General features: G+C 55.2%; 202 protein-coding genes and 1 pseudogene (1 of these 203 only partly in view). 89 read left to right on the plus strand and 114 right to left on the minus strand.

Features of this window, described 5'->3' with window-relative positions; genetic code table 11:
- A protein-coding gene (pbpG, locus tag FFI61_RS07500) for a D-alanyl-D-alanine endopeptidase (RefSeq protein ID WP_227714721.1) crosses the window boundary here: on the minus strand, positions 1 to 605 show its 5' portion. The gene continues 340 nt to the left of window position 1, outside the view; only the first 605 of its 945 coding nucleotides appear in the window; its start codon is at positions 603 to 605; the stop codon falls past the left edge of the window.
- A gap of 30 nt (positions 606 to 635) precedes the next feature.
- Positions 636 to 2,312: a dihydroxy-acid dehydratase gene (ilvD, locus tag FFI61_RS07505; RefSeq protein WP_200369800.1), complete on the minus strand. Its 1,677-nt coding sequence runs from the start codon at positions 2,310 to 2,312 to the stop codon at positions 636 to 638.
- 130 nt (positions 2,313 to 2,442) lie between these two features.
- Here ilvD and FFI61_RS07510 point away from each other — a divergent pair, with 130 nt between their 5' ends.
- On the plus strand, positions 2,443 to 4,842 hold the full coding sequence (locus tag FFI61_RS07510) for a xylulose 5-phosphate 3-epimerase (protein ID WP_200369801.1): 2,400 nt from the start codon (positions 2,443 to 2,445) through the stop codon (positions 4,840 to 4,842).
- 2 nt (positions 4,843 to 4,844) lie between these two features.
- Here the strand turns inward: FFI61_RS07510 and FFI61_RS07515 are convergent, their stop codons facing one another.
- From FFI61_RS07515 to cysZ, 6 genes are all read right to left on the minus strand, one after another.
- Positions 4,845 to 5,420 carry a glutathione S-transferase family protein gene (locus FFI61_RS07515; protein ID WP_200202290.1) on the minus strand — a complete coding sequence of 192 codons (576 nt, stop codon included), beginning with the start codon at positions 5,418 to 5,420 and terminating at the stop codon, positions 4,845 to 4,847.
- A gap of 205 nt (positions 5,421 to 5,625) precedes the next feature.
- The gene (locus FFI61_RS07520) at positions 5,626 to 5,832 is read right to left on the minus strand and encodes a cold-shock protein (protein ID WP_200202291.1); all 207 of its coding nucleotides are present in this window, start codon (positions 5,830 to 5,832) and stop codon (positions 5,626 to 5,628) included.
- A gap of 235 nt (positions 5,833 to 6,067) precedes the next feature.
- The gene (gene crcB / locus FFI61_RS07525) at positions 6,068 to 6,448 is read right to left on the minus strand and encodes a fluoride efflux transporter CrcB (protein ID WP_200202292.1); all 381 of its coding nucleotides are present in this window, start codon (positions 6,446 to 6,448) and stop codon (positions 6,068 to 6,070) included.
- Positions 6,449 to 6,465: 17 nt separating this feature from the next.
- Entirely contained in the window at positions 6,466 to 8,916 is a 2,451-nt protein-coding gene (locus tag FFI61_RS07530) for an acyl-CoA dehydrogenase (protein WP_227714722.1), read from the minus strand.
- A 67-nt stretch (positions 8,917 to 8,983) separates the two neighbouring features.
- The gene (gene rapA, locus FFI61_RS07535) at positions 8,984 to 11,869 is read right to left on the minus strand and encodes an RNA polymerase-associated protein RapA (protein ID WP_200369802.1); all 2,886 of its coding nucleotides are present in this window, start codon (positions 11,867 to 11,869) and stop codon (positions 8,984 to 8,986) included.
- A gap of 16 nt (positions 11,870 to 11,885) precedes the next feature.
- Positions 11,886 to 12,635 (minus strand): sulfate transporter CysZ, encoded by a 750-nt coding sequence (cysZ, locus tag FFI61_RS07540; RefSeq protein WP_200369803.1) that lies wholly within the window; start codon positions 12,633 to 12,635, stop codon positions 11,886 to 11,888.
- Positions 12,636 to 12,732: 97 nt separating this feature from the next.
- Here cysZ and FFI61_RS07545 point away from each other — a divergent pair, with 97 nt between their 5' ends.
- From FFI61_RS07545 to FFI61_RS07570, 6 genes are all read left to right on the plus strand, one after another.
- Positions 12,733 to 13,137 carry a VanZ family protein gene (locus tag FFI61_RS07545; RefSeq protein WP_200369804.1) on the plus strand — a complete coding sequence of 135 codons (405 nt, stop codon included), beginning with the start codon at positions 12,733 to 12,735 and terminating at the stop codon, positions 13,135 to 13,137.
- A gap of 473 nt (positions 13,138 to 13,610) precedes the next feature.
- Positions 13,611 to 14,714 carry a tRNA 2-selenouridine(34) synthase MnmH gene (gene mnmH, locus FFI61_RS07550; protein WP_200369805.1) on the plus strand — a complete coding sequence of 368 codons (1,104 nt, stop codon included), beginning with the start codon at positions 13,611 to 13,613 and terminating at the stop codon, positions 14,712 to 14,714.
- 135 nt (positions 14,715 to 14,849) lie between these two features.
- Positions 14,850 to 15,683, plus strand: coding sequence for a mechanosensitive ion channel family protein (locus FFI61_RS07555; RefSeq protein WP_200369806.1), 834 nt, complete (start codon positions 14,850 to 14,852; stop codon positions 15,681 to 15,683).
- A 168-nt stretch (positions 15,684 to 15,851) separates the two neighbouring features.
- Positions 15,852 to 16,406, plus strand: a complete 555-nt coding sequence (locus tag FFI61_RS07560; RefSeq protein ID WP_200369807.1) for an aminoacyl-tRNA deacylase — start codon at positions 15,852 to 15,854, stop codon at positions 16,404 to 16,406.
- An 86-nt stretch (positions 16,407 to 16,492) separates the two neighbouring features.
- On the plus strand, positions 16,493 to 17,788 hold the full coding sequence (locus FFI61_RS07565; protein WP_200369808.1) for an FAD-dependent monooxygenase: 1,296 nt from the start codon (positions 16,493 to 16,495) through the stop codon (positions 17,786 to 17,788).
- 42 nt (positions 17,789 to 17,830) lie between these two features.
- Positions 17,831 to 18,196 carry a histidine triad nucleotide-binding protein gene (locus FFI61_RS07570; protein WP_200202300.1) on the plus strand — a complete coding sequence of 122 codons (366 nt, stop codon included), beginning with the start codon at positions 17,831 to 17,833 and terminating at the stop codon, positions 18,194 to 18,196.
- Positions 18,197 to 18,223: 27 nt separating this feature from the next.
- On the opposite strand, the gene phoU is transcribed toward FFI61_RS07570, so the two are convergent.
- The 5 genes from phoU to FFI61_RS07595 are packed head-to-tail and all read right to left on the minus strand — an operon-like array spanning position 18,224 to position 23,548.
- Positions 18,224 to 18,946: a phosphate signaling complex protein PhoU gene (gene phoU, locus FFI61_RS07575; RefSeq protein WP_200202301.1), complete on the minus strand. Its 723-nt coding sequence runs from the start codon at positions 18,944 to 18,946 to the stop codon at positions 18,224 to 18,226.
- Between the two features lie 32 nt (positions 18,947 to 18,978).
- Positions 18,979 to 19,806, minus strand: a complete 828-nt coding sequence (pstB, locus tag FFI61_RS07580) for a phosphate ABC transporter ATP-binding protein PstB (RefSeq protein ID WP_200202302.1) — start codon at positions 19,804 to 19,806, stop codon at positions 18,979 to 18,981.
- 13 nt (positions 19,807 to 19,819) lie between these two features.
- Positions 19,820 to 21,118: a phosphate ABC transporter permease PstA gene (pstA, locus tag FFI61_RS07585; protein WP_200369809.1), complete on the minus strand. Its 1,299-nt coding sequence runs from the start codon at positions 21,116 to 21,118 to the stop codon at positions 19,820 to 19,822.
- Complete coding sequence (gene pstC / locus FFI61_RS07590; RefSeq protein ID WP_200369810.1) at positions 21,111 to 22,499, minus strand: phosphate ABC transporter permease subunit PstC; 1,389 nt, start codon at positions 22,497 to 22,499, stop codon at positions 21,111 to 21,113. Before pstC ends, pstA begins: the two co-directional genes overlap by 8 nt.
- Positions 22,499 to 23,548, minus strand: a complete 1,050-nt coding sequence (locus FFI61_RS07595; protein WP_413785008.1) for a substrate-binding domain-containing protein — start codon at positions 23,546 to 23,548, stop codon at positions 22,499 to 22,501. The genes pstC and FFI61_RS07595 overlap by 1 nt, the downstream gene beginning before the upstream one ends.
- 193 nt (positions 23,549 to 23,741) lie before the next feature.
- Here FFI61_RS07595 and FFI61_RS07600 point away from each other — a divergent pair, with 193 nt between their 5' ends.
- Complete coding sequence (locus FFI61_RS07600; protein WP_200202305.1) at positions 23,742 to 24,146, plus strand: acyl-CoA thioesterase; 405 nt, start codon at positions 23,742 to 23,744, stop codon at positions 24,144 to 24,146.
- Positions 24,147 to 24,154: 8 nt separating this feature from the next.
- Here FFI61_RS07600 and FFI61_RS07605 read toward each other — a convergent pair whose 3' ends face one another.
- Together FFI61_RS07605 and FFI61_RS07610 are read right to left on the minus strand one after the other, a co-directional pair.
- The gene (locus tag FFI61_RS07605; RefSeq protein ID WP_320159563.1) at positions 24,155 to 25,258 is read right to left on the minus strand and encodes a DUF3524 domain-containing protein; all 1,104 of its coding nucleotides are present in this window, start codon (positions 25,256 to 25,258) and stop codon (positions 24,155 to 24,157) included.
- Complete coding sequence (locus tag FFI61_RS07610; RefSeq protein ID WP_200202306.1) at positions 25,255 to 25,926, minus strand: SDR family oxidoreductase; 672 nt, start codon at positions 25,924 to 25,926, stop codon at positions 25,255 to 25,257. Before FFI61_RS07610 ends, FFI61_RS07605 begins: the two co-directional genes overlap by 4 nt.
- 153 nt (positions 25,927 to 26,079) lie before the next feature.
- On the opposite strand from FFI61_RS07610, the gene FFI61_RS07615 reads away from it, so the two are divergent.
- Complete coding sequence (locus FFI61_RS07615; RefSeq protein ID WP_200202307.1) at positions 26,080 to 26,706, plus strand: hypothetical protein; 627 nt, start codon at positions 26,080 to 26,082, stop codon at positions 26,704 to 26,706.
- Positions 26,707 to 26,718: 12 nt separating this feature from the next.
- Here the strand turns inward: FFI61_RS07615 and arsJ are convergent, their stop codons facing one another.
- The 3 genes from arsJ to FFI61_RS07630 are packed head-to-tail and all read right to left on the minus strand — an operon-like array spanning position 26,719 to position 29,353.
- Positions 26,719 to 27,912, minus strand: a complete 1,194-nt coding sequence (arsJ, locus tag FFI61_RS07620) for an organoarsenical effux MFS transporter ArsJ (RefSeq protein ID WP_200369811.1) — start codon at positions 27,910 to 27,912, stop codon at positions 26,719 to 26,721.
- Position 27,913: 1 nt separating this feature from the next.
- Complete coding sequence (locus FFI61_RS07625; protein WP_200369812.1) at positions 27,914 to 28,918, minus strand: ArsJ-associated glyceraldehyde-3-phosphate dehydrogenase; 1,005 nt, start codon at positions 28,916 to 28,918, stop codon at positions 27,914 to 27,916.
- A gap of 45 nt (positions 28,919 to 28,963) precedes the next feature.
- A complete protein-coding gene (locus FFI61_RS07630) occupies positions 28,964 to 29,353 on the minus strand; it encodes an ArsR/SmtB family transcription factor (protein ID WP_200369813.1) in 390 nt (129 codons plus the stop codon).
- A 120-nt stretch (positions 29,354 to 29,473) separates the two neighbouring features.
- Here FFI61_RS07630 and arsH point away from each other — a divergent pair, with 120 nt between their 5' ends.
- From arsH to FFI61_RS07645, 3 genes are all read left to right on the plus strand, one after another.
- Positions 29,474 to 30,190 (plus strand): arsenical resistance protein ArsH, encoded by a 717-nt coding sequence (arsH, locus tag FFI61_RS07635; protein ID WP_200369814.1) that lies wholly within the window; start codon positions 29,474 to 29,476, stop codon positions 30,188 to 30,190.
- An 8-nt stretch (positions 30,191 to 30,198) separates the two neighbouring features.
- Positions 30,199 to 31,263, plus strand: coding sequence for an ACR3 family arsenite efflux transporter (gene arsB, locus FFI61_RS07640; RefSeq protein WP_200369815.1), 1,065 nt, complete (start codon positions 30,199 to 30,201; stop codon positions 31,261 to 31,263).
- A gap of 154 nt (positions 31,264 to 31,417) precedes the next feature.
- Entirely contained in the window at positions 31,418 to 32,215 is a 798-nt protein-coding gene (locus FFI61_RS07645; RefSeq protein ID WP_200202312.1) for an undecaprenyl-diphosphate phosphatase, read from the plus strand.
- A gap of 164 nt (positions 32,216 to 32,379) precedes the next feature.
- Here the strand turns inward: FFI61_RS07645 and uvrD are convergent, their stop codons facing one another.
- On the minus strand, positions 32,380 to 34,545 hold the full coding sequence (gene uvrD / locus FFI61_RS07650) for a DNA helicase II (RefSeq protein ID WP_200369816.1): 2,166 nt from the start codon (positions 34,543 to 34,545) through the stop codon (positions 32,380 to 32,382).
- 240 nt (positions 34,546 to 34,785) lie between these two features.
- On the opposite strand from uvrD, the gene FFI61_RS07655 reads away from it, so the two are divergent.
- The 3 genes from FFI61_RS07655 to FFI61_RS07665 are packed head-to-tail and all read left to right on the plus strand — an operon-like array spanning position 34,786 to position 38,015.
- Positions 34,786 to 36,399, plus strand: a complete 1,614-nt coding sequence (locus FFI61_RS07655) for a methyl-accepting chemotaxis protein (protein ID WP_200369817.1) — start codon at positions 34,786 to 34,788, stop codon at positions 36,397 to 36,399.
- Positions 36,400 to 36,432: 33 nt separating this feature from the next.
- On the plus strand, positions 36,433 to 37,590 hold the full coding sequence (locus FFI61_RS07660; RefSeq protein WP_200369818.1) for a hypothetical protein: 1,158 nt from the start codon (positions 36,433 to 36,435) through the stop codon (positions 37,588 to 37,590).
- 11 nt (positions 37,591 to 37,601) lie between these two features.
- Positions 37,602 to 38,015: a phosphate ABC transporter substrate-binding protein gene (locus FFI61_RS07665; RefSeq protein WP_200202316.1), complete on the plus strand. Its 414-nt coding sequence runs from the start codon at positions 37,602 to 37,604 to the stop codon at positions 38,013 to 38,015.
- 68 nt (positions 38,016 to 38,083) lie between these two features.
- Here FFI61_RS07665 and FFI61_RS07670 read toward each other — a convergent pair whose 3' ends face one another.
- Positions 38,084 to 39,538: an NAD-dependent succinate-semialdehyde dehydrogenase gene (locus FFI61_RS07670; protein ID WP_200369819.1), complete on the minus strand. Its 1,455-nt coding sequence runs from the start codon at positions 39,536 to 39,538 to the stop codon at positions 38,084 to 38,086.
- A gap of 224 nt (positions 39,539 to 39,762) precedes the next feature.
- Here FFI61_RS07670 and FFI61_RS07675 point away from each other — a divergent pair, with 224 nt between their 5' ends.
- Complete coding sequence (locus tag FFI61_RS07675; protein WP_200369820.1) at positions 39,763 to 40,776, plus strand: histone deacetylase family protein; 1,014 nt, start codon at positions 39,763 to 39,765, stop codon at positions 40,774 to 40,776.
- Positions 40,777 to 40,779: 3 nt separating this feature from the next.
- Here the strand turns inward: FFI61_RS07675 and thiI are convergent, their stop codons facing one another.
- Positions 40,780 to 42,234: a tRNA uracil 4-sulfurtransferase ThiI gene (thiI, locus tag FFI61_RS07680; RefSeq protein ID WP_200369821.1), complete on the minus strand. Its 1,455-nt coding sequence runs from the start codon at positions 42,232 to 42,234 to the stop codon at positions 40,780 to 40,782.
- 110 nt (positions 42,235 to 42,344) lie between these two features.
- Here thiI and ppnN point away from each other — a divergent pair, with 110 nt between their 5' ends.
- Entirely contained in the window at positions 42,345 to 43,727 is a 1,383-nt protein-coding gene (gene ppnN / locus FFI61_RS07685) for a nucleotide 5'-monophosphate nucleosidase PpnN (RefSeq protein ID WP_227714723.1), read from the plus strand.
- A 24-nt stretch (positions 43,728 to 43,751) separates the two neighbouring features.
- Here the strand turns inward: ppnN and FFI61_RS07690 are convergent, their stop codons facing one another.
- Positions 43,752 to 44,087, minus strand: coding sequence for a c-type cytochrome (locus FFI61_RS07690; protein ID WP_200202320.1), 336 nt, complete (start codon positions 44,085 to 44,087; stop codon positions 43,752 to 43,754).
- A gap of 220 nt (positions 44,088 to 44,307) precedes the next feature.
- Between FFI61_RS07690 and FFI61_RS07695 the strand changes: the two genes are divergently transcribed.
- Positions 44,308 to 45,411 (plus strand): enoyl-CoA hydratase/isomerase family protein, encoded by a 1,104-nt coding sequence (locus tag FFI61_RS07695; protein ID WP_200202321.1) that lies wholly within the window; start codon positions 44,308 to 44,310, stop codon positions 45,409 to 45,411.
- A 21-nt stretch (positions 45,412 to 45,432) separates the two neighbouring features.
- Here FFI61_RS07695 and FFI61_RS07700 read toward each other — a convergent pair whose 3' ends face one another.
- From FFI61_RS07700 to FFI61_RS07710, 3 genes are all read right to left on the minus strand, one after another.
- Positions 45,433 to 46,140 (minus strand): ankyrin repeat domain-containing protein, encoded by a 708-nt coding sequence (locus tag FFI61_RS07700; protein ID WP_200369822.1) that lies wholly within the window; start codon positions 46,138 to 46,140, stop codon positions 45,433 to 45,435.
- 70 nt (positions 46,141 to 46,210) lie between these two features.
- Entirely contained in the window at positions 46,211 to 48,367 is a 2,157-nt protein-coding gene (locus FFI61_RS07705) for a tRNA(Met) cytidine acetyltransferase TmcA (protein WP_200369823.1), read from the minus strand.
- Complete coding sequence (locus tag FFI61_RS07710) at positions 48,367 to 48,744, minus strand: DUF2237 family protein (RefSeq protein ID WP_200369824.1); 378 nt, start codon at positions 48,742 to 48,744, stop codon at positions 48,367 to 48,369. Before FFI61_RS07710 ends, FFI61_RS07705 begins: the two co-directional genes overlap by 1 nt.
- A 225-nt stretch (positions 48,745 to 48,969) precedes the next feature.
- Here FFI61_RS07710 and FFI61_RS07715 point away from each other — a divergent pair, with 225 nt between their 5' ends.
- Together FFI61_RS07715 and FFI61_RS07720 are read left to right on the plus strand one after the other, a co-directional pair.
- Positions 48,970 to 51,249, plus strand: coding sequence for an ATP-dependent helicase (locus tag FFI61_RS07715; RefSeq protein WP_200369825.1), 2,280 nt, complete (start codon positions 48,970 to 48,972; stop codon positions 51,247 to 51,249).
- A 164-nt stretch (positions 51,250 to 51,413) separates the two neighbouring features.
- Positions 51,414 to 52,628: an OmpA family protein gene (locus tag FFI61_RS07720; RefSeq protein ID WP_200369826.1), complete on the plus strand. Its 1,215-nt coding sequence runs from the start codon at positions 51,414 to 51,416 to the stop codon at positions 52,626 to 52,628.
- 32 nt (positions 52,629 to 52,660) lie between these two features.
- Here FFI61_RS07720 and FFI61_RS07725 read toward each other — a convergent pair whose 3' ends face one another.
- Positions 52,661 to 53,908, minus strand: a complete 1,248-nt coding sequence (locus FFI61_RS07725; protein ID WP_200369827.1) for a methyltransferase — start codon at positions 53,906 to 53,908, stop codon at positions 52,661 to 52,663.
- Entirely contained in the window at positions 53,905 to 55,176 is a 1,272-nt protein-coding gene (locus tag FFI61_RS07730) for a D-amino acid dehydrogenase (RefSeq protein ID WP_200369828.1), read from the minus strand. The genes FFI61_RS07725 and FFI61_RS07730 overlap by 4 nt, the downstream gene beginning before the upstream one ends.
- Positions 55,177 to 55,336: 160 nt before the next feature.
- On the opposite strand from FFI61_RS07730, the gene FFI61_RS07735 reads away from it, so the two are divergent.
- Both FFI61_RS07735 and FFI61_RS07740 read left to right on the plus strand, forming a co-directional pair.
- The gene (locus FFI61_RS07735; protein WP_200369829.1) at positions 55,337 to 56,146 is read left to right on the plus strand and encodes a TatD family hydrolase; all 810 of its coding nucleotides are present in this window, start codon (positions 55,337 to 55,339) and stop codon (positions 56,144 to 56,146) included.
- Entirely contained in the window at positions 56,143 to 57,351 is a 1,209-nt protein-coding gene (locus tag FFI61_RS07740) for an HD-GYP domain-containing protein (RefSeq protein WP_200369830.1), read from the plus strand. The genes FFI61_RS07735 and FFI61_RS07740 overlap by 4 nt, the downstream gene beginning before the upstream one ends.
- Before the next feature lie 20 nt (positions 57,352 to 57,371).
- Here the strand turns inward: FFI61_RS07740 and FFI61_RS07745 are convergent, their stop codons facing one another.
- Genes FFI61_RS07745 through FFI61_RS07765 form a run of 5 tightly spaced genes read right to left on the minus strand, consistent with a single transcriptional unit; the run spans position 57,372 to position 61,904 of the window.
- Complete coding sequence (locus FFI61_RS07745; RefSeq protein ID WP_200369831.1) at positions 57,372 to 58,283, minus strand: lysine exporter LysO family protein; 912 nt, start codon at positions 58,281 to 58,283, stop codon at positions 57,372 to 57,374.
- Positions 58,283 to 58,612 carry a DUF2288 domain-containing protein gene (locus FFI61_RS07750; RefSeq protein ID WP_200369832.1) on the minus strand — a complete coding sequence of 110 codons (330 nt, stop codon included), beginning with the start codon at positions 58,610 to 58,612 and terminating at the stop codon, positions 58,283 to 58,285. The genes FFI61_RS07745 and FFI61_RS07750 overlap by 1 nt, the downstream gene beginning before the upstream one ends.
- A gap of 56 nt (positions 58,613 to 58,668) precedes the next feature.
- Positions 58,669 to 59,067, minus strand: a complete 399-nt coding sequence (locus FFI61_RS07755) for a response regulator (RefSeq protein ID WP_200369833.1) — start codon at positions 59,065 to 59,067, stop codon at positions 58,669 to 58,671.
- Positions 59,057 to 60,205, minus strand: coding sequence for an HDOD domain-containing protein (locus FFI61_RS07760; RefSeq protein ID WP_200369834.1), 1,149 nt, complete (start codon positions 60,203 to 60,205; stop codon positions 59,057 to 59,059). Before FFI61_RS07760 ends, FFI61_RS07755 begins: the two co-directional genes overlap by 11 nt.
- 40 nt (positions 60,206 to 60,245) lie before the next feature.
- Positions 60,246 to 61,904, minus strand: coding sequence for a diguanylate cyclase (locus FFI61_RS07765; RefSeq protein WP_200369835.1), 1,659 nt, complete (start codon positions 61,902 to 61,904; stop codon positions 60,246 to 60,248).
- Between the two features lie 102 nt (positions 61,905 to 62,006).
- On the opposite strand from FFI61_RS07765, the gene FFI61_RS07770 reads away from it, so the two are divergent.
- Positions 62,007 to 63,794 carry a sensor histidine kinase gene (locus FFI61_RS07770; RefSeq protein WP_227714725.1) on the plus strand — a complete coding sequence of 596 codons (1,788 nt, stop codon included), beginning with the start codon at positions 62,007 to 62,009 and terminating at the stop codon, positions 63,792 to 63,794.
- Positions 63,791 to 65,788, plus strand: a complete 1,998-nt coding sequence (locus FFI61_RS07775) for an ATP-binding protein (RefSeq protein WP_200369836.1) — start codon at positions 63,791 to 63,793, stop codon at positions 65,786 to 65,788. The genes FFI61_RS07770 and FFI61_RS07775 overlap by 4 nt, the downstream gene beginning before the upstream one ends.
- A 60-nt stretch (positions 65,789 to 65,848) precedes the next feature.
- On the opposite strand, the gene acnA is transcribed toward FFI61_RS07775, so the two are convergent.
- The gene (gene acnA / locus FFI61_RS07780) at positions 65,849 to 68,626 is read right to left on the minus strand and encodes an aconitate hydratase AcnA (protein ID WP_200369837.1); all 2,778 of its coding nucleotides are present in this window, start codon (positions 68,624 to 68,626) and stop codon (positions 65,849 to 65,851) included.
- A 144-nt stretch (positions 68,627 to 68,770) separates the two neighbouring features.
- On the opposite strand from acnA, the gene FFI61_RS07785 reads away from it, so the two are divergent.
- Positions 68,771 to 69,193, plus strand: coding sequence for an HD-GYP domain-containing protein (locus FFI61_RS07785; RefSeq protein ID WP_227714726.1), 423 nt, complete (start codon positions 68,771 to 68,773; stop codon positions 69,191 to 69,193).
- A gap of 9 nt (positions 69,194 to 69,202) precedes the next feature.
- Here the strand turns inward: FFI61_RS07785 and FFI61_RS07790 are convergent, their stop codons facing one another.
- Positions 69,203 to 70,726, minus strand: coding sequence for a methyl-accepting chemotaxis protein (locus FFI61_RS07790; RefSeq protein WP_200369838.1), 1,524 nt, complete (start codon positions 70,724 to 70,726; stop codon positions 69,203 to 69,205).
- 70 nt (positions 70,727 to 70,796) lie between these two features.
- A complete protein-coding gene (locus tag FFI61_RS07795; RefSeq protein WP_310966455.1) occupies positions 70,797 to 71,345 on the minus strand; it encodes an SCO family protein in 549 nt (182 codons plus the stop codon).
- A 177-nt stretch (positions 71,346 to 71,522) separates the two neighbouring features.
- Here FFI61_RS07795 and FFI61_RS07800 point away from each other — a divergent pair, with 177 nt between their 5' ends.
- Positions 71,523 to 72,977: a hypothetical protein gene (locus FFI61_RS07800; RefSeq protein ID WP_200369839.1), complete on the plus strand. Its 1,455-nt coding sequence runs from the start codon at positions 71,523 to 71,525 to the stop codon at positions 72,975 to 72,977.
- Positions 72,978 to 73,100: 123 nt separating this feature from the next.
- On the opposite strand, the gene FFI61_RS07805 is transcribed toward FFI61_RS07800, so the two are convergent.
- The gene (locus FFI61_RS07805) at positions 73,101 to 74,549 is read right to left on the minus strand and encodes a rhomboid family intramembrane serine protease (protein ID WP_200369840.1); all 1,449 of its coding nucleotides are present in this window, start codon (positions 74,547 to 74,549) and stop codon (positions 73,101 to 73,103) included.
- A gap of 193 nt (positions 74,550 to 74,742) precedes the next feature.
- Between FFI61_RS07805 and FFI61_RS07810 the strand changes: the two genes are divergently transcribed.
- Positions 74,743 to 75,183: an OmpA family protein gene (locus tag FFI61_RS07810; RefSeq protein WP_200369841.1), complete on the plus strand. Its 441-nt coding sequence runs from the start codon at positions 74,743 to 74,745 to the stop codon at positions 75,181 to 75,183.
- Positions 75,184 to 75,236: 53 nt separating this feature from the next.
- On the opposite strand, the gene FFI61_RS07815 is transcribed toward FFI61_RS07810, so the two are convergent.
- The 4 genes from FFI61_RS07815 to FFI61_RS07830 form a co-directional block, all read right to left on the minus strand.
- Complete coding sequence (locus FFI61_RS07815; protein WP_200202340.1) at positions 75,237 to 75,638, minus strand: MAPEG family protein; 402 nt, start codon at positions 75,636 to 75,638, stop codon at positions 75,237 to 75,239.
- A gap of 80 nt (positions 75,639 to 75,718) precedes the next feature.
- Complete coding sequence (locus FFI61_RS07820) at positions 75,719 to 76,426, minus strand: lysophospholipid acyltransferase family protein (protein WP_200202341.1); 708 nt, start codon at positions 76,424 to 76,426, stop codon at positions 75,719 to 75,721.
- A gap of 47 nt (positions 76,427 to 76,473) precedes the next feature.
- Positions 76,474 to 77,118, minus strand: a complete 645-nt coding sequence (locus FFI61_RS07825) for a class GN sortase (protein ID WP_200369842.1) — start codon at positions 77,116 to 77,118, stop codon at positions 76,474 to 76,476.
- Positions 77,115 to 79,205: a marine proteobacterial sortase target protein gene (locus FFI61_RS07830; protein WP_320159564.1), complete on the minus strand. Its 2,091-nt coding sequence runs from the start codon at positions 79,203 to 79,205 to the stop codon at positions 77,115 to 77,117. The genes FFI61_RS07825 and FFI61_RS07830 overlap by 4 nt, the downstream gene beginning before the upstream one ends.
- Before the next feature lie 372 nt (positions 79,206 to 79,577).
- On the opposite strand from FFI61_RS07830, the gene pdsR reads away from it, so the two are divergent.
- From pdsR to FFI61_RS07845, 3 genes are read left to right on the plus strand one after another with little or no spacing between them, the layout of a single operon-like run.
- Complete coding sequence (pdsR, locus tag FFI61_RS07835) at positions 79,578 to 80,279, plus strand: proteobacterial dedicated sortase system response regulator (RefSeq protein ID WP_200202344.1); 702 nt, start codon at positions 79,578 to 79,580, stop codon at positions 80,277 to 80,279.
- 3 nt (positions 80,280 to 80,282) lie between these two features.
- A complete protein-coding gene (locus FFI61_RS17930; RefSeq protein WP_200369844.1) occupies positions 80,283 to 82,376 on the plus strand; it encodes an ATP-binding protein in 2,094 nt (697 codons plus the stop codon).
- The gene (locus FFI61_RS07845) at positions 82,373 to 83,680 is read left to right on the plus strand and encodes a DUF3422 family protein (RefSeq protein ID WP_200202346.1); all 1,308 of its coding nucleotides are present in this window, start codon (positions 82,373 to 82,375) and stop codon (positions 83,678 to 83,680) included. Before FFI61_RS17930 ends, FFI61_RS07845 begins: the two co-directional genes overlap by 4 nt.
- A gap of 10 nt (positions 83,681 to 83,690) precedes the next feature.
- Here FFI61_RS07845 and FFI61_RS07850 read toward each other — a convergent pair whose 3' ends face one another.
- The 18 genes from FFI61_RS07850 to tssB form a co-directional block, all read right to left on the minus strand.
- A complete protein-coding gene (locus tag FFI61_RS07850; RefSeq protein WP_200202347.1) occupies positions 83,691 to 84,473 on the minus strand; it encodes an ATP-binding protein in 783 nt (260 codons plus the stop codon).
- A 167-nt stretch (positions 84,474 to 84,640) separates the two neighbouring features.
- Complete coding sequence (locus FFI61_RS07855; protein ID WP_200369845.1) at positions 84,641 to 85,219, minus strand: outer membrane beta-barrel protein; 579 nt, start codon at positions 85,217 to 85,219, stop codon at positions 84,641 to 84,643.
- 292 nt (positions 85,220 to 85,511) lie between these two features.
- A complete protein-coding gene (locus FFI61_RS07860; RefSeq protein WP_200369846.1) occupies positions 85,512 to 86,024 on the minus strand; it encodes a hypothetical protein in 513 nt (170 codons plus the stop codon).
- Complete coding sequence (locus FFI61_RS07865) at positions 86,024 to 86,347, minus strand: DUF883 family protein (RefSeq protein ID WP_200369847.1); 324 nt, start codon at positions 86,345 to 86,347, stop codon at positions 86,024 to 86,026. Before FFI61_RS07865 ends, FFI61_RS07860 begins: the two co-directional genes overlap by 1 nt.
- 181 nt (positions 86,348 to 86,528) lie before the next feature.
- Entirely contained in the window at positions 86,529 to 90,119 is a 3,591-nt protein-coding gene (gene tssM, locus FFI61_RS07870) for a type VI secretion system membrane subunit TssM (RefSeq protein WP_200369848.1), read from the minus strand.
- Between the two features lie 94 nt (positions 90,120 to 90,213).
- On the minus strand, positions 90,214 to 91,668 hold the full coding sequence (gene tssA, locus FFI61_RS07875) for a type VI secretion system protein TssA (protein WP_200369849.1): 1,455 nt from the start codon (positions 91,666 to 91,668) through the stop codon (positions 90,214 to 90,216).
- A gap of 36 nt (positions 91,669 to 91,704) precedes the next feature.
- Positions 91,705 to 92,418 carry a type VI secretion system-associated protein VasI gene (vasI, locus tag FFI61_RS07880; protein WP_200369850.1) on the minus strand — a complete coding sequence of 238 codons (714 nt, stop codon included), beginning with the start codon at positions 92,416 to 92,418 and terminating at the stop codon, positions 91,705 to 91,707.
- Positions 92,415 to 93,986 carry a sigma-54 interaction domain-containing protein gene (locus tag FFI61_RS07885; protein ID WP_200369946.1) on the minus strand — a complete coding sequence of 524 codons (1,572 nt, stop codon included), beginning with the start codon at positions 93,984 to 93,986 and terminating at the stop codon, positions 92,415 to 92,417. The genes vasI and FFI61_RS07885 overlap by 4 nt, the downstream gene beginning before the upstream one ends.
- A 183-nt stretch (positions 93,987 to 94,169) precedes the next feature.
- Entirely contained in the window at positions 94,170 to 96,824 is a 2,655-nt protein-coding gene (tssH, locus tag FFI61_RS07890) for a type VI secretion system ATPase TssH (RefSeq protein WP_200369851.1), read from the minus strand.
- A gap of 10 nt (positions 96,825 to 96,834) precedes the next feature.
- Positions 96,835 to 97,662, minus strand: a complete 828-nt coding sequence (icmH, locus tag FFI61_RS07895; protein ID WP_200369852.1) for a type IVB secretion system protein IcmH/DotU — start codon at positions 97,660 to 97,662, stop codon at positions 96,835 to 96,837.
- Positions 97,663 to 97,665: 3 nt separating this feature from the next.
- Positions 97,666 to 99,000, minus strand: coding sequence for a type VI secretion system baseplate subunit TssK (gene tssK / locus FFI61_RS07900; protein ID WP_200202356.1), 1,335 nt, complete (start codon positions 98,998 to 99,000; stop codon positions 97,666 to 97,668).
- Positions 99,000 to 99,539 carry a type VI secretion system lipoprotein TssJ gene (gene tssJ / locus FFI61_RS07905; RefSeq protein WP_200202357.1) on the minus strand — a complete coding sequence of 180 codons (540 nt, stop codon included), beginning with the start codon at positions 99,537 to 99,539 and terminating at the stop codon, positions 99,000 to 99,002. Before tssJ ends, tssK begins: the two co-directional genes overlap by 1 nt.
- The gene (gene tagH, locus FFI61_RS07910) at positions 99,536 to 100,885 is read right to left on the minus strand and encodes a type VI secretion system-associated FHA domain protein TagH (protein ID WP_200369853.1); all 1,350 of its coding nucleotides are present in this window, start codon (positions 100,883 to 100,885) and stop codon (positions 99,536 to 99,538) included. Before tagH ends, tssJ begins: the two co-directional genes overlap by 4 nt.
- 19 nt (positions 100,886 to 100,904) lie before the next feature.
- On the minus strand, positions 100,905 to 101,921 hold the full coding sequence (tssG, locus tag FFI61_RS07915; protein WP_200369854.1) for a type VI secretion system baseplate subunit TssG: 1,017 nt from the start codon (positions 101,919 to 101,921) through the stop codon (positions 100,905 to 100,907).
- On the minus strand, positions 101,885 to 103,657 hold the full coding sequence (gene tssF, locus FFI61_RS07920) for a type VI secretion system baseplate subunit TssF (protein ID WP_200369855.1): 1,773 nt from the start codon (positions 103,655 to 103,657) through the stop codon (positions 101,885 to 101,887). Before tssF ends, tssG begins: the two co-directional genes overlap by 37 nt.
- 145 nt (positions 103,658 to 103,802) lie before the next feature.
- The gene (gene tssE, locus FFI61_RS07925) at positions 103,803 to 104,207 is read right to left on the minus strand and encodes a type VI secretion system baseplate subunit TssE (protein WP_200369947.1); all 405 of its coding nucleotides are present in this window, start codon (positions 104,205 to 104,207) and stop codon (positions 103,803 to 103,805) included.
- A gap of 27 nt (positions 104,208 to 104,234) precedes the next feature.
- A complete protein-coding gene (tssC, locus tag FFI61_RS07930) occupies positions 104,235 to 105,716 on the minus strand; it encodes a type VI secretion system contractile sheath large subunit (RefSeq protein ID WP_200369856.1) in 1,482 nt (493 codons plus the stop codon).
- Between the two features lie 65 nt (positions 105,717 to 105,781).
- A complete protein-coding gene (tssB, locus tag FFI61_RS07935; protein ID WP_200369857.1) occupies positions 105,782 to 106,276 on the minus strand; it encodes a type VI secretion system contractile sheath small subunit in 495 nt (164 codons plus the stop codon).
- Positions 106,277 to 106,581: 305 nt separating this feature from the next.
- Between tssB and FFI61_RS07940 the strand changes: the two genes are divergently transcribed.
- The gene (locus FFI61_RS07940; RefSeq protein WP_200202363.1) at positions 106,582 to 106,842 is read left to right on the plus strand and encodes an acyl-CoA-binding protein; all 261 of its coding nucleotides are present in this window, start codon (positions 106,582 to 106,584) and stop codon (positions 106,840 to 106,842) included.
- 86 nt (positions 106,843 to 106,928) lie between these two features.
- Here FFI61_RS07940 and FFI61_RS07945 read toward each other — a convergent pair whose 3' ends face one another.
- Positions 106,929 to 107,387 (minus strand): hypothetical protein, encoded by a 459-nt coding sequence (locus FFI61_RS07945; RefSeq protein ID WP_227714732.1) that lies wholly within the window; start codon positions 107,385 to 107,387, stop codon positions 106,929 to 106,931.
- Positions 107,388 to 107,554: 167 nt separating this feature from the next.
- Between FFI61_RS07945 and greB the strand changes: the two genes are divergently transcribed.
- Both greB and FFI61_RS07955 read left to right on the plus strand, forming a co-directional pair.
- Positions 107,555 to 108,028 (plus strand): transcription elongation factor GreB, encoded by a 474-nt coding sequence (gene greB / locus FFI61_RS07950; RefSeq protein ID WP_200202364.1) that lies wholly within the window; start codon positions 107,555 to 107,557, stop codon positions 108,026 to 108,028.
- Between the two features lie 266 nt (positions 108,029 to 108,294).
- Positions 108,295 to 108,576 carry a hypothetical protein gene (locus FFI61_RS07955; protein WP_200369858.1) on the plus strand — a complete coding sequence of 94 codons (282 nt, stop codon included), beginning with the start codon at positions 108,295 to 108,297 and terminating at the stop codon, positions 108,574 to 108,576.
- Between the two features lie 3 nt (positions 108,577 to 108,579).
- Here the strand turns inward: FFI61_RS07955 and FFI61_RS07960 are convergent, their stop codons facing one another.
- The 8 genes from FFI61_RS07960 to ftsY form a co-directional block, all read right to left on the minus strand.
- Positions 108,580 to 110,061, minus strand: a complete 1,482-nt coding sequence (locus FFI61_RS07960) for a sensor histidine kinase (RefSeq protein WP_200369859.1) — start codon at positions 110,059 to 110,061, stop codon at positions 108,580 to 108,582.
- Positions 110,048 to 110,728, minus strand: coding sequence for a response regulator transcription factor (locus tag FFI61_RS07965; RefSeq protein ID WP_100637889.1), 681 nt, complete (start codon positions 110,726 to 110,728; stop codon positions 110,048 to 110,050). The genes FFI61_RS07960 and FFI61_RS07965 overlap by 14 nt, the downstream gene beginning before the upstream one ends.
- Positions 110,729 to 110,836: 108 nt before the next feature.
- Entirely contained in the window at positions 110,837 to 111,610 is a 774-nt protein-coding gene (gene hyi / locus FFI61_RS07970) for a hydroxypyruvate isomerase (protein ID WP_200369860.1), read from the minus strand.
- Between the two features lie 5 nt (positions 111,611 to 111,615).
- Positions 111,616 to 112,527 (minus strand): NAD(P)-dependent oxidoreductase, encoded by a 912-nt coding sequence (locus FFI61_RS07975; protein ID WP_200369861.1) that lies wholly within the window; start codon positions 112,525 to 112,527, stop codon positions 111,616 to 111,618.
- A gap of 236 nt (positions 112,528 to 112,763) precedes the next feature.
- A complete protein-coding gene (rpoH, locus tag FFI61_RS07980) occupies positions 112,764 to 113,627 on the minus strand; it encodes an RNA polymerase sigma factor RpoH (protein WP_200202368.1) in 864 nt (287 codons plus the stop codon).
- 196 nt (positions 113,628 to 113,823) lie between these two features.
- Positions 113,824 to 114,837: a permease-like cell division protein FtsX gene (gene ftsX / locus FFI61_RS07985; protein WP_310966443.1), complete on the minus strand. Its 1,014-nt coding sequence runs from the start codon at positions 114,835 to 114,837 to the stop codon at positions 113,824 to 113,826.
- The gene (gene ftsE, locus FFI61_RS07990; RefSeq protein ID WP_200369862.1) at positions 114,827 to 115,516 is read right to left on the minus strand and encodes a cell division ATP-binding protein FtsE; all 690 of its coding nucleotides are present in this window, start codon (positions 115,514 to 115,516) and stop codon (positions 114,827 to 114,829) included. Before ftsE ends, ftsX begins: the two co-directional genes overlap by 11 nt.
- Before the next feature lie 39 nt (positions 115,517 to 115,555).
- Positions 115,556 to 116,749 carry a signal recognition particle-docking protein FtsY gene (gene ftsY / locus FFI61_RS07995; RefSeq protein WP_200202370.1) on the minus strand — a complete coding sequence of 398 codons (1,194 nt, stop codon included), beginning with the start codon at positions 116,747 to 116,749 and terminating at the stop codon, positions 115,556 to 115,558.
- Between the two features lie 159 nt (positions 116,750 to 116,908).
- Here ftsY and rsmD point away from each other — a divergent pair, with 159 nt between their 5' ends.
- The gene (rsmD, locus tag FFI61_RS08000; protein WP_200369863.1) at positions 116,909 to 117,556 is read left to right on the plus strand and encodes a 16S rRNA (guanine(966)-N(2))-methyltransferase RsmD; all 648 of its coding nucleotides are present in this window, start codon (positions 116,909 to 116,911) and stop codon (positions 117,554 to 117,556) included.
- On the opposite strand, the gene FFI61_RS08005 is transcribed toward rsmD, so the two are convergent.
- Positions 117,532 to 118,710 (minus strand): fatty acid desaturase, encoded by a 1,179-nt coding sequence (locus tag FFI61_RS08005; RefSeq protein WP_200369864.1) that lies wholly within the window; start codon positions 118,708 to 118,710, stop codon positions 117,532 to 117,534. The genes rsmD and FFI61_RS08005 overlap by 25 nt on opposite strands.
- A gap of 161 nt (positions 118,711 to 118,871) precedes the next feature.
- Between FFI61_RS08005 and mutM the strand changes: the two genes are divergently transcribed.
- The 5 genes from mutM to FFI61_RS08030 all read left to right on the plus strand — a co-directional run bounded on the left by mutM (position 118,872) and on the right by FFI61_RS08030 (position 123,563).
- Complete coding sequence (gene mutM, locus FFI61_RS08010) at positions 118,872 to 119,684, plus strand: bifunctional DNA-formamidopyrimidine glycosylase/DNA-(apurinic or apyrimidinic site) lyase (RefSeq protein ID WP_200369865.1); 813 nt, start codon at positions 118,872 to 118,874, stop codon at positions 119,682 to 119,684.
- Positions 119,685 to 119,785: 101 nt separating this feature from the next.
- On the plus strand, positions 119,786 to 120,493 hold the full coding sequence (gene yrfG / locus FFI61_RS08015) for a GMP/IMP nucleotidase (RefSeq protein WP_200369866.1): 708 nt from the start codon (positions 119,786 to 119,788) through the stop codon (positions 120,491 to 120,493).
- 41 nt (positions 120,494 to 120,534) lie between these two features.
- Complete coding sequence (hslR, locus tag FFI61_RS08020) at positions 120,535 to 120,942, plus strand: ribosome-associated heat shock protein Hsp15 (protein ID WP_200202375.1); 408 nt, start codon at positions 120,535 to 120,537, stop codon at positions 120,940 to 120,942.
- A 58-nt stretch (positions 120,943 to 121,000) separates the two neighbouring features.
- A complete protein-coding gene (gene hslO, locus FFI61_RS08025; protein ID WP_200202376.1) occupies positions 121,001 to 121,855 on the plus strand; it encodes an Hsp33 family molecular chaperone HslO in 855 nt (284 codons plus the stop codon).
- Between the two features lie 175 nt (positions 121,856 to 122,030).
- The gene (locus tag FFI61_RS08030; protein WP_200202377.1) at positions 122,031 to 123,563 is read left to right on the plus strand and encodes a phosphoenolpyruvate carboxykinase; all 1,533 of its coding nucleotides are present in this window, start codon (positions 122,031 to 122,033) and stop codon (positions 123,561 to 123,563) included.
- Positions 123,564 to 123,649: 86 nt separating this feature from the next.
- On the opposite strand, the gene FFI61_RS08035 is transcribed toward FFI61_RS08030, so the two are convergent.
- Both FFI61_RS08035 and FFI61_RS08040 read right to left on the minus strand, forming a co-directional pair.
- Positions 123,650 to 125,713 carry a TRAP transporter large permease subunit gene (locus FFI61_RS08035; protein WP_200202378.1) on the minus strand — a complete coding sequence of 688 codons (2,064 nt, stop codon included), beginning with the start codon at positions 125,711 to 125,713 and terminating at the stop codon, positions 123,650 to 123,652.
- Between the two features lie 27 nt (positions 125,714 to 125,740).
- Complete coding sequence (locus tag FFI61_RS08040; protein WP_227714733.1) at positions 125,741 to 126,700, minus strand: hypothetical protein; 960 nt, start codon at positions 126,698 to 126,700, stop codon at positions 125,741 to 125,743.
- A 378-nt stretch (positions 126,701 to 127,078) separates the two neighbouring features.
- On the opposite strand from FFI61_RS08040, the gene FFI61_RS08045 reads away from it, so the two are divergent.
- On the plus strand, positions 127,079 to 127,357 hold the full coding sequence (locus FFI61_RS08045; protein ID WP_200202379.1) for an HU family DNA-binding protein: 279 nt from the start codon (positions 127,079 to 127,081) through the stop codon (positions 127,355 to 127,357).
- 77 nt (positions 127,358 to 127,434) lie between these two features.
- On the opposite strand, the gene FFI61_RS08050 is transcribed toward FFI61_RS08045, so the two are convergent.
- The 8 genes from FFI61_RS08050 to gshB form a co-directional block, all read right to left on the minus strand.
- On the minus strand, positions 127,435 to 128,472 hold the full coding sequence (locus tag FFI61_RS08050; RefSeq protein WP_200202380.1) for a putative solute-binding protein: 1,038 nt from the start codon (positions 128,470 to 128,472) through the stop codon (positions 127,435 to 127,437).
- 219 nt (positions 128,473 to 128,691) lie between these two features.
- Entirely contained in the window at positions 128,692 to 129,993 is a 1,302-nt protein-coding gene (locus FFI61_RS08055) for a dihydroorotase (protein WP_200202381.1), read from the minus strand.
- On the minus strand, positions 129,990 to 131,012 hold the full coding sequence (locus FFI61_RS08060) for an aspartate carbamoyltransferase catalytic subunit (protein ID WP_200202382.1): 1,023 nt from the start codon (positions 131,010 to 131,012) through the stop codon (positions 129,990 to 129,992). Before FFI61_RS08060 ends, FFI61_RS08055 begins: the two co-directional genes overlap by 4 nt.
- Before the next feature lie 27 nt (positions 131,013 to 131,039).
- On the minus strand, positions 131,040 to 131,549 hold the full coding sequence (pyrR, locus tag FFI61_RS08065) for a bifunctional pyr operon transcriptional regulator/uracil phosphoribosyltransferase PyrR (protein ID WP_200202383.1): 510 nt from the start codon (positions 131,547 to 131,549) through the stop codon (positions 131,040 to 131,042).
- Between the two features lie 15 nt (positions 131,550 to 131,564).
- Positions 131,565 to 131,996 (minus strand): Holliday junction resolvase RuvX, encoded by a 432-nt coding sequence (gene ruvX, locus FFI61_RS08070; RefSeq protein WP_200369867.1) that lies wholly within the window; start codon positions 131,994 to 131,996, stop codon positions 131,565 to 131,567.
- On the minus strand, positions 131,989 to 132,555 hold the full coding sequence (locus FFI61_RS08075; protein WP_200369868.1) for a YqgE/AlgH family protein: 567 nt from the start codon (positions 132,553 to 132,555) through the stop codon (positions 131,989 to 131,991). Before FFI61_RS08075 ends, ruvX begins: the two co-directional genes overlap by 8 nt.
- Entirely contained in the window at positions 132,552 to 133,418 is an 867-nt protein-coding gene (locus FFI61_RS08080; RefSeq protein WP_200369869.1) for an energy transducer TonB, read from the minus strand. The genes FFI61_RS08075 and FFI61_RS08080 overlap by 4 nt, the downstream gene beginning before the upstream one ends.
- 39 nt (positions 133,419 to 133,457) lie before the next feature.
- Positions 133,458 to 134,411 carry a glutathione synthase gene (gshB, locus tag FFI61_RS08085; RefSeq protein ID WP_200202387.1) on the minus strand — a complete coding sequence of 318 codons (954 nt, stop codon included), beginning with the start codon at positions 134,409 to 134,411 and terminating at the stop codon, positions 133,458 to 133,460.
- A gap of 298 nt (positions 134,412 to 134,709) precedes the next feature.
- Between gshB and pilG the strand changes: the two genes are divergently transcribed.
- From pilG to znuB, 11 genes are all read left to right on the plus strand, one after another.
- Positions 134,710 to 135,102: a twitching motility response regulator PilG gene (pilG, locus tag FFI61_RS08090; protein ID WP_100637866.1), complete on the plus strand. Its 393-nt coding sequence runs from the start codon at positions 134,710 to 134,712 to the stop codon at positions 135,100 to 135,102.
- Positions 135,103 to 135,137: 35 nt separating this feature from the next.
- Positions 135,138 to 135,500 carry a twitching motility response regulator PilH gene (gene pilH, locus FFI61_RS08095; RefSeq protein ID WP_200202388.1) on the plus strand — a complete coding sequence of 121 codons (363 nt, stop codon included), beginning with the start codon at positions 135,138 to 135,140 and terminating at the stop codon, positions 135,498 to 135,500.
- Positions 135,501 to 135,519: 19 nt separating this feature from the next.
- A complete protein-coding gene (locus FFI61_RS08100; RefSeq protein ID WP_200202389.1) occupies positions 135,520 to 136,065 on the plus strand; it encodes a chemotaxis protein CheW in 546 nt (181 codons plus the stop codon).
- Positions 136,066 to 136,157: 92 nt separating this feature from the next.
- Entirely contained in the window at positions 136,158 to 138,233 is a 2,076-nt protein-coding gene (locus FFI61_RS08105) for a methyl-accepting chemotaxis protein (RefSeq protein ID WP_200202390.1), read from the plus strand.
- A 27-nt stretch (positions 138,234 to 138,260) separates the two neighbouring features.
- Positions 138,261 to 139,160 (plus strand): CheR family methyltransferase, encoded by a 900-nt coding sequence (locus FFI61_RS08110; RefSeq protein WP_200202391.1) that lies wholly within the window; start codon positions 138,261 to 138,263, stop codon positions 139,158 to 139,160.
- Between the two features lie 11 nt (positions 139,161 to 139,171).
- Positions 139,172 to 146,680, plus strand: coding sequence for an Hpt domain-containing protein (locus FFI61_RS08115; RefSeq protein WP_200369870.1), 7,509 nt, complete (start codon positions 139,172 to 139,174; stop codon positions 146,678 to 146,680).
- Positions 146,680 to 147,732: a chemotaxis protein CheB gene (locus FFI61_RS08120; protein WP_200202392.1), complete on the plus strand. Its 1,053-nt coding sequence runs from the start codon at positions 146,680 to 146,682 to the stop codon at positions 147,730 to 147,732. The genes FFI61_RS08115 and FFI61_RS08120 overlap by 1 nt, the downstream gene beginning before the upstream one ends.
- An 11-nt stretch (positions 147,733 to 147,743) precedes the next feature.
- Positions 147,744 to 148,205 carry a chemotaxis protein CheW gene (locus FFI61_RS08125; RefSeq protein ID WP_200202393.1) on the plus strand — a complete coding sequence of 154 codons (462 nt, stop codon included), beginning with the start codon at positions 147,744 to 147,746 and terminating at the stop codon, positions 148,203 to 148,205.
- A gap of 76 nt (positions 148,206 to 148,281) precedes the next feature.
- The gene (locus FFI61_RS08130) at positions 148,282 to 148,773 is read left to right on the plus strand and encodes a Fur family transcriptional regulator (RefSeq protein WP_200202394.1); all 492 of its coding nucleotides are present in this window, start codon (positions 148,282 to 148,284) and stop codon (positions 148,771 to 148,773) included.
- Positions 148,766 to 149,554, plus strand: a complete 789-nt coding sequence (gene znuC, locus FFI61_RS08135; protein ID WP_200202395.1) for a zinc ABC transporter ATP-binding protein ZnuC — start codon at positions 148,766 to 148,768, stop codon at positions 149,552 to 149,554. The genes FFI61_RS08130 and znuC overlap by 8 nt, the downstream gene beginning before the upstream one ends.
- Positions 149,541 to 150,365: a zinc ABC transporter permease subunit ZnuB gene (gene znuB, locus FFI61_RS08140; protein WP_200369871.1), complete on the plus strand. Its 825-nt coding sequence runs from the start codon at positions 149,541 to 149,543 to the stop codon at positions 150,363 to 150,365. Before znuC ends, znuB begins: the two co-directional genes overlap by 14 nt.
- Before the next feature lie 18 nt (positions 150,366 to 150,383).
- Here znuB and FFI61_RS08145 read toward each other — a convergent pair whose 3' ends face one another.
- Positions 150,384 to 151,466: a patatin-like phospholipase family protein gene (locus tag FFI61_RS08145; RefSeq protein ID WP_200369872.1), complete on the minus strand. Its 1,083-nt coding sequence runs from the start codon at positions 151,464 to 151,466 to the stop codon at positions 150,384 to 150,386.
- A 210-nt stretch (positions 151,467 to 151,676) separates the two neighbouring features.
- Here FFI61_RS08145 and FFI61_RS17935 point away from each other — a divergent pair, with 210 nt between their 5' ends.
- Positions 151,677 to 152,741: a GGDEF domain-containing protein gene (locus tag FFI61_RS17935; RefSeq protein WP_200202398.1), complete on the plus strand. Its 1,065-nt coding sequence runs from the start codon at positions 151,677 to 151,679 to the stop codon at positions 152,739 to 152,741.
- Positions 152,742 to 152,759: 18 nt separating this feature from the next.
- Here the strand turns inward: FFI61_RS17935 and FFI61_RS08155 are convergent, their stop codons facing one another.
- Positions 152,760 to 153,674: an alpha/beta fold hydrolase gene (locus FFI61_RS08155; protein ID WP_200369873.1), complete on the minus strand. Its 915-nt coding sequence runs from the start codon at positions 153,672 to 153,674 to the stop codon at positions 152,760 to 152,762.
- A gap of 209 nt (positions 153,675 to 153,883) precedes the next feature.
- On the opposite strand from FFI61_RS08155, the gene folE reads away from it, so the two are divergent.
- From folE to FFI61_RS08205, 10 genes are all read left to right on the plus strand, one after another.
- On the plus strand, positions 153,884 to 154,453 hold the full coding sequence (folE, locus tag FFI61_RS08160; RefSeq protein WP_200369874.1) for a GTP cyclohydrolase I FolE: 570 nt from the start codon (positions 153,884 to 153,886) through the stop codon (positions 154,451 to 154,453).
- A 24-nt stretch (positions 154,454 to 154,477) separates the two neighbouring features.
- Positions 154,478 to 154,852, plus strand: a complete 375-nt coding sequence (folX, locus tag FFI61_RS08165; RefSeq protein ID WP_200369875.1) for a dihydroneopterin triphosphate 2'-epimerase — start codon at positions 154,478 to 154,480, stop codon at positions 154,850 to 154,852.
- 36 nt (positions 154,853 to 154,888) lie between these two features.
- Positions 154,889 to 155,320, plus strand: a complete 432-nt coding sequence (locus FFI61_RS08170) for a CoA-binding protein (RefSeq protein WP_200369876.1) — start codon at positions 154,889 to 154,891, stop codon at positions 155,318 to 155,320.
- 136 nt (positions 155,321 to 155,456) lie between these two features.
- Positions 155,457 to 157,688, plus strand: coding sequence for a putative bifunctional diguanylate cyclase/phosphodiesterase (locus tag FFI61_RS08175; RefSeq protein ID WP_200369949.1), 2,232 nt, complete (start codon positions 155,457 to 155,459; stop codon positions 157,686 to 157,688).
- Between the two features lie 19 nt (positions 157,689 to 157,707).
- The gene (locus FFI61_RS08180; RefSeq protein ID WP_200369877.1) at positions 157,708 to 158,028 is read left to right on the plus strand and encodes a hypothetical protein; all 321 of its coding nucleotides are present in this window, start codon (positions 157,708 to 157,710) and stop codon (positions 158,026 to 158,028) included.
- A gap of 224 nt (positions 158,029 to 158,252) precedes the next feature.
- Positions 158,253 to 158,684 (plus strand): MerR family transcriptional regulator, encoded by a 432-nt coding sequence (locus FFI61_RS08185; RefSeq protein ID WP_200369878.1) that lies wholly within the window; start codon positions 158,253 to 158,255, stop codon positions 158,682 to 158,684.
- 6 nt (positions 158,685 to 158,690) lie between these two features.
- Positions 158,691 to 161,318, plus strand: a complete 2,628-nt coding sequence (locus FFI61_RS08190) for a heavy metal translocating P-type ATPase (protein WP_200369879.1) — start codon at positions 158,691 to 158,693, stop codon at positions 161,316 to 161,318.
- Between the two features lie 141 nt (positions 161,319 to 161,459).
- The gene (locus tag FFI61_RS08195; RefSeq protein WP_200369880.1) at positions 161,460 to 161,909 is read left to right on the plus strand and encodes a DUF411 domain-containing protein; all 450 of its coding nucleotides are present in this window, start codon (positions 161,460 to 161,462) and stop codon (positions 161,907 to 161,909) included.
- 185 nt (positions 161,910 to 162,094) lie between these two features.
- The gene (locus tag FFI61_RS08200; RefSeq protein ID WP_200369881.1) at positions 162,095 to 163,813 is read left to right on the plus strand and encodes a diguanylate cyclase domain-containing protein; all 1,719 of its coding nucleotides are present in this window, start codon (positions 162,095 to 162,097) and stop codon (positions 163,811 to 163,813) included.
- A gap of 70 nt (positions 163,814 to 163,883) precedes the next feature.
- Positions 163,884 to 165,905, plus strand: coding sequence for a ribonuclease R family protein (locus tag FFI61_RS08205; RefSeq protein ID WP_200369882.1), 2,022 nt, complete (start codon positions 163,884 to 163,886; stop codon positions 165,903 to 165,905).
- 15 nt (positions 165,906 to 165,920) lie between these two features.
- Here the strand turns inward: FFI61_RS08205 and FFI61_RS08210 are convergent, their stop codons facing one another.
- Positions 165,921 to 166,814, minus strand: coding sequence for an acyltransferase (locus FFI61_RS08210; protein ID WP_200202409.1), 894 nt, complete (start codon positions 166,812 to 166,814; stop codon positions 165,921 to 165,923).
- A 168-nt stretch (positions 166,815 to 166,982) separates the two neighbouring features.
- Here FFI61_RS08210 and FFI61_RS08215 point away from each other — a divergent pair, with 168 nt between their 5' ends.
- From FFI61_RS08215 to FFI61_RS08235, 5 genes are all read left to right on the plus strand, one after another.
- On the plus strand, positions 166,983 to 168,134 hold the full coding sequence (locus tag FFI61_RS08215; protein ID WP_200369883.1) for an alpha/beta fold hydrolase: 1,152 nt from the start codon (positions 166,983 to 166,985) through the stop codon (positions 168,132 to 168,134).
- Positions 168,135 to 168,182: 48 nt separating this feature from the next.
- Positions 168,183 to 169,094, plus strand: coding sequence for a LysR family transcriptional regulator (locus FFI61_RS08220; protein WP_200369950.1), 912 nt, complete (start codon positions 168,183 to 168,185; stop codon positions 169,092 to 169,094).
- Between the two features lie 228 nt (positions 169,095 to 169,322).
- Positions 169,323 to 170,543: a Bcr/CflA family multidrug efflux MFS transporter gene (locus tag FFI61_RS08225; RefSeq protein ID WP_200369884.1), complete on the plus strand. Its 1,221-nt coding sequence runs from the start codon at positions 169,323 to 169,325 to the stop codon at positions 170,541 to 170,543.
- 124 nt (positions 170,544 to 170,667) lie between these two features.
- Complete coding sequence (gene tpx, locus FFI61_RS08230) at positions 170,668 to 171,165, plus strand: thiol peroxidase (protein ID WP_200369885.1); 498 nt, start codon at positions 170,668 to 170,670, stop codon at positions 171,163 to 171,165.
- A gap of 243 nt (positions 171,166 to 171,408) precedes the next feature.
- Positions 171,409 to 172,695, plus strand: a complete 1,287-nt coding sequence (locus FFI61_RS08235; protein ID WP_200202481.1) for an MATE family efflux transporter — start codon at positions 171,409 to 171,411, stop codon at positions 172,693 to 172,695.
- Here the strand turns inward: FFI61_RS08235 and FFI61_RS08240 are convergent.
- The gene (locus FFI61_RS08240) at positions 172,681 to 173,106 is read right to left on the minus strand and encodes a thioesterase family protein (protein ID WP_200369886.1); all 426 of its coding nucleotides are present in this window, start codon (positions 173,104 to 173,106) and stop codon (positions 172,681 to 172,683) included. The genes FFI61_RS08235 and FFI61_RS08240 overlap by 15 nt on opposite strands.
- A gap of 190 nt (positions 173,107 to 173,296) precedes the next feature.
- Here FFI61_RS08240 and FFI61_RS08245 point away from each other — a divergent pair, with 190 nt between their 5' ends.
- Entirely contained in the window at positions 173,297 to 174,934 is a 1,638-nt protein-coding gene (locus FFI61_RS08245; RefSeq protein WP_200369887.1) for an MBL fold metallo-hydrolase, read from the plus strand.
- A 40-nt stretch (positions 174,935 to 174,974) separates the two neighbouring features.
- On the opposite strand, the gene FFI61_RS08250 is transcribed toward FFI61_RS08245, so the two are convergent.
- Positions 174,975 to 175,133 (minus strand): YqaE/Pmp3 family membrane protein, encoded by a 159-nt coding sequence (locus FFI61_RS08250; RefSeq protein WP_200202415.1) that lies wholly within the window; start codon positions 175,131 to 175,133, stop codon positions 174,975 to 174,977.
- Between the two features lie 189 nt (positions 175,134 to 175,322).
- On the opposite strand from FFI61_RS08250, the gene FFI61_RS08255 reads away from it, so the two are divergent.
- A complete protein-coding gene (locus tag FFI61_RS08255) occupies positions 175,323 to 176,729 on the plus strand; it encodes a succinylglutamate desuccinylase/aspartoacylase family protein (protein ID WP_227714736.1) in 1,407 nt (468 codons plus the stop codon).
- A gap of 9 nt (positions 176,730 to 176,738) precedes the next feature.
- Here FFI61_RS08255 and FFI61_RS08260 read toward each other — a convergent pair whose 3' ends face one another.
- Positions 176,739 to 177,923, minus strand: coding sequence for a MalY/PatB family protein (locus FFI61_RS08260; RefSeq protein WP_200369888.1), 1,185 nt, complete (start codon positions 177,921 to 177,923; stop codon positions 176,739 to 176,741).
- 100 nt (positions 177,924 to 178,023) lie between these two features.
- On the opposite strand from FFI61_RS08260, the gene FFI61_RS08265 reads away from it, so the two are divergent.
- From FFI61_RS08265 to FFI61_RS08275, 3 genes are all read left to right on the plus strand, one after another.
- Complete coding sequence (locus tag FFI61_RS08265; protein ID WP_200369889.1) at positions 178,024 to 178,911, plus strand: AEC family transporter; 888 nt, start codon at positions 178,024 to 178,026, stop codon at positions 178,909 to 178,911.
- An 11-nt stretch (positions 178,912 to 178,922) separates the two neighbouring features.
- A complete protein-coding gene (locus tag FFI61_RS08270; RefSeq protein WP_200369890.1) occupies positions 178,923 to 179,813 on the plus strand; it encodes a prenyltransferase in 891 nt (296 codons plus the stop codon).
- A 113-nt stretch (positions 179,814 to 179,926) separates the two neighbouring features.
- Positions 179,927 to 182,428 (plus strand): acyl-CoA dehydrogenase, encoded by a 2,502-nt coding sequence (locus tag FFI61_RS08275; RefSeq protein ID WP_200369891.1) that lies wholly within the window; start codon positions 179,927 to 179,929, stop codon positions 182,426 to 182,428.
- Positions 182,429 to 182,486: 58 nt separating this feature from the next.
- Here the strand turns inward: FFI61_RS08275 and FFI61_RS08280 are convergent, their stop codons facing one another.
- From FFI61_RS08280 to FFI61_RS08290, 3 genes are all read right to left on the minus strand, one after another.
- Positions 182,487 to 183,779 carry a DSD1 family PLP-dependent enzyme gene (locus tag FFI61_RS08280; protein ID WP_200369892.1) on the minus strand — a complete coding sequence of 431 codons (1,293 nt, stop codon included), beginning with the start codon at positions 183,777 to 183,779 and terminating at the stop codon, positions 182,487 to 182,489.
- Between the two features lie 25 nt (positions 183,780 to 183,804).
- A complete protein-coding gene (locus tag FFI61_RS08285; RefSeq protein ID WP_200369952.1) occupies positions 183,805 to 185,190 on the minus strand; it encodes a D-arabinono-1,4-lactone oxidase in 1,386 nt (461 codons plus the stop codon).
- A 129-nt stretch (positions 185,191 to 185,319) separates the two neighbouring features.
- Positions 185,320 to 186,267 (minus strand): LysR family transcriptional regulator, encoded by a 948-nt coding sequence (locus tag FFI61_RS08290; RefSeq protein ID WP_200369893.1) that lies wholly within the window; start codon positions 186,265 to 186,267, stop codon positions 185,320 to 185,322.
- Between the two features lie 124 nt (positions 186,268 to 186,391).
- Between FFI61_RS08290 and FFI61_RS08295 the strand changes: the two genes are divergently transcribed.
- The gene (locus tag FFI61_RS08295) at positions 186,392 to 187,309 is read left to right on the plus strand and encodes a DMT family transporter (RefSeq protein WP_200369894.1); all 918 of its coding nucleotides are present in this window, start codon (positions 186,392 to 186,394) and stop codon (positions 187,307 to 187,309) included.
- A gap of 122 nt (positions 187,310 to 187,431) precedes the next feature.
- Here FFI61_RS08295 and FFI61_RS08300 read toward each other — a convergent pair whose 3' ends face one another.
- Positions 187,432 to 188,007, minus strand: a complete 576-nt coding sequence (locus tag FFI61_RS08300) for a gamma-glutamylcyclotransferase (protein WP_200369895.1) — start codon at positions 188,005 to 188,007, stop codon at positions 187,432 to 187,434.
- Positions 188,008 to 188,016: 9 nt separating this feature from the next.
- Positions 188,017 to 188,655, minus strand: a complete 639-nt coding sequence (locus FFI61_RS08305) for a MarC family protein (protein WP_200369896.1) — start codon at positions 188,653 to 188,655, stop codon at positions 188,017 to 188,019.
- Between the two features lie 158 nt (positions 188,656 to 188,813).
- Between FFI61_RS08305 and FFI61_RS08310 the strand changes: the two genes are divergently transcribed.
- Positions 188,814 to 190,391: a Re/Si-specific NAD(P)(+) transhydrogenase subunit alpha gene (locus FFI61_RS08310; RefSeq protein ID WP_200369897.1), complete on the plus strand. Its 1,578-nt coding sequence runs from the start codon at positions 188,814 to 188,816 to the stop codon at positions 190,389 to 190,391.
- 12 nt (positions 190,392 to 190,403) lie between these two features.
- Positions 190,404 to 191,801 carry a Re/Si-specific NAD(P)(+) transhydrogenase subunit beta gene (gene pntB / locus FFI61_RS08315; protein ID WP_200369898.1) on the plus strand — a complete coding sequence of 466 codons (1,398 nt, stop codon included), beginning with the start codon at positions 190,404 to 190,406 and terminating at the stop codon, positions 191,799 to 191,801.
- 6 nt (positions 191,802 to 191,807) lie between these two features.
- Here the strand turns inward: pntB and bamE are convergent, their stop codons facing one another.
- Together bamE and FFI61_RS08325 are read right to left on the minus strand one after the other, a co-directional pair.
- Positions 191,808 to 192,116, minus strand: a complete 309-nt coding sequence (gene bamE, locus FFI61_RS08320) for an outer membrane protein assembly factor BamE (protein WP_200202428.1) — start codon at positions 192,114 to 192,116, stop codon at positions 191,808 to 191,810.
- A gap of 101 nt (positions 192,117 to 192,217) precedes the next feature.
- Entirely contained in the window at positions 192,218 to 193,330 is a 1,113-nt protein-coding gene (locus tag FFI61_RS08325) for an NADH:flavin oxidoreductase (RefSeq protein WP_200369899.1), read from the minus strand.
- A 150-nt stretch (positions 193,331 to 193,480) separates the two neighbouring features.
- Here FFI61_RS08325 and FFI61_RS08330 point away from each other — a divergent pair, with 150 nt between their 5' ends.
- Together FFI61_RS08330 and FFI61_RS08335 are read left to right on the plus strand one after the other, a co-directional pair.
- A complete protein-coding gene (locus FFI61_RS08330; RefSeq protein ID WP_200369900.1) occupies positions 193,481 to 193,951 on the plus strand; it encodes a winged helix-turn-helix transcriptional regulator in 471 nt (156 codons plus the stop codon).
- A 159-nt stretch (positions 193,952 to 194,110) separates the two neighbouring features.
- A complete protein-coding gene (locus FFI61_RS08335) occupies positions 194,111 to 194,755 on the plus strand; it encodes an OmpW/AlkL family protein (protein ID WP_200369901.1) in 645 nt (214 codons plus the stop codon).
- A gap of 73 nt (positions 194,756 to 194,828) precedes the next feature.
- Here FFI61_RS08335 and FFI61_RS08340 read toward each other — a convergent pair whose 3' ends face one another.
- From FFI61_RS08340 to FFI61_RS08355, 4 genes are all read right to left on the minus strand, one after another.
- On the minus strand, positions 194,829 to 196,136 hold the full coding sequence (locus tag FFI61_RS08340) for a DEAD/DEAH box helicase (RefSeq protein WP_200369902.1): 1,308 nt from the start codon (positions 196,134 to 196,136) through the stop codon (positions 194,829 to 194,831).
- Between the two features lie 274 nt (positions 196,137 to 196,410).
- Positions 196,411 to 197,937 (minus strand): flavin-containing monooxygenase, encoded by a 1,527-nt coding sequence (locus FFI61_RS08345; RefSeq protein ID WP_200369903.1) that lies wholly within the window; start codon positions 197,935 to 197,937, stop codon positions 196,411 to 196,413.
- A 97-nt stretch (positions 197,938 to 198,034) separates the two neighbouring features.
- Positions 198,035 to 198,757 carry an SGNH/GDSL hydrolase family protein gene (locus FFI61_RS08350; protein ID WP_200369904.1) on the minus strand — a complete coding sequence of 241 codons (723 nt, stop codon included), beginning with the start codon at positions 198,755 to 198,757 and terminating at the stop codon, positions 198,035 to 198,037.
- 16 nt (positions 198,758 to 198,773) lie between these two features.
- Positions 198,774 to 199,064 carry an encapsulin-associated ferritin-like protein gene (locus FFI61_RS08355; RefSeq protein ID WP_144777435.1) on the minus strand — a complete coding sequence of 97 codons (291 nt, stop codon included), beginning with the start codon at positions 199,062 to 199,064 and terminating at the stop codon, positions 198,774 to 198,776.
- Between the two features lie 158 nt (positions 199,065 to 199,222).
- On the opposite strand from FFI61_RS08355, the gene FFI61_RS08360 reads away from it, so the two are divergent.
- A complete protein-coding gene (locus tag FFI61_RS08360) occupies positions 199,223 to 200,281 on the plus strand; it encodes a histone deacetylase family protein (protein ID WP_200369905.1) in 1,059 nt (352 codons plus the stop codon).
- 29 nt (positions 200,282 to 200,310) lie between these two features.
- Positions 200,311 to 201,468 (plus strand): iron-containing alcohol dehydrogenase, encoded by a 1,158-nt coding sequence (locus FFI61_RS08365; RefSeq protein ID WP_200369906.1) that lies wholly within the window; start codon positions 200,311 to 200,313, stop codon positions 201,466 to 201,468.
- Between the two features lie 72 nt (positions 201,469 to 201,540).
- On the opposite strand, the gene rlmE is transcribed toward FFI61_RS08365, so the two are convergent.
- Positions 201,541 to 202,161 (minus strand): 23S rRNA (uridine(2552)-2'-O)-methyltransferase RlmE, encoded by a 621-nt coding sequence (rlmE, locus tag FFI61_RS08370; protein WP_200369907.1) that lies wholly within the window; start codon positions 202,159 to 202,161, stop codon positions 201,541 to 201,543.
- A gap of 170 nt (positions 202,162 to 202,331) precedes the next feature.
- On the opposite strand from rlmE, the gene FFI61_RS08375 reads away from it, so the two are divergent.
- From FFI61_RS08375 to FFI61_RS08385, 3 genes are all read left to right on the plus strand, one after another.
- Complete coding sequence (locus FFI61_RS08375) at positions 202,332 to 203,981, plus strand: NAD(P)/FAD-dependent oxidoreductase (protein WP_200369908.1); 1,650 nt, start codon at positions 202,332 to 202,334, stop codon at positions 203,979 to 203,981.
- Positions 203,978 to 204,712, plus strand: a complete 735-nt coding sequence (locus tag FFI61_RS08380; protein ID WP_200369909.1) for a TrmH family RNA methyltransferase — start codon at positions 203,978 to 203,980, stop codon at positions 204,710 to 204,712. Before FFI61_RS08375 ends, FFI61_RS08380 begins: the two co-directional genes overlap by 4 nt.
- 136 nt (positions 204,713 to 204,848) lie before the next feature.
- Positions 204,849 to 205,517 carry a transglutaminase-like domain-containing protein gene (locus tag FFI61_RS08385; protein WP_200202441.1) on the plus strand — a complete coding sequence of 223 codons (669 nt, stop codon included), beginning with the start codon at positions 204,849 to 204,851 and terminating at the stop codon, positions 205,515 to 205,517.
- 93 nt (positions 205,518 to 205,610) lie between these two features.
- On the opposite strand, the gene ahpF is transcribed toward FFI61_RS08385, so the two are convergent.
- A complete protein-coding gene (gene ahpF / locus FFI61_RS08390; RefSeq protein ID WP_200202442.1) occupies positions 205,611 to 207,176 on the minus strand; it encodes an alkyl hydroperoxide reductase subunit F in 1,566 nt (521 codons plus the stop codon).
- Between the two features lie 297 nt (positions 207,177 to 207,473).
- On the opposite strand from ahpF, the gene FFI61_RS08395 reads away from it, so the two are divergent.
- Positions 207,474 to 208,205: a DUF3581 domain-containing protein gene (locus FFI61_RS08395; RefSeq protein WP_200369910.1), complete on the plus strand. Its 732-nt coding sequence runs from the start codon at positions 207,474 to 207,476 to the stop codon at positions 208,203 to 208,205.
- 109 nt (positions 208,206 to 208,314) lie between these two features.
- Here FFI61_RS08395 and ahpC read toward each other — a convergent pair whose 3' ends face one another.
- The 4 genes from ahpC to FFI61_RS08415 form a co-directional block, all read right to left on the minus strand.
- Positions 208,315 to 208,878, minus strand: a complete 564-nt coding sequence (gene ahpC, locus FFI61_RS08400; protein WP_200369911.1) for an alkyl hydroperoxide reductase subunit C — start codon at positions 208,876 to 208,878, stop codon at positions 208,315 to 208,317.
- A gap of 136 nt (positions 208,879 to 209,014) precedes the next feature.
- The gene (locus FFI61_RS08405) at positions 209,015 to 210,319 is read right to left on the minus strand and encodes a TRAP transporter large permease (RefSeq protein WP_200369912.1); all 1,305 of its coding nucleotides are present in this window, start codon (positions 210,317 to 210,319) and stop codon (positions 209,015 to 209,017) included.
- Positions 210,309 to 210,803, minus strand: coding sequence for a TRAP transporter small permease (locus FFI61_RS08410; RefSeq protein ID WP_200369913.1), 495 nt, complete (start codon positions 210,801 to 210,803; stop codon positions 210,309 to 210,311). Before FFI61_RS08410 ends, FFI61_RS08405 begins: the two co-directional genes overlap by 11 nt.
- Before the next feature lie 62 nt (positions 210,804 to 210,865).
- On the minus strand, positions 210,866 to 211,876 hold the full coding sequence (locus FFI61_RS08415; protein ID WP_200202447.1) for a DctP family TRAP transporter solute-binding subunit: 1,011 nt from the start codon (positions 211,874 to 211,876) through the stop codon (positions 210,866 to 210,868).
- A gap of 200 nt (positions 211,877 to 212,076) precedes the next feature.
- Between FFI61_RS08415 and FFI61_RS08420 the strand changes: the two genes are divergently transcribed.
- Entirely contained in the window at positions 212,077 to 213,243 is a 1,167-nt protein-coding gene (locus tag FFI61_RS08420; protein WP_200369914.1) for an AI-2E family transporter, read from the plus strand.
- A gap of 11 nt (positions 213,244 to 213,254) precedes the next feature.
- On the opposite strand, the gene FFI61_RS08425 is transcribed toward FFI61_RS08420, so the two are convergent.
- From FFI61_RS08425 to FFI61_RS08435, 3 genes are all read right to left on the minus strand, one after another.
- Positions 213,255 to 213,455, minus strand: coding sequence for a hypothetical protein (locus FFI61_RS08425; protein ID WP_200369915.1), 201 nt, complete (start codon positions 213,453 to 213,455; stop codon positions 213,255 to 213,257).
- A gap of 51 nt (positions 213,456 to 213,506) precedes the next feature.
- Entirely contained in the window at positions 213,507 to 214,097 is a 591-nt protein-coding gene (locus tag FFI61_RS08430; RefSeq protein WP_200202449.1) for an HdeD family acid-resistance protein, read from the minus strand.
- Positions 214,098 to 214,236: 139 nt separating this feature from the next.
- Complete coding sequence (locus FFI61_RS08435; RefSeq protein WP_227714739.1) at positions 214,237 to 215,148, minus strand: lysophospholipid acyltransferase family protein; 912 nt, start codon at positions 215,146 to 215,148, stop codon at positions 214,237 to 214,239.
- A 430-nt stretch (positions 215,149 to 215,578) separates the two neighbouring features.
- Here FFI61_RS08435 and FFI61_RS08440 point away from each other — a divergent pair, with 430 nt between their 5' ends.
- Entirely contained in the window at positions 215,579 to 216,094 is a 516-nt protein-coding gene (locus tag FFI61_RS08440) for a shikimate kinase (protein WP_200202451.1), read from the plus strand.
- 1,022 nt (positions 216,095 to 217,116) lie between these two features.
- On the opposite strand, the pseudogene FFI61_RS08450 reads toward FFI61_RS08440, so the two are convergent.
- From FFI61_RS08450 to FFI61_RS08460, 3 genes and pseudogenes are all read right to left on the minus strand, one after another.
- Positions 217,117 to 217,764: pseudogene (locus FFI61_RS08450) on the minus strand (glutathione S-transferase); the annotation flags it as partial.
- A gap of 45 nt (positions 217,765 to 217,809) precedes the next feature.
- A complete protein-coding gene (locus tag FFI61_RS08455) occupies positions 217,810 to 218,739 on the minus strand; it encodes a LysR family transcriptional regulator (protein WP_200369954.1) in 930 nt (309 codons plus the stop codon).
- Between the two features lie 83 nt (positions 218,740 to 218,822).
- Positions 218,823 to 219,848 (minus strand): lipid A deacylase LpxR family protein, encoded by a 1,026-nt coding sequence (locus FFI61_RS08460; RefSeq protein WP_200369917.1) that lies wholly within the window; start codon positions 219,846 to 219,848, stop codon positions 218,823 to 218,825.
- A 319-nt stretch (positions 219,849 to 220,167) separates the two neighbouring features.
- Here FFI61_RS08460 and FFI61_RS08465 point away from each other — a divergent pair, with 319 nt between their 5' ends.
- A complete protein-coding gene (locus FFI61_RS08465; RefSeq protein WP_200202453.1) occupies positions 220,168 to 220,344 on the plus strand; it encodes a hypothetical protein in 177 nt (58 codons plus the stop codon).
- 293 nt (positions 220,345 to 220,637) lie between these two features.
- Here the strand turns inward: FFI61_RS08465 and FFI61_RS08470 are convergent, their stop codons facing one another.
- Together FFI61_RS08470 and FFI61_RS08475 are read right to left on the minus strand one after the other, a co-directional pair.
- Complete coding sequence (locus FFI61_RS08470) at positions 220,638 to 220,976, minus strand: hypothetical protein (protein ID WP_200369918.1); 339 nt, start codon at positions 220,974 to 220,976, stop codon at positions 220,638 to 220,640.
- Between the two features lie 66 nt (positions 220,977 to 221,042).
- The gene (locus FFI61_RS08475; RefSeq protein ID WP_227714785.1) at positions 221,043 to 221,420 is read right to left on the minus strand and encodes a GFA family protein; all 378 of its coding nucleotides are present in this window, start codon (positions 221,418 to 221,420) and stop codon (positions 221,043 to 221,045) included.
- On the opposite strand from FFI61_RS08475, the gene FFI61_RS17775 reads away from it, so the two are divergent.
- On the plus strand, positions 221,325 to 221,552 hold the full coding sequence (locus FFI61_RS17775) for a hypothetical protein (RefSeq protein WP_227714787.1): 228 nt from the start codon (positions 221,325 to 221,327) through the stop codon (positions 221,550 to 221,552). The two genes, FFI61_RS08475 and FFI61_RS17775, sit on opposite strands and share 96 nt — an antisense overlap.
- Before the next feature lie 4 nt (positions 221,553 to 221,556).
- On the opposite strand, the gene FFI61_RS08480 is transcribed toward FFI61_RS17775, so the two are convergent.
- The 5 genes from FFI61_RS08480 to FFI61_RS08500 form a co-directional block, all read right to left on the minus strand.
- Positions 221,557 to 221,838 (minus strand): type II toxin-antitoxin system RelE/ParE family toxin, encoded by a 282-nt coding sequence (locus FFI61_RS08480; RefSeq protein WP_200202456.1) that lies wholly within the window; start codon positions 221,836 to 221,838, stop codon positions 221,557 to 221,559.
- The gene (locus FFI61_RS08485) at positions 221,835 to 222,107 is read right to left on the minus strand and encodes a CopG family ribbon-helix-helix protein (protein WP_200369919.1); all 273 of its coding nucleotides are present in this window, start codon (positions 222,105 to 222,107) and stop codon (positions 221,835 to 221,837) included. The genes FFI61_RS08480 and FFI61_RS08485 overlap by 4 nt, the downstream gene beginning before the upstream one ends.
- A 132-nt stretch (positions 222,108 to 222,239) precedes the next feature.
- On the minus strand, positions 222,240 to 222,707 hold the full coding sequence (locus FFI61_RS08490; RefSeq protein ID WP_200369920.1) for a hypothetical protein: 468 nt from the start codon (positions 222,705 to 222,707) through the stop codon (positions 222,240 to 222,242).
- A 6-nt stretch (positions 222,708 to 222,713) separates the two neighbouring features.
- Entirely contained in the window at positions 222,714 to 223,727 is a 1,014-nt protein-coding gene (locus FFI61_RS08495; protein WP_200369921.1) for a 5'-nucleotidase, read from the minus strand.
- Between the two features lie 110 nt (positions 223,728 to 223,837).
- Positions 223,838 to 224,212 (minus strand): hypothetical protein, encoded by a 375-nt coding sequence (locus FFI61_RS08500; RefSeq protein WP_227714741.1) that lies wholly within the window; start codon positions 224,210 to 224,212, stop codon positions 223,838 to 223,840.
- A 160-nt stretch (positions 224,213 to 224,372) separates the two neighbouring features.
- On the opposite strand from FFI61_RS08500, the gene FFI61_RS08505 reads away from it, so the two are divergent.
- Together FFI61_RS08505 and FFI61_RS08510 are read left to right on the plus strand one after the other, a co-directional pair.
- On the plus strand, positions 224,373 to 224,618 hold the full coding sequence (locus tag FFI61_RS08505; protein ID WP_200369922.1) for a type II toxin-antitoxin system CcdA family antitoxin: 246 nt from the start codon (positions 224,373 to 224,375) through the stop codon (positions 224,616 to 224,618).
- On the plus strand, positions 224,618 to 224,935 hold the full coding sequence (locus tag FFI61_RS08510) for a CcdB family protein (RefSeq protein ID WP_200369923.1): 318 nt from the start codon (positions 224,618 to 224,620) through the stop codon (positions 224,933 to 224,935). Before FFI61_RS08505 ends, FFI61_RS08510 begins: the two co-directional genes overlap by 1 nt.
- The last annotated feature ends 118 nt before the right edge of the window (positions 224,936 to 225,053 follow it).

Here is a 225,053-nt window from a genome sequence, read left to right on the forward strand (position 1 = left end):
CCACGAAAATAGCCGGTTGTGGAGTACTCTCGAATCTCCGGGTGCTTTGCAGCTGCATTAACAAGTTTCACCAGATCACCTGCGGTTGAAAGGTTCTCTGCCGAAAGGCCTGTAGGGTCCACAAAGTGTGTGTTCATCATGCCAAGGGCCTTTGCCTTGGCATTCATGGCATCAACAAATGCATCGAAACCACCCGGATGGCTTCTGGCCAAGGTGTAGGCCGCAAAATTCTCAGACGACATAAGCGCAATACGCAGCACATCAGCACGGCGCATCGTCGAGCCAATCCGGATGCGAGTGTAGGCATTGGCGGCAGCAGCTGTGTGTCGCTTCTCGAACACCAGCCACTCATTCAGCGGAGCGCCGGATTCAAGCACAACCAGCGCAGTCATTACCTTGGTAATGGAGGCAATAGGCACCGGCCGGTCTGCATTTCGACCAAACACCAATTCATTGCTGCCTACCATCGCCACGGCTGCATTAACCGATGCCAGGTTGAGGTTCTGAGCACCAGCTACGCTGGCACCCTTCTGCTGTGCGCTTACTGCAAGTGGCAGGCATAAGACCAGCCACAACAGTATCCGCGCGATGTTCATTTTATGCATGTTGCGCTCTGTCGTTGCTTTATCGGTGCATCATGGCAGGTCGGTAACCGCACCGGTGGATGCAGAGCTTACTGTGCGAGCATATTTGGCAAGCACACCACGGCTAAATCGTGGCTGGGGAGCAACCCAGGCTTTGCGCCGGCGCTCAAGCTCATCGTCTGACACGTCCAATACCATGGTATTTGCGACTGCATCGATGGTAATTGTATCGCCATCCTCAACCAGCGCAATGGGTCCACCCTCAGCAGCTTCCGGGCTGATATGCCCCACTACAAAGCCATGGCTGCCTCCGGAAAAACGACCATCCGTAATCAAAGCCACATCGTTGCCAAGGCCCTTGCCCATGATTGCCGAGGTAGGCGTGAGCATTTCACGCATACCTGGGCCACCTTTCGGGCCCTCATAACGGATCACCAATACATCGCCGGCCACCACGGTCCCATCAATAATTCGTTCTTGGGCTTCTTCTTCGGAATGGAACACCCGGGCACGCCCGGAAAAGTGCGTGCCTTCCTTGCCGGTGATTTTAGCAACAGCCCCTTCCGGCGCCAGATTGCCATGGAGAATGCGCAAGTGACTGTCGGCTTTCACCGGGTTGTCGAACGCACGGATAATGTCCTGGTCTTCGGGATAAGGCTCAACTTCAGCCAAATTCTCCGCCAATGTCTTGCCGGTCACCGTCAGGCAATCGCCATGCAAAAGGCCACGCTCCATCAGCATTTTCATCAGCGGCTGTATGCCACCAATCGCCACCAGTTCGGACATCATGTAATGGCCGCTCGGGCGCAAGTCCGCAAGGACCGGAACGCGCTTACCAATCTCTACGAAGTCTTCCAGGTTCAGCTCCACATCGACCGTGCTGGCCATTGCCAAGAGGTGCAGAACCGCGTTGGTTGAGCCACCCAGCGCGATCACAACAGTAATCGCATTCTCAAATGCCTCTCGGGTCATAATGTCTCTGGGCTTGATGTCTTTATCCAGAAGATTCAAAACCGCTGCGCCCGCAGCACGGCAGTCATCCAGTTTGTTATTGGATACCGCATTCTGTGCGGAGCTGCCCGGCAGGCTCATACCCATAGCTTCGATAGCCGATGCCATGGTGTTAGCCGTGTACATGCCACCACAGGAGCCCGGGCCGGGGATGGCTGTTTCTTCAATCTGCTTTACTTCGATTAAATCAAGGTCACCACGGGCATGGGCGCCCACCGCTTCGAATACCGAAACAATATCGGTGTGGTTTTCTCCGGGCAAAATGGTGCCGCCATACACAAACACCGACGGCCGGTTGAGCCGGGCCAACCCCATAATGCAGCCGGGCATGTTTTTGTCGCACCCACCTATGGCAACCAGTCCGTCAAATCCTTCACAGCCCGCAACGGTTTCAATGGAATCTGCAATAACTTCCCGGGACACCAGGGAGTACTTCATGCCCAGGGTGCCATTGGCGATGCCGTCAGACACTGTGATGGTGTTGAAGATCAATGACTTGCCGCCAGCGGCATCCGCGCCCGCCGAAGAGGCTTCCGCTAACTCGTGAATGTGCATGTTGCAGGGCGTCAGATTGCTCCAGGTGGAAGCGATACCAACCTGCGGCTTACGGAAATCCTCATCGGTAAAACCGACAGCTCGCAGCATAGCCCGGCTGGCAGACTTGCCCACTCCATCCACCACGGGGGCGGAATAGCGGCGGCGTTTGTCATCAGTCATCAGTTTCTCCTAAAAAACAGTTACAAAACACAGTTGTTGCCAGAAGGCTTCCCGACTGACCTGCATCAACCGGCACAACGCGCGTGCCTCTTACAATCGTTGCACAATAATTATGCCTTGGAGGCACGCCATGTCATCCCCGATTTTGCCATCAACGGCTTGTTCCGAGTACGAACTCTGGCGCTCTGGCTATGGCGTCATCCAACATACCGACGCAACCAGCGAGCACGTTCAGGCACTCGCTTCACGTCTCGTCGCTGCAAATCTTCAGCCTGACACCGCTACAGTCTTCCGCAAGCTGGCAGATCTTGATCGACTAACCAGTGCCGGCATGTGGCTGGTTGTACACATGACCTACGCAAACCGCGTAGACAGCTCTGGTGCTCCACTGGCCGCAAAAGACTTCAAATGCACTCCGGAAGGTCACACCGGCGGGGCACTGAACATGGTGCCGGCCTACGCGGCTTATATGGCCCTCAATAATCTGACGGGGCAAACCCGCAGTTGGCTGATGGGCCAGGGGCATTGCGTAGCCGCCATTGATGCACTGAACGTGCTGACCGGCAACCTTCTTCCCGAGCAGCATAAACGCTACACCGCAACAGACGGGCTGTCACGAATGGTAGCGGATTTCTACAGCTACCAGCAAAAACCGGATGGCAGTGTGGTGGCGCCATTGGGCAGCCATGTTAACCCATACACAGCGGGTGGCATTATTGAAGGAGGTTATTTGGGCTTTGCCGAACTCCAGTACGCGCACATGCCACTGCCCGGCGAGTCTCTGATTGCCTTTCTATCCGATGGCGCAGCCGAAGAACAGCGTGGCAGCGACTGGATTCCCCGCTGGTGGCGGGCAGCCGATTGTGGTCTGGTGACACCCGTAATGATTGCCAACGGTCGCCGCATTGAACAACGCACCGAGCTAGGCACCCGAGAAGGGCTTGAACGATTCGAGGCCCGGCTGGAAGCTCTTGGCTTCGAGCCGTTCCGATTTGACGGCCGCGACCCGGCGGCCTTCGTTTGCGCCCTTGCAGAAATGGAAAACTCACTACAGCAAAGGAGCGACCGGGCGCTGGCAGGCGAGCTGGACTACCCGGTTCGCATTCCCTACGGCATTGCTGAAACCGTGAAAGGCTTCGGTTTTTATGGTGCCGGCTTAAACCCGGCCCACAACCTGCCGCTCCCGGGCAATCCGCGCCTGGACGTCCGCGCCCGGGAACTATTCCAGACGCACGCCTCTCGTCTGTGGGTTGAGCCCGAAGAACTTGCACAAAGCGTACTGCGGTTAAAAGAACACGAACAGCAATCGCGCCCCTTGGAACGTGATCACCCTTTGGCCAGGCGCAATCCGCCAGACCTTGTTATTCCAGTCCTCCCTGAGCGTAATGATCCAGTTTCGCCAATGTTGGCGGTGGATGACTTTTTCCGAGCCCTGGTTGTGCAGAACCCGGACCTTAGAGCTCGGGTTGGCAACCCTGACGAACTTGCCAGCAACCGCCTGACCGGCATACTGGAAGATCTGAAGCACCGGGTGATTGACCCCGAGAACGATTCCGAGTCGGTTCATGGAAAAATCATCACCGTGCTGAATGAGGAAGCGGTTGTCTCTGCTTGCCTGGCGAACAAAGCCGGAATCAATTTGGTGGCCAGCTACGAAGCTTTCTGCGTAAAAATGCTGGGCGCCATCCGCCAGGAACTGATTTTTGCACGGCACCAGAAAGCCGTGGGCCGCCCCGCCCGCTGGCTTGGCCAGCCGATTATTGCCACATCCCACACCTGGGAAAATGGCAAAAACGAACAGTCCCACCAGGACACCACCTTCTGTGAAAGCCTGTTGGGTGAAATGAACGATGTTTCCCGGGTGATTTTTCCTGTGGATTACAACAGCACACTCGCCGTTCTTCCTTCGGTATTTACCAAACGCGGAACCATCAGCTGCATGGTGATTCCGAAACGAAACCGGCCTTGCGTGTTTGATACCCATGAAGCAGAAGCGCTAGCACAGAATGGCGCCCTGGTGGTGGACGAAGACACATCCGGGGGAGAACCGATATTGCTGATCGCCAATGGCGCTTATCAACTTTCAGAAGCGATCCGCGCCTGCGAACGTCTGCGCGATACCGGCACATCATTTCGCTTGGTCTATATTCAGGAGCCAGGGCGATTCCGGGAGCCAAGAGACACCCTGGAAGCGGAAAGTTGCATGTCGGAATTCGAGCGCGAGCGCCTGTTCCCGAGCCGGCTACACCGACGAGTGGCATTGACTCACATGCGCCCTGAGGTATTCCGCGGGCACTTGCACACTCTATTCCCCGACCCCGGCCACAGCAGGGTGCTAGGCTACATTAATAGAGGGGGAACACTAAACGAGGCTGGAATGCTGTTTGCCAATCACTGCTCTTGGGGCCATGCGTTGGCCGCATGCGCCAGCGTTCTGGACAAGCCACCCGGAGAGTGGCTATCCAGTGCTGAACTGGCAGCGGTGGAAGGCCGCGGTGACCCTGCCCTGATCACTCGCGGCATATCCTGAACCTAGGCTTGACGCGGATCGGTTTCGGCTACCCACGGAAGGGTGTTATGACTATCACGGAAGGCAATCAGGCTTTCAATGCCGGTGAAGTCCACAAGATCACGAAAATCGAGCCAGTCCACCAGACAATAGAGGCAGATAGCCGGGTAATTCCACTCTTCAAACTGACCATCTTCCACTTGCGCCGCAAGCGTGCGCAGCGTTGTCATGATGCGCTCACGCTGCAGATCAAAAAACAGCACGCCGGGTGCGTCTACATCTACGCCCGAACGCTTCGCCAACAGCAGGATAACTGCAGAGTCATTAGCACCATCAATCAGGGTTAGCTGGTTTTGCTGATCCCAGGTAAGCGGGTCTCTGCCCTGTTTGGAGCTGAGATAGCGGGCAATAATCCGCGAGTCATAAATTTGCTGACCATCGCTCTCCAGCACAGGTATTTTCAGTGCGGGATTGGTGCTTCTGATTTCGTCGCGGTCTGCGCCGTAAATATCGAGATTAACGAAGTCGTAGCGCTCCTCGTCCAGCAGAATGCGGATGCGCCGAACATAGGGCGAGGTAGTTGATCCAATCAGCTTCATAAGCTCTCCGGTTGTGTAACCCAGTGATACTCTTTGTTGACACTCATGGGTGACGATCGCCAGCAATTCTCTTTGGGCAACTCACTGTGCCCGGCTGAAAATGTACCACATCAGTGCCTCAGTGCAGGAAAAGAACCTAGCCTTATAACGAAAAAAAGGCAGCCGAAGCTGCCTTTTTGGCGGTTACTACTCTATCCGAGTGGGATTAGAGAGGAGTAACGTTTTCCGCCTGAGGACCTTTCTGGCCCTGGGTAACGGTGAACTCAACTTGCTGGCCTTCAGCCAGAGTCTTGAAACCGCCGCCCTGAATTGCGCTGTAGTGAACAAAAACGTCCGGGCCGCCTTCACGAGTGATAAAGCCAAAGCCTTTAGCTTCGTTGAAGAACTTAACAGTACCGGTAGTAGTAGACATACTTAAACTTCCTGAAATCAATCATATTAACTGCTGCCATTCACTGAATGTGAGTGGTCAGCGTTTTACGGAAATACAGAACTCGCGGAATCAAAAACAGGACGGTGACTACTAACTGCGGAGTACGTCTTATTCATGAAATGCTTTGCTGAATCTTTCCTTCCAAAACACTCTACTACTGAATCACTGGCTTGCCAAGTAGATTTAAAATAAATCCTGTAGGTAGTCGTACCCATTAGCCTTTCATTAGACTAAAGGTGTAAATACCCAATGCAGTCATGAGTATAGAGCCAATTACGTGAGCGAGAACCCCGGTTATGGCCATTGCCCACTTCCCGTCCTGAATAGCAGAAAACATTTCCAGAGAGAAAGTGGAAAAGGTTGTCAGCGCGCCACACAAGCCAGTGATTGCAAACAGACGCCACTCAGGCGCAAGGGTGCTGGCATGACTGAAATAGCCAATGAGCAAGCCAACCAGCCAACCACCGCCAAGATTGGCAGCGAGGGTGCCATAGGGAATCACGTGGTAACTGGTATTAAGCCACAACCCCAACAACCAGCGCAGGTTGGCGCCAACAACGGCGCCAACACTCACGGCCAGAAAAGACAACCACATACTAGCGGCCTGCCCCGTTACGCTGGATTGTGATCAATCACCGTGTCCTTGTTGCGGGCAAACTCATCAAACGGGAAGTCATCCACGGTAAGCATGTCAAAAACAACAGCTTCGTACTCGCCCATGAACTGAGCTTCTTCTTTGGTGAAAATACCCGCTTCCAATGCCGCGTCAAAACGCTGTTCCGGGTGCAAAGCGGTCATTGGCAGCTCGCCTTTCGCGTATGCCTTGGTGGCTTTGCGGTAAAGTTGCTCGGCTTTGTCATAGTCTTTCAGCAGGCCGTTGTAACGCGCTACAGGATTCTCCACCGAGCCTTCACCGTCTGTTGTCCAGGTGCCCGCAAGCAACTTGTGACGAATGGGCGTATCGGTGGATATAAACCGCGCGATTTTACGGGCAAGGTCATCGTGGGGATTACCCCAGCGCCGGCCAAGAGGCAGAGTGATACCACGCAGAACCAAAGCGACCGCACGATTTGGCAGGTTTTGCAGGAAACCGTCCAACGCTTCTTCTGTGCGATGCAGTAGCAAGCCAAGGCTGTACTGCATTACCTCTTTCTCACCTTCCACTGGCTGGGTTTCATGCCAGTTCTTGAGCACCATGGAGGCAAGATAAAGGTTAGACAGCATGTCACCCAAGCGAGCTGAAATCAGCTCACGCATCTTCAGCTCACTGCCAAGAGTAGTCATGGCTGCATCTGAACACAGACCAAACGCGGCACTAAAGCGGGCAACCGCTTGAGCGTACTTGCGGCTGGCGCTATCGAAGGGTACGTCTGCACGGCCGATACTCAATGCCTGGGTAAAGGCTCTTGCGGCGTTACCAAAAATCAGACCGGCATGACTAAAGAAGGCATCGTCGAATGCATTGATATCGTCCTTGTCTTTGGCCGCCAGCTCTTTGAGCACATAAGGATGGCAGCGGATAGCACCCTGACCAAAAATCATCAGGCTGCGGGTCATGATGTTCGCGCCTTCCACCGTAATGGAAACCGGTGAACCGCTGTAGCTTATGCCGAGATAGTTACGGGGCCCCAGAGTCACGGTTTTGCCTCCGTGAACATCCATGGCGTCAGCCATAATGCCACGCTGGAATTCCGTCAGGTGATACTTGAGGATCGCAGAGGGCACGGCAGGCTTTTCGCCCTTATCAATCATGTTGGCCGTGTGATTAACCGCCGCTTGGGAAATATAGGTTTTGGCGGCAATGCGAGCCAAGGGCTCCTGCACACCTTCCATATCGGCCACAGGGGTGTTGAACTGGCGCCGGATGCGGGTGAAACCACCTGCAGTGCCCACAGCATAGGCAGCGGCGCCTGCAGCGCCGGAAGGCAGGGTAATGCAGCGACCAACCGAGAGGCATTCAACCAGCATACGCCAGCCCTGCCCGGCCATATCCAGCCCGCCAATAATATAATCCAGCGGTATGAACACATCCTTGCCGATGATCGGGCCGTTCAGGAACGGGCTTCCGATAGGGCAGTGGCGGCGGCCGATTTCCATACCCTTGGTATCACGGGGAATCAGTGCGCAGGTAATACCGTAATCCTTGGTGTCGCCAACCAGGCCATCCGGGTCAAACATGCGGAACGCCAGGCCTACAACGGTCGCGATGGGCGCCAGAGTGATCCAGCGCTTTTCGAAATTCAGTTTTATTCCAATAACTTCCTTGCCGTCGATCTCCTGCTTGCACACAGTTCCAACATCCGGCAACGAAGTGGCATCAGAGCCTGCGCGAGTGCCGGTCAAGCCAAAACAGGGAATTTCACGGCCGTCTGCCAAGCGCGGCAAATAGTGCTCTTTCTGCTCTTCTGTACCGTACTTGAGCAGCAGTTCGCCAGGGCCGAGGGAGTTGGGTACACCCACGGTAACCATAAGCATTTCATTGGCGGCAATTTTTTGCAGTACCGCTGTCTGGGCTTTTGCGGAGAAGCCGAGCCCGCCATACTCTTTGGGGATGATCATGCCGAAGAACTTCTCTTTCTTGAGGAAGTCCCACAACTCTTTCGGAAGGTCCGCTCGCTCTACCGCAATGTCCCACGCATTACACATGGACACTGCCTGAACGCACTGGTTATCCACAAACGCCTGCTCTTCTTCGCTCAGGCCTGTGTGGCGATTGATCAGCAAGTTGTGCCAATCCGGCTTCCCGGTAAACAGCTCTCCATCCCAGCCAACGGTGCCCGCCTCAAGCGCCACTTTCTCGGTATCAGATACCTTGGGGGCGACTTTTTTGAACATGGCAAAAATACGCGGCGTTAGCCAGCCCTGGCGAAGGCCGGGCAAACCCGCCGCTGCAGTAACTCCGGCGCCAACAAAGAGAATCAGTGCCAACCATCCGGATGCAAAGATCATCGACAGAACACCAACGACTACCATTACGCCAATGGCAGGTTTGGCACCGGATTCACGCCGCATGACAATCAACAGGCCTGTCAGCGCCACTATAAACAGAATCAAAGTCATCATAGGGTCTCTCTGTCATCCATGGATCAATTTACAAAATGTTACGTTAAGGGTATCTCAAAAAACAGCATCAAGCTGTGACGATAACCCGAATCCCTTCCAGAGCCAGGCTGGCGTGTCCAATAGCCTCACGCGCGGCATCCAGCTGGTTTCGGAAATAATCAATTTCCTCATCCCGAATCGCCGGATTCACTTTTTTCAGGGCTTCCAGCCTGCGAATCTCTGGCTCAAAGTTAGCGGCCAACTGCGCCAGCGCTTTTTGCTTCATTGGATCCAGATGTGGTGCCGACAAGCGCTCCACATGATCCACCATGGTTTCCACCTGGGGCCGGATCTGCGGCACGATTGCCTGAGCAGTGCGGCGGCGAATGTTGGAACACAAGTCATTCAGGCGATCATGAGGCAATGCCGCAGAGAGTTCTTTTCCATTCACATCCACCAGTAGCCGCAAGGGTGAAACCGGCAGATATCTTGTCAACTGCAGGGCTTCCGGGGCCGGGCAATGTACGGTAAACAGTGCTTCCATCAGCAAAGTGCCCGGTGGTAGCGCCTTCACCGACAGGCTGGCCAGAGCGGCTTTGCCCAAGCCGGAGCTGGTTACTGAATCCATTACGCCCGTTACCATGGGGTGTTCCCAGCTCATGAAGGCGATGTCTTCACGTTCAAGGGCATGCTGCCGATCCCAGGTAATGGTTACACCGTCTTCCGGCAGCTCGGCAACATGACCCGCCTGATACTGTTCACCGGGGCGCAGAATATCCGCAAGGTCAGAATGGTCTTCGACGTCCACCCCGAGAATGTCGAAGGCCTCCATCATGTAATCACGCACCTGCGCCGATCCTTCTTCTTCCTCAATACCGGCAATCAGCGTATCGGCTATGTCTCCCCGGCAGGAATTGAGCTCAATCAGCGCATCGCGACCATTTTGCAGGAGCGTTTTCAGGCGACTGGTCTCGGCTGCCGAGGCTTCAACCAGGCCATCCAGTACAGACAGATCGCCTTCGAGAGCACTCATCCATTGCCCGCCAACCTTTTCCTGTACCGCAACACCAACGGCACAGCTTTCCGAAAACGCGTTCAAACCTTCCTGGAACCAGCGGTACTGAACCTCTTGCGAGGTGCCCTGAAGGTAAGGGATATGAATGTCGATGGTTTCAGTTTGCCCGATACGGTCCAGCCGCCCGATGCGCTGCTCAAGCAGGTCGGGGTTTGCTGGCAGATCAAACAGCACAAGGTGGTGAGCAAACTGGAAGTTACGGCCTTCGCTGCCAATCTCCGAACAGATCAGCGCCTGGGCACCCTGTTCGTTATCAGCAAAGTAGGCAGCAGCGCGATCACGCTCAACCAGGCTCAAATGCTCATGGAATGCCGCACTGCGAATACCGGCACGCAACTGAAGATAGTGCTCCAGCGCCATAGCGGTTTCGGCCAGGGCACAGATAACCACCACCTTGGCCGGGCGCAGGCTGGCCAGCTTCTTTTCCAGCCAGGCAACCCGGGGATCATCCGCCAGCCACTGCTCTTCAGCCACTGACTGCTCCGGCGCCAGCCCGGCATAGCCAAACTCCTGCCCCTGGTACATCTCTGGACACTTCAACGGAATCGCATTGGCACAACGCTCTGGAAAACCCTGAATTGCTGCCCGCGTATTACGGAAAAGAACCCGCCCGGTGCCATGGCGATCCAGCAGCGCATCTATAACAGCCTGACGCGGTGAGTCACCCGCCAGCAGCTGCTCCAGCTCATCACCCAGCCAAGCTTCCAGTGCTTTGCGGTCGTCCTCATGGATGTCTGAACTCTCATCCTGCAAGCGCCGCACCACGCTGTTAATCGCCTCGTACTGTTGCTCTTCGTCCTGAAACGCCTGCAAATCGTGAAAGCGTGCGGGATCGAGCAGTCTCAAGCGGGCAAAGTGACTGGCCACTCCCACCTGTTCCGGCGTCGCAGTCAGCAACAGAAGGCCTTCGCTGATTGCCGAAAGCTCCTCCACCAACTGGTATTCCGGACTAACATCGTCTGGGCTCCACGCCAGGTGATGGGCCTCGTCCACCACCATCAGATCCCAGTCTGCTTTCAACACATCTGCCCGGGCCTTCTCGCTGTTCACCAGAAAATCGAGGCTGCACAGTACTAGCTGATCACTTTCAAAGGGATTCACAGATGAGTCGTCGCCGAAGATGTGATCCATCAAGGCATCAACATCATCCTCTGCGTCTTTAAGAGCATCGTATCGGCTCTGGTCAACAATCGAGAAGCGCAGATTAAAGCGCCGAAGCATCTCCACCAACCACTGGTGAATAAGAGAGTCCGGCACCACAATCAAAGCCCGCCGTGCCCGGCCAGTCTGTAACTGATAATGCAGAATAAGACCAGCCTCTATGGTTTTACCAAGACCAACCTCATCTGCCAGAAGCACTCGCGGCGCGTGGCGTTTGGCTACTTCGTGGGCGATATAGATCTGGTGCTGTAAATGCTGTGTGCGAGCACCAATCAGCCCGCGGGCGGGAGATGCCCGCAACCGGTCCATGTGCTGCAGAGTCGCGAAACGCAGACGGAAGGCGCCGTTACGATCAAATTGCCCTGCAAAGAGACGTTGATGGGGCGCAGAAAAATTGACAGAGCCGGCGAGTTTAACTTCAGAGATCTGCTCCAGGTTCGCCTCAGGCTGTTCGGCCCCCTCCGCCAAGGGCTCCGCGTGGTACAACAGCACGCCCCCGATATCCTCAACGGCACGCACCAGATATCTGGCGCCGTCAAAGGTCTCTATTTCCTCGCCAAGCTGATACACGATGCGCGAAAGCGGGGCATTATCAATGGCGTAGGTGCGCTCTTCGTCTGCCGCAGGAAAACCCAAAGTGATCCGGCGGCCAGAAATGTCTGTCACTATTCCCAGGCCTAGCGCTGTATCACTGTGGCTGACCCAGCGCTGACCAATAGCAAGTTCCGATGCGTCCAAAAAACCTCCAAACTCTTTAAATTCGTGTTGCGCCGTTTTCGCGCACCCAATAGGCGGTCGCCCCACAAACAGCTGCGGGAACCACAATAAGATTCAAAACAGGCACCATGGCTGCCAAAGCTACTGGCAACCCGAAACCCAGGGCAGACAAGCGGGTGTCGGCAAGCAGTTGGCGCAATGCCTTGAAACTCACCTTGTGGTTGTCTGCGGGGTAATCCACATACTGCAGCGCCATCATCCAGCTGTTGAACAGAAACCACAGCACGGCTGCCACCAGATTGACTACTGGAATAAGCCCAATAATAAACAGACCAATAGCCCGTGGCAGGTAGTAGGCAATTTTCTGCACTTCCCTCCAGAGCGCACGGGGGATGTCTTTTATGATGGCTGTCCAGCCTTCGTCAGTGCTGACTTCCTGGCCGGTGAGGTGTTTCTCCGTAAGCTCAGCCAGATAACCGTAGAAAGGCGAGCCAATCAGGTTGGCAATTATCACAAAGCCGTACGCCAACATAAGCAGAATCACAGCGCCGTACAAAATCCAGAACAGCCAGTCCAGCGCCTGCAGCCAGGCCCAATCGGGCAGCCAGCCCATGGCCGTAGCAATCAAGGCGCCGAAGAGTTCACCCAGAAAATAGAAAAGTAACCCGAAGAGAAAAATGTTGATAACAAGCGGAATGACGACAAATAGCCGCAAACCAGGCTGGCGAATCAGGTGAAAACCCTCACCCAGATAGCCCAGTCCACGAAAAAAATTACCTCTGAGCATCGCCGAATGGCCCTCCGCTTCAATGACAGTGACGGGGCGCAAAGCATATCATGTTGAAAACCTTCACACAGCCAGAGAACTCTGACGGATTTCACCAATGGCAACACTGAAACACCAACTGACAAGCTTGCTGAACTTCCGGCCGCTGTGGCGCCTTGCCCTGCTGCTATCGGTAATTTCCATTGGCTTTCTGGCAACTACAAGCAGCAGCTACCCCATTCCTTCTGCTCCCAGCGACAAAGTGAACCATTTGATCGCGTTTATTGAGCTCACACTGGTTACGCGACTGGCCTGGCCGGAGCTCCGTGCCACTTGGTACGCACCGGCCTTGCTGGCTTTCGGGTTTGGCATCGAGGCTGTTCAGGCCCTTCTTCCCTACCGCGACTTCTCGCTGGCAGACGTGGCTGCCGACGGCGTGGGAATACTGATCGGACTCCTGCCCTGGCCAGGCCTCCCCTCAAGCAACAAAAGAGACTTGAGAAATTCGCCCAATTCTGTGTGAGATATATCGCACAAGTGTGTGCGATTTTGCAGCAATTGCTCGTGCGCACCCACTAAGGCCATCACCGGGAATTACTTAACATACTGATATAATTACACTTCAGTAATCTCTTTGGGAAAGCGCCAGACACAAGCGTGCACAGCTCACACATTTCCACACTCACCCGTTGCTATAGTGGCTTCGTCAGGGATGACAAGGATAAGGACGACGCACTGGATGCACCCCGGCATGGAATGCAGGGAGAAGCAGGGAGAAGCAGGGATACCTGGCTTAGGGATAACTATTCGGATCGCTGGCTCGGAAGCCGGCACCACGGAGTGGCAAAAGGATTCGCAACACGGTTGTTGCACTCAGCGCAAGGATGCGCCGACCTGTTCCGGTAAAGGGCAGCCCGAGGGCTGCCCTTTTTTTCACGGAATTTTTGCACATCCGCTATACTGCTGCCTCATTCTGGCAAGCGATTGAGCCCTGAAATGCCAAGCAGACCCGACACTGAAGACTACCTCTCACTTTTCCTGAACGACACCCCGCTGATGGATGTCCGGGCACCAGTGGAGTTTGCCAGAGGCAGCTTCCCTGGCGCTATAAACGCACCACTGATGAATGATGAAGAACGACACCGGGTCGGCATCTGCTACAAAGAGAAAGGGCAGGATGAAGCTATCCGGCTCGGCCACCAACTGGTTTCCGGGGATATCCAGGCTCAGCGCATTGAAACCTGGATGCGGTTTGTGGCAAATCATCCAGAAGGTTATCTGTTCTGCTTCCGTGGCGGCTTGAGATCCAGACTAACCCAACAATGGATCAAGGATACCGGCATTGAATACCCACTCGTAAAGGGCGGCTATAAAGCCTTACGCCGGTTCCTTATCGACAGCCTCGACGCGCTCATCAAATCCAGTGATTTTCGCATTATCAGTGGGCGCACAGGTACTGGCAAAACCCGTGTACTGCAGCAACTCCCCAACCCGGTAGATCTGGAAGGCCTGGCAAATCACCGGGGCTCCAGCTTTGGGCGGCAAGTAACTCCCCAGCCATCGCAAATAGATTTCGAAAATCGCCTGGCCATTGCCCTGTTGAAAGCGCGCCACCTGAAGGACGGCCCGATTTATCTGGAAGATGAAAGCCGCCTGGTTGGCCGCTGCGCCCTTCCCGAAGCACTGAAAGAGCGGATGGCCCGCACTCCCCTGCTCATTCTTGAGGAATCGCTGGAAGACCGCACCCGCATTATCCGGGAAGACTATGTCGAGCACATGGCCTCCAATTATATAAAAAGAGATGGCGAAGAAGCTGGCTGGCTGAACTTCCGTGATTACCTGCTGGGCTCGCTTGAACGCATTAGTAAACGACTGGGAGGCGAACGGTACCGCCAGCTGCGCAATGTTATGGAGCAAGCGCTCGAGCAACAGGAACACAACGGCACCCTGGAAGGTCATAACGCCTGGATTCAGCCGCTGCTGCAGGATTACTATGATCCTATGTACGATTACCAGCTTGGGCAAAAGAAGGGGGAAATCCTTGTTCGTGGGGATTCTCGCGCCTTGCTCAAGTGGGCTGCAGAAAAAACCCCGGCTTGAGCCATGCGCGCTCTGCAACTCAGATATACCTTAGCCAGTTTGTCTGCTATATAGAGTCTTTAACCTATCCGGTTGCACTGGATTTTTAACTGCAAGCGTTACGCATTCATCATCAGGAACTAATAAGGAATCACTATGGAAGACCTATTCAGCGCGGACGGGCGCGCATCAGAATATATGGATCAAGCCATCACATTGGTCATGACCTATGCCCCGAAAGTCCTGCTAGCGATTGTCACCCTGATTATCGGTATGTGGCTGATCAATCGCCTTGTAAACGTGCTGGACGCTAAGCTTGGCAAAAAAGACCCGACCCTGAACAAGTTCCTGTGCGGCCTTATCAGCGTCATTCTGAAGATTCTCCTGCTCGTCTCTGTCGCCTCCATGGTTGGCATTGCAACCACATCCTTCGTTGCCATCATTGGTGCCGCCGGTTTGGCCGTTGGCTTCGCGCTGCAAGGCAGTCTGGGCAACTTTGCAGGCGGCGTGCTGATCCTGCTGTTCAAGCCATTCAAAGTAGGTGATGCAATTGAAGCACAGGGCTTTCTCGGCTCAGTGCGAGAAATCACTATTCTGTACACGATTATCGATACTTTCGATAACCGCCGCGTGGTGATCCCTAACGGCCAGCTGTCTAATGCCAGCCTGACCAACATGAGCGTCTATGAAACACGTCGCTGCGACATGTCCTTTGGCATCGGCTACAGCGATGACATCGACAAGGCGAAAGACATTATTTTACGCCTTATCTCTGAAGACGAGCGTGCATTGAAAGATCCCGCCCCTCTCGTGGTTGTTGGTAGTCTGGGCGACAGCTCAGTCAATCTGACCGTTCGCGCCTGGACCAAGGCCGGCGACCTGTGGCCATTCAACTGGGCCATGCAGGAAGCTGTGAAGAAAGCGTTTGATGCAGAAGGTATCTCCATCCCCTTCCCCCAGCGCGACGTGCACTTATACAAATCCGAGTGAAGTAGCAATTCGTATCGCATAGATACAACCCGTTACTCGCATTCGGCACAACCTCAGCTAAGCTGACGATTAATGACGGGGCCTGGTGGCCCCGCCAGAACGTCGTCGGAGTGGAGCTCATATCAAGCCATTCCGGGTTGCTGTCCATGCTGGTAGGAGGCTGTCACTATGCCGATTCAGCAGTTAAAAGAATTTCTGGATGGGGCAAATGTTGAATACATGTGCCTCAGCCACCCCTCCGCGTTTACCGCGCAAGAGCTTGCTCACCATGTAAAGATTGCCGGTGACAAGGTAGTCAAAACCGTCATTATTGAGCTCGATGGAAAAATGGCCATGCTGGTCATGCCGGCAACCTGGCGTGTTCGCTGGGAAAGCCTTTCCCGTATTCTGGATACCGATTTTGTCGACCTTGCCGACGAGCAGGAGTTTCAGGATCGTTTCCCGGATTGTGAGGTCGGCGCCATGCCGCCCTTCGGCAGTTTGTTCGGGATGACGGTGTATTGTGCTGAGCCGCTGACAGAACAGCCGGAACTCGCCTTTGCCGCAGGCAGCCATACCGAAACCCTGCACATGAAAACCCGGGATTTCCTGAACCTGGTACAGCCCATCGTGCTCAACCGGGGCTTCATCAAGCCTGGCGCCCAAAAGCCTGCCTGGCTTAAAAAAGGTCGGCGCCAGCCAGGAGAAACCTCCGAGCAATTGGTCTCGGGCATGATAGGTTAACGGAGCTTTCATAACAGGCTTGATCCCGGTCGCTTGTCTGATCCTTGCCATCGCGTAAACTGTGGGGCATCAGACAGGAACCCGATATGACTCAAGCTTTTGATATTGTAATTGTCGGCGCCGGCATGGTCGGCGCCGCACTTGCCACTGGCCTCGGGCGAGAGGGCTTTAGCGTCGCGATGGTTGATCGCGCCCCTGCCCCCGGTTTCGACCCTGATTCGGCCCCCGATATCCGCGTGTCAGCTCTCAGCGCAGGCAGTGAGCGTTATCTGCAAAGCCTTGGCGCCTGGGATCATATCCTGGGTATGCGCGCCACGCCTTATCGCCGTCTCGCGGTGTGGGACGAAACCCGCCACCCCCTGAGTAACTTGCTACCGCGCACGTCCAATCAGGTGGAGTTCGACGCCGCCGGGCTGAATGCCTCTCACCTTGGCCATATTGTGGAAAACTCCGTAACCCAGCAAGGCCTTTGGCAAGCGGCGGAAGCGGAGCCCTCGGTTACCATACTGGCGGGCAATGGCGTTACTGGCATTACACAGGTGGATGGACAGGCCAGGGTCGGGCTTGAGAACGGCGAGGAACTGGCCGCTACCCTGATTATTGGTGCCGACGGCGCGCAATCCCGAGTGCGTGATATGGCCGGCATTGGGGTTACAAGAAACCAGTACGGCCAACAGGCCATGGTTATTTCCGTGCGTTATCAGGGGCCCGTGCAAGACATTACATGGCAGGGATTTTACCCGTCTGGCCCGAGAGCCTTCCTGCCGTTATACAGTGCAGACCCAAACCACCCAGGTGAAAGCCGCGCTTCGCTGGTGTGGTACGACTCGCCTGAAGAAATTGCCCGCCTTAAAAATCTGAGTGACGAAGCGCTGATGGCAGAAATACAGCAGGGCTTCCCGGCAGAGCTGCCGCACCTTACCCATATTGAAGATCGCGCCAGTTTTCCCATCGCCCGCCAGCACGCCAAGCACTACTCGGCGGGGCGCATTGTGCTTGTGGGGGATGCGGCTCATACCATCAACCCCTTGGCTGGGCAGGGTGTGAATCTTGGATTTCAGGATGCCCAGTGCCTGCAATCTATTCTGAAAGAAGCACGTAGGGCTGGCAGGGATCTGGCCGACGCCTCGGTATTGGTAAGCTATGAGACGCAACGGCGACCGGCCAACCGGCGCATGATGTTTGCCATGGATGCGTTTTATCACCTGTTCAGCAACCAGATTCCGCCGCTGCACCTGCTCAGGAACATCGGCCTGGGCGCCGCCCGCGCGCTGCCCTTTGCCCGTAACCGGGTGGCACGCTATGCCATGGGGATCGACGATGAGCTGCCAGCGATTATCCGCCAGTTAGCTGCCCGGCTACCGGGCCTGAACCAGCTTTAAGTACCTGAACAATCGAGTCACAACAAATAAAAGGAAACCAGGATGTCCGAAACCCTTTTTACCAAGATCATCAACCGCGAAATCCCGGCGGATATCGTTTACGAAGACGATATCAGCCTGGCATTCCGTGATATCAACCCGCAAGCGCCAGTGCACCTGCTGATTATCCCGAAAAAGCTGATCGCGACCATTAACGACATCGAAGAGATGGATCGCGAGCTGGTTGGCCACCTGTACTGGGTAGCCGCCAAGCTCGCAAAGGAGATGGGCTTTGCCGAAGACGGTTATCGCACCGTGATGAACTGCGGCGAAAACTCTGGCCAGACGGTATTCCATATTCACCTGCACTTGCTGGCAGGAAAACCTCTGGGCTGGCCACCTTATACCGACAAAATGAAGCAGGCCTAAGCAGCCCTGGCTTGGCTAGAGTGGGGCTTAACGCCCCACTACACGCTCCGCCTCTTCCATGGGTGTATGGCGCACGTCTTCGCCTTTGACCATGAAAATCACGTTCTCGGCAATGTTGCAGGCGTGATCCCCCACCCGCTCCAGCGACCGCAGAACCCACATCACTGACATGCACCGTGAGATGTTACGGGGGTCTTCCATCATAAAGGTCAGCAGGGTGCGGGCCGCAGCCTGATATTCCTCATCCACCCGTTTGTCTTCCTTCATTACTCGCAGTGCCTGCTCGGAATCCAGGCGCGCAAACGCATCCAGTGAATCGTGAAGCATGGTCATCACATGGGCGCTGATATTGCGCACCTCCACATAGCCCTGGGGCGACTGACCTTCATCCAGGAGCTTGATGGCAAACTTGGCGATTTTCTTGGCTTCATCGCCCACCCGCTCCAGATCTGCAACCATTCGGATCACAGAAATAACCAGTCTCAGATCACGAGCTGTCGGCTGGCGGCGGGCAATGATCAGCATCGCCTCTTCATCAATATCCATCTCCATCCGATCCACCAGCTTGTCTTTGGAGCGGATCTCTTCCGCCAGCTGGCCATCGCCCTCAATGAGCGCCTTAACGGCGCTGTCTATCTGGGTCTCCACCAGGCCGCCCATTTTCAGGAATCGGGTTTGCAGGGCCAGCAACTCATCATTGAATCGATTGGAGATATGATCTCCATAAACGTCATCTTTTTTCGTAGGCATTGTGACTCTCCCCCTGTTCTTTAAACCCTGAATCAGCCAAACCGGCCAGTGATGTAGGATTCCGTCAATTCATGTTCCGGCATGGTGAATACCTTGCTGGTGTCGTTTACTTCCACAAGATGGCCCAAATGGAAGTAGGCGGTGCGATTGGAAACCCGCGCGGCCTGCTGCATGGAGTGGGTCACGATCACAATGGTGTAGCTCTCGGACAACTCGGCAATCAGCTCCTCAATTCTGGCAGTGGCTATCGGGTCCAGCGCCGAACAAGGTTCATCCATTAACACCACTTCCGGGCTAACCGCTATGGCTCTGGCGATGCACAGCCGCTGCTGCTGTCCGCCGGACATGCCGGTTGCCATGGCATCAAGGCGGTCTTTAACCTCATTCCACAAGCCGGCCTTACGCAGGCTGTTTTCCACTATGTCGTCCAGGTCTGACTTGCGGTTGGCCAGGCCATGAATTCGGGGGCCGTAGGCGACGTTATCGTAAATAGACTTGGGGAAGGGGTTGGGCTTCTGGAATACCATACCTACCCGGGCACGCAGCTCCACCACATCCCGTTTGGGGTCGTAGATGTCCTGGCCGTCCAAGAGCAAAGAGCCCTTGATCTGGCAACTCTCGATACTGTCGTTCATCCGGTTCAGGCAGCGCAAGAAGGTGGACTTACCGCAGCCGGAAGGCCCGATAAACGCAATAACTTCGTTGCGGGCGATATCCAGGCTGATGTTTTTAATGGCCGGCGATTCGCCATAGAAGACTTCCACATTCCGCAGATGAAATTTGGGGTCGTCGGAGAAGGGAATGCCAACGGTTTTGCCTTCTTCAATCGTGGTTTCTGCAGGGCTCATACTAATACTCATAAGTGTTGTCTCTTTACCAACGGCGCTCAAGGCGTTTACGCAGCCAGATGGCGAACGCGTTCATGGTGATCAGGAAGGCGAGCAGTACCATAATGCCGGCGGAGGCCAGCTCCACGAATCCCTGCTCTGCACTGCCGGCCCAGATGAAGATCTGTACGGGCAACACGGTGGCGGAACTGAAGAAGCCATCCGGTATCTCGACAATAAACGCCACCATGCCAATCAACAGGAGAGGCGCTGTCTCTCCCAGGGCTTGCGCCATACCAATGATGGAGCCGGTCAGCATGCCAGGCATGGCCAGGGGCAGAACGTGGTGCAACACCACCTGCATTTTTGACGCGCCTATGCCTTCGGCTGCCTCCCGAATCGACGGGGGCACACTCTTTATGGCTGCACGGCTCGAAATGATGATGGTGGGCAGAGTCATCAGCGCCAACACAAGGCCACCGACCACGGGCACCGAGCGAGGCATACCGAACAGGCCGATAAACACCGCCAGCCCCAGCAACCCGAAGATGATGGAGGGCACGGCTGCCAGGTTGTTGATGTTGACCTCAATAAAGTCCGTCAGGCGGTTGCTGGGGGCAAACTCTTCCAGATAAATCGCCGCGGCTACGCCCACCGGGAAGGCAATGACCAGGGTAATGCCCATGGTGAGCAAGGAGCCAACCAGCGCGCCCAGAATACCGGCGTTAGACGGCTCCCGAGAGTCACCACTGGTGAAAAACACATCGTTAAACCCGGTATCGATAACGCCCTTACTCAGCAGTTCATCCGTCCAGCGCTGTTGCTGCTCTGTGAGGCGTATGGAGTAGCCAGGGTCGCCGGCATGCTTTACATAAACGGACACCGTATCGTGGGCCGGGAACTCAATGGTGCGGGTAGTGCCCAGCCAATCCGGATTCTCCTTCAGCAAGTCGCGAACCTGGTTGCTGGCATAACTGCCTGTCATGCGGCTGAGCTCCCGCATATCCGCCCGGCTGGAAGCCTCCGGGAAATACGCCTGCATGGCCTTGATGATGGGCGCCTGGAAGTCTGCCATGGCGATCTGTTCCGGATCTGCGGCATCGTTCAGGTACATCAGTTCGCCATCCAGATGCACCTCAAGGGTCACGGTGGTTTTGATGAAGCCGGTGTATCCCTTGCTGATAATGTCCGTAAACAGAATCACCAGCGAGAAGAGCGCAATGAAAATGGCCGTGATGCCATAAAGGCGGAACCGGCGTTCCTTGCGATAACGGCGCTTGAGCGAACGGCGAATCAGCTCCGCCTGCGAGCCTTCACGCTCCGCGTGTGAACCTGGCTTAGTCATATTGTTCCCTGTATTTACGCACGACTTTCAGTGCGATCACGTTCAGCAGCAGCGTTACGATAAAGAGCATCATGCCGAGGGCGAATGCGGCCAGTGTTTTGGCGCTGTCGAACTCCTGGTCACCGGTCAGCAGGGTGACAATCTGTACGGTTACCGTAGTCACAGAATCCAGAGGGTTGGCCGTCAGATTTGCGGCCAGGCCAGCGGCCATCACTACAATCATGGTTTCACCAATGGCACGGGATGCAGCCAGCAAAATGCCGCCCATAATGCCTGGCAGCGCCGCCGGAAAAATCACGTTTTTCATTGTTTCAGACTGAGTGGCACCCAATGCCAGGGAGCCATCGCGAAGGCTGCGTGGCACTGCGTTGATCACGTCATCAGATAGCGAAGACACGAAGGGAATGATCATAATGCCCATCACCAAGCCCGCTGCCAGAGCACTCTGGGAGGAAGCTTCAAGGCCAACCATCAGAGCCAGATCACGGATGAAAGGCGCTACCGTGAGCGCCGCAAAGAAGCCATAAACGACGGTGGGCACCCCCGCCAGCATTTCCAGCAATGGCTTAACCACCGAGCGCATCCGTGGGCTAGCGTATTCTGAAAGATAAACCGCAGACAACAGGCCCACCGGCACGGCGATCAGCATGGCAATGGCGGAAATCATCAGGGTGCCAGTGAAGAGCGGAATAACGCCGAAGGCACCCTCTGAACCTACCTGATCCGCCCGCAACGCAGTTTGCGGGCTCCAGTTGGTGCCAAACAGAAACTCGCTCATCGGCACCTTGCCAAAGAAGCGGACGGTTTCAAAAATAACGGAAAAAACAATGCCGATGGTGGTCAGTATCGCCACAGCGGCACACACAAAGAACAGGCGCTGAAGCGTAAGCTCCACGCTCTTGCGAGCGTTTATAGTCGGGGCCACTCGTGTCCAGGCGAAGGTGCCGCCAAGAACGGCAATCAAAATAACCAAAAGGCTTTTGAAGCGGCTGCTTTGCTCTCGCAACTCCTGCAACAATACGGCCGCATTGGAAATGCCATCGGGCACCATGGCGGGGTTCAGCTTACCTGCTGCCAGGTTACTGATCTGGGAAAGTGTCAGGCTGGCGTGCCCTGCCGATTGCGGCGTCAACTCTGCCGGCAGGGAAGCCATCACAACGTTCTGAATAACCTTGCCTTCAAAAGCGGCCCAGGCACCCAGGATGATCAGGGCTGGAATCGCACACCAAAGCGCAGCCCTGGCGGCATAGTATGCCGGCAGGGCCTTGAGGTTACGGATGCCCCCCAGGGGTGCTGCCACAGCCCGGGAACGCATATAAGCGAACCCGTAAGCTACTGCGGCAAGCACCAGAACCAGGGGCAATAAATCAGCCGTCTGCATTAAAGCTCATCACCTGTCATTGGTTTGAGTTCCCGAACTGCTTTCGCGGTTTCCATGCGCACGTTGCGGGGGTTAGGGATCAGCCCCACATCCACCAGGTAACCGTTATCGCCCCACGCGCCTTCAGTGGTAAATTCCTGTGCATACTCGGCAATGCCTGGAACCACACCTGCGTGTGCATTCTTGATATAGAAGAACAGGGAGCGGGCAACCGGGTATTTCTCATCGGCAATGGTGTCTGGTGTTGGCGCCACTCCGTTGATGGTTGTCGCCTGAATTTCACCGCTGTTTTCCATCAGGAAACTGTAGCCGAAGATACCCAGGGTGTCTTTGTCCTGCACCAGGCGCTGCACGATCAGGTTATCGTTTTCGCCAGCCTCTACAAATGCGCCATCTTCGCGCATATTGTGGCAAACACCGCGCATTTCTTTCTTTTCCATGGCCTTGATGAAGCCGTAGGTCTTACAGCCACCTTCCATCGCAATTTCTACGAAGGCGTCACGGGTGCCGGACGTAGGAGGCGGCCCCATCACACGAATGGCCTTAGCTGGCAGGCCGGAATCGATATCGCTCCACTTCTCATAAGGATTGGCAACCAGCTTGTCACCGCCTTTTGGGTCGGGAACTTCTTTGGCCAGCGCCAGGAACACCTGCCGCAGGCTCAGATCCATCTGGTCAGCTTGTTTGGAGTTTGCGATTACAATGCCATCAGCGCCGATTTTTACTTCGGTAATGGCTTCCACACCATTGCGCTGGCACATGTCGAATTCGCTGGCTTTCATGCGGCGGGAGGCGTTGGTAATGTCCGGGTGCTGAGTGCCAATACCCGCACAGAACAGCTTGAAGCCGCCGCCAGAACCGGTTGATTCCAGCTTGGGTGTTGGGAAGCTGGTGTTGCGGCCAAAGCGCTCGGCCACAACCGTGGCAAAAGGATAAACCGTTGAAGAACCCACAACGTTTACGGTGTCACGGGCCAATGCCGGAGCGGAAAGCATGGATAACCCGCCAGTCAGTGCAACAATAGCAAAAGCTGTATTCGGTTTAATCACGTTAAATCTCCATCAGTCACTAAAATTGTGTACAGCACCGGTTTACTGATGGCTAAAGACTAGAGCTTCTGTATGACAGCTTTGTTACACCTGCTGAAATATTGTGCCGAAGCAATAAATAAGCTTGCAGCCGTGCTGCAGGTCGTTACCATGCTAAGAAAATAATTCCAGAACCTAATAAAAGGCAGGCTTCATGACGGCGTACGATGACGACAAACCCAGTCCCCGCGGCGACTTGACCCTTCAGATTGTTCCCCTACCACAAGATACCAACGCCAATGGCGACGTATTTGCTGGCTGGCTAGTCAAGCAGATGGATATTGCTGCAGCAACTATGGCTGGCCGCATATCTCTGGGCCGCAATGCCACTGTGGCAATGGATGGAATGGAGTTTCTCTCACCTCTGCGAGTGGGTTCGCAGGTGGGCTGCTACTGCGAACTGGTAGACATCGGCCGCAGCTCCATGAAAATCCATGTGGAAGTGTGGACCCTTGATCGTGCAGCCAAACACCCGCGCAAGGTCACTGAAGGTCGGTTTGTATACGTTGCCATTGATGAACAAGGTCGGATCCGGGAAGTGCCCGAACAGCCAGCCTGAGTGCCAGCTCAATCCGGGCAGGCCCGGATGAGTTCACCAAACAGCAACCGGTACTGCTCTGCCAGTACCGATGCTTTCCAGGGGTCCGGCCGACACCGGCTGGGCGGTTTCTCCAGAATCCGTTGCAAACAGCTGATCGCAGCTTCAGCTTCCGCACCAGCGTCCTGCTCATGGCTTTCATAGCGACAGCTGTCGGGCACATATTCTCGATACGCCAGCCGGTCGGGCGCCAGAGGAACGCATCCGGACGCCATAGCTTCCAGCATCGACAGCCCCTGAAAATCATGAAGCGCGGTAGATAAAACAATATCTGCCTTGCGTAGCAGCCTGTCGTATTCAGCCCGACTTTCCAGAAAGCCCCAGTTCTCGAGGCGATGACTGAACCGGGTCGCTATCTGATCAAACGATTTCGGGTGATTACGAAAGCCTTCTCCGACCAGGCTTAACCGATATGGCTGCTGCCGATTTTCAAGTCGCGCCAGAAAGCCCAGCAGCCTGTCTGGCGCTTTATCGTATTCCCAGCGGTGGTTCCAGAGGAGATGTGGACACGCTCTGTTCAAGGGTTCCGGATTGTCCACAAACAGATAATCTTCGATAGGCACCGGAAGCACTCTGGACTTTAGCCGAAGACGTTCAATCAGCCCTTCCGGCACGGCATCCGGCATCTTGCCCAAAAACTCTGATGCTCCTTTCAGAAAGCTGTCTCGATTCCAGGCACTGTTAAATACCACGCTATCCGCAGCCACCGCACCATACAAATTGACCATCTGGGGCTCCACCCGCCCCTGCTGCTGGTTACTGACAGGGAAAGCAAACTGGTTCTCGTGCATGTATAGCAAGCAAGGTGTGTTCGCCAGTTGTGGATGCAAGCCCCGCAAGGTTGCGAGATCCACCATGGACGTGGCAATAACCAGATCCCAGGGTTCCTGAAGACACGGCTCGTTCAGCCAGCTCAACGGGTTGCCGCGGATACGCCACTGAAAATACCGGGGAGCCAATATCAGTGTATGCCAGTGATATTCCGGCAACAGTGCAATGAGCTGTTCACGCCAGCGCTTGTGGCTGGCAGCGTCGTACGCCGACAGCAGCAGAATGCGTGGTTTGATACTCACCAGGGCAGCTCTTCACCATTGCTATGCCAGAAAGAGCCGGTATTCTCCAGGTTCAGCCTGGCAATCTGCTCCACCAGCCCGCGGGCAGACTCTTCCGGAGTGATCAGGCCGCCAAAGTTCACCATTCGGGTCTTCACAAAACCAGGGTGCAGCTGCGCGACAGCAATCCCCTTGGGTTTCAAATCCATCGCCAGAGATTTACCAAAGGCGTTTAACGCCGCCTTGGACGCTCGATAGCCGTAACGGCCACCAGAATCGTTATCGGCAATTGAACCCATGCGGCTGGTGATATTGGCGATCTTGCTGCCCTGCCCCATTAAAGGAATCAAGGCCTCAGCTACACGCAGGGGCGCGTAGGCGTTGATCTCCATTTGTGTACGGATAGAGTCAAAATCGATACTGCCCAACACCTCATCCTGTAACAGGCCAGCATTGTTGATCAGCAGGCTGATATGTTTGCCTGCTAACCCGGTTTTCAGTTTTGCGATCCCCTCAGCGGTGGTGACATCAACGCCTTCAATGACCTGCCTCGCCACTTTTGCCAACTCATCAGACGATTGCCGGCAAACACCCACTACTTCATAACCTTCAGAAGCATAATGGCGGGCAAGCTCCAGACCAATTCCACGATTGGCGCCGGTGATTACTACCAAGCTCGAAATGGACATATGAAAAAACTCCCTTCAGAACAGGTTCGATAGACTAGCAGGGCAACTTTCTTTCCGGGTCAGTCTAGCCTATTGGCAAGATTGCCCGAGTCTGTAATGCTTATACATTATCGCCCGACACAGTCCTTTCAAGAAATCAGAGATCCTCAGCCCATGAGCTTCAGGCAGCTATTTATACTCACGACAGCCCTTTCCCTGATTTCGAGCCCAGTAGCTGCCGATTTTGGCATCACGCCTTTCGCAGGCTACCGCATGGGCAGCTCTATCGATATTGAATCCGCCAGCGCCAGCACCAAGGATCAAATCAAATTCAAGGACTCTGTTAGCCAAGGGATTGTTCTAAACTTTGACTTGCCAGAAGCAGGCAAGCAGGGCGAACTGTATTTTGGCCGGCAGGATACCTCGGCCAAGCTCGATAGCGGTTTGTTTACCACGGGAGCACAGGCAACTGACGTTACGATTTATCAGCTGCAGTTCGGTGGGCTCTACTTTCCGGGCCGAAAAACCCACGGTGGCTTTGCCTCTGGGGTGTTGGGCGTAACGCGGCTTGAGCCAAAGGGTTCAGGTTTCGATACGGAGCATCGCCTTGCGCTCTCCCTCGGAGGTGGTTATCAATTCTTACTTAACGACAGCTTGCGCCTGCGACTGGACCTTCGTGGAATCTACACAGCCCTGGATTCCGGCGGTTCTGTGCTCTGCTCCGGCGGCTGCGAACTTACCTACCGCAGCAGCGGCTACCTTCAGATTGAAGCAGGCGCAGGGCTGGTTCTGCGTTTTTGATTTCACCTGCTGTCATGCTTCAGCCACATGCCTTTCCGGCAGCATCAACGACAGCAACGCTGCTGTTAATACCAGACCCGACGATATCCACAAGCATGCCTCCAGCCCGTAAACCTGATACACCCAGCCAGACAATATCGTACCCAGCAGCCTGCCTGCGGCATTGGACATGTAATAAAAACCCACATCCAGGGATACACCATCACCTCTGGCATAGCTGACAATCAGATAGCTGTGCAGGGAGGAGTTGATGGCAAACAAGATTCCGAACAGCAACAAACCACCGATAACCACGATCTGTGGTGACCAGCCGGCCATCAGACCAAGGGCAATAGCCGCAGGAACCAATGCCAGTGCTGCGGCCCAGAATGCGGCAGGTTGCTTGCCTTCGCTTGTGCCGGTAATCCGGGGCGCTATGGTCTGGATAAAGCCATAGCCGATGACCCAGGTGGCCATAAAGCCGCCGACCTTCCAGAAATCCCAACCAAAGACCGTATGCAGATAAACGGGCAGAGCCACAACAAACCACACATCCCGGGCACCAAACAGAAACATACGGGCTGCAGACAGCACGTTAATGGCAGGGCTTTTTGAAAGAATCTCCCGGAATTTGGGTTTTGCGGTGCTCTTGCCCAATTCCTGTTTAAGCAAAAATAGACTGGCCAGCCAAACCAACCCGAGAGCCGCAGCCATGGTAAGCACCGCGCCGGTGAAACCCACCGACATCAGCAGCACGCCACCCAGAAAAAAGCCCACGCCTTTCAGCGTGTTCTTCGATCCCGTCAGTATGGCGACCCATTTATACAAAGTGCCCTGCTGCTCATCTGGCACCAGCAATTTGATGCCGCTTTTGGCAGACATTTTGTTCAGGTCTTTGGCAATACCAGACAAAGCTTGCGCCGCCATCACCCAGGGCACTGAGAGCATGGCCGCCGGGACAGCCAGCATGGCCAAGGCTGCGATTTGCAGGAACAGCCCGATGTTCATGGTGCGATTCAAACCCATGCGAGCGCCCAGATAACCACCCACCAGATTGGTCACCACCCCGAAGAACTCGTAGAACACGAATAGCAGGGCGATTTCCAGCGGCGAGTAACCAAGCTGGTGGAAATGCAGCACCACCAGCATGCGCAACGCCCCATCCGTCAGGGTGAAGGCCCAATAATTACCCGTGATCACCAGGTACTGACGAATGGCGGTATTCATATCAAGCCAGGCCCACCTTGCGCGCCAGTTCAACGGTGCGGTTGGCGTAACCCCACTCGTTGTCATACCAAGCGTAGATCTTCACCTGAGTTCCGTTGACCACCAGCGTGGACAAGGCATCGACAATGGATGAGCGCGGGTCTGTTTTGTAATCGATGGATACCAGCGGGCGTTCTTCGTAGCCCAGAATGTCCTTCAATTCACCCTCTGAGGCTTCTTTGAGCAGCCGGTTTACCGCATCGCGATCTGTGGGCGTTTCCACCTCAAACACACAATCCGTCAGAGACGCGTTGGTGAGGGGAACACGCACTGCGTGGCCATCCAAACGTCCTTTAAGGTCCGGGAATATTTCGATAATCGCCGTGGCAGAACCGGTACTTGTGGGAATCAGCGAACTGCCGCAAGCCCGTGCCCGCCGCAGGTCTTTGTGGGGCGCATCAATGATTGTCTGGGTATTGGTCAGGCTGTGGATGGTGGTAATGGAGCCGTGTTTGATACCCAGTTTCTCGTGAATCACTTTCACCACTGGCGCCAAACAGTTAGTGGTGCACGACGCCGCGGTTACAATTCGATCCCTGGCCGGATCAAAAATGTCTTCATTCACGCCCACAACAATATTCTTCGCGCCCGCTTCTTTCACCGGCGCGGTGACCACCACCCGTTTTACGCCTTGATCGAGGTAGCCCTGCAGCACCGACACTGTCTTGTGCGCACCGCTGGCTTCGATCACCAGATCGCATCCAGACCAGTCGGTATCGGCAATGGCTTTATTACGAGTGACACGGATGCGCTGGCCATCAATCACCATGTCATCGCCATCAGCAGCTGCCTCACGGCTCCAGCGGCCATGGATACTGTCGAAGTTCAGCAGATGAGCCAAAGTATGAGCGTCTGCGCCCGGGTCATTAATCGCCACAAATTCCAGTTCAGGCCACTCCCAGGCGGCCCTTAACGCCAAGCGACCAATACGGCCAAACCCGTTAATGCCTACTTTGATTTTGCTCATGGTGTTCTCCTTGCGAATTTCGCAGGTGATGTATCCAATGAATGTTCAGGGGCACTGCGGTGCCGGGCGCTCGGCCATTGCCTGCAGCTTCGCCATAGGCGTTTCGATCAAGGCTTTATTATTTTGCGCCGTTTCATCCAGAATCCGAGCTACCCAGTCCGGCAACTGTGGGTTCACTGAATAGTAAACCCATTGCCCACGACGCTCTGTTTCTACCAGTCCGGCCTCTCGTAATGTGGCAAGGTGACGACTGACCTTCGGCTGGGACACAGCAAAGGCTTCTGTCAGTTCGCACACACACAATTCCTTCTGCCCCCGAATAAGCAGCAAAGCTGCCAGCCGTAACTCATCGCTCAAGGCCTTGAAAACGGTGACCGGGCTGCAGTCTTCGAGCTTCAGCCCGGCTTCCTGCTGATAAAGAAAGTCTCTATTCATGAAATCTACCAATTCTGAAATTTTTTCATATTCGGTTTTCCATATATGTTTTTTTTGCGATACTAATTACCGAAGATGACAAAGTAAAGACACCCGGATAGCGAGATTACAAATTACACCATGAAGCCGACCGCACCTCCCAACATCGATTCTGAGCTGTTCCAGGCACCGACTGCAGAGCAAGTATTTGGAGCGGCGCCTTCAAACCATGCACCTCGCATCTTGCTGCTCTATGGCTCTCTGCGAGACCGTTCATTCAGCCGGCTCGTGGTAGAAGAGTCCGCCCGCTTACTGGAAGCCATGGGTGCCGAAACCCGCATATTTAACCCGCGCGGCCTGCCGTTGGCCGATGCTGAAGACGCGTCCCACCCTAAAGTTCAGGAGCTGCGTGATCTTGCTGAATGGGCTGAAGGCATGGTGTGGTGCTCACCGGAGCGCCACGGTGCCATGACCGGCATTATGAAAACCCAGATCGACTGGATTCCCCTTTCTCTCGGTGCCGTGCGCCCAACCCAAGGCAAAACCCTGGCGGTGATGCAGGTGTGCGGTGGCTCTCAATCCTTTAACGTGGTCAATCAGTTGCGGGTGCTGGGCCGGTGGATGCGGATGGTGACGATTCCTAACCAGTCATCCGTGGCCAAAGCTTACATGGAATTCGATGAAAACGACCGCATGAAGCCTTCTTCGTACTACGACCGCATCGTGGATGTGATGGAAGAACTGGTGAAGTTCACCTTGTTGGTACGTGACCGCAGCGACTACCTGACCGACCGCTACTCCGAGCGAAAAGAAAGCGCTGAAGACTTATCAAAACGTGTTAATCAACGGTCGATCTGAGGGCAACCATGAGCCAACATACTGAAACCGCGAGCACCCCTTCAGAAGGCATGGATTTGTTCGGTCGCTACCTGTCGGTCTGGGTTGCTCTGGCAATTATTGCCGGCGTAGCCTTGGGCCAGTTAGCGCCTGGAATACCCGAAACCCTGTCCCGCTTCGAATACGCCCAGGTGTCCATCCCTATCGCTATCCTGATCTGGGCGATGATCTTTCCGATGATGGCGCAAATCGATTTTGGTGCGATTGTTGGTGTAAGAAAAGAGCCGAAAGGGCTGGCCATTACCACCATCGTGAACTGGCTTATCAAACCTTTCACTATGTTCGCCATTGCCTGGTTCTTCCTGATGGTGGTGTTCGAGCCCTGGATTGCGCCTGCCTTGGCCAGTGAATACCTCGCGGGCGCAATTTTGCTGGGCGCAGCACCCTGTACGGCCATGGTGTTCGTGTGGAGCTACCTCACCAAAGGCGATGCTGCTTATACCCTGGTGCAGGTATCCCTGAACGACATCATTATGCTGTTTGCCTTCGCGCCCATTGTGGTTTTACTCCTGGGCATTTCCGACATCCAGGTGCCCTGGGATACAGTGATTCTGTCGGTTGTGTTGTATATCGTGATCCCGCTGGCCGCCGGCTATCTCACCCGTCGCACATTAATCGCACGCCGAGGCGAGCAGTGGTACGACGAAGTGTTCATGAAGCGGCTGGGGCCTATTACGCCAGCAGCGCTGATTGTCACTCTGGTGTTGCTGTTCGCCTTTCAAGGCGAAGTCATCCTGGAAAACCCACTGCACATTGCGCTGATTGCCGTGCCGCTAATCATCCAGACGGTGCTGATTTTTTTCATCGCCTACGGCTGGGCCAGACTGTGGAACGTTCGCCACTGCATCGCCGCACCCGGCGCCATGATCGGTGCCAGTAATTTCTTTGAACTGGCAGTAGCCGCAGCCATTGCCCTGTTTGGCCTGCAATCCGGGGCAGCATTAGCCACAGTGGTTGGCGTGCTGGTGGAAGTGCCTTTGATGCTGGTACTGGTGCGGATCGCCAACAATACCCGAGATAAATTCCCGGCCTGACCGCTGCGCGTAGCCCCGGTGACAGGCCGGGGCGACCTTACAAAGCACAGTGCCGGGGCTCGCGACCTGTTCAGCCAACCACCACCCTGCTAATATCCCGCCCATCTTTCTTACCATTGAACCGCAAACCTCTGACCCGAACGGAACCAACAGAATGGATTTTCTCCAGGCTTTTTTCCTTGGCCTTATGCAGGGACTGACCGAATTCCTGCCCATTTCCAGCTCAGCCCACCTGATTCTTGTACCCGCATTTTTTGACTGGGTGGATCAGGGCGTCGCGTTCGACCTTGCGGTTCACGTGGGTACCCTATTGGCGGTAGTGATCTACTTCCGCACCGACGTATTCAGCATCGCCCGCGACGGCCTCATATCCATGAGCCAACGCCGCGTAGTCGGCCAGGGCGCACTGGCGCTGTATATGGTGATTGGCACAATCCCGGCTGGCCTTGCAGGATTGGCGTTACTGGACATCATCGATAACGAACTGCGTGCAGTAGAAATCATCTTTGCCACGACACTGTTCTTCGGCTTGCTACTGGGTGTTGCAGACTGGATGCCCAAACGCCAACGCTCGATAGACTCTCTGAACTGGAAAGACGCTTTACTGGTAGGTATCGCACAGGCCATCGCCCTTGTACCGGGCACTTCTCGTTCTGGAATTACCATAACTGCTGGTTTGTTCCTGGGCATGAGCCGGGAAACCGCCTCCCGCTTCTCGTTCCTGCTGGCCATTCCCATTACCGCTCTGGCATCTGCAGTTAAGCTTCTGGAAGTAGCGACTTCGGATATTGCCGTGGACTGGAGTGCATTTCTGGTAGGGGGCGTTACATCCTTCGTTATTGCCATTACCGCTATCCACTTCTTCCTGAAATGGCTGAACAAGGTGGGCATGTGGCCTTATGTTATCTACAGAGTCATTCTGGCTGGGGTTATTTACGCGGTGTTGATGTAGGCACTGTGAGGTCTTGCTGAGGCCAGCACCGTGTCCGAAGCAGATAGCGGGCTGCGCCTCCCAAAAATGTGCGGAGCCATGGATGGCGGAGCCCAAGCGCCACATGGATGTGCCGAAGGAGCGTTTTTTGGGAGGCGCAGCCCGCTATCTGCAAACACCAAAGCCTAGCAGGCCTCCAACGGCGCATAAGCCAGCACCAACCACTTGGCACCTTCATCAAAATTCACCTGCACCCTTGTGTGGTGCCCGGTGCCTTCAGCATTCATCACAACACCTTCGCCGAACTTGGGGTGCCGAACACGCTGCCCCAGGCTGAAACCGGTCTGCTGGGCAGAGTCCTGGCTGAACAGGCCTTCGTTAGGGCGATCCATCATGGCCGGGCGGGTTACCGTATTACGTAGGCGCACCTCCTGCAGGCAATCGCCGGGAATCTCCCGAACGAATCGGGAAAGCGCGTTGAACTTCTCCTGACCGTACAAACGGCGGGATTCGGCGTAGGTAATCACCAACTTTTTCATGGCCCGGGTGATGCCTACATAGGCCAGCCGCCGCTCTTCCTCCATGCGCCCCGGCTCTTCCAGAGACATGCTGTGAGGGAACAAACCCTCTTCAACACCGGCAAGGAATACCAACGGGAATTCCAAGCCTTTTGCAGAGTGCAAAGTCATGAGCTGCACACTGTCTTCGTGATCTTCCGCCTGAGATTCGCCAGCATCCAGAGCTGCCTGAGCAATAAACTCCGAGAGCGGGTCCACACCCTCTTCCACATCAAAATCTGCAAGGGCGTTAACCAGCTCTTCCAGGTTCTCCACCCGCGCCTGAGCCTTCTCGCCTTTTTCACTGGCGTGGTAGTCCTTCAGGCCGCTGGCTTCGATGGTCTGCTTCATAAGCCCATGAAGCGACGCGCCTTCAGCCATCGCAGACAGCTCTTCTATAATATCGAGGAACGTCTGCAGCCCGGTTTTGGCACGACCTTTCACCTGCCCGGCCGCCAGCAATCGCTCGGCCGACTCCCATAGAGATATGCTCAGGTTGCTTGCATATTCACGCAGTTCCGCCAAGCTTTTTGCGCCTATGCCACGAGTGGGCAAGTTCACCACTCGCTCGAAGGCTGCATCGTCCCGCCGGTAGTGCACCAAACGCAAGTAAGCCAAGGCGTTGCGGATTTCCTGGCGATCATAAAAGCGCAGGCCGCCATATACCCGGTAAGGTATGCCCTGGCGCATCAGGGATTCTTCCAGCACCCGGGATTGGGCGTTGGAGCGGTACAGGATGGCGGATTCGCTTCGCAGGTTGCCTTCGTTCACCCAACTGGAGATGCTGTCGGCTATGTAATTGGCTTCATCCTGCTCATTAAATGCGGCATAAAGGCTGATGGGTTCGCCTTCCACGCCATCTGTCCAAAGCTCTTTGCCGAGCCTGCCCTGGTTGTTGGCAATTACGGCGTTAGCGGCTTTCAGAATCAGTTGAGTGGATCGGTAGTTCTGTTCCAGCCGCACCAACCGGGAGTTCGGAAAATCCCTCTGGTATTGCTGGATATTCTCTATTTTGGCGCCACGCCAGCCGTAAATAGACTGGTCGTCATCACCCACCACCGTCAGTGGTACACGATTACCCGCAAGAACCTGCAGCCAGGCGTACTGAATCGTGTTGGTGTCCTGAAACTCGTCCACCAGAATATGCTGAAAGCGCTGCTGATAGTGAGCCAGTATTTCCGGCCGGTGCAGCCAGAGTTCATGGGAGCGAAGCAGCAACTCGCCAAAATCTACCAGACCGCTTTGCTGGCACAGTTTTTCGTAGCGGCTGTATACCTTCACCATGGTGGAGGTGAAGTGGTCGCCCGGATTTTCCTGTATGTGGTCGGCCCGCAAACCTTCGTCTTTCTGGCTGCTGATGAACCATTGAGCCTGCTTGGGCGGGAACTGGCTTTCATCAATCTGCGCTTCCCGCATCACCCGCTTGACCATGCGCAGCTGATCGTCGCTGTCCAGCACCTGAAAGTTCTCCGGCAGCCCGGCATCCTTCGAATGCGCCCTTAGCAAACGGTGGGCGATACCGTGGAAGGTGCCAAACCAAAGGCCGCGAGACGGAATATTCATCATCTCTTCGATGCGGTAACGCATCTCTTTGGCAGCTTTGTTGGTAAAGGTGACCGCCAGAATCCCCGTAGGCGGAACCCGATCCACCTGCATCAACCACGCAATCCTGTGCACCAGCACCCGGGTCTTGCCACTGCCGGCACCCGCCAGCACCAGCAAGTGGTCATTCTGTGCCGTAACTGCCTCACGCTGGGCATCATTCAGGGAATCAATAATGTGGGAGACATCCATGGGGAAATCACTGTAGTCCGGAGAATGGGGAATTCTGGCCGAAGATTATAACAAGTCGTGACCGAGCCTGCCCCGATCCCGATCGATGGCTTAACATTTTAGACTCGCCTTACTATAAAGTTACTGCAAAATCAGCCGACAACAGTACATAACAGTACGAAACACAATCACCATTTCGCCTACTAATAGCAATCTATATGCTGATTCCGCCACATTGGGTTGTTCCGTCAGGAAAAGACTATGCTGTCATCACTTAAAATCTCACAAAAGCTTGGCTTACTGGTCAGCATTGCCATCCTCGCATTTGTCATCAGTCAGGGCTTCGCGTTTATAACAGAACGCTCCAACTCTGAACGCCTGAGCGAGGTAAAAGATCGCCTTTATCCGACGCTGGAACTGACCACTATTAATGAAGGCCAGCTAAAGCTGATGGAGCAACAAATCAGTGGTGCGGTTACCACGGGGGACGACCAGCAGCTGGAAGCAACCCAGGCCTACCGAGACACCATTGCGACCAACCTGGAAAAAATTGCGGAATTGAGCCCCGCCCAAGCCAGCAATATTCAAAAGCTGAGCCGGGACCTCGACAACTACTACGACAACGCGTCCCGCCTTGCCACCTCCATTATCGACGGCACAGCGGACTTCACACGCATTGGCGACGACGCAGCCCGTAACGCAGCCCGTCTGGAGCAACTGCAGGCTGGCCTGAACGCCATGCTTGAAAACAATCGTGCACGGTTCCAGGGCGCCATTTCGGAAACCGCTGAAGCCTCAACAAATGCCCAAACTCTGGCGCTGATTATTCTTGTCACTACCGTTGTGGTGCTGATCGCAATAAGCCTGGTGATCGGTCGTTCCATCTCCACCAGCCTTACCCAGATTATCGACTCCCTGAAGAACATGGCCTCTGGCGAAGGCGACCTGACTCGTCGCCTGAACTATGAAGGCCGGGATGAACTCCGGGAACTGGTTAATCAATTCAACCTGTTCGTTGCCAAGCTGCATAAATCATTTGCCACTATCAGCGATGACGTGAATGGACTGAACACAGCAACAGGCCACCTGACCGATGCCAGCCGGGCCAACCTTGAGCGCATCAGCAGCCAGGCACAGGCAATTTCTTCTACCCGTAACTCTGTGGATGAACTGGTAAAAAGTGTTGAAGAAGTAGCAGGTTTTGCTTCCAGCGCCTCGGACCAGACCCAGGACGCAGCGCGCTTCGCCCAATCGGGCCAGGAAAAAGTACAGAAAAATGTGGCCACCATCCGCGAGTTGGTCAGCGACATTGAGAATACCGCTGGTCTGGTGAATCAGTTCGACGAGTTCTCTGCCCGGGTCGGGGGTTTGCTGGACACCATTCAAACCGTTGCAGAACAAACCAACCTGCTGGCTCTGAACGCCGCGATTGAGGCAGCGCGTGCCGGCGAACATGGCCGCGGCTTTGCAGTGGTTGCTGACGAGGTGCGTGGGCTTGCAGTACGTACCCACAAAGCAACGGAAGAAATTCAGGGTGTAATTTCAGAGCTCTCCAAGCTGTCGTCTTCAGCGGTTACCTCCATGAAAGCCAGTGTAAATAAAGCCCATGAGGGCGTGGAAGCGACCACTGAATCCGGTGAGATTTTGTCCCGCATTCTGCAAAACGTGCAGCAGATCAGTGAGCTGAATGAACAGATTGCTGCTGCCACCTACGAACAAAGCACGACATTTAACGAAGTAACCACTTACATGACGGACATGCACCGGAATGCCGAGGCAGTCATGGAAAGCACCGACGAACTGGATAGCGTTAGCCGCGATATTCAGGGCGTCAGCAATGGTCTGCGAACCGTTGCCAGCCAGTTCCGCGTGTAAATTAACCATGAAAAACGTATGGATCGAAAACCTATGAAAAGATTGCTACAACTTGCTCCTCTGGCGTTGGCCATTGCAGCAAGCTCTGCTTCTGCCCAAAGCACAGAAGACACCCTGGCCCGCATGCAGCAGCAGCTGGATTCCATGCAGCAGCAGGTGAATACCGCCAAGAATGACCGTGTTCGTTTCAACGGTTTCTTCAGCACCGGTGTGGCAAAATCCAGCAACGATGCGGGATTTGACGGTATAACCGAAAAGACCAGCGTGGCAGATCTGAGCCTGTTCGCTCTGCAAGGAACGTTTGACGTTTCTGACAAGAGCCAGGCAGTTTTCCAGCTGGTAGGGCGCGGCGCAGAGGACTGGGACCCCGTAGTTGAGTGGGCCTACCTGAGCTACCGCCCCATAAACAACCTGCAGCTCCGTGCAGGTAAAATGCGCCTGCCGCTGTTCATGTATTCCGACTCCCTGGAAGTGGGCTACTCCCAGCCTTGGGCTCGGCCACCACAAAGCGTTTACGGCCCAATTTCTATAAAAAGCTATGTAGGGGCAGATGCAACCTACACAATGAATCTGGACAACTCAGCCGTTACAGGCCAGCTCTTCACCGGATTCACCGATGAAGAGGGAACCACTGGGCCTTCAGAATTGAGGAACGTTTTCGGCACCACTCTCTCGTGGACTGACTATGTCTGGACTGCAAGAGCGATTGTCGGAACAGCTCAGGTCAACATTGATATTGACCTTAACCAGGATGGCGTACATGAGTATGCCCTTTCAGATGGTGAACGAGCCTTGTTCCTGGGCTTAGGCCTGGGCTATGACGATGGCATCTGGCAGGTTATCTCGGAAGTAACGCGGGCAAAAATCGACGGAGAATTTGCAGATACAGACTCTGCATACGTTTCCGTGGGTCGTCGGTTTGGCAGCGTAACCCCCTACGCGGTAATTGGCTGGATCGAAAGTACGGATAACGACGACCGCACCTTTCTCGGACCAGCTTTGAACACCCGGAGAGACGAATACAGTATTGGTGCACGCTGGGACATCACACCAGGTGTTGCAATCAAAGGGGACGTTACTCACGTAACCGGCTTTGAGAATGCTGCAGGAGGACTGGATGCTGCTTACGTTCTGCCAGCTGGCAAAAACAGCACCAACGTCTACACCCTGAAACTCGACTCGGCGTTTTAACGGAGGCCCCTATGAAAAAGCTAAGCCTGATGTTTGCGGCCAGCTTGCTGGTTAGCCCCCTTGCTCTGGCCGATGTTGTAGTGATCGGCCACAGTGCTGGCCCAGACAGCATCACCGAAAATCAAGTGCGCGATCTGTACCTTAATCGCAGTAATGAACTGCCCGACGGACAGAAAGCCACAACATTTGAAATGGCCAGTGGCGACGCGGTGCGCGCTCAGTTCCACGACAAGATCACCGGGCGCAACGATGCCCAGCTCAAGGCCTTCTGGTCCAAGCAGGTGTTTACCGGCCGTGGCCAACCGCCCGCCGAAGTAAACAATGCCGCAGCAATGAAAGCGCGGGTTTCATCGACGCCAGGCAGCATCGGCTACATTGATGAAGCCGATGTAGACAGTTCTGTTAAGGTTATATTTACACCTTAAACAGTTGCCGAAAACACAGAAGGCGAGCCATTGGCTCGCCTTCTGTGTTTAAAAGGACTGCCCAGAGATCAGAAGCCCCTCGGTATCGTTTGCGCTTCAACAAACTCGAACAACCCCTCAAGCCCGCCTTCGCGGCCGATTCCAGATGCCTTCATGCCGCCGAATGGCGCCTCAGGCGTAGGCCCTGAACCTGTATTCCAACCCACGTGCCCAAACCGCAAACCTGCAGCTACCCGCTGGGCACGCTCCGCATCTGCCGTGAACACGTAGGAAGCCAGGCCGAATTCAGTATCGTTACCCGCCTCGATAACCTCTTCCTCGGTGCGGAAACTGGCCATAGGCACCAGGGGGCCGAAGGTTTCTTCCCGTGAACAGCACATATCCGGAGTGACGCCGGAAATAACCGTTGGTGGGAAAAACAGGTGGCCCTCACCCAGATCACCAGGCTGCTTGCCCGCAACCAGGGCAGCACCTTTGTTCAAGGCGTCTTCCAAGTGGCGTTTTACCTTGTCGAAGCCGGCTTTATTAATCAGTGGACCAAGATCAACATCACCTGCGATGCCATCCCCAACAGTCATTTTGTTCACCCGCTCCGCAAGCTTCGCACCAAAGGCGTCCATCACCTTCTCATGCACGAAAATCCGGTTTGCGCACACGCAGGTTTGCCCGCTGCCACGGAATTTGTTGGCAATCAGGTTGTCTGCGGCGGCGTCCAGATTCGCATCATCAAATACGATAAACGGCGCGTTGCCACCCAGCTCCAAAGCCAGTTTTTTAATCTGGTCAGCGGTGTCCACAACCAGCTTACGGCCAACCTCTGTCGACCCGGTAAAGCTCAACATGGGCACATCCGGGCTTTCGCACAGAACCTTGCCAATCACGCTGGCCTTTCCCATCACCAGGTTCACCATGCCATCAGGCAGGTCCACATGTTTGTCCATCAACTCGAACAGCGCAATCATGGTCAATGGCGTTTCGCTTGCCGGCTTGATCACTGAGGGACAACCAGCAGCCAGGGCCGCCGACAGCTTCTTGGCAATCATACCAATGGGAAAATTCCAGGGCGTGATGAGAGCCGTTACCCCAACCGGGCGATAATGAACGGTCCAGGTACAGTCTCGTGGTTTTCCGGGGAGCTCGTGAGCGTCCAGCGCCTGAATATTCTTCGAGCAGTAATCGAAAAAGCCCGCGGCATAATCCACCTCACCCTGGGCTTCGTTCAAAGGCTTGCCGTGCTCCAGACACAGGACCCTGCCTACTTCTTCCTTGTTTGCCCTGAGCGCATCACGAATGTCTTCCAGCCATTTCCTGCGGGTTTCGATGGAGTAGGGGTGGGTCAGCTGCAGCGCAGACTTGCCTGCCTCGATCGCCGCCTTCACCTCACTTTCAGGCATGGAGGCAACCTGCGCAATCACCTTGCCCGTTGCCGGGTTGTAAACATCAAAGGTGTTGCCCTGTTCATTGTCAGTCCAGCGACCGCCGATGTAGCCAGTCATCTTTCCCAGCAGTGGTGACTCGATCATTTCGGCTCCTGTTCAGTCAGTAACGACACCCACAAAGGTGCACGGTTGTATGAATTGAATCCGTCCTTCATCTTGGATGCTGAATCACTACCTGTAAAGTCGATGGCCCGGCTTTTGACCAATCCCAATCTGTGCCTATACTCCCAAGTGCTCATACTCACAGTGTCTGCATTCACAGCAACTGGGTAATACCGCAGCAGCACCGGAAACCAGGAGGTCGGATAATGAAAGCATTTTTCCATCCAGCTCAAGACAAGCATTCCCCCCAATCCTACTTCACCCGGGGTCAGATGCGTCAGCCTCAAGAGGTGCCAGATCGCACCCACCAAATGCTGGAGGGTTTGAAAGCGGCAGGAATACCGGTATTGCAGCCTTCTGACCAGGGAGCCAGGCCGATTGCCAAGGTGCACGATCTGGGGTATCTGCGCTTTCTCGAGTCAGCTCACCGTCGTTGGAAGGAAATGGACGATTGGGGCGAGGAAGTCATGTCCAACATCTTCGTTCGCTCCCCGAACCACCTGACAGGCATCCTGGCAGAAGCGGCCCGGTACCAGGCCGATGGCAGTAGCCCTATCGGGGAGCACACTTGGGAAGCAGCCTACTGGTCGGCTCAGACCGCTCTGGCTGCCGCCGACGCACTCATGGCAGGAGATCGCACCTCCTACGCGGTGTGCCGCCCACCAGGGCATCATGCCCGTAAGGATTCCGCAGGTGGCTTCTGCTATCTCAACAATGCCGCCATTGCCGCCGAGCACATGAAATCCCGGTTCCCTCGTCTGGTTATTCTGGATCCCGACATGCACCACGGCCAGGGCATTCAGGAAATCTTCTATGAGCGCAGCGATGTGCTCTACATATCCATTCACGGCGACCCGACCAACTTCTACCCGGTGGTGTCTGGCTTTGAGAATGAGCGTGGCGAAGGTGAGGGGTACGGTTACAACATCAACCTGCCCATGCCCCATGGTTCATCAGAGGACGACTTTTTCACGAAGGTGGAGGAGGCTATGGCGGCCATCAAGCTGTTCCAGCCGGATGCACTGATTCTGACCCTCGGCTTTGATATCTATAAAGACGACCCTCAAGCCAAAGTGTCAGTAACCTCGGAGGGATTTTGCAGACTTGGCACTCACATGCGCCAGCTCGGCCTCCCTACACTGGTCGTGCAGGAAGGCGGCTATGATCTGGATAGCCTGAGCGAGAACGTACAGCAGTTCTTCAAAGGGATGGGCAGCTAAAACCTATGACGCGGGCGCGTAAACTTTAATGTTTTCGTGCCCTTCTGCTTTCAGGTGCACCGCATGCATCCGGCTCATGGCGCCGCGATCACAATACAGTAGATACTGGCGGTTGGCAGGAAGTTCCGGGACCTTTCGGTTCAGTTCGTAAAACGGGATTTTCAGAATCTCATTGCCAGTGAGCATCAAAGGCGACTGCTCCCCTTCCGACGGGTGGCGCACGTCAATAACCACGTCGCTTACCGCTGGTGTTTTTACCAACTCCACATCTTCGGGTGTGGTGGTTGTATCCAGCAAATCACTGACCAGCGTCTCTTCACGGGCTTCAATAGCCTGCACCAGAACCTGCGGATCCATCTCGGCCTCATCGGCTTCCACCCGGTACAAACGGGCCCGGGTGGTCGGCTTCTGGGAGATAACACCACAATACTCAGGCATGTTGCGCGCGTATGTCTCGGTGCCAATTTCCCGTGCAAGCTTGATGATGGCTTCCTTATCCATCGCGATCAAAGGGCGCAAAACCACTTCGTCGCTGGCCCGGTCAACAACGTTCAGGTTGGTCAATGTCTGGCTCGACACCTGGGCCACCGCATCACCCGTCACCAGGCCAGCGGCGTTATTGCTGCGCGCAAGCTCACTCGCGGCCTTCAACATTTGCCGTTTGAGCACCACGCCCCAATGCCGGTGACTAACCGACTTCATGATCTCTTCCACCACACCATCAAAAGGCACGGAGATAAACTTGGCGCCGTGGGATGCTCCGTAACGGCTCCACACGTAGTGAACCACTTGGCGTACACCCACTTCGTGAGCGACACCACCAAGATTGAAAAACAAAAAGTGGCTACGCATGCCCCGGCGCAGCATCAGATAGGCCGCTACCGACGAATCGTAACCGCCCGAGATCAGCGTCAATACATTCTCGACACTGCCCAGCGGGTAGCCCCCCAAGCCGCGATGTTTGCGATTGGCAATGTGGAACTGGTCGTCCCGCACCTCGATACGCACCTCTACTTCAGGTGAGCGCAAATCAACGCTGGCACCCGATGCGGACAGGTAGAGTTCGCTGCCCACAAAACGCTGGAGGTCCACTGAGCGGAAGTCATGCTTTCCGTGCCGCCGGGACCGAACAGCAAAGGTTTTCCCGTCGAGGCGGCCAGCGAACGCTGCCACGGCTTTTTCGGCAATATCCTCAAGGCTGACAAGCGGGAAGGCGGCGATTTCCTGAATAGTGGAAATACCGGGGATACGCATCAGTTCATCCACCACCGCGCCCGCCAGACCGCGGCCTTCGGGCACATCAACATCTACTCGGTCCCAGCTGCCTTCTACGACAATATCCTCGTCAAGCCGGGTCAGAATTCTACGGATGTTCTGGCGCAGCTGACGCATCTGGCGACGACGAACAGGCTTGCTCTTGATAGCAACCTCAGAGGCAGGACGAATAAGCAGTTTCATAAATGGGCGTTTTGTCGAATGGTGTATGATCAGGAGAGCGCATAGTGTAACGCTTCGGCGTTATGCCTCAAAATCGGGTATTACCGCAACACTCAGGAGCTTTTCCGTTCATGACTGCACCCACCATCAATGCCCTCGTATCCCCTGAGGGCAGCTTGGAAATACTGTCCAATCACGAGGTCAATCTACTTAAAGATAAAAGCGAGGGCGGCTTGTATCAGCTGTTCAGGCAATGCGCTCTGGCTGTGCTGAATACCGGTGCTGTGACCGATGACTGCCAGGACCTGATGCAGACCTACGCGGATTTCGATATACGCCTGATACCCCAGCCCCGAGGGTTAAAGCTTGAGCTGATTAACGCGCCGGCCCATGCATTTGTGGATGATGAAATGCTCCTGGCGATTCGGGAGCACCTGTTCTCGGTTCTGCGGGATATCGTGTACACCCACTCCACGCCCAAGTTTGCAGGAATTCTGAAAGGCAACGGGCCTGAAGACCTGACCAACATGGTTTTCCATATACTGCGCAATGCCCGGGCTCTGAAGACAGGTCGGCAGCCCGATCTGGTCGTATGCTGGGGCGGGCACTCCATCAGCCATGAGGAATACCAGTACAGCAAGGAAGTTGGCCACCAGCTTGGCTTGCGAGAGCTGAGTATATGCACCGGATGCGGCCCCGGGGCCATGAAAGGCCCGATGAAAGGCGCAACAATAGGCCACGCAAAGCAGCGGGTTAAAAACGGTCGCTACATAGGCATTACTGAGCCCGGCATCATTGGTGCAGAAGCGCCTAATCCCATCGTTAATGAACTGATTATCATGCCGGATATTGAAAAACGTCTGGAAGCCTTTGTGCGCTGCGGGCACGGCGTTATTGTCTTCCCCGGGGGCGTCGGCACCGCTGAGGAAATTCTTTACCTGCTGGGCATCCTTCTGCATCCGGACAATGCTGACCTGCCCTTCCCGGTGGTTTTCACTGGCAGAAAAGAAAATGCTGAGTACTTCGAGATGATCGACAAATTCATCCGCACAGCGCTTGGGGATGAAGCCGCCAAAAAGTACGAAATTATTATCGATGACCCCGTGTTGGTGGCCCAGACCATGAAAAAGGGACTCAAAGACGTCGAAACCTTCCGCCGTGCGATGCAGGATGCGTATTATTTTAACTGGATGCTGAAAATCGACCCTGTATTCCAGATGCCCTTCGAGCCGGATCACGAAAACATGCTGGCCCTGGAGCTACACCGTGATCAGCCGGTCCATCTGATCGCTGCGAATCTGAGGAAGGCATTCAGTGGCATAGTGGCTGGTAACGTAAAGGATGGGGGTATCCGAAAGGTGCAGGAGAAGGGACCTTTTGAGATCACTGGGGATCCGTCCCTGATCAAGCCTCTTGAAGCTATGCTCGAACAGTTTGTTGCCAATAACCGCATGAAGCTACCGGGATCTTCGGCTTATCGCCCAAGCTACCGAATCATTAGTACAGCAGCCTGAGCTGCTGTACTAATGCAATAACGCTTACTTGCCGCCAGCTGGCAGACTTGCGTAGTAAGCTGCCAGGTTAGCAATATCCTCATCGCTGAGAGAAGCTGCCTGACCCTGCATGATTGCCGCCATGCCGCCGTTACGTTCTTTGCTTCTGTACGCCTTCAGTGCAGAAACCAGATACTGCTCATGCTGGCCCGCGAGGTTGGCGTACATCGGAATCTGTGCAATACCGTTCTGGCCGTGGCAGGCAGCACACACTGCAGACTTCGCCTTGCCTGCCTCTACATTACCAGCCGCAGAAGCTACAGCAGGAACGGCGGCGCTCAGTGCGAAAAGACCTGCAACAGCATAGTGTTTAAGTTTCATTATGATTAACCTCTCATCATCGTTTTAAGTGTCGCGTATAGGTATTCTAAACCTAATAGAGAACTGGCGAGAAGTTATAGCACAGACGTAACATGTCGCAAATGCCATAGATCAATGCGATTCCTTCAAGACTCGCCATCTTTGACTTTTATCCAGTTACAGACGCTATGCAAACAAAAAACCGCACCAGAAAGCGTTTTATCACCCGGAGACTCCACTAATGTCTGTAGAGGTTCAAGAACTTCCTTGTCGTGAGGGCCTCATCGGCTCACTGACCCTGAACTCCCCTACAACGCTAAATGCTTTATCCAGTGTGATGATCGCCCAATTAAGGGATTGCCTTGCGCGCTGGGCTGACGACGAACGCATCTGTGTTGTTTTGATACGCGGCTCAGACAAAACCGGATTCTGCTCGGGCAGCGACCTGCGCGGGCTTTATCAATCAGTAACGGGCTCAACAAACAAAGAAGGCGCCTTCAGCATCCTGAGGCTCGAATACGAACTAATCTATGCTCTGCGCAGATTCCCCAAGCCCGTCGTTGCTATCGGGCATGGCCCCATCATGGGCAGTGGACTTGGTCTGTTTTCCGCCTGCCGGTACCGATTACTTACACCAGAGGCTTCGCTCGCCACGCCGGCCGTATCCATTGGACTGTTTCCGGGTGTGGGTGCCAGCTGGTTCCTCAATCGCCTGCCCGGCCGCCTCGGGTTATTTATGGGCCTGACCGGTGCTCACCTGAATGTGAGCGACGCCCTGCGCGTTGGGCTGGCAGACATGGCATTACCAGACTCCAACCATCAAGGACTGCTCTCAAGCTTGCAGGCGGAGCGCTGGAGCGGTAACAGAGCAGCCGATGACAACCGTTTGTTTCGCTTGTTGAGCCAGGCTGAAACTCCGGACTATCCGGCGCTCCCCGCCAGCCACCTGGAGCTGCACGAACGTGATATTGCGAGGCTGTGCGCCGGTTCCAGCCTGCCCGAGATCGTTGATCAACTGCTGGCTGCCCCTATCAATTCTGAGTGGTGGCAAGCCAACGTCAGGACTCTCGAAGGCGGATGCCCGGTATCGGCCTGGCTGGTCTGGAACCAGCTTCAAAAAGCCCAGCAGATGTCATTGAAAGATGTATTCCGCATGGAGCTGGCCATGGCCTGGGAATGTGTACGCAGGCCCGATCTGGCAGAAGGTATTCGAGCAAAACTGATTGACCGGGACCAAAGCCCCCAATGGTCATTCGCCGACATTCGCGATGTACCCGATGCGGTAATTGATACTCACTTCCCGCCGGTATGGGACGATCAGACCGATCCCATGCAGCTTGAATAATATGGGTTAAATCTGAAGGCTTTATAAATTAGCGCCGGCCTGTACCAGCAGCATTTCCAGATCCTGATGGTTATTTGCGCGAGCCACGTCGAGCGCTGTTTCACCATTCTCTGCCCGGAAGTTTACATCTGCTCCTGCAGCAAGCAGCATTTCTGCAGTGAGCAGGTCTCCAGTGGCAACCACTTTCATCAGCAGTGACTCCCCATCCTGGCTGACATTCACATTCGCCCCAGCGGTCAGAAGTATTTTCACGACCGAGAGCTGCCCCGTCTCCGCAGCGCGCATAACCGGTGTATAGCCCTTCAGGTCCGTCGCGTTTACCTTGGCACCAGCAGACAGCAGCAAACGTGTCAGCCGGCGATCACCTTGCTCTGCAGCAACCATTAACGGCGTAACCTGATCGCTTTCAGCAAGATCGGAATTTGCACCCTGGCTTAACAAGTACCACACGACACGATCCGCCTTTGCTTGCACTGCCGCCATTAGCGGTGTGCCGTTTCCTGTCAGCGTATTCAGCGGCGCACCGGATTCCTTCAGCTTTTTGACTGCATCAAAGTCTGCTTTCGCTGCTGCTCGATAGAGATCTGATCCCAACGCGATTTCTGCCTGTTGACCCAGATTGGCAGGAGCCTCTCTTGAAGCACATCCGGTCACAGCAACGAGGCCTGACGCCAGTAAAAAAACAGATAGCAGGAGCGATTGGTGGGAGAAGCCGATTCCCTTGGCCATAACGAGCAGTCTCTATCAGGTAAGTGTGGCCTATTCTGAGCAGGTGGCCCTGATAATTAAATCGAGCGGGTCACAACTCTGGCCCCTTCTGCAGAAGTTCACGGGTAACCTGGCGTAAACGATCCTCGCCATCCCGCTGTCCTGAGCATAACCCTTCGCGCTGAAGCTCCCCCCAACTCTCGTTTTGAAGCACTGCCCGACACCACAAAGTCGCCTCATCATGCCGTCGAAGCCAACTTGAAACGCCGGAAACCATGCTTAGCTCCCGCAAAACCGGAAGCATCAGCTGAAAGCCCCTGTACCCTGCCGAGAAATTCTGCAGGTCCCGGATGTCTGCAGCATCCGGCCTGCGCCCTGATGGCAGGCCAGCGGTTATCTCAAGCAGCAATTCCGGCTCCAGATCTTTCCAGTTCAGTGGCACCAGCGTCAGCCAGTGTCGCGCCAGCCGGTCTCGCACCTGCGGAACCAAAGTGGCTGCTCCTGCGCTGTGAGCCAGAACCATCTGTACCGAATACTCCCCGCTGGTAGCCTCCTGCTGCAGCCCAGCGCGCGCAAATTCCAGTCCGCAGGATGCCCAAAAGGCGTAAAGGTCGGAATTGCCGCCGAAACTGGTGCCCGTAAAATCCAGGCCTTCGAGCTCTGCACTCTTGGCCGCTTCATCAACCAGCCAACTCCCAAGACCAAAGCGCCGGGCAGGAGCCGATACCGCAATGCGGATAATTCGCAAACCTCGCTGGCTGGCCGCTTCCGGGAACCCACTATGACTGGCCAGAGACTGGGGCAGAAGATGCCCTCGCACCCGGCGCCTGCCGCTGGCAACCAACGCTGCCAAATCGTTACTCAGCCCGCCCTCCACAGCGCCCCATAGCACGCCCAGAGTCTGTCCATTCACAGTGGCTCGCCAGCTTCTGGCGGCAGGATCATCCAGCCACTGCCGGAGATCTGCAGGCGTTGTGCGGTAATGGGCGTCCACCAGCAAGCCAAATGCCTCCGCCAGCTCTGCCTCGGAAGCCCGGGCTGGCTGCCAGGGCTCAATCATGACTTGGTTCGCCGCTGTATCTGCCAGCTCAACTGGCTGGTGCTCGGCACCCAACAGGAAAAGATCAGATATGAGGGTTTCCAGCGGGTCTCCGTCTGCCCAGCGCACTGGTTCAGACAGCGTTTGCGACTGCCACTGGGGCGTTTTCTCATCGAGTATCTGGCGAAAGCGGATAGCAAACCCACGCCCGGCACCCTCATAGCCATGCACAGTGGATGCAAAAGCTACCCGCGGCCAACCCAAAAGAGCACGCCTTAACAAAGGCACAGGGATAGCGGCAGCCTCATCCACCATCACCACCTCAGCCTCCGGCTTTTCCCGCAACAAATCCCGGATCGGCAAAAAGCGCAGTCGAGCGCCTGTCACGGTTTCAATCAGATCCTTGCCCGCCTCCAGTACGTCTGCGCCCAGGGTTTCCCGGGCATGCTTGAACAGGCTGTTTACATTATCTCTAGAAGGGGCGGTTACCAGAATGTTCCGGCGACCCTGTTGCAGCAGTTGTGCCGCAGCCATTCCCAAAGCCGCAGATTTTCCTCGGCCCCGATCGGCTGTAACCACCATTGGCCGACGCCTGCGCCCAAGCCCGAAAGCCACCAGCTTACGGATCAGCTCTTGCTGATCCGGTGTTGTGGTTACAGTAAACTCAGACGTCACTCTGGGCAGCTCCGGCAGAACCAACACCTGAGGCGAACCGAGCTGCACCCGGATCACCGACGAATCTTTCGCCAGAATGCCCGCCATTCGCTTCGCAAAAGGATGCGACTCATCGTGATCCAGACCCGTTCGGGAATAATCCGGATCAGCAAAATGCCCCCACTCCTCCAGCGAAGGCATCAACCAGAACAACAAACCACCCGCCTTCAGCGTGCCCGAAAGCGCTGCAAACCCATCCGGCGGATTGCCCCGCCAGCCATCCCATACAATGACCGACGTTTCCCGACCCAGCCACTGGCGCGTCTTAGCGGACTCAATACTGGTCAGGCGACTGTCCGGGGCATCACCAGCCCCTCCAACCCAAAGCCCGCCTTCCAACTCCAAAGCTGGCAGCAGTGCCTGCAACCACTGCGTGGCAGGATCACGAGCCCCTTCCACCAACACCAGCCGCCGCTGCCCTGCAGCCGCAAGTTCGGCTTGAAGAGAACGCCATGCGTCCAGGTCTGGCGAAAAGGTTTCTGTTTCAGGACTCATTAACTGAGGTCTATTCCATGAGACTTCAGATCACCAAGATCACAGTGCGCCAACGCCGCCTGATGCGTTGCACGCAACCGCACCCGAGGGGCCTTGCCCGCCTCAAAAGCTTCATGCCAGCGAGCTGCACACAGGCACCAGCCGTCTCCGGCTTTCAGGCCGGGGAACCCGAACGCAGGCACTGGCGTGCTCAGGTCGTTCCCACGAGACTTGGAGAACTCCAAAAACTCGGCGGTCATCACAACACATACAGTATGCGATCCGTGATCATCCGGCCCTGTATTGCAGCAGCCATCCCGGTAAAAGCCGGTTTCCGGATCGGTGCTACAGGTTTCCAGCTTTTCCCCAAGTACGTTTATCGATTTTTCAGTTTCCATGTTTACTCTCTCCGGCTTTGGGAGTTAGCAGCGAGGCAGAACCTTCTCCAAAATACGCTGTGAATACATCCATGTACGCTCGGCTCCGCCATCCATGGCTCCGCACGATTTTGGAGAAGGTTCTGCCTCGCTGCCCTCCAACTAATGAGGTGGATTCGCTTAGTTAATCAGCCATGTTAACGGCACAGGTACCCGTGCTACCAGTTGGCCAGTACAATAGCACCTATGCCAACAAAGACCCTTGAATCCCCCGCCCTTGATCTGCCTGATTTTCTCACCGACGAACAACGGGCGATTATTACCGCCGGCTACGAGCACTCGGTAATCACAGCTGTCGCCGGCAGTGGAAAAACCTCCACGCTGGCCTGGCGCATTCGCTACTTGCTGCAGCAAGGGCACGACCCTGCGCGCATGTTGGTGTTGATGTTTAACCGCAGCGCTCGGGTGGATTTTGAGCGCAAGCTTCAAGAGGTGTGTCACCAAAGCGGGTTAGTACTGCCTGAAATACGCACTTATCACGCCATGGGGCTGCGACTGTATAAGCGGTTTGTTCAGGAAGGTTACCTGCCGGGGTTCTCTGAAAAAATACTGACCGAGCAGGAAATCAGCTTTCAGGTCTGGCTGTTAATACGGAGGCTGGCGCCAGAAGATCTGGCGGATGAGATAAGGCGCAACAAGAAAGATTTTGTAGAGACAGCCACCGGGTTTATCGACATGGTGAAAACCACCCTGTCGCCCGCCGAAATAGTGTTTGAAGATCTGGGCTACTCAGAAAAACACCGATACCTGATTGATCTGTTTCACAGCTTCGAGCAGTGGCGCAAAGGACAAAGCCGGATCAGTTTTTCCGATATGCTGTACGAACCGGTGATGGCCATACACCAGAACCCACCGTTACAACGGTTGGTGGGTAACAAGATGGATCTGATTCTGGTGGACGAGTATCAGGACACCAACGAAATTCAGCACCTGCTGCTGCGTTATGTGGCAGGCGATCGGGCCCGGGTAACCGTGGTGGGAGATCCGGACCAGACTATTTACGAATTCCGCGGTGCCAAGCCGGAGTTCATTCTCAAGCGCTTCAGCGACGAGTTTGAAAGCCCGCTGGAACAAACCCTCAGCTACACCTTCCGCTATGGCCATCGCGTGGCTCTGCTGGCCAACCATCTGATTTGCCACAACACCGGGCGCAAGGATGTGCTGTGCCATTCCCACCCTTCCACGCCAGCCACGGAGATTGCTCTGCATCGGGTGGAGAATGACGCGGATGCCGTACTACAGATACTTGGCGAGGAACCAGAGAGCGCACTGGCCGATACTGCGATTCTGTTCCGGGTCTGGAGCCAGAGTGTGCCTATCGAGCTAAAGTTGCTGGCACAGCAGATTCCCTATCGCATTGATGCGGGCAAAGGGGCACTGTTCAGTCGCGAAGTTCAGGCCATCACAGCGTTGCTGAAAGTGGTGTCCGGCGCGCTGGAAAAACTGCCGAAAGAAGACCGGTTGGAACTGGCCCGCCAGCTTCTGCGCTTCCCTCATGTTGGCCTTAAAGAGCCGGAGTTGGAGCAGTTGGCCCGTTTTCTCGCGGGGTTCGCCGGTGGCTGGCACGAGCGCTTGCTGGCACTGGATTTTGGTGCACTGGCGCCCATGGCGGCGCGCAAACTGCGCAAGCTGGGTGAGGTTCTGGAACAATTGCGCGGTTATTCAGGCCCGGCAGCAGGGTTGATTACTGTCTACGCAGAGCACACCGAGTTGTATGAGGGTGTTCGCAGCCTGGCGCTGACCTATGACAGCGCGGAGGAACGCATTGATACCATTCACGGCTTCCGTGAATACCTGAAAGGCCTGGGTGCCGACGCACAAGGGGCGCTTGCCCACCTCAAAGCCCTGCGCCAACAGGCCAATGAAAAGCAGGGCGGTGCGGGGGTTTTGCTGTCCACCATACATCGCACCAAAGGCCTGGAATGGCAGAGGGTAATCATACCCGGCCTGCAGGAGAAGTATCTCCCACACAGCCCGCGCCCACAGGACGATGCCCGGGCCATTCTCGAAAGCGAACGGCGGCTGTTGTACGTTGCCATGACACGCACCCGGCAATCACTGCATCTGATCACGCGCCCAGTGAGCAAGCAGCCCCATCTGGATGGCGATCAGGGGCCCAGTCGGTTTGTGGAAGAATTCTGTTTTGATCTGGCGACGGAGTTCGGGTGTTGGCTGGATGAACGGACGCCAGATTCCGATCACTCACTGACACTGACAGCCCCCCTCACGCCAGTGAGCTCACGCTATGCACTACAGGAAGGCGTAACCCTGGAAGGCGGCGTTCATACAAATACAAACCGCACCTCTCCCCTATGGCATCAATCACGCCTCAGTCATTCCATTTTCGGAACAGGTACTGTTGTTGCTGAAGACGAGGGTTCTTTTGAGGTGCATTTTAATGGCGGTGAAAAAATGAACTTCAGTAAAAAAAGTGCACATCTCTATTTCAGCCTTCCACCCTCGTAACATGTTGTCTGGTAGAGCTTACCGCACCGGACACAAGTACATTTCCTAATGTAAGCTTAATTATCAATTCTTTGTTTTTTGTAGTTCTTTAGCTTAAATTGCATAGATAAGTGAGCATCCTGATTACTCAGTATGCTTAATAATAACCGAACAGGAGGTTCTGCATGAACATCATGCGCCCTATCGCAATGGCCGCCATCGCCGGCACTCTTGCTACCCCAGCCTTGGCTGACCGCACAGAGACGGTTTATATCAACCCTTTTGCCGCTTTCCAACTTTTTGATGATGACCGTGATCTGAGCGAGACCGGCACGTTTGGTGCCGGACTGGAATACCGCTTCAGACCAAATTGGGCGGTCGAAGCCATTTATTCGCGCGCAGATGCAGACCGAAAATACGTAGACGGCTCTTCTGATTTTGAAGAGATTCGCATTGACGGCATCTACTACTTCGCACCTCAAGACAAAGCGTGGAACCCATACGTCTCTGTTGGCGCCGGGCATGCCGAGTTTGGCAAGGGCGATACCATCAGCTATAGCACAACGGGCACTGACCATGATGAAACCCGCGTAAACGTGGGTACTGGTTTCCGTTATAACGTATCAGATTCAGTATCTATTCGTGGCGACCTGCGTGAGTTCCACGGCATCGATGACAGCACCTTTGATACCCAGGTGTCTCTCGGTATCAGCTTTGCGTTCAATCGCACTGTTGCTGGAACGCCAGCGCCTGCACCTCAGCGCGTGGCTGATTCAGACGGCGACGGCGTACCCGATTCCCGTGATCAGTGCCCCAACACCCCAGCTGGCGCAACCGTTGACAGCACTGGCTGTGAGCCAGACGCAGATGGCGATGGCGTAGCCGATGCTCGTGATGCCTGCCCTAACACTCCGGCAGGTGCCCAGGTAGACAGCCGCGGTTGTGAACTGGATAGCGATAACGACGGTGTAGTTGATAGCCAGGACCTCTGCCCGAACACTCCTGCCGGCGCCACAGTAGACGCAACCGGTTGTGAAGGCGTAACCGAAACCATCGAGACCTTTACCATTGAGGTTCAGTTCCCGACCAACAGCTCTGTAATCGGTAATAGCTACGATGCGGAAATTCGCCGTGTTGCAGACTTCCTGAATGAGAACCCCGAGACCATCGTGGAAATTGCTGGCCACTCCGATAACACCGGTAAGGCAAGCTACAACCTGTTCCTGTCACAGCGTCGTGCTGAAGCCGTTGCAGGCCGCCTGACTGGTCCTCTGGGAGTAGATCCCGCCCGCGTGAGCGCCAAAGGCTATGGCATTGAAGAGCCCGTTGCCACTAACGCCACCGCCGCTGGCCGTGCTGAAAACCGTCGGGTTGAAGCGCGTATTCAGGTTCGTCGTTAATTCGGCAATAGTCTGAACACAGGCAAATGAAGTCAGCAAAGGCGCCCTCGGGCGCCTTTCTTTTTGACCGCATCCAGCAACAAATTTCTCGGTGTCAGCGATCGATCACAAAAACGACCGAGCCGCACACAGTAGTCCTGCTCCTCCAGATAAACCGCGTAATCCAGCACCAACCATAATTCCAAAGGCCGGCGAAAAAGATGTCGGATAAGCTCATAGCGGCGAACTTCCCGGTGGCGGTGCACGCCATAGGCAAGCCAGAACTCGAAATCCGTGTTTGCCGGTAAACAAAGCTGCTTTTTACTGGCGACCCAATGGCAAAACTCAGGGAAGCCTTTTTGAATGAGACCTGGTGGATACGAAGGCACGGGAAGGTATTGATCCACGCCCCGCAGGTCTCTCTGAAGACCGTCAAAGCCCAGGCGCCACTGACTTAACGTTCTTGTTTGCTGTCTGACTCCGGCCGGAGCTGTTACCGTTTCCCTTACTGCCAGGCGCAGGTCGCTGCGGTCCAGTACAAGCTTCGGCTCATGGGTAGCCGCACTTTCTGAAAGAACCGTATAAATGCCCTCAACGGTTTTGTGAAAGCAACACGGTGACACACTTAGTCGTGTTAGCTCAGCAACAACGCCCCGCTTCAGCAATTGCCGGTGCAAGTCTCCACAGGCATGGAGTGCGACCCCGTGAACGTTCTCGGGAACGGGCAAATCCTTCGCCATCACATCCTGGCAGTCTATTTGAACTGCATCCGCGAAACGCGCGGCAAGCCGATTGCCCTCGGCGACCAGTTCCGGATTCCATTCATAGCCTGCCACGTCGTTTTGGCTCTGCGCAGCCAGGGTTCGAGCCAGGTGCCCCTTGCCACAGCACCAATCCAGAATCGGTTGCTGCAGAGGCTTCAGCGCGGCAGCAAATGCACCCGCCTGCTCGCGCTTACGCCCGGGCATATCGGTTGCCCTGACTTCCGGCAGCGTTGCTGCCAAAACATCTGAATACTCCGGTGCCAAGTCTGGATAATCCGTCAGAGGGGCATACAGAGCCAGATCAGGCACATATCGGGAAGCGATGTCTGCCAGCTTTTGAGGCTCATCGTCCAGCTCAGCGCATTCGTCACCGGTGAGCCCTGCAATCATCTGCGCGAGCCCGGGATGGCTTTCAACCCAGGCTGGTCGCAGCTCCGTAAACGGAGCTGGCTGCCAGATGGAACGATGTTTTATCAACCAATCATTGAGGGTTTGCCACCGAGAAAAGAAGCTCTCGGTGGGCGCGCGAGCAGTCACTCCTGATAGCGTCCCGGGCGGAATGCATCCAGGCAAACAGCTGGTTCTTCGCCGTCAATTACCTGTGCAATCACATCCGCACTGGCCGCCGCCAACGTCCACCCAAAGGTACCGTGCCCGGTGTTCAGGTAAAGATTACGGCGCGGACCGCGACCGATAATCGCAGGGCCATCGGGAGTCATAGGTCGAAACCCTGTCCAGGTTTCTGCCAGATCCAGATCTGCACAGCCCGGATAACGGGATTCAACCGATTTTCGAATGGTCGCTATTCGCGCTTCCGGGATATCCCGATTGAAGCCAGCCAGTTCAACAAAGCCGGTTGCACGCAATCGATCCCCCAAGCGCGTAGACACAACTTTGTAGTTGTCATCATGAATGGTGGTAGCAGGCGCTTTGCCCGGGTCTTTCAAGGGCACCGTAATGCTGTAACCCTTGATTGGGTATATAGGCAGCTTCAGGCCCAGAGGCCGAACCAACTCCGGGGACCAACAGCCCGCGCTGACCACAAAGGCATCGGCAGCCAAAGCCTCTGTCTGCCCACGCTCGTTACGCAGAACCACCATTTCAACATTTTGGCTGCTGGCAGTTAGCTGCTCCACCTGAACGTTGTAACGAAATTTAACACCTTTATCTTCACAGGCTTTGGCAAGCGCCCTGGTGAACAGGTGGCAATCGCCGGTGCCATCCGTATCGTAACTGAGCGCGCCATACAGTGGCCCGGTTCTCGCCATTCCGGGCTCTGCCTCGTAGACCTGCTCCGGCGTCAGAAGTCGGGACGCTACGCCCATTTCTTTCAGTATTCGATGTGTGCCACGATGTACTTCCAGCTCTTCCGGGGTACTGGCCAGGTGCAGCAAACCCTTGTGAGCGCCATCAAACTTCAGGTTCAGCTCGTTTTCCAACTTCAGAAACCGCTCGCGGGAGTGACTTCCGAGGCGCAACATAGCGCGCTTGTTAAAACCAAAAAGGCCAGGCGACCACGCATAGCGCAGCGTTGAAAACATAAACTGTATGGCCGCAAGAGAAGGCGGCATTCGGAGCTTGAGAGGGCGATCCTGCTGCACAAGCCAGGGCAATGCCTTGAAAACCATGCTCGGGTCTGCCCAAGGATACACAACACCATAAGAGCGCTGGGCCGCATTGCCCTTACTGGTTTCATCCCCAGCCGCGCCATGGCGTTCAAGCACCGTCACCTGATGCCCACGACGGCTCAGTTCCCAGGCTGTGGTTACACCCACAACGCCACCACCAATAACAACAACGTGCATCTACACCTCCACCTGAATCAATCCCGAGCAACAACAACCATCAAGGAAAGCCCCTACGAGACAATGTAGGCCTATGTATGGGCAACTGATAAACTTGAGAGCTTCGAACACCAGAATAGCAGTTGAACCGACTGCCTGTATTGGAGCCTAGCATCAGCCCATGAGTAAGAAACGTCGCGAGATTCCCGTATTCGACCATCCGATTATTGAAACCCACTGTCATCTGGATTACCTCAAGGATCGTCCCCTGGAGGAAATTCTGGAAGAAACCCGGCGGGTGAACATCGAGAAGGTGATTACCATTGCTGTGGCACCGGGCAACCTGGCAACTGTACGCGAGCTCAGTACCCGGGCTCCGTGGCTTTATGGCACTCAAGGCATCCACCCCCATGAGGCGGAAAGCTACAACGATGCCGTAGAGAAAGAAATCCGCACCCACGCCCAGGACGACAAGATCGTTGCGGTTGGCGAGATTGGGCTGGACTACTTCTATGACAACGCAGATCGCGCTGTTCAGCGGGACGTGTTCCGGCGACAACTCCAGATTGCCTGCGACAGTGACCGTCCGGTGGTTATCCATAGCCGGGATGCAGATGAGGATACAATCGCTATACTCAAAGAGTTCGAACAAGCTCTCAAGCGACGCGGTGTGATTCACAGCTTCACCTCCGGCCCGGGTCTTGCACAGTACGCACTGGATCAGGGCTGGAACCTGGGCTTTAATGGTATCACCACCTTCAACAAGGCAGAGAACGTGCGGGATATTGTTCGTATGACTCCCATCAGCCAGATACTTCTGGAAACCGACGCGCCATTTCTCACACCAGTGCCCTATCGCGGCCGCGAGAATGCGCCTTTCTACCTTCCCTTCATCGCTGAACGAATTGCCGAAGTGAAAGAACTGCCTCTGGAAGAAGTCATTGTCCAGACTTACCAAAACAGTCTGAAAACGTTCTTCTCTGCCCCATGATCAAGCGCATCCCCGTCTCCGCGTTGAAGGTCGGCATGTACATTACTGACCTCAACAACGATTGGATTCCTCATAACTCCCAGCGCCGGCGGGGTGTTATCAAGCGCGATGAAACTATCGAAAAAATCCGCAAGATGGGCGTACAGTTTGTCTATATCGACGTGGAAAAGGGTAAAGATAGCCAGGACTCGGAAACTGCGGCAGAAGTAGACTCGCGCAATGAAGCAGAACTGCAAAATGCAGGTGAATTAAAACCCGGCATTAAACCTCGCGTGCCTCTTTCTGAAGAAATGGTAAATGCTCTGGGCATTCATACGGAAGCTCAAGATCTGGTGAACAGTTTCATGCATAGCGCAAAGCTGGGCACGCCTGTTGATGTGGCACCTATCCACAAGCTTGCAGACGAACTGCAAAGCTCAGTGACACGGAATGCCAACGCACTGAGTTGTCTGGGACGTATTCGCGAAAAAGACAACTACTTACTTGAGCACTCGGTAAATCTGAGCGTGCTCATGACCGTATTCGGACAATACCGAAAACTCTCAGCTGATGTGATGCACCAGATAGTTATGGGCGCCCTGCTCCACGACCTGGGCAAAATTCTCACCCCCGATGAGGTTCTGCACAAACCCGGCCGGCTTTCACCGCAAGAGTATGAAGTCATGAAACTTCATGCCCGACATTCCCGTGACATACTGGCTGCAACGGAGGGTATTGGTGAGCTCACCGTGATAACAGCAGCGCAGCACCATGAGCGCATGGACGGTTCCGGATATCCGGAGGGCCTGAAGGGTGACGAGATCTCGGTGTATGGACGCATGGTTGCCATTGCGGACGTGTATGACGCCATTACCGCCGACCGGGTGTACCACAAAGGCATGACACCCTCGCAGGGCCTGAAGAAGCTGCTGGAGTGGAGCGGCGATCATCTTGACCCCACTCTGGTAAGACAATTCATACGCTGCCTGGGCTTGTACCCGGTAGGCTCACTTGTGCTGCTGGATAGCGGACGGCTTGGCGTGGTGGTCGAGATTAATGAAGAAGATCAGCGCCTACCCGTGGTCAGGGTGATGTACCACACCAAGTTCCGGATGCCGATTACGGTTACAACTATTGATCTGTCGAAAGCCGGTAACCAGGATCGGATACTACGCGCCGTTGACCCTGAGCAATACAAAATCGACGTACGCCCCTTCCTCAGCTGAGCGATAGCCATTTCTTTCGGCTAACCAAAAGACAGAAAAACACCCATAAGAACCGGCGACAGAAACGACAGCAAAAAGCCCGACGCAATAGCAACGGGTACACAACTCAACCCACCATTACTGCGGATAACAGGCAAGGTGAAATCCATGGACGTGGCCCCGCCGTAGCCAATGGCCATAGCCGGCCGGCTGCCAATCACCAAAGGTATGATCGCCAAGGCGATAATTTCCCGCAGCACATCGTTCATAAATGCCACACCGCCCCAAGCGGGACCCAGGGCATCACCAATCACAATGCCAGAGAGAGAATACCAGCCAAACCCCGAGGCCAGAGCAAGCACATCGTGCCATGGCAACCCCAATACGGGTATCAGCAAGACACCTGCCAGCAGAGAGCTAACCACAAGCATCAAGGCAATCCCCAATCCCTGTGTGTTCATCAGGAGCTTTCGCAGCGAGAGCCCTGCATTACGCAGCTGAAGGCCAATCAAAAACAACAGGAGCATCAATGACCAGGTAGCCAGCTGCTCTGCTTGCGGCAGCGGTGGCAAAAGGAAATAACCCGCCAATAACCCAGCCAGAACAGCCATCAATGGCTTGAGTGCGGCCATAAACAGCCTCACGTAACCCGTACTACCAGCTGGCTTCTCTCGATGCTCTGGCACCATAGGCCGCCAGCGGTGGAACAGCCACAACCCGGTCATATTAGCTGCAAACAAAACAACCACCAAAATTGCCATCTGGCTGGCCATTGTGCCTAGCTGGCTCGTCAGGCCTTCCATCTGGCCCAGCCCCAACCCCAGCAGAGCCAGAATGAAATACACCAGAGCTTCCACCGTGTAATGAATAACGGTCATCAGGCGCCGGTTTTCGAGGGACAGGGCAAAACCAAAAAACAACGGAGCAAGAATCAGCAGGGCACCGGTGAGCATCAATGCACCGAAGCGTCAGAAGGCTCAGAGCGGTCCTGAACCAGTACCCAGGGCGCCACAACCACAGCCCAGAGCTCTGTATTGCGGTCGTACCAGGTACGAGCCAGATCAGGAGATACATCCCCCACGTCGCCATTTGCCAGCCATTGCTCGAACAAGGCGCGGTTATCTGCGGTGAGTTCACAGGCAACATCCAACAGGTCCAACGCTTGGCCGACACGCACAATCTGCCCTCGGGCGTAGTAGGTTTGCAACTCGTGCCAACGTATGCGGGAGGTTTCCAGATTGAGCTTGGCTTTGGTTTCATCGTTATTTTGGGAAGACGACATAACAACCTTTTGCAGTAGCGACTGTATTAACCAGCAAGAACTTAACCGGCAAGAGCTTAACCGATTGCACAGGCCTCGTTCCAGATATCCCTTATCTGGTCCGCCAGCGTAAGTGGGTCGAATGGTTTGGGAATGACTCCGGCAGCACCCAATTCCAGGTAGCTTTGCACCTCGTCACTCTGAACCTTGGCAGTCATGAAAACCGCCGGCGTTCTGGCGTAATCCGGAAGACTACGGATGGCTTTCAAGGTTGCCGGGCCATCCATCCCCGGCATCATTACATCAAGAACAATTAACTGGGGCCGGCACTCCTCGATCTGTTCCAGCGCCTGCTGCCCGGATTCGCACGCCGTGAGCTCAAACCCGCCAATTGCCTCCAGAGCAAGCTCCGCAACGGTTCGGATATCCGGCTCATCCTCTACCATCAGAATTCGTTTCAGATTTTCAGGTGGCATCGCGGCGATCCTCCTTGTGCTCAATCCCCAGCCGTCTCAACAAAGTAATGCACTCGGGATCGTCTGCCTGGCCGGCCGCCAGCAGAGCCGCTGCTCGCATCACCAACTTCGACTGGCTGACATTGCCCCTGCTAACGAAATAGACAGCGCCTATCAACTCCCTGAGGTCGAGTGGCAACCGCCACTGGACTTTGATTCGATTGCCCAGCTTCTCTGCCCAATATGCAATGGCAGAGTCAATTTGCTCAGCCTCTGGTTGCTCACCGCTCTCGTCGCATTGGTTTTGCAGAATCTTCAAAGCCGCCAACTCCCCCGCTCGACTCAGCAGGCCGGCGGTGTAATAAGGTGCCGGCGCGTCGCCTATTCTCCGGGCCAGTCCACTGGCTACCTCCGCAACCCTCAAGGCCTGCTCCTGTTCCTGCTGCGCCCTTTCAGCCAAACGCTTACAAGAAAGCTTACCTGCAATATCCAGAGATAATGCCATTGCCTGATTCAATGCCATGGCAATACCAATCGTACTGATCGCCTCTCTGAGGGTTTTTACAGATGTGCCGGAACGGCGAAAAGAAGCGCTGTTCGCCACATCCAACATCTTTGCACTCAGAGCGGGGTCGGTCTTCCAATGTTCGGCAAGGGTAACGGCATCCAGTTCATCACGTTTTTCAACAAGTTCCAGCAAGGCGGCAGTGTCTATCTCGCCCGGCAACTGGATTGCAGAGTTGCAGGCCGCCTCCATTTTTTCTTCCAGTGTGCTGAAGGTGCCATCCAGATCGATGGGTGCGGGCAGCAGCTCTAACAGCCTCTTGTGCAACATATCCACCTGAAACGGTTTGCTCACGTAGCCGCTAATGCCCAGATGGGCGGCCGCCAGAATAGAGTCACGATCTGCACGACCGCTGATCATCAGCACTGGAACATCCCGGCTGGTTTGCCGCACTGCGCGAATCAATTCAAGCCCTGAGCCATCCGGGAGATTCCAGTCAGCAATAACCAGATCCGCCGGCTTTTTCTGCCAGTTGCTGATTGCCGACTGCACCTGTGTGAAAAGCCGGATAACGGCACCCGGGTATGCCCCGGCGACAACAGTTTCAAGAAGGTCGCCAACCAGCTCATCATCTTCGAGAATCAACACATACATCGCGACGTTCTCAGTTTGCAATTAAAAATAAAAATTGGTCTCAAGAATGCTCTGCAGTCGCGACAGTAACGCCATTGCGCCCTGCGCGCTTACGCTGGTAGAGGGCCCGGTCGGCGGCGTCTATAGCCTCCTCCCCCGTCTCATAGTCGTTCAATGCAGCAACTCCGGCACTGAAGGTCACTGCAAACTCCTCGCTGCCACCATTGAACACCAGCCGGGCGAAGTCCTGGTTCAGCGCTTCAAGCACCTCAACAGCTTTCTCCAGCGAACACTCGGGTAACACGACAACGAACTCTTCTCCACCATAACGGCCAATAATATCCGTGTTGCGCAACCGGTGGCGCAACAGGTTTGATAACGCCTTGATCACCATATCGCCGACACCATGCCCATATGAGTCGTTGACCTGCTTGAAGTGATCCAGATCCAGCATGGCGACAACCGAGCTATGCCCACTGCGTGTACAACGGGCATGCTCCCGATTAAGTTCTGTTTTCGCCAGAGCATGCTTCAACAGACCCGTAAGGCTGTCGAGCGAAACCAGCTTGTCGAGCTGCCGGGCGCGAAAGCAGCGAATTCTCGCTGTGCGTAGAAGAAACTCATCGGACACAGGTTTGGTAACAAAATCATCACCACCGCGAGCCAGAACATCCAGCTGCAAATCCCGGTTTGCCTCAGACGAAAAGAAAATAATCGGGAGGCTCAGCCACTCAGCCTGAAACCGAAGCATCCGGGCCAGAATGGGGCCATCGTATTGCCCCATTTGCACATCCATGAGCAGTATATCCGGGCGGAATTCCGCCAATTCCGACAGCAGGCGGGAGGGGTCATCAAACGCTCGTACTTGCATGCCGCCACTGGTCAGTACAACGCGATAGTGTTCAAGCAGTTCTCTATCGTCGTCAACAATCATTACCTTGCCACTCAGCGTTGCCACACCTTCTGCCAGAAGCTGCTCTACCTGGTCTGCAAGCGCAGGTATATCCAGAGCACCGTCAATACAGGCATCGACATTCAAACGCGCCAGCCTGTAGCGGGTGGCAAAGTCATGGGCCTCACTGAAGCAAATCACCGGGAGTTTGTGCAGCCTGGGTAGCCAGCTGGCCCCCTCGTCCTGCAACAAAGTGTCACGAATCATAACCAGATCGACATCATCCATGCTGTCGGTCCACTGTTCTGCGCTGCTCAGACTGCGAACCTCGTAGCCGTAGAGCGCCAAACCCTGGGATACCAGATGACCATGCTGTTGATCCGGGTCCAGAATCAACAAAACAAACTGATTGTCAGACTCCACGGGCGTCGGCTTGTGCCACCCGGTTGAAACCGGGTCAGCCACTCCCAGAAAACTGCGAAGCCCAATCAGATCCTTGTCAAAGCCACCTGCCAGCAATTCCTTTAACTGCAGTTGGATATGATGCTTCTCAATCCCTTCGGTAACCTGATCAGCCAAAGGCTTGATAGCCAGCTCAAGTGTCCTTGCCTGCTCACCCAGCTGTGTAAAACCCAAAGTGCCAGCAGATCCCGCAAGCCTGTGCAACAATTGATAGGCAGCAACCAGCTCATCAATGGTTTCCTGATGCTGGGAGGCGCTGAAGATACTGGCGACCAAACCTTCGATTTCACCTATCGTTTTATCCTGAAAACGATTACGAAGAGTCTCCAGTTTTTTCCGCACCTCTGACGAAGGGCTTTCAGGCATAAGGGCTCTTGTTAATTATCGCGTGCAAACGCTGTGAATTCGGTTTGAATTACGGTTCAATCAAAGCAAGTTTTAATGCAAATTGCCAGACAGGAGTTCGCTTTGAATCATTTATCTCTGGGCACCCGCCTGGCCATAATCGTTCTGTTTGGTTGCCTGGCTACCGTTGGCTCTGTTATTTACGCCGCATACAGCGCTTTGCTCGAAGATTTCTCAAATAACCTGACTGCGCAACAGGAGCAGGAAACAGCCCACATATCCAGCCTGGTAAGCCAGGATCTTGAATTCCGGACCAGAGTATTGTCTCAATCCGCAGACCTGCTGGGCAGTAGTGGAAAACTGTTACCCCCGGAGCAGATTGTGAATTTCCTGAAAGGTCAGCACAGCCTCGAGGATCTCTTCCCCCACAGCCTGACTGTTATGACCCCGGAAGCGGTACTGATTGCCGAGAACAAATACGTGCCCGGCAGATTGGGTACCCACTACGCTGACCGCCCCCACTGGGCAAAGGCCATTGCAACCCAGCGCCCGGTTATCAGTCGCCCTCTGATAGGCAGAACAACAGGCATACCCCTTATGGTATTTATCGCACCTATCAAAAGCAGCAGCGGAGAGCTGCTGGGGTTCCTGTGCGGCACCCTGGTAATGAGTCAATCAATTCTGATCCCCGAACGCGTGCGCAATGATGCAAGTGAAGATGCCATATTTTTGGTGGTCGACTCAGGTAACTTCCTGTTTATCCAGGGTGGCCCCAACGGGGAAGTGATCGAAGATCTGCCCGACCCAGGGCAAGACCTGTTGATTGATGCCGCTCTGTCCGGCATTCGTTTTGGTGAAGCTGAGACCCAAACAGGCGAAACACTCATCTATGCAACAAGCCATTTGCACCGCCTTGGCTGGCTGTTTATCCGTGCTGTTCCCAAATCCCTGGCTACCGCTCCCGCAAAGCAGGCATTCAGCCGATTCTTTCTGATCAGTATCGCAGTCACCCTCGGCATTCTACTGATGACCTACATGGCACTTCGGTCAACAACTGCGTCTCTTACCCGGATGACCCGCCGTATCCGGTCGATGATCCAGAAACCTGAATCTTCCCGCCGCCTCGATGAACAAGGTGCTCCAGAGGTGAGGGACCTGGCACAGGCGTTTAACCAACTGATGGATGGGCGTGATGCCAACAACCGGCTCAAAGACAACTTTGTATCCAATGTCAGCCACGAACTGAGAACACCTCTGACCTCCATGAATGGTGCCTTGCGCCTGCTTCAATCCGGCACCACGGGCGAATTACCTGAGCGCGCCAAAGAGATGGTGACGCTGGCCTTGCGCAACGGCGAACGCCTGCAATTGCTCATCGGCGACATGCTCGATTTTAATAAGCTATCCAGTGGCAAGATGCGGGTGAGTTTTCAGTCCGAGAACCTGCCCAAATTGCTGAAAGAAACTGTCTGCGGAAACGAAACCATGGCCCGGGAGTTCGGAGTCAGGCTCGCCGCCCCGGACATTCCCGAGGTACCACTGCACACCGACGGCCACAGGTTGCGGCAAATCCTGGACAATTTCGTCAGCAATGCCATCAAGTTCTCACCAAAAGGTGGCCTGGTGACGCTCCACGCAGAACAAACTGACCAACGCAAGTTGCGGATTACGGTAAGCGATCAGGGCAAAGGCGTTCCGACGGCGTTTAAAAACCAGATTTTCAATCGCTTCTCCCAGGCAGAAGTGGGCACTACCCGTGCAACAAATGGTACTGGTCTGGGTCTGGCCATCAACCGCCAGATTGCCGGCCTTCTGAACGGCACTGTCGGCTTTTACAACGATAATGGCGCACACTTTTGGGTTGAACTACCCTTGGACAGCAACGTCTCACCAGAGGGCACAACATCATGAAAGAGCCCGAAGTGCCTGCCAACGAAAGCGATCGGCAAGCTGCGCTGGATCAACTAAGGATTCTAGATACCCCTCCGGAAGCCCGATTTGACCGGCTCACCCGCATGGCCGCAAGGCTTCTGGATGTTCCTATTGCCCTGATCTCCCTGATTGATCGCGACAGACAATGGTTTAAATCCTGTGTTGGGCTGGATGTTAGCGAAACCCCGCGAAGTATTTCATTTTGCGGCCACGCCATTCTGATCGGTCAGCCCCTGCTGGTAGAAGATGCCAGTACGGACGAACGCTTCCGCGATAATCCTTTGGTAACCGGCGCCCCGAACATCCGCTTCTATGCCGGCACACCGCTGCACAGTGCCGATGGTTATGCTCTGGGTACCCTGTGCGTTATTGATCGCATACCCCGTAAACTGAGCAAAGAAGATCTCCAGTGCCTGCGCGATATAGCAGACTGTATAGAAGAGCAAATCAGCGCCCGGGAGTTGGCTATTCACTATCGGGAGCAGGAACTGCAAAAGCAGAATGAGTCTCTGATCATGCTCAAACAGCTTGCAGATCTGGTACCCGGCGGCCTCTATCAGTTCCGGCTCTTCCCGGATGGGCGCATGTCATTCCCTTTCAGTAGCAAGGGCATTGAGCGCACCTTTGGTGTCACCCCGGCTCAGGCCCGGGATAATGCAGCAGCACTTTTCGAGATGGTCGAACCCGAGGACTACACTGCTGTAGTGGACAGTATCAAGGAATCATCGCAGCACTTGAGCACATGGTCTATCCAGTTCCGGATTCGCCAGCCAGAGGGCAGAATACGTTGGATTGAAGGGCATTCCACACCTCAAAAGCTCTCTGACGGAAGTATCATCTGGCACGGCTACCTGGAAGACATTGACGAAAAAAAGCGGGCTCTTCTGGGGCTCGAGGAAAGCGAACAGCAGCTTAGGCGACTGTTCGAGCTGGCGCCCAGCGGCATCATTTTAGCGGACTACCACACTGGTGAAATCATTAACGTAAATGCCTCGATGCTCAAATCGACTGGCTACAGCAAGGAGGAATTCCTGAATCTCGGCTACCGCCAACTGCTTGCACCTGACCATTTATCGAAACAAGCCGAGGTTCTGGAGCAACTGCAACAGAGAGGCTATTTCGGACCTCTCGAACAAGAAGTGGTAGACCGTTACGGCAACAGCTATCCGGCCATCGTTCATGCCATGCTGATACTCGATTCCGCCGGCCGAAAACTGCTATGGGTTCTTCTGGAAGATATTTCAGAGCGTAAAAAAATAGAACGCATGAAAAACCAGTTTGTATCGACCGTAAGCCATGAGCTGCGCACGCCGCTCACCTCAATTACAGGGGCTATAGGGCTTCTGGCCGGGGGTGCTACCGGTATGCTTCCTCAGAAAGCACAGGATATGATGGACATTGCCCAACGCAATGCCAAACAACTGGCCAGACTGATCGACGACCTTCTGGATATCGAAAAGCTGGTCACAGGAAAGCTCAACATCAGTATGCATCGCCAGCCTCTCTTGCCTTTGCTTGAACAGGCCGTGAGCGAAAATCAGGCTTATGGCATCCAGCGGGCAATAACGGTCCACCTTGCCCCGGACACCCCCAAGACCGAGATATTTGTAGACGGTCAGCGCCTGCTGCAGGGTCTGAACAACCTGATATCCAATGCCATAAAATTCTCTCCCGATAAGGGCCGCGTCGACGTGTCGGCGCAACAACAGATACTGGAAGGGTCTCCAACGGTCACTATTTCCGTAAAAGACAGCGGAGAGGGTGTTCCGGAAGCCTTCCGAAGTTCGATTTTTCAGCGCTTTGCCCAAGCCGACAGCTCCGATACCCGAAGCCAGGGTGGCACCGGTCTTGGGCTCGCTATAACCCGCGAATTGATCACCATAATGGGCGGCGAAGTCGGCTTTGAGTCTTTGCCCGGCCAGGGTGCAACCTTCTGGATACGCCTGCCTGTGTCAGTAAATGGAAAGCTATAAAAAAAACCGGCAGCCCTTTCGGGCTGCCGGTTATTGGCGTGAACCAGAAAATCAGTTGGTTCAGGCAGACTTGAGCATCTCACGCACCACATAGTGCAGGATGCCGCCGTGGTGGAAGTACACAGCCTCGTTGGCGGTATCAATCCGCGACTTCAGATCGCAGGTCGCGGTAGAACCGTCCTTGTAGGTGACCGTCATGGTCAGGGTTTGGCCCGGTGTTATATCACCAGACAAACCACTGATGCTGATGGTTTCTTCCCCGGTCAGTTTGAGACTCTTACGATCCGCACCTTCCGGGAACTGCAGAGGCATAACGCCCATGCCGATCAGGTTGGAGCGGTGTATCCTCTCATAGGACTCAGCCACCACCGCACGGACCCCCAGCAAACGAGTGCCTTTGGCTGCCCAGTCACGACTTGAGCCTGTGCCGTATTCCTTACCGGCAATCACCACTAGTGGTGTGCCCTGTTCCTGGTACTTCATTGCCGCGTCATACACTGCCATTTGCTCCCCAGTGGGCACAAACTTGGTGAAGCCACCCTCAACGCCATCCAGCATCTCATTACGGATACGCACGTTGGCAAACGTACCGCGCATCATCACCTCATGGTTACCCCGGCGAGAGCCATAGGAGTTGAAGTTTTGGGGTTCAACTCCGTGCGCCAGCAAGTACTTGCCAGCAGGGCTGTCGGCGCTGAAGGAACCGGCAGGGGAAATGTGGTCAGTCGTCACAGAGTCTCCCAGCAAGGCCAGAATATTCGCGTCCACAATATCCTCAACCGGATCCGGCTCAGGGCCCATACCCTCAAAGAAGGGTGGGTGCTGGATGTAAGTGGAGTCTTCTGACCACTTATATACTTTGGTTGCGGGCACTTCGATGGCCTGCCAGGTGGCATCGCCATCAAATACCGCGGCGTATTCAGTGCGGAACATGTCAGTTTTGACCTTTTCCACAGCCTCAGCCACTTCCTGCTGGCTAGGCCACAGGTCTTTCAGGTACACCGGATTGCCGTCCTGATCGTTGCCCAGCGGATCTTCCGCAAGGTTAAGCCTTACGTTCCCGGCCAATGCATAGGCAACAACAAGCGGCGGTGACGCCAACCAGTTGGTTTTCACCAGCGGGTGTATACGGCCTTCAAAGTTACGGTTACCAGACAGCACAGATGCCACGGTTATATCACCATCAGTGATGGCTTTTTCGACCGCATCTGGCAGCGGGCCGGAGTTACCGATACAGGTGGTACAGCCGTAGCCCACCAGATCAAAGCCCAGCTTGTTCAAATCGTCCTGGAAGCCGCCCGCCTCAAGGTACTCGGTGACCACTTTAGAACCGGGTGCCAACGAGGTTTTTACCCAGGGCTTGGTTGTCAAGCCCTTGGCTACAGCTTTACGGGCAACCAAACCTGCCGCCATCATCACGCTGGGATTAGACGTGTTGGTACAGGAGGTGATGGCAGCAATCACAACCGCGCCCGGATCCAGGCGGGTATCCCTGCCATCCAGGGTCAACTCCCTGCTGCAAGGATGATGATAACTGTCATCAACGCCCACAGCGGTTTGGCCGCCTTCTGACTTCAGTTGGCTTTCACGCTTGTCCGGGGCAATGGTCGCATCCGGGCTACCTTCGGCAGTTTCCATCAGCAGTTCGAAGGCCGCCTTCATGTTTTTCAGCGCCACTCGATCCTGGGGCCGTTTAGGTCCAGCCATACTGGCTTCAACATCACCCATGTCGAGTTCCAGCGTAGCCGTATACACAGGCTCATGGCCAGGCTCACGCCACAACCCCTGAGCTTTCGCGTATGCCTCAACCAGTTCTATTTGCTGATCGTCACGACCAGTCAAACGCATATACTTGAGTGTTTGCTCATCCACCGGGAAGAAGCCACAGGTGGCACCATATTCCGGAGACATGTTGGCAATTGTGGCGCGATCTGCCACTGGCATGTCTTTAAGGCCGTCACCATAAAATTCTACGAACTTGCCAACCACGCCCTTCTTGCGCAGCATTTCAGTAACGGTAAGAACCAGATCCGTAGCGGTAATGCCTTCGCGTAATTTACCGGAAATCTTGAAACCCACTACTTCCGGTATCAGCATGGATACTGGCTGCCCGAGCATGGCCGCCTCTGCTTCAATGCCACCAACACCCCAGCCAAGAATGCCCAGGCCGTTAATCATGGTGGTATGGGAATCTGTACCCACCAGCGTATCGGGATAGGCGATGGTTTTATCGCCCTGCTCTTTGTGCCACACGGTTTTACCCAGATACTCGAGGTTTACCTGGTGACAGATGCCGGTTCCCGGCGGAACCACGCGGAAGTTATCAAAGGCTTGCTGGCCCCAACGCAGAAACTCGTAACGCTCCTGGTTACGCTCCATCTCGATGGCTACGTTCCGCCCAAAGGCAGACGCCGTACCGAATTCATCAACCATCACCGAGTGGTCGATTACCAGGTCCACAGGCGAGAGAGGGTTAATAAGGGCAGGATCTCCACCGGCTTTTTTAACAGCTTCACGCATGGCGGCCAAATCCACTACGCCAGGCACGCCGGTAAAATCTTGCATCAAAACGCGTGCGGGGCGGAACTGGATTTCGGTGTCTGAGCGTTTGTCTTTCAGCCACTGCACCATGGCATCAACGTGGCTTTGATCCACGGTTACGCCATCCTCGTTGCGCAGAAGGTTTTCAAGGAGCACTTTCAATGAAAAGGGGAGTCGGTTTATATCACCGAGGGATTCTGCCGCTTTGGGCAGACTGTAGTAGTGAAACGTTTTACCGCCTGCACTCAAGCTACTGAGTGTGTTCAGGCTATCTTTTCCAAGGCTGTTATTCGACATACTTGTGCCTCCGTTATTCGTCATGATCCGAGCACTTTTACAAGCTACACTGCGACATCAGACAAGCAGGCTGGCGCAAAAGTCAGGGAATGTGAAGTCATATACAACTATTGCATCGAATAATTATAGTTCAAGGCCAATCCCATGAATGTTCAGTATTCAGGAGAAAGCCGCGCGCCTGGAAAATTTGCAAAAAACACGGTGCGAATGGACGAACTGGTGAAAGCCCGACTGTCAGTGGTTCAGTGTCTGGGGCGGGCTGCCGAATACAAATACAACGAGACGGGGATGCACGTCATCCGCATGAGCCACTTCTCCAGGCTCATTGCTCTGGAAGCAGGTTTTGGTGAAATCTGGTCTGATACCTTGTTAAACGCCGCCCCCATGCATGATGTGGGCAAAATCGGTATACCCGATGCCATTCTTCAGAAACCAGGAAAGCTGGACGCTGACGAGTGGGCCGTAATGCAGACACACGCTGCAATCGGCGCCGAAATAATTGGTGATGACGGCTCAAGCCTGCTCGACATGGCCCGGGAAGTGGCCTTAAACCACAAAAGCACCTGAGCCACGGGTTTAGCGTGTTTTGTAATCGGCAATCAATGTGTCCACTTCTGCGATCATGCGCCCGATTTCTGCCGCCATAGCCTGAGACTTTACCGCCTCCTGCACAACATCCTGGCTCTGCTCAGCAACGTGTTGGACACTCTGGTTTATCTGCCCGGAAGCCACGGCTTGCTGCTCGGTAGCTGAAGCTATTTGCAGGTTCATGCCATTCACTTCGGCAATCGCCGCTTCAATATCCGCAATCGCCTGGCCCGTCTTCGTCATTGCACCCAGGGTTTCCTTCGAGCGAGTCTGGCCCATTTCTATGGCAGCCAGAGTAGCTTCAGAGACCTGTGCCAAGCCATCCATCGTGGCGCGGATTTCTGTAGTGAAGTCCTGGGTACGGCGAGAAAGAGTCCTCACCTCATCTGCCACTACGGCAAAGCCTCGGCCATGCTCGCCGGCGCGTGCCGCTTCAATGGCAGCATTCAGGGCAAGCAGGTTGGTTTGATCTGAAATATCGTTGATTGAAGCAATGAATGCTCCAATGGACTGCACTTTCTCCACCAGTTCAGTAACCATGCGAGCCGAATCTATCAGCGCCGTGTTAGTCGCTTCTGTCATGGTAACGGCACTTTTTATATGACGTGCGCCCTCGGCAGACGCATCCGCTGAGCGTGTAGCCGATTCAGCTGCAGACTGTGCATTGCGAGCCACATCCTGAATCGTCGCGGTCATTTCGTTGGTAGCAGCGGCGGCCTGATCCGTCTGCGCCTGCTGGGCTTCCATAATGCGGTTAGTAGAATCACCTGCCGCCGTAAGATCTGAGGCACTGGTATGCAACTGGCCCGAGAGCGTGCGAACAGACTCAATCAGCTCTGCGAACCTCGTCATCATGGTATTAAAGGAGATGGCAGCAAGATCACCGCTTGTGTTCTCCAACCGGCCTCGCAAATCGTGCTTATCGTCAAACGCATTGACCAATGCGATCATTTCCCATGAGCGCTTTTGCTCAGCCGCCATCTTGACCGCAAAAAACGACAGCACACCTGCCTCAAAAACCACGAAAACAGCATGAACTGCAGTAATAGACCAGCTACAGCCGTAGTTGAACAGCATCACTGGCATACCACCAAGACTGGCCTCTGATAGCTGCAACGCTGTGAGCACCAGATGGTGCACAGCAATCAACCCGGCAGCAGAAACCACTGGCAGCCAGTCGCGGTAGGCAATCGTTAGCGCCAGCGCAGCAAAGATATGGAAATGCATTTCAATGCGCCCGAGCTGGGCCTGAATCATGGTGGCAGAGAACAGCATCAGGCACATGCTAAAAAGCACACCACAGGCACGGGTTCCCTTCAGAAAGCTGTAACCGGCAATGGTCAATGCACCAATTGCCAAAGAGGCTGTTATCGCAAAGCTGTAGGTTCCATAACCCCAGGGCACAAGTAAGCCTACTACCGGCACATGGGCCAGCAATAGCCCAAACAGACGGTTGTCTACCCGCAACCGTTCCTGGTTTTGCAGGCCATGGATGCCATTCGTTGAATTCATGCTTAAACCTCGTATCTGTTCCAGCCTGGCGCAGGCCTGCTCAAACCCATTTCAAAACCGCTCAGGCGGCTCAGCTTTGCTCTATGCCCACAAGCCGGGCGATATCATCATTAACCCGCTGTATATCCAGCTCAGGTGTGGCATACAGGAGTTGCCGCCGGTTATCTGCTGTCACCACATACAGACGGGCACCATGGTTAATTTCCTTGCCACCACCCTGTCTGGCGGCAAAATCGCCATATGCATCGGCAAGTGCCTGGGCCTGCCGGAAATCCTCGGGCCGCACTGCCCGGAAGTTCTCACCCAGCGCTGCCATCATCCGATTCAGTTCCGGCTGGCTGTCGTTTTCGGGGTCCAGAGTGACAAACACAAATTGCACAGGATGCTCAGACCAATGCCCGTGCAGCGCCTTCAGGTTAAATAACTGCAGTGGGCAAACCGTGCCACAGCTCCGGTAACCAAAGAAAACCACATTAATTCCGGCATCAGGCACCTCTGCACCCGGCAACGCAGGAACAGGTACATCCGTTTTGTAGCCGTAGAATCCGGAGCCCGCACCTAACCCATTCAAGAGGCTCTGCCCATAGGGCAAGGCTGCACCCAGCAAAAACGCTGTCACTAACAAAATAATCGGGGCGGGCTTCAAAATAAATGTGCTGCCATTAGTACGTGGTTGAATCTTATTTGCGGCAAAAGCGCTCAGATACGCATTTTACGGCGGCGCTGGCATATTCTTTATGCCCTATTTTTGCGATCATAAAAAAATATTTCTATCCCGGCAGGACGTCTCAAGACCATGAAACACGATTGTCACTACCACCCAGGCGACCCTGCCAAATGGCACTGCGGCGAATGTCAGACGCATTACTGCAGCCGCTGCATGCCCGATGCCGATACGCGCCAACGCCGGGCACTTTGCCCTTCGTGCAGTAAAGCCATGCGCTATATGGGCGCAGCGACGGAAGTAATACCCTTCTGGAACCGGATTGGATCTTTTTTCAGTTATCCGTTTCACACAGACCCGCTGATGGTTATTGCCATCTGCACTCTGGTGCCCCTTGTTGCTCCCGCCAACCTGATCGGCATCCTGGTCTGGCTGATCCTGGCCCTGGCCCTGTTCAAGTACACCTATGCAGTGATCAATCACACTGCCGAGGGCCATCTGAAACCGCCCAGTGTGTCTGTGGCCTTTACCGGCAGTGGGTTCAACATTGTTATTCTCCAACTGCTGGTTTTCATTGTTATGGGCGGGCTGGTTGGCGCCGCCGCCATGGTGGGCGGGCCCTTGCTGATGTTGCTTGCACTGGCTTTCGTAGTGCTGGCGCTGCCTGCGAGCATTATGGTGCTGGCTATGGAGCGCTCTGTGGGCGCGGCGGTAAACCCAATGAATCTGGCGGTGCTGATTTCCCGTATCGGCACCCCCTACTTCCTGCTCTACGGGTACCTGATTCTGCTTACCCTGGCCTCGGGTGTGGCTCAGGATTTTGCCTACAACCATTTTCCTTTCTGGTTTTCACAGCCGTTATCCGGCTTTCTGAACAGTACCTTCACGCTGATTCTGTTCAATATGCTTGGCTACCTGTTATTCCAGTACCAGGAAGAGCTGGGTTTCGCCTCAGATATTCAGGATGATTCCGCCGATGTGGATATGCACCAGCGGGATCGTGGTGCGCGCTTTGATGCGGATATCGATATGAACCTGAAGGACGGCAACTACGACCGGGTGCAGGGCATGCTGAAGGAAGCACTGAAGCGTAACCGTGAGGACCCTCTGCGTATTGGCCAGCTATACCAACTATTGGTTGCCCGAAACGATGCCACTGAGCTCTACCAATACCACCCACGGATTCTTGGCTGGCTGGCAGACCGCAACGACGGTGAAGGTATTGCGTCTGTTGTGAGCCTGCTTGAGGAGGCTGAGCCTGGTTTCAAACTGGATGAGCCGGAACTGGCCGTACGCTGCGCGCGCTGTCTGTATCAGCGGGGGCAATACAAGCTGGCTCTGAGGCTGCTGCAGGACTTCCACAAGCGTTTTCCGGAAAGCGACGAGTTGGCTCCGGCCTATTTGCTGGTTGCCCAAACCCTGGCAAACGGTTTGAATCAGTGGGAGAAGGCGACGGCGTTTTTGACGTTTATCCAGAAGCGTTGCGTGAATCACCCGCTGCATGAACAGGTGCCGGTATTTCTGGAGCAGGCTGAGAAGCGGGAACTTCTTAAAGGGCCCAAGGCGAGCTTTCTGGTTTCGGAGTAAAACCTGTAAGCGTGGGGGCTATTCCAAAACACGCTGTGAATACATCCGTGTACGCTCGGCTCCGCCATCCATGGCTCCGCACGGTTTTGGAATAGCCCCCACGCTTACAGGCCCCTAACTATGTCAGCTCGCCTCTAGCAGCTGACGGTAATGTCGAGCCTTAGGAGCCATTTGGAGCTTTTCAAACTCTTCGGCGAGCAATCTGCATGCCTCAGTTGTCAATAATGGATCATCCGCTCCACGCAGCCGCTCAAAGGCTTTCTCTGCGGCTTTCAGATCGTGCTGTTTGAGGCTGGCGAATAACACCCGGTTATGATCTTCCGCCGCAAGGGGATTATGGCTTTCGCCTTTACTCAGGTACTCCTGCCAAACAGCTATCATATGCTCCGGCTGCCTGCGGCTCAGGGAGTCGTTCATCAGTTCGCGGGTACGGGACTGGTATTCGGGTAAATCCGGGCGCAGTTTGGCGAGGTGGTACAGGTGCCCCAGCAAGATGGGCCTGTCCGGATAGGCCTCGCGCAGGGCCTCAAACTGGCGTCGAGCGAGGTCGAAGTCCATGCGGCCCAAGCTGGCCATGGCCTGGGCATAACCGGTGGTAAAGCGCTCGTCCTGCTCATCTTCTTCCGGCTCAAAAAACTCCTCGCGCACCTGCAGCCAGCTTTTGCCCAGCAGCCATACCAGGCCTGCACCTGCAAGCAATCCGCCAGCGTGGGCCATGTAGGCAATGCCAGTTGCGCCGGCAAACCAGTAGTCGTAGATTTCCTTGCCCAGCCACACCGGCAGTATGGCTATGGCAGGTGCGCGGAAGTAGTTGAAGTACACACCTAGGAAATAGAAAAAACGAATTTTCTGCAGGCCATAAATGGCCACGTACATTCCCATCAGCCCGGAAATGGAACCAGAGGCTCCCACCAATGGAATGAAACTTCCCATCGAGAAGGCGGTGAAAACAAGGCCCGATAATGCGCCACATGCCAGATAGGCTAACAGGTAGCGGCCAGGGCCAAGGGCCTTTTCTACGGTAAATCCGAGCAGGAACAGGAAGAGCAGGTTGCCGATTATATGCCCCCAGCCACCGTGCAGGAACTGGTAGGTAATCAACGTGTATAACGACAACTTAGCAGGAGTCAGGCCCAGCTGCTGAGCGCTCAGGCGCTGAATATAGGTTTCTTCAATGAACCTGCGCTTTTCCAGCCAGCGCGTGCGCTCTGCAGGGGTCCAGATCAGATCGCGATTCGACAGCAGGTATTGGTAGAATTCGCTATCCATAAGCAGGCTGGCAGAAAGCCAGAAGTCTTCACCTTCTTCTCTCAGCTTCTGGAACTGCTGCAGTTCAAAAACGCGATCTTCTTCGCCTTCAAAGTGGATTTCCCGTTGCAGGTAGTCCTCATAAGCCGGTGCTTCCAACTGGTGCAGCCCGGAATCGAGATACTCACTCACTGCCTGCTCAAGCTTGCGGCTGTCTCCTCCCTGATAAAACAGGAAAACCAGCATACAGGCGAGCATCAACCCGAGGGTAACCCAGGGCGGGCGCTTCCAGTTAATGGCGTTCTCAGCAGGAATAATCAGCATGGGCGGTCACAATTCATCATAATCTGTCCCTGAAAAACCGTTTTCTATCATACCAGTGTCTTGTTTCCGCGCTTAAATGATTTTCAGTGGGATGGGACACTACACCATCCGCTAATTACCGTTATTTCTGTCTCGGGTAATAGTGAGCGGGAATAACAAGAAAAACCAGAGGTCTGAATCAAGGATACTGCAGATGACTGTACTCGTATTGGACAACCCGGAGTTGATTGCCAAAGCTGCCGTGGCTTCCGGCTTTAATGCAGCTACCCTCATGGCCGAAGGCAAACGCCCGCACCGGATGAGGTTTCACTACGGCTTCAACAAGCACGCACTGGACGACTCAGACGTGGCGATTGTTCGCCAACACGCGGCTTATCTCAGGCAACATTCATCTGCCAGCGTCAGGATTCATGGCCACTCTGATAATTATGGCGCCGAAGACTATAACTATTTTCTGTCCTGCCAACGGACCAAGGCCGTTGCCCGGCTTTTGATCAAGGAAGGTGTTTCCGAATCGCAGATTCTTGTTGCGAGCTGGGGCTCAGCCCGCCCTTTCACAACACCTGATGACAGGGCTGCCAACCGCAGGGTTGAAATTGAATACCTGTCCAGCGATATGGCAAAAGCACTTTAAAGAGGACGTCCCGGGGCCGACGTGTGCGGCCCCGGCGGTTTTAACTGCAACAATCAGCCGTGCACTTGCCACACATTCCACAGCAGCAAAATTGCCGCTGCCAGCATTCCCAACCAGGTCAGCACCATACCCAGAGCCCGCGCTTTATGCTCCTCACCATGGCCATTAATCATGCCCCAGGCATGCAGGAGGCGACCCGTAACGAAGGCCATGCCAGTCCAGTAAACATATCCGGTTGCCACACCATTAAGCTCCGCAATTCCCAGCATGATAAGAACAATGGGCGCGTATTCCACAAGATTACCGTGGGCGCGAACCGCAGCCTGAAAATCAGGGTTGTCGGTAACACCCATACCCTTGTTGTACTTCATTCGGAACTTAACAACGTAGGCTGAAAGCACCAGCATCAATATACCGAGTACGGCCGCAAACACGCCGGTAACAGGCATCAACATATTCAGCTCTTCCTTATTTGGCTGACAATAGCCAGCAGAAAAACGGCACCTACCAGAGACTTCACACTCGAGTAGAATCTTCAGGCTCGGCTTAACTCAGCAATTTCCTCGGCCATCGCCTTATGGCAGCGCGCAATCAGCGCTGGAACATCCTCAGTGGTAAGCCCTATGGTTTCTATCGGAGGCAGAATCCGCATAGGCACAGCCTCGCGCCTACCCTGCCAACCAAACGTTTTATTGCGATATTCAGCTGCGCATACCATAACAATTGGCGCCCCGGCCGTCACCGCTGCGTAAAAAGCACCTTTTTTGAACTTCTGCAGCCCTCGGCCCTTACTGCGGGTACCTTCCACGAAAACCCACAGGCTTTTATTTTCGCGGGTGATCGCCTCACTGGTAGCTTGCATGACTGCAACAGCTTTGCGGGAGCGGGCACGGTTCAAAATCACATTACCCCCCAGCCAGAATGCCCAGCCAAAAAACGGAACCCAGACCAGTGATGACTTGCCCACCGTGACGGTGCGAGGCGCGACCAGATCCCCCACCACAAAAAGATCATCGTTGTATTGGTGATTGCAAATTGCTACCACAGGGCGATCCTGGGGCATGTTTTCCACACCTTCCACCGGCCGCTCCATGCCGAGTATTGCGCGACCGGTTCGCGCCAATGCAATGGCCAACAGCCGGTTATTATCCGGATTAAACGGCCTGACAATAAAGAATGGCAGGGCGAGTATGCAAAGCACAGGAACACTCAGCCAAGCCAAAACACTTCTGATAAAGCCCATACGACAAACTCTGCATCAGGATTTTGGCGCACAAGTGTACGCCAAGTTTATAGGCCTGCAACAGTGTCAATTTCGTCCAATATGGCCTGACTATAAAGAACGCTGCTGTGATCGTCTTCTTTGTCAGCCAGGCGAGCTGTATCGTCTACTTGAGCCTCAACCACATAACGGAGCGGGCCGCCTGCATCCATGCTGTCGAAGGGGTAGCAGGTAACCAGCAACAGAGTACCTGCAGGCAGCTTATGAGTATCGATGAATTCCGAACGGCTATCCACAATTCTTGTTGCACTCACCCGGTAGCCCTGCCAGCGCCCGTCCCGGCCTTGCAACCTTAGCTCATTGCCTGGCTCCAGATATTTAAGAGGGCGAAAGTGAGTGTCCCGGTGGCCGGCAATAACAACTGCAGTCTCAGTGCCGTTGCCGCCCATCATTTGACCCGGCCCAAAGGCCAGGCTTTCCCCATGAACACCCGCCAGAACGATCATCGAATCACCAAGCTCCGGCATCGACAATTTTGCCACCGGCCAGGTATCAGCCCAGGGCCAGGGCCGGGATTCGGTCTGCCTGGCCTGGCTCTCAGCCCAGGCGATTTCCAGCAGCTCCTGAGCCACAACAGCCTTGATAGGTACCCAAAGCCCGAATACCAGCAACATGGCAGAGCTTGTGATCAACAACAGCAGTGAGCGGCTCATGGGTACGCCCGCCTTTGCAGGAGCACAATCGCTGCAGATAGCATCAATCCAAGCAATCCCAAAGCTATCATCAGAGGCGCAAACGTAGCCGTTTGCGGGTAGCGCGCCATGCCGGGCTGGCTCCCTGCAGGTAGCAGCGTGGGAAGGTTGTCTTTCAACAAAGCGCTTTCAGCAGCCCGCACCGGCGTTTTATCCACAGCTACAAAGCTCGTATAGGGCGACATAAGGTTGTGGGCAACCGCCAGCTTGGTGATTCTCTCTTTATCCGGCTCCTGCCCTTCTATCCGGGCATCGTCCAGAAGGCTGTCGATCTTCTCCCGCGCCCAGTAACGATTCAGCCCTGTACCTGAAGCCGCCTGCTGCAAATCCAGGCTTTGCTGCCAGCTTCCACCACCCGGCAACCGACCAGACACTCTCAGCTTACCGGCAGGTGCTACTCCACGCACAACCTGCAACAAGGGTTCACCTTGAAACAAATCACCGGGCCGCTGCGGAAAGCTGTCTTCCATTACCGCTGCAGACTGCCCCGGCCAGGTAACCTGAATATCCGTCATCACCGGCGCTTCCATGGCTGCAAACAACCTGGCCAAAGGACCACTCATATCGGCCAGATCCTGCACCGAGGTATAACTACCACGCCCCCAGCGCGCGGCCTCACGCATAAAGTGCATATTAGGCGCCGACCCTATGGCCACAGTGAACAGCCTGTGATCACCCAACTGGCGACGAATCTGGCTGAACAGCGCCGACTCATTGCCAACCGCACCGTCTGTCATGAACACCACCTGACGCACTCTTGCTGCATCTTCCGGCATTTCACCTGCACTCTTGCCTTGCCCCTGCAAAGCCAACGTTAGCGCTGATGCCATTTCCGTTCCACCGTCAGCTTTCAACCCATTCACATACTGCCGCGCCCGGGCCAGATTATTGGCTGTGGCCATTTCCGGCTGCATAAACAAAGCGTGGGGCTGTGAGTTGAACTGAATCACATTGAACCGATCACCGGGCACCAGCGTCTCCAACCCCAGCTGCAGCGCTTCCCTCGCCTGCCGAATGGATTCCCCGGCCATGGAGCCCGAGGTATCAATCACAAACGTAAGCTCCCGTGGCAACCGGGTTTTACCCGCCCGCCCCGGCACCAGCATCGCCAGCAAATAATCTTCCCCTTGCCACTGCTGATGAAACACAGCCGCGCCCGGCTCCTGCCCCGCAAAAGGCTGCCAACGAATCACAAAATCCCGATTCATCACAATGTCCCCCGCCTGTGGCTCAACCGTTACCACCTGACCATCCTGCTGAGTCGCCACCTGATGGCTGGGACTGAACACCTGCGCCAACGGCAGCCCGGCATCAATCGTGAACTTGACTGAAGCTCTGTGACTGTCCGCTGCCACATCGTCCACATCCACCGTAAACGGACTGATCGCATCCGCATCCAGCACTTCGGTAGTAGGCACAGCCCAACCACCCTGCCACTGCTGCGGCGCCACCGCCAAAGACTCACCCGGTATATACCGGGGCGTCAGCGTCGTCGGCACACTCAACTCAAACACCCCATCCCGATAGCTCACCAACTGCTGATAACTGAGCTCCACACTCACCTCAGCCCCCGGCGGAATATTCGCCACCCGAGTGGTAAACAGATTCGGCCGCTGCTGCTCAACCGTCGCCGCATGACGCCCGGAATCCCGAGCCGCTTCATAGGTCTTCTTCGCTTCCGCACGTGGCTGAACCTCCCCCACAATCGTGCGCCCCCCCACCTTCATGGTCAGCCCATAAACACTGGCCTTTTCCGGCAGCGGAAACACAAACACCCCCTCGCGCCAGTCATCACTCGTGTTCTTAAACGTCCGCACCAGCTTACTGTCTGCAATCAGCCCACTAACCCGAACATCAAAGTCACTCCCCAGCACCAAAGCGGGTTCCTGCCACTGCCCTTTACCGTCCAAAAAGTGCAAGGTTCCTGCGGAATCTTCATTGTCGGTGTTGGCCTCTGCATAAAGCGGCTGCACAAACAAAACCAGCAACATAGCCATCCACAAACTAATCCCCTCCATAAAGCGCACGAGCCGCCGCTTCCGGCCCACACTGAGCCCTCCCGTGAGGCGGTGCCCCCTTCCGAAACCGTGCGGAGCCATGGATGGCGGAGCCGAGCGTACAGGGACGTATCTACAGCGTGTTTCGGAAGGGGGCACCGCCTTGCGGGAGGGCGAGCTCACGGCAAACGGGAAAGCACTATGCTGAGAGGACAGAGAAGAAAACATCATGGCAGTAATCCTTTGGCTACATGACTAAATCAGACACAGCCATTCCACCAACCAAAAAAGGTACCCCCATGGCAGAATCAAACATTCCACGAACAAAAAATGATGAATTATGGCAACACCGCAAGCTACCCTTGTTCTAAACGCCTCCCGTGTTTAAATAGACCCCAACGCCCACAAACAACAGCCAAAATCATGAAAAAACACCTCGTCCTGATAGAAGACGAACCCGCCATCCGCGACAACTACCGCGCCGCCTTCGAACGCCGCGGTTATCGCGTATCCACCTACGGTGATCGGTCATCAGCATGGCAGGTCCTGCGCCAAAGCCTGCCCGACCTCGCCATCATCGACGTCGGCCTGGGCAACGAACCCGAAGGCGGCTTCACCCTGTGCCAGGACCTGCGCTCGCTGTCCGCGACCCTACCCATCATCTTCCTGACCGCCCGCGACAGCGACATAGACTCAGTACACGGCCTGCGCCTGGGTGCGGACGACTACGTCACCAAAGACATGAGCATCGAACACCTGCTGGCAAGAGTGACCGCACTGCTACGCCGGGCAGATGCCTGGGCAGAAGCCCTGCAAAAACCGGACGAAATCGTGAAACGTGGTCGCCTCGACCTCAACGTTGATCGCATGACCGTAGCCTGGGATGACAACGCAATAGACCTCACCGTGACCGAGTTCTGGATGCTGCACTCACTCGTACAACACCCCGGCCACGTGCGCAGCCGTGAACAACTGATGGAAGCCGCCAACACACACCTGGACGACAACACCGTCACCTCCCACATCAAACGCATCCGCAGCAAATTCCTGCAGATCGACAGCACCTTTGACAGTATCCAGACCGCCTACGGCATGGGTTATCGCTGGAATGCCCGTGAGCTCTGAACCGTGACCCTCAAACGCCAGCTCTTTATTGCCAGCCTGCTGATGCTGCTAATTCCCTGGGCCGGCTTGCAGTTCGTGCTGGAGCTGGATCAGGCACTTCGCCAACAGGCGCTGCAGCAGCTGCAGGACCAAGCTGATCGATTGGCCCAATCCGCCGGTGACCTCAGCCTGGGCCTTCCCGTCGTTGCGCCCCAAACGCCCGCCATTTACATGGAAAGCCTCACCAGCCCGATCAATCTCGACGGCTACGGCCATGACTGGCCCGGTTACGATGAGGGTGAACAATCCCTGCTTTGGCAACCCTCTGCCTATTCAGATTCAGAACCTCCCGCCCAAAGTTCAGGCAAACCCACCCTGCATTGGCAAGCAGCAACCGACCAACGCCACCTGTACCTGCTGATACGCCTCAGCAATCGCCAGCCCGAATTCTTCAACCCTGGCGCACCGGATCAGCCCCACGACCGGCTCAAACTCTGGCTCGAACCCGCAGACAGCAAGCAACTGAATCCCGATGCCCAAACCACATCATGGCTCATGCGTGCCTCGCCGCCGGGCACTGTGTATGCAACAACGACTGATACAGCAAACAGAGAAGCCAGCGACACCCCTGACTACCGGGTTAGCGGGCACTGGACCAGCATGGGTAACGGCTGGCAGCTTGAACTGAAACTGCCCAAACCTCCGCAAGGCAGCCGTTTCGGTTTTTCAGCGCAATGGCGGGACAGTTCAGGGTTAGCGCAAGCTGGCACATCTACAGACCCACTGCCAGTAATGGTGGAACGCCAATCCGGGCTTGAGCGGCAACTGATTCCCGGAATGAGCAAAGGCCAAATTGCACGGCTGATCGAGCCGGCGGGCTGGGTGATCGCGCAACAGGCAACACCGTCTCCCCAGGCACCACCAGAGTTTGACGAACTCAGCCCTTTGCAAATTGTTGAGCACATCAGCCTCAATGCACTAAGGGCGCTGGTTCAGTTTTACCAACCCAAACCAGCGCGCCTCTCCATCCACACCAATCGGCTGGATATGAGTGGCATACCCGAAGAAGGACTTGTCCGGCATGAAGACGACAAGGTTTGGCTGATGACATCCAAGCCTGTTTTTGGCGGCCGAACTCTGGTGCTTGAGCAATCCCTGGACCAGCTATTAACCCTGGCTGGCTCCACACTTGGCTCCGTTATTGCCCGCAGCACGCTGATTATTATTGGCCTGACGCTGGTGTTGCTGGGCTATGCCAGCTGGCTGTCCTGGCGCATTGCCCGCCTACAGCGAGCGGTCAGCGCCACCATAGATCAGGATGGCCGGATTATCGGTACCCTGCCGGGCTCAGGCGCAAAGGATGAACTGGGCCAATTGCAGAACCATTTCGCCCAGATGGCCGACCGACTGCACGGCTATAACCGTTATCTGGAGAGTTTTTCGCGGCGTCTTTCCCATGAACTCAAAACCCCGGTGGCCGTGGTACGCTCATCCCTGGAAAACCTTTCTCACGCCGAAACTACAGAAGAGCGTTCGCAATACATTGGGCGCGCAACCGCAGGTACCGAGCGGTTGCGGCAAATTCTCAATGGCATGAGCGAGGCCGCAAGACTGGAACAAAGCTTTGATCATGCCGACAAAGAAGCCTTTGATCTGGCAGAAGTGGTCAGCCAGGCAAGCGCGGCCTATCAGACGCTGGATCCACATCATCAACTTATCTACACCGGGCCGGAATCCGGTATCACCCTTGTCGGCTCCCCGGAACTGCTGGTACAGATGCTGGACAAACTGGTCGACAACGCCCGCGACTTCACACCCGAAAACGGCAGAATTGAAATACGTCTGGACCAACACACTGACCAGGTTCAAATCGAAGTGTTTAACGAAGGTTCAAGCTTGCCAGCCACCTCGGGCGTGGACATTTTCGAGGCGTTTGTGTCCCAGCGTGAAGGCAAAACCGAGGGGCACCTGGGCCAGGGGCTGTTGATCGTGCGCTTGATTGCCGACTTCTTTGGTGGCCGAGTTGACGCCAGAAATCAGCACTTTAATGGCATTGACGGCGTATCCTTCCGCGTTATCATCCCAAAGCTTACGGATAAACCAAGGACTGACCCGTGACCGCCAAGACTGTCGCACTGGATTTTCACCCCCTGCGCCCTGACCTGTATCAGGAGCTTCATTCGCGCCCATTTCAGGTATTGCCGCCGCAGGCAAGGGTAAGCCATATCGCAGTTTTGACCACGTCAGAGCAGCGCAAAAGCCAGTTTAAACATCTGCAGAGCCTGCACCGGATGCTGGGGCAACCCTGGCCAGAGGAGGAAGTCACTTGCTACGAGCAAACCTTTGATAATCTGCGCATTCGCCGTGAAGTTCACCTGGAATTTACTGCTTATACTTTTACCAACCTGGCTCCGTCTGACGTTGAGCCATTTGAGGAAACCGGGATCAGTGCACTGCCGCATGGCTGGCTCGCGCAACTCGAAGGCGTGGTAGTTGCGGCGTTTCATATTGACGTTAGCCCATCCACGGAGCATGCCCGCAACGAACCTGCGTTCATGCGCCGGCATTTTGAGGGTATGCGCCTGGTAGGAAGCAGCCCACAGGAAGGGGCTGCGCGGGTACTGGGCACCTTTCAGTTGCACTCCGACAGTTTCGGCCGCTTTATGGTGCTCAATTACACCATGTCGGACAGCCAGCTAGGCCGGCTCGTTCAGCGCCTGATGGAAATCGAAACCTATCGCTTGATGTCTCTGCTGGCATTGCCCGTAGCCAGGGAAATCACCCCAGCCCTGAATGATATGGACCAGCAACTGGCCACTATCACCCAGGCACTGGCTGATAACGAAACCCTGGATGAGCAAACCATTCTTGCCAAACTAACCAACATTGCAGCCAAAATCGAAGCGTTTCGAGCCCACTCCACCTTCCGGTTTTCCGCTACCAAAGCCTACCATCAACTTGTGCTGACCAGGCTGGAAGAGCTGCGAGAGGACGAAGTATCAGGGCATCTGACCATCGGCGAGTTCCTGACCCGCCGGTTGACGCCTGCAGTAAAGACCTGCGAAGCGGTAAGCGAGCGGCTGGAAGATCTGTCAAAACGGGTAGATCGCACCTCAGACATGATGCGGACCCGGGTGGAACTGGCCATACAGAGCCAGAATCAGCAGCTGTTGAGCTCCATGGACAGGCGATCACAAATTCAACTGATGATGCAGCATACCGTTGAAGGTTTTTCGGTTGTGGCCATCACCTATTACCTGATCGGCTTACTCAAACTGGCCCTCGATTCCATCTACGAAGCGGGCATTATCTTCAACAAAACCCTGGCTCTGGGTATTGCCATTCCAGCCACCCTTGCTTTGGTGTATCTGGTTGTGCGGCTTGTGCACCATCACTTCATGCGCATGGCAAAACGGCAATAGCGAAGCGGTTTCACCCAAGATTCTCATCACCGGAAAACTGCCGGTAAAACTGCTGTGCCGTGCGGCCATTGCGCACCCCTTTCTGGGTTGCAAACCGGATGGCTTCGCGGTGCAGGTTCTCCCGATCAGTGACACCCGGGAAGAGTGCATCCACTGCCTGCAAATACACTTCTTGAGGAAACGCGTAGAAGGACAACTGCAAACCGAAACGGTCAGCAAGTGACACCTGCTCTTCTATAGCTTCAGCCGGGTGAATTTCACCATCCTGGGTGTGGCCTTTGAGGTTATCAGACATGAATTCCGGCATAAGATGGCGGCGATTCGACGTGGCGTATACACGAACGTTTTCAGGCGGCAATTCCAGTGAGCCTTCGAGCACGCTCTTCAGCGCCTTGTAACCGGTTTCGCCCACATCAAAAGACAGATCGTCACAGAAGATGATGAAGCGGTAGGGAAGATCGCAGATATCATCAACAATCTCTGGCAGGTTCACCAGATCGTCCTTGTCCACTTCGATAATTCTCAGGCCTTGATCTTTATATCGGTTCAACAACGCCTTGATCAGAGATGATTTGCCCGTGCCCCGGGCGCCCCAGAGCAACACGTTATTGGACGGCTCTCCAGCAAGAAAGCGTTCAGTATTGCGAGCTAGCGCCTGTTGCTGACGGTCAATGCCCGTCAGAGAACCCCACTGAACCGGGTCCAGCCTGCGCACTGCGCGCAAGCCTGCGCGATGGCGTCGCCACACAGCTGCAGGGGTTGATGACCAGTCGAAGGGTTGGTTGTCAGACATAAGCTCTTTTCCTGTTTCGCTGTTTACCGTGCCACATCCCGACTTGCCGGCGGGCCATGTGGTATCAGTATATCTGTATGAGTGACAGGCAGGCTATTGGAGAGGGAACAAGCAAAAAGGTGCAAAAGCCAAGCTTTTGCACCTTTTCAGGTCTATACCACGACTGATCAGAACTGGAACTTGAGGCCAACCTGAGCAGTATCAAAGTCCGGTCCGTCGTTGTTCAACTGACCATTGAAATCATTTTCATCAATGTCGACGTTGTAACGGTTGTACTCCAGAAACGTGGTCAGGTGCTCTGTAATCCGGAAGTCCACACCCGCACCCACAACAGGGCTTACGTCGTCGTAGGTTTCATCTTCGTCAAAGGCATCCAGATCCAGAGCAGCCGCAAACGCGCCAGCCTTGGCATACACGCCGAAGCTATCAGTTACGGGCAAGCGTCCGATCGCCACAAGTGACCCACCTTTGAGTTTGCCCTCAACCTTGTCTTTTCCGAAGTTGCCAAAATCTATGTAAGCCGCTTCAAGCGCAAAAAACTGGTTGAACTGATAACCGAGACCAGCACCGTATAGATCGTTGGAATCATCAAAGTCGCCACCATGGGATTTATATCCACCATAGCTACCTTTGATGTATGGGCCGGATTCGTCGCGATCAGAGGAACCTTGGGCAAAAGCTACGGGAGCAGCAAATACACTGGCAGACAAAATCGTGGCGCAGGCAATACGAGCTTTGGAGTTCATAGTGCTTTTCCTCGCTGGTTGGAAATTCCATTCGTCAAAGCGTTCTTCGGGTGACTGCGTTGATCTGATCACCGCCCCCGAAACACGTGCTACTACCCTAGCGCCCCAGATCACGGTTTTGGGTTACATCCAGACTAAAATCTCGTCATACTCCCTTAACTTTCCCAGCAAAAAGAACTGAAAAACAATCACATAACCATCACTTCCCTGCACAGCCTCATAGCTGAAAAAAACACAGATTCAGGACTTGAAGTGACAGGTAATGTCGGGGAAATCAAGGTGGGGCGAGGGATTATTCGAAAGAAGCTTTATCTTTGGCCGGCGCGGCTGATTCTTCGAAACCACCGGATTCCGAAGAGCCTGAACCAGAGGACTGCTGCATCAAAACCATACCGCCCTGGAGCAGCAGCTTCTTCAGTCTCGGGTCATTTTGTTCTGCCACGCCAACGGCAAAAGCCAGTGCTGCAGCCTCCAACGGGTTACGGGCGATCAACGCACGTAATAATTCGATAGGGGAACCTGAGCCAGGGCCAGACTGGCTACTTTGGCCATTTCGGCGGGGTTTGGGCGTGCGGGTCAGACGGTAGAAAAACAGCACCAGCAAACACAGGCATGCACCCCCTGTGATTGCCATAGCCCCCGACTTTCCCACAAGGGGAGCCAGGGCCAGGGTGGCTGCATTGACCAGCAGGTAGAAGCCAGTAACCAGCAGCGCAGTAAGCAGCACCAGAGACAGCACTACCCCGATGATAGCCGCGACAGCTTTGCGAAGGGTGCTCTGGATACTTGCGGAATCAGGCAGCATCAGCGATCAAGCATTTTGCCCACAATGACACCAGCCAAAAACATGAGAATAATGCTGAGAAATGGCCTTTCCTCTATTTTGTGCTCCACACTCTCTACAGTTTTCGAGCCTGCCTCTGTTGCACGAGTAAGGGCTGCATCGCCCCGCTCACGCAGGTTTTCAAACACCGCGCGGGCCTCACGGCTGATTTCATCCTTCAGGTTATTGGCGCTGGCCTTCTGACTGTCTGCAAACGCTTTCGTCAGGGATGCAATGTCGTCACGCAGTACCTGAAGATCATCTTTCACGCGGGCATAGTCATCTTTCGTTGTTTGCTTATCCATGGGCTGTCTCCTGATTCGGTTAGTGATTTCATTCGACAACGGGCTGGAGCAGACCTGTGTTTGCCCCTCAGCCCGCAAGACCGTTCACAAATTACTCTAGCACAGGGTCGGGAATCCGTAACTGTAACCGAAATAGCCAGTAGACCCGTTACGGCCCCGCCCCGTTTCGAGCAGATGTTTTTCAGTACAAGCTTCGCGGAATCCTGTACCCCGATAGCAGTTGCTGCGTAAACGGGTTGATATTGCTTGCCGCATGCAAACGATAGCGCATTTCGCCATCGTCCACCTGGAAGCGCACATCTACGGCACTGTTACTGACACCCGTTATGTCGGCCTTGTCCAACAGGCGGAACAGTGCCCAGGGGCCATTTTCTGAAATGCTGCGGGGTGAACGGTTAACCTGCACCGGCACCAGGGTAATCCTGCTTTCAACCGCCTCTCTCAAGGTGTTGGGCCAAACCAGTGGAATACTCTGGCGCGGGCCATGGCTGAACTCCACCAGCTGGCCATCAAGGTTCACAACACTGCGGCGCTTGTTGGAAGACAGGTTCAGGGGTTCGAGGGCAAACTCCACATCCAGCGTACCGCTGCGCGTAAAGTAAGCACTGCGAATCTTGTCCGCATTGCTCAGAGACGCCAGCACATCCCGGCGCACGAGCCCCGCCCGGCGGGCATCACCCACTTGCTCCGGATGATCCTCCAGGAACAGCTTCAGATTGTCCTTGTAGAAGGTATCCAGTACGCCGCCCGGGGCGAAAAACCGCTCAAAATCCTGCAAAGCCACGTCGCGGCCCGCAGCCGCATTAAATGGATAATGCCTGGCCAGATTCTGCTGGAAAGGCTGGTAAACCTCCCGATACCATTCCCGCTCCAGCTGCGCAACGGCCTGGTCCAGCAAGACACGCCAGCTTTCGGTAGCCAACCGGTTCAATATTCTGTTCAGTGGTTCTGGCTGGTGCCCTGCCATTCGCTGCAGCGTGAAAATCGGATCGGCTCCTTGCAGCCCCATTCTGGCCCGAGCCGCATTGAGGGCTGCCCTGCCCTTGTCTGGCGCCTCCTGAATATTGCGCATGTATTCGTGCAAGTCGCTTACCACGAGCATAATCTGCTCGAGCCCACTCGGCTGATCCCCACTTTTTCGGGTGACCTGGTGGAGATCGGTGAACTGGCGTTCGATGTTCTGCAACATGCGAAAGTGCGCCGACTGCTCCAGCAGCTCACGCGCCGCGGCAGCGTCCCCCTCTGCAGGCGGGATCAGCTGCGTATTCTGGCGCACCTGCCCGAGGAACTGGGCCATGGGCTGGTGGCCGCTGGTCAGGCTCTCCAGTATCCGAACCCCGTGATTAAGGTCTTCAAAATCCTGGATATCTACCCGGCTCAGAGCTGTGCGCCATGCGTTGGCGTAGTGCTCTGCATAGAGGTTTTGCAGGCTGGCTAGCAGCTCTGCCTCATCCGCTTTGCTGAAGTCTACATTATCCCTGCGACCCAGCACCCAGGCATCTACCAACGCCAAATCTGTAACTGTGGCAGACTTTCTCAGAAACCACTTCTCCAGCCCGTCCCGGGTAAGTAAGGCAGGAATGCTCAAAGGATCCTGGGCCACTTCTGACTGGTGCCCTGGCTCGCCATACTGATCCACACGCACGAATACGTTGCTGAACGCTGGGCCGGATGTGCGGGCCAGATCGTTTGGCTGACTGAACTCGCGGGCAGCCTCAACTTTCAGGTCCCGGTAAACACGATCAGGTGTCGACATGCGCCCCAACTCGTGTTGTGACCACTGTACGCTGCTTTTGAATGGCGCTAGCGCCATGTCCGCCGTTACATCGCCGCGCTGGGCCTGATGGGCAAGGTCGGTGTAGACCATGGCATAGTCCAGATGTGCCATAAGTCTCTGCTGAACATCCCGCCGACCCGGAAAGGCTCGCTGCCAGTACTGGCTCATGTAGGTCGTTACTATATCGTTCCTGCGCCCACTGCCATCGTAGAGCATGCGTAGCACGCGCAGGTGCTCGAGGCGCTCCGGGCTATTGTCTGGCGCACGACTCATTTCACCCATTACACCGAACATCAGAGCAGGCAGGTACTGATAGGCCAGCATGTCGAGGTAGGAGGCTTCTACTTCTGGCCCTACCTTATGGCCCTGATAGAGCCCCATATCACTGACCAGCAGCCATTGCTGGCGATGGTCTCCAAACGCCAGAGTCGCCTGACGCAGCTGATCCAGAGGTTCAAGCAGATTACGGCCAGTGGTATCCGGTTCAAAGCCCACCGGCTGCCAGTTATCAATAAAGCGCTTGACCCGTGCTTCAACCGACGCCGCTGCTTCAGCATTCTTGATGAAGAAATGCTGCCAACTCGCCGTCATGCCTGCCCCGGCACATACTGCGACTATGGCCGCAATCGCCACTCTGCGCTGGCGACTGCGTACAATCCGCCGGTTATCACCGGCAAGTCCGGCTTCAGGATAGATAATTCCGGGGAAGAGCGATTGGGTGAACAGGCTTGCCGACTGGCCCGTGCGTTGGGCCGGCTGAATTGGGCTGGATACCTGATAATGGCTCGCAGCCGCCGAGACAAACGCATCTTCCGGAACGCCTTCCTGCACAACAGAAGTGAAGTAAGTGCCTCGCACCAATGCGGGTGTCGAGAAAGCGTCTGCAGACAAAAGACTGGTGAGGAAGCCTTCAAGCGCGGGTTTCATACCAGCTAACTGGCGGGTGAACGAGTATGCCGCGGCGCGATCTTCAGAATCACGGGTACTGGCCAGTACGTCTGGCAAGCGTGCATTTAAACGCTCAACCATCTCGCTGTAGCGCTCGGCAAACTCATTCAGCCACTCATCGTTATCCAGCTGACCTTCCAACCGGAAAGTGAACCCCAAAGCCTGCTCTTTCTCCTGCTTGCTGAGGGTACGAACAAAGGGCCCAAAGCCATAGAGTAAATCCATTTTGGTGAAGGAGACATACACCGGCAGGCGCGAACCAATCTGCTCCATCAGTTCCCGCAGCCGGGTGCGCAACAAAATGGCATGAGCTTCCCGCTGCTTTTCGCTGGCGGTGCTCAGTTGTGCCAGATCGATCGCCAGGATCACGCCGTTGAGTGGGCGTTGCGGGCGGTTGTGCTCTAGCCACTGGATAAAATGCGTCCAAAGCCGTTGTTGTATTTCCCCGGCAGCGCTCTGGTTTTGGCTCTGACTCAGCAACTCACCATCGGGATCGATCAGTACGCCGTTATCGCCAATCCACCAGTCGAACCCGAACGGGTTACGGTCTGCACGGTTGTTGCGGGTGACGTTAGTGAGGGTGTATGTCTGCCCGGAACGCTGAATAAGACTGGTTTTGCCTGCCCCTTCCAGACCCATAACCAAATACCAGGGCAAACGATAAACACCCCTGCGGCCCGGCAGGTTGCTCTTCAGGGCGGCAAGCTGGCGATCCAGCAACCGCTGTTGCCTGCGCTCCATAGGCAGAATCGGATCTTCCTGCTCTTGCTGCTCCTCGGCTTTCGCAGCATTGACCTTACCAAGACGGCGAGCCAGCACCGTGCCCCAGACCATCACGACCAGTAACACAACACCTAGGGTAACCAGCGCTCGCATCTGCCAGGCTGCCAAGGGGAACTCACCACGCACCTCCCATTTCGGCCCAAGCCACCAGGTAGCTATCAATAGTGCGATAACGCCAAGAGCCAGGGTGACCGGCGCCGCGTTGCGAATGTATGGCAGAAGCCAGCGACCGATGAGTAAAGCTTTTCTCCACATGGTGTCCATTCCTGCTGTGTATCCGTGTTCCAAAAGTCAGTCTTTCGACAGGCTAGTTCGTTGATTCGTTACTGAGAGCTCTGGCAACACACGCCCAAAGCTCTCAGGACAGTCGTTCAAGTTGTTTCAGGAGTGCTGGCTCCCAATCTTCGATAACCAAACCACTTATCTGTTGTTGCAAGTCCTGGATCTGTCGTGACGCCAGGCTCACCAGGCCGCTTTCCTTCATCAGCCGTGCCGATGCCAAGCGCCAGTAGAACTGCTCCCGTGGCTCGCGGGCGCCCGCAAGCCCGTCTTCAAGCAATTGCATAGCCTGCGCCAGCCCTTTCTGGGCAATCAGCTCCCGCGCAGTGTCATAGGCTTGCTCCCATGGGCTGGCACTGCCGCCAGATTGCCCCTGGGCATGTGCAGGCGCAGACCAAAGCCATTCCTGGGCTTCCGGCGATAGAAACGGGGTGCCATCGTTAAACGTCAGTTCCGCCAGCTGCGGCAGTCGTTCCACAAATTCGTTAACGGCTGCACGAATGGCCTCAGCGCAGGCATCACATCCCAAAGCCGCGGCCACACCGGCACTGAGTCGGTGGCCTTCAAGCCAGAAGGGGCTGACCGACAGGCTTTGTTCTATGCGCTGCCAAAGCGACTGATCGGGCGCTTTTTCCAGAGCTTCACGGTATTCCGCAACGCGATCCGCACTTACGGCGGCCAGGTCAGAGCGTTTGCCATCCCGGGTTGGCGGTACCGAAGTAATGCTCTGCCAGATGGCGTACCGGCGAATCTGGTAACCCAGGGGCCGCTCGGGCTCGGTGCCGGTCAGCAAATCTGCCACTTTCAACAAACTCTGGCGGGTGGCCCGTTCATTACCCGGGTCCAGCGTCAGGGCGCCAAGCGCCGGGCTGGCTGGCGCAGCGGAAGGCGCTGGCGTCGTTTTGGTGTTATCACTTGCAGCAGTAGAGCGCTCAGAAGTTGCCTCTGCGCTCGCTCCCGATTGACCACCAACCTCCTGGGCCTGGGGTAGTTTTTCAACAGCTCGTTTGAGATCCACCAGCGCATCATCAGGCAGCTCTTTCTGTTGCGCTTGCGCCTCAAGTTTTGCCAGCACGTCAAGGCAAAAACGTCGGCCATCGCCCACACTGGCATCAAAGGAGCTGCCTGCCACACCTTTGGCCGCCCGCTGTAGCATCTGCGTGAACATCATTTTGCGCGCGCGCTTACCCTTATCGCCCGGGTATGGCCAACCATCGTCCCACCAGCTTTCCAGCACGCGCTGGAGCAGGTACAGCGAAAGCGCAAAGCGTTCTCCATCAACACCCCGTTGCAAGGTAATCAGGAGAAAGCCAAAAACTTTCAAATCCTTGCTACGAGCAGAGAGTATTTTCAGGGATTCGCTCTCAACCTTGCCCCAATCAATATCGGTATGGGCAAGGGAGCCGATTTTCATGATTTCGTCTTCAAGGAACCCGAGCGCCGCATCCTCTCCCAGCCCGTGACCGGTTGGCGACTCGCCTTCCAGCGGGGTGACAACCTGCTCAATGTAGGGATGCTGTTCTATTACCTGCATGTCCTTCGTTCCTCGCGTCCTTGCGTTTGTACTCGACTACCAGCCACAACTTTCACGAAGCGGGCGAATGGCAGTTTCAAAACCGGTCAGATCGAATAGCAGACCGTCTATGCGACTGTTTTCGGAATAAACGCGGATATCGGTTTTGTGCTCTATCACCTTGACCGCCCGGATAGCCGGCAGGCCGCGCCCGATGCTAAGCACGTAGCCATTATCACGCACCCGCCAGGCACCTTGGCCGGCGGCGTCTGTGGTGCCAAGCCCAAGGTTTACCCGTTCTGCATCCAGAGGCTCCGGCAGCATCAGGGTCAGCTCGGTAATGTTGTTGTGGCACTGGAGGGCCAGCAGAGGCCGTGGCGGTTTTGCGCCCAGCGCGGGGACGGTCACCAGAAGGCCGGCGGTCTGCCCCGTATTGCGGTAGCTCAGGCTGCCAGAAGAAGGCTCGGCACTCTGCTGTGCGTAGGCCTCTTGCCAGCGCAGGGAGCCGACCATGCGGCGCACTCCGGCATTGGGCCCGGTTGCGGCATCAGCCTCTGCCAGAGGGGTACCAAAAACCTCGTCAAAACACGCCAACCGCTCCAGCCTCTGGGTTTCGCTGGTGCACCTGCGCGCTTCTTCCAGCAAGTCAGCCTGGGCTTGCGTAGGTACATCCGCCAGGCTAGCGGCGCCGAAACAAAGCAGGCCCAGTGCGACAGCACCAAGAGGGAGTGGGCGCAAGCTTGAGGGAGCCGGAGCGTTCGGGTGCTTCATGATTCGGCAACCTGATATTTCAAGCATTTGTGGGCCAGTGTGCGCTTGGGCAGCCCCAAGCTCTCGGCGGCCTGGGCACGGTTCCCGCCATACTGGCGCAAGCGTTCACGGATAACTGCCGCTTCAAATGCCTGGGCGGCTGCTTTGAGATCCCGGATATCTTCCGTGCCAGACACCGCTTGTTCATCGGAACTGCATGCTACTGCCCCAAGCGTTTCCGGGCCTGCCAGGCCTGGGAACATGTCGGTGAGCCGGAGTATTTCCGGCTGAATGTCATCTCCTGCGGGAGTCTGCAGGCAGGCCAGCTCGATGATGTTGCGTAGTTCACGGGCATTGCCGGGAAAATCGTAGGTTGCGAGGGCGCGCAGTGCGTGGCTGCTGATGCCCAAAGGCCCGGCACCTTCACGCTCGGTATACAGGCGAATAAAGTGGCGGCTGAGGGCTTCAAGGTCATCCAGGCGTTCACGCAGTGGCATGATCTGCAGCGGGAACTGGCTCAGGCGGTAGAACAGATCACGGCGGAAGTTGCCGTCTTCAATGCTCTGGCGCAGAGGCTGGTGGGTCGCCGCGACCAGTCGGAAATCGGAGTGCTGTTCCTTTTGTGCTCCAAGGGGGCGAAATTGGCGGCTTTCCAGCACTCGCAACAATTTGGACTGCAGGGCCATGGGCATGTCGCCAATTTCGTCCAGAAACAGGGTGCCGCCATTGGCTTGAGCCAAAAGCCCTTCTTTGGCCTGGTCGGCACCGGAGAAGGCGCCTTTGGTGTGGCCGAAGAGTTCGCTCTCCAGCAGGCTGTCCGGAATGGCGGCGCAATTGACCACCACCATGGGGCCGTCGGCGCGGTCTGATAGCTCGTGAATGCCTCTGGCCACGACGTCTTTGCCGCAACCGGTTTCGCCCTGCACCAGCACAGACAGCTGGCTGCCGGCTGCGCGAACAATCTGGGCGCGCAGGCTGGTCATGGATTCTGAGGGTCCCACAAGGGTGCGGGCCAGGGTTTCGCTGCGTTTGCGCAGGGTTTCTGCGTCGTGCAGGTTGTCCAGGGAGCGTTTAAGCAGGCGGCGTTGCCACACCTGATCACGGCTTTGCAGCTGGGCGATCCACTGGTGCTTTAGCAGGTGCAGGAGGCCGCAATACAGGGGTTGGGCAGTGATGCCATCCCAGTCGGATTCGTCCCGGCAGAGTATGAGTATGCCGAGGGTTCGGCCGTCGTCGCCTTTGAGCGGTTCGAGCCAGAGGGATTTTGGGCGGCCGCTGGCTTCGATGAGGCTTTGGAAGCCGGGGTGATCGAGGCGATAGCTGGCGGCCCGTGTGAGTTCGCGGGCTTTGCCGGTTTGCAGTAGGTGGGCGAAGGGGTGGCTGAAGTCGCCGCAGTCGAATTCGCCGGTTTCAGCCAGGTTGCTGCAGTGCAGTGTGCGGCCGCTGAGGTCGAGTTCGAGTGCCCAGCAGCGGGTCAGGCCGAAGGCATTTTCCAGCTGTGTGGTGGCTGTTTTCAGCAAATCCGGCAATGTGGTTTGGCGTGTCAGTGCGACTGCCAGCTCTATGCCGGTGTGCAGTTCCATCTGCATCCGTCCCATTTTCTTTTCCCTTATGTTCCTGTTATCCGGTTCTGTACTGACCCGGTCGCACAGCGTGGGGTTCTGCTCTCCAAAACACGCCGTGAATACGTCCCTGTAGGCTCCGCTTCGCCATCCATGGCTACGCAGGGTTTTGGAGAGCAGAACCCCACGCTGCGCTAGATCTCGGTTGGCCTAAGCTACGGTGCCTGAAAACCTGTTTTCGGAAACGCCCAGAGTTACTTGCTTAACCGGCTCTTTGGCTGCCAGTTTCTCCAGCAACGCCAACGAGATCGGCGGCAGCAACTCACCTTCGATGATCGATTCCAGCATGCGGGCACCATTTTCGCTTCTGGTTGCGCGGCTGCGGATGGCTTCTACCAGGCCGTCTTCCATCACCACTTCGGTGTGGTAACGGTCACGGATTTGCTGGGCCAGGCGTTCCAGTTTGTCGCCGACGATGCGGTTGAGGGTGTCTTCGCCCAGCGGCAGGTAGGGTACGACTTCCATTCTTGCCAGCAACGCGGGTTTGAAGAAGTCGGCCAGTTCCGGGTAGAGGGCTTCTTCGATTTTCTCCGGGTGTTCGGCGTGGTTGACGATGGTCTGGTAGCCGAGGTTGGAGGTCAGGAAGAAGACGATGTTTTTGCAGTCGATCAACCGGCCTTCGCCGTCTGCCAGTTCACCTTTATCGAAAGCCTGGTAGAAGAGGTTGAGGACTTCCGGGTGGGCTTTTTCGACTTCGTCGAGCAGCACCACGGAATAGGGTTTCTGGCGGATGGCTTCGGTGAGTATGCCGCCTTCGCCATAGCCGACATAGCCAGGTGGTGAGCCGATCAGGCGGGAGACGGTGTGTTTCTCCTGGTACTCGGACATGTTGATGGTGGTGAGGAACTGGCGGCCACCGTAGAGGAGTTCGGCCAGTTGTACCACGGTTTCGGTTTTGCCCACGCCGCTGGGGCCCACCAGCAGGAAGGCACCCATGGGGCGGCCGGGGCGGCGGAGGTCGGCGCGGGCGGTTAGCAGGTGCTGGTGCAGGCAGTCGATGGCAGTGTCCTGGCCTTTGATGTGGGCCTGCAGGTACGCCGGCAAGTGGGTGATTTTTTCCAGTTCGTCGGTGGTCATGCTGTTGACGGGGATGCCGGTCCAGTCGGCGATGACTTCGGCAATCTGGCGGGCGTCTACCCGGGCGTGCACCAGGGGGTCGTCCGCCTGGAGTTCTGCCAGTTCCTGTTCGAGGGCGGCGGCTTCGCTTTGCAGGTCGGGGTGTTCTTCCAGACCAGCCTGTTCCGGCATTGCTTCAATATCGGCTTCGTCTTTTGCAATGGTTTCCTGAACGTCCGCCGGGTTGAGCAGTTGTTCGCGGATGTCCACCAGGCGCGCCACCATGTCGCGCTGGGTGTTCCAGCTTTCTTCCAGTTCGGCGGCCTGTTCATTCAGTTCGGCAATGCGTTGCTCCAGTTCCGCTTCCCGGTCGGTGTCGACGCTCTGGCCGAGGGTGTGCTCCCGGTTCAGCAGTTCCTGCTCCATGGAGAGCTGGTGCAGTTCACTGCGCACGTGGCTAAGTTTGCGCGGTGGCGTGCTCAGGTTGAGGCTGACCCGGGCGCAGGCAGTGTCCAGTACGTCGATGGCTTTGTCCGGGAGCTGTCGGCCTGCCAGGTAGCGGGCAGACATTTCGGAGGCGGCTTTCAGGGCGCTGTCGGCGATGAGTACCTGGTGGGCTTTTTCATACACGGTGCGCAGGCCACGGAGAATGTGTACCGCTTGTGCCGGGCTGGGCTCATCCAGGGCCACTGGCTGGAAGCGGCGGCTGAGGGCCGGGTCTTTTTCGAAGTACTTTTTGTATTCGCGCCACGTAGTCGCGGCGATGGTGCGCAGTTCGCCGCGAGCCAGAGCAGGCTTGAGCAGGTTGGCGGCGTCGGAGCCACCTTCGCTGTTGCCGGCACCGATCAGGGTATGGGCTTCGTCGATGAACAGGATGATGGGGGTGGTTGAGGCTTTCACCGCTTCAATCACGCCTTTGAGGCGCTTCTCGAATTCGCCTTTTACCGAGGCACCCGCCTGTAGCGCGCCCATATCGAGAGTCCACAGCTCTACTTTTTGCAGGCGCTCAGGTACTTCGGCATTGACGATGCGCAAGGCGAGGCCTTCCACGATGGCACTTTTACCAACTCCGGCATCCCCTACTACGATGGGGTTGTTCTTGCGTCGGCGGCAGAGGATGTCGATCATCTGGTCGATTTCGGCGTCGCGGCACACTACAGGATCCAGCTTTCCGGCACGGGCCAGTGCAGTAAAATCGGTGGCGTAGCGCTTGAGCGGGTCCATATCCGCCTCAACCTGAGGCGCGCCTGCTTCGCCTTGCGCTATTTCCGGGCGCTCGGCGGAGCCTGCGGTCATGGTGTCGAACTGCCGGCGCAGTTGCTCCCGGTTAATGTCCCGGAGGTGCTGGCTGACCTGGGGCATGAGGTAGCGGTCGGTGTTCATCAGCAAGGCCAGAAAGATGGCGCCGGAGCGCAAGTTCCGATGCCCCAGCTCGGTGGAGGCCAACAGCCAGGCGTCCTGCAGCAGGTCGATCAGCAGTGGCGAAAAGGACGGATACGGCTCCGCCGTTTGCAGCTCGCCGTTCAGGCTTTCACCCACAATGGGCTGGAATTCCTGATGGTTGATACCGGCCTGCTCAAGAATCTGGCGCACGTCGGAAAACGGCGTTTCCAGCAGTTTGAACAGCAGGTGGGCCGGGGTAATTTCCGCACCCTGGCGGCTGATGCAAAGGGCCGCGGAGGCTTCCAGGCCATTGCGGCAAATGTCGTTGAGGCGCCCGATGAGCGCTGGCAGTTCTACCCGAATCACAGTGATATCCTTATTTCGGTAGTTGTTCCAATACGCTGAGCACATCCCTGATGCGTTCTTCCAGCGCTATGTTGTATAAGCTATATATTCCCGCCATGGCTGCTGCGAACACCCCGGCAATTACCCAGATCGGCAGGCCACTGCGCAGACGATTGCGCGCCGGTGTTACGTTGATTTGTGCGTCTGCCAGAGGCTCGAGGTCAGAGTTTTCCCGGAGCGATTGCAGCTGCTCATGAAGCCCTCTCAATATCTGTTCGTATTCGTCGCGGCCGTTTTCCATCACTTTGTACCGGCCTTCAAAACCCAGGCACAGGCAGAGGTAAATAAACCCGAGCATGTCCTTGTAGCGCGCCGGCTCCTGCTCCATGCGTGCGAGTATGGCGAAGACCTTCTCGCCACCCCAGGTTTCGTTGTGAAAGCGCGACAGCAGCGAATGCTGCGACCAGACACTGTGGGCACCCCAGTCCGTACCAAGCACCGCTTCATCAATGAAGGCACAAAGCACGTAGCGATAGGCCACCACGGTGGGGCGTTCATAGCCCTGCTCGATCAGCTCGCGATCTATGGCGGCCACTTCGTCCACTACCTGCTGGTAGAGGCTTTCAACGGCGCGATAGTCCGCCAGCCGGCGAATCCGGATGACCAGCCCAAGCAAAGGCGTAGCGGCATCCGTCAGGCGGTTGTCTTCCAGCCCCCGGAGCTGGAACTGGTCATTGCCAAATTCATTGCCGGACGCGCCGTTTTGCGGCTGCTCGTCGGCAAACAACAGATCACTGAATGCACTGCCGCCGGACTGCCTGCTGCCATTGGGTAAATCCATTACCTGTGCATTTGTCATAATTTAGCTCCTGATTGCCCAGAACTGCATTTCCAGGCCCGGGAAGCTGCCCGCCACGTGGAAGGCAAAACCACTGGCGTTGTCGAGCATCTGCCAGGCCTGGCTTTGATCGTCCAGCCGGAAGTACACAAATCCTGCGTGATACGGCAGCTGGCGCGGTGCCACTGGCAGCGCAGACAGCGGAATGCCCGGCAACTGCAGGCTGATGAGATCGCGAATTTTCTCCACGGAGGCCACCTTGCACTGCTGGGTAAACTGCTTGCGCAGGTCGTCCAGGGGCATATCGGCTTTCACCGCCAGAATGAACTCGGCACCGTTGATTAACTGGCCGTCCTGAACCGGCGCGACCGTCAGGCCGTACTGGCGCTGCTGCAACTGAATAGCCAGAGCCCGCGGCTCCAGCACCGTGCTCAGGGATTGCCGCAATACCTGCATCAGCGGTGTAAAGCTGTCTTCGGGAAGATCGTGATCATAGGGGGGATATTCACGTGGCAGCCGGCTTTCGTCGGTGAATGTCACCAACTCGCCGCAGAGTTCCAAAAGAACTTCGTACAGACGCTCCGGATGCAGCTGGCGCAAACGAGCCAGGTGCATGAATCTCGGGTGTGCCCGGTTAAGCATCTGCAGCAGCATGAAATCCGCCACATCGGCAACACCGCCCTGCCCTGGCGCGCCAACACGTTCTGCAATGTTACGCGCACGTTCACGCATCAATCCGGCCATTTCACCGACAAAGCGCTGCAGTTTGGGCGCCGACCGAACGCTGAGCATGGTGGGTATAAAATTCGGATCCATCACCAGGCTGCCATCCGGACGTTTTTCCAGAATCCGGCCAATGGCCACGGCCGCATAAGCGCTTCGGTCATCCCGTTCAAGCATCAGGCGCGGCGCCACTCGGGCCACGTCAATGATGTGGGCGTCGCCGTCGATCGAATGCAAGTCGCGGATCTCTGTGCTCTGAGCCCGGAAGCGCCCGGCTGCAGGCGCATCTGGCCACTCAACTTCAGCCAGACTATCGTTACCTAACGGCAGAGCCAGGTACACAACCTGATTCGCCACTGATGCATCGGTGATTTCCAGAGGCTCTGGCATCACATCGTCTTGAGGCAGGTTGAAGCGAGTGCCATCCGGGAACAGGCCGCTGGCACGCACCAGGCCCACGCGCCCGAAGCTCAGGTATTCCGCGTTCAGCTCCAGATCGCTGAATCCATACAGGTAGTCAGAAACCGCCAGAGACCGCTCGTTGATCTGGTGTTCCAGATACCGCTGCTGCTGCTGAAAGTGCTGGGGTTTGATAAACAGCCCATCACTCCAGACGACTCTATTTGTAACTGCCATCAGGTTTCTTCCGACCGCTTGAGTTTGACTTCCCTGTCCCGCAGATTCACAAGCAAGTGGTAACGGCCACCCACAGGATCCACCCTGACCACCTTCTTCCACTGGGACAGGTTCGGGTAGGCATAGAAGGCAATCACGCCGATAAATCGGGTGTCCTTGCTGATCTCAAACGGCTCTATAAACTTGAACTGGCCAGGCAGCAGGGTGTAGTCGCTGTGCTCGATGTAGTTCCGGCCCAGGGAGTCTTTCAGGTTGTTCAGGAGCTGGTCGAAATCACCGGCCATCAACAAGGAACTGTCGCGCATTTCAATAATCTGAAAGGCTATCGGTGTCGGTGCCAGAGACTCATTCGGGTTCACACCCGGCTCGGCTACCATAGTCAGATCTACCCGGCTGGGGAGATCTTCCGGATAACCCACAGGAATGCTGGGGTCCCAGAGTACTTTCGCGGTTTTGGTTACGGCGTTATAGGGTGTGCTGCATCCTGCAAGCACAAATACTACTGCCATCGTCAGCAACTTCCATTTGCAGGTTTTCACACCAGGTTCTCCCTTTGTAGTTGACGCAAATGCTGGTCGTAAGCCTGATCGAACACTTCCTGAAACAGGCGCTCAAAACCCTGCTGACGACTCGATTTCAATTCTTTGTAGTAGTGCTGGTACATATCCCAGGCCCAGCGGCCTTCATCCTCATTCTTCTGCAAGCCACGGCGATAGCCATGGAAGCGGCGCAGCAGAGCTTCTGGTGAAAACGCATGAAGAATGGCTTCCAGCGCTTCACTGATTGCCGCGCCAGTTGCCTGCTGATGGTGATTCAGGCTTTGCAGGCTTTCCTGTACGGCGGCAGGTGCCGACAAGTGCACCGGGCTGCGCTGGCTGGCAAACAGGGTTTGCACGGTTTCTTCGTAGTCCCCGCCAAGGCGCAAAGGATTATCTTCGATGGGCTGCAACCGTGTGCGCAGGGCCTGATGCCGGCTGTCTTCGCCCTGGTGCAGAGCCAGCAAACCATCAATTGTGGCTTTCAGGGTCTGCCCGGCTTCTTCGAGGAACAACTGCATGCCATCACTGTCAGCAAAGTCGAGCCCCGCTTCCATGCCCTGCATCAAAGGGGTGGCACTGATATGTTTGCGGCTTTGATCGCTGTGCGGCTGGCTTCTCTCACCTGAACCTTCGCCCAATGCGCCGTTATGGGTTTCTGACATCCTGTCTCTCTCTCCTCTCCTTACCGGAAGGCCCATCGCCACATCGCGATTTTCCCGGTATTCATCCGTTACGTCGGTTTCCGTGGCAAACCAGGCGCGCTCGCTTGCCATCAGTGTGCGCTCTTCCTGATCTACACGAACTGGCTCATCCTGCCAGTGCAGCATGGGATCAGCGCTCGGGGTTTCAGCGGCAGCCGACGCCAGCCCTTCCAGCGGCTCAGCTACCTGCATATCGCTATCACGCGCAGCTCCGCGTACCAGTTCACCTTCGGCCATATCCACCAATCGCCGGTCTTCTGCCGCTTCGCGGAGTTCCAGCTCCTGTTCAGTGGACGAACCCGCCTGCGCTGCTATTAACTCTGCCCGTATGCGGTAGCGACCAATACTGACAGTATCGCCCTGGTTCAACCGGGCCCGACGGCCGCGCCCAACAGGCTGGGTTGCGCTGTTAATATAGGTGCGACCGCTGCGATCAATCAGGCAATAACCTCCGTCAAGAAGGCGGATTTCTGCATGGCCAGCAACAGCGCCGGTGCGGTGCGCCGACAATTGCCAGGTGTCACTTTCGGCGGTGCCGATGGAACCACCCCGGGGCCCAAAGCTGTGTTCAATGCCGGCGCCACTGCGTGTTGTGCCGGGGTTGGTGACCGTCAACTTCAGTCTGGTTACCTGCCGCTCTTCCATGATTGCATTCCTTTTCATATTAACGGCGTATCTGAATCCGAACCGCTGGCCAGCGCCGGGATTTCTCTGGCGTTACAAAAGAATTCCAGCCCAACCGTATGTCCTGCCCCATCTGCATCGGGCGAATATCCTGCCCGCGCATCTGCAATTCCAGGTCGTAAGCCAACTGCTCTCGGGTCGCGAATTCCACCAGCTTCACCAGTCTTTGGTGATCCTGTCCGTTGGGTAGAAAGTCTGCAAAACGCTGACGGCTGAGGTTGCGTATCCTCAGAATAAACTTGCCGCTGCGATCACGGATCTGCGAGCCGACCAAGGTGTCGTTCCCCAGCGTAGCGTTGCACTGGCCCAAGCGCGTTTGCTGGTCCTCACCAATGGCGACCTTGCGTAACACCCACTGCTCAATGCTCACATCGTCGAGATCAAAGCAATGAGCCACAATGCCACTGACCACTTCCGGCGAACGGCTGCGGCCTGCCATCAAGCCGGAATAGGCCAGCATTTTTGACCAGTTAACCGGTGTGGCTTCTCTCAATCGGCTATCGCCAAGGCCGATAAGGGCGTAGATCAGATTGGAAAAGCCATCCGATGCGCCGGGGCGAAAACGCACGTAGTAACGGTATTTGCGCCAGGACCGGTGAAACAGGGTAACCAGCCGGTGATTGAAAAAATCCAGAAAATGCCGGCGAATACCCAGATCCTGACCCGCTTCCCAGGCGAGATCCTCAAGGTAATAACCCGGCAGCGGCGACTGTGAACCGTGCAGGCCCAGAAAACTCACTTCCATCTGGTAGGGGCCGTGCTCATGCTCCGGCGACAAAGCGGAAACCACATCGCTACCGGGAAACCCGAGGCCCGCCGAGGCGGAAAACCGGATACGCTCCTGCTGCGGTTGCTCGTCGCGACCGCCTTCCAGATCGTCACCGTGGTGCCGGTGAATCAGATCCACCAGCTGAAAAAAACTGTACCGCCGCGCATTACCCAGAACGGGCTGCAGGCCGGCTACATCAGCGGTTGCTGACCTTGCTGTAACGTCCATGTATACCGTTCCTGATTATCTGTATTCACCACTTCCAGTTGGTGAAATGCGTTGATACTGGCATAAAGCGCAAAGAACTGGCTGAGTACGGTGCCGAACAGGTACAAATCGCCTTCCGAGGCAAAGGCCTGTTGATCCAGCTTCATCACCGAACGAATTCCCCGTACCGGCAGCCCGCGGATCATCTTGTCCACCGGATTGGTTTCAATGGCACTGATACCCGCAAGCCGCTTCTGGGACACCCGCTCCGCCTGGCGATCCACCAGTGCGCGGAAATCATACACACGCAATACGGTGCGCAAGGCATCCACATCCAGCATGGAGAGATAGTTCAGCGACAGATTGGAGATCAGTGTCCACAACAGGCTGCCATCCAGAGTCGGCCTCAAGGTAGCGGTGGGACGGGTGATATTGCTGAAGGACGCAAACGCCGGCGTGGTTTCGGTAGCCATGCAAACTTCCCCGACCGCCAGCTGTTGCGGCAGTTGCCGGTTGGTGCAGGTCAGCGTCAGGGAAATAGCTTCCTGGCGATCCATACACTCGGATTCATCGCCGCGAACAAACGACATATAGTGATCAAAGCCATCACCGCGCACGCTATCCCTGGCTCGAACCCGGTAATACAGGGCTGTGCGGCCACGATCCCGCTCAACTTCGTGCTGAAAGCTTTCGAAAGCCGTATACAGCCGGCGCTCGCCCCGCCCCGAACGGCCTTCCAGCCAGCCTTCAACCTGTTCAATGCTGAACACTTCAAAATGATCCGGCGACCGGCTCGAGGCCAGAATCCGGTACTCGGTCTGACGCCCGTTCAGATCCACCGGCTCACCCTCATGGGCAAACAGATTCACCGCCGGCGTGCAGTAAAGCTGCATATTCTCCGCCCGAACCCGGGCATCCGGTGGCAAAATCCGGCTGAAATGAAAACGCAGACTGATTTCATCCGCCTGAACCGCCGGCAAGCGGTTCTTCAGGCCGGTAATGTCCACAAACCGGAACGCCTCCGGAAAACTCAGGTATTCCTGCAGAATCCGATAGCCGGAATAGGCGTTCTTTGGATAAGGCAAAAGCGCCTCATCACTGGCGAAACCGACAGGTTTCAACAAAGAAGTCGGCAGGCTGTAAACCGACTCGCCAACCACCAGTTCCATGCGGCTGAGATAATGGTTCAGCCACAAATATAGCGTTTCAGCCGTGTGATTATCCCCGCCCAGATAGAAGCGCAGACTATCAAGATCCAGGGCGCTTAGCGGTTGATCGGTATGCAGCGCCAAGTCTACTGTCATCGACGACACTTCCCGGGAATGCTCGGCGTGAGCATCGGCGACACTGATTGGGAAAACGTCCACAACACGACAGGTACGAAACCGGCACTGAGTCTGACGCGTGGAGTCTCCCAAAGGGCGGCTCTTGATTTCCGTGTGCCGCTCAACCCTTTGTCGCTCACTGATGGAATGCAACTGCGGATCAAACCGCATAATGGTGCAGCTCGGAACCGGACGAAGATAGTTCGGCCAAAGCATGTTCAGCAATGAATGGGTCAGCTCTGGAAATTCATCTTCCACTTTCTCCCGAAGTTTCCCGGTCAGAAACGCAAAGCCTTCCAACAAGCGCTCAACATCAGGATCGGTGCTTTGCTCAGAAAGAAATCGGGTAAGCTGCGGGTGAGCCTCAGCAAACTCCCGCCCCTGCAATCGCAGAAAGCTCAATTCGTCCCTGTAAAATCGGTTTAACTTCATACAACTACCGCTTCCTTGGGAGTATGATCCGGTCGGTATACTTTTCTTCCGGGAAAAAACAACTCGCTGCGCTCAGACATTTTTTTCCCTGCAGAAAAGCATCCCCACCGGCTCCTGCCATCCTTGGTGTTTGCTGATCGTTTCGTTACGTCACTCGGTAGTAACGTTTGTCATCCAGTAATAGATCTATCGTCGTTTTGTCGTCTTTTGCGCCTACGTTCAGGTATACCGTTACCTGAAACCGTAACTGCAAAGGGTCTGGCCCCTGGGGTAAAGCAACCACATCAACCCGCTTTACTCTCGGTTCGTACTTCTCAATGCACTGCCGAATTGCGCTGCGGATCTGGATACTCAGATCGTGGGTACCCAGAGTCGCATCGTTGAAGTCCAGCAGTCCCAGTTCCGGCGCACAGGCGCTATTGCCGGGATGTGCATTGAGCAGTCGAACCAGGTGGCGTTTTATTGAAGCCACCATATGGGTGACTTCCCCCATGCTTTGCCCTTCCGGAGAACCAGCCTGCTCCAATCGTTCGAACAGGCTGCCTCCCATGGGTTGTGCATCACTACTGAACACGGATTAATCCTTGTCCAGGCGGCCTACCAGCGACAGCTCGAAGTTGGCACCCATGTATTTGAAGTGCGGACGCACAGCCAGAGACACCTGGTACCAGCCTGGATCGCCTTCTACATCGGAAACCGTTACCTGAGCTGCGCGCAATGGGCGGCGGCTGCGTACTTCGGCCGGTGGGTTTTCCTGATCGGCCACGTACTGGCGAATCCAGGTGTTCAGTTCGCGCTCAAGATCCTGACGCTCCTTCCAGGAACCGATCTGTTCGCGCTGCAGCACCTTGATGTAATGAGCCAGGCGGTTAACGATCATCATGTACGGCAACTGGGTACCCAACTTGTAGTTGGTTTCCGCTTCCTTGCCTTCCTTGGTGTTCGGGAACTGCTTGGGCTTTTGTACGGAGTTGGCTGAGAAGAAGGCCGCGTTATCGCTACCCTTACGCATGGTGAGGGAGATAAAGCCTTCATCCGCCATTTCGTATTCACGTCGATCGGTGATCAGCACTTCTGTAGGAATCTTGGCTTCCAGCTGGCCGAAGGATTCGAACAGGTGAACCGGCAGATCTTCCACAGCACCGCCGCTTTGCGGACCGATGATGTTCGGGCACCAGCGGTATTTGGCAAAGCTCTCGGTCAATCGCGTAGCCAGCAGGTAGGCGGTGTTGCCCCACAGGTAATGCTCGTGATCGCCGGAGACGTCTTCCTTGTAGTTGAAGCTGCGCACCGGGTTTTCACTGGGGTCGTAAGGCACCCGCAGCAGAAAACGTGGGGATGTCAGGCCCAGATAGCGGGCGTCTTCGGATTCACGCAGGGAGCGCCACTTGGCGTATTTCGGGCCTTCGAAAACGGCTTTCAATTCCTTGATTGCCGGCAGTTCCTGGTAGCTGTCTACGCCAAAGAATGACGGCGCAACCGAGGACAGGAAAGGCGCGTGAGCCATAGCACCAACAGACGATACATACTGCAGCAGCTTCATATCCGGTGTAGACGGTGTGAACGCATAATTACCAACAACTGCACCTACGGGCTCGCCGCCGAACTGGCCATATTCCGTGGAATAAATGTGCTTGTAGAAGCCGGTCTGGGTGACATCGGGAGCGAACTCGAAGTCTTCGAGAAGTTCGGTTTTCGTGGCGTGCAAAATATCCACTTTGATATTTTCGCGGAAGTCAGTGCGATCAACCATCAGTTTGAGGCCACGCCAGGAGGATTCCAGTTCCTGCAGCTTGGGCGCATGCAGAATTTCATCCATCTGGGCGCTGATCTTGCGATCCAGTTCGACCACCATCTGGTCAACCAGTGCCTTGTTGACCGGCTGGCCTTTCTCTTCGCTTTTCAGCAGGTTGGCAATAAACGTTGCAACGCCTTTGCGGGCGACATCGTAGCCCTCGTCAGCTGGCGCCATGCGACTGTTGGCCATGACCTGGTCGAGCAAGGAGCCTTCCATTACAGATTCAGAGGCAGCGGATTGCTGCGCAGCAGTATCAGACATACCACATCCCTTCAGTACGTGATTGATATTTGGTGTTGTGTACCGCGTGAAGGCGGCAGCAATGATTACTCGCCTTCTGTAGCCAGTTCCAGCTCAGACAAGAGGGTTTCACGGGCTTCGTCGTTATCCAGCAACTCCTGCAGCTTGGAACGGAACGAAGGCACGTTACCCAGAGGGCCTTTCAAAGCGACAAGTGCTTCCCGCAACTCGATCAGCTTCTTCAGCTCAGGAACCTGACGGGCAATGCTGTCGGGCGAGAAGTCATCCAGGGACTGGAATTCGAGCTTGACCGGCAGTTCGTCGGCCTGCTCTTCCAGCTGGTTGGATACAGTAGTAGATAACGTAAGGCCGGCTTCCTTCATGACAGAACGGAAGTTGTTCTTGTCGACGGAAATGGCTTTGCGTTCTTCGATGGGGGTTTCTTCGGCGTGTCCTTTAAAATCACCAACGACGAACATCTTCAGCGGCAGTTCGGTTTCAGCCTGCTGATCTCCGGTGGCGGGGACATATTTGATATTGATGCGCTCTTTCGGCGCGACAGAACCGTCTTTGGACGACATGGCTTGCTCCCTGTGCAAATCATTTGCAGTTGTTCAATCCTTCGTGCGTACCGTCCTGGCACGCAGCGACAAAACTGTACACATGTGGCTCAGGTTTCTCAAGCAATAATTGGCCAGCAGCGCCTCAAACTGTGCGCGCGGGCAAACTTTTGCCAAAGTGTTTGTGCCCAGGCATGTACATGTGACCCACTGGCCACAGCCTCAGGAAATTTGGTCAATGACGGCACGCAGCGTCGTAGCTATACTCCTGAAACCATAGTTAAAGCTTTAAAAGTATTTTCACAATAACCAAGGAGGAGATTGATATGAGCGACGTGAAATCCCGTTTCGAAGAGGCAGTAAACTACATTCAAAATGCCGAAGGTGACTTCAAGCCATCCAACGAGATGAAGCTGGAGTTCTACGCACTGTATAAGCAGGGCACCGAAGGTGATGTGTCAGGCAAGCGCCCGGGTATGATGGATTTTGTTGGCCGCGCCAAGTATGACGCTTGGGAAAAGTGCAAAGGTATGTCGAAAGACGACGCCATGCAGAAGTACATCGACAAGCTCGAAGCCCTGAAGTAAGCCACCTCAGCTTTCCGGTCCCGGCCAAAACACTGCCGGGATCACACCACCTGTAATTTAACGCCTTCCTGCATTTTCCGGGCCTGTCAGCGGCCGTTCATGTTCACATTGAGAGCTTCGTAGGTGCGGTTTTCTGGTGGGCGAATTACGTAATTATTGCTGTGTGTCTGCCCGGGAAGGGATTTGGGATTGCTGAAGCGAAACTCTACTGGTATCTGGGAGCGCCCGAGGTCCGTACGGCCGTCACCCGGCTGCAGCGCCAAGGGGTCAAGATAGAAATCGTCAGCACCCGCTTGCTGCACAGGAACACCCTCAGCGGGCGCAGCCAAACCACCCTCTATCACCGTGTCCGAGAGCACATCTTCAGCAATGGAGTTGAAAGGGATAGTCTCGAGCGTTGACCGCTGCTCAACCTCAAACACCTGGCTCTCGCCAGGACTGGTCTGCGCACTGGCCAATCCTGTTACCATGAACAGGAAAACGACAGAAGCCAAACCGGAGTGCATCAATTTCGGCGCTCTGACAGAACGGTGCAAGAGATTCATTAGATTTGCCCTCGAAGACACGCTTTTTATAATTGTGTCAATTTTCGATCAGTCTATCGCCAAACCGGTCGTGTTTCTCAGTTAATTGACCGTTTTGTGACAACTTTCACTGGCTCGGATGATTAAGATTGCCAGTTTCGTACCATCTTTGGACAACAGGAGCCGCTTTGAAGACGCCACTTATCACCCGGCAGGGCTACGATGATCTGCAAAAAGAACACGACGAACTCTGGAGATTTGAGCGCCCGGAGGTCACCAAAAAAGTTACCTGGGCGGCCAGCCTTGGCGATCGCAGTGAGAACGCAGACTATCAGTACAACAAGAAACGACTCAGAGAGATTGATCGCCGAGTACGCTACCTGAGACGCTGCCTGGACAATCTGAAAGTAGTGGAGTACCACCCGGATCAGGAAGGAAAAGTATTTTTCGGGGCCTGGGTAGAAGTTGAAAACGACGATAGCAAAACCCTGAAGTTCCGAATCGTTGGCTACGATGAGATATTCAACCGCAATGACTACATTTCCATCGACTCACCGATGGCCCGGGCTCTTCTGAAAAAAGAAGTAGGCGATGAGGCCGAGGTAAGAACCGATGCAGGAACAATCACCTGGTACATCAACTCAATTACTTACGAAAAGTAGAACAACCAGACATAAAAAAACCCCGTAAAAACGGGGTAAGGCTAGCGCTGTGCTGGAGGGAGAAGCAAGCTGCTATTCGTGCTTGCCTCTATCTACAGCTTCAATTCTACACACCCGGAATTACCACGCCCTTGCCGATGAATTACCTTTTAGTCAGGGAGAACCAGACAAGTATGTGCAGAAAATTAGGTTGTACACTCTAGGGGACCGGGATAGCGTTAAGGTATCGAACCTTATACCCGCTTCCAGTTATGGAGATAGCATAAATGAACACACAGAAGCTTCTGAACATGGCTCTTGAAGGCGTAGACTCGCTGGGTTTCCGCCTTGACCAGATGGGCATTACCGGAAAAGTTAACCGCCACAACATTGCGGCTTTTCTGATGTCAGAACAGAAACACCTTGAAGGTGAGTGGGACAGCATTCAGGTGCGCATCAACCTTCGTCGCACTCAGATTGAGCGCATCACCCAGAAGATTGAAACCCGAACCGATGCTTTATTCGCGCCGGTTATGTCGCAAGTGAACCGGTTCCGCCCGAGTCACTAAGACTCAGGCGCGGTCGGTCTCTGTTGCACCAGTAGCGTCACCGGTGGCCGGCGCCAACGCCTGTTCAGCCTGGGTAGCCCGTATGCGCTTGCGCGCACGGGTGAGCGCAGGCATGTAAACAGCAACCGTCAATCCGGGCGGCTGCTGTGTTTCATCAGTATCGCTAAGTATAATCCGCCCTTTATGAATTTCTGCAACGGCACTGACCAAGCTTAGACCCAAGCCATTGCCGGGAAGCGAACGACTTTTCCCAACCCGATAAAAACGCTGGAATACCTGATCTTTTTCATCGTCAGGAATACCGATACCGCTATCGCTGACTTCGAAAACAGCGTCATCGCCGTCTCTCCGCACAGCTACACCAATGGCACCATGCTCGGGCGTGTATTTAATCGCGTTATCGATCAGGTTACTGATCATCTGGAATAACAGATCCCGGTCGCCTTCGAGCATTACGCCAGGCTCCAGAGACTGCTCAAACGTTTGATCTTTATCCTCTGCCACCGCCTCGTATAGCTCACAGGCATCAGACACCAATTCGTCCAGAGCCACCCGCTTCATATCAGACGAATTACCTTTTGTTTCCAGACGCGCGATGCGCAGCAGCGCATTAAATGTCGCAAGGAGCTGGTCTGCTTCTGCTACAGCGCGGCCGGCCTGTTCCCGTGCCTCATCGTTATCGACAGACATCAGAGTGTTTTCAAGCTGGTTCCGCAATCGCGTGAGAGGCGTACGAAGGTCGTGGGCAATGCTGTCAGACACATGGCGGATACCTTCCATCAGATAAACAATCCGGTCCAACATCTGATTCAGGTTTTCTGCCAGCTGATCGAAATCGTCCTCAGTGCCACGGGTAGGTATACGCAGGGAGAGGTGACCGTTCATTATTCGCCGGGAGGTATTATTGATGACCTCTATGCGGCGAATGGTATTTCGGCTCATCAAATAGCCACCGAGCAGTGCCAGCGCAAGGGTGATCCCCATGCCCCAGTTGATGGCCGTTTCAATTACTCTTTTGAGGCTGGTGAGCTCGTCAACATCTCGACCCACCAATAGCCGCAAACCGCCCTGAACTTCAAATATTCGGGCCCGGGCCAAGCGCTCCGGCCCTTTCCAGCCCACAGCTGAGCTGAGCGTAAAGTTAACCCAACCACCCTCTGAGGGACTGCCCTCTGGCCAGGTTTCCAGATTGCCGGCCAGCTTGAGGAAGTCTTCGGTGGTCAGCAAGTAGATGGTTTTTGCATTGGGATCGCGGGCAACCCGCTCACGAATAATCGTGATCAGGCCGTTTACACCGCGCCCTCTGTATTGCTCCGCCAGTCCGGCGATTTCCGCTTCAATGGTTTCGTCGGTCTGAGCGGTCATAAAACCCGCTGTACGCCAGTAAATAAAGGCCAGTAATAAAAATACCGAGGTGGCAAACACCACCATATACAGCAGGGCAAGCTGGAAGGACGATGTCCTGAGCTGGCTAAGCAGTTTCACGTAACATGTACCCTGCACCCCTCACGGTTTGCAGTAAGGGAGTTTCGAATTCCTTATCAATCTTTGCCCGCAGACGGCTGATATGCACATCAATCACGTTGGTTTGGGGATCGAAGTGATAATCCCAGACTTTTTCCAACAGCATTGTCCGGGTGACCACCTGGCCGGCGTTGCGCATCAAGTACTCAAGCAACCGGAACTCCCGGGGCTGAACATCAATGTTCTGACCGGAGCGCTTAACCGTTCGGGCGAGCAAATCCATTTCCAGATCGGCTACACGCAGCACGGTTTCAGTTTCCGCCGACTGGCGGTTTCGGCGAACCAGCGATTCAATCCGGGCAAGAAGCTCAGTGAAGGAGAAAGGCTTGGTAAGGTAGTCATCACCGCCACCCCGCAGGCCTTCAACACGATCGTCTACATCGCCCAGCGCGCTGAGTATAAGAACCGGCACCTGGTTTCCCGTGGCGCGAACGGTCTTGATGATAGAGAGCCCGTCCATGCCCGGAAGCATGCGGTCGACAATCATGATGTCGTACTCTTCGCTGGCGGCCATCATCATGCCGTCTTTGCCATCGGCAGCGTGATCAACCACGAAGTCTGATTCTTTCAGCCCTTTAACAAGATAATTTGCTACGTCCTGATCGTCTTCGATTACCAGCGCTTTCACCGGATCCCCTCCTGATAGCGGATTACATTAACAACAGAGTACGAATAACTCGGGGCACCGGCCAGTTACGATCTTGTAAGAGGGTGTCGCCAATGGCGACGGTCGGTTCTATGACGGCAACCAGTGCAAGCTATCTGCCGTCGCCCCGGAAGGCAGGTACTCCGCACTTACCCAGCCGTCATAATTCATTTTATCGATGGCGGAAAAAACATTCGAAAAGTTAATCTCGCCGGTTCCCGGCTCATGTCGTCCCGGATTATCGGCAAACTGGATGTGCCCAATCCATGGCAGCAAACACTCCATAGAGCGCACAAGGTCACCCTGCATGATTTGCATGTGGTAGATGTCATATTGCAGGCGCAGGTTATCGGCCTCCACTTCCTCAATCAGAGCCATGACTCTGGCAGACGTATCAAGAAAAAAACGGGGCATATCGACCCGTGAATTTATTGCCTCAACGCACAGCGTAATACCCTCACCCTCCAGCCTATCCGCTGCCCAGGCCACATTCGTCACCAGCGTTTGCCAGGCAGTATCTTCATCCAGTTCGACCGGCTTCAATCCAGCCAGACAGTTCAGCCGCTTGCACCCAAGAGCCCGGGCATACTCAATGGCGTGATCCACCCCGGCGCGGAACTCATCAACCCTGCCTGGCAAGCAAGCAATGCCACGCTCACCTGCCTCCCAGTCACCCGGCGGCAGATTGAACAAAACCTGAGTCAAACCATTGCCTTCCAGAGCTTTACTCAGCTCTTCCTTGGGCCACTCATAGGGGAAAAGATACTCCACGCCCCTAAACCCGGCCGCCGCCGCTTTGGCAAAACGCTCGATAAACGGCACTTCGGTGAATAGCATCGACAGATTGGCAGCAAAACGCGGCATGACAGTTACTCCTTAGACCCTGGGCCAGCAGAACCAAGACGGGTGCGGTTAATATGCTCCAACTCCAGCAGCAGGCCACTGTGATCAGCATCACTGTGGCCATTAGCGACCAGCGAGAGATATTCGTTGTGCACCTGCTGCGACAACGGCAGCGTTAATCCTTCTGCCCGGGCCTCATCCAGAATCATCCGCATGTCCTTCAGCTGTATCCGCGCTGGCGCGCCGGGCGCAAAATCCCGATCGATCATACGCTGACCGTGCAATTCCAGAATCCGGCTACCAGCAAAGCCGCCCATCAGTGCCTCCCGCACTGCCGCCGGATCAGCCCCGCCTTTGGCAGCCAGCAACAAAGCTTCAGACACCGCGCCAATAGTAATTCCAACAATCGCCTGATTAGCCAATTTGGCAAGCTGCCCGGCTCCAACCGGCCCGATTCTCGTGCACTTACCCAGCACCTCAAACACGGGCAAAGCTCTGGAAACATCTTCCTCTGTACCGCCCGCCATAATACTTAACCGCGCTTCCTGAGCACCCAGCGTGCCACCAGAAACCGGCGCATCCACATAGCCAGCGCCCTGTTCCATCGCAAGCGCAGCATGCCGACGAGCGACCGACGGCTGAATGGAACTCATATCAATCACCAGGGCACCCGGCTTTAGAGCTGCCATGGCACCACTGGCAACCAACACCTGCTCAACCACATCGCTGTTTTCCAGCATGGTGATTACCACATCGGCGGTTCGCACTGCATCAACGGGGCTCTCAGCTACCCTTGCCTCACTGGCAAACGGCTCGCACTTGCTGGCCGTTCGGTTCCATACAGTCATTGGGAAGCCTGAATTCAGCAGATTGCGGGTCATGGGAGCACCCATGAGGCCGATGCCAAGAAATGCGATACGGGGGAGTTTCTCAGTCATTTTAGAGGTCTCGGTTTCAAGTATCGGGAAGAAGTAATTGGGCAGGCCCTTCCAAAACCGTGCGGAGCCATGGATGGCGGAGCCGAGCGTACAGGGATGTATTCACAGCGTGTTTTGGAAGGGCCTGCCCAATTACTTCGTGCACCAAACTATAAGTCACAAAGAACACAAACAAAAACGCCACCAACCGGAACCGGTGGTGGCGTTTTCAAAGTACTTTCAGATCAACAGCCTGATCAGGCAGCTTCTTCAGTCATCTGCGTACGGATTTTCTTCATGGCATTCTTCTCTAACTGGCGAATACGCTCAGCTGAAATACCGTACTTGTCTGCCAACTGGTGAAGCGTTGCCTTGCTCTCGGACAACCAACGCTCGCGCAAAATATCCTGGCTGCGCTCATCCAGCATTTCCAACGCTTCCATCAGACGGCCGTTAGAATCCTCCGTCCAGTCCGCTTTTTCGAGCTGAACGGCAGGGTCGCTACGGTGGTCTTCCAGATAATACGCCGGCGCCTTGTAAGCACTGTCGTCATCATCGTCCATCGGGCCATCAAAGGCTGTGTCGTGGGAGGCCAGCCGGCCTTCCATTTCCCGCACAACCCTTGGCTCAACACCCAAATCGTCTGCCACTGCGTGCAGTTCGTCGTGGCTTAGCCAAGCCAGTTTTTTCTTCTGGCTGCGCAAGTTGAAAAACAGTTTGCGCTGGGATTTGGTCGTCGCCACTTTCACAATGCGCCAGTTGCGCAGAATGAACTCGTGAATTTCTGCCTTGATCCAGTGCACGGCAAAGGACACAAGCCGTACGCCATACTCCGGGTTGAAGCGCTTGACCGCCTTCATAAGGCCGACGTTGCCTTCCTGGATCAGATCAGCTTGTGCCAAACCATAGCCGGAATAGCTCCGGGCAATGTGAATAACAAAGCGCAGGTGCGACAGAACCAACTGGCGAGCTGCATCCACGTCTTCATCGTAATGAAGGCGCTCGGCCAGTTCCCGCTCTTCATCCACGGTTAGTACCGGAATGCGGCTCGCGGCCTGAATGTAAGCCTCGAGATTGGCGCCCGGAACCAGTCTTTCAATAAGCTGTAAACTCGTACCCATGCTTTAGCCTCCGAACCTGACGGTCGCATAATATAGCGAATAAAGATTGGACCGCCAAGAACCTTAAAAGTTCCCGAATCTCTCAAGTAAAACGTTTTAAATCAACAAAATGGAGAATTCGCCCTGACTTTCACTACCTTAGAAACTACCCCGGAACCGATCCGTATTCAATACGCTCTTACCGCAATCCGGATCATTAACCGCCAGCTATTTCACCCGGCTCAATATCGTCCAGATGGCGCTTTACTGCTATCCAGGCACCCAGCCAGCCTAGCAGCATCGCTACAATAATCAATGCAAACGCACCGTCAAAACTCAGGCCGCTCAGCGAGAAGTCGCTGCTGTATAAACCAGCAAGGCGCTCAATGGGGCCACTAAGCCACCAAAGAGAGAGTTGCAGCAGTATCCAGGCAACAACGCCACCGCCCAGACCAAACCACGCGCCCGTGTAAAGGAAGGGCCTGCGCACGAAGCCATCCGTTCCCCCGACAAGCTTGGCCACCAGGATCTCATCGCGGCGGCTTTCAATAGATAGCCTTACCGTGTTGCCGATCACCAGCACCACCGCTGCCGCCAACAAGATTGCCAGCGCCCAGACGGCCCGCGCAAGCAGGTCTGTCATGGCGTTCAGGCGTTGCAACCAGCCCAGATCTACCTGAACCCGCTCAATACCCTCCATGCTTTCAACAAACATCAGCAGGCTTGCTACCCCGTCTGCCGTCCTTGCACTTTCCTCAGGCGTGATCAGCAGAGTGTGGGGCAAAGGGTTCTCATCCAGATAATCCAACGCATCATCAAGACCCGACGATGCACGGAATTCTGTCAATGCACGATCACGGTCAATCAATTCAACTCCATCTACCCGTCCATCTGCGCCAATTTCTTCGGCAAGTTTGCGGGTCTGCTCAAGGCTGGCGTCCAGTTTCATATAAGCAGTAACCCGGGCACCGCTCTCCCAACCGGCGCTCACACCCTGAAGGCTGGTCAACAAAAGTAAAAGTGCAACCGGCAATGCCAGCGCAACGCCCATCACCGTCCAGGTCATCAGGCTGGCCACCGGGGTTCGCCACATGCGTGAGGCGCTGTCGCGTGCCACTTTTCGATGATGAATGAAGTAGGATTCCGCCTGCTCGCGCCAGGGCGACCGGGAGGCTTTCGCACCCCGGGCAATATCCGGTTTACGGGGCTTGGACAACGGGTCAACGGCCACGGAAACCTCCTTGCAGTGGGGTACCGCCCGCAATCAGATTGCCGTGATCGAGAGTCAGGGTACGCCGATCCATTTCGTTTATCAGGGCGAGATCGTGGCTGGCGATCAGCACAGTTACACCTACCTGGCTGAATTGTGCAAACAGATTCATGATGTCTGCAGAAAGTTTTGGGTCCAGGTTACCTGTAGGCTCATCCGCCAGCAGTAGAGGCGGCTTGTTCACCACGGCCCGGGCAATACCCACACGCTGCTGCTCACCACCCGATAACTGTAGCGGGTTCATTTTTTCCTTACTGAGCAGTCCCACTTTATCCAGCGCTGCACGCACACGCCGACCCACATCACGGGGTGAAGCTCCCATGACCTCCAAGGGCATGGCCACGTTATCAAACACAGTGCGATCAAAAAGAAGTTGATGATTCTGGAATACCACACCGATGTGCCGGCGTATGTAGGGAACCTGCCTTCGCGGCAGGCGGTTGAGCGCCTGACCACCGACCACCACCTCTCCGGCAGTGGGGCGCTCCATAACCATGAGCAGTTTCAGCAGGGTACTTTTGCCCGCACCTGAGTGCCCGGTCAGAAACGCCAGCTCACCGCGATCCAGGTGAAAATTCACCTGCCGCAACGCAGTATGATCACTGTCATATCGCTTGGTAACCTGGCGAAACTCGATCATAACGGGCGACGACTCCAACAATCCGGGTTATTTGGCAAACTAGTCTGCAAACAATGCGTCCACAAAGGTTTCAGCATCAAAGCTGCGCAGGTCATCAACCTGTTCACCAACACCGATAAACCGGATAGGAAGCTGCAACTGACGGGCAATGGCAAATACGATACCGCCTTTGGCAGTGCCGTCCAGTTTCGTTAAGGTAATACCGCTCACGCCAACCGCCTTCTGGAACACCTGCGCCTGGCTAAGAGCGTTCTGCCCCGTGCCCGCGTCCAGCACCAGCATGACTTCGTGAGGTGCCGTGGCGTCCAGTTTTTTCATTACCCGGACAACCTTCTCCAACTCTCCCATCAGATTGTCTTTGTTTTGCAGTCGACCTGCAGTGTCTGCGATCACCACATCCACGCCACGGGACTGGCCTGACTGTATAGCGTCAAAGATCACGGAGGCACTGTCGGCACCCGTATGCTGAGCCACCACCGGAACCTTATTGCGCTCACCCCAAACCTGCAACTGCTCAACGGCGGCCGCACGGAAGGTATCCCCTGCCGCCAGCATCACTGACTTGCCTTCGCTCTGGAGCTTTTTAGTGAGTTTGCCAATGGTAGTGGTCTTGCCCACGCCATTCACACCAACCATCAAAATCACATAAGGCTTGGTTCCGGCATCAATTGTCAGCGGCTTGGTGACATTCTTTAACAGGCCATGCAACTCGTCACGTAGGGCCTTGCGAAGTGCTTCGCCGTCTTTGAGCTGGTTGCGCTGGAGTTTGTCCGTAAGGGATTCAATAATTTCCGAGGTGGCCGTTACGCCAACATCCGCCATCAGCAACGTGGTTTCGATTTCTTCCAGCAGGTCTTCATCTATTTTCTTGCCTACCGAAAACAGGTCGGCCATGCCGCCGGTCAGGCTTGCGCGGGTTTTGCCCAGGCCTTGCTTGATGCGCTCAAAAACACTGAGTTGTGGCGCGGCTTCCGGTTCGGGAACCTTTGCCGGCTCCGGCTCTGGCATTGCCGGTGGCGCAACTGCTGTTGGCGCGTCCTCCGGCAAGGATTCAGGGGCGGTGGGGGCTGGCTTTTCAGTCGGCGCCAAAGGCTCAGGGCCTTTGACTGCCTCCGGTTTGCGCTGGGGCACGGGTTTCGGCCGCGGTACACGGCGGCGATTGCTGGCGATATCCAGAAAAAATACAAATACAAGAAGGGCCAGTAGGCCGACCGAAATCCACTCTGCCATCATAAAGTCATACCATCAGTCTGATTGGGCGGGACAAATAGAGCGCATATTCTAGCAGACTGTCCCAGTGAAGTGAGGTTGCTGTGGATTATCATGAACAGCCCGATTTCCGCTAAGATACGCCAGCCGAAAATATTGCCGCCCGTTTCCGGAGCCAACCACATGACCCGAAGAAAATCCTCAGGCCAGCACCTTTCAAGCAAGCCTTCCAAGGGCGCCGCCAAGAACACGGGTGCCGGGGGTGAACTACGCATTATCGGGGGCGACTGGCGCAGCCGGAAGCTGCGCTTCCCGGATGCAGGAGGGGTTCGCCCAACACCAGCACGCACACGGGAAACCCTGTTTAACTGGTTGTCGCTTCATATCGCGGGAAGCGATTGCCTGGACTTGTTTGCAGGCTCTGGTGCTTTGGGGCTGGAGGCGCTCTCAAGAGGCGCCGGCCAGGCCACGCTGGTTGATAACAACACAGCCTTGGCAGCCGCTCTTCGGGGCAACCTCAAGCTACTGGGCTCTGAAGCAGGCACTGTGATTTGCGCTAATGTAGACACCTACCTGAGCCAGCGTTCACGGCATCCATTCGATATCATTTTCATGGACCCTCCATTCCATCAGGGCTGGCTGACAACGCTGATCCCACTGCTGAATACCCAAGGCTGGGTGAAACCTGGAGGCTGGGTATACGTGGAGCACGAAAGTGACCTGCCGTCGCCGGCGGCACCTGCCAACTGGCAACTGCACCGGCAAAAAACCGCTGGCCAGGTCACTTACTGCTTATACAGAGTGGTTCAAGCCGCAGGGCGCAGCGAATAAGCCCGCAAATGGGCAGCAAACTCTTCCAGGTAACGAATACCACTGGCTTCAGCGTCTTTGCACCACTCCATCAACGCGTGCAGCTTATCCTGCGGCTTAAGGCCGCGCTGGCGCCAAAGGGCCTGTAACTCGTTGCTCATCTCGTAAATCTGGCGCAACACAGCGTTGCTTTCCAGAACTGATTCCAGCGCCTCTTTATCTCGCGGCTTTATCAGCGTAACTTCCCGCGATAGAAGCTGTTTGAGTTTACGATATCTGGGCCGTATCTCATCATCCATCAGGCTCTTTTGCTGGCGCAAAACCGGCTCTGTCACACGTTTGCGGTACTGGCGCATTATGTCGAAACGATTATTGGCAATAGCCTGCACAGTTTCCACATCCACGTTCTGCTTGCCCGGCACATAATGGGCGATCGGCCGATAGCCTTTGGGTTTGGCAAGACCAAACGCCTGGAACAGGCGGATATAGCCCCAGCCGATATCCACTTCGTACCAGCGGCGTGAAAGCTTGGAGGAGTTCGGGTAGGTGTGGTGGTTATTGTGCAGTTCTTCACCACCAATAATAATTCCCAGTGGAGAAATGTTGCGGGCGTTATCCGCACACTCGAAATTGCGATAACCCATCCAGTGGCCAATCCCGTTCACAACACCGGCTGCCCAGAAAGGTATCCAGACCATCTGCACTGCCCAGATCCAGATACCGTTAACACCAAAAAGCACCAGATTAATGACTGCCATCAGAGCAATGCCCAGCGCCCTGTGGCGACTGTAAAGATTGCGCTCTATCCAGTCTTCCGGGGTCCGCTGGCCGTAGCGCTCAAGGTTTTCAGCAGTCGCTGCCGAGGCATACAACTCTGCCCCTTCGAATAACACCTTCTTTATACCCAGTACCACCGGGCTATGTGGATCTTCGGCCGTTTCACACTTGGCGTGATGCTTGCGATGGATCGCAGTCCATTCTTTGGTATTCTGCGCTGTGGTCAGCCACAGCCAGAAACGGAAAAAATGCTTCAGTGCAGGATGCAAATCCAGCGAGTTGTGGGCCGAATGGCGATGCAGATAAAGCGTTACACTGATGATAGTGACGTGGGTCATACCCAGAACAACCAGAATCAACTGCATCACCGACAGGTCAAGGAGACCGTTAAACCACATAATTAATCCTCAAATCAAAACCTGAAGCGACCAATATAGGCGCCTGTTCGCGGCAGTTTAGCGTACAGGTGTTAGCTAAAACAACAAGCTTTAAAGTCAAGCTTGCTACCGTTCACATTTGCGCAACATCACACCTACAAATTTGACCGGAGACTGGTTGAATGCCCGAACTACCTGAAGTCGAAACCACAAGACGCGGCATTGCGCCCCACTGTGAAGGTCAAACCATTGAACAGGTCAAAGTACGAAATGGCAGCCTGCGCTGGCCCGTGCCCGGCGATCTTGCCGCGCAAATGAACGGCCAGGTTATCCGCACTGTCGAGCGGCGAGCAAAATATCTTTTTCTGAACCTCGACCATGGCACTGCCATCGTTCACCTGGGCATGTCTGGCAGCCTTCGCATCATCACTGATGACGCACCGGCAGAGAAACACGACCACATCGACCTTGTGCTGCATTCCGGCGTAACTCTGCGCTTTAATGACCCCCGTCGCTTTGGTTGCTGGCTGTGGGCAGACTCTGCCGAGACGCACCCCCTGATTGCCAGCCTTGGGCCGGAACCGCTATCGGCAGAGTTTACTGGTCGAATGCTGTTCCAGTTATCGCGCTCCAGAAACACCCCCGTGAAATCCTTCATCATGGACAGCCATGTGGTGGTCGGCGTAGGCAACATTTACGCCAACGAAGCACTGTTCCACGCCGGCATTCATCCCAAACGCAAGGCTGGGCGCATCAGTCTCGATCGCTACCAGCGTCTTGCGGAAGCTATCCGGGAGATTCTCAGCGCTGCGATCCTGATGGGCGGCACTACCCTGCGAGATTTCGTGAACAGCGATGGCAAGCCAGGCTATTTCGCTCAGTCATTACTGGTTTATGGCCGCGCCGGAGAGCCCTGCCCGAACTGCGAAACACCGCTGAAGGAAATCCGCATGAACGGGCGATCTACCGTGTACTGCACAGGATGCCAGCGGTAGCTCTGGGCCGCAGACCTGAGCCCAACATCCGTAATATCCCGGCTTGCCTCAAATCGGGATCTGCGGCAGCCTGAGGAAAACATTTAAGGCTGGCTTTGCATATGATCAACTGGACGTCCCTCGAAACCGTATTCCTGGATATGGACGGCACACTGCTTGATCTGCACTTCGACAATCATTTCTGGCTGGAACACCTGCCCAGGCGTTACGCTGAGCGCAACGGCATGCACGCCGAGAAAGCCAGGGACAAAATCATCAGCATGATCATGGCCCAAAGAGGCACGCTCAACTTCTACTGCACCGATTACTGGAGCGAGCAACTTGCCCTGGACATAACCGGACTGAAATCCGAGCTCAGTGACCGCATCGGCTACCGTCCGCATGTGGCGGACTTTCTTCAATCTCTCAAGAAGGCCGGCCTGCAATCCGTCATCGTCACCAACTGCCACCCGGATCCTCTGGAGCTGAAACTGCAGCGCACAGGCCTCGACCGCTATGTGGACGGTATTGTTTCCAGCCATCAGCTGGGCAAACCCAAAGAAGACACCGCCTTTTGGCAGGACCTGCAACAACTTGCCCCCTATAGAGCCGCTTCCACATTAATGGTGGATGACAGTTTCCCCGTACTGGAAAGCGCCCGGTCTGCAGGAATTGCCCAATGTCTCGGAATTCTGGCGCCAGACAGCAAACGGGCCGCCAGCAAATCTCATCCCGAAATACCTTGCGTGCACCACTTTGATGAAGTTCTGACAGCCATTCACCAGCAAAGGCCCCATCACCAGAAAAGCCCTCTGCCATCTGATGACTGAGGGCGCTATAATTGAGGCATACGCCCTTCAGGTGAGGAGATATGGCGGCATCCACTTCGGACGATCAACGGGTAAGGCTCGACAAATGGCTTTGGGCTGCGCGCTTTTACAAAACACGCTCCCTGGCAAAAGAGGCTGTAGAAGGCGGCAAAGTCCACTACAACAGCCAGCGCTGCAAGCCAGGCCGCCTGGTTGAGCCTGGCGCCACGCTCACCCTGCGCCTTGGCTATCTTGAAAAAGTCGTGGTTGTAGATGAAGTGAGCGAGCGTCGGCGCGGTGCGCCGGAAGCTCAAAAGCTCTACCACGAAACCGAAGACAGCATAAAAAAGCGTGAAGACCTCTCGTGGCAACGTAAAACCATGCAGGCAGCACAATTGCCGCCGGCAAGGCGCCCTTCCAAGAAAGATCGCCGCGACATTCAACGATTCCGTGACCAGAACAGCATCTGAACCAGACCGTTCTGTTGTCAGCCACCGATTAAAGCACCCAGTTTTCAGGAGAACCAATATGGCATCCCGCGACCAGTTCCAGCGTTTTATATTTGAACACAGCCAGGTACGCGGAGCCTGGGTACAGCTTGACGAGAGCTTCCGGGAAATCACCGGCCAGGCGCCTTATCCCGAGTCGGTCAGAGGCCTTCTGGGAGAAGCTCTTGTAGCCAGCATTGTTATGAGCAGCAGCCTGAAGTTCGAAGGCACACTGTCCATTCAGGCCCAGGGCGAAGGCCCGCTTCGAACACTCATGGCGGAATGCAGCCACGACCGCAAGATTCGCGGGCTTGCACGATTCGACGAGCACGCGGTGACCGAAGACAGCTTCCACGATTTGCTGGGCGACGGGCGTATGGCCATTACCATCACACCCCGGCAAGGCAGCCGCTACCAGGGCGTGGTGCCTCGGGAGCGGGATAGTCTGGGGGGATGCCTGGAAGAATATTTCGAGCGCTCGGAACAGATCCCCACCAGTCTGTTTCTGTTTTCCAATGAGCAGGGCGCTGCCGGCCTGATGCTCCAGCGTATGCCAGGTGCCACCCAGGAAGATGACGAACTCTGGGAGCGGGTTAACCACCTTGCACGCACGGTTAAGGCCGATGAACTGCTGGAACTTGATAGCGAAACTCTTCTGCACCGCCTGTTTAATGAAGAAACGGTGCGACTCTTCGATGCCGAAACCGTGGCATTTCAGTGCAGTTGTTCCAAAGACAGAACTCTTGTTGCCCTTGAAGCCATTGGCAAAGACGAGTGTTACAGCATACTGGAGGAACAGGGAACCATAGATATGGACTGCCAGTTCTGCCACGCGCACTATCGATTCGACAGGAATGATATTGATCAGCTTTTTACCGGCCATACGTTACACTAGGCACGGCTACAGAATCACCCGGAAGCCAGCAATCACGCGGCTTCCGGCGTAGTCGTTTTTTATTGGCGCCTCTGGCATAATAGCGCGCCTGAATTGATCCGATTGTTCAGAATTCCGTCAATTTTCGGGCAGGCGGCCTGAGCAGTCACTAAGACATCCCGAGGGTGAGGTCGAAGTGAGCAACACTTATAATGATCTGAGTACAGCAAGACTGGTAGAACAGGCACTGGCGCGTAACGAGGGCCAACTGGCATCCAACGGTTCGCTGGTCGTAGAAACTGGTCATCGCACCGGTCGGTCCCCCATGGATCGCTACATTGTTGAAGAACCAAGCACATCTGACGACATCCACTGGGGGCCGATCAACCGCCCGTTCGACGCCGATAAATTCGACGCCCTGTGGGAACGCGTAGAAGCCTATATTGCTGAAAAAGACAGCTTTGTGTCCCTGGTGCACGTGGGCTCCGACCCTGAGCACTACCTGCCAGTGAAAATGACCACCGAGACCGCCTGGCAAAACCTGTTTGGCCGCAACCTGTTCATTCGCCCGGAAAGCTACAACCAGGCAGACAAGCAGGAATGGCAAATTCTGAATGCTGCCAATTTTGAGTGCGTACCAGAGCGCGATGGCACCAACAGCGATGGCTGCGTCATCATCAACTTTGCTCGCCGCAGAGTGCTTCTGGCAGGCATGCATTATGCCGGTGAGATGAAAAAAGCGATGTTCTCCGTGCAGAACTTCCTGCTGCCGGAAAAAGACGTGCTACCAATGCATTGCTCCGCCAACGTTGGCGAAGACGGCGAAACCTGCCTGTTCTTCGGTCTATCCGGCACGGGTAAAACCACCCTGTCTGCCGACCCTCACCGCTTCCTTATTGGTGACGACGAGCACGGCTGGGGCCCTGGCACTGTTTTCAATATTGAAGGCGGCTGCTATGCCAAGTGTATCGATCTGAGCAAGAAGAACGAGCCCATTATCTGGGACGCGATCCGCTTCGGCGCTATTGTTGAAAACGTAACAATTGATCCGGAAACCCGCGAGCCAGACTACACCGACGTTTCCCTGACTGAAAACTCCCGGTGTGCCTACCCGCTCGAACACATTGAAAAGCGCGTAATCGAAAACCGCGCCGGTGAGCCAACACACATTGTGTTCCTGACCTGCGACATGACTGGCGTACTGCCGCCTGTGTCTATTCTGAGCCGTGAAGGTGCCGCTTATCACTTCCTGAGTGGTTATACAGCGCTGGTTGGCTCCACAGAAATGGGTTCATCGTCTGCACTGAAGTCTACCTTCTCCACCTGCTTTGGCGCTCCGTTCTTCCCGCGTCCGGCAGGCGTGTACGCTGAGCTTCTGATGAAGCGTATGGATGAGTACGGCAGCAAGGTTTTCCTGGTGAATACTGGCTGGACTGGCGGTGCCTATGGTGAAGGAACACGCTTCAGCATACCGACCACCCGCGCGATCATCAGCGGCATTCAGAATGGCGAGCTTGACTCGGTTGAAACTGAGCACCTGCCAACCCTCAACCTGAGCGTGCCCAAGCAGGTACCGGGCGTAGATTCGGCGCTACTGAACCCACGCAATACCTGGGCCAGCAAAGAAGCCTACGATAAGAAGGCAGCGGAACTGATTGGTCAGTTCGTCGAAAACTTCAAGAAGTTTGATGTTTCCGATTCCATTGTTGAGGCCGGCCCGAAACTCTGAGCCCAGCCCCAAAAAAAAGCGCCCTGCTAATCAAGCACGGCGCTTTTTTTGTTTCAAGACGGAAGTCCTGGCCTGGCTTGCTACCCTCAGGCGTAGAACATCAAAGGTACGAAGGCCACAAGCACCAGCGAGATGCCCATCGCAATCAGGGGCATGATGATGCGCTCATGGCGCTGATAGAAGGTGCCGCCTTCCTGCTGGGCAGCCAGCACCTCGGCCTCTCCCACCACTTGTCGTGTTAGCAGATGGTTAAGTGCGACCGGCGGGCTCAGGTAGCCCAGCTCAAAGGCCACCAGGGTCACCATCCAGAAGTGAATGGGGTGAATTCCACTGGAATAAGCAATGGACGCTACAGTGGCAGTCACCAGAATGACGGCGCCAAAGGCATCCATAATCATTCCGAGAATCACCAGAATCATCACCATCAATAGCATCGCAGACCAGGCACTATCAAACGCCTGAGGGAAGGCTTCCATGATCTGGGAACGCTCGATCACGCCACCGATACTGACTGACAGGCCCAGGAGTAATAGCAACGCACCAATCTCAGCTGTGGTGTCATTGGTGGCTCCACGTACACTACGTTCCAGCCCCTGATGGTTAATCTCACCCGTCGCACTGCCCTTCTTGTTTTTGAAGCTTATATGCTCGTATACCAGGATGGACAACATAATGACCGGCAACAAACGCGGTGCCGAAAACTCATCCATACGCACATCCAGAGCAAAACGGTAGAGCAGCACAACACCCACAATAACCAAGGCGTAGGGTATCAGGGAGCGAAGCGCCTTTAGCGTGGCAGGCAAGGCTTCGGAAGCCGGCGCCAGATTAAACTTGCTCTGCCGGTTTACGGTGAGCGCAACTGCGCTGAACATGGCAGCCGTCAACACAAATACCCAGATACCCCAGCCGAACAAGTCATCTGTAGTCACTTCCCGGTTCAGATATGCGATAACGACAACCAGAAGGCAGGGACGCAACACAACACCCAGAGAACCCGACATTGCGGTGGCCGCAAGCGCCAATTGCCGACGGGCACCAGCAGCACGCAACTCACTGTAAATAACCGCACCTGCAGCTATAACGAAAATCCCCGAAGCACCGGTATAAGCCGTTGGAACAGCAGCAACAAGAACGGCAACCACAGCCAGCAATTCCGGTGGCATACGCCAGGGTCGAAACAGGTTGAATACCAGCGTTGCCAGGCGCGTTTGTTTAAGCATCATGCCGACCCAAACATACAGGCCCACATTCAGGAACATGTCCGCCAGTTCGACCATCTTGCCGAGATAGATGCCAATGCCTGACGTGTGACCAATCAGCGCAAAATAGCTTCCGGAAATCAGACACATCACGGTGTACAGCGGCACAGCCAAAAATGCCTTGTTCAGTTGCCCTCCGGGAGCCAGGCCTGCCGGCACGCGAACCAGCCGGTAAAGGCTGGCCAGGGTCAGACACGCAAACCCTACGACCCAAAAGTTATGGAGCAGGAGATCGTCGGATGAAACTGCCGTTTCGGTGCCCAAACTGGATTGGCGGAAAATCAGGCTGGACCCCAACAACATAGCGTTAGCTATCGTCTGGAGCGTCAGGGAAACCGTATAGTCCAAACGGGTCTCCATGGCCCGCATGGCTATATGATGGCGTGTAAGTGTGGCTGTGGCAGCACACAACATCACCAACAACACCAGAATGTAGCGTTGCGACTCAAGGCCAAAGGCAATCAAATCAGCAACAAACAACTCCACTGCCCGGTAGGCTTTGACGCCGGGGGTGAGCTTATCCTGCAGACTGTCATAGCTTTGATAGGCAGCTTTGCAATCGGCAACAGAGCGCTCAATCGCAAGCCGGACATCCGCAGGATCTTTCTCCTGCGCGCCCAGCAACATCGCCATGGGGTCATCGTCGGCTGGCTTTTGAGCAAGCTCTTGCGCCACTGCCGCATCAATATCCCGATCTGCGTTACAGGTTGGCGCTACCGGGTCCATCCGCAGTTTGTAATAGCCACTCCAGAGCTGTTCGCCGCCGCGCAGCATCTGGTTATGGATATCGCTGCTTGTAGAAAAAAGCACCACAGACAACAAAAGCAGACAGGCAGGTAGTGATGAAAACCACTCCAGACCACTCCGACGAAAACTACCCTTGGTCATAACTCTACACTCTGGAACATTAACAAGTTACAGCAGGCCATCGAGGTCCATGGTTTCAACTTCTTTCTGCTGGTCATCCCAGAAGCTGCCAAGCTGGCCCAAAGGGGTGCGGTGGCCGGTATTCTCTACCCAAAGACGGTCGGAGATTGAGACGATAATATTGGTCGCCATGGCATCCACGAACGCCCACTCTGCATTAGCCGGCTGCTCCTTGAGCGACTCAGCGTGTCGGCGCACCACCGACTTCACCATGGCTTCATCACCCTTGTTGGTTGCCGCGATTGCGTGGAACACGTGGCTCAATCGAACACCTGCGTCCTCACCCAATCGATCGGTCATCGCGAGACGGTCAAAGGCATCCTCACCTTCCGGCTGAGCGCCCGGTATCATGGCCCAAACCGTTGCTTTCAGTGCCATTGGTGCGCCCCACCACTTGTCATTCTCAAGGCAGCTGGACGCTCTGGCTACAATCGAACCAACGTTCTTGGGAACGCCAATAGACGATGTTGACTGGATTTCTGCATTAAGCGCCTGCAAACCGGACAGCAGTCCGGCAAGGTAAATGAACTCATCCAGGTCGTCGTCGAAATCCGGACACTCACCGGTACCGGACTCGCCGTAGTATGTATTGTGATGCTGCCAGGACTTCAGATAGCGCTTTGATGCCAGAGCGTAAGCCCGCTTCTGGCGAATCATGGCGTCTTCTGCGGCGTTGCCTTTTCTTTCGTACATGGCAGCCAATGCCGCCAGCTCATGCTCACGACCTTGATCTTCAGCACAGCCACCGGCTGAAAGATAAAGCATTACCGCCAACTGGTCGGGCTCGTCGGTTACTCGACCGAAGGACATCAACAGAGGGGCAGTGGCCTCACTCATGGCGCAACCCATAGCCAGATCGCCACTTTCCATCAAGTAGGGAATTGTGTGCTCACGAGAGAAACCCTGCATAACATCGCCAGTGGTTTTGTACATCATGTTATTGATCACACCACAACCTGACAGCAAAGTGCCAAGGCTCAGAGCAACAACAACGCCCCTGTAACGGGCGAATGAATGCCGAATTGACTGCCCGACAGATAGCGAGCGGGAATGATTCGAATTAGAGGGGGCTGTTAATGGAATCCCGGTTTGCATCATGGTTTTTAAACCTTCTTAACGTTTTGAATTATTATTCTGAACGCGCCGTTAGCCGGGCATTATGGCCCACAGCGCTCGCTCTTTTTGAGACCGGCACCGCAAATGACGCCTGTGTACACAGATTTTATGGCTCATCGTATTTGCACAAAATACCGCAAGCCGCTATAGATTCAGGCAGCCGCACTCTCGTTGAGCTGCAACTCCGATGGATAAAAAAAGGGATACCCGATGCGCAAACCTGAACTTGCTGCAGCTATCGCCGAACGCACTGGCCTCACCCGAGAAAAAGCCAGTGAAGTGATTACCGCTATCACAGATCAGATTTCGGCTGCCGCTGCTCGCGGAGAAGACACCACCCTAATAGGCTTTGGCACCTTTAATATCCGCACCCGCGAAGCACGGGATGGCAGGAATCCTCAAACCGGTGCGACAATCCGCATTCCCGCCAGCAAAACCGTTGGTTTCAAGGCAGGTAAAGCATTCAAGGATGCGCTTCGCTCAAACTGACAAGCACCCCGAAAGCCAAGCCTGAAACGACCCGCCCTTCGCACACCAGGCGGGCCTGTTTCAAATTGTGAGTCTAATCAGGAAGCACACTCTGAACGTGTGGCATCCACCCGACAACGAATCGCCTTCATCAGCTTGATTGCACGCTCGTCGTACACACCATCGTCAACCAGTGACAAGCGCACTTTCTGCAGCATTTTGTCGTACTCGGCTGTCACTTCCCTTGGCAAGGTCATCCATACACTTTCCGGCATTTCAGCTTCTGCCTGGGAAATGATGTCGTAGGCCTCACCCATGCGTTTGACGGCCTCATCACGCACCATCTGGCCGGCGCTATCCGGGAAGCGATCGCGGTGGAGGATGATCTGGAAGTTCATATAGGCCAGTGCGTATTTCAGAACGCCGCCGTTTGGCTCAACGCCCTTGTACAATTCCAATGGCTGATATGCCACCGCAGGAGCGTAGGCAATATCAACACTGCCATTATTAAACTTGCCGGCAAAGTTAGCGGAGTTGGAACCAACAACAGACGCGCCCACATGGCGAACCATGCGAACCGACGCCTGATCGAAATCCAGTGTTGCAACGCGCTTGCCCTGAAGTTTTTCTACGGAATCAATGCTGCGATCACGGGTGTGGAGGTAAATCGCACCAGCCGGGAACACTCCCGCCACTTCATAGGGGCCATCTACCAGCAGTGGGCGGGCATTAGGCTGACTGAGCGTGTTGTACAGCAGGCGCATTTCTTCTTGGCCAGGCACAGCACCCATGGCCTCGAGACTGCCGGTGAACTTGTTGAACTCACGAGCGCGGGTTCCGGTAAGGAACACTGCATCACACTGACCAGCCTTGAAATCTTCCGCAGCAACTTTTTCGTCGGTGTAGGCGCTCAGGTTCAGCTTGATACCGTTCTGAAGAGCAATAGGCTGAAAGGTTTTGGTAATGGTGAAAAGCGGGCCGTTAGCGCCAACCGGATCAAACACACAAAAGCTTCGCTCAATGATTTCATCGTCTGCTTTCGGGCTGGTTTGGGCATTACCCACCGAGGGGAGCAAAAAGCTTGCACACAGGGCAGCCGCCAAGGCCACCTTTTGCGGGAAGAATACTGATGTCACGGGATGACTCCTGAATCATTATTGTTTGGCGGCGGTGCTTGCTATCCGATCTGACAAGCTGCGCACTTTTATTGAAGTCGACATTATGCCGGAAGGCATAAGAATACGTTGGCACAGGTGCCCCGTCTCAAGGGTTTTTAAGCAACATTTTGGATTATGTGATGGTGTCGACAAAGATTGGCTGACCCCAGGCGCATTTTATAGCCAGACCCGGCGTTTTCAGGCGCCAGGCCAGGCTTCCCGCCCTTCCACCAGTGTAAACCGAACGACGCCAGGCAGCGGCCGATCAAGCACTGGCGCGTGATGCCCCGCAGAAATCAGGGACCGCTTACTTGGCGTCCAGTGCGCTTCAGGATCAAATACGCAAAGGTCGGCTACATCATCCTGACCAATCGTAGCGTTAAGCCCAACCACTGAAGCCGGGCCCGAAGTAAGCCCGCGAATCAGCTCGGCAAGGGTAAACTCGCCCCTCTGAACCAGCTCAAGCCCCAGAGACAGCAGGCTTTCTATGCTGGAAAGACCAGGTTCAGTGTCTGGCAACGGCGCCTGTTTTGCTGCGCTTTCATGGGGCAGATGCTGGCTGACGATGGCATCAATTACACCTTCGCGAACGCCAGCAACCAGTGCTTGACGATCCGCCTCTGAACGCAACGGCGGACGCAAGTGGAAGCGGCTGTCAAAGCCCGACAACGCCTCCTCTGTAAAGACCAGCTGATGCATGGCTACGTCGGCGGTCACAGCAATGCCACGACTGCGGGCGTCGGCAACCATCTCCACGCTGCGGCCGCATGAGAGCTGGCTCAGGTGCAGTCTCACGCCAGTTTCTTCGGCAAGCAGCAACATCTCCATTACAGCAGCGGTTTCTGCCACCTCCGGAATACCCAGCAAGCCGAGGCGAGCCGACACTAGGCCATCATGGGCGTAGCCGTCTGCAGCCAGGGATTGATTCTCCGGGCGCAACATCACGATCAAACCAAAGGTCTGGGCATAGGCCATGCAGCGGCGCAACACTCGGGCATTGCGCACACCGCGGGAACCATTACCCACAGCAATACAGCCGGCAGCAGTCAGGCCCGACATATCACTGAGCATTTCCCCATCAAGCCCGCGGGTGAGTGCACCCACGGGCAACACCCGAATCGGCGAGCTGACATAAGCGCCATCCCTGATCAGGTGAGTCACGGCTCGGGAGTCATTAACCGGTGAGGTCTCCGGAGACACGCATACAGTGGTGAAGCCGCCCCGGGCAGCAGCGCGGGTTTCGGACACCATGTTGCCTTTCTGGCCATTGCCCGGCTCACGCAGGTTGCAAGACAGATCAACAAAACCCGGTGAAATTACACAACCCCTTGCGTCAAATGACTGGTCTGCATCGGCTTTTTCAGCCGCTTCGCCAATGGCTGCGATGCGCCCGTTTCTAATTAACAGGGCAGAGTTAGGGGTTTCACTTCCATGGCCATCCAGAAGTCGGCCGCCAGTGATTTTCAGGCTGGCGCCGGAAAAATGGTCGTTACCGCTCATGCCAAGCCCCTCTCATTTATCTCGTTCTGTTTCTGCTGCCGCTCGGCCATTTGCCCGCCCATCGCCATGGACATCACAGCCATGCGGATGGCAATACCATTGGTGACCTGATTCAGGATCACCGATTGCGGGCCATCCGCCACTGCGGATTCAATTTCGACGCCACGATTAATCGGGCCCGGGTGCATGACAATGCATTCGGGGTGCGCCAGTGCCAGCTTGTCCTGACTCAAACCGTAGAGCCGGTAAAACTCACGCTCACTGGGCAGCAGTGCACCTTCCATTCGTTCTTTCTGCAGGCGCAGCATGATCACCACGTCCAGGTCCTTCATACCCTTGGCCATGTCGTATTCCACGGTGCAGCCGAGGCTTTCCACATCTTTTGGCAACAGGGTTCCGGGGGCGATAACCCGTATCTGTTCGGCACCCAGCTCATTCAGCGCACGGATTTGGGAGCGCGCTACACGCGAGTGCAGGATGTCGCCCACTATGGCCACTTTAAGGCCCTCAAAACCGCCCTTGTGCTGCCGAATAGTCAGCATATCGAGCATGGCCTGGGTTGGGTGAGCATGGCGACCGTCGCCTGCATTAATAATGGCTACGCCTGGGGTAACGCTTTCAGCAATAAAGTGGGGCGCACCGCTCTGGGCATGACGCACAACAAACATATCGCTGGCCATGGCCTCAAGATTCAAAAGCGTGTCTGAGAGCGATTCGCCCTTGGACGTTGCGGAGGTGTTTATATCGAGGTTAAGTACGTCGGCAGACAGGCGCTTTGCAGCAAGCTCAAAGGTACTGCGGGTGCGGGTGCTGGCTTCAAAGAACAGGTTGACCACGGTTCGGCCTCGCAGCAGAGGCACTTTCTTGATACTTCGCTCACCCACTTCGATAAAGGAATCTGCAGTATCCAGAATGTCGGTCAGCAATTCCCTGCCCAGCCCGTCCAAAGTCAGAAAATGCCGCAACTGGCCATCCCGGGTAAGCTGCAAGTGGTTAGGGGAAGCTAGGTTTGCGGTCATGGAGTGCCTGCTATCGGGTTCGGAGGTTTACTGTTCGGCTGCCTGAATTTCTATCCGGAGCGGATCCGGGCCACGAAGTTTTATGCGCTGCGGCGCATCCAGCTTCAGCGACTGCCCGGCCACATCAGGCTGGATGGGCAATTCACGGGCACCGAGATCAATCAACGTGGCGAGTATGATACTGGCTGGGCGACCATAATCGAACAGCTCATTCATCGCCGCACGTATGGTTCGGCCACTCATAATAACGTCGTCCACCAATATGATATCCCGGTCTTCGGTATCAAACGGCAGGCTTGAGGGGGTTACCTTGGGGTTGAGCCCAATCCGGCTGAAGTCATCCCGGTAGAAAGAAATATCCAGCTCACCGAACGGCTCTTCAATCCCGAGGCGCTTGCCAATGATATCTGCTACCCATACGCCACCGGTGCGGATGCCGATAAGCACCGGCGACTTGATACCGCGTTCTTCAAGCAGGTTACGCAGCCCCGCCTCCAACTTGTCCAGAAGCTGGTCCACATCAAGCAATGCGCTCATTAAATCCTCACTTTATTATTCTGTTTGCAGCCGACACCAGGTTTCCAGTATCAGCACCGCTGCGCGATCGTCCACGCCGTGACGGCCATAGTCCCGGCTACCACCGGCAGCCATCACCTGGCCCTTTGCTTCGTAACTGGTCAGGCGCTCATCTACCATGTCGATCGGTACATGAAAACGGCCATGCAGGCGCTTACCAAACTTTCGGGCGCGGCCACACATGTCATTTTCGCTGCCATCCATATTCAGAGGCAGGCCAACCAGCACCAGATCCGGCTGCCACTCCGCCAACAGCTTTTCGAGCTGAGCCCAATCGGGGGTTCCGTTGTCGGCGGGGATCATCACCAGAGGCTGGCCTGTACCGATCATCTCCTGCCCCATAGCCACGCCAATACGGCGGAGACCAAAATCGAATGCCATCACACTGCGCTGACCGCGTTCAGGCATGCCCCACCGTTTCACTGAGTTGGTTAATATCTATCCCTATCAGGCCAAGAACAGCCTTGTAACGGTCAGCCCAGGGTGTCCTGAACAGAATGTCGGTAGTAGCAGGACAGGTTAACCAGGAATTGCTGCCCAACTCCTCCTCCAACTGCCCTTCACCCCACCCCGAGTATCCCAGAGCCATCAGAAACTCCTTCGGGCCCTCGTTGAGGCCAATACCGGCCAGTATATCGCGGGAGGTGGTCAACATAACGTCGTCAGAAACTTTGGCAGTACTTTGCCAGTCTGCTCCGGGGGAGTGCAGCACGAACCCTCGCTCCTGCTCCACCGGCCCACCGCTGAACACAGGCAGGTCAAGCTCGCCACCCTGGAGATCAAGCTGTTCCAGAATCTCCCCCAAATGAATATCCAGAGGCTGGTTGACCATCAACCCCAAGGCTCCATCACTGGAGTGCTCACAAAGGTAGATAACAGCGCCGTGAAAGCGAGGGTCCGCAAGATAGGGCGATGCCACCAGAAAGTGATGTCGCAAGCTGTGAGGAGAATGCTTAGATGCCGTCATCCAGATGTCAGCCCCCTTTGCTGGAAGGACCAGGTGCGTATGATTTCCAGTTCATCCACTTCTTTTCGCATATCGTCAGGAAAAGGCGCGAAGGGCGCGGCCATCCTGACGATACGAATGGCTGCATCATCCAGCAGTGTACTGCCCGACGATTGCAGAATAGCCACTTCCTTGATTGTGCCATCTTTCTGCATGGATACCAGCATTCGCAGGGTGCCATAAACGCCGGCACGTCGGGCTTCGGTGGGATAGTTGATATTGCCAACCCGCGTAACCTTGCTTACCCAGTTCTGCACGTACCATGCGTTGCTGGATTTCAGGGTGGAAGCTGCGGTCACCCGCATCACTCTGGGTTTGCGGGCATAGGCCTGCTGCTGGGCATCAAAGCGCGCTTCCAGACTGGCAATCTCAAGACTACGCTCCATCAGGCTTTTCTTTTCTTTAACCGGCAAGGGCTCGTCTTCTGGTTCAGCGCGCTGCTCAGGCTGCTGAACCTGCTGAGTGGATCGTCCCTCCGTTTGCACAACCGCACGCTCCTGCCGGCGAACTGGTTCCACCTGGGCCATGGGCTCCGGCTGCACCTGAGCCACTTCCGGCTGGCTGATGTCCGCGGGTTGCGGCGAGGTCATTTCCCGGGGTTCATCCTCGGTACCACTGCCCTGCTGGTTGGTCTGCGCCAAAAAATCTGCCTTGTCCGGCGCCTGCTCATCATCAAACTGCGACAGGGTGATTTCCATTGTCTGGGCAGAAGAGCGCGGAGACTCCGGGGCAAAGGTAATCCCCAACACTACAACTGCATGCACCACCAGCGCCATAAACAGCGTGAAGGAAAACCTGTCAAAATCGCTTACCTGCACCGCCATGACTAAACCCGTTCCCGTAGTTGACCCATTATACTCACGTCAGCCCCGGTTAAGACGCTTCGCAATGGCATCAATCAACATTCCGCCAATATCTGTCCCGAAGGTGTCATCCAGCTCCCGGATGCAGGTTGGGCTGGTGACGTTGATTTCGGTCAGATAATCACCGATCACATCCAGGCCTACAAACATCAAGCCCTTCTCTTTAATTACCGGAGCCACCCGCGCGCAGATTTCACGATCCCGGTCAGTCAGCTCACGACCCTCACCGCGACCACCGGCCGCGAGATTTCCGCGATTTTCACCTTGCGAAGGAATTCGCGCAAGGGAGTAGGGTACGGCTTCGCCTTCAATCATCAAAATGCGCTTGTCGCCATCGCTGATTTCCGGAATGTATTTCTGGGCCATGGCCTGGCGGGCACCATAGTTGGTCAGGGTTTCAATAATCACCCCCAGATTAAAGTCGTTTTCCTTGACGCGGAAAATGGAATGACCACCCATGCCATTCACTGGCTTCATGATGATGTCGCCATGCTCCGCATAAAACTTCCGAAAACGCTTCGCCGACCGACTGACAAGCAACGGCGGAGTCAGATCCTCAAACTGGGTAGCGAACAGCTTTTCGTTGCAGTCGCGCAAAGCTGCTGCCGGGTTAACCACCAAAGCGCCCTGTTGCTCGGCGGCTTCAAGGATATAGGTGGACATAAGGAACTCATCATCAACGGGCGGATCCTTGCGCATCAGGATTGCATCGAGATCGCCCAAAGCACGATCCCTGGCAGGGCCGTAGCTAAACCAGTCTTCCGGATCCTTGCGCACCGTCAGGCTGCGCGTATGCGCCATCGCCTTGCCGCCGTCCAGATAAAGGTCTTGCAGCTCCATGTATTCGATTTCCCAGCCGCGGTTTTGCGCAGCCAGCAACATCGCCAGTGAGCTGTCTTTTTTGAAATGGATATCCTCAATCGGATCCATCACGATCCCTAGTCGAACTGTCATAGTATTTCTGGCGCTCCTGGGGGTGAAAAACAAGAACCGGTATGCAGAGTAAACCGGGCAATAAGTGCTATGCTGAGAAATCAGATGGTATTGTACCCGAGCCTTGAATGCATCCGGAGAAATCCTGGGTAAATTACGTGATGTTGCAGGCAAAAGTACATTTGGTCACAAAGTAATACTTTTTATCGGGCCACTGATAATCTATAAATGAACAGGGTTTATAGAAGAACCTTAAGGTTTATGCTAAAAAGCCCCCGTTTAAAACAATGACAGTCGCTGAGCGCAAGGCACCTGGACAATGGATGACAACTTCGAGAACTTGAAGATCATGGTGATCGACGATAGCAAGACCATCCGTCGCACCGCAGAAACCCTCCTGAAGAAGGTAGGCTGTGAGGTTATCACCGCGACAGACGGTTTTGACGCTTTGGCAAAAATTGCCGACTCACAACCGGACATCATCTTTGTGGATATCATGATGCCCCGCCTGGACGGCTATCAGACCTGCGCGCTCATCAAGAATAATTCCTCATTCAAAAAGACGCCGGTCATTATGCTGTCAAGCAAAGACGGGCTTTTCGATAAGGCCAAGGGTCGCATCGTCGGCTCTGACCAGTACCTGACCAAACCGTTCAGCAAGGATGAGCTGCTTAACACCATTCGCCACTATGTACCTGTGGCTCCACAGTAAACCCTGCTGACATCTAAAGAACCATCGAGGAACCAATGGCTCGCATTCTGATTGTTGACGACTCTCCTACCGAGGTTAAGAAAATCTCCACCATTCTGGAAAAGCACAAACACGAAGTGCTTACAGCCGATAACGGTGCAGATGGTGTAGCCAAGGCCCGCGCCGAAACCCCGGATCTGGTACTCATGGATGTGGTTATGCCTGGCCTCAATGGCTTCCAGGCAACCCGCCAGCTTACCCGGGCCCCCGAAACGGCTTCCATTCCGGTGATTATTGTCACTACGAAGGATCAGGAAACTGACCGTGTATGGGGCACCCGCCAGGGCGCCAAAGGCTACTTGGTCAAGCCGGTAAACGAAGACGACCTGATCAAAACAATCAACAGCTTGATTGGCTGATCCTAACTTCGGAGAAAGCATGTCCGCACAGGCCGCCCCCTTTGCCGTACTGACGGATATCGCCCGACGCAGCCGATCCATGGCCGCCGGTCTGCCCGAACAGCAAGAAGCCGTTGAACTTTGGAACGGTATCGGCTTTGTTCTCGCAGGCGAGCGCTATGTGGCTCCTATGGGTGAGGTCACTGAAATACTGCACGTTCCCCGGTTTACACATATACCGGGCGTACGGCCGTTTCTGATGGGCGCCGCCAACGTGCGTGGGCGCCTCCTTCCTCTGGTTGATCTTGCCGGCTTTTTTGACATTCCCCGCTCATCCCGCAGTCAGCGGGAGCGGCGGGTGCTTGTGATTGAGCAGGGTGACATCTTCAGTGGTTTGGTCGTCGATTCAGTGTTGGGCATGCAGTACTTTGCAACCGATAGTTTCAAGGCCACACCCGCGGGTGTACCTGAAAGTGTTCAGCCGTTTGTTGCAGGCGGCTATGAACGAAACGAAGAAGTCTGGAAAGTGTTTTCCGCCGTCGACCTGCTCGAAGACGAACGCTTTCTTGACGTCGCGCAGTGGTAAGGGTGATGACAGTGGCAGGAAAAACACCCTGACTGCCTGAAACCTCATTAAAACAACTTGCCAAATTCCAGATAGAGGCCGGGAGCCAGAAAATGAAAAACAGAGCCGGAAGAATCGGTACGGGTCAGGGGGGCAACAAACTCGTTGCTGGCCTGATTACCTCGCTGATCGCACTCACTGTCCTGCTCGTTGTGGTCCTGTTTATCATCAACAGGGACAGCCAGAACGACCAGGAATACATTGCCAACGCAGCTGAACTCAGGGTGCTATCGCAGGAAATCGCGAAAAACGCGACTGAAGCCGCCGGTGGTACCGCCGAGGCGTTCAACCAGTTGCGCCGTTCCCGCGATGAGTTCCAGCAGCTCTGGTCCAACGTTACTGAAGGCAACCCGGAAACCGGCCTGCCGCCCAGTGAACTGGCCCGCGAAAGTGGTGTTCAACAGCACTGGAATTCGGTACGTGAGAACGCAGACAGCATCCTGTCCACCCGGGACGCCGTTCTTGGCCTGCACGAAGTAGCACGCACCTTGAACGAAACCATCCCCCAGCTTCAGGTTGAGTACGACGATATTGTACAAATCCTGCTGGATAGCGGTGCACCAGCCGAACAGATTGCACTGGCTCAGCGCCAGTCACTGCTTGCAGAGCGTATTGTGCGCTCGGTAAACAACGTACTCTCCGGTGACGAAGACGCCGTAATTGCCGCTGACCGCTTTGGTCGTGACGCCAGCTTGTTTGGCCGCGTACTCGACGGTCAGTTGAACGGCAACCCGACAATGGGCACAACCAGGGTTGATGATGAAGACGCAATCTACGGTCTTGAGGCTGTTGATGAGCTGTTCGAGTTCGTCGCCCAGAACGTAGACGCAATCCTTGAAGCCTCTCCCGACCTCTTCAAGGTACGTAACTCAGCCAGCGACATCTTCCAGAACTCCGAGATCCTGCTGTCTGAACTGTCTGTTCTTGCCGAAAGCTTCCGTGCCCAAAGTGGCTCGCGGCTGGTAAGCCCGACTCTGGCATTTATTATCCTGATCGCCATGGTTGCCATGGTTGTATTCATCGGTCTTGCCCTGTACCGGGAAGCACAGACGCGCCTGTCTACTACCCAGGAGCAGAACGAGCAAAACCAGAATGCGATCCTGCGACTGCTGGACGAACTGGCCGACCTCGCTGATGGTGACTTGACCACAGAGGCCACAGTAACCGAAGACTTCACCGGTGCCATCGCTGACTCCATCAACTACGCGATCGACCAGATGCGCGGATTGGTACAGGCGATTCGTGGTACTGCGGTACGAGTAGCCTCCGCGGCCCAGGAAACCCAGTCCACCGCCATGCACCTGGCCGACGCTTCCGAGCACCAGGCCCAGGAAATTGCCGGTGCCTCTGCTGCTGTTAACGAAATGGCTGTCTCTATCGACCAGGTATCTTCCAACGCTGCTGAATCTTCTGCGGTTGCGGAGCGCTCGGTTGCCATCGCCAAGAAAGGCGCAGAAGTGGTACAGAACACCATTCGCGGCATGGACAACATCCGTGAGCAGATCCAGGAAACTTCCAAGCGTATCAAGCGTCTGGGTGAGTCTTCCCAGGAAATCGGTGACATCGTATCCCTGATCAACGACATTGCTGACCAAACCAACATCCTGTCTCTGAACGCTGCTATCCAGGCCTCTATGGCCGGTGACGCGGGTCGAGGCTTTGCGGTAGTTGCGGACGAAGTTCAGCGCCTTGCGGAACGCTCCTCTGCAGCAACCAAGCAGATTGAAGCGCTGGTTAAGACGATCCAGTCTGACACCAACGAAGCTGTTATCTCCATGGAACACACCACCGCCGAGGTGGTACGTGGTGCACGACTGGCACAGGACGCGGGTATCGCGCTCGAAGAAATCGAGAACGTATCCATGAGCCTTGCGGAACTGATCCAGAACATTTCCAACGCGGCACGCCAGCAGTCGTCTTCTGCGGCACACATTTCCAACACAATGAACGTTATCCAGGAAATCACTTCCCAGACCTCATCCGGTACCAACGCTACCGCGAAGTCTATCGGGAATCTGGCGGAAATGGCTTCCGAGCTGCGGTCCTCCGTTGCCGGCTTTACGCTGCCCGAAGAAGATATGGCAGGCCACGACGAAGAGGAAGACAGCAACGTTCCGGTGGTGGGCTGATTTACAGCCCGAGGCTAATGGCGGTTTATGTCTGAACTTCATAACAACCCGTCAACTGCCGAAAGCGCCTGGTTTCTGCGCCGTCTTCCGGAAATGGATGAGGCGCAGTTCAGCCAGTGGCAGACACTACTGGAACACCGTACCGGCATGACACTGCCTGCAGAGCGCCGCTCGTTTCTGGAAACCAATCTGGCTATCCGGATGCGGGAAATAGGCTGCAGCAGCTATCAGGCCTACTACGAAACGATTATCTCGGGGCCGGATGCCATTCGGGAATGGTCAACGCTGGTGGACCGGCTTACGGTGCAGGAAACCCGTTTTTTCCGGGACCCTGACGCCTTCCGGCTGGTCGCCGACTATGTCCTCACACGACCAAGAGAGCAGTTCCGAAAGCGGCCGATTGAGGCCTGGAGCGTCGGTTGCTCATCTGGTGAAGAGCCTTACACCTTAGCCATGGTGCTGAACGAGTGTATGGCTCAACTGGGGCTACAGCCGCTCTATGGCGTAACCGGTTCGGACATCAGCACACCGGTTATCGAGAAGGCCCGGACAGGCCAGTTCAATGCCCGCAAACTGCTGGGCATGGAAGAAGACTTGAAAGCCCGGTATTTCCGCCCGGCCGAGCGGAACACCGTAGAAATTGTCGAAAGCATCCGGGAGCGGGTCTGCTTTACCAGACTGAATGTGCTGGATCTGGATAAAGCGCCCATGCACGGAATGAATATTATCTTCTGCCAGAATTTGCTGATCTATTTCCGTCGCTGGCGCAGACGGGACATTGTCAGGCGTCTTGCAGAGCGGCTGGCGCCCGGGGGACTACTGGTTCTGGGCCAGGGAGAGCTGACCGACTGGCAGCCCCCGGGCTTACAAAAAGTACCCTCGGAACATGTACTGGCGTGGATCAAGCGCCAGACTGACGAAGAATAACCGGAGAGGTTATGGGCAACCACCATGACAGCATCGCCCTCGACTGGGTTCGGGGCGAGATACAGGACACGCTGACCCAGGGTCAGCATGCGCTAGAGGCGTACGTCGAAAATCGCGACGATACTGCACGCCTGCGCTTCTGCCTGAATTATCTCCATCAGGTGCATGGCACCCTGCAGATGGTTGAGCTTTACGGTGCAGCACTGCTGACCGAAGAAATGGAAAAGCTCACCCAGGCGGTGCTGGATAACAGCGTCGCCAGTGTGGACGAAGCCGTTAATGTTCTGATGGAAGCGATTCTTCAGCTTCCACAGTATCTGGAACACCTGGCCAGCAGCCAGGATGATTTCCCCATGGTACTGCTGCCTCTACTGAACGACCTGCGGGCTGCGCGTGGCGACTCTCTGCTGTCTGACACATCGCTGTTCAAGCCAGACCTCGGCCCGTCACGCATGCAGGTTGCAGACAATGTGTCGCAACGCCTGCAGGACCCAAAGGTACTTGGCCACATCCGCAAACTGCGGCAGATGTACCAGTTTGCCCTTGCCGGGATCATTCGCGAAGAAGACCTTGATGCCCAGTTCGTCTACCTGCAGAAGGTTATTCACCGGCTAACCCGCCTTTGTCAGAGAACGCCCCGTGGCGAGCTCTGGAAAGCTGCAGCTGCCTTTGTAGAAACACTTCAGGCAAAAGCCAACCCGGTCAACGCAGCGGTCAAGTCCCTGCTTCGGGAGCTAGATAGCGAAATCCGCCGCCTCACCGACGAGCATGGAGATATCCTCGCTCAACCAGCACCCGATGCACTGCTCAAACACCTGCTTTATTACGTAGCACGGGCGCGGGATCTGGATTCTGAAAATGTAAGGGACCTGCGTAGCCGCTATCAGCTCGTAGAGGCGCTACCTTCAGAAGACGATGTGGATGCAGCCCGAAATCGCGTCTCCGGCCCAGGCCGTGAAGCCATACATTCCGTTGTCAGCGCATTAAATGAAGAACTTGCCAAGCTGAAAGACCAGCTGGACCTGTTCGTGCGCTCAGAACTGCGTAAGAACAGCGAGCTTGAAGACCTTCTTCCCGGCATGGTTCAGGTGGGTAACACTCTGGCGGTGCTTGGCCTTGGGATTCCTCGCAAGGTTATTACCGAACAAATCGAGCTGATTGAAAAGCTGGCGGTCCAAAGCGAACTGGTTGATGACGGTACTCTGATGGACATTGCCGGGGCTCTGCTTTATGTAGAAGCCAGCCTTGCAGGTCTGGATAGCGACCGGCAGCCAGAGCAATCCTCAAGAAACGTCGACAGTCTTCCGGCCTACCAGGGTTCCCGCGAGCTCAGTGAAGCCAGCAGTGCGCTTTTGAGAGAATCGCGAAACACACTGGAGCAGGTGAAATCAGCGGTTATCAATTTCATCGCATCCCAGTGGGACACCCGTGAAATCGAACACGTTCCCGGCCTGCTCCATAGCATCCGCGGCGGCCTGAGCCTGGTACCACTGGATCGTGTTGCCAGCATGCTGGCGTCTGCCGAGCGTTATATTTCCGATGTTCTGCTAAGTGACAAGCATGTACCCGACTGGAAGCAACTGGATACCTTGGCAGATGCCATTACCAGTATCGAGTACTACCTTGAACGCCTTGCTGAAGGCATCAGTGACAACGCGGACATTCTTCGTATTGCTGAAGAAAGCCTTGCAAGCCTCGGCTTTCCGGTTGGTGAAGAGCCCACATGGGGCACTGAACTGGCCCCGGATGAGGTGCCCGTTGTTGAGCCAACGGCGTCAGAAGATAGCGCATCCCAGAGCGGCAGCACTGCACCCAAGGCATCGGATGAAGAGCTTCTGGACGACGAAATTCTCGGCATTTTTGTGGAAGAGGCCGAAGAGGTTCTGGAGACCATTCACGAATTCTATCCGCGCTTGCGCCAGAATCACGACGACCGCCCGGCATTGACAGAAGTCCGCCGCGCTTACCACACACTCAAAGGCAGTGGCCGTTTGGTAGGTGCTAACAGGCTTGGCGACCTTGCCTGGTCAGTGGAAAACCTGCTGAACCGTGTAATCGACCAGAGCATCAAGCCAACCGATGATCTGTTCTCGTTTATTGATGAAGCGAATGCCCGCATTCCCGCGCTGATTCATGCATTCCGTGACGGCAAAGCCGCCGACGATGTGGAAGAATTGGTTGCCCGTGGGGAAGCCATGGCAACAACCCGCCGCAGTGACAATGAGCAAATTACCGCAGCGGAAACGGCCGAAGACACCAGGCCTGAACCAGCACCTGAAAACACTCCGGCGCAGGATTTGGCGGCCGATAGCGACCAGCAAGACGACCTGATTGATGACGAAATCCTCGAAATCTTTGTTGAGGAAGCCGGTGAGGTTCTGGATACCATCCGCGAATACCTCCCCATGCTGCTGCGTCAACACGATGACCGCAGTGCGCTTTCCGAAGTGCGCCGCGCATTCCACACGCTCAAGGGCAGTGGCCGTATGGTCGGTGCGCTGGTAGTTGGTGAGCTGGCCTGGTCTATAGAAAACATGCTGAACCGTGTGATCGACGGCAGCACCTTCATGAATGACGATATTGCCAGCCTGCTGGAAGAGGCCACAGGGGTTCTGCCGGCTCTGGTCAATGATTTTGAGAATAAACAGCCGCCGTCGATAGACCCCTCCCGTCTTGAAGACCGCGCCCGGGCCCTTGCTAACGGTGATATCCCTGACGCAAGCACAATGCCCTCCGCTGACGATGACAGCGCCTTCGCCAGTACTGCTATAGAGCTGCCGGAATCCGACTACGATACGGATGACGATAGCGACGTTGATCCAGTACTGCTGGACATCTTCGAGAGTGAAACAGAAACCCATCTGCAAACCCTTAAAGAGTATCTGGCGGCTGCAGGCGACAAGGTTAGCGTTTCCTATACTGACGACCTGTCACGCGCTCTCCACACTCTGAAAGGAAGTGCCCACACCGCCGGTATCGCGCCGATTGCGGCAGTAATCGCGCCGCTTGAGCGCTTTGTAAAAGAATCCCGCGCCCAGAACCTTCGGGCAGACCGCGACGTGCTGTCACTGATTGAAGCAGCCTGCGATTTCCTGACGCAAGGTTTGGCCCAGATACGTGAGGAGCCACAAGCTTCACTGCCATGCACGGAAGCCTTCCTGGATAAACTGGAACACATCTCCAACGACAGGCTCCGCACCTACAGCGAAGAAACCAGCCATGACGGCACACAGCCAGCGCCGTCCCAGCTGGTCCAGCTGTTCCTGAGTGAAGGGCTGGATGTTGTTCTGGATGCCGACCTTATCCTGGCGCAGTGGGCAGAAAGCCCTGAAGACCGTGGCCCACTCCAACGCCTGACCGAAGAATTGGCGCAGCTTACTGATGCCGCATCTGACGCCGGGCTAGCCGATGTCGCTGCCTTGTCAGAAGCGCTCCACGAAGTTTATGTAGCCACTGCGAACCAGAGCGAGGCACCGGACGAATGGTTCTTCTCATCCGTTCGCAATGCCCACGAGCACCTGATCAATATGATGGATCAGATTGCTGCAGGGCTGGCTACCGAGACCGGTGACGAGCTGGTGGCCGAGCTTGAAGCGCTCACCCAGTCTCTGCTTGGCTCCGAAACTGAAGCCACAAGCGCCTTTGATCAGGAATTCACCGAAGATCTGGAAGAAATCGACCTCAGCTTCGACATGGAAGAGCTGGAAGCCACTACACCCACAGACCTTCCTCTGCCTGAAACTGACGAAGTTGCTGAAGCTTCCGACAGTGATATGGACGACGAGCTTGCGGAGATCTTCCTCGAAGAAGCTCGCGAGCTTATCGACAGCACCGCTGAGGCCCTGCAAAGCTGGAGCGAAGATACCGGAAATCTCGATATTTTGCGCCTGCTGCAAAGGGATCTCCATACCCTCAAAGGTGGTGCACGCCTCGCCGAAATTGCGGCAGTGGGTGATCTGGCCCATGAACTTGAAACCCTGTTTGAGGGTCTGACGGATAAACAACTCTCTGTAAATGACGAGCTGTCTGACCTTCTGTTCCGTTGCCACGACCGCCTCGCCGGTATGGTGGACAACCTGGAAGTCAAGGAGCCACCCCGCCCGGCACCTGATCTGATTAGCGAAATCCATGCCTACATGGACAACACGACCAGTTCGCGACCGGTTACAGATGTGGCAGCTCCGGCAGAGCCAGAACGCACTGATTCCGTGGATGATCTGCCACCTCTGCCCGAACTTGAGGATGCAGAGGAGCCAGAAGTTGCCGAAGTCGGCACCGATCTCTCGCACATGGATCCGGAGCTCACCGGCATTTTCCTTGAGGAAGCTTACGACCTGATCAACTCCACAGGCAGTGCCCTGCATGCCTGGAGTGAAGACCCGTCGAACCGGCCCGTGGCGGCAGAGCTTCAGCGAGACGTTCATACATTGAAAGGCGGCGCTCGCATGGCCGGGGTTGACGCCATTGGCGACCTGACCCACGTCCTCGAAGACCTGTTTGAAAAAGTAGCAGAAGGACAGCTTGCAGCCAGCACTGCCATGAACGATCTACTGTTTGCGTGCCACGACCGACTGGCGCAGATGGTTGAGCAGGTTGCTACCCAGAAGCCTTGCCCGCCCGCCAACGATCTTGTGGATCAGGTTGAAGCGATTCTCCGTGGCGAAGCCGTCCCCACAGAGGCCGAAGCTGAGCCCGAAGCAGATGCAGATGCAGATGCAGATGCAAAAGTTGAGTCAGCAGACATTGATATTCCGGCACCTCTTCCGGAAGCCACGCAAACTGACACAAGCCATGACGATGACATCGCCAGTATTTTCCTGGATGAAGGCCATGAGATCCACGACGTTATCAGCGAGTGCCTCGACCAATGGCGTGAAGACCCCCAGGCAATGCACGGTGTTCCACAGCTTCAGCAAGAGCTGCACACTCTCAAAGGTGGTGCTCGACTCTCCGATGTGGACCCCATTGCTGAACTGGCGGAAGCCTGGGCTGGCGCCCTCGAAGCGGTAACATCGAGCCCAGGTAACCAGAGGCTGTTATTGGCTCTGAGCACCCGTGGGCTGGATAACCTGAAGTCCATGCTCGGTGAACTGGCAATTGGTACGGAACCAGCTGCAGACCCGGATCTTCTGATGTCCTTCAGCAGCGCCCAGACTCTGGATTCAGACAGCTTTGAGATGTCACCAGAAGAAACGGCCATCGCCGATCAGGAAGCGATCGATCCGGAAATTCTGGAAATCTTCCTGGAAGAAGCTTGCGAGATCATGGACCAACTGGAGCACCTTCTTGCAGATTGGCGCAAGGATCCAGCCAGCAAGCACTTCAATCAGGAAGCTCAGCGCGCACTGCATACCCTGAAAGGCGGTGCACGTTTGTCGCAGCTCACACTGCTGGGCGACAAGGCTCACAATTTCGAAACACGCCTGATTGACCTCGCTGGCAAGTTGCCTGATGACACTCAGTGGCAAGCCATCACCGAAGATCACGACAGCATTATTGCCCTGGTTGCTGACATACGGGGACGCTACGAGTCTGGCGCAGTTGCAAGCGCACCTGTGGCCGAAGCCGCACCGGAAGTGCAAGTACCGGCAATAGCAGAGGCACCAGCAGAACCTGCACCAAAGCCTGCGCCTGCCAGGGCCAAGGCCAAAACCTCCAAGCGCGTTGTTGATGCACAGCGTGCTGCACAGGAAACCATTCGGGTATCTGCTCCTTTGCTGGATGACCTGGTTAACCTGGCCGGTGAAACCAGTATTACCCGTGGTCGACTGGAGCAGCAAAGCAGCGACTTCAGCCATACTCTGGATGAAATGGCTGCCACCATCGAGCGTCTGCGGGAGCAGTTGCGCCGGATGGAGATCGAAACAGAAGCACAGATTCTGTTCAGTGCCGAAAAGGAACACGGTCCGGATTACGGTGACGACTTCGACCCGCTGGAAATGGACAGGTACTCCTCCATCCAGCAGTTGTCGCGCGCTCTGACGGAATCCTCTTCAGACCTCGCAGATCTGCGTGAGACCCTTGCAGACCGGGTGCGGGATACAGAAACCTTGCTGGTTCAGCAGTCCCGTATTAACACGGAACTTCAGGAAGGTCTGATGAAGACCCGAATGATTCCTTTCTCTTCCATGGTGCCTCGTCTACGCCGGATTGTTCGCCAGATCAGTGGTGAGCTAGGCAAGAAAGTTGAGTTTGATGTACGCAACGCCGAAGGTGAAATGGACCGCACCATACTCGAGCGGATGATTGCGCCGCTCGAACACATGCTGCGTAACGCCATTGACCATGGAATTGAAAAGCCGGCTGACCGGAAGAAGAGCGGCAAAGCGGAGGCAGGTGCAGTCACCCTGTCTCTGGCTCGCGAAGGTGGCGACGTGGTTCTGCGCATGGTAGACGACGGTGCTGGCATCCCCTCAAATGTCATCCGGGAAAAAGCCATTCGCCAAGGACTGTTGCGGGAGGATGAAGAACTCTCCGAGCGCGAGATTCTGCAGTTTATCGTACAGCCAGGGTTCTCAACCGCACAGAACGTCACCCAGATTTCCGGTCGTGGCGTTGGGATGGACGTGGTCGCCAGTGAGATCAAACAACTCGGCGGCAGCCTGGACATTGAATCGCAGGTCGGCCGCGGCACCGTGTTCACCGTCAGGTTACCGTTTACCGTTTCTGTAAACCGGGCCCTGATGGTATCCACGGGTGAAGACTTCTATGCCATCCCGCTTAACACCATTGAGGGTATCGTGCGAGTCAGCACCTACGAGCTTGAGGAATACTACAAGCCGGATGCGCCGATGTACGAATACGCGGGCCAGGAGTACCGGCTGCAGTACCTTGGAAGCCTGCTGAACAGTGATCACCATCCCAAGCTTCAGGGACAGGCCTTGCCACTGCCGGTGATTCTGGTTCGTGGTGCCGAGCAACCCATGGCTCTGCAGGTCGACAACCTGATGGGCAGCCGTGAAATCGTGGTTAAGTCGCTGGGACCGCAGTTCAGCACCGTTCGCGGTGTGTCCGGAGCGACTATTCTTGGTGATGGCAACGTGGTGGTAATTCTCGACCTGCCTGCCATGATCCGTTCTGACATATTGTCTGAACGCCAGCGTCTGGCCGAACTGGACAAGGCAAGAGAGTCTGCACGCTACGAAGAGCGCGCCACGGTAGTTATGGTGGTGGACGATTCGGTTACCGTACGCAAGGTTACCTCGCGCCTGCTGGAGCGTAACGGCATGGAGGTTATCACTGCAAAAGATGGCCTGGATGCAGTGGCGCAACTGCAGGACCACAAGCCGGACATCATGCTTCTGGACATCGAAATGCCACGTATGGATGGCTTTGAGGTAGCCAGCTTTGTGCGGCACGATGACAACCTGCGGGATATGCCGATCTGCATGATCACATCCCGGACCGGCGAAAAGCACCGTGAGCGGGCATTGGCCATCGGCGTAAACGAATACCTCGGCAAGCCGTTCCAGGAGACGGAACTGCTGAAGACCATTGAACGGCTAACTGGTAAGCAGTGATGGCCGGCCAAAATGGTCGGGCTCAGGTCGGCATTGTGTCGGACGTTGTCCTGCAGCGACACAGACTGCAGGCCGCGGCCGCCAAATTCGGCCTTGAGGTATGCTTCTCTGGAGATCCAGAGCGCCTGCAAGGCCACCGTGAGTTCCCGGAAGCCGGGCTCTGGTTGGTGACACTGGAAGACGAGGCAGATCACCCTGCCCTGTTTGATTACCTTCTGGATAATACCGAGGCTCCGGTTCTGTTCGGGTTGGATCAGGCACCCGGGGCTGGTAGTACAGAGTATTTTCGCTGGGAACGGCGACTGCTGGGCAAACTGGAACAAGAGCTGGGCGATCTGTCGCAGCTGGATTCCAAGGCCAGCATCGAAGAGCTTGAAGCAGAGCCTTCGGAAAGCCCGGAATCGTCGGAACTTCCGCAGTGGCTAACCCCTGCGGCACCGGGTTCCGTAGCTGAAGACATCTGGGTTTTGTGCGCTTCCCTGGGTGGCCCAGCCGCCGTGAAAGCATTTCTGGACTGCCTTCCGCCGGGCCTGCCAGTGGGCTTCGTTTATGCCCAGCATATTGACGGAAATTTTGCCGAAGTGCTTACCCGGGTGCTTGGCCGCCATGCACATTACAAGCTGCAGCATGCACAAGAGAACTACCGGGTAAAAAACGGCGATGTGGTACTGATGCCGGTTGAACACGAATGGAAATTTTCTGCCACTGGTGCACTAACTGAGCTGGATACACCCTGGCCCGGGCCCTATAGCCCGTCGATTGACCAGGTGTTACTGAATACCGCAGACAACTATGGCTCCCACTGCCATGCCATCCTGTTTTCCGGCATGGGCAATGATGGCGCAATTGCAGCACCTTTGCTCAAGGCCTATGGTAGCCGAATCTGGGTTCAGGAGAGCACCAGCTGTGGCAATAGCTCGATGCCGGATTCCGTGGCTGCCACCGGCTGCACGAGCTTTACCGGCACCCCGGAGCAACTGGCCCGGGAACTGGTCAAAACCATTGAAGAATCCTGTCTGCTGAAAGGCCGGCAGAAACGGGGCTCCGCCTGAGGACACAAGCAATGAATGACAACAGCCAAACCCTCTCCTGCGTCATGATTCCCGTGAGCGGACGGCAACTGTTACTGCCCAACGTATCCATTGCCGAGGTGGTGGACTATGCCAGTGGTGAGGCCGGCGTCGGCGCACCTGACTGGCTTGCTGGCCGGCTGGAATGGCGGGGCCTTAACTTGCCCGTTATTTCCTACGATGCCGCCAATGGCGGAACCTTGTCCGTACCAGGTGAAAACCGGGGCCGTATCGTGGTACTCAACAGCATCACCGACAACAACAAAAAGCTTCGCTTCATGGCATTAATTACACAGGGCATTCCAAGCCAGGTCCGTATTACCGAAGAGCAAATCAAAAAGATGGAGGCAGAAAACGGGCCTGCGGATCTTATGCTCGTCGACGTTGACGGCGAAACCGCCTGGATTCCCAATCTCGATTACCTTGAATCTCTCGCCAACGATTCCATGGTGTAAGCCGTCTCAATTCTTGCCCTTGGCAGTCGGGCTCCTGCGGATGTTATAATGTTACAAATTCTGCAGGATTCCGACCATGTCCGTTCGCGCACTCCCCTACCGTCCTCACAATCACGATGATTGTGTCAGTCAGGCTTTAGCCGAAGCCCGGGCCATCTGCCAGGAGCAACATGCCCGCCTGACACCCACCCGTGAGCGGGTTCTTGAACTTATCTGGGAATCCCACAAACCACTCGGCGCCTACGATGTACTCGCGAAGCTGGCCTCAGAAGGCCACAGTGCTGCACCACCGACGGTCTACCGGGCACTGGATTTCCTGCAACAGTACGGTCTGGTGCATCGCATAGCCTCCCTGAACGCCTTTATAGGCTGTGCCCACGCCGGCGAACACCACACCGGAATGTTCCTTATCTGCCGTTCTTGCGGCAATGCCCTGGAACTGACAGATGCGGCTGTATCCAAAGCTATACACGATGCCGCCAGCGCCGAAGCTTTCATTTCCGAATCCATAACTCTGGAAATAGCCGGTCTGTGCCCCCGCTGTCAGGCGGAGCAGCCTCATGGATGAACCGCTGGTTGACATCAAGCACCTTACCGTCCGGTTTGATGATCGCCCGGTTGTTGATCGGGTCAGTCTTACGCTTTACCGCGGCGATATCATTACCATCATTGGCCCAAACGGGGCTGGAAAAACCACCTTGATCAAAGCCGTCCTGGGCATTCAGGCCGCTACAAGCGGCCATATCCTGCGGGCAAAGGACCTGGTTATCGGATACGTTCCCCAGCACCTGAGCCTGGAATCAACACTGCCCCTGAGTATCCAGCGCTTCATGTTGCTCAGTGGCCAGCCGCTTGCGGCCTGCATAGCTGCACTGGAGCGAACCGGTGTCGGCCATCTGTTGAAGGCATCTGTTCACCATCTTTCAGGAGGCGAGCAACAGCGGCTTTTGCTGGCCAGGGCACTGGTACGGAAGCCGGATCTTCTGGTGCTTGATGAACCGGCCCAGGGCGTGGATATCAACGGTCAGGCGGCACTTTATGATCTGATTCGCCAGTTGCGAGATGAACTCAACTGCGGCGTCATCATGATTTCTCACGATTTGCATTTGGTCATGGCTGCAACTGACAAGGTGATCTGCCTGAACCAGCACGTGTGCTGCAGCGGGCATCCTGCCGACATCTCACACGACCCTGCGTTTATTGAAACCTTCGGCCGGCCGGTTGCAGAGTCTCTGGCGGTGTATCACCACCACCATAACCACAGCCACGACCTGAGCGGCAATGTGGTTGGCACAGGCCACCCGGGTTCAGCCACCGGGCATGGGGAGTGCAACCATGAACATCATTGATACTGTGCTGAATGATTTCTTCTGGCGCGCCCTCCTTGGTGGTTTCGGCGTAGCCTTGATTGCCGGGCCTCTGGGCTGCTTTGTCGTGTGGCGGAGGATGGCCTATTTTGGTGACACCCTGGCGCACTCCGCGCTCCTGGGTATAGCGCTGAGCTTTTTGTTCAGTATTCCACTGAACCTCGGCGTGCTCATTACCAGCGTTATTCTGGCCATGGCACTGTTACTGTTTTCCCGCAACAAAACCCTGGCAACAGATACTCTGCTGGGCATTCTTGCTCACAGCGCCCTGGCCATTGGTCTGGTGGCACTGAGCTTCATGCCCGAGGTGCGGATTGACCTCACCGGTCTTCTGTTCGGCGATCTGCTGGCCATGAACCGCAACGACCTGCTATGGATATACGGCGGCGCAGTGGTGATTCTGACGCTATTATCGGTGCTTTGGCGTGGTTTGCTGATGAGCACCATTCACGAGGAACTGGCGCGGGTGGAAGGAGTGCCAGTTGAGCGCCTGCGCCTGTTGCTGATGTTGATGTTTGCGCTGGTGATTGCTGTTGCCATGAAGATGGTCGGCGTACTGCTGATTACGGCTCTGCTGATTATTCCTGCCGCCACCGCCCGCAGGCTGGCCAATACTCCGGAACAGATGGCAGCGCTGGCTGTTGTTTTCGGATTTATTGCCGTCGCGGGGGGCTTGAGTATGTCGTGGTATCTCGACACGCCCGCAGGCCCATCCGTGGTGGTAACGGCTTTTACCACGTTTCTGATTGTCTACGGCAGCGCTGGCAGGTTTTCCGCAAGCAGCTCAGCCTGAACAGTTGGCCACCATGACTCACAAAGGCTGAATAACGTCCATCAGGCGGCCGGTTTCCAGTAGCTCAAGGAACTCGTCTCCCAAGCGTTCGCTTTCGGCAATCGCTTTCTGCCACGAGCACTCCCGGCCGCTGTCATTTCCCAGATAGGTTTCGAAATCCTTACGATCCGGGAGCTTGCCATCTGGCAAACGCTCCAGGTAATCAGTGGAAGGCGCTACCAGCAACACATCCTGCAGGCGAGTCGCATCACCGCGACGCCATGGCAAAGTCTTGTCAAACCATCCGGGCACAATTCGATCCGTGAAGTGCGGATACAAAACCACGCCCGGCTGTTCATACGGCAAATCGAGATGGTAATCCAAAAGCCCGCCATCCCTGTATATCCCCTCAGGAGCGCCGGGAATGTTGCGGACCCCCGACATCACCATGGGTATGGAGGCCGATGCCAGCAATGCAGCGTGCAAATTATCGCGGCTGAGCGGCACTTCATGGCTAGGAAAGTCTGCCAGCGCCGACAAGGGTGCCTTCAGCCTGGCATCATGAAGAATCCCCCGCTCCATAAACCGCCCCAGGTGTCGTCGCCCAACAACATTGGCACTTATGGCGCTCATCAGACCAAAGCTCAGGCGTGCTTTCGTATCGGGCTCAAGCATGCCAAGGCTGCGCACAACCATCACATTCAGGCGGTACCAGGGATGCTCAAGAATATGCTCCTCCCGGCCCCCAATCAGTTCTTTCAGGAACTGTACGCTCTGGCGGGTGACCTCCGCCGCAGTCACACCTTTTTCGAAACGCTGTGCCGTGTAGAGTTCCGCAAGCCGGGTAAGTTGCGCCCGCGGGTTGTCCGAGGAGGCAATGGCTGCAAACCGCCAGCTGCCAATAGACGAACCAATCAGCGAACGTTCCTGCTCAACCCTGGGCAACCAATCACCAAATATGGCTTTGTCCAGACCGCTGAGCCCAAGTGCTTTAGGCCCCCCAGCCGCCCCGGGTATAACGTGCACATCGTCCGGTGTCAGTGGTTTTTCCTGCAACCTCTGCAGGGTTCGACGGCCTGCCCGGATAGTCAGTGCCGGGGCGCGAGTATGGATGGCGGTCATGGCGGAGTTCCTGTCAGGGTTCAGCGTGAATAGCAATCTGTTCAGACGAGGGGAGGATTTTAACGAAGCGGTCACCATGGGCCAACTTAACAAAACTAATCGTGCCGATACCCGGATACTTCAGCTTCACTGGAGAATACCCATGCTAGACTTAGACACATGCCCGGCTCCAGAAGCTGGGCGATATAACAAAAACAGCCGGAGCTTGCTGTGAGCGCGTTTATCTCGACGGATTCCACCTCAACCAACCCGACCCTCGCGGTGCTTGGTTTCAAACACCAGCTGGTTTATCACCTGCATTTATGGGCATTCATTGCGGTGGCACCGCTGGTGGTCGTGCAATGGCAGCACCACCACTTTCTGCTCTCCGGAATGCTGATCCTCTTCTGCGCCAATGCGCTTGCGGTCATTGTCTTGTTGCGGTTTCGCTCCACCTATTTTCTGAAAGGGCGACTATTCCCTCTACTCGCAGTGGCTTGCGCCGCCTACTCAACAGCCATTAACGGGCATGTAGGCCTTTACTGGGCTTATCCAGCTGCTTCAGCGCTGTTTTTCCTGCTTCCGCTCCGTGAAGCCATTGCCAGCAATACCATTTTTGTCACTGTTATGGCGGTGGTTTCGTTTATGAAGTTTCCCGAAGCAGATTTCTGGCGCATTACTTTCTCGCTGGGCCTTACCTGTCTGTTTTCCATGATTTTTGCCTGGCTAGTGGGCAAGCTTCAAATGGAGCTCACACGGCTGGCAACCACCGACCCCCTTACCGGCTGCCTCAACCGATCACAACTGGCAGATATCCTGAACGGCCAAATCCAGATGCGTGAACGCTATGGGCGGGTATCCAGCATGGTTCTCCTGGATCTGGATTACTTCAAGCTGATCAACGATCAGTGGGGACACTTGGCGGGAGACAAGGTACTGAAAGAAATGGCACTGCGACTACGCAAGCGCATCAGGGAAAGCGACCAGATTTTCCGGATCGGTGGTGAAGAATTCATGATCGTTCTGCCAGAAACCAATCAGCATGAGGGCAATCTTCTTGCCCATCAATTGCTTACGAGCATCAGCGCGCGCCCGTTTCTTGAGGATATCAAGGTAACAGCCAGTGCCAGTATTGCCGAAGTCAGCAAGGGTGAAACCTGGTCTGTCTGGTTGAATCGGGCCGACCAGGCGCTCTACGACGCCAAGTCCAGGGGACGTAACCAGGTCGTAAGTGCGACCAACCAGGCAGCTGGCGACCAGAATACAGATACCTCTTTAACACCCGTTGCCGGCTAGCGGCTATTTTCAACCCGATCACTGGCGCTTACGAAACTCTCTGTAAGCGCCGAATACTTCCCATGGGCTCTCAAAGTGGGGGTAATGCCCTACATTTTTCAGCTGCACCACATCGGCATCTGAGATCATCTCCTGATAGCGCTGCGCCGTGGCCGCGCCCGACACAGGATCTGCAACACCCGAGATAAGACGCATGGGTTGCCTGGCATTTTGCAGCGCCGAGACCCAACGATGCCTGTGACACCGGCGCTCTTCCATAAAATGAATCAACTGGTGCAAAATCCCACGGCCGTTGTTATAGGTAATCAAATGCCAGAAATCGTCCAGATCCTGCTGATCTGGATGGCTTTTGCTACCAAACAGCTTGATGAAACTGCGCTCAAAGCTGCGCCGGGTCAAGGCCCGACTGATGAGCCCACCCAATGGGCTACGCAACAAATTCTGAATCAGCAAGGGGCTGTGCACTTCAGGAAACAAGGCACCGTTCAGGAAACACACACTGGCAATCTCGAAAGGCAGCGTGCCTTCCTGCTCTCGGGCCAGAAGCTCCTGGGCAACACTGCATCCATAATCGTGGGCCAGAAGATGAACCGACGTGAGGCCAAGGCCCTCAAGCATGCCCTGGATAAGATCTGATTGATCTTCAATGCTGTAGGCGTAATGTCGGGGTTTGTCAGAGAAGCCGAAGCCCAGCATATCCGGCGCCAGCAAATGGTTGCCCTGAACCAGCATGGGCCAAAGGCGATGCCAGTCCCAGCTTGCGGTAGGGAACCCGTGGATCAGTAACAGCGGCTCTCCCTGCCCCGCCATGCGGCTGAATATCGCATGACCTTCATAGGTGAACCACTTACCGCTCTGCTGCCACGCCTCCTGTGCTGCCACCTCACTATCAACGGGCCTTCCCTTCCATGTACCCGATGTCTGCTGATCCATGCGATGTCCCCGATATATTCTTCACAGTCTACGACTTAAGAATAGACCCGACCCTCTGGCCAGGGCCACGCTACTGCCGCCCGTAAACTACTATCAATGACTGGTCTTTTCCGTGCCCAGCGTCGTAAATCGTAGAGATACCGGACAAATTCACTTAAGCTTTGTCCCTTGTATCTACCTCAGCATTTTCAAGAGAATCGGAAAAGACTATGACCAAACTCCTTGACGACCTCGCGGGCCACTACCGCGCCATCATCAACGGGCTGGGTGAAGACACCAACCGTGAAGGTCTGCAGGACACCCCCATGCGTGCGGCCAAAGCCATGCAATTCCTGACCCGGGGCTACGAGCAAGACCTCAGCGATCTCGTCAACAATGCTGTTTTCGAATCCGCAATGGATGAGATGGTCGTAATACAGGACATCGAACTTTACAGCATGTGCGAACATCATGTGCTTCCCTTTATTGGTAAGTGTCACATCGCCTATCTGCCACAGGGCCGTGTTCTGGGGCTGTCCAAGTTTGCACGCATTGTGGATATGTATGCCCGCCGTCTGCAAATCCAGGAAAACCTGACCCGGCAAATTGCAGAAGCGGTAGAAACTGTTACCAACGCCAAAGGCGTTGCTGTGGTTATCGAAGCGCAGCACATGTGCATGATGATGCGTGGCGTGGAGAAGCAGAACTCGAAGATGAAGACGTCCATGATGCTGGGCCAGTTCCGCAAATCCCAGGCAACGCGCACAGAGTTTTTTAATCTGATCAGCAGCAATCGCTGATCGCAAAAATTGGATGGAGGCGGTATGACCGAGGTTTCCTGCAACCACCAGGCAAGAATACAGATCAAGAATTTACTGCTGCGAGCCTACATCGGCATCAAGGAAGAGGAAATCAACAACCAGCAGGATGTGATCATTAATGTGTGCCTGACTTACGATGCAACGGAAGCAATCAGTCGCAACGAAATTGCAGCGGCACTCAATTATCGCACCATCACCAAGCAGATTATTGGCCACGTGAATGGCAATCGCTTTGCCTTGCTGGAGCGCCTGACCCACGAAGTGCTCAACATCGTTATGGAGCACTCTGCCGTGCAGTGGGCGCAGGTAGAAATCGACAAGCCCCACGCGCTACGCTATACAGAATCCGTGTCTGTGTGCCTTGAGGCACACCGCTGACTCCATATCGTTAACTCCATACAAGGGTTCGTCACCATGCCAAGCAACCAACCTGACCAGATGCGCACCATTCTTGAAAGTGTCCGCACCATAGCCCTTGTTGGCGCCAGCGAGAAAACACACCGGCCCTCCTACGAAGTCATGGAATTCATGCAGCAACAGGGATACCGGATGATCCCGGTGAACCCCCGCCTCGCCGGCCAGAAAGTGTTGGGAGAGACGGTTTACGCAGACCTGGCCTCACTGCCCGAGCCGGTGGATATGGCGGAGCTGTTCCTGGCCCCGGAGCGCACAGATGCAGTGATTGACCAGGCCATTGCGCTGAAGATTCCGGTCATCTGGTTGCAGGTTGGCGTTATCAACGAAGCGGGTGGCGCCAGAGCTGAAGCTGCAGGGCTGACATTTGTGATGGATAAATGCCCGATGCAGGAAATCCCGCGCCTGGGTATTCCTGCAATAGACTCCTGAATAAGGCCCTGCAGATGCCCCAGAAAACAGCTAATGATTTCCGGCCACCAGCCGTTAACCTTTCTGGCCGGTTTTCTGATGAACGGAGCAGCTATTGGAACACACACCTGTAAAAGGCAGGCTTTTCATAAAGCGGATGTTACACCCTGCCTTTCCGGTGGTTATCTTCCTTGTTTTTTTCATTACTGCCTCAGGGCTTCGTTACGGCCTTATCCACCAGTACACAGAGCAAATCCAGGCCAATCTCGAGAATGAAGCCCAGAGTATGGCTCATAACATCGAGTGGGAGTTCAAAGCTCACGCCAGCGCCATCCAGAGAATGGCCATGCGCCTGGCAACAGACCCGAGCACGCCAGAAAGCGAATGGCGCCAGGATGCCCGCAACCACCTCGGTGATTTCCTCATCTATACGGTCATTGAGTGGATAGATCGAGACTATTTTATTCGCTGGCTGGAACCGCTTTCATTGAACGAGAGCGTTCTCGGCTTCAACGTGGCCTTCAATGAACAAAGGAAACAGGCTCTTGAGGCTGCCCAGGCCTCGGGCAACTACGATATTTCTGATGTACTGGAACTCCGCCAGGGCGGAAAAGGCATTGTTATTTATGCACCTGTAGGCACAGGCGCAGACAACAACGGATTTATCGCCGGAGTTTTCAGAATGGAAATACTGGCCCGCGAATTGTTGGCCACCCGGGAACAGGATGCGTTCCGCATCGTACTGAGCAGCAACGGCGACCCTATCTACACTCTGGATGGGCTCCAGGGTGCCGACGATTCCATGTCTTATACCGTACCAATCAACTTGCCAACACTAGACTGGCAACTAACTCTAGAGCCCTCTCAGACCTGGGTTGATAAACAGCGCAGCCCCTGGCCCAGATGGACCTTTGTGGCGCTACTTTTCATGGGTCTGGTGACCAGTATCGCAACGCTACTGTTGCAGCTCATGCTCAAACGCAATCAGGATTTGCTGGCAACACGCAGGGAGCTGGATGTGGAAATTGCGCAACGCAAAACCATTCAGCAAGACCTGGTGCGGCTGGAGTCTACGGATGTTCTCACCGGCCTGGCTAACCGCCGCTTTTTTATGGAAGACCTGGCCCATGCACTAACTCTTGCTGATCGCCAGGCCCGACAAGTCGCACTGGTGATGCTGGATCTGGACCGTTTTCAAATGCTGAACGACTCTCTGGGCCACCAGTTTGGCGATGAGCTATTGGTTCAGGTTGCAGGACGTCTGAACAAGCTCAGTGATGAGCGCGTATCTGTGGCCTATTCCGGTGGTGACGAGTTCATGATCTGCCAGCAGTATGTGGAAGACATTGACGACGTTATTCACCTGCTGGGGCTTATCAAGCAGTGTTTTGAAGCGCCTTTCAAAGTTCAGGATGAAGTTCACAGCATTACCGCCACCCTGGGTGTAGCCGTGTACCCGCAGAGTGGCATGGATGCAGATACTCTGTTGCGCAATGCCGATATAGCATTGTACCGGGCCAAGGATCAGGGCCGTAATACCTACCAGTTCTATACGGAAGGTATGCAGGAGCGGGAGGTGATGCGCCTGGAACTGGAAAAGGAGCTCAGCCAGGCTCTGGCCAACAATGAATTTGTGCTGCACTACCAGCCACAACTGAATCTGAACAGCGGTGAGATCACCAGCGTGGAAGCACTGATTCGCTGGCAGCATCCCCACCGTGGCCTTCTGGCTCCGGCTGAGTTCATTCCCCTGGCGGAGGAGAGTGGCCGGATTACGGATATCGGCAGCTGGGTAGTGATGGCAGCTTGCCGCCAGCTGGCTGCCTGGAAAGGCACCCATTTTGAACACCTCAGAGTTGCCGTGAATCTGTCCGGGCGTGAGCTGGATAACGAGCATCTGGTGGATCACATACGCGATGCCCTGAACGCTGAAGGTATTCCACCTGAGCGGCTTGAGGTGGAACTTACGGAAGAAATTTTCATTCAGAATATTGAACGCAACCGGGATCAGCTGTCTCGCCTGCACGATCTTGGTGTGCATCTGGCGATTGATGATTTCGGCGTGGGTTATTCTTCTCTGGCGTATTTGAGAGATTTTCCGGTAGATCTTCTGAAAATCGACCGTTCGTTCATTACGGAGGTGACCGAGCGCCACGATGATGCTGTAATCACCCGGGCGGTGATCAATCTTGCCCATAACCTTGGCTTGCGGGTAGTAGCCGAGGGCGTGGAAACCCAGGCACAGTTGGACCTTCTCAGGAGCCAGTGCTGTAATATGGCTCAGGGGTATTTGATCAGTCGCCCGGTTCCAGCTGCAGAACTGGAACTGGCTTTGCTCAGTGGCGCTTTAGAAAGGTTTGCATCGGCTGAGCTAGGGTTTGAAATTTGAATTTTCCAGGTAGGATTTTATGGCCACGGGGTATTTGACACCGGAACAGGATGCGAAGCTTCGCCGGTGGGAGCGTTGGAACCGGAGTTATTTCATTTTTGCGTTTGTGGCTCTGGTTATTGTTCTGATATTCAGCAGTCAGCTTGGGCTTTCCAGTGGTGATGAGTGGGGGCCTTTGGGGCTTTTGCTGGTGGCTTTGGTTACGCCGATTATTATTTTGCAGTTGCGCCTGGCCTGCCCGGCTTGCGGCGTGAAGATTGGCTGGCAGGCGAAGTTGATGGCGCCTGATCAATGTAAAAGCTGCGATACCTTCCTTCGGGCGAAAAGCCCCTCTTCCTGAAAACCATTGACCTGTGAGTAGGTCATAGGTTTTAGGCTATCCTTAAGCTTCAAAATACCCTCGGCTGTCTCGCTTTGGTGATAGCCGCGGCGGTGTGGGAGACCTGTCCGAAAACCGCTGAGAATACGTCCATGTACGCTTGCTCTCCGCCTTCCCTGGCTCCGAGCATTTTCGGACAGGTCTCCCACACCACCGCTCATTTACATTTTGCGGTGCTGCTGTCTATGAAAGTTAAAGAACTTGCTACTGCTGCCGGGGTTAATCCGGACACGGTTCGCTTTTACACCCGCGAGGGGCTGCTTAAACCCACGCGGAACCCGGATAACAATTACCAGCATTTCGATGCCGAAGACCTTCGGCGTCTGCGTTTTGCCCGCAAGGCCCGGCAGCTGGGGTTTTCGCTGGTCGAGGTTCGGCAGATTCTCGATCAGGCGGATGACCACCATTCTCCCTGCCCTATGGTTCGGGATGTGTTTCAGCAGCGGCTGGCCGATGTGGAGCGGGAGATTGAGGAGTTGCAGCAGTTGCGCAAGCGGATGCAAGCAGCGCTGGGCGCCTGGCAGGATATGCCAGATGGCACACCGGATGGCCAAACTATCTGCCGCTTGATTGAACATTGGGATGACAACACTCCCGCACAGCATGTTGAGGAGTAGATCGTTATGAGTGAAGCACCTGAGCTAAAGACCACTCTGAGTATTTCTGGCGCCACCTGTCAGGGCTGTGTGAAGAAGATTCGCAATGCCCTGGAGCCGTTGATCGGTGATGCGAGCCTGGTTGAGGTTAATCTGGAAGAGCAAACGGTCGCTTTGCCGGAAGGCATTGATTCCACCGAAGCTGCCAGGATTGTGTCGGAAGCGGGTTTCCCGGCAGAGCTAGTGGGCGCAGCTGAAAAACCCGCCAGCTGTTGCGCGTCCAAAGCAAAAAAGCAGGACTCAGAGTCTGTTCCAAACGCCGAAAAACAGGCCAAAGCGCCAGAGAGCAAACCTGAAAAACCGGCAGCGCCTGCGCCAGGTGACGATCAAGTGCTGCTGGCGGTAACTGGCGCTACTTGTGCATCTTGTGTGAATACGATTGAGAAGGCGCTGAAGTCGGTGCCCGGCGTTACCCATGCCCACATGAATCTTGCGGACAATACCGCTACGGCAACGGGCGTGTCGGATGCGCAAGCTTTGATCAAAGCGGTAGAGAGTTCCGGTTATGGCGCCAGTGTGATTGAAGATGCTGACGCGGCAGACGACCAGAAGCAGGAAGAGGACAAGAAGCGGTACAAAACCCTGCTGGTAAAAATGGCAATCAGCCTGGGGCTGGGTGTTGCCATGATGGTCTATGGCATGACGTTCGGCTCCATGACCATATCCGAAGCAAACCAGGGCGTGTGGTTTGGGCTCGGCGTGTTAACCCTGTTGGTTATGGCCGGCACGGGTGGGCATTTTTTCACCGGGGCATGGAAGGCGTTTCGGCACCACAATGCCAATATGGATACCTTGATCGCTCTCGGTACAGGTACCGCATGGTTGTATTCCATTACGGTGGTGAGTATTCCTGAGGCTTTGCCAGAAATGGCGCGGCATGTGTATTTTGAAGCCTCCGCCATGATTATCGGCCTGATCAACCTGGGTCAGGCGCTGGAACTCCGGGCCAAGGGGAAAACCTCCGAAGCGGTTCGTCGGCTGCTGGATTTACGGGCAAAAACGGCACGGGTGATTCGTGACGGGCACGAACAGGACATTCCGGTAGAAGATGTACGCAAAGGCGATCACATTCGGGTTCGCCCCGGTGAGAACTTGCCGGTGGACGGAGTTGTTGTTGAAGGCAGCACCCGTGTGGATGAAAGCATGCTCACTGGCGAGCCCATGCCGGTTACCAAAGCAGAGGGTGACGAGGTATCTGCCGGTACTATGAATACTCATGGTGCGATTGTGTACAAGGCAACGCGGGTGGGCAGCGAAACGGCATTGGCGCAGATTATTCATCTGGTTAAAAAAGCCCAGGGCTCAAAACCTGCCATTGGGCGGCTTGCAGACAAGATATCCTCGGTGTTTGTGCCCAGTGTAATGCTCATTGCCGTGGCCGCGGCACTGGTTTGGTACAACGTTGGGCCAGAGCCTGCTGTAGTGCATATGATCATCGCGGCTACCACCGTTCTGATCATTGCCTGCCCTTGCGCGCTAGGCTTGGCCACACCTATGTCCGTGATGGTAGGCGTTGGTAAAGCAGCTGAATACGGCGCCCTGATTCGCCAGGGAGATGCCCTGCAAACCGCCGGCAAGATCGATCTGGTGATCCTCGACAAAACCGGCACCATTACCGAAGGCCACCCGGCCGTTACCAGCGTGCACGCTGTGAGCGGTGATGAAGCGCAATTGCTGGCCCTGGCCTCAGGCCTGGAGATGCATTCCGAGCACCCACTTGCGGAAGCCGTGGTTAACAAAGCCAAAGAGCAAAACATTCAGCCTCTCAACGTCACCGGGTTTGAGGCGCTGAATGGCAAGGGCGTTGTCGGCGAACTTGAAGGTGATGCGATTCGTCTTGGCAATCGCCGTTGGCTGGAATCCGAGGGCATTGCGCTTGACGGGCTGGCCGATGCCGAGAAAGCCATCACCGAGCAGGCTGGCACACCGCTGTTTCTTGCCCGGGGCACAGAATTACTGGGTGTAATGGGTGTTGCCGATGCCATCAAGGCGGATTCAGAGGCCGCCATCCAGCGTATGCACGACGCTGGCATCAGAGTCATGATGGTTACCGGCGATATTGACGCCACAGCCAAAGCTATTTCTGCAAAAACCGGCATTGATGAGTACCGTGCAGAAGTTCTGCCGGAAGACAAAGCCGATGTGGTGAACGAAATGCGAGCCAAAGGCTACACCGTGGCCATGGTGGGTGACGGCATCAACGATGCGCCAGCTCTGGCCGCATCCGATGTGGGCTTCGCCATAGGAACAGGCACCGACGTTGCGATTGAAAGCGCCGCCATTACCCTGATGCGGGGCTCCCTGCATGGAGTCCCGGATGCGATTGAGGTCTCCCGGGCGACAGTGAGCAATATCCACCAGAACCTTTTTGGTGCCTTTATTTACAACGTACTGGGTATTCCCGTAGCAGCAGGCCTGCTGTACCCGGTTTGGGGCATATTGATGAGCCCGATTCTTGCGGGCGCCGCCATGTCGCTGTCGTCGGTAACCGTTGTAACCAACGCCAACCGGCTGCGCCTGTTCAAAACCAGCCACAAGCCAGCTCAAACGCGGGAACAGAGCCAGCACCAGCAGCAGAAAGAGGAGCGGAACTGATGGAAACTATATTGGTCAATGCTGGAGGGCTTGTTCTGATGGCCGCCATCGTTTGGTGGTTCTGGCTTTCATCATCCAGTACCGACACACCTGCAGAAGATCACAGCCATCACTGAACACCACATTACAGAGAGAACGACCATGAAAAAACAGATTCTCGGAATGGCCCTGACTGCCACCCTTGGCTTCAGCACCCCATTATTGGCGGCCGGCGCCGCACAGAGCATCCATGTTTACAAATCGCCCACCTGCGGCTGCTGCACAGACTGGATCGACCATCTGGAAAGCAACGGCTTTGAGGTGGAAGTTACCGACACCCACAACATGAACCGTGTAAAAATGGAAGCCGGCCTTAGCCCCAATCTGGCCAGCTGCCACACGGCTTTCGTGGGTGACTATGTGATCGAAGGTCACGTACCTGCCAGCGACATTCACCGGCTGATTGCCGATGCTCCAAAAGCCAGTGGCCTTGCGGTTCCCGGCATGCCTGCCGGTTCACCGGGCATGGAAATGGGCGACCGCAAAGACCATTATCAGGTGCTTTTGTTTAACAAAAGCGGCCAGACCAAAGTCTTTTCCGAGCACAATTAGCCTTCGGCGAGGCGCTGAATCACAGCGCCTCGCCCCGAAACCTGTGTAACAGCATTCTTGCCGCACAGGTAGCTATGCTGATCTGGCGCAGGTTGCGATAATTTCCTCACGCTCTTTTCTATAATCTTGCCTGCCAGTGCACTATGATTATTCCCGATCCCCCCCTGGAATGGAGACGGAATTGCTTGCGACTTAAAACCCGGTTCCTCAGCATTGCTGCCGGCCTGATCATTATCGCTGCATGTGCCTCCTGGTTAGCCTACCGGGAGCTCTCCGCCGATCTGATTGAGCGCTGGGGGCAACAGGTAGCCGAAATACAGGTGCGCTATGACAGCGCCCGCTTGCTGCAATCTCTGGAGCGCGAGATTGGCCTCGCCCGTCAAATGGCCAGCTCCACCGCACTGATCAACTGGGCAAAAGAGCCAGATAGCAAGGCTCTGGAAGCTAATGCCATCCACGAAATGGAAAGCTTTCGCGACAACTTCCGGGACAACAGCTATTTCGTCGCTCTCCGGGAAAGCGGCCGCTACTACTTCAACAACGAAAAAGATGAGTACGCCGATCAGCAGTTCCGCTATGTCCTGAGCCCAGATGAGCCCAATGATGCATGGTTTTACCAACTGATCGAAGAAGGGCGAGATTTCCATCTGAACGTCAATCCCGATACCGAACTGGGCGTTACCAAGCTCTGGATTGATGTGCTGATGCGCGGCCCTGACAATCAGATTGTAGGTATGGTGGGCACCGGCATGAATCTCGACAGGTTTCTTCAGGATATTGTGGATATTAACCAGGAAGGTATCACCACCCTGTTTGTCGATTACAACGGCGCCATACAGTTATATCGGGATCGTAACTACATTGATTTTGCCAGCGTCATAAAGCCCGAAGGCCAGAAAAACACCGTCGACCTGCTGTTTGAAGCTCCCGAGGACAAACAGAAAATTCTTGGCATGCTCCAGCTACTCAAGAAAAGCTCTGGCACAGCAGGTCATGTCGAAAGCGGATTTGTCACCGTAGAGGGTCGCCAACACCTTGCCGGAGTTGCTTATTTGCCAGCGATCGGCTGGTTCGAAATCACCCTGCTGGATCTCAACACGCTATTACCCAAAAGCTATCTGTGGCCTCTGGTGGCCGTTTTCCTCGCCAGTCTCCTGATTACACTGATGGTGTTCCACCTGATTATCCAGTCGCGCATCGTAAAGCCCATCGTGGGGCTGGAAGAGGCAGTGGAAAAAGTGCGCAGCGGCAGTTTCATCCTGCCTCGCCTGGACAAGCCGGATAACGAGATTGGTCGTCTTGTAGACCATTTCGAAAAAATGACCGAGAGCTTACGTGACTCCACGAGGCAACTGGAGAACAAAGTTGCCCAGCGTACCGACGAACTGAATCGGCTTGCCCGAATTGATCCCCTCACAGGCCTGAAAAACCGCCGCGGGATAGACGAAGCTCTGGATGATGAAATTCAGCGCTCAGCCCGCTCGGGTAATGGCTTTGGCCTGATCTGGCTCGACATAGATCACTTCAAATCCATTAATGACCAGCTTGGCCATCAAGCCGGCGACGAAATTCTCTGTCGCGTTGCCCTGTGGCTGAAAGCCAGCCTTCGCCCCTACGATTGTCCCGGGCGCTGGGGCGGTGATGAGTTCGTCATACTGCTCTCCCCTTGCGACCCGACAACGTTGAAGCAAATCGCCAGGCGCATTCGTGAAAGTGTTGAGGTGGAGAGCCGTAAAACCGGCACACCTGTCACCATCAGCGTGGGTGGATATTTCTCCGAACCCGGGGACAACACCGACAGGGTTTTGCGAAATGCAGACCAGGCTCTGTATCGCGCCAAGAAAGAAGGCCGCAACCGCGTTTGCATCAACACCCCAGAAGATACGGAAATTAACCCAGCGTAACGGGTCTGACTCGCATCGCCATAACCGTTATACTCCGCCCCATCATTCATTTTTTTAGCCAGGTTAACCCATGCTCAACGCCGACGCTCTCAGCCAGTTGCGCCAGCTAAAGTCTGACATTGAGGAAAGCAAAGTTGTTTTCCCCGGGACCGTTAAATCCACAAACGGCCGTTTCGGATTCGTCGCACTGGATGAAGGGCGGGATGTATTCCTGCCACCGGAAGAAATGCAAAGAGTGCTCCCGGGTGACCGGGTAAATGTTATCGAACAGGAAGTGGAAAAAGGTAAAACCCAGGGTGTCGTGGACGAGCTTCTTGAAAGCCGGCTAAGCACCTTTGTCGGGCGCTACCTGGTAAAGGGCAAAGGCCATTTTGTGGTGCCGGAAACTCCGGGCATCAATCGCTGGATTTTCATTCCGCCAAAAGAGCGCATGAACGCGCAGCCTGACGATTACCTGTACTGCTGCATGCACAAACATCCAATCAAAGACGGCAAAGGTCAGGCCAAGGTTCTGCGAGTCATTGGCAAAGCCGGCGAACCTGGCATAGAGCGCGCCCTGACTCTGGCAACTTTCGATCTTTCAGACTCCTGGCCAGCGCCGGTTGTTGAACAGGCAGAAAGCCTGAGCGAGGCTTCTATCGAAGCCCTCGGCGACGGCCGGGAAGACCGCACCGACCGGGCCTATGTGACCATCGACAGCCCCGCCACCCAGGACATGGACGACGCGCTTCTGGCCGAACCCAATGTGACTGGCTGGGCACTGTCCATAGCCATTGCCGACCCGGCTGCAGTTATCGACCAAAAAAGCGCAGCCGAGCTTGAAGCCTTCAAGCGCGCCACCGCCATTTATTTCCCGGGCGATCCCCTACCCATGCTTCCAGATACCATCAGCACCAGACTGTGCTCGCTGATGCCAGATGTGAAACGGCTGGCCCTGGTGTGTGATCTGCAGGTTAATAACGACGGCAGCCTGGGTGATTACAGCTTCCATCAAGCGGTCATCAGCTCAAAGGGCAAGCTCAGTTACGACCTGGTCTCCAACCTGATTGAAGGCCGCGAAGACGAAGACATCAAAGCTTTGCCGGATTCCGTGTGCAACAGCCTGGATCAACTTCATCAGGCTGCTACCGCATTGCGCAAATGGCGCAGCGAACATGCTTTGCTAAGCGGCGACCGCCCCGAGTTTCGTCTAAGGCTGGATGAAAACCGGCGCATTCGCAGCATCGAACCTTCGGTGCAGAACGAAGCGCACCGCCTGGTGGAAGAATGCATGGTTGCCGCCAACCGGTGCGCGGCCGATTTCCTGTCCAAACAGGCGTCTGGCCTGTTTATTCAGCATCCGGGGCTCAGGGATGACCGCGCCGACAACATTCGAGCATTGCTTGAAGCTTATGCGCCGCACCTGGCGGATATAGATGCCACCACACCGGAAGGCTTCAAAGCACTGATGAAGGAAACATCCACTCTGGAGGCAGAAGTGCCAGTGAAATCCATCCTCTCGCGCCAGTTGGCCCGGGCAGAAATGACGTTCACTGCAGCACCCCATCAGGGCATGGGACTAAACGCCTACACCACGTTTACGTCTCCGCTGCGCAAGTATTCTGACCTGTATGTGCACCGCATGATTAAAGCAGTGCTTTGGGACGCCCCCATGAAAGCCTTGAGCGGGGACGAACTGTTGACTCTCCAGAACGCTCAGTTCAAAGCCCGACAGGCCGCCAACAGTCTGGAAACCTGGCTCAAGAGCGATTTTGCCAAAACCCTGGGCGAGGAGCCTCTGGATGGTGTAATCAGCCGAACCATTCCGGCAGGATTCTTCGTGCGGCTTGAAGCCAACGGGCTGGAAGGGTTTGTCAGTTGCAAGGATCTTAACGGCAAATACAGCTTTGACCCTGTGACACTTCGCCTGATTCACAACAAGAACGGACGCATATTCCAGCTGGACCAAGCGGTTAAAGTGAGTTTTTCCGGAGTGGACGAAGAGCGGCGGCAGATTAACTTCAAACTGGTAGAAGCGGTTGAAGTGCCAAAGACCACTGCAAAGGAAAGTGCGCAGGATACTGGGAAAAACAGCGACGACAGCAAAAGCTGACGTCGCTCGTCAATGCTAGGGCTTGAGCATTTCCTCCAGGCGGGCGTCCTTGGCCTGCCACTGCTCACCCAACCAGTTCTTCACGTTGCGCCGGTGCTCTGCATCGGTCGCATAATCCCGTCCTTTCAGGTGTTCAGGGATTGTCACGGTATGAATTTCCATTTTCACTTCCTTCATACGACCACAAATAAAGTCCCAGAATGAGGGTGCTCCGCCGGGATAAGCAATGGTGACATCAACCAGCGTTTGTATTGAATCGCCCATGGTATCCAGTACGAAAGCGGCGCCGCCTGCTTTTGGCGTGAGCAAATGCTTGTAACGGGATTTTTGCTTCGCATGTTTTGCAGGGGTAAACCGGGTACCTTCTACAAAGTTCATTACGCTCACAGGGGTATAACGAAACTTCTCGCAGGCACGGCGAGTGGCTTTGAGATCTTCCCCACGCTTCTCCGGATGCTTGATCAGATATTCCCGGGAGTACCGCTTCATAAATGGGAAATCCAGGCCCCACCAGGCCAACCCGATAACGGGAACCCAAATCAGCTGTTGCTTCAGAAAGAACTTCAAAAAAGGTGCACGGCGATTGAACACCCGCTGCATGGCAAAAATATCCACCCAGCTCTGGTGATTGCTGAGAACCAGGTACCAGCTTTCACGACGCAGGTTTTCCGCACCAGTGACATGCCATTTAGTGCCGTGGGTAAGCTTCATCCAGCCTGTGTTGCAGGCCACCCAGGACTCTGAAATCCAGATAATGATCTTGGTACAAAGTACCCGAAAGCCCTTGTGTGGGATAATGAGCTTCAGCAAGGCCGGGATATAAAGCAGCACACACCAGAAGAGCGTGTTAATTGCCAACAAAATGGAGTTGAGCACACCAATAACGGGAGCAGGTAGGAAACTGAGCATACGGTTCCTGTTGTGATTATTTAGCCAGTGGTGGGCAATCATACCAATCAGCACCGGCTATGGGCAGTGGCTGATTGTGACCGCTCTGCCAACCAAAAGTGACAGTATTGCCATGGCGCTGCCAAGGGTTTGGCATTAGCCTCACATCTTTTATCACGGATCTTCCCAATGCCCAATATTATCAACGCCGCAACCAAAAGAGCTGCCAGGCTGGCACGGCAAACATCCCGTTATGCCGGCAATGCCTTTGACCGTGTATTCCGTGCTGCCAGCCTGGTGCAAGCGGGGCAAACACCTTTTGAAACCCTTCATACCGATGGTCTGGTCAGCTTGCGCTATTACCCGCCACTGAAAGAAGACGTCATCGAGCTTGATGGCATAACCATTCCCGTTGAGACAAACAGACACCGAACACCGGTGGTGATTATTCCGCCGCTGGCAGTAAACATGTTGATCTACGATCTTTTCCCTCAACGCAGCTTGGTGAGATTTCTGCGAGCGAAGGGCTTTGAGGTGTATCTCATAGACTGGGGCGTACCAACACGGGCACACAGCCATTACAACCTGCATACCTATGTGGCAGAACTCCTGCCAGCCTCCCTTGAACGGGTTCGCCAACACAGTGGCGAGCAGGAATTGTCGCTGCACGGCTGGAGCATGGGCGGCATGTTCACCCTGTTTTATTCGGCTCTGAGCAAAGACCAGCACATTCGTAATGCCATTGTGCTGGGCTCGCCCATCGACAGCCACGCGTCCGGCGTTCTTGGGCTGCTAAACCAGCGGCTGGCCGATATTGCCGGAGCTGTTCGCAAGCGCACAGGATTTCAGCTTCACAACCTCAAACCCCACTGGTTTCACAGCCCGGGTTGGGCGAACACCATCGGCTTCAAACTAACCAACCCTATCGGCAGTATTATGGGTTACTGGGAGCTGATTATCCGCCTGGGAGACCGGGAGTTTGTTAGCAGTCATGCCACCACCTCCGCCTTCCTGGATCGCATGGTCGCCTACCCCGGCGGTATCGTTCAGGACGCGGTGGTTCGGCTCTGGATCGATAACGAATTATCCCGCGGCAAGGTGCAAATTGGTGACGATCACGCACAGCTGATCAACGTAAACGCCAACCTGTTTGCCGTGGCAGGCAGCGAAGACACCATGGTAACGCCGGCTGCGGCCAGGAGTTTGATGGACCATATCAGCTCCGTGGACAAAACCTTCCGCGTTACTCCCGGTGGGCACATGGGCATTCTGGCCGGTAGCAAAGCGCCTCGGGAAAGCTGGCTGGAAATCGCTGAATGGTTGGGCCAGCGTTCAGATTAATGACGAGCCCGGTTCCGGGATCGGCAGTTGTGGATTACACTGCTACCCATGAACCTTATTGATACATTCAATCTTGATATCCGCGCGCTCCACACCTTCGTTGCCGTTCTTGACGAAGGCAGTGTTTCCCGTGCTGCGGTCAAGCTTGGAGTCAGCCAATCCGCCGTAAGCCACACGCTCGACCGCCTGCGTAAAGCCCTGGGGGACCCCCTGTTTGTCAAATCCGGGCGCGGCATCACACCCACGCGCTACGCGGTGCAAGCCGGCTCTCATATTCGCCAGATTCTGGATGACCTGCATTCTCTGGCCTCTGGCCCACCCTTCACACCAGAAACCACCGAAATCTCGTTCACCATCGCCGCCAACGACTACGAGCGGGATTTACTCCTCCCGCAACTGATGCAACGCCTACGCCTGCAAGCGCCTGGCGTTACACTGCAGGTCATTGCCTCCGGCATTCCCACAGCAGACATGCTGCGTAAAAACATCTGCGACCTGATCATCTCTCCCCACGCCCCGGAAGCCACCGACATTATGCAACGAGGGCTGATGGGGGATCACATGGTGGTTTTTTACGACCCCAGCCAACGCGAAGCCCCTGAGACGGTTACCGATTACCTGAAAGCCGACCACATCGCCATGGTATTCGGCACCGGAGAAAAACCCGCTCTCGAAGCCGGCTTATCTGCACGCGGCCTAACCCGCCGTAACGTCATTACCGTCTCCAACTTCTCCGGCCTGCCGGAATTCCTCCGGGGCACAGACATGCTGGTTACCGCACCTGAGCGCATGAGCAAACACTTACTTCGGGATTTTGCCTGGGTGCCCTTACCCTTCAATTTCAAGCCATTTACCCTGCTGATGGTCTGGCACCGCCGCAACCAGAACGACCCCGCGCACCGTTGGCTGAGAAACCAGGTGAACGCTGTCGCCGCCACCATGAATGGCCTGAACGACTAACCCATCTGTTTTGTTCATATATCCTATGAGCAGCGCCCCTGTTATTTTTTCGCAAGCCACCCCCTAGAATCCACTCCAATTGTCGGGTGCAGGTGTGAGATGGGCTTTCCAAAACTGTGCGGAGCCATGGATGGCGGAGCCCAAGCGCCACATGGATGTGCCGCAAGGAGCGTGTTTTGGAAAGCCCATCTCACACCTGCACTTCCCCTATTTAAGTTTGGACAGTAGATGCTAGCACTCACCAGTATATGGACAACCATACTGCTCGCCGCCGCCGTAGCTCTCGGGCCGCTTGCCACCGATATGTATTTGCCGGCATTGCCGCAAATCGGCAGCGACTTTGGCACAGGCACCAGTCAGGTTCAGCTAACCCTGAGCCTCTACATGGTTGGCTTTGCCATAGCACAACTGGTGTGTGGCCCCCTGGCGGACCGATTCGGCCGCAAACCCATCATGATTGGCGGCTTTGTAGTCTTCGCCCTCGCCAGCATTGGCTGTGCGCTGGCCAGCAACATCGAAACCCTGATTCTTTGCCGATTTCTGCAAGCCTTGGGCGGATCAGCCGGGCCCGTTCTTGGGCGCGCAGCCATTCGGGACATCTACACCCCCCGCGAAGCCGCAAAAATCATGGCGCTTCTGGCCAGCATCATGGCGCTTGCCCCTGCTGTGGCACCCACATTGGGTGGCATCATGGTGGCCGGCTTTGGATGGCACTCCATTTTTATCGTACTTGGGGGCTATGCCCTGATCATGGCCGTGGTCGTCGCCTTCGGCATCCCGGAGCCCATGCGGCCTGAATACCGCCAGCCCCTTAAACTGTGCAGCCTGCTACGGAACTATCGCACTATAGGGACAGACATCAGCTTTTTAAGCTATACACTGACTAACGCACTGCTATTCTCCGGCCTGTTCGCGTTTCTCTCCGGCTCTTCATTCGTGTTGATCGACTTTCTCAAAGTGCCACCGCAACAGTTCGGCCTGTATTTCGCGGGAATTGTTGCCGGTTATGTCACCGGAAATCTCTCGGCAATCCGCCTCGGCAGCCGCCTGGTGCCAGATCAAATTCTGGTTCGCGGTTTAATCATTGCCGTTGCGGGTGGCAGCTTAATGGCGGCTTTGGCGCTGGCAGAAGTCTTCAGCGTGTGGGCAGTGATCCTTCCGCAAGCCGTGTTTATGGCAGGCACGGGCATGGTCATGCCCCAAACCATGGCAGGTGCCATGGCCAACTTCCCGCGCATGGCCGGGTCTGCGTCTGCACTGTTCGGCTTTGCGCAAATGGCTGTCGCCGCCTTCGCAGGCATGCTTGTAGGTTACCTCCACGACGGCACCTCACTGGTTATGGCCGCCACCATCGCCATCTGCGCCGTCGCATCCCTGGCAGGCTACCTGCTTCTGGTTCAACGCCACCCGGCTCCAGGGTTCGAACCACAGGCTGCATCCAGCCGCTAACCCTGCTCAAACACCCCGAAGGGATGCAATCTCAACGAAAATGGACTAAACAGGGTAAGCGGTTTCAACTTATTTCTGTTTTGCTATTTTTGCATCACCTTCTGTATCACCAAAGGAGCACTCCATGAGCACAGTCACTTTTGACGGCAACCCCATTGAACTGAGCGGTGAATTTCCAAAGGCCGGCGACACAGCACCCGCCTTCACACTCACCAGCAGCGGCCTCGAAGAAGTAACCCTCGACAACTGGGCAGGCAAACGCAAAATCCTGAACATCATCCCCAGTATCGACACAGGCGTGTGCGCCACATCTACCCGTAAATTCAACGAAAAAGCAGGCTCCCTGGACAATACCGTGGTTCTGGTTGTCTCCGCCGACCTGCCCTTCGCTGCATCCCGCTTTTGTGGTGCCGAAGGCCTGAAAAATGTAGAAACCCTATCCACCTTCCGGAACTACAGCTTCCAGCAGGATTACGGCGTAGCTCTTCAGGGCGGCCCACTGGCCGGACTCTGTGCACGGGCCGTAGTGGTTCTGGATGAAAACAATAAGGTCATCCACAGCCAACTGGTCAGCGAAATCCACGACGAGCCAGATTACGACGCAGCACTGAAGGTTCTATAACCGCGGGGCTGAAGTCTGGCGGACGGCACGGCCTCCCCAGACTGTGCATTGCCATGGATGGCAATGCCAAGCCCCCAGGGACGGGTTCACGGCGTGTCTGGGGAGGCCGTGCCGTCTGCCAGACCACCCCCGAACCCAAAGACAAACCTGTTAGACTCAGCACCTCAGCCCAACACCAAGGCAATCCCAAAACCCGTGAGCAACACCACCCAAACCGCCAGCCTACCCCGCCAGCTCTACACCATGACCTGGCCCATGCTGTTTGGCGCTCTCTCACTCATGACCTTCCAGCTCGCCGACAGTGCATTTATCGGCCAGCTTGGCCGTGACCCGCTGGCTGCTTTGGGCTTCACACTCCCCATGCACCAGCTCATCATCGGGTTACAAGTGGGCCTTGGCATTGCCACCACCGCCATCATTTCGCGCACACTTGGGGTAGGTGACGAACTCCGGGCATTTCGCCTGGGTGGTTTGGTTATCACCGTTGGCAGCACACTGGTCTTCGTACTCTGCATCGTCTTGTGGCTTTTCCAAACCCCAATCATGACCGCCCTCGGCGCAGACGACACCCTGCTCCCCATGGTGCGTACTTACTGGGTACCCTGGCTATTTTCCGCCTGGATCGGCGCCTTTTTGTACTTTGGCTACAGCATTTGCCGCTCCCATGGCGACACCAAACTGCCTGGCTACATGATGGTAGCTACCAGCCTCGCCAACATAGCTCTCGACCCACTCTATATCTTCGTATTCGGTTGGGGACTGCCCGGTGCCGCCTGGGCCACCGTAACCTCCTTCGGAATCGGCTGCCTGTTCATCTATCCAAAACTGCTGAAGCGCGGCTGGGCCAGATTTGATCTTCGTGAACTCGCCTTGGGGCGCGCCCTCAGACAACTCAACAGCATCATGGCGCCCGCCATGGTCAGCCAGCTTATGCCGCCGGTTTCCGCCATGCTGGCAACGGCCATGGTTGCGGGTTTTGGTTCGGCCGCGGTTGCGGCCTGGGGCCTGGGCACGCGCCTGGAATTCTTCTCCATTGTGGTGGTACTCGCACTCACCATGTCCATGCCGCCGATGATTGGCCGCCTGCTGGGTGCCGGGGATATAGAACAGATCCGCAAACTGGTGCGTATTGCGGTGCGCTTCGTGGTGGGCTGGCAACTGGCCATTGGCCTGCTATGGCTCATTGCCTCCGGCCTGGTATCTGACCTGTTCAGCAGCGACCAACAGGTGCAGGAGATTCTTGGTGCCTATCTTGTGCGGGTGCCACTCAGTTACAGCGGCCTGGGGGTGTGCATGTTGATGGTGTCCATCTGCAACGCCCTTGGCCTTGCCGTTCGGGCGTTGCTGGTTTCAATGCTGCGGCTGTTTTTGTGCTTTCTGCCCCTGCTTTGGCTGGGCAGCCAGCTCAACGGCATTTACGGCTTGATGAGCGGTGCGCTGGTGGGCAACCTGCTGGCCGGCATTATGGCTTACAGCTTCTATCGCGCCGGTATGAAGCAGCTCCGTGAGAGCGCGTCAGGCAAAGCGTGACCGGAAGCTTTCTGGCACAGGGGTTACTTTCTTCTGGAGGTAATCAAAAAACACGAACCCGTACTTCGCCAGGGCAACCGCCTGACCACTCTCAGCTTTGGTGACCCGGAATACGAAATCCCCGCCGTACTTATTAAAATCCATCACCCCCACTTCAAAGCGTAGCACTTCCGGGAAGAAGGATTCTGACTGATACATAGTCGCCAGGTCCGTGACAATAATGCCCTGGCCACTGTTATTACCTTCGGAAATGCCGTGGCTGATCAAAAACTGGGCTCGCGCTTCCGACAGCATTGAAACCAACGCATCGTTACCCAGGTGGTTAGCACCGTTGATATCCGTTGTTCTAACCTGCAACAGGGTTTCAAAACAGAACACATCATCAGGGAAAGAAAGTTTGATTCGTGCCACTTCAGGTACCTGTATAGCAAAGGGTCGTGTGGGGCACTGGATGATACTCTCTTGTACAGCGACGTTCATCTCAATGATCTTGTTGCAAAAATCGGTTATCGTCTTTGCTGGTCTTTTAGCGCTGAATTCAGCCTTTGCGCGCTGGTTGTAAAGGCAAGCGGAGGTTACAGCTTTGAATAATGGAAACTCTATGGATATTCGCCCTGCGGCCACTCTGGCACTGGTAAGAGATACCCCGGAAGGTATCGAGGTACTGTTGTTACAACGCACCTGGAATGCCGTTTTTCTGCCCGGCTTTTATGTTTTCCCCGGCGGCGCGGTGGATCAGCAGGAATCCCGTGGACGCCAGCATGCCGCTGGTCTGAAAGACACGGAGATAAGCCATACCATGAGCCTGAGTGAGGGCGGTGCAGATTATATGCTGGCCGCCGTCCGCGAATGCTTTGAGGAAGCTGGCGTACTGGTGGCCATGGATGCCGACCGGCAACTTATCAGCGGAGACCACCCCGCCCACGATGACCGCAAGGCGGTATTCAAAGGCGAACTGCCCCTTGCCGAACTGTGCCAGCGCCACCAGCTTACAATCCCGCTGGACAGGCTGGCCTATCTGAGCCACTGGATTACCCCTCCCGGCCCTCCCCGGCGTTTTGATACCCGGTTCTTCGTAACCGAAGCGCCAAAAAACCAGTATGTGAGCCACGATGGAGAGGAAACCATCGATCATGTATGGATCCGCCCGGAGCAGGCACTGCAGGAACATCGTGCCGGCACGCGCCTGATGACCTTGCCAACTCTGGGGACACTCAGGGTTTTGCGAGACTTTGATTCTGTGGAAAGCCTCATGCGCTACGCTTGGGCAAACCCTCCCGAACCTTACCCTAGCCAGCCCTGGCCGGCGATCCGTCGCGGCAAGCCGGTGTTTCTGGAGCCGGATTCGCCCGCCTACGCGGAGGCCGTCAAGCTGGACCCGGAAGGTGAAGGCAGTACCAGAGCAGAAATTGTTCCCGGTGAGCCGGTGGAAGTTGCGGCAGGCGTCATTCGCCTGACAGCCCCCAACCCTGGCGTAATGACCGGCCCGGGCACCAATACCTACATTCTGGGCGACAAACGGTTTACCGTGCTCGACCCGGGCCCGGACAATGCGGGGCACATAGAGCGTATTCTTGAGGTGACTGGAGGCAGGATTGATTCGGTGGTGGTCACGCATACCCACCTGGACCACTCGCCGGGCACCCGGGCGCTAAAGGAAAAGACAGGCTGCCGGGTTTACGGTCGATCTGCGCCGGACGGCCCGGGCCAGGATCATAAATTCGCACCGGACGAACAGCCTGAGCACGGGGATTTGATCGAAACCGATGCGGGCATTCTCAAGGTTCTGCACACACCCGGACACGCCTCCAACCACCTGTGCTTTTTGTTGGAAGATCAGCAGCTGCTGTTTTCAGGAGATCACATCATGCAGGGCTCAACGGTGGTTATAAACCCACCCGACGGCGACATGAAAGCCTATCTGGAATCGCTTTACGAGCTGCTGGCAGAACCCATTCGTTTCATCGCGCCGGCCCACGGCTTTGTCATGGGGCAACCGCAAGCCATCATCGACTACCTGATCACCCACCGGATGGCCAGGGAGCACAAGATTGCGCGCGCACTCGCCAAACTTTCACCGGTCACCCTGAAAGACCTCACCAGTAAAGCCTACGGCGACGTGCCAGCGGCCATTCATGGCGTTGCAGCCCGTTCAGCACTGGCGCACCTGTTGAAGCTGGAAGCAGATGGCCGCGCTGTACAGGAAGACGGCCTCTGGCAAGCCACAAAGACTACCTGAGCCCAGCCCACTGGCAGGCGCGCAAAGTGCCTGCCAGTTTCTATTTTTTGGCGATAATATACACCGCGTGCACGATACCGGGGATGTAGCCAAGAATCGTCAGCAGTATGTTGATCCAGAAGTGTTTTCCGATGCCTACCTGCAAAAACACACCCAGTGGCGGTAACAGAATGGCAATAAGAATTCGCAAAAAGTCCATATAGTTAACTTCCTCAGTCGGATATAACTGGATAGATCAGGCTCGCATGTACTCTGCGACCATAACTATTATTGGCAACCTTGTTCATGACTACATCATGAAAATGGCATTAAACCTGTGTTATTGCCATATCCATGACCCTTGGCCAACCTTTATCGTTGGGCCCTGGTGAACAACCCGTGAGGAATCATGCTGTTTTACAGGCTGAAAATGCTGACCACTTTTACAACGCCCCTCTGCTTGCTCATGCTGGCCATGCCCGCTGTATCACTGGCAGACCCGCCCGGGAAAAGCGTCCAGACATCGGCCACCCAGGAAATTTTGCTGGCAGAGTTGGCTGAAGACGAAAACGTTGAAGATGTAGAGCACTCAGAACCACGGCGAAGCCCCACAGAAGCGCCAACGCCCGAAGTGATCCCGGCAGCCGAAGAAGCAGCACCAGTACCCAAGCCAAAGCGTTCAGCAAAACCGAAAAAAGTAGCACCTAATATTGACCTGAAGGAAGTTGCGCCGGCACCTACCCCTGAGCCGCCGAAAGACCCCGCCATTCAGGAGAGCCCAGGCACCGAAGAGCCGGTCGTAATCGACATTCCGGAAGACAAGGCACCCGAACCGGAAGTTAAAGGTCCACAGCCTGCGAAAAACCTGGCTCTGCTTGGCAGCGAAGTCTTGCCTGGCACATCAACACGCCTGGCCTGGTCATCCGGCATTCAGATTGCCGGCTTGTCGCAGCCCACACCGGTATTGGTGGTCAACGGCGTTAATGCCGGCCCAACCCTGTGCCTGACAGGCACCATCCATGGCGACGAGCTGAACGGAATCGAAATTATCCGCCAGACGATGTACGACCTTGATCCGGAAAAACTCAGTGGCAGCGTGGTAGGCATCCCCATTGTGAACCTGCCTGGCTTCCAGCAGGGTAGCCGCTACCTGCCAGATCGCCGCGACCTGAACCGGCACTTCCCTGGCCGCCCGAATGGCAGCCTGGCAGACCGGATTGCCTACTCACTGTTCGAAAATATTATCCGGCACTGCGACATGCTGGTGGATATACATACCGGTTCACTTAAGCGAACCAACCTCCCGCAACTTCGTGCAGACATGAACAACCCCACAGTTGCGGAATTTACCCGGGGGTTTGATCGCATGGCGGTGGTGCACAGTAGTGGGTCACCCGGAATGCTGCGCACCGCTGCGGTTGATGTGGGCATCCGTTCAGTCACCCTGGAAGCGGGCGAATCCCATCGTATTCAGGAGCATCAGATCAAGGCAGGCGTAAACAGCCTCACCAGCCTGATGGAAAAACAGGGCATGATCTCGCGGATGTTCGTGTGGGGCGACCCACAACCTGTGTACTACAACTCTGCGTGGGTGCGCGCCAATGACGGCGGCATTCTGTTCAGCAAGGTCAAGCTGGGCGCGAAAGTAACCAAGGGGCAGATTCTTGGCTATGTGGCTGATCCGATCACCAACGCCCAGTACCCTATCCACTCCAACAGCGATGGCCGAATCATTGGCATGGCGGTAGATCAGGTGGTCATGGCGGGCTTTGCCGCCTACCACATAGGCACAGAAGCCAAGGTTCCAGGAGAGTAACGCTCAGGGCTATGGCTGGCGGCCACTCAAAGCCGATTCGATTCGCTGCAGCACCTCGGCCAGCACAGCCTTGGGGCAGCCGATATTGAGCCGCATGAAACCGCTGCCCTGTTCACCAAACGAGATGCCGGGGTTCATACCCACTCCGGCGTCCTGCACGAAAAACCGTTTCAATGCCGCGTCATCCAGCCCCATATCCCGGCAATCCAGCCACACCAGGTAGGTCCCTTCTGGCGCACGGGTTTTAATGCCGGGCAAGCGCGCGTTAACCGTGTCGACTACAAAGTCCCGGTTCTTCTGCAAATACGCCATCAGATCGCTCAGCCAGGGCCCACCAAAACGGTAGCCGGCTTCAAATCCTGCAATGCTGAACGGATTGCACTGGGGCAGGTGCAGGGAATCGAACACCGCTTGCATGGCATTGCGTTGTTCCCTGTCCGGAATGACAAGGGCAGACAGTCCAAGCCCCGGTATGTTAAAGCTTTTGCTGGGCGCGATGGCCGTAATCAGCGCATCGCCGGGTTGCGCAAGTGTTGCCAGCATCCGGTGCCGGGGCATATCGGCAAAGGTAAGGTCGCAGTGGATTTCATCTGAGATGACCACCAGATCATGGCGCCGGGCAATATCCAGAACGGCTTCCAGTTCTTGCACCGACCAGATGCGCCCAACAGGATTATGGGGTGAGCACAGCATCAGCAGGCGGGCATCCGGGCGCGCAGCGCAAGCTTCCAGGTGCTCCAGATCCATCCGGTAGTAACCGGTTTCATCGCAAACCAGTGGATTTTCAATAATCTCGCGCCCACTCAAGCGAACCGAGCTGAAAAACGGCGGGTACACCGGCGGCTGAACAATCACGCCTTCACCCGGGGCTGCATAAGCCATACAGGCGGCATGCAAGGACGGCACAACCCCCGGGGCCATTAATATCCAGTGGCGTTTGATTTCCCAACCGTGCCGTTCACGAAACCAGTCCATCACTGACTGGTACAGGCTATCGGGGAAAAGCGTATAACCATAAACCGGGTGTGCGGCACGCTCTGAAAGCGCGCGAGTAACGGCCTCTGGCGCGGCGAAATCCATGTCTGCCACCCACACTGGAATCACATCCTCTCGGCCAAATACCGCCTTGCGGACATCGAGTTTTACCGAACAGGTATCTTGGCGATTAAGAGGCTGATCAAACGGGCTTGTCACTGGTAAACTCCATAACCGATTAGCAATCCAGGTATCCGGGCTATTGTGGTCGGGTAACACTACCACCGCAACCAACCTGCGGCGCCTATTGGAGCTTTCGATGATTGGCCAGATTCTCTCGACCCTTCTACCGGTCTTTCTTATAGCTGGCTGCGGTGCCCTTTACGGTCGGTTTCGCACCCCGGATATTCGCGGGTTAAACGTTCTGAACATGGAACTGTTTGTGCCCATGCTGGTGTTTGCAGTGCTGGCCGACCAGCAAGCGCCGCTGCAGGATTACGCCGGGCTGGCGCTGGCTGCGACGGTGGTGGTGCTGGGTTCGGGTATTGTTCTGTATCCGCTGGCCCGGGTTCTTAACCTGAATCTGAAAACCTTTTTGCCCCCCATGATGTTCAACAACTCCGGCAACATGGGAATCCCACTGCTGGTTCTTGCCTTTGGTGAGGCGGCGCTACCCGCAGCCATCGTGCTCTTCATTGTAGAAATGCTGCTGCACTTTTCCGTGGGTCTATACATGCTGGACCCACACACATCCATATTGCAGCGTCTGAGACTGCCCATTGTATTTGCCAGTATTGCGGGGCTGGCCGTTAATCTATCGGGCGTTAGCCTTCCCGTCTGGCTGCTTCACTCCCTGAACATGCTCGGGGAAATCTGCATACCGCTGATGTTGTTTACCCTCGGCGTGCGTATGCTGGATATCGACTTCAGTGACTGGAAACTGGGCATGCTGGGCGCCATTGCCTGCCCGGTCAGTGGGCTATTGCTGGCCTGGCCGATGATTGCACTTCTGGATCTCCCCGGCCTTCAAATTGCCTCTCTCTGGGTTTTCGCGGCCCTGCCCCCTGCTGTGCTCAACTACATGGTGGCAGAGCAGTATCAGCAAGAGCCCCATAAAGTGGCCTCTCTCGTACTATTAAGTAACCTCGGCAGCCTTATTGTTATGCCCATTGTGCTCGGGCTGGTTTTTGCCGCCGGTTACATCTGAGGAAATAGTGAATGTCTGAAACCATTGCGGTGGTTCGCGCCTCCCGCCCTAACTTCCTGATTCTTGCGCCTTTGTGTGTCGGGCTGGGCGTTGCCGTGGCCTGGCACCAAGGCGAGCCACCGGCGCTGCTGGACACGCTGCTGGTTTTTGTGGGTGCACTGCTGGCCCACGCTGCGGTAAACCTGCTCAATGAATATGAGGATTTTGTGTCCGGGCTGGACCTGATTACCACCCGCACCCCGTTTTCCGGTGGCAGCGGCGCTCTCCCGGAGGTGCCGGGCGCAGCAAAGCGTGTACTGGCTGCTGCTCTTGGAACCCTGGCTCTGGTTATTCTTATTGGGCTCTACTTTCTCTGGCAGCGCGGGCTTCCCATGTTGATTCTGGGCACCGCCGGCATTGCACTTGTGGTTACCTATACCCGCTGGATTACCCGCTCTCCGTTACTGTGCCTGTTTGCACCGGGCATAGGTTTCGGGACGGTGATGGTTCTTGGCACACTGGTGGCGCTCGGGGCCCGGCTTGATGCCACCGCCATTACAGTATCGGTGATCAGCCTGCTTCTGGTGAGCGAGTTACTGTTGATCAACCAGATTCCCGATGTCGAAGCCGATCGAAAGATAGGGCGCCGCCATCTGGTGGTTACCCTTGGCACCAGCGCCGCTGCCCGGCTGGTATCCGCATTGTTTCTCTCGGGTTATGTCGTTTTGGTAATGGGCATACTCACTGGCTGGTTGCCATTGCCGTCTATACTGTCATTAGCAACGGCGCCCTTCGCGTTCTGGCTTGCCTGCAAACTGCCAGGTGCCCTTGAGCAGCCAGATACACTGAACACCTTGCTGGGTACCAACGTAGCCATTCTTCTGGCCACCTTGGCCCTGCTGATTGTTGGCCTGAGCCTGTAGCCAGAGGCGCCGGCACAGACCTACCCACGCGCAGCCCTTGCATGTGGGGGGACTTTGGCCGAAGGTTAAACTGAAATTCGCTGAATTTTTATCCACGATATGGAGGTCTGCCCGTGAGTGTACTTTTACTGCTCATCAGTGCCCTGGCTCTTATCTATGTGGGAGTTGGCGGCACCACAGCCGCTGTGGTGATGTCTGCCGCAACCCTGATTGGCCTGATCCAGGACGAGTGGCACATTGCCAGCATTCTGTTTGGCGGCCTTTTTCTGGCTCTTGCCCTGATTCTGGTTATTCCCAGCGATATGCGTCTTGATAAATTCAGTCGCCCACTACTGGGGTGGGTTCGCAGCCGCCTTCCCAAGCTGTCTTCAACCGAAGAAGAAGCCCTCAAATCCGGCTCTGTGGATTGGGATGGCGAACTGTTCTCTGGCAAGCCTGAATGGTCAAAACTGCTGGATGCAAAACCTGCACACCTGACCAGCGAAGAACAGGCCTTTCTCGACGGCCCGGTAGAAAAACTCTGCGGCATGCTCGATGACTGGAAGATCACCCACGAAGACTATGACCTGCCGGACAAGGTCTGGAAATTTATCCGAGAGAACGGCTTTTTCGGCCTGGTGATTCCGAAAGAAGACGGCGGCATGGGCTTCTCCAACACGGCCCATTCTGAAATCGTCATGAAGATTTCTACCCGCAGCGTATCGGCTGCGGTTACCGTGATGGTACCCAACTCCCTCGGCCCGGGTGAGTTGCTGATGCATTACGGCACCGACGAACAGAAAAAGCACTACCTGCCAAGGCTATCCGGCGGTGAAGAGATTCCCTGCTTTGCCCTCACATCGCCCATTGCGGGTTCCGATGCAGGCGCCATTCCCGACAAAGGCATCGTATGCAAAGGCCAATGGAACGGCGAAGAAGTTCTGGGCCTGAAAGTTACCTGGAACAAACGCTATATCACCCTGGCACCGGTGGCGACGCTGATTGGCCTGGCCATCAAAGTGTACGACCCGGAAAATCTGCTGGGCGATAACGAAGAAATAGGCGTGACCTGTGTGCTGGTGCCGCGGGAAACCGAAGGCGTTCACGCAGGCGCCCGACACCTGCCGATGAATACTGTGTTCATGAATGGGCCTACGTGGGGCACCGAGGTGTTTATTCCCATGGATCAGGTCATCGGTGGCCAGGACATGCTCGGCAAAGGCTGGACCATGCTGCTGGAATGCCTGTCTATCGGACGCTCCATTTCCCTGCCCGCGCTGGGCACAGGTGCCGGCAAGGTTGCCAGCCTGGCAACCGGTTCCTACGCTTATACCCGCGAGCAATTCGGCCGTTCCATCAGCCAGTTTGAAGGTGTTCAGGAGGCTCTGGAACCCATTGCCGGCTACACCTACATGATGGATGCCGCCCGCCTGCTGACCTCCGGCATGCTGGACAGGGGCGTGCGGCCCGCGGTGCCTTCTGCCCTGTTGAAATACCGCAACACAGACCTTATGCGGATAGTGATCAACCACGCCATGGATGTGGTCGCCGGTCGCGGCGTTATTACCGGCCCCCGCAACTTCATGGCCCGCGCCTATAACGCTGTCCCCATTGGCATTACGGTAGAAGGCGCAAACATTCTGACCCGCAGCCTGATGGTGTTTGGTCAGGGCGCGATCCGCTGCCACCCGTTTATTGTTGATGAAATTGCAGCGGCAGATATGAAAGACGAAGATCAGGCGGCGAAGACGTTCGACGGCATCTTCTACAAACACCTGGCTCACACCACACGGAACGCTTTGAGAGCCCTGGTTCTTGCCCTCTCCGGCGGGTTGTTTGAAACAGTGCCGCGTCAGGGAAACATCCGTTCATATTACCGCCAGCTTGCCCGCTTCTCGGCGGCGTTTGCACTAATGACAGATGTAACCCTGCTCTCGGTAGGCGGAGGTCTGAAAGCCCGACAGCGCCTCTCCGGGCGCATGGCAGACTGCCTGGTGCAGCTGTACTACGCGACGGCCGTAATCAAGCAATGGCACGAGGAAGGCTACCCTGCCGACCAGCGCCCGCTGGTGGAATGGTGCCTGCAAACCTGCCTGCAGAACTTGCAGAACTCCATGCGTGAAGCCATCACCAAATTCCCTGTACCCGCTCTTCGCTGGCCAATGCGCCTGTTGGTGTTTCCGTTGGGTGCGACCGGTCTGAACGGGCCGGATGACAAGCTTGGCGCCCAAGTGGCTGCCAGCATCGTTAAAGACACACCACTGCGCCAGCGCATCAGCCGCGGCGCTTATACCACAATGGATCCGAAGGACCCTCTTGGTCGGGTTCTGAATGCCTACAAGCTGGCAAACGAAACCGCCGCTGTCCGTGGCCGCATGCACGAAGCCATTCGTAATCGTGATAAAGACGATCTGGACGAAGTGACACTGCTGATGGGCCATGAGCGCAAAAAGCTGGTGGACTGGGCCTGCGCAGAAGGCGTTGTGAAAACAGAAGAGCGTGAGAAGCTTGAGGAAGCACTGACGGCTTTATACGACGTTATCCGGGTGGATGCTTTCGATGAAGAAGGCTTGAAAGCTCTGTCCCGATGCGCCAAGGGTAAACGCAAAGTAATTGAGCGCCCCGGCACCAAGTAAGTTCACAGGCTGTGGCCAGCGCTTTCAAATGCTGGCCACTGGCCTTATGGCTCACTGGCTATGCCCGGGACCCGTCCTGGTATACCGGCCAGTGATCAACAATCTTGCCATTGCGCATAGCCAGTATGTCGCCAAACTGCAGCAATACTGCCTCGCTCTGTTGCGGGCGCAAAAACACCTGGTCGTTCACTTCAAGCCCCACTCCCGGCGAGGCCGTTACCAGCTCCTGGTTCGAGCTTCTGCCATACAGGCTATTGCTCTGCAGGCCCTCTGGCGCAACAAAGTCCGCCAGCCAGTTACCGCCATACATAAAGTAGCTGGCGCGCTGGTTAACATCCCACCAAGAGAAGATTCTGGATTTCCCATCAAGCGCTGGAATATTCACCGGCCCCGCGGATTTCAGCACCGGGCTGGCAATAAAGGCCGCGGGAATGTGATCACTCAATGAAGGCAAATCAAAGTGAGTGGGCATCACCATGGCAGAGCCCACCGCCAACTCTGTACTCAGGGTTTCAGTTTCGTGCAGCCGATAACTTGGACTGCCAGCTGTATTCAGTGCCAAGCCATCCCGCCATAATGCCGGGTAGTGATTTTTTGTGAAATCAACAAAGCCCTGATAGCGGGTCATCACCTTGCCTAGCAGCGTTTCCGGAGAACCAAGAACCGAGGGCAACTCCATACCCACAAACGGGTCGTAACCCATAAACCCGGAGAACTCGAGCTGCTCCGGGTTGTCGGCAATCAAACCAAGCAACACATTCAAGGTATCCATATCGGCCACACCACCGCGGTGCAGGCCTACGTCCAACTCAATATTGATCCGGAACCTGCTGTTGCGTGCTTGTGCTATCTGCAAGTACTCCTGCAAGCGCTCAGGCGCATCAATCAGCCACTGGATTCGCGCTGTGGGATCAGCCTGCCCCTGATGCTGCTGGTAGAACACCTCAACGGATCGGGCTGGCAGCGGCTTGCCCAGCAATATATCTGCTTGCGGAAAATATTCGGCGGTCTGATTCAGGAAAGGTTGGTGAAACGACATCAGTTTGTCTGTTCCGGTACGGTTGGCAATGTACTCCAACAAACCGCGCGCCGGCAGCGACTTTTCAACCAGTCGCAAGGCCTTGCCGCTGCGTTGCAGGGAGGCTTTAACCACATCAATGTTGTGATCCAGGCGATCCAGATCCACCAGCAATACAGGCCGCATGGGCCCGGCACGTTTCAGCTCCGCGTTCAGCGCCTCAAAGTAAGCCGTGTAAGGTTTGCCCTTATCTCCAGGTCGCAGCAAGGCAGCGCCGGTCAGTATGGCCGCACCACCCAGCAGGCCGGTGAACAGAAAACCACGACGATTCACAATACCTTCTCCTTCACTATCTCCTTCACGCGCCCAGAATTGAGCGCAAGTGGGCATTCAGGAACCTGCCCTGGGGATCGAGGCTCTCGCGCAGCCCGGTAAACTCGCGCCACTGTGGGTACAACTTTTCCAGATGCCGTGCATTCAGCGTATGCAGCTTGCCCCAATGGGGTCTGCCGTCGTACTTCCAGAAGATCGGCTCTATGGCCGCAAACAGGTTGTGATAATCCATGCTGTAGTGCTGGTGCACAGAAATGGCGCAACTGTCGCGCCCCTGGAACATACTCAAAGGCACATCGTCAGCCTGCACATAACGGTATTCCAGCGGGAACCAGGTGGGTAAATCATTGCGCTCTATCAGTTGCAGAATCTCCCGCAGGCAGGCAGGGCCATGCTCCGCAGGCACTGAGTATTCCATTTCGTTAAAACGCACCGAGCGCACGTTGGAATAGATCTCGTAGGATTCGCCAATACGCTCATCAAAGGTGGCAAGGTGCCGCAGGTTGTTCAGCAAAAACCGGCGGGCCGAGGGGAAGTCGCTGCCATATTTGTCGAGTTTCTCCAGCAGAGTCACAAACTCATTGCCACCGCTTTCAGCCTTGTTTACCGGCGGTGTAGCCGGCTCTTCAGTTTCGTTCAGGGCAATCGCCAGGGCATAGTCTGAATGGGTAATCACCAGCATTTCCCAGTGCTGGTTTTCAGACACATGCTTATCAATATCCGCCAGCAAGTCTTCTGTTTTGGCCACCCACATGGTTTCCCGAAGACGGTAGCCTGGCCGGTTCTGCATGGTCAGCTTGGTAATTACCCCGAGCGACCCCATGGATACGCGGGCAGCATGGAACACCTCCGGGTTACGTGTGGCATCGCAGTCCAAGACCTCACCGCTCGCAGTTACTAGCTGCAACCCTTTGATGTAGCTGGAGTACGAACCGTATTTAATGCCGGTACCATGGGTGGATGTAGCAACGGCGCCACCCAGCGTCTGGTGATCAATATCCGCCATATTGATAAAGCCCTGGCCAACATCGTTCAGCGCCATGCCCATCAGTGCCATGGAAGTGCCCGCACCAAACTCCGCCTGGTGGGTTTCTGAATCATGGCTTAACATGCCACCAAAATAGCCCAGGGAAAGCAGGGTGTCGTCAGTCGGCACCAGCGGGCTGAATGAATGCCCTGCTCCAACCGGGCGAATGGTTCCCGTACTTTGGGCAATAACACTGACCAACTCGCCGAGTGATTTGGGAGTTATCTGCTGTGCTGGCAAGCAGGTCTGCACGCCCGACCAGTTGCGCCAGGGCTGCATGCGTTGAGGGTTGAGAACTTGTGCAAGTGCGGCCTGACTGCCAAGCGCACCCAAAGCACCGAGGGCGCCGGCGTATTGGAGAAACTGGCGACGATTTAAAGACATGTTGGGTTCCTGTTTACAACTTCTGCGTGAGGCGCAGTTTTATTTCTGTTGAGGCAAGGATACCCGCTGCAACATCATTCTCCGATAGCACCAGCGCCGGAAAGGCCGACACAAAGGGTCAATTTTACATCATTGTGACCTGAGTCCCCCTCTGATGGCTTCATCCACCAGCCAACCCCTCAGCAGCTGAATGCTTCGTTCCCTTCGCCGGCTGGTTTTCCAGGCAAAATAGAACCGGTCGCCGGTCACCAGCGGGTGGCAAGGCAAGCGCACAAACTCTTCTGAATCCTTACGGGTACTCAACATGTAGTCGTTGGTCAGCGCTATACCCTGGTGATAGCGCGCCGCCTCCAGCGCCAGCAACATGTGGCTGAAATGCTGTACGCGAGCGCCGGAAGGCAGGGATTCATCCACGGTTTGATACCAGGCTTCCCAGTCGCCAGCGGCTTTGTCGTAAATACTGTGGGTAGATAACAGGGGGAAGCGGGCTATCTCCGCCGGAGTCATGGCTGGTTCATCATGGCCGGTCACATCGGTTTCCCGCCCTAACTCTCTGCAGATGCGCTGCCAATAATCCTGACTGCACACGGGGAAAAGCCGCTCCACATACAAAAGCTCGTAACTGTATGCTGGGGAATCCCTGTGGATGGTAATAAAGCAGTCTGCTACCCGATCAGACAGCACCGGGTTTTCACTGGTCATTTCCAGCGCCAGTTCTACCTGCGGGTGCTGCCGTTGCAAGTCTGGCAACCTTGGTACCAGCCAGCGCACGGCGAAGGAACTGAACAGCGCGAGCCGTAACCGGGACTCTTCATGCCCCAGCAGTTTTTCACTGGCCCGCTCGATTTGCAGCAACGCGGTACTGACAGCATCCAGATACTGCCGCCCCTCATCGGTCAACGCGAGTGTGCGCCCGCTGCGCCAGAACAGCTGCTCACCCAGGTAGGTTTCCAGTTGTTTGATCTGATGGCTCACCGCACTCTGGCTGACCGCCAATTCCTCGGCAGCCATTGAAAAGCTGTTGAGGCGAGCAACCGCTTCAAATACGGGCAATGCTTTGAGAGGGGGCAGCTTCATTATCTATTTTTCTAATACCTGGCGAATAAACATCATTTTATCGGATATTAAAACCCATGTAGGCTACAACTGCCACTTCCCATATGTGCGTTTTATTTCACCCCGAGTTTCAGGATAAGAAAGCATGTCAGGTAAAACCGTAAACAGCGCCATTCTTTTGCTTGTGCTTGGCAACGCCATGGCGCTGATATCTGACGTGTTTATCAAGCTCATGGAGCCGGGCGCACCGATTCTGCAGTTCGCATTTCTACGCTGCCTTATCACCCTTGTTTTCTTGCTGCCTTTGGCCCGCAAGATCGACCGGAACAACCTGTTCTCCGGCATCAAAGTACACGCCATCAGGGCGCACGTTCATCTGGTAGGCCTGCTGTGCATGATCGTTGCCTTGAGCAACCTGCCTCTGGCCACGGCCAACGCCGTATTTTACGCGGCACCGATTCTGGTGATGGTGTTTTCGGTGGTTATCTTCCGGGAGTCACTGTCGCCACTGAGTGTGCTTGCAGTCTTCAGCGGCTTTGCAGGCATCATCGTTATCCTGCGCCCGGTGGAGTTCAACTGGGCGGTTGTGGCGGCGCTGGGATCTGCCCTCACACTGGCAATCAACGCGGTGATGGTGCGCAAGTTACCCAAGGGCCAGAGCACTGTGCACAAGCTGTTTCTCAACTACCTGTTGGTTATCCCGGTGTCTGGGCTACTGGCAGTGTGGGAGTGGCAACAGGGTGCAATATGGCACCCGGAAATTCTGTTTACAGCGGCGGCTTCTGCGTTTTTCATTCTGGGTTACAACATTACCGTTTTGCTGGCTTACAGGCAGGTAGATGCAAACCAGGTAACCAGTGCGGAATATACGGGGCTGATTTGGGCAGTAGCTATTGGCTGGATCTGGTTTAACGAGGTGCCCGACTGGTGGTTCCTGGTGGGCAGCTTGATGGTTGTTGTGCCGCTGGTGATGATCGGCCTGAACCAGCGCCGTAAATCACCTCCCAGAGGCTTTAATCCTGCTACCCGAGATGATCAACAAGCGGCCACCGCCAAAGCCTGACGCAACTGAGGGCGGGGCACCTTCCGAAACACGCTGTGAATACGTCCGTGTACGCTTGGCTCCGCCATCCCTGGCTCCGCACAGTTTCGGAAGGTGCCCCGCCCTCGGTTGCTTACTCGGAATTACAGGTCTTCCTCAGGAGCTTTCTTGAGGCACGACTCAATTGCGAAAGTATGAGTACACTCATCACCCAGTGCGCGCAATGACTCAGCGAGCCTGAGCAGGTATTCGGAGTTTGGGCCACTCGGACCAACCGCAGAAGCAATCTGGCGGGCTATATCCGCATCCGGCGCCTCGCCAAGGAAGGCTTCGTTGTCCTCAGTGGCAATGTAAACCAGCCCCTCACCATGACTGCCGTTATCGAACGTCAACGTTGTTGTGAATCGCAGATAGCCGTTCTTCTCCCGTACATCCAAATGCTCGAACACCTTCGGTGACACCCGGAAGGCCATACCTTTGCACTTGGCACCCGGCTGCTCGATCAGAGTCACCACACGCCCTGGCGCTTCCGGAGTACCGCGGTGATCGTGAGATCCCTGCCAGAACCGACGGGCCCAGCCCTGAATAGACGCTGGGCGTTTTTCCAAATACGGGAAGTCGACTTTATAGATGAGCGAACCATAACCAAACAACCAGATCGACTCGATGCCGGAAAAATCCTGTCGGTTGCGGTTGTGCTCTGTGGTGTCAGCGGACATTGAGCCCCCTTATGCTCCCATCAAACCGGAACTGGCGATAAAGCCTGTAATGCCTGTCAGTACAATTTCTGCTGCCATGGCCGAGAGTACCAGACCACTGATTTTGGAGAGTATGTTGAGGCCGGTTTTACCCAGAGCTTTTTCCAGGTAGCCAGACAAGTGCAGCAATATGCCCAGAATCAGCAGGCCGGAAAGCAGGCCCAGCAGACCTCCTGCCACTTCCGGAGCCTGTTTGAGTTCAGCACCGTATACCAGAATAGCACCGATGGTAGCGGGGCCAATCATCACTGGAACGGCCAAGGGCACCACAGCGATGTCGTCGCGCTCTTCCTCTGGTAGGCCAGTGGCATGGTTGCGGGTGCCGCTGGTGACCAGGCTGATGGCAGTGAGGAACAGCAGTGTGCCGGCACCAATGCGGAAAGAGTTCAGAGTAATGCCAATGGCGCTGAACAGCACCGGGCCGCCGAAGAACAACAAGACACCCATTATGGATGCAGCAATGCACGCCCGGCGAATGATCGAGGCTTTTTCAGCTGCGGGCAAACCGCGGGTCAAGGCGATAAACATGGACACCGCAAAGAAAGGCGCCAGCAGAAACAGAAAGCGAATGGTGCTGCTGATATAGGTGCTGAAAAACATCTCAATCATCGAAAAAATTCCGGTATGTGCAAAAACGCAAAGCATAGCGCCTTATCCGGATTTCTGCCGTACGCAACAGAACGTATGGCAGGCAAAGTCCTGAGCTTGCACTAGGATGAAGGTAGTTCTCCTTCCTTTCATCGGTTCAAACACAGGGCGTTTGCATCATGAAGATTGGCATTCCAAAAGAGATATTCACAGACGAACGGCGAGTTGCAGCCACACCGCCTTCCGTACACAAACTGATCAACCTGGGCTATGAGGTAAGAGTTGAATCCGGCGCAGGCGAAGCGGCGCACTATCGCGACGAAGCTTATGAAGCCGTTGGCGCTTCCATTGCCGCGGATGCTCAATCCCTTTGGCGCGAGGCAGATATCATTCTGAAGGTTCGCGCACCCATGCTGAACCCGGCTCTGGGCAAGCATGAGGCCGACCTGATGAAGGAAGGGGGCTTTCTCATCAGCTACATCTGGCCCGCCCAGAACGCCGAGCTTCTTAACCAGCTGGCGGCCCGTAACATCACCACCTTTGCCATCGACAGCCTGCCCCGCATAAGCCGGGCCCAGAAAATGGATGCTCTGAGCGCCATGGCGAACATCGCCGGGTATCGTGCGGTGGTAGAAGCCGCCAATCACTTCGGACGCTTTTTCACAGGCCAGATAACGGCAGCAGGCAAGGTGCCGCCAGCCAAAGTAATGGTAATCGGCGCCGGCGTGGCCGGGCTTGCGGCGGTGGGCGCAGCCAATAGTCTGGGGGCCATCGTCCGGGCCTTCGACACCCGGCTGGAAGTGAAGGAACAGATTGAAAGCATGGGCGCCGAATTTCTGCAGCTGGATTTTGGCGAGGAAGAAGGCAGTGGTGCAGGCGGTTACGCCAAGCAGATGAGCGACGAGTTTATCAAGGCGGAAATGGCGCTGTTCGCAGAACAAGCCAAAGAGGTAGATATCATCATTACCACCGCCCTGATTCCCGGTAAGCCGGCGCCGAAACTGATCACGGCGGAGATGGTGAAATCCATGAAGCCCGGCAGCGTGATTGTGGATCTGGCATCGGAACGAGGCGGCAATTGCGAGCTTACCGAGCCCGGAAAAATTGTCGAGCAGCACGACGTTACGCTGATCGGCTACACGGATCTTCCCAGCCGTATGGCCAAGGTGGCCAGCGATCTCTATGCCACCAACCTGTTTCATCTGGTGACTGAACTGACACCGGAGAAAGACGGCCAGCCAAAAGTGAACATGGAGGACGACGTGATTCGTGGCCTTACGGTGGTGCTGGGCAAGGACGTAACCTGGCCGCCACCGCAGCCGCAAACACCCACCAGCCCCAAGCCTGCACCAGGCACAGAAGAACCTTCGGCAGAACAAAAAGCGGCGGCACACAAGGAATCCCAACGCCGTAGCCTGATCGGTAAGGGGGCCGTGTTGGTCGTCACCCTTGCGGCACTTTATGGCGTTGGCGCCTATGCACCGGAAAGCTTCCTGCGGCACTTCACCGTGTTCGTGCTGGCGTGTTTTATCGGCTGGCAGGTGGTGTGGAACGTCACGGCGTCCCTGCACACACCCCTGATGAGTGTCACCAACGCCATCAGTGGCATTATCGTGATTGGTGCCATGTTGCACCTGGCCCAGGCAGAGAATGCCGTGGTCGGAGTTCTGGCGTTTGTGGCGGTGCTGATTGCCAGCATCAACGTTGGGGGTGGCTTCCGGGTTACCCATCGCATGCTCAAAATGTTCCGCAAATAGGAGGCGACCACCATGAGTACAGGACTCGTTAGTGTGGCCTATGTGGTCGCCAGCGTATTGTTTATCCTCAGCCTGGGAGGCCTGAGCAATCAGGAATCCGCACGCCGGGGCAATCTTTACGGGGTAGCCGGCATTCTCATTGCATTGGTCGCCACCATGGCCAGCGTCAGTGACAGTGGGCTTGTTGCCATCGTGATTGCGGTGCTGGTGGGTGCCAGCATTGGCATCGCCATTGCCAACAAGGTAGAAATGACCCAGATGCCACAGCTGGTGGCGCTGCTGCACAGCTTTGTCGGTTTGGCCGCCGTGCTGGTGGGCTTCACTGGCTACATCGAGCCGCTGATTCACACCACAGGTGCCGAGCACACCATCAAACTGGTGGAAGTGTTTGTGGGCATCTTTATCGGTGCCGTTACCTTCACCGGCTCGCTGGTGGCCTGCGGCAAGCTGGATGGCCGTATCGACAGCAAGGCTCTCACCCTCCCCGGCCGGCATCTGATGAATCTGGCTGCGATAGCGGTGTCGATTCTGCTGGGCGCCTGGTTCCTGGGTACCGAAAGCATGGCGCTGGGCATACTTGCTCTGGTGCTTATGACGATCGTGGCGGCAGTGTTGGGCATTCACCTCATTATGGCCATTGGCGGTGCCGACATGCCGGTGGTGGTGTCGATGCTGAACAGTTATTCCGGCTGGGCCGCAGCGTCCATCGGGTTCATGCTGGGCAACGACCTGTTGATCGTGACCGGTGCACTGGTGGGCAGCAGCGGCGCCATTCTCAGTTACATAATGTGCAAGGCCATGAACCGGTCGTTCATCAGTGTAATCCTCGGCGGATTCGGCCAAACCAGCAGCAGTTCTGCAAGCGCAGACCCTGACGATCGAACAGCATTGGAAGCCAGCGCAGACGAAGTGTGCGAGGAGTTACGCAATGCTGATTCCGTCATTATCGTACCGGGTTACGGCATGGCGGTGGCGCAGGCTCAGAGTGGGGTGAGCGACATGACCAAACTGTTGCGGGAGCGTGGCGTGGATGTGCGCTTTGGCATCCACCCCGTAGCCGGTCGACTCCCCGGCCACATGAACGTGCTGCTGGCAGAAGCCCATGTGCCCTACGACATAGTGCTGGAGATGGACGAAATCAACGAGGATTTCCCAACCACAGACGTGGTGCTGGTTATTGGAGCCAACGACACGGTGAACCCTGCCGCAGCAGAAGACCCGGGCAGCCCGATTGCAGGCATGCCGGTACTGGAGGTGTGGAAAGCACGGCAGGTAGTGATTCTTAAACGGGGCATGGCAACGGGTTATTCCGGTGTGGAAAACCCGCTGTTCTTCAAGGACAACGCCCGCATGCTATTTGGCGATGCCAAAGACAGCATCGACAAGCTTGTTAGTGGGCTGAGGGACTAAGCCCGCTTACTCGGTGGTGTTAAAAACGTAAGAAGCTACGGTTCCGTCGGGATTGAACCGAACTACCAGATCCGTAGTTTCTGCATCGCCGAAGGCAGACCAGCGGTACTTGCCGTAAGTCCAGGTGCGCTTGCCGTCTTCAACGCCTGTGCGCCAAGGCTCCCCAAACATTTCCTGAATCTCGGCCCGGGTGGTTTCACCCTGGGTAATCTGGTCAATATTGTGTGTGGAAAAATCCTTACCCACCGTCGCACAACCTGCAAACGCCAGCAGGCTCGCAAGCATCAGCACTGACAGACTGTTCTTAAAAGACATTACCGTTCCTCCCGTGAAATTCCACCCATAAAAAAACACCCCCATCATACGCTCAGACAATGGGGGTGTGCTGTTACAGACAGGAAATATTCAGTCCAGTCTCAGTATAGTTTGGTGAGGGATTTGCGGGCGAAATCGTCCACTTCGCCAAGCCGTCCTTCCTGCACTTTGGTCAGCCATTCCGGGTCCTGTAGAAGTGCGCGGCCCACGGCAATCAGTTCAAATTCGTGGTTGTTCATGCGCTCTACCAGCTCGTCGATACCCGACTGCTCTACCGACTCTTGCTTGCTGGCCATTGTGCCACTGATGAAATCTTCGGTCAGGCCAACGCTGCCAACCGACATGGTGGGCTTGCCAGACAGCTTCTGCGTCCAGCCTGCCAGGTTAAGGTTGGAACCTTCAAACTCCGGCTCCCAGAAACGGCGGGTTGATGCGTGGAAAATATCCACACCGGCTTCAACCAGCGGCTTCAGGAACTGTTCCAACTCTTCCGGGCTGTTAACCAGTTTTGCTTCGTAATCCTGCTGCTTCCACTGCGAGAAGCGCAGCATGATGGGGAACTCCGGGCCTACTCGGTGGCGAACCGCTTCTACTATTTCTACAACGAAGCGCAGGCGATTTTCCATGCTGCCGCCGTATTCATCATCCCGCTGGTTGGTGCCTTCCCACAGGAACTGGTCCAGCAGATAGCCGTGAGCGCCGTGAATCTCTACGCCGTCAAACCCGAGTGCTTTGGCATCCTGTGCGGCATCTGCGAATGCCTTGACCACATCCGCAATATCCTCTTTGCTCATCGCCTTACCGTTTGGCTTTCCTGGCGCAAACAACCCTGATGGGCTGTAGCCGGGAACGGAAGGATCTGGCTCTGTGCCTTCTTTACGCACCGCACCCACGTGCCAAAGCTGCGGAAAAATGGCTCCGCCAGCTTCGTGTACAGCATCTACCACGTTTTTCCAGCCAGCCAAGGCTTCTTCACCATGAAACTGGGGCACATTGGGGTAGCCATTGGCACCGGCATGATTCACCGTTGTGCCTTCCGTGATGATAAGGCCAACGCCTGCTTCGGCCCGGCGCTGGTAATAAGCCACTACGTTCTCCCCCGGCACGCCTTTGGGCGAGAAATTGCGGGTCATTGGCGCCATGGCGACCCGATTGCGCAGCGTGAGGTTGTGAATATCAAAGGGTTGAAACATAGGGCCCAGGTTGGTGGTCATCAGTGGCTACTCCGTAGAAGTTCAATGTTGGCGATGACTATTGATTAGCGAGGCACGGCCGCTTGGTAGCTACCTCACTAATTTGGTCTCTTAACGCAACTTTATTTAATCTGGTTTTAAGATGCAACCTTATTATGTACACTTCTTCCCATGGCCAGAAAACGTTTTGATGACTCCAACTGCTCCGTCGCCCGTGCCCTGAACCAGGTGGGTGACTGGTGGTCCCTGCTTATCGTACTGCACGCTATGTACGGTACCCGCCGTTTTGTGGACTTTCAGCAAGAGCTGGGCATTGCCAAAAATATCTTGTGCGACCGCCTGGCCCGATTAGTAGATAACGGCGTACTGAAAAAAGTAGATGTGGGCGAGCACGGCTCCCGTTTTGAGTACCGGCTTACCGAGAAAGGCCGGGATCTGTTCCCTGTTGTTATTGCTCTGCGCCAATGGGGAGACCAGTGGAACCCGGCACCCGACGAGACACCGCTGGATCTTAGGGATAAAGCCACAGGGCAGCCAATACAAACCGTTCAGGTGCAAAACGCCGAAGGTAATCCAGTCACTGTGCGTGATGTGTTTGTTTCCGGTGACGCCGCGCCTGGCAGCAAAAAAGACTCTGCCTGACAATCCGCAAAACTACACTCCTGAACCTTTTCTTGAGTTGCGTCAATCCGACGCTGTAACGCGGCTCAACTGCCAGCAATTATTGCGCTATATCAAGTTCTCTATCTCCATGATCTTTAATCTGATCGCAACAACGATTCAGGTTCTCAGGAGATATATATGTCCCGTACGTTCAAACTTAGTGTTATGGCAGCTGCAGTTATGGCCGTTGCGCCCGCTGCTCAGGCTTTTGAAGCTGGTGATTTCATTCTGCGTGCCGGTGTTGTGCATGTGGCACCAGATGATTCCAGCGACGAAGTTCTACTCGTAGGCGGTGGTGCAACAGGATCTGAAGTTGCCGTGGATTCCAACTCACAGCTGGGTATCCGTGCAACCTACATGTTTACTGGCAACCTGGGTGTTGGCGTTCTGGCCGCCACCCCCTTCAAGCACAATATAAGCGGTAAAGGTGGAGCGCTCGACGGAGTAGACATCGGCGAAACCAAGCACTTGCCACCAACGGTGACCCTGCAGTACTTCCCCATGCAGAGCTCTTCGGCACTTCAGCCATTTGTTGGCGTAGGCATCAACTACACCACGTTCTTTGAAGAAAAGTCCGATCTGGGCGAACTCACACTGGATGACAGTGTAGGTTTAGCAGTGGAGTTCGGCGTGGACTATATGCTGAATGAGCACTTCGGTCTTAACGCCGCTGTTTGGTGGGCAGATATTGATACCGAAGCGGAAATCAAAGGTGTTACTGAAAAGCTGAATGTAGAAATCGACCCAATGGTCTACATGGTAGGCTTCACCTACAAGTTCTGATCCCCGAAAACAACAATGCGGAGCCTAAGTAAGCTCCGCATTGTTTATTCAGTTACCTGAGGCCTATCAGGCTTCACGCACTCTGGCTTGAACGCCCACGCTGACCACCGCCACTCTGGCTGCGACCACCGCTACGACCACCTGGCTTATCGCCAAAGCTGCGGGGCTTACTGCCCGGCCGTCCGTTACCACCACTGCGATTACGAGCCTTGCTGGGATCTGCCTTGGCTTTGGGCTTCATAGCCACATTGTTCTTTGGCTCAAAACCTTCTATTTCCTTGCGCGGCAACTGCTTCTTGATCAACTTTTCGATGCCAACCAGCATCTTGAGCTCATCAGCGCTTACCAACGACAACGCATGACCACTTTCACCGGCGCGACCGGTACGGCCAATACGGTGAACATAGTCTTCTGGCACGTTGGGCAACTCAAAGTTAACCACTTGGGGCAACTGTTTGATGTCCAGGCCACGGGCAGCAATATCCGTCGCTACCAGCACGCGCACTTCTCCGGCTTTAAAATCGGCCAGTGCACGGGTACGAGCACCCTGAGACTTGTTGCCATGAATCGCGGCTGCGGTAATACCGTCCTTTTCCAACTTCTGGGTCAAGCGGTTTGCACCGTGCTTGGTGCGGGTAAACACCAGCACCTGCTCCCAACTGTTATCTCGCACCAGCTTGCTCAGCAGCGCGGTTTTCTGGCTCTGATCAACGGTGTACACCGACTGTTTTACTGACTCAGCGGTGGTGTTTCTGACCGCCACATCAATCTGAACCGGGTTATTCAGCAAGCCTTGAGCCAGCGCACGAATCTCACCGGAGAATGTGGCAGAAAACAGCAGGTTCTGACGCTTGGCTGGCAACAGCGCAAGAATCTTTTTGATGTCGCGAATAAAGCCCATGTCCAGCATACGGTCGGCTTCGTCCAGCACCAGGATTTCCACTTCGTTGAATTTCACAGCGTTCTGCTGATACAAATCCATCAAGCGGCCAGGTGTGGCAACCAGTACATCCAGGCCTTTACGCAGCTTCATCATCTGCGGGTTGATTTTTACACCACCGAAAACCACGGCAGCTTTGGTAGGAACATATTTGCTGTAAAGGTTTACGCTATCGTGAACCTGTGCGGCCAGTTCCCGTGTGGGGGCCAAAATAAGTACACGGGGACCTTTACCCGTGCGCGGCTTCTCAGCCAGGCGCTGCAGCAATGGCAGTGTGAAACCGGCAGTTTTCCCGGTGCCCGTTTGAGCTGCAGCCATAACATCCTTGCCTGAAAGTACGGCAGGAATGGCCTGAAGCTGAATGGGTGAAGGGGTATCGTAACCTTGATCGGCGGTTGCACGGACAAGCTGCTCGGACAAACCGAGTGAAGAAAAACTCATATAAGATTAACTCTTGATTGTTCTGCCTCCACGAACACCGTTTTGGGCGAATGCGGGCAGATGCCATGAAGATTCATGGAATAAAAGACGACTACAGTCACGCGCCGGTAATCGGGGTGACGTCCTCTGACAGGTCGTATGGAGGTTCGCAACGCGGCTTAAAGCCGGAAACTGCAGAATCCTTAGAGGCAGGATGCGTGCACAGTAACAGAGGCAACAAGAATTAGCCATAAGGAATTGGAACCGGTGAACGGGGTATTACTGTCGATTTTAATCAGGCCCCGAACAGCGCAGAGCGCAAAGGCTGCAGAAAGCCACGGAGATTGTGCTCACTGGCATGGGTTTTCTTGCCGTCGAACTCCATGTAGCCATCCTCAATGGGGTCAAAGCGCAGTACTTTCACATCTGCCAGGTAATCCTGTGAAGATTTCCAGGGACCATGAGTGCCCTGCCGCGGAAGGCGATCCGCGGCGCGATTGACGTAACCGGAATCCAGGGCACCCATTACGGTATCCTCGCCCAGACTGTTTTCGTGATCTCTGGCGACCGCCACCCGCATCCCCCGTTGGTCCATGTGGTTGATCAGGCGGCACAGATATTCACTGGCAATATCGGCCTTCAGGGTCCAGGAGATATTGGTGTAACCAAAGATCATGCCCGCATTGGGTACGCCTTCAACCAACACATTCTTGTAAACAATCTTGTTTTTCAACACCACTTCCCGGCCATCTACTTTCGGCTTGATGCCTCCGAGCATCTGAATCTCCAGGCCGGTGGCGGGAACGATGATGTCTGCATCCAGATGCTCACCGGATTTAAGGCGAATACCGGTTTCTGTGAAGCGCTCAATATGATCGGTTGCCATGGATGCCTTGCCCGTCTTCAAGGCGCGGAAAAGGTCACCGTCTTTCACCACACACAGGCGCTGATCCCAGGGATTGTAGCCCGGGGTAAAGTGACGCATGTCGGTTTGATCACCCACCTGGTGCTTGATAATGCCCAGAAACAGGCGGCGCATGAGCTTGGGGTTCTTGCGGGAACGCTGGTACAGAAACCGGGACACCGTAATATTGCGCGCCCGGGTCAGCCGGTATGCGGCCTTGGCAGGTAACACCTTCTGAATGCCCAGGGTTACCTTATCCGTCGACGGCAGGGGCATCAGGTACGTGGGCGAGCGCTGCAGCATGGTTACATGCCCGGCTTTCTCCGCCAGCGTGGGCACCAGTGTGACCGCCGTGGCACCACTGCCGATCACCACAACCTTCTTGCCGGTGTAATCAAGGCCTTCTGGCCAGTGCTGCGGATGGACAACCTGGCCTTTAAAATCCGCTTCGCCGGGGAAATCAGGCTTATAGCCCTGATCGTAGTTGTAGTAGCCAGTACAACCAATCAGAAAACTGGCCGTATAGGTTTCGCTTTTACCGGTAGCCTCATTCACCGCCGTCAGCTTCCAGCATTTTTCTGCACTGGACCAATCCGCGGCTTTTACGGCAAGACCATAGCGAATATGCTGCTCAACGTTGTGTTCTTTTGCGGTTTCGCTGACATAGTTCTTGATGGACGCGCCGTCTGCCAGCACTTTTCCGCCAGTCCAGGGGCGGAAATTATAGCCAAAGGTAAACATGTCAGAATCGGAACGAATGCCCGGGTAGCGAAACAGATCCCAGGTACCACCGAGTGACTGACGCCGCTCCAGAATAGCGAACGACTTGCCCGGACACTCACGCTGGAGATGGCAGGCCATACCGATCCCCGACACCCCGGCACCGATGATCAACACATCAAAATGCTGCTCGCTCATATCCGACCTCTCAAAGTCATTGTCGTTCTTCTGGTATCCATGAGAGTTACGATAGCGCAGCCGGGTATGCGGGGTGGTTAGCTAGCGGGGTCTAAAACTACTGATTTTGGGCCAGTTTGCGAATACTGGCCGCGGAATGCTCAGCCCAAACCCTGTAAGCATCCACGCCGGGATGAAAGCCATCCGAGGCCATGTAGCCATGTTCCAGGGGAAAGGACACACACAGATATTCAAGGCGCCCTTTCTCGAAAGAGCCGGTATCGCACAGGCCTTTCATCAATGTGTTCAACTGTTTGGCCCGCAGGCCCAAGTACCAACGCAAAGGCTGAGGCAAGGCGGGAAAGAGATGCATAGGCGGGATGGCGGTGAACAGTACGAGTGTTGCCCCCGTGCTATTGATCAACCGGTCCGACAACTCCTTCAAGGCTGACACCCACTGCCCGTTGCGGGTGCGGCCCGTCACATCGTTTACGCCAACAGACACGAGGACAACATCGTAATGGGCTTTGGGTGCGGCTTTGAGTGCCTCGATAACACCGGCTGCCGTGCGACCGGTTTCTGCCAATAAATTCCAGCTCACGCAGTGATCCCTGGCGAGTTCCCTGACCAACTGGCCCGCCAGTGCATCCTGTTGATGGCTCACACCTACGCCGGCGGCAGCAGAGTCGCCAAGAATCAGCAGCCGGAGTTGCGGCCCTTCGCCGAGAGTGCCGCAACGCTCGCCCTCGGGCTCCGGCAAGCGCGGGGTAACCTTGCGCACATAGCTTCCCTGCCCGATAAGAACCGGAGCCAGTGCAAGCGTAGATAAGGGGTACAACATAAGTGCTTACACTCGGTCAGTCATGGTGGCCAATCGGGCCTTCCGTAAACAGAAACTCTCGCAGATGTTTGTCCATCACTGGGTCTTTTCTGCGAATCCACTCAAGCACCATGGCTGCATGTTCCTTTTCTTCATCGCGATTGTGCTCAAGAATCGCTTTAAGCTCAGGGTCCTTGCAGGCATCCACTCGCTGGTTGTACCAGTCTACCGCTTCAAATTCCTCCATCAGGGAGCTGACGGCACGATGCATCTCGCGAGTTTCATCGGTCAGTTCGCCGACCGGTTCATGATAGCTGTCATTCGCCATATAGAGAGCCTCTTTATCGGATAGTGAGTAAGGTGTTTTTTCATGTTGCCACGCTTTGACAATAGACCAAAATACGCAATCCAAATACTTGGGGCTAGTTTGAGCCACCGCAAAGCCTGTGGCACAGTCAGCTGACACATCAACCCGGATAGTGCGCCATGAAAACTGTTTTCTCACCTCTGCACAGCCTCCGCTCCGTTAAAACCGAACTGGACGGGGGCATTCTGATTGAACCCCATGAGAAGCCATCACGGGCAGAGACCATACTGGCCAGAGTGAAATCACAAACCCTGGGTGAGGTGATTGAGCCTGAAGAGTTTGGCCTTGCACCCGTAAAGCGCGTGCACACGCCAGATTACGTGGCTTTTCTTGAGCACTGCTGGGCCGACTGGGTGGCTGAAGGCAAACCGGGAGAAGCCATTCCCGCTGTGTGGTGTGGCCGTGGTATGCGCCCCCGCATGCCCAAAGACATAGACGGTCGCCTTGGCTACTTCAGCTTTGCCGCCGAGACCTCCATTTCTGCTGGCACCTGGGAAGCGGCCTGCGCCTCTGCCAATGTCGCATTAACAGCCCAGAAGCTGGTCGCAAACGGCGAACGTGCCGCCTTTGCCCTGTGTCGCCCTCCCGGCCACCATGCCCACGCCGATTTATTCGGGGGTTACTGCTTCTTCAATAACGCCGCCATTGCGGCACAGGCATTTCGCGATCAGGGCTACGAGCGTGTTGCCATTCTCGATGTGGACTTTCATCACGGCAACGGCACCCAAGCCATTTTTTATGACCGCAGCGATGTACTGACCATCAGCCTGCATGGCGATCCAGACCTGGTGTTCCCACACTTTCTGGGCTTTGAGGATGAAACCGGAGAGGCTGAAGGAGAAGGCTATAACCTCAACATTATTTATCCTCCTGGAACGCCCTACAGCGAGTGGAGCAAGGGGCTGGAAACCGCCTGCAAGCGCATTGCAGATTTCCAGCCAGACGCTCTGATTATTGCGTTGGGTGTGGATACCTTCGAGGAAGATCCGATTTCGTTCTTTAAATTGAAATCAAAAGACTACTTTTCTCTGGGCCAACGTATAGAACAACTAAGGCTACCTACAGTTTTCACTATGGAAGGCGGTTACGATGTGGATGCCATTGGCGTAAATGTGGTGAATGTGATGCAGGGTTTCGAAGGAAGGGCCACCAAACACCAGACGACCGATCTACTTTAAACTTCAAGATTCAACATTAAGGATTCCATGTGAATAACTTCAACTTTTACAACCCAACCCGTATCGCCTTTGGCGAAGGTAAAATTGCGGAGCTCGACAAACTGGTACCCAAAGACGCCAAGGTACTCGTTCTGTTTGGTGGCGAAAGTGCACGCCGCACAGGTACGCTGGATGAAGTTACCAAGGCACTCGGCGACCGGACGGTGACCGAGTTTGGCGGCATTGAGCCAAACCCGAGCTTCGAAACCTTGATGAACGCGGTTATACAGGTACGCGAACAGAACATAGATTTTCTGCTCGCCGTAGGCGGCGGGTCGGTCATCGATGGCACCAAATTTGTCGCGGCAGCCGCCGTTTTCGAAGGTGACGAGTGGGATATCCTGCTCAAAGGTGGCCGCAATATTAAGCGTGCCCTGCCCTTTGGTTCGGTGCTGACTCTTCCTGCCACTGGCTCTGAAATGAATAAGGGCGGCGTTGTAACTCGCCGGTCTTTGAAGGCAAAACTACCGTTCCAAAGTGACCTTGTGTTCCCGCAGTTCTCAATCCTTGACCCCACGAAAACCTACACCCTGCCGCTGCGTCAGGTGGGCAATGGCGTTGTCGATGCCTTCGTTCATGTGATCGAGCAATACCTGACCTACCCAGCCCAAGCGCCAGTACAGGATCGTTTTGCCGAAGGCCTGCTGCTGACGCTCACCGAGATTGGCGCGCAAGCTCTGGCTGAGCCAGATAATTATCAGGTCAGAGCCAGCCTGATGTGGACCGCAACACTGGCCCTGAATGGTCTGATTGGCAGTGGCGTACCCCAGGATTGGGCCACACACATGCTGGGCCATGAGCTGACTGCGCTGCACAACCTTGATCACGCCCAGACTCTGGCCATTGTATTGCCGTCGATGCTGCGTGAGCGCAAGGCATCCAAACTCGACAAGCTGGTTCAATACGGCGAGCGGGTTTGGGGTATTCGTGAGGGGAGCGCTGAAGAGAAAGCCGAAGCCGCGATTGCCAAAACCCAGGACTTCTTTGAATCACTGGGCGTTAAAACCCGCCTTGGCGACTACGACCTTGGCGAAGAGCACATTGAGCCACTGATCAAGAGCCTGGAAAGCCACGGCATGACAGCGCTTGGTGAGCATGGTGATGTCACGCCGGATATGTGCCGCCGGGTGCTTCACGCAAGCCTGTAAGCTAAAACTGTTGCCTTTTGCGGGGCCCTGAAACCTCAGGTGCCCCTTTTTTTGCTGGCAAGGTCAGCAGGCTCAGCCCTTGAAGCCCTTGCCCACAACGTACACTTCCCGGGAACGGGCGCGGGAAGAGTCCGGCTTGCGCACCACCACCTTGTCAAAGACCTCTCTGGCCGCTTTCAGGTACTCGTCGTAACCTTCGCCCTGGAACACCTTGGCTATAAAGCTGCCCTTGGGCTTCAACACCTGGCTGGCCATATCCAGTGCCAGTTCCACCAGGTACATGGAGGAGGCCTGATCAGTCACAGTAACGCCGCTGATGTTTGGAGCCATATCGGAAATCACCACATCCACCCGGCTGTCGCCGAGCGCTTCCATAATGGCCTCAAAGACCGAGTCTTCGGTGAAATCGCCCTGAACAAACTCCACCCCGGCAATAGCATCCATGGGCAGTATGTCGGAAGCCAGCACCCTGCCCTTATGGCCCACCAGATTGACCGCCACTTGCGACCAGCCACCCGGCGCAGAACCCAGATCCATCACCACCATGTTAGGGTGAATCAGCTTGTCCTTCTTGTTGATTTCAAGAAGCTTGTAGCTTGCCCGTGAGCGATAGCCGTCTACCTGCGCCTGCTTCACGAAGGGATCGTTTACGTGCTCATCAAGCCAGCGGCCACTGCTTTTGGAACGTGCCATAAGAACTCATCAAAAAAGGAAGTCGACCGCCCATTCTACGTGGCTGGCCCGCTTGCGGCAAAACCCTGACATCCGGGCCCGGCGCACGTACAATTACCGCAACACGTTCCGATCCCTTTATACCCGGCACCTGATCCGCTAACGGCGGCCAGTTCCGGGCAGGACAGACTATGATCCGCCTTACCGAACTGGCACTGCCACTGGACCACCCCGAAAGTGCCTTGCGGGCCGCCATCCTGGAACGACTGGGCATCGGCGACGCCGATTTGGTGGACTTCACCGTATTCAAGCGCAGCTACGACGCCCGCAAGAAGAATACCGAGATCAAGTTTGTTTACATTATTGATCTGAGCGCGCGTAACGAAGACGCCATTCTGGCCCGTTTCGAAAAAGACCAACACGTGCGACCAGCACCAGACACCGCCTATTACCCGGTCGCCCAAGCGCCCTCTGACTTGACCGAGCGCCCAATCGTGATTGGCTTGGGTCCATGCGGCCTGTTTGCCGCCCTGATTCTGGCGCAGATGGGCTTCCGGCCCATTGTGTTAGAGCGCGGGCCAGACGTTCGCCGCCGCACCAAGGACACCTGGGCCCTTTGGCGGAATAAAACCCTGTCTCCGGAATCCAACGTGCAGTTTGGCGAGGGCGGCGCAGGGTTGTTCTCGGATGGCAAGCTCTACAGCCAGATCAAAGATCCCAAGTTCTACGGCCGCAAGGTAATGCATGAGTTTATCCGGGCCGGTGCACCGGAAGAAATACTCTATGTGAGCAAGCCCCATATCGGCACCTTCCGGCTGACCGGCGTAGTGGCCAAAATGCGTGAGGAAATCATCCGCCTTGGCGGCGAAATCCGCTTTGAAAGCAAAGTCACCGACCTGCTCATACAGAATGGCCGCGTTGAAGGTGTGGAACTGGCCAGCGGTGAACGGCTGAACAGTCGATACGTGATTATGGCCCTTGGTCACAGCGCGCGAGACACCTTCCGCATGCTCCAGCAGAACGATGTGTTTCTTGAAGCCAAACCCTTTGCCATTGGCTTTCGAATCGAGCATCCACAATCGCTTATTGATAATGCCCGCCTGGGCAAATACGCCGGTCATCCGGCCCTGGGCGCAGCAGACTACAAACTGGTGTACCACGCCAGCAACGGGCGCGCCGTCTACAGCTTCTGCATGTGCCCCGGGGGCACGGTGGTGGCAGCTACCTCGGAACCAGGCCGGGTCGTCACTAATGGCATGAGCCAGTATTCCCGAAACGAGCGTAACGCCAATGCCGGTATAGTAGTGGCCGTGCACCCGGAAGAAGACTTCCCCGGCGGCCCGCTGGCCGGTGTGGAGTTTCAGGAAGCGCTGGAATCCCGGGCCTACACACTCGGCGGCAGTGATTACTGTGCCCCCGCCCAGCTGGTGGGAGATTTCATCAAACGCACACCGTCCACCGAGCTGGGCGAGGTTGAGCCTTCCTACAAGCCCGGCATCAAACTGGGTGATCTGGCGCCTTCCCTGCCCCCCTATGCCATCGAAGCCATCCGCGAGGCTCTGCCAAATTTTGGCAGGCAGATCCGGGGCTTTGACCGAAAAGATGCCGTTCTCACTGGCATAGAAACCCGCACCTCCTCACCAGTACGCATCACCCGGGATCGCACCAGCCTGCAGAGCCTGAACACCCGTGGCCTGTACCCTGCTGGCGAAGGCGCAGGCTATGCCGGCGGCATTCTTTCAGCCGGTGTAGACGGTATCAAGGTTGCCGAAGCACTGGCGCTGGCTATGCTGGAAGACCTGGATTCCACTAGCGGAGCCATTTCGGGAACCCCATCGTGAAGCTGGACGACATCAAAAAGCTGCACCAGAAAAAGTACCGTCAGGCGCTGGGTCATTATCTGGTTGAAGGCGAACATCTGGTGCTGGAACTGCAAAAGGCTGCCACCAGTCAGCCCGCGCTGAGGGCATCAGAGCTGTATGTGACCGACGCGTATGAGCATTGGCCTGGCCCGTTTAAAACCCATCTCATTAACGACCGCCAGATGGCACAGCTTGCCGACACCCGCACGCCCCAGGGGATTTTGGCGGTCGTGCCCATGCCGGCTAACGAAGATAAGCCCGTTACCGAGGCCAGCGAGCAAGCCATTTACCTGCACGAAGTTCAGGACCCAGGCAACCTCGGCACTATTTTACGCACCCTGGCCTGGTTTGGCGGGTTTCGCTGCCTGCTCAGCCCCGGCAGTGTCGACCCCTACAACCCGAAAGTGGTGCGCGCCAGCATGGGTGCGATCTTCCACACAGCTCTGGAAACCGAGGTACCGCTGGCAAGCCTGTCCAGCCGCTATAGCTCTATCGCCTGCCTCGACCTGAACGGTGACGGGCTCACGGCAGAGTCATTCCGCCAGCACGGCTGCTACCTGTTCGGCAACGAAGCCCGGGGGGTACCGCAGGAAGCCCTGGCACAGATGGCCGCAAAACCCTACACCATTGCGGGCAATGGCGAGATCGAATCCCTTAACCTGGCCTCTGCGGTCAACATGTGTGTCTATGAACTCAGGCGAGGCCAATAAGCCAAGAAAGGAGTGAATCATCGAAGGCTAGCGAATGATCCATTTGGGCACTCAGGGTGATGGATATCGTTATTGCGTGTAGCAAGCTAATCAGAGATGATCGGAGACCTGTTACCCAACTGGATAGACAACAACAATGGAACGCTACCTCCAGCCCACAGAGTATTTCGATTACAACCAGCCCGAACTGAAGGCCTGGATTGCCACCCAATTGGAAGGCGTACCTGACGACAAGGTAGAGCAAGCGAAAGCCCTGTATCTCGCCGTTCGGGACAGCGTAAGCTACAACCCTTACGTTTTTCGCCCGGAGCCCGAAACCTTCAGTGCCAGCCATGCTTTGAAAACAGCTGAAAGCTACTGCATTCCCAAAGCAGTATTGCTCGGCGCCGCTACGCGATCCGTTGGTATACCAAGCCGCCTGGGCCTTGCCGATGTGCGTAATCACCTATCAAGCCCAAAACTCATTGAATGGCTGCGCTCGGATATTTTTCGCATGCACGGATTTATCGAGCTGTACCTCAACGGCAAATGGATAAAAGCCACCCCGGCTTTCGATAAACGCCTGTGCGAGCTGATGAAGGTTGAGCCTCTGGAATTTGATGGTGTTAACGACTCGATTTTCCAGGAATACACCGAAGCCGGCGAAGCCCACATGGAATACGTGAACGATCATGGCGTTTTCGACGATGTTCCCCACGAATTCATTCTGTCTGGAATAAAAGCCGCTTACGGACACCTGTTTCCGGATGGTAAAGCGCCAGATGCCATCGAAGGCAGCCTGGTGCAGGATATTTCAGGGAACTGAAATGCAAAACGGCACTCGCCTATCAAAGCGAATGCCGTTTACAGAGCTTGTCAGACTATAGCCGGGGCATAGACCCCGGCTATAGCTTCCCTCTTATTCCACAGAGTTGCGGATCAGGAAATCAAAAGCACTCAGTGCTGCTTTTGAGCCTTCGCCCATGGATATCACAATCTGCTTGTAGGGCACTGTGGTGGCATCACCTGCCGCAAACACACCCGGAATCGAGGTTTCATTGCGGTCGTTAATGATGATCTCGCCGTGCTGGCTCAGCTCAATGTCGCCTTTCAGCCACTCAGTGTTTGGCACCAAGCCAATCTGAACGAACACACCTTCAAGTGCTACATGGTGATTTTCACCTGTCTTGCGGTCTGTGTAGTTCAAGCCGCTTACCCTGCCATTCTCACCAACCACTTCAGTAGTCTGGCCAGAGGTAATGATGTCCACGTTCTTCAGGCTGCGCAGCTTCTTCTGCAACACTTCGTCTGCGCGCATTTCATCGCCAAACTCGATCAGTGTTACATGGCCAACCAGGCCAGCCAGGTCGATAGCGGCTTCCACGCCTGAGTTACCACCACCAATCACTGCAACGTGCTTGCCCTTGAACAGGGGACCATCACAGTGCGGGCAGTAGGCCACACCCTTGTTGCGGTATTCGTCTTCACCGGGAACACCCAGCTGACGCCAGCGCGCACCGGTAGACAGCACAACGGTGCGAGCCTTGAGCGATGCACCATTGGCCAGACGAACCTCATGGGGTTCACCACGCTTGGCTGCCGGAATCAGCTTCTCCGCCACCTGCATGTTCATGATATCCACATCGTACTCTTTAACGTGCTGCTCCATAGCCGCAACCAGCTTCGGGCCTTCGGTGTAAGGCACAGAAATCAGGTTTTCGATGCTCATGGTGTCTGCCACCTGGCCACCAAAGCGCTCCGCCGCGATGCCAGTGGAGATACCCTTACGAGCGGCGTAAATAGCAGCGGCTGAACCAGCGGGGCCACCACCAATCACCAGTACTTCAAAGGTGTCTTTCTCGTTGATCTTCTCAGCTTCACGCTCGTCCGATTTGGTATCCAGCTTTGCGACAATCTCTTCCAGGGTCATACGCCCCTGGCCCCATGGCTCACCGTTCAGGTAAACGCTGGGTACCGACATAACCTCACGCTTTTCCACTTCGTCCTGAAACAGGGCGCCGTCAATAGACGTGTGGCGAATATTCGGGTTGAGAACGCTCATCAGATTCAGAGCCTGAACCACATCAGGACAGTTCTGGCACGACAGCGAGAAGTAGGTTTCAAACTCAAACTCGCCATCCAGCTGCTGAACCTGCTCAATCACATCCTGAGAAGCCTTGGATGGGTGGCCACCAACCTGTAACAAAGCCAGAACCAGCGAGGTAAACTCATGGCCCATGGGAATGCCCGCAAACCGGACACCCATTTCGGTGCCCACGCGATTGATGGCAAAGGACGGACGACGTACGTCATTCGACTCGTCCGTGCGCAGGCTGATCTTCTCGGACATAGTCTCTATTTCTTCCAGGAGTTCCCGTAACTCCTGTGATTTGGCACCATCATCGTATGCTGCTACCAGCTCAATCGGCTGCTGCAGTTTTTCCAGGTAGGCTTGCAGTTGCTGCTTGATATTTGCATCCAACATATAGGAATTCTCCTTTTGAAATCTTTCAACTGATACTTCGGATTTAGAGTTCGAAGTAAGCTTTGTTTGGGGTATGACATAACGATACGGCCTGGCAACAAAATGCTCAAATCAATTGATCCAAACTGATTGATAGCAGAATACTATTGACTGATTATCTTGAAACGCACTCAAAAACGCCTGATAGCGTTTCTGCCAAGGCGAATGGACAAATAGCGCATACCCATACGCGCCAGACCCCGGTACCATGCTCCAAGACGTTGTGGCGTTACCCATTGCACTCAGGACCAAGAGCACATGTTTCCAGACCGCTTTTATACAATTCAGGACGGACGCGTACACATCTCCGCATCTCAGGCCAGCCAGTTTGCCAAAGAGGTGGCCGAAGATTTCAACCCGATCCACGATCCCGATGCGCGCCGGTTCTGCGTTCCCGGAGATCTGCTTTTTGCCGTAGTGGTGTCGCGTTTCGGCCTGTCCCGATCCATGACCTTTCACTTCCGTGCCCTGCTTGGTGACGGTGTGCCCCTGGAATTCCGGGAAATCGGTGATGAAACCATCGAAGTGTGTGACCAGAATGGCAAAGTCTATATGGAAGTCACCCGCAGCGGCGAAACAACCAGAGATGAGCAGGTTATTGAGGAGTTTATCCGCTGCTACGTGGCAGCCTCCGGTAAAAACTTTCCTCACACGCTCAAACCACTGATGGAATCGAAGGGTGTGATGTTCAACCCGGATCGCCCCATGGTGATGTACGAAAGCATGAGCCTTGCTCTGGATAGCCTGGATGCATCATCACCCGAACTGGAACTGCATAACGCTGATTTGGAAGACAGCGGAAAACGCGGGAATGTCACCCTTGAGTACCGGCTGAACTCCGATGGCAAACCAGTAGGTGAAGTATCCAAGCGCCTTGTTTTAGGGGGCCTTCGCCCCTATTGCCCAGATGCCATGGCGGGTGTCATTGAGGAATTCTATCGACTGAAAGCCCGCGGCTCCCAGTACGGCGTTGATACGGTAGAAAGCTAAAGCTAATTCATACGCCGCAGATACAGAAAACCCCGGGAGACCCGGGGTTTTCTATCAGTTACAGGCCCTGACAGAACCTGAACTGTTCGCGTCCCGGTTAAAGGGCTGCTTAGATCTTACCAACCAGATCCAAAGAAGGAGACAGTGTAGCTTCGCCTTCCTTCCACTTGGCCGGGCATACTTCGCCTGGGTGGTTGCGTACATACTGAGCTGCCTTCACTTTACGCATCAGATCGCCCGCATCGCGGCCAATACCTTCTGCAGTGATTTCCATCGCCTGAATGATTCCATCCGGGTCGATCAGGAAGGTAGCGCGATCTGCAAGGCCCTGACCTTCACGCATTACACCAAAGTTGTTGGTGATTGTGCCGGTCTGGTCGCCAACCATGAAGTAGTTGATCTTGCCGATGGTCTCAGAGCTGTCGTGCCATGCTTTGTGGGTGAAGTGCGTATCGGTAGACACAGAGAATACTTCAACGCCCATCTTCTGCAGCTCTTCGTAGTGATCTGCAACGTCGCCCAGTTCAGTCGGGCAAACGAATGTGAAGTCGGCTGGGTAGAAGAAGAAGATCGCCCACTTGCCTTTCACGTCTGCTTCAGAAATTTCTACAAACTCGCCCTGTTTGAAGGCGGTTGCGTTAAACGGGTTGATTTCGCTGTTAATCACGCCCATGGATAACTCTCCTGTTGGTTCGTTTGCGTGTTGATTTATTTACACTACTAATATTAATCAATACGCCAACTTAAGTGAAATTGATTAAATTCAACCCGGCGATAGCATTTAACTATAATCCCGAACTACCTGGTCCTTACCAAGGGCCAACTACATAGCCAAGCTGTTCAGGAAGCCAGAGCGCGATGCCAGGAATCAGCATGACCAGCAACAGGCTTACGCTCATAGCGGCTATAAACACTAACGCCCACCCAATGGTATGTTCCAGGCGAATATTAGCAATACGTGTTGTAACCATCAGGTTAACCGCTACCGGCGGCGTAAACTGGCCAATGGCGATGTTCATGGCCAGCAGAATGCCAAACCATACCGGGTTCCAGCCAAAGTGATTCATCAAAGGCAGTACGATGGGGATAAGAATCAGATAGATCGATATGGCATCCAGCAACATACCGGCAATTAACACCAGCACCATGACCAGCCCCAGCAATACCCAGCCATTATCAGAGAGCGACAAAAGTGCATCGGCCAGATGCTGGAAGGTACCCAGCGTTGTCCCTGCCCAGGCGAAAATACCCGCCAGCGCTATGATCAGCATAACCACACCGGATGTCACCGCAGCATCAGTCATCAGATCAAACAGGTTACGGAAGCTCAGGTTCCGGTAAACAAGGGTGCCTACAATTACGCCATAGGTTACCGCTACCACAGCGGCTTCAGTGGGCGTGAACAAGCCGGAGCGCAAGCCGCCCAGAATAATAACAGGGGCAAACAGTGCCGGCAGCGCCGCTTTGAAGCTGGGCCAGAAAGGCGGGCGCTCAGATTCTTCGGGGTTTTCCCAACCGAATTTTCGGGCAAGGTAGAGGGCAGGCACCAGCAGAGACAAGCCCGCCAGAATGCCGGGAAACAACCCGGCGGCAAACAGGGCACGCAGGTCCACGCCCGGTACCACAATGGAGTACAGAATCAGGGCTATGGATGGTGGAATCAGTATCGCCGTAGACGACGAGGCAGCAATAAGTGCAGCCGAAAATGGCTGTGGATAACCCGCTTTGCGCATACTGGGCAACATAACCATGGCCACCGCCGCCGCATCTGCAGGCCCGGAGCCGCTCATACCCCCCATAATCAGGCACACCAGCACCGCCACAACCGTAAGGCTGCCATGCCGGGGTCCTATTATGGCCTGGGCAAAGCGCACCAGGCTGGCAGCCACACCCGCACGCTCGAAAATAAGACCGGTAAGAATAAACAGGGGGATCGCGATCAGCGGGTACTTTGCCACGCTGTTGTAGGTATTGGTGCCGAAGGTGGCAAGCATATCCGGAGACAAGCCAGATACTATGCCCACCAATCCGCCCAAACCCAGAGCTATAGCAACCGGGACACCCAGAAGCAGTGCCAGCAGAAAGCTGCCGATCATCAAAATATCAGGACTCATGAATCACCTCCGGGTCTTTTTTTCCGCGAAGACGATCAATGAGGTTTTGGGTCATGCGAATAATGATTGCAGCCGATAACACAGGCAACCAGATAACATAAATCCAGTTTGGTAGGCCCAATCCCGGCGACAAGGACTCCCAGTCGTATTCCTGCATCGCAAAAATACTTCCGTACCAGGTGGTAACGCCCATAACGGCAACACCCGCAAGCCATTGCAGAACAAAAAGCCCTTTTAACGCGGCAGGCGGCAAATAGTGCTCCACCAATTCAATGCGAATGTGCTGATTGTTGCGAGCCGCAACCGCAGCTCCACCGAAGGTGAGCAAAACCAGCAGAAACACCGAAAACTCCTCGGTGAACGCAAAGGAGGCATCTGTGGTGTAACGGACAACCACATTCCCAAGACTGATCAGGCAAATGGTAATCAGGGCAACGGATGCCAACCAGGCTTCCGGTCGGAACTTCGGGGGTCGGGACGGCATGAATACTCCGGTTCCGGTATCAGCACTCGCCACGCACAGGCGAGCGCTGAAACCACAGGCTATTACTGTTTACGGTTGGCTACGGCCGCTTGAGCCTGTTTTACCAGGTCTTCACCAATGCGCGGTGTCCACTTTTTATAAACAGACAGTGTGGCGTTCACAAATGCATCGTGCTGTTCCCGGGTCAGCTCGGTAACCGTCACTCCGCGATCCTTGATGGCTTGCAGTGTATCCGCCAGCTCAGCGCGGGATTTTTCAATTTCCCACTGACCTGCGTCCACCGCCGCCTGCTTCAGCAGCGCCTGGTCTTCTGCACTGAACTGGGCCCACACACGGTTGCTAACAGCAAACACCAGCGGGTCGGCCATGTAGTGCCACAGCGTAAGGTGCTCCTGCCCTACCTGATCAATTCGCGCCACATCAAACACGGAGAGTGGGTTTTCCTGGCCGTCTACAGCACCCGTGGTCAGTGCCGGCTTGGCGTCTGCCCAGCTCATTTGGGTAGGGTTGGCACCCAGGGCTGTAAAGGTATCCTGAAACAGCGGCGAGCCTACAACCCGAATTTTCAGGCCTTCCAGATCGGAGGGTTCACTAATGGCAAGCTTTGAGTTGGACAGCTCCCGGAAGCCATTCTCACCCCAGGCCAAAGGCGTTACACCACGCTTTTCAATGGCTTTGAATACCGCTTTGCCCGCCTCACCCTGAGTAATGGCATCGATGGCGGCGTTGTCCGGCATCAGAAACGGAAGAGAGAAGAGGTTCAATTCGGGCACCTGAGGCGACCAGTTAATGGTTGAGCCCACGGCCATATCAATCAGCCCGGAACGCATCGCTGAAAACTCTTTGGTCTGGTCACCAGACACCAACTGGGAGTTGCTGTAAATCTTCATGTTGATGCGCCCTTCCGAGCGCTCTTTTACCAGCTCAACCCATTTATCGGCAGCCTGCCCCCAAGGAAACGCCGACGGCAAAACCGTAGAGACCGTGTATTCATCTTTGTATTGAGCGTTCGCCGCAGAGCTGAGCAACAAAGTCGCTGCAGCAACAGCCATCAAAGAGCCAAATTTCAACATTTTGTATTCCTTTTTTATTTGCAAGGGAGAGCTCAAGGTGAGATGCCGATCACATCACAGTAGCGAGGATTATAAGAGGGGGTGTTATCGCGACGCAAAACAAAAGCGTTCTATTACAACTCTGTTGCTTTTGCTCGCGCGCCGCTGCAGCAGTCTACACTTAGTGGAATCTAAAACTGACAACTCTCTCAATGGACACTATGGCACGCGACGAACAGAGTAAGTTCAGCCCGAGTAATGCCGACATCAACGAAATACCTGCGAAGGCACTGATTGAGGCCGTAAACATTCGCAGCATATCGCTGGTTGTGCTCACCAGCATCGCCTCACTCTTTTTTATTAGCTGGGCCCAGGCCGTGCTGCTGCCACTGACGGTGGCTGTGCTGATCAGTTACGCCCTGGACACCCTAGTTTCAACTCTCGACCGTCTCAGAATTCCCAGGCCACTCAGTGCCGCTATCATTCTGGTTTCACTATTGAGCGTTATCGCGGCTGCAAGCATTCCCCTGCAACGTGAAGCCATGGCCATACTGGATAAAGTCCCCGTGGCCATTAGTGACTTTCAACGTAATGAGGCCCGGTCTCCAAAGCAAGAGGAGGGCCTCATTGACAAGGCCCAGGCGGCAGCGAAGAAAATTGAAGAGTCTGCTGCACAGGGGCAAAGCGACGACCACCCGGCACATCAGGGCATCACACCCGTGCGTGTGGTGGATCAACCCATGGATGTTGAAGAGTACGTTCTGCGGAACTCACCTGCTGCACTGGTCATGGTTTCCCAGTTTTTCTCCGTACTGTTACTGGTGTATTTCATTCTGGCGGTGGGTCCCCTGTACAAGCGGAAGATCGTCAAAATCTCCGGGCCTTCGTTTGGACGAATGCGCAAGGCCGCGCGAATCATGAATGATTTTCACCACCAGGTACGACGTTTTCTCTTCGTGATGCTGCTTGGCGCGCTGTTTGTGGGCGTACTGACCTGGCTGGCTTTCGTAGCCCTGGGAGTAGAGCAGGCCATGCTCTGGGGCGTGGTTGCGGGTGTTGCCAGTGCCGTGCCCTACCTGGGGCCTTTTCTGGTATTTGTGGGCACCGGTATTGCCGCCTTTATCCAGTTTGGCGAGGTTAATACTGCCATCATTGTGGCGGGTATTTCTTTGGCCATCACCAGCATTCAGGGGTACTTGTTAACACCCTGGTTAACCAGCCAGGTTTCGAGCCTCAACCCGGTAGTGATTTTCATCGGGCTTCTGTTCTGGGGTTGGCTTTGGGGCCCTGTAGGGCTGATCATCGCCACCCCCATATTAATGATCATAAAATCCCTTTGTGATCACGTGGTAAACCTGCGCCCGGTGGGAGAGTTGCTGGGCAAGTAAAGCGCCGGGTATTAGCCGGAATTAACGAGTATAGCCATTCCGATAACCAGGTAAATGACGATAAAACCATAAAACAGAAAGGGGTTTTCGTTTCGGTGGTAGTAATTGGTTTTAAAACCTCTGGTTCCGGCTGGCACCTTACCAGTGAGCAGCCCGAATACAGCCATACCAATGGCGAGCAAGCCAGCTATTTTCAGGAAAACCGGTGACATTCTCGCACCCTCTGTAATCCGTTCAGAAACAAGCCGGACAGCGCACCGGCTTTACCGAACGGTTTTCAGTGCCAGGGCGATCATTACATACGCCCAGCCGTGGAAGATCATTTCAATGGCAATCAGCAGGCCGATCACCCAGAGCGCGGACATGGGCCACTGAAAGAAAATCATGCCGCCCAGAACCAGCGAGACAACGCCAGCGAATACCATCCAACCCCAGCGCAGACCAGTGCCCTTCAAGTGGTAGCCCATTACAATCCGCAAAAGACCGGTCGCAACAAAAACGCCACCCAGTAACGCCGTGAGCACCAGGGAGCCAGCCACTGGCTCGGTTATCATACTAACGCCGGCAACTATGTAGAGCAGCGCTATCAGAACGTGCATCAGAATACTTTTCCAGCCCCGGCATTTAAACGCCTCAATAATCTGGAAAACACCACCAATCGCCAGCAGCACACCAAAAAAGAGCACTGTTGCAACCGTTACGGCTACACTCATTCCCAGAGCAACGGTTCCCAGCACTATAAATAAAATACCCAGCGCCAGGAGCCACCCCCAGTGCTTGCTCAAATCTCCGACAACACCCTGCACAACCATGAGTTGGCTTTTGGTGTAAACACTACCGCCTGATTGCGACATATTCTTCTCCAGCCTGTTTATTGACACTGCAAACCCGGAACAAAGCTAATACATCTATTATCATGCTAAGCTAACAGCATATTCAAACCTTTGTCACTCGCATACAGACATGGGGCTCACGTTGTTATCTGGTCACTACTCAATAAACTTTACTCACGCCCTCGGGGCGGGATTTAAAGCGCTTGTGCAACCACAGGTACTGATCAGGCAGTTTGCGAATAGTGTCTTCAATATATCGGTTCCAGACTTCCGTATCCTTGCGGCTATCGACCCCAAAACCCTCCTGTATTGGCGAGAACACCACGCGGTAGCTTCCATCAGGCATCCGAAGGTGGCTTACGCAAATAACCGAGGCACCGGAAACCTTGGCAATATAGCTCGGGGATGTAATGCACCCGGTTTCCACTCCAAAAAAGGGCACATACAGCTCGGTTTTGTTGCCGAAATCCTGGTCACAGGCAAACCAGACTTCGCCTCCCTTCTTCAGGAACGTCACCATTGGCCGCAACTCGCGCTTGGTAAACGGGCGAATACCGAAATGACGACGACGGCCCTTTTCGATCATACGGTCAATAACCGGATTATTATTAGGCCGGTATACATAACCCGGGTTGTTCAAGTGGCAGGAAACAAGCGGTAACGCGAAATCAAAAATGCTGTAGTGACCACCGATCAGTAGCACGCCTTTGCCCTTTTCCTGGGCTTCCCTGAGATGCTCCAATCCCTGCACCTCAGTTTTTCCATAACAGGGAGACATATCCCGCCACCATGCATGAGTGCTTTCCAGAAAGCCGCGGGTGCATGCTACGAAATTATCTTCCACCAGCTGTTTGCGGTCGGTCTCATCCAGTTCAGGAAAACAGACCTCGAGATTCCGGTTAGCGACCCGAGCCCGGGATTTAAGTTTGCGGCTCAGAAACCGACCCAGGCGCGCGCCAAAGCGTTGCTTGGATGCCATGGGCAACAAAGACAGCAGGTACAGCACGAATACGATCGCCCACGAGGGCCAAAATCGTGGATGCCAAAGGGCGGAACTCTTTTTCTTGGTCATTCGGGCCATACTTCCTTGCCTGCATATTCGGCCGATGAGCCTGACACAGTTCGCCCATACAACATAGGTGAGACTACGAATTAATTGGTTTCTCCACTATTTACTCATAACAACTCCTTTCCGTTGTTCAGCATAGAGGCCATACTGATATCGCTGCATAGCAGCTTGCATTGAACTTCAGTGCATCGATTATTGAGGTATATGTCATGAGTAAAGGACAAGACAAGAAAAAGGACACCAAGAAGAAACCGCTTTTAACTGCAAAGGAAAAGAAAGCGGCCAAAAAATCCAAGAAAAATGAAACAAATGTTCTAGGGAATTAACCCAGCAGGCTTGGGGTCAACCCCAGTGTGTTTACCTTCAAGCCGCCAACCTTTTTACTGGTAAGGTTACTGTGCTTTCGCCGCTGAATAATGTTGTCTTGATAGGAATGCCCGGCTCGGGCAAAAGCACCCTGGGCGTTCTTTTGGCCAAGGCTGCCGCATTGGGGTTTGTGGATACGGATCTTTTGATCCAATCACAGACTGGCAGTACGTTACAGGCCATTGTTGATGGCGAAGGCTACCAGGCCTTGCGCCGCATCGAAGAGCAGGTGTTGTGCAGCCTGGATGTGACTGGCCAGGTAATAGCAACCGGCGGCAGCGCCGTATACAGCGACCGCGCAATGCGGCACCTCAAGCAAAACAGTATTGTTGTATTCCTCGATATTTCTCTCACTGCGGTGCGTCAACGCATCGGCGACTTCAGCCTGAGAGGTATTTCAAAGCGCCCGGACCAATCCCTGGAAGACTTGTTTGCCGAGCGGTACGAGCTATATACCCGCTACGCAGATGTGATTATTCAAGGCGAGCATAAAAGCCAGAACCAGGTTTTGGAAGAATTACTCAAGGTCACTGCTGAGATTCAGCGCGACTTACCCGCCCTTCATAAACAACCGCATTCTTAAACTTCATAGCGTACTTACGACTTGAGACCGCTGGAAGCCAGCGCGTAATCAATCCCCGCACACACCGCTGCCACCTGTGCGGCATTGCATTGCTCAGGGGTCACGCTGGCGCTGTCGGGATAGACTTCGGTGGTGGTTTTGTAGGGAGCACTAGTAATACTGGCGCACAATCCCAGCTGTGTAAGCGGATACTGAATAACACCCCGGGCAATCACTGGTGAACCGAAGATCTCGCCTTTGGCATCAGCCGGAGCAATATGGGTAACCTGCTCCACCGCCTTGATCAGCGCTTGCTGGAATTCTGGCTGAGGGTTCTCGCTGTCATCCACCAGATAGAAGCCATCGGGAATCTCACCCGGCTCGAATGGCTTGCCATCCCGGGCTGCTAACGCAGGGCGAAACTCGCTTTCATCGGTATCGGTCGTCTCATGCAAGTCCATGTGCAAAACCACGCGGTCGCGGATCGGCTCCACCAGCTGCATAAGTGCTGCCGACTCCCCTGCTGCGCTGTTTTGATGGAAGGAGCGGTTCGGGTCGATGGCATCTGCGTTCCAGCGATGAATGCGCTCGTAAGCCCAGGGGCTAACACAAGGGGCGACCAGCAAGTTGATGCGGCCCGCGTAATCTTCCCCGTGTTGATCCACAAACTGCAGCGCGCCATGCACACCGCTGGTCTCATAGCCATGCACCCCGCCGGTAATCAGGACAACCGGCAAACCGTCACTCCAGTCGCGGCTTCGGATCGCCATCAGGGGGTAACTCTCAGAGCCATAGTCCAGTCGACCATACTCTTCCACATCGAAGCGAGAGCGCAGGCCTTCGATCGCACTCAGCACCTCGGCTTCATAGCTGCGTTGATGGCTCTGCCGGGACAACCACTCGGCGCGTTCTTGTTCGCCCCAGGGCGTGCCGGGGGTTCCGATGGGATAGGATTCAGGGGCTGTGTTCATCTTACGCTTATCCTCCTTTGGGGTGTCGCTTGGAAATATCACCAACTCATCGCCTTCCTGCCAGGGCTGAAACTTGACCATGGCCTGCAGGAATACCGGGTGCTCCAGCCAGCCTTTCAGCCATTGCTGCAGATTCGGATAAGGCAGACTGTAAAAAACGTCCCGGTCTACATGGGCGAACTGGCGTACAAAGGGCATGATGCCAACATCTGCGATGCTGATGCCATCCCCAAGCAGATAGCTATTTTGGGCCAATAACTTCTCTAACGCCTGCAAAAACACCTCGCCCTGCTGCCGGTATTCCAGCTGGCTCAATTCCGGGTGGCGATCGGCGTATTTATAGCGGTCTAACCAATGTTTGAATTCATTGTCGTTGCGATCGATCAGGGCGTTAGCACTCTCCAAATCGGTGCTTAACAAGCACTGCGGATCATTCTGCTGCAGTGCCCACTCGAGTATTTCCCGACTCTCCTCGATAACCGGCCGGGCAGAGCTGCCATCTGCTGCCAGCTCCAGAACGGGAACCGTACCTTTAGGGCTGATAGCCAGCATCTGCGCCGGCTTGTTTTTTAGCACTATCTCGCGCAGCTCCACCTTCATCTCGGCAAACAGGATTCCGAGGCGGGCACGCATGGCGTAAGGGCAACGTCGGAAGGAGTACAAGCGGTGCAATAAAACGGTGATAGTGTACCTCCAGGCTGAATGGACCAGGGCACACATTATAGAGGAATTTGCAGCGATCAAGGATTTGGCTGGCCAGGTGGCTCAGCCGCAAGGTGCTTGGTCCATAATTTCCTGCCCGCGTGCCTGCATCAGTGTTTCAAGGTGTCCCCGCAACCACACAATGCCCGGGTCACGGTCGTGGCGGTTGTGCCAGATGAGGTAAAGACTGGTCGGGTCCACTGGAAATGGCAGCTCGCCCAGCCACAGGCCGTCCAGAAAGCCGCAATCCTGAGTAATCAGCTGTGGCACGGCCGCAATCAGGTCAGACTCCCTGAGCAACTGAGGCACAATGGAAAAGTGGTTTACCGTGGCCGCTATACGCCGGCCAAGCCCCTTCTGATCAAGATAGCTATCAACAAAACCGTGAGCATCGCCCGATATGCTCACCAACAAATGCCGTGCGCTGGTGAACTCCTCCAGAGTGATCGGCCGACCCGCCAGCGGATGATCATCCCGCATCGCCAGAGCATAACCACTCTCTAACAGCCAGGTGCTACGCAGGCTGTGGTCGTGATGACTGAGCATGCCTATAGCCAGATCAACATGGGCCTCACGTAAATCCTGGTGGGTGCGCTCCATAGTGTAGGGTACCGCATGCAGATCAACCCCCGGCGCCTCCTGCTCTAACAGCTGAATCAACTGTCGCCAGATCATTTCTGTAATCACGTCGGTGACGGCTATGCGAAAAGTACGCTTTGAGCTGGCCGGATCAAACTGGGTGGCGCTAACCGCGTTAGTGAGCGTGTACATAGGCTCACTCACCTGGTCCCAAAGGCTAAGCGCATAAGAAGTTGGCTCTATGTTGCGGCCTTTGCGAACAAACAGTGGGTCGTTCCAGATCTGGCGCATTCTGGATACCGCGTTAGACACCGCAGGCTGGGTCATGGCCAGCCGTTCTGCCGCCCTGGTGATCGAACGCTCAGTCATTATGGCATCAAAAATGTACAGCAGTTGCAGCTCTTGCGTTCGCATTCTGGCTTCCCGGCAATCCGTATCCGGTAAGTCTGGCCTGAGCGTGGCTTCACCGCAATCACTTACGGGCATTGATTTCTGCATTACAAACGCTTGCTGAACACCAGGCCACCCCAAGCCAGGGTACGGTCGCCGGTACCCTGCTTGATTTCCGAGCTTTGCACGCGCAACACGTAACTCAGTTCGGTGCCTGCCACAAAACTGTGGGTGTATCCCGCCCAGACTTCCGCCAGCAGCACATTGAGGTCGCTGGCGCTCAGCTCATGCTCTGAGTCCCGGAACTGCCCTTGCAAAAAAGCGTTATAGGCACGGGCTTTGACCGATAGGCCTCCCCAGAAGTAATTTTCCCGCCCGCCGTGAGCCGCCACCCCCGGTGCACGCTCGCCATACGCCATCAGCTCCGGGTTGAATCGATTATCCGGCGACGAGATCAGGCCACTTCGGAACACCAGCGCGGCACCAAACTCCGTTAAGTAACCCACCGAGCCGAAATAGGTCACCTTGAGCTGACGGTCTGGCACGCTCGCATCCAGGTACTGATGGTAAGCGGCAGAATAACGGAAGGTAGGCTCACCGCCGTTTGAAATCTGATGCTCCCAACCGTTCGCCCGGTCGCTGCCTACTACTTTGTGAACCGCGTTCTGAGCGGACTTGAACACATCCAATCCGAGCATTCCCACCGTAAGCGAGGTTGTCCAGCCTGTGTTGCCGGCAGCCGCCCGATAGCTCTGGCTGGAAGACAAATACACAAGGCTGCTGTATGGACGGTCGTTCCTATCAACCGCTGACGCCTTGATTTCCTCTGGCGTAAAACCATAGGCACCAAACTCCAGGGACTGACTCTCTGGCTTTTCAACCTGTGCATCACTATGAGGAAGCACGAGCTTATCCAGGCTCTGGCTCACCCGAGCTGCCGGGTTGTTGAGAAAGTCCCGGGAATTTGACGAGTAGGTGACCGCCAGCCCGGCGGTGTAGTCCCGGTCGGTTTGGGTCGGAGCAAAAAGATCGTTATCGGAAGACACCGCCAACAAAGAGTCAGCAGATTGTGCCGGAGCTGAGAACGAAAAAGCGGCGGCAGCCAAAAGAGGTGTGATGTGTTGAAAGCGCATAGCCAACTCCGAGAAGTGATGAATCGGAACCAAGTTGGCTTGTATTTTTATGAAACTGCAGGAACAGGACTAATCAAAGCATCGTATTCAGTACATCACCCATAGTTATATATAAGCATTAATTCGTATAATAAAGCTCATTATCTGCCACTAAAAAACCCGTTAATTCAGCCAACACATCATTCTGAGTGATGTAGCCTATACCGTCTGCCAATTATTCAAGCTTGCTCCAGAGAGCCGCATACTTCGCTGCATCTGATCCCGGAACACCCGGAGATTCAGCGAACTGTTCAAACCTACTTACTCTGGAGATACAGACATGCGTAAATTTGCACTTATTACACTCGCCTCCCTGTTTGCCGTGGCCGCTCTGCCCGCAAATGCCAGCCTGGCTGACCGTAAATCAGACCAGACCGACATGGAGGAGGCCAAGCCTTCACCTTACAGCGGCCAGATAGTCATTCGCGGTGAAGTACAGAAAGAAAAGCTTGGCTGATTGTTCTGAATGTTGGTGGCGAAGCGCATGGTTATGCTTTTATCGGCCTTGCCGATGGGGGTTTGGCTTAAACAGCTTAAACCATGCGATTAAGCCAGCAACAGTCCCAAGGCCAAGGAATATAAAGAAATCTGCAACGCTGAATTGGCCAACGTTATACATCAGCCCCAAGACGACGAGAAAAAATGTCCCAATGCTGCCGGTAAGCCTTAAGTTCATGTTTAAACCCTTTCATGGAATTTTTTAGAGCGCAAGGCTGACGAGAGAGTGCAAAATGATGCTGAATGGTCTTGTTATGCATCTCGTATTGATAATACTAACTTTTCCATACTATCAAGAGTATTTGAAAACGAGCTTTCTATATCAGAAAGCGCCACCCTGATCATGGAGAGGGATTCAATACATTTTTGTTTGTCTAAATTACGGTTAGCCTCGGCCAGCTCACGCAATAGAGCATCAATAGACTTCACTGTTCCGTCAATATTGGTACTCCATTTATTAATATCGATAGATTCCAGGATCTCTGAAAAGTCTTCTTCCAGTGCTTCACTATCTGCTTCGGTTGGGCCTTCAAACCTTCCTGCAGCTAAGCGGAGTTCGGTTAATAGATCTTTGTATATAGTTAAATCCATCCGCTTTCTCTTGTAACTTTTTTAGCTTTCTTGCCTATTCCTTAGCTTCTTTCGTGTGATGGTAGGTCAAGCTGGCAGCCCCTCGAACGCTGGCACCTCCCCTAACGCCTCATCCCAAACAGCTTTGCTGGATGAAAAAATATGCGCTGTCGGCGCCATAGAGATTTCACTGTCCAAGCACCCTGCGGGAACAACAAGCAAGCCAGGGGTCTGGGTGCTGGGCAATGCTGAGCCACACAACTTACAAAAGCTTTTGTTATGACGAGTGCCTGGAAGCGTATACGAGGTCACAGCATCTGCACCTGTCCGCCAGACCAATTTAGCTGACTGCGAGAATAGATTTGCTGCATGAGCCGAACCCGTATCTTTTTGGCAATGCTTGCAATGGCACAGGTAAAAGCAATCGAAGCCCCCTGTTACCTCAAAGCTAGCGGTGCCGCACAGACAAGAACCGAAATGATGAGTCATCTGAATCCCTTCTATGGCCAGTGGAGAAATACACACAACGCCGAGCGCACCGGTGACTTTGACGCAGCGAAGCGGAGGCTAAGGCATCTGAGTGTCGCGCTTGGTTAAATTGCTATCGTTCACCTTCCAAGCCATGCCATACCCGAAGAATAATGATGGCGCTGGTATGAACCGAATATCGAACGACGTACTTGCCGAAAACCATATCTCGGACAGAGTCAGGTACCGGAGCCATTTCAACTGGTGTGCCGATTTTGGAGAAACCTGGTAGCAACTCGATCCTACCAACCAGTTCAGTGGCTATCCTGGCAGCTGCTGACGGATTGTGGATGGCGATAAATTCCCTGAGGCGCTTCAAATCTTCAATGGCTTCGTCCGTATAAACCAGTTTCACTTACCCGACCTCGGTGCATCCTGCTCGTTTTCAGTTCCCCAACTATTGAGCCAGCTATGAACTTCGCTGGCATCAACCACCTTACCTTGGGCTGCAGATTCCATTGCCTCCAGCGTTTGCTTCCAACGCTCTTGTTCAAGCTGTTGCTTTGCTATGTACTCCGACAATGCCTGATTGATCACCCAACCTTTGCTCCGGTGGAGCCTACTGGCGATCGCATCAAGATTTTTCTCAACTTCTGCCTGAAGGCGAACTGTAGTGACGCTCATGGCTGGACCCTCAAATTTGATGACTACAATGTATTACATCATAGTCGACAAAGGTGCGCCAAAAAGATTTAACGCCTTGGGTAAGCTACCGGTGCGGAGCGCAGCGTAGTACCGGTCAGCTTCACCCACTGGTTATGCATTGATGAGCTCCCGGTATTGTTCCGAGGGAAACTCGTGTTCAACCCACATTTCTTTGTATTTTTTCGGGCCGATGTTCTTATGGATTTTTGTCAGAACATCGGTTACCTGATCGACAAGGTGCTGCACCGTGGCCTCGCCCTTAAGCAAAACATCGTAATCTGATGAGGAGGTGAGCCCCCAACTCTGCCAATCTTTGAACCCGCGAGCCTCAAAGGCTATTTGGTTTTGATTTTTACTCACTACCAACTGTAGTTCTCCAGGCTCATCCATAAAGATTGCTTTCGCAGTCTTAGCCCCAGATCTCATTTCTATTGCAAGTTCTGCCAGATCCCGAAGGCTGTCATGCAAATAAGAAACGTCGTTCACTATCTCCCCCTCACCACCAGAAATGGTGATTTGGGCCCACCCAGCATCTTCAACGATATAGGAGATAGATAGACTCAATTTCTTTACCTGCATAACGCCTCAATCAGCCGACGCGTTGGCGGTCGGTTGCATTGATTTGTTAGCCTTTTTTTCTTCGAAGATTTTCCTTAACGGCGAATCACTTGGATACAGCACCTTTGCGCTGGGGACATCCAGAGCTGCTGTATCCAAGTGTGAATCCTGATCATCAAAGAAAATGTGTGGTTTAAATGCCTTTAAGAATCGACTCTTCTGCAACCCACCAAGAAAGAAAGCTTGGTCTATATAAACGTTCCATGCCCGTATAGTGTTCATTACTCTCATTTCAGCGGGGCTATTCCTTGCTGTCATAATCGCCAGTCGGACCGGAGAGTACTCGATTCTTCCAGGTAATCGCTCTTGGATTTTAGAAAGTTTTCTCAACAAGTTAGCGTGCGGGCCTTCTTGCAGGGGAACTTCTTTTTGAAGGTCTTCGGTTTCCCAAAACTTGTCGAGCCCTTCCGTCTGATTGATCAACTCACTTTCCTCACTAAACAAAACCGCATCAGCATCGAAAGCAAACCTTACTTGATCGTCTCTTAATTCATGTGAGGAGCTTGGCGGCTCCCTTACAATTGCCCCGGCACACACTTTACTGTCAACCACACTTTGCGCATCTGACTCATCGGTGGTGAGGAACAAATCAACATAAAATGCTTCTAAATAGTCCGAACTTGGCTCCCCTGCAGTGAAGGCTGATCGCGTGATCGCTAGTCCTCTTCTTCTTATTTCCTTAAGAACCCTGAACCCTGTTTCTGGACTATTTTTTGAGATTACAACCACCTCTACGATGGGGTCTTTATCGCCTTCAGCTTGGTGCTTATTCAAACCGAGCAACGCTTTAACTAAAGGCATCCCGGTGCCGTCTTGTAAAGGCTCATCCTCATGCTGGAGCATGTACTCTCGGTATTCAATAATCGCAGTTTCTGGATCTTCCGCCTTCTTTTCTCTGAATACTCTATCAGCCTCCGAGAGATCGAACAGTGCCGTCGCTGAAATTCCAATAACTAGCGTTTCTGATAAATCAATTGGCATGTATATTCCTCTCTAAAGGTCTAGAAGGCTAACGCTTAGGTAATCGGCACCGGAGCGCCAGCGGAGGGAACCAAAAGCGATACGCTTTTGGTGTCCGGTTGACCGCCTGGTTAGCGAGTACTCGCTTCAACATCAGGTTTATCCCAAGCCAACACACTGATGCAATAATTTACGCCAGCAATGAAATACTCTTTGATCTCCGGATTTTGACCGCTGAGAAAGCCGCCCCTTTGACGCTCTTGGTCTAGCCAACCTTGCCCGGCAATCTCGTACAACCACCCATTTGTAGTGGAACAGTCAGGCCAATACTCCAGCAAATCTCCCTCATCTAATACTCTGAAACCTGCTGGGGCGTCGAAAGTAATGTCCAGCTTATCACCGTCAATCAGCACAGTGACCGCCAACAGCTCTCCATCAAAGTCTACGTTGATGATCTCGACAAACTCACCGTCGGAGAGAGAACTTTCCAGAGCGACGACCTTCAACTGAATCTCCCGATCAATATCTCGCTAACGCCTTGGCTTTGCGGCGCACCGGAGCGCCAGCGTAGGTGCGTCCGACAACAGCCATTGGTTAAATGCTTGAATGCGCATCCGCATGCGCATAAACTGAGACCATCCATTAAATAGCCACTTGGAGGCTCAAATGGCAGAACTCTACAACGTAGCTGCCCCCAAAAAAGCGGCAAACCTCTCAGTCAATAGCGATCTGCTGCGTAAGACCCGTGAACTAAACATTAACCTGTCTGCTACCCTCGAGCGAGCGCTGAAAGAAGAGCTCTCAAAACGTCAGTCAGAACAATGGGTTGAAGAAAATCGCGCCGCGATAAAAAGTTACAACGACTTTGTCGAACAACATGGATGCTTTGGCGACGAATTCAGGGAATTTTGATGGCACAGTTCGATGTATACCCCAACCCAAGCAAGACCAGCAAAGCGCACTACCCTTACCTTGTCGATATTCAGAGCAGCCTGCTGAGCGAGCTGGCAACGCGAATCGTCATCCCCTTGGGGAACCGCTCCGCATTTGGTGGTGAAGCCATGCAAGGAGTCACACCTGAAATCAGCTTTGCAGACCAAGAGCTTCTGCTGTTAACGCCTCAAATCTCCTCTGTTTCAGAAAAGCATCTCAAAAACCCAGTTGGCTCTCTATCGCACTTTAGAGACCAAATCGTTGGAGCTTTGGACATGGCTATCACCGGCATTTAACGCTGAGCTTAGCGGCGCCACGTCAGTGGCGTCCGGTGGACGGCCCTCCGGGCCGGGAACGTACTACAGCGACTTGTTAGAAAAGCCATGGACAGCCATTCTCGGAACAGCCGATTAA

Source organism: Marinobacter sp. DY40_1A1 (genome assembly GCF_016597815.1).
GTDB lineage: Bacteria > Pseudomonadota > Gammaproteobacteria > Pseudomonadales > Oleiphilaceae > Marinobacter > Marinobacter xiaoshiensis.

Excerpts from the sequence above, each read along its gene's own strand:
- FFI61_RS07695 (WP_200202321.1), top strand. The coding sequence starts at position 44,308 with ATGTCTGTAGAGGTTCAAGAACTTCCTTGTCGTGAGGGCCTCATCGGC.
- tssG (WP_200369854.1), bottom strand. The coding sequence starts at position 101,921 with ATGGACGTTACAGCAAGGTCAGCAACCGCTGATGTAGCCGGCCTGCAG.
- FFI61_RS08195 (WP_200369880.1), top strand. The coding sequence starts at position 161,460 with ATGAAAAAACAGATTCTCGGAATGGCCCTGACTGCCACCCTTGGCTTC.
- FFI61_RS08045 (WP_200202379.1), top strand. The coding sequence starts at position 127,079 with ATGCGCAAACCTGAACTTGCTGCAGCTATCGCCGAACGCACTGGCCTC.
- yrfG (WP_200369866.1), top strand. The coding sequence starts at position 119,786 with ATGATCAACTGGACGTCCCTCGAAACCGTATTCCTGGATATGGACGGC.
- FFI61_RS08060 (WP_200202382.1), bottom strand. The coding sequence starts at position 131,012 with ATGACCGCAAACCTAGCTTCCCCTAACCACTTGCAGCTTACCCGGGAT.
- FFI61_RS08305 (WP_200369896.1), bottom strand. The coding sequence starts at position 188,655 with ATGATTGAGATGTTTTTCAGCACCTATATCAGCAGCACCATTCGCTTT.
- FFI61_RS08205 (WP_200369882.1), top strand. The coding sequence starts at position 163,884 with ATGCTCAACGCCGACGCTCTCAGCCAGTTGCGCCAGCTAAAGTCTGAC.
- FFI61_RS08330 (WP_200369900.1), top strand. The coding sequence starts at position 193,481 with ATGGCCAGAAAACGTTTTGATGACTCCAACTGCTCCGTCGCCCGTGCC.
- FFI61_RS08125 (WP_200202393.1), top strand. The coding sequence starts at position 147,744 with ATGAATGACAACAGCCAAACCCTCTCCTGCGTCATGATTCCCGTGAGC.
- FFI61_RS08325 (WP_200369899.1), bottom strand. The coding sequence starts at position 193,330 with ATGACCACCAACCTGGGCCCTATGTTTCAACCCTTTGATATTCACAAC.
- FFI61_RS08395 (WP_200369910.1), top strand. The coding sequence starts at position 207,474 with ATGTTTCCAGACCGCTTTTATACAATTCAGGACGGACGCGTACACATC.
- FFI61_RS08310 (WP_200369897.1), top strand. The coding sequence starts at position 188,814 with ATGAAGATTGGCATTCCAAAAGAGATATTCACAGACGAACGGCGAGTT.
- FFI61_RS08115 (WP_200369870.1), top strand. The coding sequence starts at position 139,172 with ATGGGCAACCACCATGACAGCATCGCCCTCGACTGGGTTCGGGGCGAG.
- gshB (WP_200202387.1), bottom strand. The coding sequence starts at position 134,411 with ATGACAGTTCGACTAGGGATCGTGATGGATCCGATTGAGGATATCCAT.
- ruvX (WP_200369867.1), bottom strand. The coding sequence starts at position 131,996 with ATGCCTGAACGCGGTCAGCGCAGTGTGATGGCATTCGATTTTGGTCTC.
- FFI61_RS07610 (WP_200202306.1), bottom strand. The coding sequence starts at position 25,926 with ATGTCCATTTCGAGCTTGGTAGTAATCACCGGCGCCAATCGTGGAATT.
- tssC (WP_200369856.1), bottom strand. The coding sequence starts at position 105,716 with ATGTCTGATACTGCTGCGCAGCAATCCGCTGCCTCTGAATCTGTAATG.
- FFI61_RS08155 (WP_200369873.1), bottom strand. The coding sequence starts at position 153,674 with ATGGATCAGCAGACATCGGGTACATGGAAGGGAAGGCCCGTTGATAGT.
- FFI61_RS08495 (WP_200369921.1), bottom strand. The coding sequence starts at position 223,727 with ATGCCAATTGATTTATCAGAAACGCTAGTTATTGGAATTTCAGCGACG.
- FFI61_RS07855 (WP_200369845.1), bottom strand. The coding sequence starts at position 85,219 with ATGAACTCCAAAGCTCGTATTGCCTGCGCCACGATTTTGTCTGCCAGT.
- FFI61_RS07740 (WP_200369830.1), top strand. The coding sequence starts at position 56,143 with ATGATCAAGCGCATCCCCGTCTCCGCGTTGAAGGTCGGCATGTACATT.
- FFI61_RS08185 (WP_200369878.1), top strand. The coding sequence starts at position 158,253 with ATGAAAGTTAAAGAACTTGCTACTGCTGCCGGGGTTAATCCGGACACG.
- FFI61_RS07720 (WP_200369826.1), top strand. The coding sequence starts at position 51,414 with ATGAACATCATGCGCCCTATCGCAATGGCCGCCATCGCCGGCACTCTT.
- FFI61_RS08215 (WP_200369883.1), top strand. The coding sequence starts at position 166,983 with ATGCCCAATATTATCAACGCCGCAACCAAAAGAGCTGCCAGGCTGGCA.
- FFI61_RS08350 (WP_200369904.1), bottom strand. The coding sequence starts at position 198,757 with ATGTTGTACCCCTTATCTACGCTTGCACTGGCTCCGGTTCTTATCGGG.
- FFI61_RS07675 (WP_200369820.1), top strand. The coding sequence starts at position 39,763 with ATGAAAGCATTTTTCCATCCAGCTCAAGACAAGCATTCCCCCCAATCC.
- FFI61_RS07865 (WP_200369847.1), bottom strand. The coding sequence starts at position 86,347 with ATGGATAAGCAAACAACGAAAGATGACTATGCCCGCGTGAAAGATGAT.
- mutM (WP_200369865.1), top strand. The coding sequence starts at position 118,872 with ATGCCCGAACTACCTGAAGTCGAAACCACAAGACGCGGCATTGCGCCC.
- FFI61_RS17775 (WP_227714787.1), top strand. The coding sequence starts at position 221,325 with ATGAGCCGAACCCGTATCTTTTTGGCAATGCTTGCAATGGCACAGGTA.
- FFI61_RS07750 (WP_200369832.1), bottom strand. The coding sequence starts at position 58,612 with ATGTCGTCTTCCCAAAATAACGATGAAACCAAAGCCAAGCTCAATCTG.
- FFI61_RS08300 (WP_200369895.1), bottom strand. The coding sequence starts at position 188,007 with ATGTCCGCTGACACCACAGAGCACAACCGCAACCGACAGGATTTTTCC.
- FFI61_RS07810 (WP_200369841.1), top strand. The coding sequence starts at position 74,743 with ATGACTGTACTCGTATTGGACAACCCGGAGTTGATTGCCAAAGCTGCC.
- FFI61_RS08080 (WP_200369869.1), bottom strand. The coding sequence starts at position 133,418 with ATGGCGGTGCAGGTAAGCGATTTTGACAGGTTTTCCTTCACGCTGTTT.
- FFI61_RS08345 (WP_200369903.1), bottom strand. The coding sequence starts at position 197,937 with ATGAGCGAGCAGCATTTTGATGTGTTGATCATCGGTGCCGGGGTGTCG.
- FFI61_RS08170 (WP_200369876.1), top strand. The coding sequence starts at position 154,889 with ATGCCAAGCAACCAACCTGACCAGATGCGCACCATTCTTGAAAGTGTC.
- znuB (WP_200369871.1), top strand. The coding sequence starts at position 149,541 with ATGAACATCATTGATACTGTGCTGAATGATTTCTTCTGGCGCGCCCTC.
- tssB (WP_200369857.1), bottom strand. The coding sequence starts at position 106,276 with ATGTCGTCCAAAGACGGTTCTGTCGCGCCGAAAGAGCGCATCAATATC.
- FFI61_RS07785 (WP_227714726.1), top strand. The coding sequence starts at position 68,771 with ATGAATGTTCAGTATTCAGGAGAAAGCCGCGCGCCTGGAAAATTTGCA.
- FFI61_RS07730 (WP_200369828.1), bottom strand. The coding sequence starts at position 55,176 with ATGCACGTTGTTGTTATTGGTGGTGGCGTTGTGGGTGTAACCACAGCC.
- FFI61_RS07530 (WP_227714722.1), bottom strand. The coding sequence starts at position 8,916 with ATGATGACTTTGATTCTGTTTATAGTGGCGCTGACAGGCCTGTTGATT.
- pstC (WP_200369810.1), bottom strand. The coding sequence starts at position 22,499 with ATGCAGACGGCTGATTTATTGCCCCTGGTTCTGGTGCTTGCCGCAGTA.
- folX (WP_200369875.1), top strand. The coding sequence starts at position 154,478 with ATGACCGAGGTTTCCTGCAACCACCAGGCAAGAATACAGATCAAGAAT.
- arsJ (WP_200369811.1), bottom strand. The coding sequence starts at position 27,912 with ATGAATACCGCCATTCGTCAGTACCTGGTGATCACGGGTAATTATTGG.
- pdsR (WP_200202344.1), top strand. The coding sequence starts at position 79,578 with ATGAAAAAACACCTCGTCCTGATAGAAGACGAACCCGCCATCCGCGAC.
- FFI61_RS07815 (WP_200202340.1), bottom strand. The coding sequence starts at position 75,638 with ATGTTGATGCCTGTTACCGGCGTGTTTGCGGCCGTACTCGGTATATTG.
- FFI61_RS08385 (WP_200202441.1), top strand. The coding sequence starts at position 204,849 with ATGGAACGCTACCTCCAGCCCACAGAGTATTTCGATTACAACCAGCCC.
- ilvD (WP_200369800.1), bottom strand. The coding sequence starts at position 2,312 with ATGACTGATGACAAACGCCGCCGCTATTCCGCCCCCGTGGTGGATGGA.
- pstB (WP_200202302.1), bottom strand. The coding sequence starts at position 19,806 with ATGAGTATTAGTATGAGCCCTGCAGAAACCACGATTGAAGAAGGCAAA.
- FFI61_RS07560 (WP_200369807.1), top strand. The coding sequence starts at position 15,852 with ATGCCGATTCAGCAGTTAAAAGAATTTCTGGATGGGGCAAATGTTGAA.
- pstA (WP_200369809.1), bottom strand. The coding sequence starts at position 21,118 with ATGACTAAGCCAGGTTCACACGCGGAGCGTGAAGGCTCGCAGGCGGAG.
- rpoH (WP_200202368.1), bottom strand. The coding sequence starts at position 113,627 with ATGGGTACGAGTTTACAGCTTATTGAAAGACTGGTTCCGGGCGCCAAT.
- ftsE (WP_200369862.1), bottom strand. The coding sequence starts at position 115,516 with ATGATCGAGTTTCGCCAGGTTACCAAGCGATATGACAGTGATCATACT.
- FFI61_RS08100 (WP_200202389.1), top strand. The coding sequence starts at position 135,520 with ATGTCCGCACAGGCCGCCCCCTTTGCCGTACTGACGGATATCGCCCGA.
- FFI61_RS07745 (WP_200369831.1), bottom strand. The coding sequence starts at position 58,283 with ATGCTCACCGGTGCCCTGCTGATTCTTGCTCCGTTGTTTTTTGGTTTT.
- FFI61_RS07755 (WP_200369833.1), bottom strand. The coding sequence starts at position 59,067 with ATGCCACCTGAAAATCTGAAACGAATTCTGATGGTAGAGGATGAGCCG.
- FFI61_RS08255 (WP_227714736.1), top strand. The coding sequence starts at position 175,323 with ATGCTGTTTTACAGGCTGAAAATGCTGACCACTTTTACAACGCCCCTC.
- rlmE (WP_200369907.1), bottom strand. The coding sequence starts at position 202,161 with ATGGCACGTTCCAAAAGCAGTGGCCGCTGGCTTGATGAGCACGTAAAC.
- FFI61_RS08430 (WP_200202449.1), bottom strand. The coding sequence starts at position 214,097 with ATGTCGCAATCAGGCGGTAGTGTTTACACCAAAAGCCAACTCATGGTT.
- FFI61_RS08335 (WP_200369901.1), top strand. The coding sequence starts at position 194,111 with ATGTCCCGTACGTTCAAACTTAGTGTTATGGCAGCTGCAGTTATGGCC.
- FFI61_RS08120 (WP_200202392.1), top strand. The coding sequence starts at position 146,680 with ATGGCCGGCCAAAATGGTCGGGCTCAGGTCGGCATTGTGTCGGACGTT.
- hslO (WP_200202376.1), top strand. The coding sequence starts at position 121,001 with ATGGCATCCCGCGACCAGTTCCAGCGTTTTATATTTGAACACAGCCAG.
- FFI61_RS08005 (WP_200369864.1), bottom strand. The coding sequence starts at position 118,710 with ATGTGGTTTAACGGTCTCCTTGACCTGTCGGTGATGCAGTTGATTCTG.
- FFI61_RS07615 (WP_200202307.1), top strand. The coding sequence starts at position 26,080 with ATGAGCTTCAGGCAGCTATTTATACTCACGACAGCCCTTTCCCTGATT.
- ahpF (WP_200202442.1), bottom strand. The coding sequence starts at position 207,176 with ATGTTGGATGCAAATATCAAGCAGCAACTGCAAGCCTACCTGGAAAAA.
- FFI61_RS07515 (WP_200202290.1), bottom strand. The coding sequence starts at position 5,420 with ATGAAGCTGATTGGATCAACTACCTCGCCCTATGTTCGGCGCATCCGC.
- FFI61_RS08270 (WP_200369890.1), top strand. The coding sequence starts at position 178,923 with ATGTCTGAAACCATTGCGGTGGTTCGCGCCTCCCGCCCTAACTTCCTG.
- FFI61_RS07790 (WP_200369838.1), bottom strand. The coding sequence starts at position 70,726 with ATGAATTCAACGAATGGCATCCATGGCCTGCAAAACCAGGAACGGTTG.
- FFI61_RS07665 (WP_200202316.1), top strand. The coding sequence starts at position 37,602 with ATGAAAAAGCTAAGCCTGATGTTTGCGGCCAGCTTGCTGGTTAGCCCC.
- FFI61_RS07860 (WP_200369846.1), bottom strand. The coding sequence starts at position 86,024 with ATGCTGCCTGATTCCGCAAGTATCCAGAGCACCCTTCGCAAAGCTGTC.
- tssK (WP_200202356.1), bottom strand. The coding sequence starts at position 99,000 with ATGGCAGTTACAAATAGAGTCGTCTGGAGTGATGGGCTGTTTATCAAA.
- FFI61_RS08105 (WP_200202390.1), top strand. The coding sequence starts at position 136,158 with ATGAAAAACAGAGCCGGAAGAATCGGTACGGGTCAGGGGGGCAACAAA.
- FFI61_RS07825 (WP_200369842.1), bottom strand. The coding sequence starts at position 77,118 with ATGAGCCGCTCACTGCTGTTGTTGATCACAAGCTCTGCCATGTTGCTG.
- thiI (WP_200369821.1), bottom strand. The coding sequence starts at position 42,234 with ATGAAACTGCTTATTCGTCCTGCCTCTGAGGTTGCTATCAAGAGCAAG.
- FFI61_RS07600 (WP_200202305.1), top strand. The coding sequence starts at position 23,742 with ATGACGGCGTACGATGACGACAAACCCAGTCCCCGCGGCGACTTGACC.
- FFI61_RS08285 (WP_200369952.1), bottom strand. The coding sequence starts at position 185,190 with ATGTCTTTAAATCGTCGCCAGTTTCTCCAATACGCCGGCGCCCTCGGT.
- mnmH (WP_200369805.1), top strand. The coding sequence starts at position 13,611 with ATGCCAAGCAGACCCGACACTGAAGACTACCTCTCACTTTTCCTGAAC.
- FFI61_RS07760 (WP_200369834.1), bottom strand. The coding sequence starts at position 60,205 with ATGTATGTGTTGATTCTCGAAGATGATGAGCTGGTTGGCGACCTTCTT.
- FFI61_RS08340 (WP_200369902.1), bottom strand. The coding sequence starts at position 196,136 with ATGAGTTTTTCTTCACTCGGTTTGTCCGAGCAGCTTGTCCGTGCAACC.
- FFI61_RS07765 (WP_200369835.1), bottom strand. The coding sequence starts at position 61,904 with ATGCCTGAAAGCCCTTCGTCAGAGGTGCGGAAAAAACTGGAGACTCTT.
- znuC (WP_200202395.1), top strand. The coding sequence starts at position 148,766 with ATGGATGAACCGCTGGTTGACATCAAGCACCTTACCGTCCGGTTTGAT.
- phoU (WP_200202301.1), bottom strand. The coding sequence starts at position 18,946 with ATGCCTACGAAAAAAGATGACGTTTATGGAGATCATATCTCCAATCGA.
- FFI61_RS08250 (WP_200202415.1), bottom strand. The coding sequence starts at position 175,133 with ATGGACTTTTTGCGAATTCTTATTGCCATTCTGTTACCGCCACTGGGT.
- FFI61_RS08225 (WP_200369884.1), top strand. The coding sequence starts at position 169,323 with ATGCTAGCACTCACCAGTATATGGACAACCATACTGCTCGCCGCCGCC.
- hyi (WP_200369860.1), bottom strand. The coding sequence starts at position 111,610 with ATGCCGCGTTTTGCTGCCAATCTGTCGATGCTATTCACCGAAGTGCCG.
- FFI61_RS08245 (WP_200369887.1), top strand. The coding sequence starts at position 173,297 with ATGGATATTCGCCCTGCGGCCACTCTGGCACTGGTAAGAGATACCCCG.
- crcB (WP_200202292.1), bottom strand. The coding sequence starts at position 6,448 with ATGTGGTTGTCTTTTCTGGCCGTGAGTGTTGGCGCCGTTGTTGGCGCC.
- FFI61_RS07735 (WP_200369829.1), top strand. The coding sequence starts at position 55,337 with ATGAGTAAGAAACGTCGCGAGATTCCCGTATTCGACCATCCGATTATT.
- FFI61_RS08455 (WP_200369954.1), bottom strand. The coding sequence starts at position 218,739 with ATGCGAACGCAAGAGCTGCAACTGCTGTACATTTTTGATGCCATAATG.
- hslR (WP_200202375.1), top strand. The coding sequence starts at position 120,535 with ATGGCGGCATCCACTTCGGACGATCAACGGGTAAGGCTCGACAAATGG.
- FFI61_RS07655 (WP_200369817.1), top strand. The coding sequence starts at position 34,786 with ATGCTGTCATCACTTAAAATCTCACAAAAGCTTGGCTTACTGGTCAGC.
- FFI61_RS07975 (WP_200369861.1), bottom strand. The coding sequence starts at position 112,527 with ATGACTGAGAAACTCCCCCGTATCGCATTTCTTGGCATCGGCCTCATG.
- ahpC (WP_200369911.1), bottom strand. The coding sequence starts at position 208,878 with ATGGGCGTGATTAACAGCGAAATCAACCCGTTTAACGCAACCGCCTTC.
- FFI61_RS08145 (WP_200369872.1), bottom strand. The coding sequence starts at position 151,466 with ATGACCGCCATCCATACTCGCGCCCCGGCACTGACTATCCGGGCAGGC.
- FFI61_RS08180 (WP_200369877.1), top strand. The coding sequence starts at position 157,708 with ATGGCCACGGGGTATTTGACACCGGAACAGGATGCGAAGCTTCGCCGG.
- FFI61_RS08415 (WP_200202447.1), bottom strand. The coding sequence starts at position 211,876 with ATGTTGAAATTTGGCTCTTTGATGGCTGTTGCTGCAGCGACTTTGTTG.
- pilH (WP_200202388.1), top strand. The coding sequence starts at position 135,138 with ATGGCTCGCATTCTGATTGTTGACGACTCTCCTACCGAGGTTAAGAAA.
- FFI61_RS07570 (WP_200202300.1), top strand. The coding sequence starts at position 17,831 with ATGTCCGAAACCCTTTTTACCAAGATCATCAACCGCGAAATCCCGGCG.
- FFI61_RS08175 (WP_200369949.1), top strand. The coding sequence starts at position 155,457 with ATGTTACACCCTGCCTTTCCGGTGGTTATCTTCCTTGTTTTTTTCATT.
- vasI (WP_200369850.1), bottom strand. The coding sequence starts at position 92,418 with ATGAAGCACCCGAACGCTCCGGCTCCCTCAAGCTTGCGCCCACTCCCT.
- FFI61_RS07940 (WP_200202363.1), top strand. The coding sequence starts at position 106,582 with ATGAGCGACGTGAAATCCCGTTTCGAAGAGGCAGTAAACTACATTCAA.
- FFI61_RS07625 (WP_200369812.1), bottom strand. The coding sequence starts at position 28,918 with ATGAGCAAAATCAAAGTAGGCATTAACGGGTTTGGCCGTATTGGTCGC.
- pntB (WP_200369898.1), top strand. The coding sequence starts at position 190,404 with ATGAGTACAGGACTCGTTAGTGTGGCCTATGTGGTCGCCAGCGTATTG.
- FFI61_RS08055 (WP_200202381.1), bottom strand. The coding sequence starts at position 129,993 with ATGAGCGGTAACGACCATTTTTCCGGCGCCAGCCTGAAAATCACTGGC.
- FFI61_RS08425 (WP_200369915.1), bottom strand. The coding sequence starts at position 213,455 with ATGTCACCGGTTTTCCTGAAAATAGCTGGCTTGCTCGCCATTGGTATG.
- tssF (WP_200369855.1), bottom strand. The coding sequence starts at position 103,657 with ATGAAGTTAAACCGATTTTACAGGGACGAATTGAGCTTTCTGCGATTG.
- FFI61_RS07715 (WP_200369825.1), top strand. The coding sequence starts at position 48,970 with ATGCCAACAAAGACCCTTGAATCCCCCGCCCTTGATCTGCCTGATTTT.
- FFI61_RS07645 (WP_200202312.1), top strand. The coding sequence starts at position 31,418 with ATGGATTTTCTCCAGGCTTTTTTCCTTGGCCTTATGCAGGGACTGACC.
- FFI61_RS08510 (WP_200369923.1), top strand. The coding sequence starts at position 224,618 with ATGGCACAGTTCGATGTATACCCCAACCCAAGCAAGACCAGCAAAGCG.
- FFI61_RS08235 (WP_200202481.1), top strand. The coding sequence starts at position 171,409 with ATGACCTGGCCCATGCTGTTTGGCGCTCTCTCACTCATGACCTTCCAG.
- folE (WP_200369874.1), top strand. The coding sequence starts at position 153,884 with ATGACCAAACTCCTTGACGACCTCGCGGGCCACTACCGCGCCATCATC.
- FFI61_RS08485 (WP_200369919.1), bottom strand. The coding sequence starts at position 222,107 with ATGAGCGTCACTACAGTTCGCCTTCAGGCAGAAGTTGAGAAAAATCTT.
- FFI61_RS07670 (WP_200369819.1), bottom strand. The coding sequence starts at position 39,538 with ATGATCGAGTCACCACTGCTGGGAAAGATGACTGGCTACATCGGCGGT.
- FFI61_RS08210 (WP_200202409.1), bottom strand. The coding sequence starts at position 166,814 with ATGCTCAGTTTCCTACCTGCTCCCGTTATTGGTGTGCTCAACTCCATT.
- icmH (WP_200369852.1), bottom strand. The coding sequence starts at position 97,662 with ATGACAAATGCACAGGTAATGGATTTACCCAATGGCAGCAGGCAGTCC.
- FFI61_RS08375 (WP_200369908.1), top strand. The coding sequence starts at position 202,332 with ATGATCCGCCTTACCGAACTGGCACTGCCACTGGACCACCCCGAAAGT.
- FFI61_RS07690 (WP_200202320.1), bottom strand. The coding sequence starts at position 44,087 with ATGAAACTTAAACACTATGCTGTTGCAGGTCTTTTCGCACTGAGCGCC.
- FFI61_RS08470 (WP_200369918.1), bottom strand. The coding sequence starts at position 220,976 with ATGGATTTAACTATATACAAAGATCTATTAACCGAACTCCGCTTAGCT.
- FFI61_RS08435 (WP_227714739.1), bottom strand. The coding sequence starts at position 215,148 with ATGACCAAGAAAAAGAGTTCCGCCCTTTGGCATCCACGATTTTGGCCC.
- tpx (WP_200369885.1), top strand. The coding sequence starts at position 170,668 with ATGAGCACAGTCACTTTTGACGGCAACCCCATTGAACTGAGCGGTGAA.
- FFI61_RS08460 (WP_200369917.1), bottom strand. The coding sequence starts at position 219,848 with ATGCGCTTTCAACACATCACACCTCTTTTGGCTGCCGCCGCTTTTTCG.
- FFI61_RS07775 (WP_200369836.1), top strand. The coding sequence starts at position 63,791 with ATGAAAGAGCCCGAAGTGCCTGCCAACGAAAGCGATCGGCAAGCTGCG.
- FFI61_RS07630 (WP_200369813.1), bottom strand. The coding sequence starts at position 29,353 with ATGAATAGAGACTTTCTTTATCAGCAGGAAGCCGGGCTGAAGCTCGAA.
- FFI61_RS07545 (WP_200369804.1), top strand. The coding sequence starts at position 12,733 with ATGGCAACACTGAAACACCAACTGACAAGCTTGCTGAACTTCCGGCCG.
- tssM (WP_200369848.1), bottom strand. The coding sequence starts at position 90,119 with ATGGACACCATGTGGAGAAAAGCTTTACTCATCGGTCGCTGGCTTCTG.
- FFI61_RS07510 (WP_200369801.1), top strand. The coding sequence starts at position 2,443 with ATGTCATCCCCGATTTTGCCATCAACGGCTTGTTCCGAGTACGAACTC.
- uvrD (WP_200369816.1), bottom strand. The coding sequence starts at position 34,545 with ATGGATGTCTCCCACATTATTGATTCCCTGAATGATGCCCAGCGTGAG.
- bamE (WP_200202428.1), bottom strand. The coding sequence starts at position 192,116 with ATGTCTTTTAAGAACAGTCTGTCAGTGCTGATGCTTGCGAGCCTGCTG.
- FFI61_RS08110 (WP_200202391.1), top strand. The coding sequence starts at position 138,261 with ATGTCTGAACTTCATAACAACCCGTCAACTGCCGAAAGCGCCTGGTTT.
- FFI61_RS07520 (WP_200202291.1), bottom strand. The coding sequence starts at position 5,832 with ATGTCTACTACTACCGGTACTGTTAAGTTCTTCAACGAAGCTAAAGGC.
- FFI61_RS08220 (WP_200369950.1), top strand. The coding sequence starts at position 168,183 with ATGAACCTTATTGATACATTCAATCTTGATATCCGCGCGCTCCACACC.
- FFI61_RS08465 (WP_200202453.1), top strand. The coding sequence starts at position 220,168 with ATGCGTAAATTTGCACTTATTACACTCGCCTCCCTGTTTGCCGTGGCC.
- FFI61_RS08295 (WP_200369894.1), top strand. The coding sequence starts at position 186,392 with ATGTCAGGTAAAACCGTAAACAGCGCCATTCTTTTGCTTGTGCTTGGC.
- FFI61_RS07820 (WP_200202341.1), bottom strand. The coding sequence starts at position 76,426 with ATGGGCTTTATCAGAAGTGTTTTGGCTTGGCTGAGTGTTCCTGTGCTT.
- acnA (WP_200369837.1), bottom strand. The coding sequence starts at position 68,626 with ATGTCGAATAACAGCCTTGGAAAAGATAGCCTGAACACACTCAGTAGC.
- FFI61_RS08355 (WP_144777435.1), bottom strand. The coding sequence starts at position 199,064 with ATGGCGAATGACAGCTATCATGAACCGGTCGGCGAACTGACCGATGAA.
- FFI61_RS08360 (WP_200369905.1), top strand. The coding sequence starts at position 199,223 with ATGAAAACTGTTTTCTCACCTCTGCACAGCCTCCGCTCCGTTAAAACC.
- FFI61_RS08490 (WP_200369920.1), bottom strand. The coding sequence starts at position 222,707 with ATGCAGGTAAAGAAATTGAGTCTATCTATCTCCTATATCGTTGAAGAT.
- FFI61_RS07660 (WP_200369818.1), top strand. The coding sequence starts at position 36,433 with ATGAAAAGATTGCTACAACTTGCTCCTCTGGCGTTGGCCATTGCAGCA.
- pyrR (WP_200202383.1), bottom strand. The coding sequence starts at position 131,549 with ATGAGCGCATTGCTTGATGTGGACCAGCTTCTGGACAAGTTGGAGGCG.
- FFI61_RS07850 (WP_200202347.1), bottom strand. The coding sequence starts at position 84,473 with ATGTCTGACAACCAACCCTTCGACTGGTCATCAACCCCTGCAGCTGTG.
- FFI61_RS08410 (WP_200369913.1), bottom strand. The coding sequence starts at position 210,803 with ATGCCGTCCCGACCCCCGAAGTTCCGACCGGAAGCCTGGTTGGCATCC.
- FFI61_RS08130 (WP_200202394.1), top strand. The coding sequence starts at position 148,282 with ATGTCCGTTCGCGCACTCCCCTACCGTCCTCACAATCACGATGATTGT.
- tagH (WP_200369853.1), bottom strand. The coding sequence starts at position 100,885 with ATGGAAGAGCGGCAGGTAACCAGACTGAAGTTGACGGTCACCAACCCC.
- FFI61_RS08190 (WP_200369879.1), top strand. The coding sequence starts at position 158,691 with ATGAGTGAAGCACCTGAGCTAAAGACCACTCTGAGTATTTCTGGCGCC.
- ppnN (WP_227714723.1), top strand. The coding sequence starts at position 42,345 with ATGACTGCACCCACCATCAATGCCCTCGTATCCCCTGAGGGCAGCTTG.
- rsmD (WP_200369863.1), top strand. The coding sequence starts at position 116,909 with ATGACCCGAAGAAAATCCTCAGGCCAGCACCTTTCAAGCAAGCCTTCC.
- FFI61_RS07705 (WP_200369823.1), bottom strand. The coding sequence starts at position 48,367 with ATGAGTCCTGAAACAGAAACCTTTTCGCCAGACCTGGACGCATGGCGT.
- FFI61_RS08440 (WP_200202451.1), top strand. The coding sequence starts at position 215,579 with ATGCCCGGCTCGGGCAAAAGCACCCTGGGCGTTCTTTTGGCCAAGGCT.
- tssA (WP_200369849.1), bottom strand. The coding sequence starts at position 91,668 with ATGCAGGTAATAGAACAGCATCCCTACATTGAGCAGGTTGTCACCCCG.
- FFI61_RS07555 (WP_200369806.1), top strand. The coding sequence starts at position 14,850 with ATGGAAGACCTATTCAGCGCGGACGGGCGCGCATCAGAATATATGGAT.
- tssE (WP_200369947.1), bottom strand. The coding sequence starts at position 104,207 with ATGGGAGGCAGCCTGTTCGAACGATTGGAGCAGGCTGGTTCTCCGGAA.
- FFI61_RS08420 (WP_200369914.1), top strand. The coding sequence starts at position 212,077 with ATGGCACGCGACGAACAGAGTAAGTTCAGCCCGAGTAATGCCGACATC.
- FFI61_RS08290 (WP_200369893.1), bottom strand. The coding sequence starts at position 186,267 with ATGAAGCTGCCCCCTCTCAAAGCATTGCCCGTATTTGAAGCGGTTGCT.
- FFI61_RS08405 (WP_200369912.1), bottom strand. The coding sequence starts at position 210,319 with ATGAGTCCTGATATTTTGATGATCGGCAGCTTTCTGCTGGCACTGCTT.
- FFI61_RS07800 (WP_200369839.1), top strand. The coding sequence starts at position 71,523 with ATGAAACACGATTGTCACTACCACCCAGGCGACCCTGCCAAATGGCAC.
- arsH (WP_200369814.1), top strand. The coding sequence starts at position 29,474 with ATGAAGCCGACCGCACCTCCCAACATCGATTCTGAGCTGTTCCAGGCA.
- FFI61_RS08035 (WP_200202378.1), bottom strand. The coding sequence starts at position 125,713 with ATGACCAAGGGTAGTTTTCGTCGGAGTGGTCTGGAGTGGTTTTCATCA.
- FFI61_RS07955 (WP_200369858.1), top strand. The coding sequence starts at position 108,295 with ATGAACACACAGAAGCTTCTGAACATGGCTCTTGAAGGCGTAGACTCG.
- FFI61_RS07700 (WP_200369822.1), bottom strand. The coding sequence starts at position 46,140 with ATGGCCAAGGGAATCGGCTTCTCCCACCAATCGCTCCTGCTATCTGTT.
- FFI61_RS07565 (WP_200369808.1), top strand. The coding sequence starts at position 16,493 with ATGACTCAAGCTTTTGATATTGTAATTGTCGGCGCCGGCATGGTCGGC.
- cysZ (WP_200369803.1), bottom strand. The coding sequence starts at position 12,635 with ATGCTCAGAGGTAATTTTTTTCGTGGACTGGGCTATCTGGGTGAGGGT.
- FFI61_RS08505 (WP_200369922.1), top strand. The coding sequence starts at position 224,373 with ATGGCAGAACTCTACAACGTAGCTGCCCCCAAAAAAGCGGCAAACCTC.
- FFI61_RS07710 (WP_200369824.1), bottom strand. The coding sequence starts at position 48,744 with ATGGAAACTGAAAAATCGATAAACGTACTTGGGGAAAAGCTGGAAACC.
- FFI61_RS07805 (WP_200369840.1), bottom strand. The coding sequence starts at position 74,549 with ATGCTGATTATTCCTGCTGAGAACGCCATTAACTGGAAGCGCCCGCCC.
- arsB (WP_200369815.1), top strand. The coding sequence starts at position 30,199 with ATGAGCCAACATACTGAAACCGCGAGCACCCCTTCAGAAGGCATGGAT.
- ftsY (WP_200202370.1), bottom strand. The coding sequence starts at position 116,749 with ATGATGGCAGAGTGGATTTCGGTCGGCCTACTGGCCCTTCTTGTATTT.
- FFI61_RS08075 (WP_200369868.1), bottom strand. The coding sequence starts at position 132,555 with ATGACGGCATCTAAGCATTCTCCTCACAGCTTGCGACATCACTTTCTG.
- pilG (WP_100637866.1), top strand. The coding sequence starts at position 134,710 with ATGGATGACAACTTCGAGAACTTGAAGATCATGGTGATCGACGATAGC.
- FFI61_RS07885 (WP_200369946.1), bottom strand. The coding sequence starts at position 93,986 with ATGCAGATGGAACTGCACACCGGCATAGAGCTGGCAGTCGCACTGACA.
- FFI61_RS08265 (WP_200369889.1), top strand. The coding sequence starts at position 178,024 with ATGATTGGCCAGATTCTCTCGACCCTTCTACCGGTCTTTCTTATAGCT.
- FFI61_RS07945 (WP_227714732.1), bottom strand. The coding sequence starts at position 107,387 with ATGAATCTCTTGCACCGTTCTGTCAGAGCGCCGAAATTGATGCACTCC.